Below are 219639 nucleotides of genomic sequence, written 5' to 3'. Positions count from 1 at the left end.
GCCCAGCACCCATTCGAGATCCTTGTTCAGGTCGACCTTGCGGGTGTCGACCGTGATCGCCTTGCCGTCCTTGGCGAGCACGAGTTCCTCACCCTGCTCGCGCGCCTCGTCGGCCCAGTCGGTGAGGCGCTCGCGGGCGAAGGCGAGAAGCGCGGGGTCGTGGTCGACGAGCGTCCAGTGCTGGCGATCGGGCAGGGCGGCATAGGTCGCGCGCAGGTTCGAGCCGGCGCCGCAGCCGAGATCGAGCACCGAGAGCGAGGCCTTCTCAGCGAAATAGCCACCGACCGCGGCGAGAACCTGCGGATTGCGCGCCGCATGATCGACAGGCTCGCGCAATGCGAGCCATTCAGGAGAGAAACCAGCCATTACCCCACCTTTCGGCCGCCCTCGCGCAGGCAGACCTGCGCGACGATGCGCGCGGTCTCGCTCCAGCGCGGCAGATCGCCGGCTGCGGCCCACGCGGCATCGGCACGCTGCCGACGCTCTGCCGGCGCATCAATCAGCCTTGCGAGCGCCTTGGCAAGTGCCACAGCGTCACCGGGCGGCACCTTGAGGGCGGCGGCATCGGGCAGGGCTTCGGCGCCGGCCCCGCTCAGCGTGGTGATGATCGGCAGGCCGCGGGCGAGTGCCTCGGTCAGCACCATGCCGTAGCCTTCGTAGAGCGATGGCATCACGAAAAGATCGGCTTCGTCATAGAGTTGGGCGAGCCTTTCGGCTCCGACGCTACCGGTCAGCAGGATGCGTTCCGTCAATCCGGCGCGGGCGACATCGTCGCGCAGTGCCGTTGCGGTTGCGGGGGCATGATCGGGCGAGCCGGCGATGGTCAGGGTCCAGGGCCGATCCGCGATCGCTGCCAGCGCATCGACGAGGATGCCGTAGCCCTTTCGCGGAATGAGCGAGCCGACGGCGAGCATGTGGAGCGCTTCGCCGCGTTCGGAGCCCTTGGCTCGTGGTGCCGGATCGGCGCCGGGGATCGCGACCGCGATGGTATCGGCGGGGACGCCGAATTCCGCCGTCAGAGTAAGTTTCGTCGCTGGGCCGGTGACCACGACGGCGCGTGCATGGCGCAGGGCCAGCATTTCGCTTCGCCGCAGCCTCTCCGCCGTCTCCGGGCTGTGTCCGGCTTCCAGCGCCAGCGGGTGGTGCAGCAGTGCGACAAGCCGATCCGCGAAGCGGGCTGCGAGTGCTTCGGGGAACGCACCGAAGGCGAGGCCGTCGATCAGCAGGATGTCGCCAGGGGCGACAGCGGCGAGGAGTTGTTCTGTCGCTCCAAGGTCTTCGGCCGTCGGGAAGGGAAAGGAACCGGGCAGGGCGAGATGGCGGGACTCGACGCCGACTTCGCGCCATTCGCTCAGCAAGCGCCGATCATAGCCGTAACCGCCTGTCGGTGCATCGATATCGCCGGGGATGGCGAAGACGATGGCGCTCACGCGAGCGCGCCCTCGTAGCTGGCGCGGGCGAGATCGGTCTCGTGCAGGGTCACGCGAATCTTGCTCAGCCCTGCGCCATCCGCGCCGAGCGCGCCAGCCTTCGCCGCCGCGGCCATGGCGTCGAAGATGTGCTTGCATAGGAATTCGGTGGTGGTCAGCACGCCCGCGAATTGCGGGAGCGCGTCGAGGTTCTGATACTTCAGTGGCTTCAGCGTCTCGGCGAGGGTGTCGAGCGCCGCGCCAATATCGACGACGACGTTCTGCCTGTTAAGAGATTCCCTGAAGAAGGCGACATCGACCACGAAGGTGGCGCCGTGCATGTTCTGCGCCGGACCGAAGAAGGGATCGGGCAGGGAATGGCCGATCATGATGCGGTCGCGGACTTCGACGGAAAACATGCGATCTCCCGGGGATTGCGTTTCAGGCGGCGCGGTCAGGCGCGCGTTTCATAGCAAATCGCGGCTGTCAGGCCAGCGGCGCCGGGCGCGAGCAGGCCGGGCAGGCGCTCGGCCAGGTCGCGAAAGGCGATTTCGTCGGTGATCAGCGCATCGAGCCTGTCGTCGGCGAGCAATGCCATCGCGGCCTGTGACCGGCGTGTATAATCCCAACGTGCGCGCCGCGAGGCCGAGACCAGGCCGACCTGCGAGGAGACGAGCTGGAGCCGGCGTGCATGGAAGGCTCCGCCGAGCGCGGCGGGGACTGCGCCTTCGCCATACCAGCTCAGTTCGACGACCCGTGCCTCTGTGCCGGCGGACGCGATGGCGGTCGCGAGCCCTGCCGCCGTGGCGCTGGCATGGAAGACGATATCGGCGTCGCGTGGCGCTGCGTCCGGCAGGGCGAAGCGCAAGCCCAGCTCGGCGGCGAGCGCGGCGCGGCGCGGTTCGACATCGACGAGCGTGACCTCGGCTCCCGGCAGCCGGGCGGCCAGCCAGGCGACGAGCAGGCCCAGCACGCCGCCACCGACGATCACGATCCTGTCAGCGGGGCCGGAGGCGGCATCCCAATGGGCGTTCAGTGCCGTTTCCATGTTGGCGGCGAGGATGGCGCGCCGGGCCGGAACCGTGTCCGGCACCGGGACCAGGCTGTCGCGCGGGGCGACGAAGCGGTCCTGATGGGGATGAAGGCAGAAGACGATGCGGCCCAGCATGTCGGGCGGGCCGGCATCGACGCGGCCGACGGCGCAATAGCCGTATTTGACGGGAAACGGGAAGTCGCCCTGCTGGAACGGGGCCCGCATGCGTTCATGCTCGGAGCGGGGCACGCGGCCTTCGCAAACCAGCCGCTCGGTGCCGCGGCTGACGCCGCTCCACAGCGTCGTGACGCGGCAGTCCTCCGGCCCGGGCGCGGGCAAGGCGATCTCATTCAGGTTGCATTCACGGGGTGCCGTATACCAAAGCGCAAGAGCCTTTGCCCTTGCGTCAATCGAGGTTGCAGGCTTTAGCTCCCGCGCCATTCGCGTCCGATCCCGTCCGTCCGAGCCTGTCTGCCTACCATGACAGAGACCGCCATGAACCAGCGTCCCGCTCCGACCACGTTCCGGCGGGCGATGCAAGAGGCCGGGCCGAGCGGCCTGACCCCGGCCGGGCTGCAGGCGGAAACCGCGCTGCGCCGCCGGCGGTTCCTCGTCCTCGCCTTGAATCTCGTGACGCTCGCCCTGCTGGCCGCCGGGCTTGCGCGGGTGCTCGGGGCCGGAGGCTGGACCGCTGCGGACGTGGCGATCTTCGTCGCCTTCCTGTTCGGCGCGCCCTGGACCGTGCTCGGTTTCTGGAATGCCGCGATCGGGCTGTGGCTCCTGCACCGCAAGGCGGATGGGCTTGCCGACGTCGCGCCCTTTTTCGCAGCCGGACAGCAGGCGACGCCGCTGACCTTGCGCACCGCCGTGCTGATGACGTTGCGCAATGAGGACCCGGCGCGCGCATTCCGTCGGCTCAAGGCCGTCAAGGACAGCCTGGATGCGACAGGCGAGGGCGTCTGGTTCGACTATTTCGTGCTGTCGGATACCAACGACCCGGCTGTCGCCGCGGCCGAGGAAAGGCTGGCCGAAGCCTGGGCGCGCGAGATCGGCGAGCCGGCGCGCCTGACCTATCGCCGCCGCAGCGACAATGCCGGATTCAAGGCCGGCAACCTCCGCGATTTCTGCGAGCGCTGGGGCGAGCGCTACGAATTGATGCTGCCGCTCGACGCTGACAGCGTGATGGCGGGCGAGGCGATCCTGCGCATGGCCCGGATGATGCAAGCGCATCCGAAGCTCGGAATCCTGCAAAGCCTCGTGGTCGGCATGCCCAGTCGCTCCGCCTTCGCCCGCATCTTCCAGTTCGGCATGCGCCACGGCATGCGGCCCTATACGATGGGCTCGGCCTGGTGGGCCGGCGATTGCGGGCCGTTCTGGGGGCACAATGCCCTGGTGCGGATCGCGCCGTTCCGCCATCACTGTCATCTCCCGGTGCTGCCGGGCGGGCCGCCGCTGGGCGGGGCGGTGATGAGCCATGACCAGGTCGAGGCGGTGCTGATGCGCAGGGCCGGTTACGAGGTGCGCGTGCTCCCGGTCGAAGGCGGAAGCTGGGAGGAGAACCCGCCGACCATGCTCGACTTCGCCAAGCGCGACCTGCGCTGGTGCCTCGGCAACCTGCAATATCTCAAGTTGCTCGACCTGACCGGCCTCAAGCCGATGAGCCGGTTCCAGCTGATCTGGGCGATCCTGATGTTCCTCGGCCTGCCGGCCTGGACGCTGATGATCGCGCTCCTGCCGCTGAAGGTTCTCGAGGACCGGGCGATCGCCGATTATCCGGCCGTGCTTGCCGGCGGGCTCTATCTCCTGTTCCTGGCGATGTACCTCTCGCCGAAGCTGGCGGGCTTCGCCGACATCCTGCTCACGCCGGGCGGCGCCGCGCGTTACGGCGGCCGGGCGCGCTTCCTGGCCTCGGCTGCGATCGAACTCGTCTTCGCCTTCCTGCAGGGCGCGGTGTCGAGCTTCCGGACGACGCTGTTCATGGCCGGGCTTGCCTTCGGTCGGGCGAGGATCGGCTGGAACGGGCAGGCCCGCGACGTCCATGCCCTTTCCTTCGCGACGGCCTTCGCCGGCCTGTGGCCGCATCTGCTGTTCGGGGCCTATCTGTTCGCCACGCTCGGCGTGATGGCGCCGGCGGTTCTGGTCTGGTCGCTGCCGCTGACGGCTGGCTACGTGCTGGCGATTCCCTTCGCCATGCTGACCGCGTCGCCCGGTTGCGGCGCCTGGCTGACGCGACGCGGGCTGTGCGGCATCCCGGAGGATTTCGACCTGCCGCCGGTTCTGGCCGCGATCCGCGACGGGGAGGCGGCATGAACGCCGTCACCTATCCGAAGGGGACGGTGAAGGCGCTCTCGCGCTCCTTGCGCATCTATCACGGCGACAAGCAACGCCATGCGGCGATGGACCGGCTCTACGGGGCATTCCTGGGGCCCGGCGATCTCGCCTTCGACGTCGGCGCTCATGTCGGCGACCGGGTCTCGTCCTTCCGTCGTCTGGGCGCGCGCGTCGTCGCACTCGAGCCGCAACCGGGCGCGGCCCGCGTCATCCGCCTGATCCATCGGCGCGATCCGCTGGTGACGCTGGTCGAGGCGGCCTGCGGCGATCACGAGGGCTCGATCGTGCTCCGGATCAACAGCCGGAACCCGGCTGTCTCGACGGCCTCGGCCGCCTTCATCGGCGCGCCTGCCAGCGTGCGCGGCCCGGAAGAGCAGGCGCCTTCGGAAGAGCAGGCCTGGGATCACGAGATCGCGGTGCCCTGCACCACGCTCGACCGATTGATCCTGCGCTACGGCCTGCCGAAGCTGCTCAAGATCGATGTCGAGGGCTTCGAGGCGCATGTGCTGGCGGGGCTGACCAAGGCGGTGCCGGTGATCTCCTTCGAATTCACGACGATGCGGCGCGAGGTTGCAGAGGCCTGCCTCGTCCTGCTGGAAACACTCGGCCCCTATCGCTTCAATGTCGCGATCGGCGATAGCCAGGTCCTCGAACTCGGCGAGCCCGCGAGCGCCGAGGCGATGGGCGATTTCCTGCGCGGCCTGCCGGGCGCGGCCAGTTCGGGCGATGTCTACGCCATCCTGACCGGCTGAAGGCGCTTCAAAGGGCATCCGGACGGGCGTTCGAGCCGCCATCGCTCGCTGCCGTCGAGCGGAACGATGCTGCTTCCCGGCAGTTGCCGGAGAACCCGAAGCCCGCCGAGTCGCAGCCAACCATGGCCCGGTTCCTGTCCAGCTCGGTCAGCCCAGGTTCATCCGGCCGCGATCAGGCTGTTTCGGAAACCGTCACCAGGGATTGCCATGACTCGTTTTCTTCGCCCGCTCGCCGTTTCGGTCGCTCTTCTCGCCTCGCTGACGGTTGCGCGGGCAGCGGGCGATATCGCCGTCGAGGTGAAGAACGAATCCGAGCCGGTGCTCTGCGCCGAGAAGGACAACGTCACGATCAAGGCGATCTCACCCGAGGTCCGGCGCTTCCAGATCGTGGCGGCGCATCCGGCCTATGTCGCCGGGCTGGTGCGCGACAACTGGGATGCCGACTGGACGAATTGCGACATGAAGGGCGATCCGTCTTTCGCGTCGCCGACGCCGCCACGCCGCGTCACGTTCTGGGAATCGATCGATTACTGGCTGGTCGGCTACACTTTCCCGAGCTTCTGGCGCCCGGCGGAGACGACCTTCCGCGTCGGCGACCGCGTCGAGAAGGGCCTGCATCTCGTCCAGCTCTGGAAGCTCGGCAAGGACAAGTCCCACGAGGTGCTCGTCGTCTATCCGCAGGACGGCAACTGGCGGGCCAGGCCGCTGCCGCCGGAGCATCTCGGCTTCTCCTCCTACGGCTCTTCCTTCCTGTTCGGGCCGATCGAGCAGGACGGGCGCCCGGTGGTGAACATCAAGGAGATCGCGTTCGATCCGAAGACGCTGACCTTCAAGCTGAATTTCAAGGACGGCTCGTCCGGCAGCCTCAAGCTCGACAGCGTCGACGAGAACCGGATGGTGCTCGATGCCGTGCTCGACCAGCCGGTGACCGGCGGCAAGGGCTTCGTCGCGCTGCGCTCGATGTATGTCACCGAGTTCAACAACGACGTCGCCCGCATCGCGTTGCGCGAGCCTGGCGCCAAGGGCTGGCGCGAGGAGGCGCTGATGTCCTATCCCGGCGGCAAGGCGACCGATATCTGGATGGGGCGCACGACGCATTCGCGCCACAACACCTCTTCGCCCGACATGGTGTTCCGGCGTTTTTCCAGCGATCCGAACCCGCCGCCGAAGCCTTAAGCGCTGTCACTCTCGGGCTTGCTCCGAGAATCTCATGATCAGTGAGGACTGGTTTTCGAGATGCTCGGGTCAAGCCCGAGCATGACGCGAAATGCGGCCGCAGCGGAACGCATTCCCTCCCTGCCGCGTTTGGCCATGACGCGGCTGGCGCATCGGTCTAACCTGCGCCGACCGATCCGTGCCCAGCCTGCAGAGAGCCTCATGCCGCGTTTTGCCGCCAACCTGTCGATGATGTTCACCGAATGGGAGTTCCTCGATCGCTTCAAGGCGGCTGCCGAGGCAGGGTTTGAGGCGGTGGAATTCCTGTTCCCCTATGAGCATACGCCCGAGCAGGTCGGACTGGCATTGGCCGGCGGGGAGCTGACGCAGGCGCTCTACAACCTGCCGCCCGGCGACTTTGCCAAAGGCGAGCGTGGCATCGCGGCGCTGGCCGGGCGCGAGGACGAGTTCCGGGCTTCCGTCGATACGGCGCTGTCCTATGTCCACGAGACCGGGGTCAAGCGCCTGCACATGATGGCGGGGCTCGCCGATCCCAACGATCCCGTCGCGCAGAAGACCTATCGGGCCTCGCTCGCCTATGCCGCCGACAAGCTCGGCGAGCAGGGCATCGATCTCCTGCTGGAGCCGATCAACGGCAAGGACATGCCGGGTTATTTCCTCAACGATTTCGACCAGGCGGCGGCTTATGTCCGCGAATCCGGCCGTCCGAATGTCCGTTTGCAATTCGACATGTATCATTGCGAACTGATCCACGGCGACGTCTCGGCGAAGCTGAAGGCGCTCTATCCGCTCGTCAGCCATGTCCAGATCGCCCGCGCCAATGGCCGCCACGAGCCAGATGCCTCGGGGCCGGATTACCCGACGCTCTTCAATGAACTCGACGGCCTCGGCTATGACGGCTTCGTCGGCTGCGAGTACCGGCCGGAGGCCGGCACGCTCGAAGGGCTCGGCTGGTTCGCGCCCTGGCGGAAGCCGCTCTGATGCGCCCGCCGTCGATCTCCTATCCGGTGCTGGTCGCCGATATCGGCGGCACGAACTGCCGGCTGTCGCTGGTGACCGATGCGGACTGCGCGCACCGGCCGCTGGCGCGGATCGGCACGGGCAGCTATCCGACGGCGGAAGCGGCCTTCGCCGCCGTGCTCGCCGACGTGCCGGAGAAGCCGCGTTCGGCGGTGATCGCCGTCGCCGGCCCGCTCGATGGCCGGCAGGCGCAATTGACCAATGCCGTCTGGCATCTCGATGGGCCGCGGATCGCGGGCGCTCTTGGCCTGAGCCAGGGCCTGATGGTCAATGATTTCGAGGCGCTCTCGGCCTCGCTCGCGGTGCTGCGGCCCAGTGATCTCACCACTCTGGTCGAGGGCGATCCCGAGCCTGAAGGCGTGAAACTGGTGCTCGGGCCGGGCACCGGTTTCGGCGCGGCGGCGCTTCTGATGCGGGGCGAGCGCGGCGTGCTGATCCCGACTGAATCCGGCCATATCGGTATCGGCCCGGAGGATCAGACGGAGCAGCGGATCTGGCCGGCGCTGAGCGAAGGCATCCCGCGCCTGACGGTCGAGCATCTCCTCAGCGGCGACGGGTTGGTACGCCTTCACAAGGCGGTGGCCCGGACCTCCGGCATGTTGGAGGCCGAGGTCAGTGCGGCCGATGTTTCCCGGCTCGCGCATGACGGCGATCCGGCGGCGCTGATGGCCGTCGTCTGCTTCTGGCGCCTGCTGGGGCGCGTCGCCGGCGATCTCGCTCTGGTCTTCAAGGCGACGGGCGGCGTCTTCATCGCCGGCGGCATCGCGCCGCATCTCTTGCCGCTCGCGGACAAGACGGCGATTCGCGCAGCCTTCGCCGGCAAGCCGCCGATGGAGGATCTGGCGGAACGTTTTGCCCTGCATGTCATCACCGCGACCGATGCGGCCGAGCAGGGACTGGCGGCGATTGCCGCGAATCTCCATCGCTTCGGGCTCGACGATCCCAAGCGGCTGTGGTTTGGCTGAGCGGCCTTCTCACCACGTCGCATAGGTCCGCGTGCAGCCCATCCATTCGATCCAGGTCCTGCGCGCGCTCGCGGCCTTCATGGTCGCGATCCACCATGTCCAGCCGGATGCCGCCGTGGTGGCCGCGCGCGCGGGCCTGAGCTTCACGCGCAGCGATCTCCTGCCCTGGATGGCGGGCGTCGACATCTTCTTCGTCGTCTCCGGCTTCATCATGGTCCATGCCTCGCAGGACCTGTTCGGCCGGGACGGCGCCTCGCGCCTGTTCCTGAAGCGCCGGCTGGCGCGCATCGTGCCGCTCTACTGGGCGGTGACGACGCTGTTCCTGCTGGTCGGGCTCGCGGTTCCCGCTGTGCTCAATTCCGGCGTGCCGAGCCTTGGGCAGGTTCTCGGCTCCTACCTGTTCTGGCCGGTGGTCTCGACCCAAGGCTTCGTCCAGCCGGTCTATTCGCTGGGCTGGACGCTGAACTACGAGATGCTGTTCTACGCCCTGTTCGCCACCGGCCTGATGCTGCCGCGGCGCTGGACCTTGCCCGCCATCACGCTCGTTCTGGCGCTTCTGGTCGCAGCCGAGAGCTTGAAGGGGCCGCTCTCGTTGCCCTTCGGTTTCTGGGGCCAGCCGATCGTGCTGGAATTCGCCGCCGGCATGGGCATCGCGGTGCTCCGGCAGAAGGGCCTGCGATTGCACGGGGCATTGCGGATCGCCGTCGCGATGGCCGGTGCCGCATTATTGGTCGCGGCTGCCCATGTTCCGGGCGCGGACGGTCCCTGGAGCAGCGTCTTGTGGCGGGGCGGGGCGGCTGTCCTGCTGATGCTCGCCGCCGGCTGCGGCCGCGAGGGCATCGTGCGGCTGCGGCCGGTGAAGGCCTTGGCCGCGGTGGGTGACGCCTCTTACGCGCTGTATCTCGTCCATCCCTTCGTGATCCGGGGGATGCGCGAGGTTGTGCTGCGGCTCGGTTTGCATTCACCGACGCTCTATATCGCGCTGGCGCTCGCCGGTTCGGTGATTGCAGCGCTCCTGCTCTACCGTTTCTTCGAGAAGCCGGCGACGCGGCTGGCCCGGCGCTGGCTCGGAAGTTGAGGCGGCTGAGCCTCAGCTCAGCTTCATGCCCTTCAAGGACTGGCCGACCACGCCGCCATCCTTGCGGCGCTGGGCTCGCTTCGACTTGATCGTCGCGACATGCTCGGGCTGCGGGAAATAGCCGCGCTCCATGACCTCCAGCGAATATTCCTCATAGGTAAGGCCCAACGCCGAGGCCTTCTCCTCGCGCCTGAGCGCGATCTCGCGCGGCTTCTTCCAGGCCTTGCGATGGGCGAAGCGCCAGTCGAAATAGCGGCCGATAGTGCCGGAGCCGGCGGCAGCGCGGCGCTTGCGCTCCTTCAGCGGCGGGCCGCCATTATGGCCGATCCCGATCGGGCGTTCGCTGGGCATCGCTCTTGGACTCATCAGGCCTCAATCCCGATCACGATAAGGGGCGGAACAGGGCTGGCAAGGGCCGTGCCAGACTTGCGGGCGTGACAGGGCGGCGGTGGCGGTCTATCCCGCAGGCCGAACACAGGACGGATCATGGCCCCCTTGCTGCATCTGCGCGACGTCGCGCTCACCTTCGGCGGACAGCCGCTGCTCGAAGCCGCCGAGATCGCGGTTTCGGCGGGCGAACGCGTCTGCCTGGTCGGCCGCAACGGCTCGGGCAAGTCGACGCTGCTGAAGATCGCGGCGGGGCTCGTCGACCCCGATCATGCCGAGCGCTTCGTCCAGCCGGGCTCGACCATCCGCTATCTGCCGCAGGAGCCGGATTTCACCGGCTACAGGACCTCGCTCGCCTATGTCGAGGCGGGGCTCGGGCCGGGCGATGACGCCTATCGCGCGCAATATCTCATCACGGAACTCGGCCTGACCGGCGAGGAGGACCCCGCCACCATGTCCGGCGGCGAATCGCGCCGGACGGCGCTGGCACGGGTGCTGGCGCCGGAGCCCGATATCCTGCTGCTGGACGAGCCGACCAACCATCTCGACCTGCCGGTCATCGAATGGCTGGAGCAGGAGCTGAAATCGCTGCGCTCGGCCATGGTGCTGATCAGCCATGACCGACGCTTCCTGACCTCGCTCTCGCGCGCGACGATCTGGCTCGACCGCGGCGTGACGCGGCGGATGGATAAGGGTTTTGGGGATTTCGAGGCCTGGCGCGACGAGGTGCTGGCGCAGGAGGAACTCGACCGCCACAAGCTCGACCGCAAGATCGCCCGAGAGGAGGACTGGCTGCGTTACGGCGTCAGTGCCCGGCGCACGCGCAACCAGCGCCGTCTCGGCGAGCTCCATTCGCTGCGCGACCAGCGCCGCACGGCGCGGGCCGCGCAGGGCAATGTCCGGCTGGAGGCGAGCGAGGCGCAGACCTCCGGCAAGCTCGTCATCGAGGCGATCGACGTCGCCAAGGCCTATGGCGACAATGTCGTGATCAAGAACCTGTCCCTGCGCGTCGCGCGCGGTGACCGGATCGGCATCGTCGGGCCGAACGGCGCCGGCAAGACTACATTGATCAACCTGCTGACCGGGGCGCTGGCGCCCGATAGCGGCACGGTGAAGCTGGGCACGGCGCTGGAGATGGTCACGCTGGACCAGCGCCGCGAAAGCCTCGACCCGGCGACGCCGCTCGGCGATGCGCTGACCGGGGGCGGCTCCGATCAGGTCATGGTCGGCGGCCAGCCGCGCCACGTTATCGCCTATATGAAGGACTTCCTGTTCCAGCCGATCCAGCGCGGCACGCCGGTCGGCGCGCTCTCGGGCGGCGAGCGCGGGCGCCTGATGCTGGCGCGGGCGCTGGCCAAGCCCTCGAACCTGCTGGTGCTCGACGAGCCAACCAACGATCTCGACCTCGAGACGCTCGATCTGCTGCAGGAGTTGCTGGCCGATTACCAGGGCACGGTTCTCCTGGTCAGCCATGACCGCGACTTCATCGACCGCGTCGTCTCGTCGGTGCTGATCTCGGATGGCGACGGGGTCTGGACCGAATTCGCCGGCGGCTATTCCGACATGCTGGCGCAGCGCGGGCGCGGTGTCGGGGCCAAGGCGCGGCCGGTCGAGAAGGCGGCGCCTGCCGCTGCCAAGGCGGCGTCATCACCGGCCACGTCCTCCTCCAAGCGCAAGCTCTCCTTCAACGAGAAGCATGCGCTGGAGACGCTGCCGAAGAAGGTCGAGGCGCTGCAGGCGGAGGCCGCGAAGCTCAATGCCGCCGTGGCTGGCGACCTCTACACGCGCGACCCGAAGCTCTTCGCCAAGGCGACGGCGCGGCTCGAAGAGGTCGCGCGCGAGATCGGCGACGCCGAGGAGCGCTGGCTGGAGCTGGAGATGCTGCGCGAGGAGATCGGGGCGTAAGGCCCCGTCATCCGATTTCCGCACCCGCCCGCGCACAAAAAGCGCATTTACGGCCGCTCTCAATCGTTTCAAACATCGTGGCATCAAGACCACAGGGAATGACCATGAGACTCAAGGGCAAGACGGCGCTGGTGACCGGCGCGGCGCAGGGGTTCGGCTTCGGCATCGCCGAGACCTTCGTGCGCGAGGGCGCGCGCGTTGCGGTGCTGGACATCAACGGCGACAAGGCCAAGGAGGCCGCCAGGGCGATCGGCCGCAAGGCTTTCGCCGTGACCTGCGATGTCGGCAAGGCCAAGAGCGTCGACAAGGCGGTCGAGAAGATTCTCGCCAAGGTCGGGCGGCTCGATATCGTCGTGAACAATGCCGGCACCACCCATCGCAACAAGCCGATGACCGAGGTGACCGAGGAGGAGTTCGACCGGATCTTCGCGGTCAACGTGAAGTCGATCTATCTGATGGCGCGTGCGACCGTGCCGCATTTCCGGCAGCATGGCGGTGGCGTGATCCTGAATATCGGCTCGACGGCCGGCGTGCGTCCGCGCCCGGGCCTGACCTGGTACAACGGCTCGAAGGGCGCCGCGAACCTGATCTCGCAGTCGATGGCGGTCGAGCTCGCGCCGGACAAGATTCGCGTCAACGCGATCGCGCCCGTCGCCGGCGAGACGCCGCTTCTCGCCACCTTCATGGGCGAGGATACGCCGGAGCGACGTGCGCAGTTCACCGCCTCGATCCCGTGGGGCCGGTTCTCGACGCCGCAGGACATCGCCAACGCGGCGCTGTTCCTGTGCTCGGACGAGGCCGACATGGTGACGGGCTCGGTGCTGGCGGTCGACGGCGGCCGCTGCGTCTGAGAGCCCTGTCTTCCCGTGCGCGCTGCGGCGCGCAGTGCCGCTGCGCAGACACGGGACCGTTCTCAGAAATGGGGACCCTGTCGAGCGCGCGACGATGGGAGTTTTCATCGTCGCGCGGTCCCGTGTCTGCGCCGCAGCGTTGCACGCTGCAGCGCGCACGGGATGACACCCTTCAGGCGCCCTTCGTCAGAGCGATTTCCTGGCGAAGGATGACGGTGCCGTCCGGTTCGAAGCCGCGCTGTTCCAGCGTGATCCGCGGCTCCCTGGCGTCGCCCTCGATGCGGAAGAGATGCCAGGTGCCGAGTTCGCCATGACCGCGCGGGCCGATCGAGGCCGAGGGCACGCCGACGATCGGCACGTCGCGATCGCCGCCCGGCCGCCAGGCCAGCGAGAAGCTGTGATTATGGCCGTGCAGGACGAGGTCGGCGCCCTTGCGCTTCAGCATCGCCTCGAAGGCGGCGGCATCGACCAGTTCGCGGCCACGCTTGGCGCCGCCGACATAGGGCGGGTGATGGATCAGCACGACGCGGATGAGGCCTTCGTCGCGGGCGCGGTCCAGAAGCGCCGCGGTGCGCGCGATCTGCTCGCTGCCGACGCGGCCGGTCGCCATCAGCGGCAGGGTCGGAACGCCGCTGTTGACGCCGATCAGGGCGATCGGTCCGCGGCGGCGATACCAGGGATAGCCGGCCTTGCCCTCGTCATCGGCGATCCAGGGCGCGAGCAGGCCGGCCAAGGGCTTCAGCGATGAGCGGGCATAGGCGTCGTGATTACCGGGCACGAAGCTGACGGTCTGGCGCGGGCCGAGCGTATCGAGGAAGGCGATCGCGGTCTTGAACTCGTCGGGCAGGCCGATATGGGCGACGTCGCCGGTGCAGGCGATGTGATCGGGCGCCTGCGCGTGGATATCGGCGACGATCCGCGCCAGGATATCCATGTCATGGGCGTGCCGGCGCTTGCGACGCCAGTTGACGTAACCGGTCGCGCGCTTGCCGAAGAGCTGATGCAGCGAAAACCCGGCGAGCGGGCCGAGATGCGGGTCGGACAGATGCGCGAGCTTGAACACGCTCAAGCGCTTGCCCCCGCAGGAGGCCATCAGTCAAGCGCGCCGACGGCGCGCCTGGACTGCGGAAGGGCCCGAAAGCCTCAGTTGGCGGCGCCGGTCAGTTCCGACACGATGCGGGAATCGGTCAGCGTGACGGCGGGCTTCCAGACATAGGCCGGCTTGGCCTTGAGGCGGGCGATGATGAAAGAGAGAAGCATGATTTCGGTGTCCTGATGTTGCAGTGCGATATCTGCCTCATTTGGGGCGCGTTTATGGCGGAACAACTGAGCTGGTTGACGGTCCGTCATGCAGTTTTTGCATAGACAATTAACCCAGCCTTGAGAATCGATCGGATGCAATCAGAGACGCCCGAGCTCACCGCCGATCCGGACAGGCCGCGAACACTCGCGCAGCGCCTGCTGACCCGCCTGCTGCATGTCTATTTCCGCTTCGCGCGCGGCGTGACCTTCGGCGTGCGCGGCGTCGTGCTGAACGATCGTGGCGAGGTCTTCCTGATCCGCCACACCTATGTGCCCGGCTGGCATTTCCCGGGCGGCGGGGTCGAGGTCGGCGAGACGGCGGAATTGTCGCTGGAACGCGAATTGTCGGAGGAGGCAGGCATCGCCTCGACCGAGCGGCCGGTCCTGCACGGGTTGTTCTTCAACCGCAGGATCTCGCGGCGCGACCATGTTGCCGTCTATGTGCTCCGCCGGTTCCGGGTCGAGCGCGTCAAGCAGCCAGATCGCGAGATCGCGGAAGCCGGCTTCTTCCCGCTGGACCGGCTGCCGAACGGTACGACGCCGGCAACGCGGCGGCGGCTGGCGGAGATCATCTCCGGGCAGCCGCCTGCGATCGAATGGTGAGCCTGGCTGCCCGGCCGTTCAGTTCGCGCTTTTCGCCAGCGCGCCGAAATCGGCGTCGAGCTTCGCCAGGCCCGCTACGATCTTCGCGCGCCGATCCTTGATCCAGGTATCCTGCCTGTCGATGCGTTGCTTCGCCTCGGCGAGCATCCGGTCCATCTCGGCCGGCTGCGGGCCGCCGGATGTGGCGCGGTTCTTGATGATCGCGACGGGGTCGAGCGTCGCGCGGAACTCGGCCTCGCTCATCGGCAATTCGGCTGCGGCGAGCCCCATCTCGGTCGCCGCCTTGCGGTAGATCGCCTGCGCCTGCGCATAGGGAAACTCGGTCGGTTTGATGTTGTTGAGCTTGGCGTAGTCTACGACCTCCGATGCGAAATGATGTCCGGCGCGGAAGGGCAGCTTGTATTTCCGCATCAGCACATCGGCGAGTTCCTGGGAGGCGGTCCAGTCGCTGTTGAGCTCTTCGAGCGCGCGTTCCGGGTCGATCGCGAGCGCCTTTAGGATGCGGTCGAGCCCCTGCAGGGCCTTGGTCGCGCTGTCGATCATGGCGCTGTTGACCTTGGCACCCTTTGCGTCAGGCATGCCGGGCGGGATGTTATGTGCCCTGAAAACCGGCCCCATCGCCAATGACAGAGCGGTCGAAGCGTCCTCGCGTGTCCCGTTCAGCAGGCCCGGGTTGCGCTTCTGCGGCATGGCACTGGAGACATAGGTGTTGCCGCTGCCGGTCGTGCCGCCGCCCTCGCGCAGCAGGATCCAGGGCCGTGCCTGGGCATATTGCGTCATTACGTCCTCGATGAAGCCGCCGACATGCAGCGCAATGCCGGTGACGATGCCGCCGACCTCCACGGGCAGGTCGGCAGCTGCGATCTGCGAGGCGTCATAGGCGTTCTCGACGAGGCCGGCGAAGCCGAGATAGTCAGCCATGCGCTGGCGATCGAGCGGCCAGCTCGTGCCGTTGAGCACGGTCGTACCCATCGGCGAAAGGTCGACGCGGGCATAGGTTTCGCGGATGCGCTGTGCGTCGCGGTCGAGGCCGGCGGCGAGGCCCAGAAGATAATGGCCATAGCTGTTGGGCTGGGCGGCGACGCCGTTGGTGTAGTTGGGCACGACGGTGTCGCGATGCGTCACTGCGAGATCGACCATGGTCCGTGTCGCCCGGTTGAGCTGGTCGGCCAGCGTCAAGAGCCGGTCGCGCATGATCGCGGCGCGGTAGGTCGCATGCATGTCCTGACTGGAACGCCCGGCATGGATCAGCGTGACCTCGACCCCGGCTTCCTTGATCATCAGGGGCTCGAAGGTGATGACGGTCGAGGGGCGCTTGGCGCCGGGCTGGCCGCCGGCTTCGATCACTTTGGCGATGCCTTTCGCCAGCTTCGGTGCCAGCGACCGATCGAGCAGGCCCTGCTCCGAATTGATGACCGTGCTCGCCTTGTTGATCTCGCCGAGCCAGAAGAATTCGTCGCGGACGGGTTCTTTCGGTGGTGCCGTCTGCTGGGCGTGAGCGGGCAGGGAGATCGCCGTCAGAAGGAGGGCGGCGGCGAGCGGTTTCAATCCGGACATCGATTCCTCCGTTCCGAAAGGCGATAGCGCTCTCGGTTTCCGTGGCTTGGTCCCCCACCTGAAACTGGAGTTGAGACCAAAGCGGCGGGGCCGGCAAGTCATCGCAGGACAGGCGGAACGCGGGGGCCGTCTGGCCGCCCAGCAGATTCTTTCGAAAAGTGGATTCCCCTTTTCGGCCCGATGCTGTAGAGGCGCTTTCCATGATGATCCAGCTGAGCCTGCGAGACCTGCGACGACCGGCGCGCTGAATGCGCCCTCCCGGTCATGCGCCCGCACGCGCCTGCCCTTAGCTCAGCCGATCCGCCTCCCGCGCTACACGTCGATCATCATGACATCCCTGCCTCTGACCATCCGCCACGAACTCCCCGTGGACGCCGCCGCGATCGAGCGCCTGCATGAGCGCGCCTTCGGCCCCGGCCGCTTCGCCCGCACCGCCTTCCGCCTGCGCGAGGGCGTGCCGCCCGAGCCGGCCCTGTCCTTCGCCAGCCATGTCGGCACCTTCCTCGTCGGTTCGGTGAAGGTGACGGCGGTCCTCGCCGGCGGCCACAAGGCGCTGATGCTCGGGCCGCTGACCGTCGATCCGGCCTTCGAGGGTCGGGGGATCGGCGCAGCCTTGATGAACCGCTCGATCGAGGCCGCGCGCGAGGCCGGTCACGACCTGATCCTGCTGATCGGTGACGCGCCCTATTACGCCCGCTTCGGCTTCAAGGTCCTGCCGCCTGGCCAGTTCGTACTGCCGGGGCCGGCCGATCCGGCGCGCTTCCTGGCCCTGGAGCTGGTCGAGGGTGTGCTGAAGCAGCGCAGCGGAGCGGTGACCTCGATCCGCTTCAGCCCTGACGCCTGAGGCGCCTGCCGCTCTCGCCAAGCCAGCCGGCGACGAGGGCGCCGAACAGCACGGCAAGGCCGAGCAGGCCGATGAAGAGCGGCGAGATGCGCACGCCGCGCACGATGCCGGAATCGCTGATCCTCAGGCCGATCCAGTCATTGCCGGCGAACTGGCTGCCGGAGCGCACCGGCACGATGCGCGGCAGGTTCACGGCCGCGCCGCTCTCGCGGCCGATGCGGCGCGAGGAGCCGCCGGTTGCCTGCGCCAATTGCTGGAGCGCGGTGGGGTCGCTGACCACTTCCATCAATTCGCGCGGGTTCTCCGGGCCGACGCTGGCGAAAGCGGTGAGGTTGTCTGCCGTCAATCTGTAGAGCCCGAGATCGCTGGTCGGGATGCGGGCGGTGAACAGGCCGGGGCGGCCGGGCTCCAGCGTCACCGTGCGGGACTGGCCGTCGGGGCCGGTGATGGTGACGGGCGAGGGGTTGTCGCGCAGCGTCTGGCGCTCGACCTCGACGGTGGCGCCGCGCACCGTGGCGCGCAAGGCCTCCTCCTCCAGCTCCGGCTCCTTCATCAGCCAGTGGCTGAGGCGGCGCAGCAGGTCGAGATAGGGGCCGCCATCGCGGAAGCCCCGCGCCCAGAGCCAGGCATGGTCGGACAGGAAAAGCGCGACGCGGCCCTTCTGCTCGCGTGCGAGCATCAGGAGCGGCCGCTCGCCCGGGCCGGTCATGACGGGGGCGGTGCCGGCTCGCGCCTGGGCGCCGACCATGCGCAGCCATTCGCCCCAGCGCGGCGGCGAGACTTCCGAGCCCGGCAGGTCGCGCGTGACAGGGTGGCGCTTGCCGGGTTCGCTGACCTCTGCACGATAGGCCTCGTCGATGACGCTGCCATCGGGCAGGGCCGGCAGGATCTGGCCGAGCGGGGTGCGTGCCAGCGTCTGCGAGCCCGCATATTCCGGACCTGCCGCGACGAGCAGCGCGCCGCCGTCTCGGACATAGCGGACGATGTTCTCGAAATAGAGCAGCGGCAGGATCGACTGGTTGGCGTAGCGGTCAAAGATGATCAGGTCGAATTCCTTGATCTTGACCTGGAACAGCTCGCGCGTCGGGAAGGCGATCAGCGAGAGCTCGTTGATCGGCGTGCCGTCCTGCTTCTCCGGCGGGCGCAGGATGGTGAAATGCACGAGGTCGACATTGGCGTCGGCCTTGAGGAGGTTGCGCCAGGTGCGCTCGCCCGGATGCGGCTCGCCCGAGACCAGGAGCACGCGCAGCTTGTCGCGGACACCTTCGATGGTGATGACCGCGCGATTGTTCGCCAGCGTCAGTTCGTTCTCGATCGGCTGCGCCTCGATCTCGACGACGTTCGGCCCGCCGCGGTCGATGCGGACGGGGACCTGCACGGTCTGGCCGGTCGCGACCTCGCGGCGGGCGATGATCTCGCCGTCGCGGCGGATGGTGAGGCCGGCGCGGCCGGGGCCACCCTTGTCGACGACGCGCAGCCGGATGATCTGGTCCTTGCCGACGATGCCGAAGCGCGGCGAATCGACCAGCACGATGCGTCGGTCGATCTCGGCATTGCGGCCAGTGGTCAGGACATGCAGCGGCGCGCGCAAGCCGAGCACCTCGGCATTGGGCGGGGCATCGTGGGCGAGGCCGTCGGTGATCGCGATCGCGCCCGCGACGCGCTCCGAGGGCACATCGGCGAGGCTCGACGACAGCGCCTCGAACAGGCGGGTGCCGTCATTCGTGCCTTGCGCGTCGCGCAGCTCGACGATCCGCGGCTCGACATTGGGAACGCCGCGCAATTGCCGCTCGATCTCGGCGACGGCGGCATCGGTTTGGGCCGCGCGGTCGGCAAGACGGTTGGAGGCGGAACGGTCGACCACGACGGCGACGACGTCCTTGACCGGCTCGCGATCCTCGAAGACCAGCGAGGGGTCGGCCAGCGCCGCTGTCAGCACGACAAGGGCGAGCGCGCGCAGGATGGCGCTGCGACCGGCGAGGACGATGGCTGCGCCGGCGGCCAAAGCCGCAAGCACGGCCAGCCCGATCAAGAGCGGCAGGGGCACCATCGGGGCGAGGGAGACGCTCCACATGGCTATTGCCCCAGCCTTTCCAGCAGGGCCGGGACATGGACCTGATCGGCCTTGTAGTTGCCGGTGAGCGCGTACATGACGAGGTTGATGCCGCCGCGCAGTGCCATCTCGCGCTGGCGCGGATCACCGCCGGAGAGCGGCACCAGCCCTTCACCGCGCCGGTCGATCGCCCAGGCGGCGGCGAGGTCGTTGGCGGTGATGACGATCGGCGAGACGTTGTCGCCGGCCCGCGCCGGACGGCGCCCGTCGCTATCGGCGGGCGGCAGGGTCTCGACCCAGGTCGTGCCGGTGTCGTAGCGGCCGACGAGCTCGTCGAGGATGTAGAAGGTCTTGGTCAGGACGTGGTCGCGCGGCAGCGGCTCCAGCTCGGGGATGTCGAGCGTCTGCAGCATGCGCTTGAGCTGGTCGCCCTCGGGCGTGGTGCCGCCGCCGGGGCGGGCGCTCATGGCATCGCGGGTGTCGAAGATCACGAGGCCGCCGCCTTTCATATAGGCTTCGAGCTTGCGCAAGGTCTCGGCCGTTGGGAGCGGGCGGCCGGCAACGATCGGCCAGTAGAGCACCGGGAAGAAGGCGAGTTCGTCGCGCTCGACGCTGACGCCGACGGGATCGCCCGGCTCCAGCGCCGTACGGGCGCCGAGCACGGTGTTGAGACCGGTCAGTCCGGCTTTCGACATGTCGTCGACGGCCTGGTCGCCGGTCACGACATAGGCGAGCCGCGTCTGTGCGCCATTGGCAAGCAGGGCACGCGGGATCGGCGGGCGGGAATCGGCCTGCGCATTCGGTGCGGGTTGCTGGGCTCGTGCGGAATCGGGCGCAAGCGCGAAGGAGGCCGCGAGCGCGATCAGGATCGCGGCGGGCGCGGCGGCCCTGCGCAGGCGCGCGACGTTGAGACGGCCGCCGAGCCAGAGCGTCGCCAGGGTGTCGATGACGAGCAGCAGCAGCGCGAGAACCAGCATCGGCGGGCGGATGTCGCGCGCGACCGGCTCGTCGATCGGCAGCACGGCGACGCCGAGGCTGGCGAGGTCCAGCGCCGCGAGCGTGTCGGTCGGCGTCAGCGCATTGACCGCGAGCGAGCCGTCGGTCGGGCCGTAGAGGCCGGGCGGATGCGCGAGCGTGGCGCGGCCGGCATAGTTGCGCGCCACCGGCTGGGCGGTCGCCGGCGCCGCGCGGAACTGGCCGATGCCGTCGAGCACGCGGGTCGGGGACAGGGTCTCGACCTTGGTCTCGTCGCCTTGCGTTTCGACGGTGGGGCCGTTGCCGGCGAGGTTGACGATCTTGCGGAGCATGTCGACGAACAGCCCCGAGAGCGGCAGGTTCGACCAGGTGGTATCGGCGGTGACATGGACCATGGCGATGAGACCGTCGCCGCGCCGCTCGGCGGTGACGACCGGCGTGCCGTCCTCGAGCGCGGCCCAGGTCTTGCGCGACAGGTTCGGTTCCGGCTCGGCCAGGATCTGGCGGTTGACGCGGATGTCGTCATTGATCGTCAGGCCGAAGAAGGGGCTTTCGCGGGTGAAGGGCGCGAGCTTGCGTGGGCTTTCCCAGGACAGGCCGCCGCCGAGCGTGCGTCCGCCGCGGCGCAGCCGCACCGGCGTCAGCTCGTCGGAGGCGGCGGCGAGGCGGGCACCGGCGAAGCGCAGCAGCACACCGCCGCGCTCGACGAAGCTCGTCACCTTCTCCGCCGTTTCGCGATCGAGCGCGCCGATATCGGCGAGGACCAGCACTGAGAGATTCTGCGCCAGCATTTCGCCGATCGGATCGGTCGAGCCCTGCCGCGGCTCGCGGATCTCGGCGAAGGGCTGGAGCGCGCGGGAGAGATAATAGGTCGGCGACAGCAGCGGCTGGGCGGTGTCGGCGGTGGCGCCGGAGACGAGGCCGATGCGGCGGCGCTTGGCCCGGTCGTCGAGCAGCGCCACGGCGCCGGCGCTGCGCTCGCCGATGATCTCCAGCCGGGAGACGGCGTTGCGCACCTCGATCGGCAGGGTGAGCCGGGCGGTCGTCTCCAGATTGCTGCCCTCGAAGATGAAGGGGGCGTTGCCGAGCGGCAGGCCCTTGAGATCGAGCGCGCGGACCTGACCGGTCGCGGGAGCACTGGCGACGGGGCGCAGCACCTTGACGGTCAGGGCACCCGCGAGATTTTCGGGGGCGGCGAGGGCAAGCTGCGCGGGCGGAGCGGCGTGAATCGCGAGGCGGCGCGCTTCGGCATCCTGCTTCAGCCGCGCGAGGAAGCTGCCGTTGTCGGAGACGCCAAGTCCATCCGCGACCCAGACGATCTCGGCGGTGGGTGAGCTCTGCAGGAACGCCTCGATGCGCGGGAGATATGCGGCGCGGTCCGGGGCATGCGGCTGAAGCGGGAGCGCACGCAGGCGATCGAGCGCGATACGCGGCTCGGCCAATGCGATGGCGGCAGGCGCTTCGGCGAGGCCGACGACGGCGACCGGGCGGCCTTCGCGGGTCGCGGCGGCGATACGCGATTCGGCGACCGCGACGCGCTCCGGCCAGTCGGTGGCGGCGCCGAAGCCGTTGTCGATCAGGAGCAGGACGGGGCCGCGCGAGGGCGCGGCATCGCGCACGGGATTCCAGACCGGGCCGGCCACGGCGAGGATGGCCAGCGCGGCCACCGCCATGCGCAAGGCCAGCAGCCACCAGGGCGTATGGGCCGGCGTCTCGCGCTTGGCGATCAGGTCGGCCATGATCTTCAGCGGTGGGAAATCGATGCGGCGCGGGCGCGGCGGCGTCACGCGCAGGATCAGCCAGAGCGCCGGCAGCAAGGCGAGCGCCGCGAGAGCGAGCGGGGCGGAGAAGCTGAAGGGCAGGGCGCTGAGCATCGGCGTTCCCCTCAGAAGCCCGAAGCGCTGCGCGAGGCGGCAATGAGGCTCGCGATGCGCAGCACGGCTTCGCTGGCCGGACGGTCGGTGCGATGCAGCGTCAGGGTCCAGCCGGCCTTGCGGCAGGCCTCGGTGATGGCCTCGCGATGGGCGGCGAGGCGCTGGCGGTACTCGTCGCCCCAGGCCCCGGCGTCGCCGACGCGCAAGGTCAGCCCGTCCTCCAGATCGAAGAGTTCGGCCTGGCCGCTGAAGGGGAAGGTCTCCTCGATCGGATCGGCGATCAGCAGGACATGGCCGCGCGCGCCCGACGAAGCCAGCGTGGCGATGCGCTGGGCCAGCGCCGAGGCTGGCGAGAGCCCGTCGGTGATGATGATCGCGTCGGCCAATCGCGGCAGCGGCGCCTCAGGCGGCAGGTCCGAGGGGGCGTTGCGCTCGTCCGCAATGACGGCCTGGGCCAGCAGCTCGACGATGCGGCGGGAGGCCAGCGCCCTGGTCAATCCGAGATGGCCGACGCGCTCGCCGCCTTCGACCATGGTTTCGGCCAGCGCGAAGCCGGCGACCAGCGCGCGGTCGAGCTTCGAGGCCATGGCGAGCGAGGAGGCGAAGCCCATCGAGGGCGAGCGGTCGATCCAGAGCCAGATCGAGTGCGAGGCTTCCCATTCGCGCTCGCGGACGAAGAGATGGCCGTCACGGGCGGAGCGGCGCCAGTCGATGCGAGAGGCCGATTCGCCAGCGACCAGCGGGCGGTACTGCCAGAAGGTCTCGCCCGGACCGGCGCGGCGCCGGCCATGGATGCCGTGGATGCTGGCCGAGACGCGGCGCGCCTCCAGGATCAGGCGCGGCAGGCGCGCGGCGAGGTCGAGCGCATCCGTGAGGACCGGCCGCGACGGCCGCCTTTCGCTCGGACCCAGGACGCGCGTGCGCAGCATCGGCCTATCCCAGCCGTTCCACGAGCTTGCCGATCAGGCCCTCGACGGTCTCGCCATCGGCGCGGGCGGCGAAGGTGAGCGCGACGCGGTGCTTCAGCACGGGAATGGCGAGCGCCGCGACATCGTCGACCGAAGGCGCGAGCCGGCCCTCGACGAGGGCGCGGGCACGCACCGCCAGCGTCAGCGACTGGCTGGCGCGGGGGCCGGGGCCCCATGAGAGCTTGTCGGTGACCGAGGCCTCGCCCTCGCCGGGGCGGGCGGAGCGGACGAGGTCGAGGATGGCATCGACGACCGCATCGCCGACCGGCAGGCGGCGGACGAGGCGCTGGATCGACATCAGCGTCTCCGAGGTCATCGCCGCGGAGGGCTTGTATTCGGCGGCGCCGGTGGTCTCCAGCAGGATGCGCCGTTCGGCCTCGCGATCGGGGTAGCCGACATCGATCTCGAGCAGGAAGCGGTCGAGCTGGGCCTCGGGCAGGGGGTAGGTGCCTTCCTGCTCGATCGGGTTCTGCGTCGCCAGCACATGGAAGGGCGCCGGCAGGTCGTAGCGCTCGCCCGCGACCGTGACGTGATGCTCCTGCATCGCCTGGAGCAGGGCCGACTGGGTGCGCGGCGAGGCACGGTTGATCTCATCCGCCATCAGCAACTGGGCGAAGACCGGACCCTTGATGAAGCGGAAATGGCGCTTGCCGTCGCTCGATTCGTCGAGAACCTCGGAGCCGAGGATGTCCGACGGCATCAGGTCCGGCGTGAACTGGACGCGGCGGGCGGCGAGGCCGAGCACGGTGCCCATCGCCTCGACGAGCTTGGTCTTGGCGAGGCCGGGAACGCCGACGAGCAGGCCGTGGCCGCCGGACAACAGCGTCACCAGCGAGAGATCGACGACCTTCTGCTGGCCGAAGATGACCTGGCCGATCTCCTTGCGCGCCGCGCCGATGGCGCCGAGTGCCGCTTCCGCCGCCTCGACGATGCCTGTGTCGAGGTCGATCGGCGAGGTGCTCTCGTTTGCCCGGGCTTGCGCCGCCATGTCGGTCTCCTTCACCTTCGTCGCCAGGGCGCAGGCGCCCGGCGTCATCATCCAGGGAGTGTGGACGGGCCATCCTGCCGGCTCAAGCGCCGAATGGAACGGTACACATCATCCGGCTTCACGATTATGTGGAGTTCAAGGCGGAAACGCGATGCAGCCACGATGCCGCAGCCGGGGAGCAGAGAGATCGAGATGACGGAACCGGGCCAGGCGATGGAGCGGTTGATGGCTTCGCTCGGTGGTGGCAAGGCGCGCGGCCTGCCGCCGGTGGAGCGCTGGGACCCGCCTTTCTGCGGCGATCTCGACATGCGCATCGCAGCCGACGGCACCTGGTTCTACATGGGCACGCCGATCGGCCGGCCGGCGCTGGTGAAGCTGTTCTCCTCGGTGTTGAAGCGCGAGGGCGACGATTACTTTCTCGTGACCCCGGTCGAGAAGGTTGGGATCACCGTCGATGACGCGCCGTTCCAGGCTGTCGAGATGCAGGTCGATGGCGCGGGCGATGGCCGGACGATCGCGTTCCGCACGCAGGTCGACGATCTCGTCGGCGTCGGGCCGGACCACGCCTTGCGTTTCGCGCGGGCTGCGCAGGACGGGTTGACGCCCTATCTCCATATCCGACGCGGCCTCTGGGCCCGGCTGACGCGGGCGCTGACCTATGACCTGCTGGCGCTCGGCGAGATCAGGGAGGCGGAGGGCACGGCGATGTTCGGGGTTGCGGCCGCAGGACAGTTCTATCCGGCTGTGCCGGCGAGCGAGATCGAGGGCATCTAGTGCTGAAGACAATCGAGTCTGCCCTCAACCTCAGCGCCGAGGGCTTCGCGGCCCTGGCGCGTGAACGGCTGCGGGCCGAGCCGCCGGCGCTGGGCGACGTGATCAGCCGCCCGCGCGGCGACCATGAGAATCAATCTTCGCCGGTGCCGGTCCCCGACGAGAAGCGGGCCGTGCCGGCAGCCGTGCTGATCGGCATCGTGCCGCGCCCCGGGGGGCCGACCGTGCTGCTGACGCAGCGCGCCGCGAGCTTGCGCAACCATTCGGCGCAGGTCGCCTTTCCCGGCGGGCGGGTCGATGCCGTCGATGGCTCGCCGGTCGTCACGGCCTTGCGCGAGACCGAGGAGGAGATCGGCCTGCCGCGCTCGCATATCCGCACGCTCGGCTTCCTCGATGCCTATCTGACCGGCACCGGTTACCGGATCGTGCCGGTGGTCGCGCTGGTCGAGCCGCCCTTCGCGCTGACGATCAACCATAACGAGGTCGACGAGGCCTTCGAGACGCCACTCTCCTTCCTGCTCGACCCTGCCAATCACAAGCGCGAAGGCCGGGAGTGGAAGGGGCATTTCCGCACCTACTATGCGATGCCGTTCGAGGGTCGCTATATCTGGGGGGCGACCGCCGGCATGATCCGCAACCTCTACGAGCGGCTGGCCGGATAAGACTGTACTGCGCGGACAACGCGCCGAGGAAACGACGAAGCCGATGCTGCGCGCGATCATCGAAGAGGTTCTGCTCTTCGTCCTGCCCTTCTGCATCTTCGCAGGCTATCTCGTCATCAACAGGCGCAATCCCTTCGATGTCGAGCACTGGAGCCCGCATGTCTTTCGCCTGGCGGTCGTGGGCTTCCTGCTGGCGATCGCCGTGCTGATCTATGGCGGTTTCATCGCACCGCGCAGCGAGGGCGCCTACGAGCCGCCGCATATGGAGAACGGGGTCCTGGTGCCCGGCCGCTTCAAATGATCGGGGACCGCGCCGGCGAGATCGCGCGCTTCCTGACGCAGCCGGCGCTGGCGCGGTTGCTGCTGGCGCTCGACGGAGACGGCGAGGAGACGCGCGTCGTCGGCGGCGCGGTGCGCAACCTCCTGATCGGCGAACCGGCAAGCGATATCGACCTTGCGACGACCGCCTTGCCGGAAGAGACGACACGGCGTGGACGAGCGGCCGGCTTCAAGGCGGTGCCGACCGGCATCGAGCACGGCACGGTGACGCTCGTCGGGGATGGCGCGAGCTTCGAGGTCACGACGCTCAGGCGCGACGTCGAGACGGATGGGCGCCGCGCCAAGGTTTTGTTCGGCCGCGATTTCGCAGCCGATGCCTTGCGGCGCGATTTCACCATCAACGCGCTCGGGCTTGGCCGGGACGGCCGGTTGCATGATTATTGCGGCGGGCTCGACGATCTCGCCGGGCGTCGCGTGCGCTTCATCGGAGAGGCGGATGCCCGCATCCGCGAGGATTACCTGCGCATCCTGCGCTTCTTCCGCTTCCATGCCCGCTATGGAGCGGGAGAGCCCGATGCGGAGGGACTGCGTGCCTGCATCGCTGGCCGCGAGGGGCTTGCCGGATTGTCGCGCGAGCGGGTTCGGGCGGAGCTGCTGAAGCTCCTCGTTGCGCCTGGCGTCGTCGCGACCATCCGGGCGATGGCCGGCGCCGGGCTGCTGATGCCGGTGATCGGTGGCGTGCCACATCTCTCGCGCTTCGCCGCAGTCGCGGAGGATGACGGCGCCGACGTCTATCCGGCGTTTCGGCTGGCGGCACTGTCGGTTGCAGTGGGCGAGGATGCGTTGCGCCTGCGCGACTGGTTGCGGCTTTCGAACGAGGAGTTCGACCGGATCGAGCGCCTTGCGCGAGCGCTGGAAGGCCTGGGTGGACGGGCAAATCTTCCCAGCATTGCCAAGTTGCGCCACATCGCGCATGGCGCGGGGGACGCCGCCGCGGCTGCCGCGCTCGTTCTGTTGAATGTTTCCGCGGGGAGCGAAGACCGGAACGGCGTGCAGTGCCTCATCGGCGAACTCGGCCGGACGCCGCGCTTCGAGCCGACGGGCAAGGATGTCATCGGGCTCGGCATCTCGCCCGGGCCGCGCGTCGGAGAGGCGCTTGCGACGGCCCGGCAGAGCTGGATCGAGGCCGGCTGCCCGACCGGGGCGGACAAGCAGATGGAGTTCGTCAAGACGGCCCTGGCCGCTGCCCGCTAGCGCGGGCTGCACCGGGAAGCTCTGCCCTCAGGGCCAGCGCACCGTCGGCGGCATGGAGGACAGGATCGACGCGACGTTGCCGCCGGTCTTCAGCCCGAAGATCGTGCCGCGGTCATAGAGCAGGTTGAATTCGACATAGCGTCCGCGCCGCACCTGCTGCTCGTGCCGCTCGGCCTCGCTCCAGGACTTCCCGATATTGCGGAGCAGGATGTTCGGGTAGCTGTCGAGGAAAGCCTCGCCGACGGCCCGTGTGAAAGCGAAATCGGCTTCGACGTCGCCTGACCAGATGTAGTCGTAGAAGATGCCGCCGATGCCGCGCGGCTCGTTGCGGTGCTTCAGGAAGAAATACTCGTCGCACCAGCTCTTGAAGCGCGGATAGTCCGCCACGGCCGGAAACTCCTCGCAGGGTGCACGCATCGCGGCGTGGAAGGCCTGCGTATCCGGATCGCTCTGGTTGCGCCGCGCATCCAGCACCGGCGTCAGGTCGGCGCCGCCGCCGAACCAGGGTTTCGTGGTGACGACGAGCCGCGTGTTCATGTGCACGGTCGGCGCATGCGGGTTCCAGGGATGGGCGATCAGCGAAATCCCCGTGGCATGGAAGCGCGGGTCCTCCGAAGCGCCGGGGATCTGACCGGCAAAATCCGGGTGGAAGGTGCCGTGGACCGTCGAGACGTGGACGCCGACCTTCTCGAAGACGCGGCCCTTCATGATCGACATGACGCCGCCGCCTCCGGGCGCGCCGTCATGGTTGGTGCGCTGCCACGGCGTGCGGACGAAGCGCCCGGGCGCATCCGCCTCGGGCGGGAAGGGGCCGGCGGCTTCGTCCTCGACCGCCTCGAAGGCGGCGCAGATGCGATCGCGCAGGGTCTCGAACCAGGCTGCGGCGCGCGGCTTGAGCGCTTCGACCACGGCGGGATCGACGGGGAGGGATTCAGCGGGCTTCGGGGTGGTCATCATCTGTTCCATCGCGGCCCGGGAAGCCGCCAGTCTGTCGCAAGGCCTCGCCCATTACCATTGCTGCTGCCAGTGCGACATTGAGCGAGCGCAATCCCGACCGCATCGGAATGTGCAGGCTGGCCTCGGCGGCGGCATGCACTTCGGCCGTCACGCCGGCCGATTCGCGCCCGACCAGGACGATGTCACCGAGGCGGAAGGCGAAATCGGGCAGGGCGGTCTCGCCGTCGGTCTCGGCCAGGACGAGGCGATGGCCTTGCGCCCGGCGCCAGTTCTCGAAGGCAGAGAAGGAATCATGGCGCCGGACGGCGGCGCGCTCGAGATAATCCATGCCGGAGCGGCGGAAATGTCGATCCGAGACATCGAAGGCTGTCGGCTCGACGATGTCGACGGCGATGCCGAGGCAGGCGGCCATGCGGATCATCGTGCCGGCGTTCTGCGGGATGTCCGGCTGGAAAAGGGCGAGGCGAAGCATGCGCCGGTGATGACGCGCGATGTCGTAAAGCGTCAAGCCTGGTCGGCGAAAGCGCCCCGCCGTGCATGCCCGGCCGGGCTGAACCGGGAGAGGCTTTCGGCTTGAAGCCGACGGGCCTTCCCGGTTCTCGCGGCGCTGCAGGCTCAGTTGATGCCGACACCAACGCCGACGCCACCCGAGCCGCTGCCAACGCCGGCACCCACGCCGACGCCATCGCTGCCGATGCCGACGCCGGCTGCTGCGCCGAGTCCGCCGGCAGCATTGCCAAGTCCGGCGCCCAGGCCGGCACCCAGACCGTCGTTTCCGATGCCGGCTCCAGCTGCCGCGCCGACTCCGCCGGAGGAACTGCCGATTCCGGCGCCCAATCCGGCTCCGATGCCGCCATTGCCGGCGCCGACGCCTGCGGCAGCCCCCAGGCCGCTATTGCCCGAGCCGGCATTCGCCGCTGCACCGATGCCCAAGCCGCCATTGCCCACCGCCGCGCCTGCTCCGACATTGGCGCCGAGGCTGCCGGCATTGGCGCCGACGCCAACTCCGAGCCCTCCGCCGGCCCCCGTTCCGGGCGAGCCCGGGCTGCCTGGATTGTTCGGATTGCCCGGCGTTCCGGGGTTACCCGGAGTGCCGGGGTTGCCTGGGTTGCCGGGGTTTCCTGGATTGTTTCCGACGACGCCCGGCCGGGAACCCATCGAAGATCCGCGTGAGCTTACGACAGGGCTTTGGAGCGCAGCCAGCCTGATGCATTTGCTTTTTGCGGCACCGCGGAGGCCGTCGCATCCATCGAATGAGGTATATTCGGCAGTGCTGTTGCAAGCAGCGAGGAGTGTGCAAGCGCTGATGGCGCTGAGTATTCGCAATCGCATAGCTCTCTCCTTGGTGAGTTAATCTATGCGGTCGAGAACATATCTCATTGATTATAGGTTCCTTCGTCGTGATCTGAAGGGTATTGAAATATATACGTTTAAGTCGCCGATTTTATGTTTATTAGAGATTTATTTTCTGCTTTTCCTGCCAAGGCAGCGCGGTCGTCCTGCCCTAATGCCGCCACCCGCTGGGTCTAGCGGGGTTCCGGCGTCGCCTCTCCGCACCGCTCCTGACAAGGGGTGGCGCAGGAAGAACCGGTATCCCGAATTGTCGTTTGTTCCACCCCCTCATTCCCGGTAGCGAAGCAGACATGTTCGCTCCGCTCTTCCGCTGGCTCGAAAGCCGAATCGACGTCTTTGCCCGCTTCGACGAGCAGGAGACGCCGCCGCGCGGCGTCTGGCCCTTCATGTGGCACCATATCAAGGGCGTGAAGGGCTGGATGGCTCTGATCATGCTGACGGGCCTGGGCTTCAGCGGCATCGAGGCGGCGATGTATCTGATGGTCGGCTGGTTCGTCGACCTGCTCTCGACGCAATCGCCGGAGACGATCTTCCGAGACCATGGCTGGCTCCTGGCCGGCGCGGCCTTCCTGCTCGTCGTCGTCAGGCCGCTGATCTATTTCGCCAACCACGCCATCGTCGACCAGGTCGTGGTGCCGCAGATCACCAACCAGATCCGCTGGCGCAACCATGTCTACACGCTCGGCCACGCGCTGGGCTACTTCCAGAACGATTTCGCCGGGCGCCTCTCCGCGCGTGTCATCCAGGCCGGGCAGGCGATCCGGGGTGCGACAATCGAGGTCATCGACGATCTCTGGTACGCGCTGGTCTTCGCCACGGTCGCGATCGGCTTCTTCGGCAAGACCAGCCCGTGGCTGGCGCTGCCGGTGATCCTGTGGCTTGCGGCCTATGTCGTGCTGCTGATCTATTTCGTGCCGCGGGCCAAGCGGCGCTCGGAGGCGAACTCGCTGGGGCGCTCGACCACGACGGGGCGCATCGTCGATTCCTATACGAACATCCTGACGGTGAAGCTGTTCGCCCGGGCCGATGCCGAGCGCTCGGCGGTGCGCGACTCGTTGTCGCGCTGGAACGCTTCCTTCCTCAATCTGTCGCGCCTGATCACCGGCGTCAGCGTCATCCTGCAGACGATGAACAGCCTGCTCGTGGTGGCCACGGCCTGGCTTGCGCTGCTGCTCTGGAGCCAGGGCGAGATGACGCCGGGCGCGGTCGCGGCCGCCATCGGGCTTGTGCTCCGGCTGGTGCAGATGTCGGGCTGGCTGATCCATCTGGTGCGCGGCATCTTCGAGAATATCGGCTCGGTGCAGGAGAGCATGGAGACGATCGCCAAGCCGCACGACCTGCCGGATGCGCCGGGCGCGGTGCCGCTGGTCGTCGACAAGGGCGCGATCAGCTTCGAGAAGATCCGCTTCAACTACGGCCGGGGGCAGGGGCTGTTCGACGGGCTCGATCTCCAGATCAAGCCGGGCGAGCGGATCGGGCTGGTCGGCCCGTCGGGTGCCGGCAAGTCCACCTTGGTGAACCTGCTGCTCCGGCTCTACCCGCTCGAAGGCGGTCGCATCCTGATCGACGGGCAGGACATCGCCCATGTCACGCAGGATAGCCTGCGAGCCCAGATCGGCATGGTGACGCAGGATAATTCGCTGCTGCACCGCTCGATCGGCGACAATATCGCCTATGGCCGCATCGGTGCGAGCGAGGCCGAAATCGCGCTCGCGGCGCAGCAGGCAGAGGCGCATGGCTTCATCCTGGGCCTCGGCGACCAAGACGGGCGCCAGGGCTTCGATTCGCGCGTCGGCGAGCGCGGCGTGAAGCTTTCGGGCGGACAGCGCCAGCGCATCGCGATCGCCCGCGTGCTGCTCAAGGATGCGCCGATCCTGATTCTCGACGAGGCGACCTCGGCGCTCGATTCCGAGGTCGAGGCGGCGATCCAGCAGCAGCTCGCTGCCCTAATGCAGGGCAAGACCGTGATCGCGATCGCGCACCGGCTATCGACCATCGCCGCGCTCGACCGGCTGATCGTGCTCGATGGCGGGCGGATCGCCGATATCGGCAGCCATAACGAGTTGATCGCGCGCGGCGGGCTCTATGCCCGGCTCTGGGCACGCCAATCAGGCGGCTTCCTGGCCGCGGCCGATCCGGAAAAGCTCGCCGTCTGAACGCCTTCGCCGGCGGACTGTGCGCCATGCATGGCCGAGGCGTTCGCGACAGTAGACTTCGTCCAATCTGCATGTCAAAGAGCCGAAGGTGACGCACCGCCGCATTGCGGCGGCAGCGACGCGCCCCTATGAGGGCGAGAGACGACAATTTCGAGCTGTTACAGCTCGCAAGACGTGTAAGAGGTTTGGATCGTGGCGCACGCGACCGATACATCGACCGGAACAACCCGCCGCGATTTCCTGATGCTTGCCACCGGCGCCGCCGGCGCGGTCGGCATCGGGGCGCTCGTCGTCCCCCTGGTCAGCCAGATGGCGCCCGATGCGCAGACCGTGGCTGCCGGCGCGCCGGTCGATGTCGACCTGGCCCCCATCGCCGAAGGCCAGGCGATCAAGCTGTTCTGGCGCGGCAAGCCGATCTTCGTGCGCCATCGCACCAAGAAGGAAATCGACGAGGCGCTGGCCGTCGACATCGCGACCCTGCGCGATCCGCAGACCGACCAGCAGCGCACCAAGGCCGGCCACGAGCAGTATCTGATCGTCTTCGGCAACTGCACCCATCTCGGCTGCATTCCGCTGGGCACCGCGCCCGGCGAATCGAAGGGCGATTTCGACGGCTGGTTCTGCCCCTGCCACGGTTCGCACTACGATTCCTCCGGCCGCATCCGCAAGGGGCCGGCGCCGCTCAACCTGCCGGTGCCGCCTTACGCTTTCACGGCGGACACCAAGATCAAGATCGGCTGAGCGATGCGCTCGACGCTTTCCTGCCAAGATGAGACAGCCTTGAGGCATTCTTCATGAGTGGTCACAGTTCCTACGTCCCGAAGACCGGCATCGAACGCTGGCTCGATGTGCGCCTGCCGATCATCCGGCTCGCCCATGATTCGGCGGTTTCCTATCCGGTGCCGCGCAACCTGAACTATCTGTGGACCTTCGGCGGCATCCTCGCATTCATGCTGGTGGCGCAGATCGTCACCGGCATCGTCCTGGCGATGCACTACACGGCCAATTCGATGCTCGCCTTCAATTCGGTCGAGCACATCATGCGCGACGTGAATTACGGCTGGCTCCTGCGCTACCTGCACTCCAACGGCGCCTCGATGTTCTTCATCGCCGTCTATGTGCACATCTTCCGCGGGCTTTATTATGGCTCGTACAAGGCGCCGCGCGAGCTGCTCTGGATTCTCGGCGTGGTCATCTTCCTGCTGATGATGGCGACGGCGTTCATGGGCTACGTGCTGCCCTGGGGCCAGATGTCCTTCTGGGGCGCGACCGTCATCACCAACCTGTTCTCGGCCCTGCCGGTGGTCGGCGAGACGATCGTCACCTTCCTGTGGGGCGGTTACTCGGTCGACAACCCGACGCTGAACCGCTTCTTCTCGCTGCACTACCTGCTGCCGTTCATGATCTTCGGCGTCGTCGGGCTGCATATCTGGGCGCTGCACGTGGTCGGCCAGAACAACCCGACCGGCGTCGAGGTGAAGAACGTCCAGAAGGATACCGTGCCGTTCACGCCCTACGCGACCGTCAAGGACATCTTCGGCATGGTCGTGTTCATGATCCTGTTCGCCTGGTTCGTGTTCTACCAGCCGAACTTCATGGGCCATGCCGACAACTACATCCCGGCGAACCCGGCCTCGACCCCGGCGCATATCGTCCCGGAATGGTACTTCCTGCCGTTCTACGCGATCCTGCGCGCCATTCCCGACAAGCTCGGCGGCGTCATGGCGATGGGCGGAGCCATCGTGGTGCTCGCCTTCCTGCCCTGGATCGACACCTCCAAGGTCAAGTCGATGAGCTATCGGCCGATCGGGCGCCAGCTGTTCTGGGCCTTCGTCGTGGTCTGCATCGGCCTCGGCTATCTCGGCGCGATGCCGGCTGAAGGTGGCTACGTCATCGCCTCGCAGATCTTCACCGTGCTGTATTTCGGCTTCTTCGTCGCGCTCTTCGTCGTCGGCCTGTTCGAGCGGCCGAAGGCGCTGCCGACCTCGATCGCCGACTCGGTGCTCGCTTCCAAGGGTGGATCGGCGGCGCGCGTCGCGACCGCCACCGCTGCCGAACCGAACGTCAAGGGCTGACGGAACCATGAGCAGAACATCGTTTCGTCTCGCCCTGACCGGGCTCACTGCTGCCCTCTCGCTGGCGCTGTTCCAGCCGGCCGCGCAGGCGGCCGAGGCCGGCCCGAAGCCGCCGGCGCTGAGCTGGTCGTTCTCGGGACCGTTCGGCAAGTTCGACCGGGCCCAGCTCCAGCGCGGCTTCAAGGTCTTCAAGGAAGTCTGCGCGAGCTGCCATGGCGCGAGCCTCGTCGCCTTCCGCAACCTGTCGCAGCCCGGTGGCCCGGAATTCACGCCCGGGCAGGTCGCAGCGCTCGCCGCGACCTATCAGGTCAAGGACGGCCCGAACGACCAGGGCGAGATGTTTGATCGCCCCGGCCGTGCGGCCGACCGCTTCCCGTCGCCGTTCCCCAACGAGCAGGCGGCCCGCGCGGCCCAGGGCGGCGCCTATCCGCCGGACTTCTCGGTGCTCGCCAAGGCGCGCACCTATACCCGCGGCTTCCCGACCTTCATCTTCGATATGTTCACGCAGTATCAGGAGCAGGGGCCGGACTACATCCATGCCCTGATGGTGGGCTACAAGGAGCCGCCGGCCGGCTTCCCCGCGCTGCTGCCCGGGCAGAACTATAACGAGTACATGCCCGGCCATCTGATCGCGATGCCGAAGCCGCTGAGCGATGGGCAGGTCGAGTATCCGAAGGGCGCGGACGGCAAGTCGCCGGTGCCGGAGACGGTCGATCAGTATGCCCGCGACGTCGCCGCCTTCATGGTCTGGATGGCTGAGCCGCATCTGGAGGCGCGCAAGCGCCTGGGCATGCAGGTGATGGCGTTCCTGACCATCTTCGCCTTCCTGCTCTACTACACCAAGAAGAAGGTGTGGTCGCGCATGCCGGACGGCTCGCCGGCTCACTGAGGCAGCTGATATCGTTTCAGAAAAGGCCCCGGCGACGGGGCCTTTTTTGTTTTGCAGCCGTCATTCTCGGACGAAGCGAAGTGTAGATCCGGGAATCTCGGGCAGGGGAGGATTCCAGAACCTTCTTCGGGGAGAGATGCTCGGGTCAGGCCCGAGCATGACGGCGTCCGGTCCGGCCGTATTGCGACCGTCATCGAAAGGTGGTCCTTTCCGCGCCCGTATTTGTTGTCGCATCGAATCCTTCCGAAAAGTGGCTTCCGCTTTTCGGGTCGATGCTCGAGGAAATCGACCATGAGCGAAGCCGTTCTCGGAATCATCGGCGGATCGGGCATCTACGATCTGCCGGGCCTGACCGACCTGCGCGAGGAGCGCATCGAAAGCCCGTGGGGCGAACCTTCGGATGTCTTGCGGATCGGCCGGATCGGCCAGACGAAGATCGTCTTCCTCCCGCGTCACGGGCGCGGTCACGCGATCCCGCCCTCCGAGATCAACTACCGGGCCAATATCGACGTGTTGAAGCGGGCGGGGGTGACCGATCTCGTCTCGCTCTCCGCCTGCGGCTCCTACAAGGCCGAGCTCTATCCCGGCCTGTTCGTTCTGGTCGACCAGTTCGTCGACCGGACGAGCCGGCGCGAGAACTCCTTCTTCGGCCGCGGCTGCGTTGCCCATGTCTCGGTCGCCCATCCGGTCGGGCCCGCCCTGCAGGCGCGGATCGCGGCGGCGGCGCAGGCCGAGGCGCTGCCCTTCGTCCGCGGCGGGACGCTGGTCACGATGGAAGGCCCGCAATTCTCGACCTATGCGGAATCGATGACCTATCGTGGGCTCGGCTATGACCTGATCGGCATGACGGCGATGCCCGAGGCCAAGCTCGCCCGCGAAGCCGAGATCACCTATGCCACGGTCGCGATGGTGACCGACTACGACTGCTGGCACGAGTTGCACGGCGCCGTCGATGTCGCCTCGGTCATCGCCGTGCTGCACGACAATGCCGACAAGGCGCGGCGCCTCGTGGCGCGGCTCGCCGCCGATTTCCCGGCGCAGCGCGAGCCGTGCCCGGCCGGCTCCCATAACGCGCTCGACAACGCCATCGTGACGGCGCCGGCCTTCCGGGATCCGGCGCTGCTGGCGAAGCTCGACGCCGTCGCCGGGCGTGTGCTCGAGGCGGCGTGATGGCGGCGCCCTTGACGAAGCCGGCCCGGCGTCGGACCAAGGCCTCCGTCAGTTCTTCCGAGACGGTGTCCATGAACCTTGCCGACAGCATCCGCGCGATCCCCGATTATCCTCGGCCCGGCATCGTCTTTCGCGATATCACCACGCTGCTCGGTGACGCGCGGGCCTTCCGCCGGGCGGTCGACGAACTGGTGCAGCCCTTCGCGGGCCTGAAGATCGCCAAGATCGCCGGGATCGAGGCGCGCGGCTTCATCCTGGGCGGGGCCGTGGCGCATCAGCTCTCGGCCGGCTTCGTGCCCGTTCGCAAGAAGGGCAAGCTGCCGCTGGAGACGCTGCGCGCGACCTATGCGCTCGAATACGGCACGGACGAGATCGAGATCCATCGCGATGCGGTGCAGCCGGGCGAGCGCGTCCTGCTGGTCGACGACCTGATCGCCACGGGCGGCACGGCGGAGGCGGCGGTCAACCTGCTCGCGGGCTTAGGCGCGGAGGTCGTTGCGGCCTGCTTCATCGTCGACCTGCCGGAACTCGGCGGCGCCGACAAAATCCGGCGGCTCGGCGTGCCCGTGCGCACGCTGGTCTCGTTCGGCGGGCATTGAGCGGGGATGAAGATCAACGGCCAGCATTACCGGACGATCTGGCTCGCGCAGGATGGCTGGCGCGTCGTCGTGATCGACCAGACGCGCTTGCCCTTCCGCTTCGAGACCGTGGCGCTCGGCTCGGCCGAGCAGGCGGCCGATGCGATCCGCAGCATGGTGGTGCGCGGGGCGCCGTTGATCGGTGCGACCGCGGCGTATGGTGTGGCGCTGGCGATGCGGACGGACGCCTCGGATGCGGCTCTCGATGCGGCACTCGCCCTGCTTGGCGCGACGCGCCCGACCGCCGTCAATCTGCGCTGGGCGCTGGCGCGGATGCGTGGCGCCCTCGCAGGCCTGCCCGCGACGGCGCGTGCCGAGGCGGCCTATGCGGAAGCCGCGGCGATCTGCGACGAGGACGTCGCCTTGTGCCGCGCGATCGGCGAGCACGGCCTGGAGCGGATCACCGAGATCGCGGCGCGAAAGCCCGTCGGCGAGCCGGTCAATATCCTCACCCATTGCAATGCCGGCTGGCTTGCCACGGTGGACTGGGGCACGGCGCTGGCGCCGATCTATCTCGCCCATGATGCCGGCATTCCCATCCATGTCTGGGTCGACGAGACCCGGCCCCGCAACCAGGGCGCGGCGCTGACGGCCTACGAGCTCGGCTCCCATGGCGTGCCGCATACGGTGATCGTGGACAATGCCGGCGGCCATCTGATGCAGCACGGGCAGGTCGATCTGGTGATCGTCGGCACCGACCGCACCACGGCGGCGGGCGATGTCGCCAACAAGATCGGGACCTATCTCAAGGCACTCGCGGCGCATGACAACGGCGTGCCCTTCTATGTCGCGCTGCCCTCGCCGACGATCGACTGGAGCATCAGCGACGGCCTCGCCGATATCCCGATCGAGGAGCGCGCGGCCCGCGAGGTCACCCATCTCTCCGGGCTCGCCGATGACGGTGAGGTCAGGTCCGTCCGCGTCGTCGCGCCGGGCAGTGGTGCGGCCAACCCGGCCTTCGACGTGACGCCGGCGCGGCTCGTCACCAAGCTTATCACCGAGCGCGGCGTCTGCGCGGCCAGCGTTGAGGGCCTCGCACAACTCTTTCCCGACCTGGCGAGCAGGGGCACGGCATGACCGAAACGGAATTGCGGCAGGAGATCGTCTCGGTCGCGCAGGCGATCGACCGGGCCGGATTCTGCCCGTCGAAATCGGGCAATGTCTCGGCTCGTTTTGGCGATGGCCTGCTGATCACGCCGTCGGGCCTGCCCTATGCCCGGACGCGCCCTGAGGACCTGATCCATCTCAGCCTCGATGGCACCATCCTGAATGGTAGCCGCAAGCCGTCCTCCGAATGGCCTTTCCATGTCGCGATCTACCGGGCGCGATCCGATGCGCAGGCGATCGTGCACACCCATTCGCCGCGCGCCACGGCCTTGTCTTCCACGCGCCGCGGCATTCCGGCCTTCCACTACATGATCGCGCTTTGCGGCGGTGCCGATGTGCGCTGTGCCGAGTACGCGACCTTCGGCACGCCCGAGCTTGCCGAGAATGCCGTGAAGGCGCTGGAGGGCCGCAAGGCCGTGCTGCTCGCCAATCACGGTGTGATCGCGCTCGGGCAGACCCTGGCCGGCGCGCATACCATCGTCGCCGAAGTCGAGAACCTCGCCGGGCAGTATCTCGATATCCTCGCGGCGGGGATCGAGCCGGTCATCCTCGATGCCGCCGAAATGGAGCGCGTCGGCGCCAAATTCGCGGGCTACGGCAAGGTCGGCTGAGCCGCGTCAGAGCGCCCGATCGGGCAGGCAGGCCGCCGGCCGGGCAAATGCGGCCGACCGGTTTAAGTTTTCGGCAATGGCAACACCGGCATAACGGTTGCCGCCTTCCTCGCCTGGCAAGAGACCTTCGTGTCGCTCGACTATCAGTCCCTCCTGACGGCTTTCACCCTTTCGGGATGCGGATTAGCCGCAGCCTTCCTTGTGAGCTGGCTCGTTTCCAGGAAGGAAGGCTTCCTGATGGCCTGGACAATCGGCGTCGCGCTGATGGCCGCCGGCGTGCTGATCTATGGCGGCTATGTCAGGACGATGTCGCCGATCGTGGGGGCAGCCGGCTACACGGTTCTTCTGACGGGCCTCGCCTTCGTCTTCGGTGCGGGCCGCGAATTTCGCACGCGGGTTCTGCCCTGGCGCAGCATGGCCATCATGGCAATCGGGTCGTCGGCAGCCATGGCTGTGCCCATGCTGGCCGGCTATAACGGCATCGCGATCATCGGGCTCAATGTCGCGGCCGCGGCCATTCTGTTCGCAACAGCCTGGGACTATTGGCTCGGCCGGGCCGAAGCCAGGCTGGCGATCATGCTGTTGACCGGCCTGTATGTCCTGACCGGGCTATCCTTCGTTCCTTGCGCCGTTCTGCTGCTGCTGGATGGCCGCTGGGCTCTGCCGGGCATCCCGTCGAACTGGGCGGAAGACCTCAATATCGTCGTCTGCCTGACCACGCTCGCCGGCATTGGCGCGCTGTCCCTGGCCTTGAACCACGCGCGGCTGGCGCGCGGCCACAAGCGCGACGCGGAAACCGATCCGCTGACCGGCCTGCTCAACCGACGCGCGCTACTCGACCGCATCGCGACCGAGATCGAAGGGCCCGCCGCCCTAGTCATCTTCGACATCGATCACTTCAAGCGGATCAACGACATCCACGGCCACCTGGCGGGAGACGAGGTGTTGCGGGCGTTCGGGGAGATTCTGCTGTCATGCCGGTCGCAAGGACTGGCCGCACGGCTCGGTGGAGAGGAATTCGCACTGCTGCTGCCGGGCGATTCTCTGGTCGCGGCGGCCATCGCGGCCGAAAACGTGCGGGGGCGCCTCGTCAAACGTCGTTTCGCAGCGGGCGGTGCGGCGTTCGGGTGCACGCTCAGCGCAGGCGTCGCCCATGGGAAGGACAGCGTCATCGATTTCGATGCCTTGCTTCACGAGGCGGACAAGGGGCTCTACGCAGCCAAGCGGAGCGGGCGCGACCGGGTCGTGGTCGCATCGGACGATGAAGCGTTCCTCGCCCAGATGCGGTCTTCCTCCGACATGCCGCGCGGGCCCGTCGATCTCGTCAGGCTCAAGACCGGCTGAGGTCCGTCTTCGCGGTCAATCCGGCTTGCGCTCGACGAAGACGCAACCGTCGAAGCTGAAGACCTCTTCGCCGTGCTGGTTGATGCCGGTGTTGCGGTGGAAGAACAGTCCCCATTGCGGGCGCGAGGCGCTCTCGCGCTTGTCGATCACCTGCGAGTGGTAGGTGATCCGGTCCCCGGCAAAGACGGGTTTCGTCCAGCGCAGGTTCCTGAAGCCTGGAGAGGAGCCGAGGCGCGCGGGGCGATCCGACGCCACCGCGAGCTGGCGCTTGCGATGCAGGACCATGCAGGCCATCCAGACCGCGGCCGTGTGCCAGCCGGATGCGGCGAGCCTGCCGAAGGAGCTCCGGCGCGCCGCCGCCTCGTCCATGTGGAAGGGCTGGGGGTCGAAACTGCGGGCGAAGGCGACGATCTCCTCGGGCGTGAAGAGGAAGCTGCCGAGTTCGCTGCTCTCGCCGACCGAAAGCTCCTCGAAGAAGCGCGGCGGCTCCGGCGGCTCGGAGGAGGCTTCCAGCGGGCTCTCGATGGCGGGGCGCTCGTAGACCGGCGCATGATCCAGCCAGGGGCCGGCCGGATGCCGGCCGATGGCGGAGCCTTGGCGGCCGAACATGATCCAGTTGGTCTGCTCCAGCACCGGCTCGTCGCGCTGGTTCAGCAGTTCGAGCCGGAAGCGCACGAGGCCCATCTCGGGGCGCGAGCGCGAGGCCTTGCTTTCCAGCACGGTGCGCCGGGCGCTGACGCTGTCGCCGGGGAGGAGGGGACGCAGCCACTTCACCTCGTCGATGCCCGGCGCGCCCATGCTGGCGGCGTCGAGCAGGAAATCCTCCGCCGTCAGCCGCATCAGCAGCGCGCAGCTATGCCAGCCGGAGCCGATCAGGCGGCCGACGAAGCTCGCCTTGGCGGCCTCGGGATCGACATGGAAATCCTGCGCGTCGTAGCGCGAGGCGAAGGCGATGATGTCGTCCTGCGAGACGTCGAGGCTGCGCGAGCGTGCGCTCTGACCCGGGACGAAATCCTCGAAATACGACATCGCCGGCTAGCTCTTCAGTTCGCGAAGCGGAAATGCAGCACGTCGCCATCGGCGACGATGTATTCCTTGCCTTCGAGGCGGAACTTGCCGGCCTCGCGCGCTCCCGACTCGCCCTTGTGGGTGACGTAGTCGTCGAAGGCGATGGTCTCGGCGCGGATATAGCCCTTCTCGAAATCGGTATGGATCACGCCTGCGGCCTGCGGCCCCTTGGTGCCCTTCTCGATCGTCCAGGCGCGCGCTTCCTTCGGGCCGACGGTGAAATAGGTGACGAGATGGAGCAGGCTGTAGCCGGCGCGGATCACGCGGTTCAGGCCGGGTTCGTCGAGGCCAACGGCCTCCAGGTAGTCCTTCTGGTCCGCGACCGGGAGCACGGCGATCTCGCTCTCGATCTTGGCGGAGACGACGACGGCGACTGCGTTCTCCTCGGCGGCGCGAGCCTTCACCTGTTCGGAGAAGGCGTTGCCCTTGTCGGCGCTGGCTTCCTCGACATTGCAGACATAGAGCACGGGCTTGGACGAGAGCAGGCCGAGCGTCTCGAAGGTGCGGCGCTCGTCGGCCGCGACCTGGACGAGGCGGGCCGGCTTGCCGTCGCGCAGCAGCACGAGGCAGCGGTTCATCAAATCGGCCAGCTCCTTGGCCTCCTTGTCGCCGGTCTTGGCCTTCTTCTCCAGCGGCAGGACGCGCTTCTCAAGGCTTTCGAGATCGGCCAGCATCAATTCGGTCTCGATGATCTCGATGTCGTTGATCGGAGCGACCTTGCCCTCGACATGGGTGATGTCGCCGTCCTCGAAGCAGCGCACGACATGGGCGATGGCGTCGCATTCGCGGATATTGGCGAGGAACTGGTTGCCGAGCCCTTCGCCGCGCGAGGCGCCGCGCACGAGGCCGGCGATGTCGACGAAGGTCAGCCGCGTCGGGATGATCTCCTTGGAGCCGGCGATGGCGGCGAGCTTCTCCAGCCGCTCGTCGGGCACGGCGACGTCACCGACATTCGGCTCGATCGTGCAGAACGGATAGTTCGCGGCCTGGGCCGCGGCCGTCTGCGTCAGCGCGTTGAAGAGGGTCGACTTGCCGACATTCGGCAGGCCGACGATGCCACATTTGAAACCCATGATCGCCTGTTCCGTTGCCCGTGGCGGATCGCCTACGCCGGGCGTGAAGCTTTGAAAGTTGCGGTCTTATTGGGGGGCTTGCGCGATAAAGACAAGTGCCGCGCGCCTGATGGCCGCTGCGTTCCTCACGCGAACGTGCATGGCAGGCGGGCTGATGCGGGTGCTGGATCGGGCGAGCCGCTTGTCGCGGCGTTCGGAGCCTCGTCATGAAGCGTTTTCGTCTTGCGTTCGCCCTGTCGATCTTCGCCCTTGCCGGCGGCACGGCCGTTGCCCAGGCGCCAGGAACGCGGTTGCGCGGCACGGTCGAGCGTGTGGCAGGGGTGACGCTGGAACTCAAGGCTGCGGACGGGCGCGAGCTCAAGGTCGCGCTTGCGCCGGGCTACTCGGTCGGCGGCATGGTGGCGGCGAAGGCAAGCGATATCGCCAAAGGCAGCTTCATCGGCGTCGGCGCCAAGCCGCAGGCTGACGGCACCTTGCTCGCGGTACAGGTCGTGATCTTCCCGGAGGCGATGCGCGGCACGGGCGAGGGGCATCGGCCCTGGGGCGTGCTGCCGGATGCGACCATGACCAATGCGACGGTGGCCGAGACGGTCTCGCGGGTCGACGGCGCCAATCTGGTGCTGAGCTATCCGGGTGGCGAGCAGAAGGTCGCGATCACGCCGGAGGCGACGATCCTGATGGCAGCGCCTGCCGAGGCGAGCGAGCTCAAGCCCGGCGCGCAGGTTGCGATGACGGCGAGCCGGCAGGCGGATGGCAGCTACAGCACGAGCCGCGTCACCGTGGCGAAGGCGGGTGCCAAGCTTCCGCTCTGAAGATCAGCCGTCGCTCTTTTCACCGAGCCGCTTCACGGCGCCGTGGCCACGCGCATCCATGAAGAGATGGACCTTGTTCTGGAAGCCGGCGTCGTCATGGGCGGCGAGGAGGGCCGCATGGTCGGCACAGGCCGTGCAGAGATCCTCGACCCAGGGCTGCTCGGCCTTGCCGAAATCGTTCAGCACGTAGCTGTGCACCAGTTCCTTCAGGCCGGGATGGCCGATGCCCATGCGCACGCGGCGATAGTCGTTGCCGATCGCAGCCGTCGTCGAGCGCAGGCCGTTATGTCCGGCATTGCCGCCGCCGAGCTTGACGCGCAGCTTGGCGGGGGCGAGATCGAGCTCGTCATGGAAGACGACGACATCGGCCGGAGCGACCTTGAAGAAGCGCGCGGCCTCGCCGATCGCGCGGCCCGACTCGTTCATGTAGGTCTGCGGCTTGAGCAGGATGACCTTTTCGGTGCCGATCGTGGCCTCGCAGGCCTCCGCCTGGAAGCGGGCGCGCCAGGGCGAGGCGCGGTGCAGGCGCGCGATCTCGCCAAGGGCCATGAAGCCGATATTGTGGCGGTTGCGGGCATAGCGCGCGCCGGGATTGCCGAGGCCGGCGAAAATCAGCATGGCGGGGCTCCGCAGACTTGTTCGTTCAGCATCGGGTCCGCCCGAAGGCCGGACACCGTTTTCCGGTTCGATGCCATAGCAAAACGGCCGGGAAACCCGGCCGTCTCGTGAGCGTTCGAGGTGAAAGCGGCGCCGGCTGGCGCCGTTTCATCAGGCCTTGGCTTCAGCCGCGGCTTCCTCAGTCTCGGCGGCCTCAGGCTCGGCCTCGACGGTCGGCGCGGAGATCGTGACGATCGTGGCGTCAGCGCCGACAGAGAGCTTGGCGCCGGCCGGGAGCTTGATCGCGTCGGCATGGACGGAGTCGCCGACGTTCAGGCCGGCAACCGAAATGTCGATGGAATCCGGGATGCTGTCCGGCTCGACGGTGACTTCGAGGGCGTGCTCGATGATCTGGACTAGGCCGCCGCTCTTGACGCCGGGGCTGGCTTCCTGACCGGTGACGTGAACCGGAACCTGGACCGTGACGGTCTGGCCCTTGGCGACGCGCAGGAAGTCGACATGGATCGGGAAATCCTTGACCGGGTCGAGCTGGTAGTCGCGCGGAATGACGCGCTGCTTCTTACCGGCGACGGCGATCTCGAAGATCGTGGTCAGGAAGTGGCCGCCGAAAATCAGCTGGCGGGTCTTGTTGGCGTCGAGCGCGATGGCTTCGGGAGCAGCGCCCCCACCATAGATCACGGCAGGCGTCTGGCCCTGGCGGCGAACAGCACGGGCGGCCCCCTTGCCGACCTGTGCGCGCGCCGAAGCCTCGATTTGCTTCACGGCGGTCATGTTGGATGTCCTTGACTTGTAAATGACAAGGCCGCCTCGTGGCGGCCATCGGATTGATGCGTTCAGAGCCTCCAAGGGTGTCAGCCGAACGCTGGGGTGCTCATAGGCGAAAACCGCCGCGATCTCAAGCCCGGCTCAGGCGGCGTTGGCGACGAGGCCGCGCGTGGGGACGGGCGCCTGGATCGGCTGGGCGAAGCGCTGCAGCCATTCGCGGATGATCGAGGCCGGAACCGGCGGCGAATAGAGGTAGCCCTGGCCGAGGCCGCAGCCCATTTCGCTGAGGCGCTCGGCCTGCGCCTGCTTCTCGATGCCCTCCGCGACGATCTTCATGCCGAGGCGGCGGGTCATCGTCAGCAGAGCCTCGATGATGATCTCGCTGCGGGCGCCGCTGTCGATCGAGCCGACGAAGGAACGGTCGATCTTGATGATGTCGATCGGGAAATCGAGCAGGTGGGTCAGGGAGGCGAAGCCGGTGCCGAAATCGTCGAGCGCGACCGGTGAACCATTGGCGCGCAGCGCTTCCATGGTACGCGCGACGCCGTCCTTGCGCCCGCCCATGAAGACCTGCTCGGTGACCTCGATCACGAGTTGCTGCAGCGGTACGCCGGCCTTCTCCAGCGTGCGGGTGGCGCGCTGGACGAGGTCGCCCTTCTGGAAGTCGGCCGAGGTGACGTTGACCGCGACATGCTGGAAATTCAGGCCGCTCGCGCGCCACTCAGCCATGTCGGCGGCCACCGCCGTCAGCATCTGGGTCGTGGTGCGATGGGCGATCTTCGGATCGCGCAGGGCGTCCTGGAATTCGCCGGCCGCGATGATGCGGCCGTCGTCCAGGCGCATCCGGGCCAGGGCCTCGAGGCCGACGACCTCGTTGGTGTCGAGGCGGATGACCGGCTGGTAATAGGGGATGATCCGGTCGTCGCCGAGGGCGCCCGCGACATCCCGGCGGGTGCGGATGCGATGCATCATCGCGCTGCGCAATTGCCTGCGAAAGCGGACATAGCGGCCGCGCCGGGTTTCCTTGGCGTGGTAGAGCGCGAGGTCGGCGTTCTGCCGCAGCGTAACGGTGTCCTGGCCGTCCTCGCCGGCGATGACCCCGCCGATGGTAATGCCCGGCACGAGGCTGTGGCCGTCATGGTCGAACGGAACCGCGACCGCCGCCATCGCGGCCGAGGCGAAGGCACGCATACGCGCCGGCTCCCTGCAATCGGGGACGAGAACGGCGAACTCGTCGCCGCCGATCCGGCAGGTGAGGCAGCCGGCCAGCGCGACGTCGAGCCGCCGGCCGACCACGGCGATCAGGGCATCCCCGGCGGCGTGGCCGAGCGTGTCGTTGACCGTCTTGAGATGATCAATGTCGATCAGCATCAACCCGTAGCGGCGGCCGGCCGCGCTCATCTCCGCGATGGCGCTGTTGAACTGGCTGCGGTTGGGCAGTCCGGTCAGCGTATCGAAATAGGCGAGGCGGTGATTGCGGGTGCGGACTTCGTCATGCTCGATGGCGATGGCGCAGAGATGGACGCAGGTCGCGACGATCCGGCGTTCGAGCGTGCGCGGACGGCGAGCCGCCCTGAAATAGAAGGCGAAGGCGCCGACCACCCGCCCGTCGCGCGCCTTGATCGGCGTCGACCAGCAGGCGCGCAGGCCGAGCGGCAGGGCGAGATCGGTATAGGCCCGCCAGAGTGGATCGGTGGCGATGTCGGTGACTTCGACGGGCTCGCCGCGGAAGATCGCGGTTCCGCAGGAGCCGACCTCCGGGCCTGCCGGCACGCCCTTGATGGCGCCGACATAGTGCGGGGGCAGGCTGGGCGAGGCGAGAGGCTGGAGGCAGCACTGGTTGTCGATGGCGACGACCGAGCAGATGACGCCGGGCGAGATCGCCTCGGCACGATGACACAGGCGCTCCATGCATGCGATCAGAGGCTCGCCGCGCGCGATATCTTCAAGAATATCGTTCTGCAGAGCCTGCAGGCGGCCCGAAGGTCTGGTCACGGAGTTCCCGACAGAGTGCTCGTCGAAGAACCCCGATCCTGGCGCAAATGCCTTAAAGTCAGATTGAGGCGACGCCTCAAACTTTACGCGGCGGCGCGATGCCTGGAATCAGGCGGCGACCAGGCCCAGCCGCTCGTCGCGGCGGCGCAGGAGGTGCATCAGCGGCAAGGCGAGCAGCACCATCCAGGCCTTGCCGATGATCTGGCCGGCGAGAAAGTCGAGGCTGCCGAAGGCGAGATGCAGGAAGACGAGGCTGTCGACGACGAGGCCGATCACGCTGGAGGCGAAGACGGCCGTGACGAAGCGCCGGCGCTGCAGCGGGGTATAGACCGCGAAATCGGCGAGCTCCGAGAGCAGGAAGGCCGCGACCGAGGCCAGTACGATGGCGGGCGGGGCGAGCATCGCGGAGATCAGGGTGCCGACCGCGATGGCGCCGAGACCGGCGAGGGGGCCAAGGCGGCGCTGGACGATGTCGCGCAATACCAGGGCAAGGCCGACCATCAAAACACCGCTCGGCGCCATCACGCCCGGCCAGACCGGGACGAGGCAGGGGCCGTTCGGCACGCAGACCGCGCCGGCATTGCCTATCATCCAGTTGGCGGCGGGAATGGTCAGGCCGAACAGGACGAGGGCGATAACGCCTTCCGTCAGGCGCTGGCGGTCACGGGTCATAGGTCAAGTCCGCTGTCGTCGGGGGCTGTGAGGTAAGCCGCGAAGCCTTTTGATCGCAAATCGCAGGCCGGGCAATGGCCGCAGCCATAACCCCAGCCATGCCGGGTCGTCCTGTCGCCGAGATAGCAGCTATGGCTGTCCTCGATCACGAGATCGAGCAGGGCCTGGCCGCCGATTTCGCGGGCGAGCGCGAAGGTCTGCGCCTTGTCGCGCCACATCAGCGGCGTGTGCAGCACGAGCCGGCGGTCGAGCCCGAGATTGAGCGCGACCTGCATCGCCTTGATCGTGTCGTCGCGGCAATCGGGATAGCCGGAATAATCGGTCTCGCAGACACCGAGCACGATGTGCTTGAGGTCGCGGCGATAGGCGAGCGCCGCAGCGAAGGTCAGGAAGATCAGGTTGCGGCCGGGCACGAAGGTCGAGGGCAGGCCGGCATCCGTGAAAGCGATCTCGGTCTCGCGGGTCAGGGCCGTCTCGGAGATCGCGCCGAGTGCCTTGAGATCGACGACATGATCGGGGCCGAGCCGCTCGGCATAGCGGGCCGAGAGCGTGGGAAGCTTGGCGCGGATCGTCTCGCGGCATTCCATCTCGATGCGATGGCGCTGGCCATAGTCGAAGCCGATCGTCTCGACCGCGTCGAAGCGGTCGAGCGCCCAAGCCAGGGTCGTGGTGGAATCCTGGCCGCCGGAAAACAGGACGAGGGCGCGGGAGTTACCCAAGCCTAACCTCTCAGTCGAACAGGCTCGACACGCTGGTCTCGCTCGCGGTGCGCTCGATGGCTTCGCCCATCAGGCCGGCAATCGAGATGACGCGGATGTTGCGGGCGACCTTCACGGCCTCGGTCGGCATGATCGAGTCGGTGATGACCAGCTCCTTGAGCTTGGACGAGGCGATGCGGGCGACCGCGCCGCCGGAGAGCACGCCATGGGTGATGTAGGCGAAAACCTCCTTGGCGCCCTGCTCGAGCAGGGCGTCGGCCGCGTTCACCAGCGTGCCGCCGGAATCGACGATGTCGTCGATCAGGATGCAGGAGCGGCCCTCGACCGAGCCGATGATGTTCATGACCTCGGATTCGCCCGGCCGGTCACGACGCTTGTCGACAATGGCGAGCGGGGCGTCGATGCGCTTGGCGAGCGCGCGCGCCCGGACCACGCCGCCGACATCCGGCGAGACGACCATGGCGTTCTTCCATTCCAGCCGGTCCTTGATGTCGCGCGCCATCAGCGGGGCGCCGAACAGGTTGTCGGTCGGGATGTCGAAGAAGCCCTGGATCTGGCCGGCATGGAGGTCGAGCGTCAGCACGCGGTCGACGCCGGCATGGGTGATCAGGTTGGAGACGAGCTTGGCCGAGATCGGCGTACGGCCGGAGGCGCGCCGGTCCTGGCGGGCATAGCCGAAATAGGGGATCACCGCCGTGATGCGGCGCGCCGAGGAGCGGCGCAGCGCATCGGTGATGATCAGCAATTCCATCAGGTGGTCGTTGGTCGGGAACGAGGTCGACTGGATGATGAAGACATCCTGTCCGCGCACGTTCTCCTGGATCTCGACGAAGACCTCCATATCGGCGAAGCGCCGGACGGAGGCCTTGGCGAGAGGGATGCTGAGATGGTTGCAGATCGCCTCGGCCAGCGGACGATTGGAGTTGCCGGCGACGACTTTGAAGTGAGAGGCCATGCCGTAGCGCACCGTTGCATCAAGGCTGAGCAGGGAGGGCCGGCATTGCCGGCTCAATTCGAACGGCTCTTAACAGCGCGGTTGGATGGAGTCGACCGCTGCAGTGCAATATCGATGGCCAAAAAGCGCAGGGCGCTGCGCCGTGACCCGGAAACCACTGCCGCAGCGTCGCTGCACAGCGGGTCCTGACGTGGCCTCAGCTCTTCTTCGGGTCCGTCGCAGCAACGCGGGTGCCCGGCTTCGCGGGTTTGCCGGTCTTGGTCTCGGTCTTGAGCGTCTCGACGGCGGGCGTGGTCACGAGAAAGCCTGCGATCGCATCCATCGAGTCGGAAGCGGCCTTGGCGACGACCGTCTGATCGATGCCGGCCCAGGGATCGGAACCGCCACTGCGCTTGCCGATGCTCTCGCCCTGTACACGCTGGGCGCGCTGCTTGGTCGAATCATAGACATCCCAGACGAAGGCGAGCGAGGTCTGGCCGTCCTCGGTCGGCTGTGCCGTGAGGTAGCCCTTGACGCGGAAGCGCGCCGGCTTGTTGCCGGGGACGATCTCCATCTTGCGCTCGGCGGCGGCTTCGCCGAGCAGGCCCGCGAAGCTGGTGGTGACGTTTTCGGGCGCTCCGGAGATGCTCTGGACCGAGACCGGAACGCCCGGCGCATCGACGCGCGGACGGGCCGCGGTCTGGGTGGTTTCCTGGCAGCCGGCGACAGCCAGCGCAAAAACCGGCCCCAGAACGAGGCCGCTAAAACGGTTGATCATGACGCCTCCCGCCCTTTGGGCTGTGGACCGCTTCGAGATTCCCTGTGCCGCTGTTCTAGGCTCAACGGATGGCGAGGTCCAGATCGGGCAGGTCGAGCGCCTCGGCGGCAGCTTTGCCGGCGAGATGAAGTCCGGCCCATCGGGGCAGCGGGCAAGCCCGACATCCGGTCGCAATTGCGGCTCCCGCCTGTGCTGCCTATAGGCTGTCGGCAGAGAGTTTCGCGCCTTTAAGGGAGAGAGCCATGGTGAACCCCGGCAACCGTATCCTCGACGATATCGCCCGTCTCGCCACCGATGCCGCCGGCGCGGCACAGGGCGTGCGGCGCGAGGTCGAGACGGTGGTGAAGACGCAGATCGAGCGCCTGCTGCGCGATCTCGACGTCGTCACCCGCGAGGAATTCGAGGCGGTGCGCGAGATGGCGCTGATCGCCCGCGAGGAGAACGACAAGCTCGCCGCGCGGCTGAAGGCGCTGGAGGAGAAGCTCGGCAAGGCCTGAGAACGGGCCGGGGTTGCTTCAAGAGCGGCCCCCGGTTGCCCTCAGGTTATGTCCACAGCCATGTGCTGTGGACAGCCCTTCGGGGGGATTGAGCCCGCCGGCCGAATCCGCGGAGCTTGGCGCCGTGTTGGGAGCGTCACAGCGCCTGCGCTATCGTCGGTGGAAAGAATTGATTCGTCGGGCGGATTCGTCCTGCCGCGCCGAATGGGAGCGCCTCTTTCAGAGGGGTTCCGGAGGTGTGTTGCGTTCCTTCGGCTTTCCAGTCGCCGTGTTCCTGTTCTCGAACGCGCCGGAGCCTTTCGCTCCGGAAGGTGGACCCTAGGGCATGATGGACCTCGATATGGATGCCGAGCTGGATCGGCCTTCCAACCCGCTTGACCTGTTTGAACGCCTCGCCGCCCTCAACGACTGGTCATTCGATCGCGACAGCGAGGATGAGCTCTCGGTCTCCGTGACCGGCGGCTGGTCGGAATACCATGTCGCGATCACCTGGCTCGCCGAGGTGGAAGCGCTGCATATCGCCTGCGCCTTCGACCTCAAGGTGCCGGAGCGGCGGCGTGGCGAGGTGCTGCAGCTCGTCAGCCTCGTCAACGAGCAGCTCTGGCTCGGCCATTTCGACCTCTGGAGCAGCGAAAGCGTGGTGATGTACCGCCACGCCCTGCTGCTTTCCGGCGGGGCCGAACCGACCGAAGAGCAGGCGATCGCGCTGGTCAAGGCTGCGGTCGAGGCCTGCGAGCGCTACTATCAGGCCTTCCAGTTCGTCGTCTGGGCCGGCAAGACCGCGAAGGAAGGCATGGAGGGCGCGATCCTGGAGACGGTCGGCGAGGCCTGAGGTCGCGCCGACGTCATGGCCGGGCTTGACCGGGCCACCTCTTGCAGGCTCTGGTTCCGACATGCTCAGGCGCCAGCCCGGCATGACGCCCTGTTCCCAAGCGACGAGCACCGCCATGACCGCTTCCCTGCCGCAATCGCTCGTCCTCATCGGCGCCGGCAAGATGGGCGGCGCGATGCTGGAGGGCTGGCTGCGCATCGGCATCGATCCGAAGGGAATCAGCCTGATCGATCCCAAGCCGTCGGATGAAATGGTCGCGCTCGCCAACGACAAGGGCATGCGACTCAATCCGTCCGCCAAGGATATTCCCGCCGCCGATGTCGTCGTGCTGGCGACCAAGCCGCAGATGCTCGATACGGCCGCGCCTGCGGTGCAGGCCTTCATCCATCCGAGGACGCTGCTGATCTCGATCCTCGCCGGCAAGACGCTGGGCGATCTTTCGGCGCGCCTGCCCAATGCCGGCGCGATCATCCGGGCCATGCCGAACCTGCCGGCCGCGGTGCAGCGCGGCGCTACCGCTGCGGCTCCCGGCAAGGGCGTGAGCGTGGCGCAGCGCGCCACCGCCGACGCGCTGCTCGGCAGCATTGGCAAGGTCGAATGGCTCGACGACGAGGGGCTGATCGATGCGGTGACGGCGGTGTCGGGCTCAGGCCCGGCCTATGTCTTCCATCTCGTCGAGTGCCTCGCCGCTGCTGGCAAGGATGCCGGCCTGCCCGCCGATGTCGCGGAGCGTCTGGCGCGGGCAACGGTCGAAGGTGCCGGTGAGTTGCTGTTCCAGTCGCCGCTTCCGCCGGGTACGCTGCGCCAGAACGTGACCTCGCCCGGTGGCACGACGGCAGCGGCACTCGAGGTGCTGATGGCCGAAGACGGCATGAAGCCGCTGATGCGCAAGGCGGTGGCTGCTGCGAAACGTCGCGCTGGCGAGCTTTCCGGCTGAACCGCCTTCCACCTGCCACGATAGCGGCCTAACCTCTTCTCATTGCGAAGCGAGAGGAGCTGCCCCATGGCCCGCAAACCCGTTTCCACCCCGCCCCAGGCGGCGGCGCCTGCGGCCGATCCGCGCCGTCGCGCCGTCGATGCGCTGATGAAGCTCGCCGTCGAGCGACGCTGGGACGAGATCGAACTACCGGATATCGCGACCGAGGCCGGACTGACGCTGGCGCAACTGCGCGGGCTGTTCCCCTCCAAGCTCGCCATGCTGGGCGGCGTGACCCGCATCGTCGACGATGCCGTCCTGGCGAGCTCCTCGGACGATCTCGCCGGCGAGCCGGTCAAGGAGCGCTTGTTCGACCTCGTGATGCGCCGGCTCGATGCGATGGCGCCTTACAAGGCGGGTCTGCGCAAGATTGCGCCGGTCATCCGGCGCGATCCGCTGGCGCTGGCGGCGCTCAATCGCGGCGCCGTCAATTCCTGGCGCTACATGCTGGCTTCGGCCGGCATCCCGACCGAGGACGCATTGGGTCATCTGCGGGTGCAGGGCGCGGTTTTGCTGATGGCGCGCGTCTCCGAGGCCTGGCTCGACGACGACGAGCCGGAGCTGTCGAAGACGATGGCGCGGCTCGACCGCGAACTGAAGACGGCAGGGCGGATCATGGCGCGCGTCGAGGATGTCCATCGGCTGACGGCGCCGTTCCGCGGGCTGGCGCGGGCGATCTGCTCCGGGCGGCCTCTGAAGGCGCGCCGGCGCGAACGAGCCTCCGAGCGCGGCGAGGACAACGAGGACTACGCACCGGCGATCTGAGCGCCGCGCAGCTTCCGCGCTCGGCCTGCGACAAAATGTGGCGAAACTGCGCCAATGTTAAGCGTGCCTTAGCCAATCCTGCGCGAATGAGGGGAATTCCCCCATCGCGCAGGATACGCGAATGTCGTTCACCAGGAAGCTTGCGACCCTTTCGATCAGCCGTTCCTTCGGCCTGATCGCGGCCTTGGCCGTGCTGATCGCCGTCGGCGCCGTCGGCTATACGCTGAATGCCGCCCGCAACGAGATGATCACGCTCAAGCGGGCCGAGATGAAGAATGCGGTCGAAGCCGCCGCGACGACGGTCAAGGGCTACCTGGCGCGCGTCCAGGCCGGCGAGCTGAAGGACGAGGATGCCAAGAAGCTGGCGATGGATGCGCTCGGCAGCGCGCGCTTCGACAGCGGGAACTATTACTTCCTCATCGATTACGACGGCATCAGCGTCCTGCACGCCAACAAGAAGATCCAGTCGACGGACATGAAGCCGCTCAAGGACGCGGACGGCAAGTTCTTCGTCCAGGAGATGGTCGCGCTGGCGAAGGCGAAGACCGAGGGCTTCGTCGATTATGGCTGGCTCAAGGCCGGCGACAAGGACCCTTCGCTCAAGATTTCCTACATCATCGGCATCCCGCAATGGCAGTGGGTGGTCGGCTCCGGCCTGCATGTTCAGGATGTCGATGCGGCCTTCATGAGCATGGTCGGCGGCGTTGCCAAGGTCCTGGTGCCGCTCGGCCTCGTCATGCTTGGCCTCGTCATCATTCTCAGCCGCCGCGCCTCCGGCATGCTGCATTCGCTGCGCGGTTCGATGGAGGGTCTGGCCGCGGGCCAGCTCGACACCACGATCGCGCATCAGGAGCGGCCTGACGAGATCGGCGCCATGGCGCGCACGCTGGTCGTCTTCCGCGATGCGGCCCTCGCCAAGGAGGCGATGGAGACCGACAAGCTCAGGATGGAAGAGGAGGCTGCCGGCCATCGCAGCGCCGCCGATGGCGAGCGCCGGCGCAACGAGGCCGACCGCGCCGAGCATGCCCGCGTGCAGGCCGACGTGGTGCTGGCTCTTGGCCAGGGGCTGGAGCATCTCTCGGATGGCGACCTGACCTACCGGATCGAGGCCGCCTTCTCGGCCGAATACGTCAAGCTCAAGGACGATTTCAACGGCGCCATCGCCAAGCTGCAGGATGCGATGCGCCAGATCGCGACCAACACTGACAGCATGAAGGCGGGCTCGACCGAGATCAGCCAGGCGGCGGACGACCTCGCCAGCCGGACCGAGCAACAGGCCTCCTCGGTCGAGGAGACCGCGACGGCACTCGACGAGCTCACCGCGACGGTGCGCCAGACGGCGGAAAGCGCGCGCCTTGCCAACCAGGCGACGGAGCAGGTCAAGACCGAGGCCGAGCAGTCGACCAGCATCGTCCGCGATGCAGTGACGGCGATGGGCGGCATCGAGAAATCGGCTCAGGAAATCTCGCAGATCGTCGGGGTGATCGACGAGATCGCCTTCCAGACCAATCTGCTCGCGCTCAATGCCTCGGTCGAGGCGGCCCGCGCCGGCGATGCCGGCAAGGGCTTCGCGGTCGTGGCCTCCGAGGTGCGGGCGCTGGCGCAACGCTCGGCTTCCGCGGCGAAGGAGATCAAGACGCTGATCGACGCCTCGACCATCGAGGTCGAGAAGGGGGTCACGCTCGTCGGCCAGACCGGCGGCGCGCTGCAGCGCATGGCTTCCGAGATCACACGCGTCACCTCGCTGGTCGCCGAGATCGCCGGTGCGGCGCAGGAGCAGGCCTCGGGCCTCCAGGAGGTCAATTCCGCCGTCGGCGAGATGGACCAGGCGACCCAGCAGAACGCCGCGATGGCCGAGCAGTCGACCGCCGCTGCGCATTCGCTCTCGCAGGAGGCCGACCGGCTCTCCTCGCTGGTCGCGCGCTTCCAGCTCGGCGGCGACGTCGCAAAGCTCAAGGCGATCTCCCAGACCATGCGGGCGGCCGTCGCTGCGGCGCCGCGCCCGGCGGCTCCGCGGGCCAAGGCCTCCAGCGGCAGTGTCGCTACGGCGCCCAAGACCGATGCACGCGACGACGGGTGGGCGGAGTTTTGAGCACGCCTTCCGAGCCTGCCGCCCAGATCGGCTTCGATGATTTCCTGAAGGTCGACATCCGTGTCGGCACCATCGTCGAGGCCGAGCCCTATCCCGAGGCGCGCAAGCCCTCGATCAAGCTCGTCATCGATTTCGGCGGCACGATCGGCCGGAAGAAATCCTCGGCGCAGATCACGAAGCACTATCGGCCGGAAGATCTTCCCGGCCGGCAGGTCCTCGCGGTGGTGAATTTCCCGCCGCGCCAGATCGGCAGGTTCATGTCGGAAGTGCTGACGCTCGGCATTCCCGATGCCGAGGGCGAGGTCGTCCTGATCGGGCCGGGGCAGGCGGTGCCGGTCGGTGGAAGGCTCTTCTAGCTAGGCAGCTGCGGCCCACAGGCCGGTCTGCAAGGTGGTCGGCGCGAATTCGGGTGCCGACCAGCGCAGCGGCAGCGCATGGGCCCGGCGCCAGCCGCGCCGGACATGGAAGCGCCACAGGCGCTCGGCGCCATCGAGCCGCGCCAGCTCCGGTCCCTGCCAGAGGATCTCCGCCTCGCCCTGCAATTGCAGCAGCGTGCCCGTCTGGAAATCGACGAAGAGCAGCGCGGCACGCGGCTCCTGCAACAGGTTCCCGAAGGTGTTGAAGTAGTTGTTGCCGGCGAAATCCGGGATGGTGAGGGTGTCGCCATCGATCCGTACGAAGCCGGGGCGGCCGCCGCGATGCGAGATGTCGACGCCACCGGGTTCGCTCCCAAGAGCAGCGGCGCTGGCGATGAAGAGCGTATCGGCCCCGGCGATCAGTGAGTGCGTCTGCGCATCGAGGCCGGACAGCTCCGTTGCCGACGCGGCGAGCTCATTGCCATCCTGAACCCGGTTGCGGACCTGGATGTATTTCGCGCAATTGCCGAAGCTCTGCGCCACCGCAACCGTGAGGCCATCCGTGCCGACGGTCTCGATTCGTCCATTGGCGCGGTTGCGGCGGCGGCTCTCGAATTCGAGCCCGAGCAGGCCGATGGGGCTGCCCGGCCGGAGCGCTTCGAAGGCAGGATCATCCCTGGCGGGCAGGGCTGCGATCGACAGCGTGGTTGGGGTTGGGCTTTCCACGAAGCCGGGCTTGGCGGCCAGCACGGTCGCCAAGGGCCAACCGCCCGAGTCGGGCACGCCGGCAAAGACCCAGGGCAACTGGCCAAAGAAGATGCGGTGCTGATCCGGCATGAACTGGCGAATGCCGGCACCGCGAGCGGCGACGCCGGCCTGCGCCTGCGCCGCCAGCTCACCGGCATGGAAGGGGCCGTCAGGCAGCATCGTCGTCGAGCTCTGCGGGAAGGGGCGAAGGCGGGATCGGCTTGAAGAAGGGCAGGGCCTCGATGCGCGCGAGCCAGTTCCGTACGGCCGGATAGGGCTTCAGCGAGATGCCGCCTTCGGGCGCGTGCGCGACGTAGGAATAGCAGGCGAGATCGGCGATCGTCGGGTGAACGGTGGCGAGATAGTCGCGCGTCGCCAGATGCTCTTCCATGAAGGTGAGCAGCTTGGCCGCGATCCGCTGGGCGCGGGCCTTGTCGTCCTTCAGGCCGAACTGCGTGATCAGGCGCGCGATCGAGGGGCCGTGCATGACCTCGCCAGCGGCGATCGAGAGCCAGCGCTGGACATTGGCTGCGCCGATGGGATCGAGCGGCAGCCAGGTGCTGTCCGGGGCATAGCGCCGGACCAGATAGACCATGATCGCATTGCTGTCGGCGAAGGTGAGGTCGCCGTCCTGCAGCACGGGAATCTGACCGAGCGGGTTGAGCTTGCGGAAGGCATCGCTCCGCCGGACATCGGTCGGGGCCTCCTCGTTGCGATAGGGCAGGCCAAGCGCGAGCAGCAGCAACTCGACGCGGTGAGCATGACCCGAAAGGGGCGTTCCGTGGAGGATGATCTCTGGCGACGGCATGGCGGTTCTCCTGCTTCTGCCGGGCATCATGATCGTTTCGCCGAACTGCCGTAATCTGCTATCGGTTAAACTCAGAATTTCGGTTTGCGGAACGATGAGATGGACCGGATCGAGGAGCTGGCGATCTTCGTCGCGATCGTCGATGCCGGCAGCCTTGCCGGCGCGGCGCGGCGCCTGCGCAAGTCGCGCCCGGCCGTAACGCGGGCGCTCGCCGGGCTGGAAGAGCGGGTCGGGAAGCAATTGATCGCGCGCACGACGCGGCGCCTGACCCCGAACGATGCCGGGCGCGAGCTTGCCGCCACGGCCCGGCGGCTGCTCGCCGACTATGAGGCGGCGCTCGGCGTCGCGGCGGCCGAACCGGTCAGCGGCCTGTTGCGCATCACGGCGCCGCTCTCGTTTGGCCGACGACATGTCACGCCGCTGGTGAGCGAGTTCCTCGACCGGTACCCGCAGGTGCAGGTCGAGCTCGTGCTGGCGGATCGCAATCTCGACCTGATCGAGGAGGACCTGCAACTGGCCGTCCGGATCGGGCCGCTGCCGAATTCCGGCCTGCTGATACGCAAGGTCGGCGAGGTCCGGCGCATCCTCGTCGCCGCGCCGTCCTATCTCGCGAGCTGCCCGCCGCTGCGTCGACCGGCAGACATCGCGGCGCATGAGACCATCGCGAGCGTCGCGGCCAACCAGACGCTGACCTGGCGCTTCGGCGGGCCGCGCTCAGGCAGCGCCGTCGTGCTGACGCCGCGGCTGATCGTCAACGAGGTGGAATCGGTGCTGATCGCGGCGCGGGCCGGGCGGGGGCTGGCGCGGGTGCTGTCCTATCAGGCGGCCGAGGATCTCGCTTCAGGAGCGCTGGTCCGTCTGCTCGCGGAGTTCGAGCCGCCGCCGCTGCCGGTGCAGCTCGTGGTGCCGGGCGGACGGGCGCCGGCGCCGCGCGTGCGCGCCTTCATCGACCATGCGGTGGTGCGATTGCCCGCGCTTGCGCCGATCGGGGCCGGCTGAGGCCGATTCTAGACCGGCAGCCGGACGGTCGCCCGCAAACCGCCGAGCGGGGAGTCGCCGAGCATGATGTCGCCGCCATGGGCGCGGGCGATATCGCGCGCGATGGCAAGGCCGAGCCCTGTGCCGCCGCCATCGACATTGCGGGCCTCGTCGAGGCGGAAGAAGGGGCGGAAGACTTCCTCGCGCTGGTCCGGCGGGATGCCGGGGCCGTCATCGTCGACCATCACGATCAGGTAGCGCGCATCATGGGTCGCCCGGATCGCGATGCGGTCGCCGTAGCGCGCCGCGTTGGAGACGAGGTTGGTCAGCAGCCGGCGGAAGGCGTCCTGGCGGATCACGACGAGCGGATCGCCGACCACCGTCAATTCGGTCTGGTGGCCCTGACGCTCGGCATCGGACTTCAATTCCTCGAGCAGGGAGCGGATGTCGGCCTCGACCGCGGTCTCGCCGGCGTCGCCGCGGGCGAAGGCGAGATAGTCCTCGAGCATGCGGCTCATCTCGTCGACGTCCTTCTCCAGCGCCTCGATTTCCGAGGAGCGCTCCATCAGGGCGAGCGAGAGCTTGAAACGGGTGAGGATGGTGCGCAGGTCGTGGCTGACGCCGTTCAGCATCGTCGTACGCTCGCCGATCGAGCGCTCGACACGCCGCTTCATCTCGATGAAGGCATTGCCGGCGCGGCGGACCTCGCGGGCGCCCCGCGGCCGGAAATCGGCGTCGCGGCCCTTGCCGAAGGCTTCGGCCGCATCGGCGAGCTTCAGGATCGGGCGGATCTGGTTGCGCAGGAACAGCACCGCGATCGTCAAGAGGATCAGCGATGTCCCGATCATCCAGAGCAGGAAGATATGGCTGTTCGAGGCATAGGCCGAATTGCGCCTTGTCAGGATGCGCATCACGTCCTTGCCGAGCTTGACGCGGATCTCGATCAGGCTGGAGCGGCCGACCGTGTCGAGCCAGAACGGGCGGGCGACCTGCTGCGACAGCTCGGTCGAGAGCGCGTTGTCGAGTAGCGAGAAGAAGGGGCGCGGGCCCGGTGCCGGCAGGTCGGAATCGGGGATGATGTCGAGGTCCATGCCGAGCCGCTCGGCCGCGATGCGCGACAGCGTCGTGGTGTCGGCATCCTGCGGATAGCTTTCATAGACATCGATCAGCATGGCGATGTCGGCCGAGACGGCCGAGGACAGGCGCTGCGTCACGGTCTGCCAGTGCCGCTCCATGAAGACATAGGCGATGACCGATTGCAGCAGCACGACCGGCGCGATGACGATGACCAGCGCGCGCGGATAGAGCCCCTTGGGCATGTAGCGCGCGATGACCTGCAAGGGCCGGCCGATGCGCTTGATCGTCGGTCGTACGGCCTTGCCGAGATGTTCCAGTGCCTTTTCCAGCCCGGCAAAGGCGCGCGCAAACCCACGCGCGACGGAGCGCAGCGCGGATGGGCCTTTCCTGCCAGGTTGCAGCGGCGTCACGAGCGGTCCGTCACCAGCCTGTAGCCGACACCGCGCACGGTCTGGAGATAAAGCGGGTCGGTCTGGTCACGCTCGATCTTGCGGCGCAGACGGTTCATCTGGACATCGACGGTGCGGTCATTGGCGGCCGAGCCCTGCGCCGCCAGCTCCTCGCGCGGCACGACCTCGCCGGCGCGTTCGGCCAGCGCCGTCAGAATCTCGCGCTCGCGCTCGGTCAGGCGGATGGTCTCCTCGCCCTTGCGCAATTCGCCGCGCGCCAGCCCATAGATGAAGGGGCCGAAGCGGACGAAATCCGGCCGCGTGCCGGATTGCGCGGCTTCGACGACGAGCGTGCGCTTCAGGATATTGCCGAGCCGCAGCAGCAATTCGCGCGGCTCGAACGGCTTGGAGAGATAATCGTCGACGCCGATCTCGAGGCCGTTGATGCGGTCCTTGCCGTCGGCGCGGGCGGTCAGCATCAGGATCGGTACGGCGGAGCCACCGCGGAAGCGGCGCGCGAAATCGAAACCGTTCTCGCCGGGCATCATCACGTCGAGCACGATCGCGTCGAAGACGAGGTTGCCCAGCCGCGTGTCGGCCTCGGCCGCATTGGCCGCCGTCGTCACCCGGAAGCCGTTATCGCCGAGGAAGCGCCCCAGCAATTCGCGCAGGCGCCGGTCGTCGTCGACGACGAGGATATGCGGGGCCTCGTCGGGCAGCGGCTTGCGGGCCGGCTTCGCCAGGGTCTCGGTTGCGATCATTCTCGCGCCTTCTCTCCTGCGCCGACCGGATCGGCTGCTCACGGTGCAGGGCTGCCATAGCATAACGCAGCGAGCGGGTCGCCGCTAAGGCTTGTCGAGAAGTCGTTCCACCTTCGGCCGCTCGGCCGCGTCGATCAGGGCGGCGAGATAGCGCGCGGCGATGGCCGCCGTCTCGGGCGCCGCGCCTTCGAGCGCGCGGTTGATGCGCTTCGCCTGGAGGCGGACGAGGCGCAGCGCCAGGTCCTGGCCCGAGGGCGTGGTGTGGAGATGGCGCTGGCGCTTGTCCTGCCGGCCGGTGCGCTGCTCGATATAGCCCTTCTCGACCAGCTCCTTGAGGACGCGGTTCAGGCTCTGCTTGGTGATCTGGAGGATGTCGAGCAGTTCGGCGATGGTCAGGCCCGGCCGGCGCTGGACGAAGTGCAGGACGCGGTGATGGGCGCGGCCGAAACCGTAATCGGCGAGGATGCGGTCGGGGTCGCCGACGAAGTCGCGATAGGCGAAGAACAAGAGCTCGATCAGGTCATGCGGCACCGCCTCGGAGGAGGGCCTGAGCGGCAGGTCTTCTGCGTCGGACGAAGGTGAGGCCAAAACGCGCCTTCCAAAAATTTGGGTCAGCCTTATTGACATATCTCAGACGCAAGATTACCGGTCAAGGGCGCTGAGCGAACGATTATTTCAAAGCGTCTCGCTGCAACGCAGCTTTAGACCCGCGCTTGCGTTCCGAAAACGGCTGTGCCGGAGTTCCGGAAACGAGCACCCAGGAGAAGGTCCATGTCAGTCATTCCTTTCGACCAGCGCGATGGCGTCATCTGGTTCGACGGCAAGCTCGTGCCGTGGAAGGACGCCCGAATTCACGTACTGACCCATGGACTGCATTACGGCTCCTGCATCTTCGAGGGCGAGCGCTCCTACGACGGCGTGATCTACAAGTGCACCGAGCACTCGCAGCGCTTCCACAAGTCAGCCGAGATCATGGATTTCACGATCCCCTATTCGGTCGCCGAGCTCGACGCGGCCAAATATCTCTGCCTGAAGGAGAACGGCCTGAAGGACGCCTATATCCGTCCGGTCGCCTGGCGCGGCTCGGAGATGATGGCGGTGTCCGGCATGAACAATTCGATCCACACCGCGATCGCCGTGTGGGAATGGCCGAGCATGTTCGACATGGCGGCGAAGCTGAAGGGCATTCGGCTCGACGTCGCCGATTACCGCCGGCCGGACCCGGCCTGTGCGCCGGTTCATGCCAAGGCTGCGGGCCTCTACATGATCTGCTCGCTCTCCAAGCACAAGGCGGAGCGCGGCGGCTATGCCGATGCGATGATGCTCGACTGGGAAGGCAATGTCGCCGAATGCACCGGCGCCAACATCTTCTTCATCAAGGACGGTGTGATCCACACCCCGCTGGCCGACCGCTTCCTGAACGGCATCACCCGCCAATCGGTGATCGACCTCTGCCGCCAGCGCGGCTTCGAGGTGGTCGAGCGCCGCATCCGGCCGGAGGAGCTGGAGAGCTTCAACGAGTGCTTCATCACCGGCTCGGCCGCCGAGGTGACGCTGGTCTCCGAGATCGGCCCGTACAACTTCATCACCGGCAACATGGGCAAGGTGATCATGGAAGATTATTCGGCTGCGGTGCGCCCGCAGACGAAGGCGGCGTGACGCCGCTCCGTCATGCCCGGGCTTGATCCGGGCATCTCGGAAACCAGTGATCTTTCGTCATGAGATTCTCGGGTCGGAGCTTTGCTCCGCCCGAGAATGACGCTGTGGCTTATTCCCACCGCCGGGCGGCGGCGTCATCCTCGCCCTTGGCTTCGACCCAGCCGCCGAGCGTGCCGTCGGCATGGTGTTCGCGCTTCCAGAACGGGGCGCGGGTCTTGAGGTAGTCCATCATGAAATCGGCGGCCTCGAAGGCGGCGCGGCGGTGGGCCGAAGCCGCCAGCACCAGCACGATCTGCTCGCCCGGCCGGACCAGCCCGTAACGATGGATCGCGACGAGGCCGAGCAGCGGCCAGCGGCTGGCAGCTTCGTTAGCGACACGGGTGATCTCGGCCTCGGCCATGCCCGGATAATGCTCGAGTTCGAGCGCGGCGAGCGTGCCGGCCTCGTCGCGGCAGAGCCCGGTGAAGGAGACGACGGCGCCGATATCGGCGCGACCGGCCGACAGGGCGTCGATCTCGTCCTGAAGCGAGAAGTCCTCCCGCTGGATGCGGACGAGGGGCGAGATCACGGCCTAGCCGCCCGTCATTGGCGGGAAGAACGCGATCTCGCGGGCAGCGCCGAGCCGGGCCTGCGGCTTGGCATGGACATGGTCGAGCGCGGCCCGCACGACCGTCTCGTCGGCGAAGGCCGTCTCATAACCTTCGCCGCGCGCCTTCAGCCAGCGCACGAGATCGGCGATGGTGGTGAGATCGGTGGGGATGTCGAGCGTCTCCTCGGGAAGGCCGACGCGCTCGCGCACCCAGGCGAAATAGACGATGCGGACGGGCCGTGTGCCCGCCGCCGCGGTCGCTGTCACAGTATTCATGGCGTGCGCTCGTCTTCTGCGACGAGATGGCGGATGCCGGCGTTGAAATAATCCCAGCCGGTATAGATCGTCAGGCCGGCAGCAGCCCAGAGCAGGACGATGCCGATCGTGGTGTTGCCGGGCAGGACCTTGTCGCCGGCCGGGCCGACGACGAGGAAGCCGAGCGCGAAGAGTTGCGCCGTCGTCTTCCACTTGGCGACCTTGCTGACGGGAACGCTGACCTTGAGATCGGCCAGGAATTCGCGAAGCCCGGAGACCAGGATCTCACGGCAGAGGATGACGATCGCGGCCCAGAGCGTCCAGCCTTCGATCTGACCGGTATAGACCAGCATCAGCAGCAGGGCGGCGACGAGCAGCTTGTCGGCGATCGGGTCGAGCATGCGGCCGATCGCCGATTGCTGGCTCCAGGCCCGCGCGATGTAGCCGTCGAGATAGTCGGTAATGGCGGCGAGCGTGTAGATTCCCAGCGCGAGCCAGCGCATCCAGTCGTCGCGCGGCCAGAACAGGATCGCCACCAGGGCCGGGATCGCCAGGATCCGCCCGTAGGTGAGGAGGTTGGGCAGCGACCAGGGGCCGCGCCGCCTGATGGCGTCTGGAAGAATCGTCACGGGATGCACCAAAGCAAGGCGGCGGCAGCAGCGTCAACACGCAACAGCGTGAATGTGGCAGAACTATCAGGCATCATGAAAGAAATCATGCACCGCCTTGGCCGTCGCGGCATTGACGCCGGGCGTGCGCATGAGATCGTCGAGCTTGGCGCGCTGGATCGCCTTCACCGTGCCGAAATGCAGCAGCAGCGCCCGCTTGCGTGACGGGCCGATGCCGGGGATCTCGTCGAGCGGGTTCTTCATCGTCTCGCGCTTGCGCTTGGCGCGGTGCGTGCCGATGGCGAAGCGGTGGGCTTCGTCGCGCAGGCGCTGGATGAAATAGAGCGCGGGGTCGCGCGGCTGCATCTTGAAAGGCTCTCGGCCCTCCATGTGGAAGGTTTCGCGCATGGCGTTGCGATCCTCCCCCTTGGCGATGGCGACGAGCGGGATGTCGGAGGCACCTAGCTCCTTCATGATCTTGAGCGCGGCGGTGAACTGGCCCTTGCCGCCGTCGACGATGACGAGATCGGGGCGGGAGGGGAAACCGTCCTCATCCTTGCGGGGCTTCGGCGCCTTGCGCGCCTTCTTTGGCGGGGTCTCACCCTGGGAAGCGTCGTCAGGCGTCTCCCCGAGGGCGATCGTCACGGCTTCGTCGCCCCCTGGAGCATCCTTCGAGACGGCCGCGCCAGCGCCCCCCTCAGGATGAGGGCTCAGGGCAATGCCTTCTTCCCTTGCCAGCTTCGCGAAGCGGCGCGTCAGCACCTCGCGCATCATGCCGAAATCGTCGCCAGCGATGGTGTCGGTCGAGATGTTGAAGGTGCGGTACTGGTTCTTCACGAAGCCGTCCGGCCCGGCGACGATCATGCCGCCGACGGCGTTGGTGCCCATGATGTGCGAGTTGTCGTAGACCTCGACCCGGCGCGGCGGCGTCTCCATGCCGAAGGCGGCGCCGAGCGTGGCGAGCAGGGCGGTCTGGCCGGCATTGTCGGCGAGCTTGCGCGCGAGCGCCTCGCGGGCGTTCTTGACGGCATGGGCCATCAGGTCGGCGCGTTCGCCGCGCTTGGGATGTGCGACCTCGACCTTGCGGCCGGCGCGTGCCGTGAGCGCCTGGCCGATCAACTCGATTTCCTCGACCGGATGCGAGAGCAGCACGAGGCGCGGCGGCGGCTTGTCGTCGTAGAACTGCGCGACGACGGAGGCGAGCACCTCGGCCGGGGTCAGCGAGCGGTCGGCGCGCGGGAAGAGGGCGCGGTTGCCCCAGTTCTGGTGGTTGCGGAAGAAGAAGATCTCGACGCAGAACTGCCCGGCCTGCTCGTCGATGGCGAAGACGTCAGCCTCCTCGACCCCTTGCGTATTGATGTCCTGCCCGGCCTGAACGGCCGATAGCGCGGCGAGGCGGTCGCGATAGCGCGCCGCCTTCTCGAATTCGAGCTCTTCCGCGGCGACCTGCATCCGGGCGGAGAGGAGCTGTTTTACCGCGGAGGAGCGGCCGGAGAGGAAGTCGCGGGCCTGGCCGGCGAGCGCCTGATAGTCGGGAATCGAGATCTCGCCGGTGCAGGGGCCGGCGCAGCGCTTGATCTGGAAGAGCAGGCAGGGGCGCGTGCGGTTCTCGTAGAAGGAATCCGAGCAGGTGCGGATCAGGAAGGCCTTCTGCAGCGCGTCGATGGTGCGCGTCACCGCCCAGACCGAGGCGAAGGGGCCGAAATAGTCGCCCTTGCGATGGCGCGAGCCGCGATGCTTCAGGATCGCGGGAGCGTCGTGCTCGCCGCCGGTCAGGAGGATATAGGGGAACGACTTATCGTCGCGCAGCAGCACGTTGTAGCGCGGCCGAAGCTGCTTGATCAGGTTCGACTCGAGCAGCAGGGCCTCGGTCTCGGTGCCGGTGGTGACGAACTCCATATTCGCCGTCTCGGCGATCATCCGGGCGACGGCATTGGTATGCGCCATGCCGCGGGCATAGGAGGTCACGCGGTTCTTCAGGCTCTTGGCCTTGCCGACATAGAGCACCTCGCCGGCGCGATCGAACATCCGGTAGACGCCGGGCCTGTTCGGCAGGTGCTTCGCGAATTGCTGGATGACCTCGATGCCGGCCTTGAGTGCGCCGGGAGCGGCTTCCGCGAGGGCGAGCGCGGCTTCGGGCGCGGGGAGGGTGTCCTCCTCGTCCTCGAACTCGTCCTGAGGCAGATCGTCCTGGCGTTCGCGACTCATGCGCTTCTGTACTCTTGATCTCTGTATTTTCGGCCTCCATGTAGGATGCCGCAGCGGCTTCGTCATGTCAGGAGAGCGGATGCGGCGGCGCCGCCGAGGCACATCCTCGATGAAACCGGCAGCGTTTCACGATCGGCGATGGTTTCTCATCGTTGTTCGGGACTCTTCATGTTGCGCCTTTTTCGTTTCCCGGAGCAGCCATCCTGCCGCTGATTGACATCAGGACGGCCATGGCCTAATTGTTAATTTCGATTTAGGCCCGATGACTTGGCCATTCGCTGCTTTCGAGCGCGACATGCTGATGATTTTCTTCCTTTTATCGAACTCACTGCCGCATGTTTTCCATGGGGCTTGGATAAACATGTTTGCGGGAGGCTCATATGGCTTCTGGTTCGGTTAAGTGGTTCAACGCCACCAAGGGTTTCGGTTTCATTCAGCCTGACGATGGCGGCCAGGATGTGTTCGTTCACATCAGCGCTGTCGAGCGTGCCGGCATGCGCGATCTGCGCGAAGGCCAGAAGATCTCGTACGAGATCGTCCAGGACAAGCGTTCGGGCAAGAGCTCGGCCGACAACCTGCGGGCCGAGTAACCGCCTGGGAGGCGGAACGACGACGCTTTGAGGCGACCACGGATGTACCGGCGCCGCGACACGAAGTTTCGCACCAGCGGTTAAGTCGAAGGGTCGGGACCAACAAGCCCGGCCCTTTTGTGTTTTTGGAAAGGACAACCATGCAAGTTCTCGTTCGGGACAATAATGTCGAGCAGGCGCTCCGCGTTCTGAAGAAGAAGCTGCAGCGCGAAGGCGTGTTTCGCGAGATGAAGCAGCGCCGCGCCTATGAGAAGCCGTCCGAACGACGCGTGCGTGAGCAGGGCGAGGCGGTTCGCCGCGCCAAGAAGGCTGCCCGCAAGCAGGCGCAGCGCGAAGGCCTGCTGCCGGCGCCGAAGCGCAAGCTTCCCCTCGGCAAGGGCCGTCCCGGAGCTGGCCCCGCAGCCGGAGCACCGCGTCCTCCCTCCATCTGATCGGCGGAGACCAATTGGGGCCTGTTGAGTAAGGAGTTTCGAATGTCGAGCCGCAACATGAAGCTGGACGAGATCAAGGCTCGGGCGCAGGCGGCTTTCGAGACCACCGAGCAGCGCAAGAAGGATGCCCTTGTTGCGTGGCAGGCGCTTGAGGATCAGGCCAGCCAGACCCGCCTGAAGACCGAAAAGTTGCGGGCCTTGCGCCTTGCCCGGGATGCCGAGGAGGCTGCGGCCAAGGCGGCTGCCTCACGCAGCGAGGCGGCGACAAAGCGGCCGCGCAAGGCCGCTGCGAAATCTCTCTGAAGCTTCGCTGACGATGACCAAGGGCAGGCGCCACGATGCGCCGCCCTTGCATTTCGTCCGCCACCGCGATCGCGTATTGCGCCCTTAGGGCGGCGCGGCGTCGTCAAGGCCGGCGCAATTCGTTTCGCGCACAACGGCAGTTCTGGGCGCGCTCAGGCGGCAGCTCCTTCCCCGACCCAATCCTGAACGATAGCGTCGTTGGCGTGGATGCAGATGAGCTCCAGCCTCCCCGAGCCGATATTGACGAATTTGTGAGGGATTCCGGCCGGGCCGACCACGATTGCCCCCGCGCCGGCCCGCAGCTTTTCCCGGCCGACCGTGAATTCCGCCTCGCCGGACCGGATCACCCAGGTTTCCGAATACGGATGGACATGCAGGCCCGGTCCCTGGCCCGGCTCGTTGTCGACCAGGAAGAACGAGACCTGCGAGCCATAGCCGCCGCCCTCGAATTTCGCCGTCCGGCTCGTGCCGCTGCGCAGGATGTCGCTGTCGATCGCCGTCGTCATCACCATCTCCTCCAAATTATCTTTGTGCTAAGATAATTACCTGAAACTATCTCCATGTCGAGATATCTCTTGGCGCGAAGCCGGCTGTGAGGCAGAGGAGGGATGGGAAAGGGCAGGCGATGACGAAGATGGATCATGTTGAGCGGGTCAGGGCGCAATGGGCCCGCGAATTGCCGGACCTCGATACGACGCCCACCGCGATCCTGGGGCGGGCTTATCGGCTGTCCAATCTCGTGCGGCCGAGCATCGAGGAGACCTTCGCCGGGTTCGGCCTCGATCGTGGCGAATTCGACGTCATCAGCACCTTGCGCCGCAGCGGGCCGCCTTATCGACTGACGCCGACAGCGCTCTATCGTTTCCTGATGATCACCTCCGGCGGGCTGACGCACCGGCTGGGGCGGCTGGAGAAAGCCGGGCTGATCCGCCGCGAGAAATCGGCGGAGGACGGGCGCAGCCTGCTCGTCGTCCTGACCGAGCTGGGCTTCCGGCGGGCCGAGGAAGCGCTGCGCGCCGACATGGCGAGCGAGGCGCAGTTCCTCGCAAGCCTCGAGCCGGCCAAGCGAGCGGCCTTGGCGGAACTTCTGAAAGAGCTTCTGGCGACGCTCGAAACCGAAGCACCGCCGGAGCGGGAAGAATGATTCCGACCACGCCCGGCCGCATCATCCTGCTCAACGGCGCGTCGAGCAGCGGCAAGTCCTCGCTGGCGCGGGCCATCCAGGCGCGGATCGACCTGCCGTTCTGGCATATCTCGATCGACCATCTCCGCGATTCCGGCGTGCTGCCGAGCGCCCGGATCAAGAGCGGGGAATTCGACTGGCGGATGATGCGGGAAGCCTTCTTCCTCGGCTTCGAACGCTCGCTCGCCGCCTATGTCGAGGCCGGCAACGACCTCATCGTCGAATACATCATGGAGAGCGAGGCTTGGCTGCTGCGGCTCGTCGACACGCTCGCCGGGCATGACGTCTTCTTCGTCGGTGTGCATTGCCCGCTCGACGAGCTTGAACGGCGCGAGCGGGAACGGGGCGACAGGCCGCTCGGCGATGCCCGGCGCGACTTCCACCGCATCCATTCCTACTGCCTCTACGATGCCGAGGTGGATGCGATGCAGGACAAGGAGGCCAATGCCGACGCGGTCATCGCCGCATGGCAGGCGCGGATGCGGCCCTCTGCCTTCGACCGGTTGCGCGAGCGCCACAGCCGCGGTTGAGCGAAGCCCGGCTCACCGATTGCCATGTCATCGACGCGCCCGCGCCGGCTGCGAATGCAGGGCGAGGGGACTGCCCTCCGTCTCAGGCTGCGCCAATATGATTGAGACAGGCTCGCGCCGATATCACCGAGGATCGAAACTCATGTCCCAGTCCGACAACGCTCGAATCGTTCTCGCTTCCCGGCCGGAAGGCCGTCCCGCCCCGCAGAACTTCCGGCTTGAGCACGTCGCCATCCCGGCGATCGGCGACGGGCAGGTGCTGCTCAAAATCCTCTATCTCTCGCTCGACCCCTATATGCGCGGACGGATGAGCGCGGCGAAATCCTATGCTGCCGCCACCGAGATCGGGCAGCCGATGGAGGGCGGGACCGTCGGCGAGGTGATCGAGAGCCGCGATCCCGCCTTCAAGCCCGGCGATATCGTTCTCTCCCATTCCGGCTGGCAGTCGCATGCGGTCGCGAACGCCGCGCAACTGCGCAAGCTCGACCCGAAAGCTGCGCCGCTGACGACGGCGCTCGGCGTGCTCGGCATGCCAGGCTTCACCGCCTATGCCGGCCTGCTCACCATCGGCCAGCCCAAGCCGGGCGAGACGGTCGTCGTCGCGGCGGCGAGCGGGCCGGTCGGCTCGGCGGTCGGGCAGATCGCGCGGATCAAGGGCGCGCGGGCGGTGGGCATTGCCGGCGGCCCCGAGAAATGCGCCTTCGTGCGCGACACCTTCGGTTTCGACTCCGTGATCGACCATCGCGATCCCGATATGGCGGCCAAGCTCGCGGCGGCCTGCCCCGATGGCATCGACGTCTATTTCGAGAATGTCGGCGGCCATGTCTGGGATGCGGTCTTCCCGCTGCTCAATACGTTCGCACGCATCCCGGTCTGCGGCCTCGTCGCGCAATACAATGCCAGCGGCGCGTTTCCCGGGCCGGACCGGCTGCCCGGAATGATGCGCGACGTTCTCTCGAAGAGCCTGACGATCCGCGGCTTCATCCAGCGCGAATTCGCCGCCGCGCAGGCGCCGACCTTCCGGGAGGAGATGGCGCGCTGGATCGCGGAGGGCGCGGTCAAGTACAAGGAAGACATCGTTGCGGGCCTGGAGAACGCGCCCGAGGCCTTCATCGGCCTGCTGGAGGGCCGGAATTTCGGCAAGCTGATCGTCAAGCTCTGAGCGAGGGCGCCACGCGCCAGCCTTTTTCCTTGACCATTGAGCGGGCGCGCGGCCATCTCGCCGCGCCCGCCACCGGACCTCGCCATGCCCGTCTTTGCCATTCCCTTCCCGATGATCGACCCCGTCGCGGTGCAGCTCGGGCCGCTGGCGATCAAATGGTACGGGCTTGCCTATGTCGTCGGCCTGCTCGGCGGCTGGTGGTATGCGCGCAAGCTCGTGGCCTCGGACTGGCTCTGGGCCGGGCGGGCTCGGCCTCAAGCTGTCGAACTCGACGACATGCTGCTCTTCGTCGCCTTCGGCGTGGTGCTCGGCGGACGCACCGGATTCGTGCTGTTCTACGATCTGCCACGCTATCTCGAGCGGCCGCAGGACATCCTGGCGATCTGGCAGGGCGGCATGTCCTTCCATGGCGGCCTGATCGGCGCGACGCTGGGCTTGTGGCTCTTCGCGAAACGGCGCGGCTATCCGGCCCTCTCGGTCTTTGACCTCGCTGCCGCGGTGGTGCCGATCGGGCTCCTGCTCGGGCGCATCGCCAATTTCATCAATGGCGAGCTCTGGGGCCGTCCGGCGCCGGATTTCCCCTATGCCATGGTCTTCCCGAATGGCGGGCCGCTGCCGCGCCATCCGAGCCAGCTCTACGAAGCTTTCGCCGAGGGGCTCCTGCTCTTCGTGCTGGTCAACCTGCTGGTCCGCTTCGGCGGCTTCAGGCGGCCGGGCCTGGTCGCCGGCGTCTTCGGCATGGGCTATGCGGTCGCCCGGATCGTCTGCGAGTTCTTCCGCGAGCCCGATCCGCAGCTCGGCTTCCTGTTCGGCACGTCGGTCGATGCGCTCTCGGGCGGCATCACCATGGGCATGCTGCTGTCGCTGCCGGTGTTCTTCGCCGGCCTGTGGCTGGTGCTGCGCAGCCGGCGCGAGACGCCCGGCGAGGCGCGGGCGTGACCACGCTCAAGGCCGAGATCATCGACCTGATCCGGCAGGAGGGGCCGATCGGCATCGGCCGTTACATGGCGCTGGCGCTCGGCCATCCTCGCCACGGCTACTACATGACGCGCGACCCTCTGGGGACTGAGGGCGATTTCACCACGGCGCCCGAGATCAGCCAGATGTTCGGCGAGCTGGTCGGGCTATGGGCTGCCCATGCCTGGCAGGCGATGGGCGCGCCGGCGCGGTTCCGGCTCGTCGAGCTCGGGCCGGGACGCGGGACGCTGATGGCCGACATGCTCCGGGCGACACGGATCGTGCCTGGGTTCCATGCAGCGCTCTCGGTGCATCTCGTCGAGACCAGCCCGGTGCTGCGCGCGCGGCAGGCGGAGGCGCTCAAGGGGTTCGAGACGGTCTGGCACGATGCGATTGCCGGCGCCCTCGAAGGCCCGGTGGCCGTGATCGCCAACGAGTTCCTCGACGCCTTGCCGCTCGACCAGTTCGTGATGACCCCGGAGGGGTGGCGCGAGCGGCTGGTCGGGCTTGGTGATGACGGCGAACTCACCTTCGGCCTGTCTGCTGTCGGCGAAGGCACTCTGAAGGTTGCTGCAGCTGCCGGCTCCGTATTCGAGCAGCCTGCCATTGCGCTCGACATCGTCACGCAGCTTGCCGGTCATCTGGCATCGCAAGGCGGGGTGGCTCTGTTCATCGACTACGGTTCGGCGCGCTCGGGGTTCGGCGATACGCTGCAGGCCATGAAGCGGCATGAATTCGTCGATCCGCTCGCAGAGCCCGGCGAGGCGGACCTGACAGTCCATGTCGATTTCGAGCGCATGGGGCAGGCGGCGTTCAAGGCCGGTACCGCCTTGCACGGGCCGGCGACGCAGCGCGATTTCCTGCTGGCGCTGGGGCTGCCGCAGCGGGCGCAGGCGCTGTCGCTCAAGGCGGACGCCGAGCAGCGGGTGGCCATTTCCGCCGCCTTCGACCGCCTGATCGCTCCGGGCGAGACCGGCATGGGCGATTTGTTCAAGGTTCTCGCGCTATCGCAGCGGAACCTGCCGCCCCTGCCCGGATTTGACCTTCATCGGCTGCCAGACCAGGGCTGACCTCAGCGGAGCCTCGCGGCCTCGCACCAACCGGACGAGATCATGTTCATCACCGCCCGCGAACTCGCCGGAGAAGCCGGTATCCGACACGCCTTCTTCACCCGCGAAGGCGGCGCCTCGACCGGCATCTATGCCTCGCTCAATGGCGGGCTCGGCTCTGCCGACGACCCGGCGGCGATTGTCGAGAATCGGGCGCGGATGGCGCGTCATCTCGAAGTCGCGCCGGAGAACCTGATCAGCCTCTATCAGGTCCATTCCGCCGATGTGGAGGTCGTGACCGGTCCCTGGCCGGGCGAGCGCCCCAAGGCCGACGCGATGGTGACCACGGCCTCCCATGTCGCGCTCGGTATCTCTACCGCCGATTGCGGACCGATTCTCTTCGCCGACGGCGAGGCGCGGGTGATCGGCGCGGCTCATTCCGGCTGGAAGGGCGCCTTCACCGGCATCGTCGGCGCGACCGTGACGGCGATGGAAAAGCTCGGCGCAAGGCGCGAGCGCATCACCGCCGTGCTCGGTCCGACGATCAGCGCCAAGGCTTATGAAGTCGGGCCGGAATTCATCGAACGCTTCAAGGCCGAGAACCGGACCTATTCCCGCTTTTTCAGCCCGTCCGAGCGCGCTGCGCATGCGATGTTCGACCTGCCGGCCTTCATCGGGCTCAAGGCGCAGGAAGCGGGGATCGGCCGATTCGTCGATATGGGCCTGTGCACCTATGGCGACGAGCGTCGATTCTTCAGCTACCGGCGCACGACCCATCGCGGCGAGCCCGATTACGGGCGCCTGATCGCGGCCATCACCCTCGACTGAGCAGATTGCGGTTGATGGCGTGGCGCGACGGCTTGTCGCACCGCGCCGGCCGGGGCATCGTTCCCACGGGCCGTGGGGAACGCATCGCTTCCTCCTGCGGCATATGTCGTTCGGGCGGTGCATTGAGATGCGGGGCCGACATGGAACAAATCCTGATGAACCTGATCGCTGGTGCGATCGGCGGTAATGCGGCCGGCAAGGCCAGCCCGAGCTTCGATCTCGGGACGATCGGCAACACGATTTCCGGCATCGTCGGCGGCGGCGTGCTCGGACAACTGATCCCGATCGTGCTGCCGGCGATCAGCGCTGCGGCGCAAGGCGGCAATTTCAGCATTGGCGGCATCCTGACCAACCTGATCGCGGGCGGCGCCGGCGGGGCGGTCCTGACCGCGATCATCGGCGCGCTGAAGAACAAGGCCGCCTGACCAGCTTCTGCATAAAGGCCCGGCTCCTTGCGGAGCCGGGCTGCGCATGACGCGCGGCCGGGACCTTGCGCGATGGCTCGGATGGCGGCGATGCTTGCGCCTCCAGCAGCAGCCTGCGAGGCAGTCTTGTCCCGGTCCATCACCTATTACTTCTCGCTGCATTCGCCGTGGACCTATCTCGGCAACGCGACCTTTCATGAGATCGCCCGCCGGCATGGCTGCGCGATCGACTACCGCCCGATGCCGTTGCGCTCGGTGTTCGACGAGACGGGTGGGTTGCCCTTGCCGAAGCGGCACCCCGTGCGGCAGCGCTACCGGCTGCTCGATCTCCAGCGCTGGCGCGAGGCGCGGGGTTTGCCGCTCGTGCTGCAACCGAAGCATTTTCCCTTCGACCCGTCGCAGGCCGACCGCATGGCGATCGCGATCGTCGCGTCCGGTGGCGACCCACTGGCCTTCATCGGCGACGTGATGGCCGGCCTCTGGGCGCGCGACGAGGATATGAGCCAGCCCGAAGCGCTGCTCGCCTGTGCGTCGCGCGCCGGTCTCGATGGGCCGGCGTTGCTCGCGGCTGCGGATTCTCCAGCGATCAGGCAACGCTATGAGGAGGCGCTGGGCCAGGCTGTCGAAGCCGGCGTATTCGGCGCGCCGAGCTATGTGCTCGATGGCGAGGTGTTCTGGGGACAGGACCGGCTCGAGTTGCTCGATTCGGCGCTCGCGAGCGGCCGGACACCCTATCGCTCGGATGGCGCCGTCTGAGAATCAGCCGACGATGTCGGGCGTGCGCCAGCCGAGGTGCTGGCCGGCATCGACGGCGATCATCTGGCCGGTCACGGAATCGGCGCGGGCGAGGTAGAGCACGGCTTCGGCAATCTCGTCGGGCATGACGCGATGCCCGAGCAGGGTTCCTGCGGCTTCCTGATCGAGCAGGTCCGCACCGTCATAATGATTGGGGAAGGTCGGGCCGGGGCCGACGGCGTTGACCCGAATGCGCGGGGCCAGCGCCTGCGCCAGTGTCCGGGTCGCGGTGAGCAGGGCGGCCTTGGACAAGGTGTAGGAGTAATATTGCGGCGTCAGTTTCCAGACGCGCTGGTCGACGATATTGACGACCGCGCCCTTCAGATCGGCGGGCAGACGCTCCGCCATGATGCCGACCAATTGAGAGGGCGCGCGCAGGTTGATGGAGAACTGACGGTTCCACGTCGCGATATCGAGCGAACGGACATCGTCGGCAACGAAGCTCGCGGCGTTGTTGACCAGGAGCGTGACCGGGCCGAGCGCCTTTTCCGCCGCGGGAATCAGGGTCGCGACGGCGGTGGGATCGACGAGATCGGCCGTCAGAAGGCAGGCCCTGGCGCCGCCGGCCTCGAGCTTTCCCAGCAAGGCTTCGGCGTCCTGCTGGCTGTCGCCGTGATGGATCGCGACCGCATAGCCGGCTTCGGCCAGCTTCTCGACAATGGCGCGGCCGATTCGCCGGGCGCCGCCGGTGACCAGTGCGACCTCAACCATCGCGGCCGTCACGATTCGCGGGAGGCGGAGCCGCCTGGGCAGAGGCACGTCGTTGCAGGCGGCGTTCCCAATGCTTGGCGACGCGCAGATAGCGATAGAAGGCGTAGTTCATCGCCGTCATGAAACCGTAGATGCCGCGCAATGCATGACGGCGCCCAATATAGGCCTTGAGGAAATTGGCGGGGAATTCGGCGACCAGCCGGAAGACGGACAGGGTACCGCCGCGAGCGTCGAGATCGTCGGCCTGCGCATCGCTATAGGCATTGAGCTTGTCCATCTGCTCGCCCAGCGAGCGAACGGAGAAATGATGCACGGTTCCGCGCAGGCGCCCGACCTGGGCATCCGGCGCAAGATCGACCCGATCATGCACGGGCGAGGCCGAATAGCGGCCCTTGCTCCTGCGGTAGAGACGCACGGGCGCAAGCGCATAGGCGAATCGGTGCGGCGCGCCTTCTCCCGGAAAGATCTCGGCGATTCTCAGCTTATAGGCGTCCTTCGGCGGCGATCCGTTCGCGAAGAGCGCGGCGATCTCGGCTGCCAGATCGGGTGGCACGACCTCGTCGGCATCGAGGTTGAGCAACCAGTCATGACGGCATTGCTCTTCAGCGAAACGCTTTTGCTGGCCGTAGCCCGGCCACGCATTGAAGATGACGCGGGCTCCGCGCGCTTCAGCGAGCGCTTGCGTGCCGTCGGTCGAGCCGGAATCGACGACCACGATGTCGTCGCTCAACGTCTGCGCCGCTTCGATCGTCCGGCCGATCCGGTCCGCTTCGTTCTGGGCGATGATGAAAATCGAGAGAGGCGGCACGGTCTTCTTCGGTTCCTGTCGTCTCAAGGCTTAAGCATGCGCGGGCCTGAGCGGCAAGACAGGCTGAAAAATGCGCAATAGGCAGTGGAACCTTGGGAAAGCCACGGCGTTTGTAGGCCGGGCCATGTGCCTGAGCCAGCGAGTGACCGGGTTGTTATTAGTATTCGATTTACCATAATGGCTAGTCACTGGCTGGTTAACTCGGATTTACCTATTTGCGTTCAGTTATCGTATTCGTGCCGCATTTCTGCCGCGGTCTGCAAGGCAGATGTGCTTCCGATGCAACAGACAAAGCGCGCTCCCGGTCTTATAACGGGTTCATCGAAATCAACCGCCGGGTTTTCCGGCGTCAGCGACGACTAAGGAGTTTGTCATGAAGAAGTATCTGCTTGCGAGCGTTGCCGCGCTCGGCCTCGTCGCCGCTGGCGCCGCTTCGGCCGCCGACCTGCCGTCCCGCAAGGGCCCGATCGCCGCTCCGGTCTACATGCCGCCGGCTTTCACCTGGACCGGTTTCTACGTCGGTGCCAACGCCGGCTACGGCTGGGGTAACGTGAACGCTGGCGGCTTCGCCAACGTTGGCGATCTCGACGGCTTCGTCGGCGGTGGCCAGATCGGCTACAACTACCAGATGGGCCAGTTCGTCGTCGGTCTCGAAGCCGACCTGCAGGCTGCTGACCTCAGCAGCGGCAACAACCTCGGCCTCGTCGGCGTCAAGACCGATTACTTCGGCACCGTCCGTGCTCGCGTCGGCGTCGCCTTCGACCGGTTCATGCCCTACATCACCGGTGGTTGGGCCTACGGCAACGTGAAGACCTCGATCCCGGCGATCGGCTTCTCGACGGATCGCAGCCACACCGGCGGCTTCGCCGTCGGCGGCGGTCTCGAGTATGCCGTCACCAACAACATCATCGCCGGCGTCGAGTACCTCTACGTCGACCTGGGCGAGAAGAACCTCCTCGGTGGCGGCACCAAGGTCGGCACCGACTTCTCGGTCGTCCGCGCCCGCCTCAGCTACAAGTTCTGATCCTCTCCTTCCGGAGACAGAACGGACCCGGTGGCCTCGGCCACCGGGTTTTTTGTTGCCTGAATGCCAGCGCCTCCAGGTGGCAGGACATAAAAAAGCCGGCGACCAGAGTCGCCGGCTTTACAGTTTGGGGGCTGACGCTGCGCGCCGCCGTTTCGATCAGCCCTTGAAGCGGGTCGTCTCGAAAGCGGGGACGCGGGCGGCGAAATCGTCGAGCCAGGCGACGAGCTTCGGATGATCGGCCCGCCATTTGCCCTCGAAGCGCAGGTCGAGATAGCCCAGCGCGCAGGCGAGCGCGATCTCGCCGATGCGGGGGCGATCGGCGAAGACGGGCGGCGCGGCTTCGAGCGCTTCCAGCCCGCGCGCGACCTTGCCGTCCTGATGCGCGACCCAGTTGGCGTTGCGGCCTTCCTCCGGCCGGAAGCGCCCTTCATAGACCTTGAGTAGCGCGGCGTCGCAGATGCCGTCGGCCAGAGCCTGCAGCCGCAACTGGGCGAAGCGCGCCTCGCCGCCCGGGATGAGCCTGCCGCCACTGAGATGGTCGAGATAATCGACGATGACGCGGGAATCGAACAGCGTCGTGCCATCCTCCAGCACCAGCGTCGGGATCTTGCCGAGAGGGTTCTGCCGGCGCAGCGCCTCGGCCGGGTCGGTGGTGTCGGCCGGGACGATCTCGATGCGGTCCATCAGCCCGAGTTCGAGAGCCGCCATCTTGACCTTGCGGCCGAACGGGGAGGCGGGGGAGGAGCGCAGGACGAGCATCGGCGAAATCCTTGATGCGGAGCGGGGAGAGCGATCAGCCGTCGGGGCGGATCGTCTCGCAGTGATAGCGCGGCCGCGCGCCCTGGGCGAGCCGTTCGGTCAGTGCCGGCAGCAGCGTTTCCGCCTCCTCGGCCAGCCGCCAGGGCGGGTTGACGACCAGCAGGCCGGTGGCACTGAGGCCGCCTGCCGCTTCCGGGCGGTCGACATCGATCTCCAGGCGCAGGAGCCGGCCGATGCCGGCATCATCGATGGCATCCATGAGGGATTCGACGCCGTTGCCGCCCTTGATCGGATACCAGAGCGCATAGATCCCGGTCGGCCATTTGCGGTGCGCCGCGATGAATTGTGCGGCGAGCGTGGCGAATTCGTCCTTCTCCTCGAAAGGCGGATCGATCAGGACGAGGCCGCGGCGTTCCTTCGGCGGAATATTGGCTCGCAGTGCCGTCCAGCCGTCGATGGCGAGCGGCTTGCAGCGCTGGTCGTACCCGATGGCTTCGGTCAGCTTGCGAAAGGTCGAGGGATGAAGCTCGGCCGCGACCAGCCGGTCATCCGGCCGCATCGCATGGCGGCAGAGCCAGGGCGAGCCGGGATAGGCGCCGGAGCCATAGAGGGCGCGGGCGCCTTCCAGCGCGGCGCGATAGGGGACGAGCAGGGCTTCGACCGCGGGAGACAGGGGCGAGCGATCGATCCGCGCGACGCCGTCCTTCCATTCATGCGTCCTGAGCGCCTCTTCCGAATCGAGATCGTAGCGGCCGCTCCCGGCATGGGTGTCGATGATGCGGTAGGGCGTCGGCTTGGCGTTGAGATGCAGCAGGATGCGGGTCAGCACGACATGCTTCAGCACATCGGCGAAGTTTCCAGCGTGGAAGCCATGGCGATAGTTCATGCCGCCGTTGGTAGAGGAAGCCGCGCTGGACCGAAAGCGGCAAAGTCTTGCCGTATCCCGCTTTCAGCGCGGGCCGACGACCGTGAATTCCCGGGCGCGGCAGCCGGAGCGGTCAACCTGCTGGCAGGTGCGGAAGTCGCGGAGATCCCGGGTGAAGCAGATCTTGACCTCCTGGAGAACGCCGCGCTTGCAGGCCACCGACATCATATCCGGGCGGAGACCCGGATTGGCGGCGGCGAAGGCGCGTTCGAGATCGATTGCGGTCCAGCTCTGGTCGCGGTCCGCCTTGGCCAGGGCCGGCGGGATCACGACCTTCTCGCGGGCGCGGCGGACATCGCGAAAATAGTCGCTCGGGCTCGAGCCCGTGCAGGTGCCGTGCTTGCGCCACTGGTAGCGGGCGAGCCCCTCGGTCGGGAACAGGCCTTCCGCCTGTTCCATCGCGATCCGGGAAGGCGATCGTCCGGCCGGGCCGCAATCGCTGGGATAGCCGCGCTCGTTCTGTGGCCAGAGGCCATGCACGACGAAGCGTAGGCCGGAGCCCTCGCCGCATTGCTCGCGATTGCGCGTGCGGTCGCCGTCGAGTTCGCAAAAGCCCGGCGACCAGGACAGCGCCAGGACGTAGAAATCGAAATCGCCGGGCGCGGCGCTGCGTTGGCCGAAGCCTTGCGCATGGCCCGCGGCGATGAAGCCGAACAGTGCCAAGCCCGCCGCGACCAACAGCCGCTTCATCATCGGACCGCCTGGGTTACGGGCGCGCCATCTTGCAATTGGGTGCATAGGAACGCTGCCGGTCGAGGCCGTTGACGCACCAGTTGACGTTCCAGGTCATGCCGAAGAGGCCGAGAGACTCGCGTACGGAATAATCGACGCGGCGGAACTTGCCGTCGTTCAACAGGACGCGGCCACTGCAGAAGCGCCGCGGGATGAAGTCGGCGCCCCAGCTGCGATAGCCGATCTGCGAAACGCGATCGTAGGACAGCGCCTGGAGCGGGCCCCAATAGGTGTCCTCGCGGGAATTGAAGCGGCTGGTGACTTCACCGAGCACGGCGGGGTCGTCACAGCCGGGGAGGTTGCCGTACATCGCGAAGGTGCGGTTCTCCGCGCGGTCCGCAGGATGGACGAAGCGGCCGTTCGCTGCGCTGGCCGCGAAGCCCGCGATGCAGGCGATGGAAACAAGGGCGGTTCGCAGCAGGGCGCGGCGCATCGAATCAGGCCTCGTATGGGAGGGCGAAGTTGGCATGCACGATGGCGGTGCACCGGGCGCCGGTCAAGGCGGCAGAGAGCGCCATGCGGAGAAGTCGGGCCGGTACGAATCCCCCGCGCTGGCGCGATCCGCGGCAATCGGACAGATTGATCGGATAAACACGGGGAAATGACATGACGGACTGCTTCGACGATCCGGCGGCGCGCATCGAGGACGCGGATGCCTTGCGCGGCCATATCGGCCCGGTCTCGCCGTTGGCGACCGGCAAGGTGCTGCGCCGGCTCGACCAGTTCTGCCGGGATTTCATCGCGCTCTCGCCCTTCCTGGTTCTTGCGAGCTGCGATGCCGAGGGTAATGCCGATGCAAGTCCGCGCGGCGACGGGCCGGGCTTCGTGCGCGTGCTCGACGACAATACCCTGCTCATCCCCGACCGGCGCGGCAACAACCGGGTCGATTCCTTCGGCAACATCCTCTCCGCCCCGGGTGTCGGGCTCGTCTTCATGGTACCAGGGATTCCGGAGACCCTGCGCGTCAACGGCAAGGCGCACGCGACGCGCGATCCCGCTCTGCTGGCGCCTTCCGTCATGCAGGAACGCGTGCCGGTGACCGGGCTCGTTGTCACGGTCGAGGAAGCCTATTTCCATTGCGGCAAGGCGCTGATCCGCTCGAAGCTGTGGGACCCGGCCTCGCAGGTGCCGCGCAACTCCTTTCCGACGCTCGGCCGCATCATTGCCGACCAGACCAAGGCGGTCGATGGCGACGAGGCCGATCGCAATCTCGAGGAAGCCTACCGCCTACGCCTGTATTGAGGGTGCCTGCTCAGCGCTCGGACATGCCGCTGGCTGAGCGATCCTGCCGGCGGCGGTACAGGAGCGTGCCGAGTTGCCAGGCGGCGAAAGCAAGGAAGCCAAGGCCGATCAGGCTGCGGTTGCGCGCCGATTCCGAGAGATTTGCGAAGCTCCTGTCGTAGGAGAGCAGGGTTTTTCCTGCGCTCGTCGCCTCGTAGACAAGCCCAGCATCGGGGTCGACGAGGAAGCGCAGCGGCTGGCCCCAGCGAATATCCTCGAGGCCGTCGACCCAGAGATTGCGCGGCGGCGCGTAGGTCCGGAGCATCCGGCCGGATGCGACGAGGGGAAGGAGCTGGGTGCGATAGCCGCCGCGATTGCGGCCGATCCCGCCGCTGACGATGGGCGTCTCGATCGAGATCGGGCCGACATGCTCGGCAACCGTCAATCTGTCTCGGGGCAGGGGCCAGGCAAACCAGCCGGCAAGCGCCATGAAGAGGCCGAAGCCGGCCGCACCGAGGCCGACGGTGACGATCCAGGCGTCTGATGGCTTCCGATCCGTCGGCGTGCTCTTTCGCGTCTCAGCCTTGCTGGCGGATTGTAGCTGCTTTGACGACGGGTTTGTAGGTCGCAACGGTGGCGCGCCGTTCCAGGATGAGCAGGACGAGGCCGGCAGCCACGATCAGGGCCGCTCCGCAAAGCATGGCCGGCGTCGGCCAGTCGCCGAAGATGAACCAGCCGAAGACCAGCGCCCAGACGATCAGCGTGTACTGATAGGGCACGACGACCGAGGCCTCGGCCAGCTTGAGCGAGCGGGTGACGCAGATATGCGCACCCATCGCGACGATGCCGAGCAAGGCGAGGAGGGCGGCGTCCTTCAGGGTGGGTGTCACCCAGCCGAAGGGCAGGAGCGCGAGCCCCATCAGGAGGGCTCCGAGCGTCTGCCAGGCGACCAGCGTGACATCCGGGGTGCCGCGCAATTGACGCCCGGCGATCATCATCGCGGCGAAGAAGAAGCTGCCGAGCACGGCGATCAGGGCTGGCATGGACAGGCTGGCGCCGCTCGGATTGAGCGAGACCGCGACGCCGGTAAAGCCGAGCGCGATAGCGAGCCACCGCCAGCCGTCGATGCGCTCGCCGAGCAGCAATGCCGCGAGGATCACTACCCAGACCGGCGCCGCGAGCCAGATCGTCATCGCGTCCGCGAGCGGCAGATAGCTCACGGCAAGATAGAACAGTGCAACCTCGCCCGAGCTGAACAGCACGCGCAGGGCCTGCAGGCCGGGACGCTCCGGCCGCAATGTTCGCTGCACGCCCTGCTTGAACACGAAGGGCAGGATGACGACGAGCGCCGCCAGGCTGCGCACCACCAGGAGCTGCCCGACCGTGTAGGTCGCGACCAGCCATTTGCCCATGACGTCGTTCAGCGAAAACAGCAGGATGCCGATGAGCATCATGGCGATGCCGGCGAGCGAGGCGTTGCGGGCGGTCATGTCAGGCGAGGGTTTCCAAGGGCGAGCCACCACTGGCCGAGTTGGGAGCGCGTGGCAATCCGCGTCGCCGCATGCCTGCATGAGTTCTTGATATTAAGTATTGACTTAATTAAGTGGATGTAAAATTATTAGGCCATGGATCGCTTTGCCGCCCTTGCCGACCCGACGCGCCGCAGCATCATCGAGATGCTGGGCGAGCGGGCGCTTTCGGCGGGAGAGATCGGCGCAGGCTTCAGCGCCAGCGCACCGGCGATCTCGCAGCATCTCAAGGTGCTGCGCGAGGCCGGGCTGGTGAGCGTCGAGGTCCGTGGACAGCAGCGGATCTACAGGCTCGACCCGGCGGGGCTCGCGGCGTTCGATGCCTGGCTCGGCAAGGTCCGGCGCTTCTGGGGGCGCCATCTCGATATCCTGGAACAGGAACTCGCAAAGCCCGAGCAGGGCGAGGGAGAAAACCCATGAACGAATACGGTGTTGTGCAGGAAAGCGGCGCGGTGCGGTTCGAGCGCCTGCTGCCGGGGCCGGTCGAACGGGTCTGGTCCTATCTCACCCAGTCGGAGAAACGCGGGCAATGGCTGGCCTCCGGCGCCTTCGACTTGCGGGTCGGCGGCCAGGCGGAGATGCTGTTCAAGCATTCTGAGATCACCGACGAGACGCCGCCGGACGCCTATCGCGAGGTGCATGAGAACGGCGTGCGCTCGACCGGGACGGTCACGCGCTGCGAGCCGCCGCGGGTGATCGCCTTCACCTGGGGTGGTGGCGGGGAGCCGGAATCCGAGGTCGAGTTCGAGCTCGTGCCGAAGGGCGAGAAGGTTCTGCTGGTGCTGACGCATCGCAAGCTTGCGAACAAGGCCGAGATGACCAGCGTCTCCGGCGGCTGGCACCTCCATCTGGGCTTGCTGGAGGACCTGCTCACCGGCAGTCCGCGGCGCGGGTTCTGGTCGCGCCTCAAGGTGCTCGATGCAGAATATGCTGCGCGCTATGCCGACCTGAGCGAACCCGGCAAGGGCTGATCAGAGGCTGGCCGCCGCCCGCGCCGCCTGATCGTACTGGCCGGAAAGCGAGCGCATCGCGGCGGCGATCTCGGACAGGCGGGCCGGGTCGGCACTGGTGGCGCGGATCGACTTGACCAGGAGCTGCTCGCGGATCTGGGCATAGCGCCGGCAGGCCTCCTCGCCGGCCGGCGTGACCTCGACGGTCTTCTCCTTGCCCTTGCGGCCGCCCTTCAGCAGCTTCAGGCGCTCGAGCTTCTTCAGCGAGTAGTTCACCAGATGCGTGTCCTCGATATTGAGGACGAGGCAGATATCGGCAAGCCGCTTGGCCTTGCCGCGGTGATTGACGTTGTGCAGCACGAGCACGTCGAGCGGCGAGAGATCGGCGATACCGGCTGCCGCCATGCAGCGGATCATCCAGCGCTGGAAGGCGTGCACGCTCATGCTCAGCGCGAATTCGAACTCCGACAGAGCCGGCAGCGCTCCCGAGGCGAGATGCCCGGAAGAGACGATCGGGCCGAGGTCGTCGGGGGCCGGGGAGGTCATCGCGCTCGATCATCCTGAAGAAAAGAGCTTCGTCATCCCGGACACGCCGCGCGAGCGGCGCCGATCCGGGATCCATGCCTGAACCGTTCCGGCATGGGTCCCGGGTCTCCCTCCGGTCGCCCGGGATGACTGCTGTCGTGTTTCGATATGCGGCGAGGTTGCCCGCCTCACATCTTCTTGTAGGCGTCGACGATGGCCTGGCCCTCGGCGCCGGCCTTCTTCAGCCAGTCGGCGGTGAGCTGCTCACCGGCCTTCTTGAAGCCGGCGGCGAGCGCCGGCGAAGGCGCCTGCACCTTCATGCCCTTGGCCTTGAGCTGCTCGATGTACCAGCCGGCCTTGTCCTGCCACATCTTCCAGCCGCGCTCCTCGGCCGTTGCGGAGGCCTTGAGGATTGCGTCCTGCGTCGCCTTGTCGAGGGCGTTGAAGGCCGCCTTGTTGACGAAGGTGGCATCCTTCGGAATCCAGGCCTGCGTGTCGTAGAAATGGGTCAGCGATTCCCAGACCTTGGAATCGTAGCCGGTGCCGCCCGACGACATGAAGGAATTGACCACGCCGGTCGCCAGCGCCTGCGGCAGCTCCGCAGCCTGGATCGTGACCGCCTGCATGCCCAACAACTCGCCGAGGCGGGCAGTGCCGACATTATAGGCGCGCCATTTCAGCCCCTTCATGTCCTCGATCGTATTGATGTCCTTCTTGGTGTAGACGCCCTGCGGCGCCCAGGGGACCATGAAGAGGAGCTTGATGCCCTGCGCGTCGAGCTTCTTCTCGATCGCGGCCTTGGACGCCTTGTAGAGCTTCATCGAGTCCGCGAAGGAGGTCGCCAGGAAGGGCACGACGTCGATGCCGAAGATCGGATCCTCGTTCTCGTGGTTCGAGATCAGGACCTCGCCCATCTGGGCCTGGCCGGTCTGGACCGCGCGCTTGATCTCGGGCGCCTTGAACAGCGAGGCGTTGCCGTGGATCGTGATCGAGAGCTTGCCGCCGGTGGCCGCCTCGACGTCCTTGGCGAAGAGGACGAGATTCTCCGTATGAGGATTGTCGTTGGGATAGGCGGCGGGCAGGTTCCACTTGGTCTGGGCCGAGGCAGATGCGGCGCCAAGCGTCAGGGCAGTAGCGGCGACGCCGGCGACGAGGAGGCCCTTGATGAAGTCCTTGCGATACATGGTGTTGGCTCCGTTCCCTTGGTTTTGATGCGTTATCATTGAGGCGGAAAGGCCATCTGAGGCAAGACCATCACGATCCACGGGAAGATCGTGATGATCGCGACAGCGGCGACCAGCAGGAAGAAGAACGGCAGCGCCGCCAGCGCGACCGTGTTCGAATCCTTGCCGGACATCGTCTGCAGCACGAAGAGGTTGAAGCCGACCGGCGGCGAGACTTCCGCCATCTCGACGATCAGCACGAGGAAGATGCCGAACCAGACGAGATCGAACCCCGCCGTCTTGATCATCGGGATGACAATGGCGGTGGTCAGCACGATCATCGAGATGCCGTCGAGCGCGGTGCCGAGGATGATGTACATCACGGTGAGCGCGGCGATCAGCGCGTAGGGCGAGAGGTGCAGCGAGTCGACCCACTCGGCCAGTGCCGCCGGGATGCCGGTATAGGCCATCGAGGTCGACATGAAGGAGGCGCCGGCCAGGATCAGCATGATCATGCAGGTGATCCGGGTGGTGCCCATCACGCTCTGCCAGAACGCTTCCTTCGTGAGGGAGCCCGACCACCAGGCGATGCCGAAGGAGCCGAGCACGCCCCAGGCGGCGCATTCGGTCGCCGTCGCCCAGCCCAGCAGCAGCGACAGGAAGACCAGCGCGATCAGCAGCATGCAGGGGATGAGCTGAGCCGATTCCCTGAGCTTCTCCCGCAGCGGCATCTTCGGCTCGCGCGGCGGCGACTGGTCGGGATGCAGCAGGTGCCAGACGGCGATGTAGCCGGAATAGAGCGCCATCACGAGCAGGCCGGGCAGGAAGCCGGCGAGGAAGATCTGGATGATCGAGACATTCGCCGCGACCGCATAGACCACCATGGTGATCGAGGGCGGGATCAGGATACCGAGCGTGCCGGCGCCGGCCAATGAGCCGAGCGCGAGCTTCTCGTTGTAGCCGCGCTTCTTCAGCTCGGGCAGGGCGATCTTGGCGACGGTGGCGCAGGTCGCGGCGGAGGAGCCGGAGACCGAGCCGAAGATGCCGCAGGCGAGCACGTTGACGTGCATCAATCGGCCGGGCAGCCAGTTGAGCCAGGGGGCGAGGCCACGGAACATCTCTTCGGAGAGCTTCGTTCGGTAGAGAATCTCGCCCATCCAGATGAAGAGCGGCAGCGCGGCCAGCGTCCAGGAGGCGCTGTTGCCCCAGATGGTGGTCGCCAGCACGGAGCCGGCGGGAATGCCGCCGCCGACGAATTGCATCGCCACCCAGCCGCAAGCCATCAGCGAGATGGCGATCCAGACGCCGCCGGCGAGGAAGACGGCCAGCAGCAGCAGGAGCAGCCCGGAGATTTCGATCATCGACATGGCGTCAGACTCCGCTCGCCATGGCGCGCTCGACGATCTCTTCGTCCGACTGCGCAGGGGGCTTCTCGTAGCGCGGCTCGCGACCGCGGATGACGACATGGACGAACTCGTCCAGCATCGCGATGAACAGGATGATCAGACCGCCGGAATAGCCGAGCTGCGGTATCCAGAGCGGCATCGGCACGACGCCGCCGGCGACGTCGTTGAAGGCATAGGACTGCCAGGTCATGATCGCGGCGTGCCAGGCGAAGAAGCCGGAGAAACCGAGGCCGAGGACCAGCGAGAACACCTCGAAGACCCAGCGCTTGCGGCCCTGGAAATGGTCGATCAGCAGGCCGACGCGGATCATGTCACCCGACTTGAAGGTGTGGGCGAGGCCGAGGAAGGCCATCGCCGCCATGCACCATGAGGCGAAATCATCGCCGGCGGGGATGTTGAGGCCGATCTCGCGGCCGATCGACATGCCCATCATCAGCAGGAAGATCAGGATCAGGAAGATGCCGGCCGCGTAGCCGGCCCAGAGATAAAGCGTATCGAGCGTGCGACGGATCATGGCGCGCGCCGCTCCCGCCGGACAGGAGCGCATCCGCGCCCGGTTGCCAGGGTTGCTCGCATCGTCGCATCCTCCGCTTTCGCGCCGGCCTGGCCCCTCAGCCATGTTCCAGCCACAATCGGGATCGTAGCCGGCAGAATCGCCTTGTCAATAACTCATCGACGATTTATCGATAAAACGTCAGCGTAAATCACGGCTGGCTTGGCGGAGGGGAGAACGTCTTATGTCGGCGGCGCATTGGGATTTCTGGATCGATCGCGGCGGCACCTTCACCGACGTGATCGGACGCGATCCGGCTGGCAATCTCCATGCCAGGAAGCTGCTCTCCGAAAATCCCGGCGCCTATCGCGACGCCGCCGTGCAGGGCATCCGTGATCTTCTCGGGCTGAAAACGGGCGAACCGATCCCGGAGGGTGCCATCGGCGAGGTGCGCATGGGCACGACCGTCGCCACCAATGCGCTGCTGGAACGCAAGGGCGACCGGACGCTGCTCGTCACCACCAAGGGCTTCCGCGACGCGCTGCGCATCGGCTACCAGGCCCGGCCCGACATCTTCGCCAAGGAGATCGTCAAGCCCGAGCAGCTCTACGAGGATGTCGTCGAGGTCGAGGAGCGGGTGCTGGCCGACGGTACGGTCGAGCGCGCGCCCGACGAAGCAGCAATCCGCAACGCCCTGCAGGCGCAGTACGACGCCGGTTTCCGTGCCGTCGCGATCGTCTTCATGCACGGCTATCGCTACACGGCGCATGAGCAGGTCGCGGCCCGGATCGCCCGTGCCATCGGCTTCCCGCAGGTCTCCGTCAGCCATGAAGTCTCGCCGCTGGTGAAGCTGGTCGGGCGCGGCGACACCGCCGTGGTCGATGCCTATCTGTCGCCCATTCTCGGCCGTTATGTTCAGCAGGTCTCGGAGGAGCTCGACGTCGCCCGCACCGGCGCGCGGCTGATGTTCATGATGTCCTCGGGCGGGCTCACCGCGGCCGAGCTGTTCCAGGGCAAGGACGCGATCCTGTCCGGTCCTGCCGGTGGCGTGGTCGGCTTGGCCGAGACCGGTCGCTCGGCCGGCTTCGACAAGGTGATCGGCTTCGATATGGGCGGCACCTCGACCGACGTCGCGCATTTCGACGGCGAGTATGAGCGCGCTTTCGAGACCGAGGTCGCCGGGGTGCGTATGCGCGCGCCGATGATGCTGATCCATACGGTCGCGGCAGGTGGAGGGTCCATTCTGCATTATGACGGCGCGCGTTTTCGCGTCGGGCCGGATTCGGCCGGCGCCAATCCCGGCCCGGCTGCCTATCGTCGCGGCGGGCCGCTCGCGGTGACCGACGCGAATGTCATGGTCGGCAAGCTGATCCCGTCCTATTTCCCGACGATCTTCGGGCCGAAGCAGGACGAGCCGCTCGATGTTGCGATCGTCCGCAACAAGTTCGCGGTGCTGGCCGCCGAGGTCGGCGACGGGCGCAGCCCTGAGGAGGTCGCGGATGGGTTCATCCAGATCGCCGTCGCCAACATGGCCGAGGCGATCAAGAAGATCTCGGTGCAGCGCGGCTATGACATCACCCGCTACGCGCTGAACTCCTTCGGTGGCGCCGGCGGGCAGCATGCCTGCCTCGTGGCGGATGCGCTCGGCATCAAGACGGTGCTGCTGCACCCGTTCTCCGGCCTGCTCTCGGCCTATGGCATGGGCCTTGCCGAAATCCGCTCGACGCGGACGGCCGCGCTTGACGTTGCGCTGGACGGCGAGGCCAAGGCTGCGATCGAGACGGTCGCCGCGAAGCTTGCCGCCGATACCAGGGCGGAGGTTGCGGGCCAGGGCGTGACCGAGGGCGATATCGCGATCCATATCCGCGCCCACATCCGCTATTCCGGCACCGATACCGCGATCGCGGTTCCGGCCGGCACACGCGCCGCGATGCAGGAGGCTTTCCAGACCGCACACAAGGCGCGCTTCGGCTTCATGGACGAGACCAAGGCGCTGGTCGTCGAGGCGGTCGAGGTCGAGGCTGTTGGCGGCGGCGCGAAATTCGAGGAGGCGGCCGCTTCCGAGCAGGCAGGCGAGCCGGTTGCCGCCGAGCGCACGCGCTTCTTCGCCAAGGGACAATGGCACGATGCGGCGATCGTCCGGCGCGAGGCGATGAAGCCCGGCCAGAGCGTCGCCGGCCCCGCCATCATCATCGAGCCGAATCAGACCGTCGTCGTCGAGGAGGGCTGGAGCGCCAAGCTCACCGCCCGCGACCATCTCGTCCTCGTCCGCGTCAAGGCGCTGGTGCAGCAGGCCGCGATCGGCACCAAGGCGGATCCGGTCATGCTCGAGATCTTCAACAACCTGTTCATGTCGATCGCCGAGCAGATGGGCGTGACGCTGCAGAACACCGCCTATTCCGTGAACATCAAGGAACGGCTCGACTTCTCCTGCGCGGTCTTCGACCAGACCGGCGCCCTCGTCGCCAACGCCCCGCATATGCCGGTGCATCTGGGCTCGATGGACCGTTCGGTCGAGACCGTGATCGCCAATAACCCGGTGATCAAGCCGGGCGACGTCTACTGCCTGAACGCGCCCTATAATGGCGGCACGCATCTGCCCGATATCACGGTCTGTACCCCGGTCTTCGATGCCGAGGAGAAGGAGATCCTGTTCTGGGCGGCGAGCCGCGGCCACCACGCGGATGTCGGCGGCACGGCGCCGGGCTCGATGTCGCCCTTGGCGACCAATATCGAGGAAGAGGGCGTCTATATCGACAATTTCAAGATCGTCGATCAGGGCCGCTTCTGCGAGGAGGAGTTGGTCAAGCTCCTGACCGGCGCGCGCTATCCCGTCCGCAACGTCGTGCAGAACGTCAACGACCTCAAGGCGCAAATCGCCGCCAACGAGAAGGGCGTGGCGGAGCTGCGCAAGATGATCGGTTCCTTCGGGCTCGACGTGGTGCAGGCCTATATGGGCCATGTCCAGGACAATGCGGCCGAGAGCGTGGCGCGGCTTCTGACCAAGCTGCACGATTCCGAATTCACCTATCCGATGGACCAGGGCTGCGCGATCAAGGTGAAGATCACCATCGACCGCGAGAAGCGCGAGGCGACGGTCGACTTCACCGGCACCTCGGAGCAGCGCCCGGATAATTTCAACGCCCCGGCGCCGGTGACGCGGGCCGCCGTGCTCTATGTCTTCCGCGTCATGGTCGACGACGCGATCCCGATGAATGCCGGCTGCCTGCGCCCGATCCGGATCATCGTGCCAGAAGGTTCGATGCTGGCGCCGCGCTATCCTGCGGCCGTGGTCGCGGGCAATGTCGAGGTCAGCCAAGCGGTGACGAACACGCTGTTCGGCGCGCTCAAGGCGATGTCCTGCTCGCAGGGCACGATGAACAACCTGACCTTCGGCAACGATCAGTATCAGTATTACGAGACGATCTGCTCGGGCTCGCCGGCTGGTCCGGGCTTCAACGGTACCTCGGGCGTGCATGTCCACATGACCAATTCGCGCCTGACCGACCCGGAAATCCTGGAGACGCGCTTCCCGGTCGTGCTGGAGGATTTCCACATCCGCAAGGGCTCGGGCGGCAAGGGCGAATGGTCGGCCGGCGACGGCACCTCGCGCACCATCCGCTTCCTCAAGACGATGGATTGCGCGATCCTGGCGTCGCATCGCCGGGTGCGGCCCTTCGGTGTCGATGGTGGCGAGCCGGGCGAGCTCGGCCGGACGCTGGTGCGGAGGCTCTCCGGTGCGGTCGAGGAATTGAAGCCCTCCGACCAGACGCTGCTTCAGGCCGGCGAGGCGGTGACGGTGATCACGCCGACAGCCGGCGGATACGGCAAGGCGAAGGGCTGAGGCGCGTTCGTCGTCATGGTCGGGCTTGTCCCGACCATCCACGTCTCGGCCGCCATCGTGTGCAAGACGTGGATACTCGCCACGGGGGCGAGCATGACGAAACTGCGCTCGTTGCTCTGGCAAGCCCTCGGGAAGAGGCCTAGCTGATAGTCTCCTGCAAGGAGACGGACATGCCCCAGACCTGGATGATCACCGGCGCCAATCGCGGCATCGGACTTGCCATCACCATCGAGTTGCTGCGCCGGGGCGATCGCGTGATCGCGGCGGCGCGCAATCCCTGGGGCGGGGCGCTGGCCGAGCTCGCGGCCGAGCATCCGGCGGCGCTGATTCCGGTCGAGCTCGACGTGACCTCCGACGCCAGCATCGCCGCGGCTAAGGAAGCCCTGGCAGGGCAGGCGATCGACGTGCTCCTGAACAATGCCGGGCTTTATGGTCCGCGCGACCGGCAGAGCGGGCTCGACGTCGATTTCGACGCCTGGCGCGAGGTCTTCGAGGTCAATGTCTATGCGCCGATCCGGGTGGCGCAGGCCTTCCTGCCGAATGTCGAGGCGGGGCAGGGCCGCAAGATCGCGACGATCTCCAGCCGGATGGGCTCGCTCGCGGCCAATCCCGGTAATGCGCTGATCTATCGCTCGTCGAAATCGGCGGTGAACATGGCGATGGTCGTGTTCGGCAACAGCGTGCGGGCGCGCGATGTCAGCGTGATGCTGTTCCATCCCGGCTGGGTCCAGACCGATATGGGCGGCAGCGGTGCCGACATCACGCCGGCCGAGAGTGCCAATGGGCTGATCCGTACCATCGACGCCTCGGGCATGGCTGAGACCAATAGCTTCCGCGACTATACCGGTGAGGCCATCACCTGGTGAGGGCAGAGGGTCTCAGTTCGCTCGCGTCGAGGCGAGCCAGAGTCCGCCGCCGACCAGGAAGCCGCCGCTGAGCTTCGACAGCAGCCGCACGCGGCTGCGCGACAGCAGATGGCCCGCCTTGCCCGAGAGCAGGGCATAAGCGCCATCGCTGAGAGCGGCGAAGGCGAGCGCCGTCGCACCCATGATTGCGATCTGGGTGGCGTGGTCGCGGGCAGGGTCGAGGAACTGCGGGAAGAAGGCGCCGAAGAACAGCAGCGTCTTCGGATTGCTGAGGGCGACCAAGGCACCTTGCAGGAAGAAGCCGCCGCGCGGAGGCTTCGCCGGCGCTGAGCCGTCGAGATCGGCGCCGGCCGAGCGGAACATCTTCCAGCCCAGCCAGATCAGGTAGGCGGCGCCAGCCAGCCTTACCCATTCGAACCAGTGGCCGAGCGCGGCGATGACCGAGCTCAATCCGATGCCGGCGACGAGGACCATGATACCGAGCCCGGCCTGTGTTCCTGCCACGTTGAGGAGGCCGGCGCGGGTACCGTGCTTCAGGCTGTTGGCGACGATCAGCGTGACCGTCGGCCCGGGAACGATGATGATGACGATGCAGGCGATGAGATAGGCGGCATAGACTTCAAGCGACATGGCGCTGGCCTCCGGCAATGCCGCACAGTGATCTGCCGAACTTGGCCGCCTGTCCAGATGCTTCGCCTTGCTGCAGGTGAGAGGTCGCGATGGTGCTGACGGGTTTTGACGTGAAGCCGCTGACGCCCGAACGCTGGAGCGATCTGGAGGATCTCTTCGGCCCGCAGGGGCCCTGCTATGGCTGCTGGTGCAACCATTTCCGCATGCCGCAGCGCTTGCGCAAACCCTTGCTCGGCGAGGGCGCGCGGCAATTGTTCGAGGATCGGGTCAAGAACGGGCCGCCGCCCGGCGTGCTGGCTTATGCCGAGGATAAGCCAGTCGGCTGGCTGCAGGTCGGCCCGCGCGCCGACATCCCCGAATGGAACAATCCGCGCCGCGCCTCGACGCCGCTGCCAGATGCGCCGGCCGAGGATATCGGCAACTGGGCGGCTTCCTGTTTCTTCGTGCGCAGGGGCTTTCGCGGCAAGGGCGTCACCGGCGCGCTGCTCGATGGGGCCGTCGTCTTCGCGCGGGAGAGCGGGGCGCGATTGATCGAGGCAGCGGCCATGGACAATCGGGACAAGCGCAGCGCGGAGGGGCTCTATGTCGGGCCGGAAAGCGTGTTCCTGCGCGCCGGTTTCATCGAGGTTGCCCGGCAGAAGCCGGGGCGGCCGTTGCTCAGGCTGGTACTGTAGGCGCCACGCGCTCCGGTCAGCGCGAAAGCTCGTTCAGGAAGGCCGTCAGCCGGTCGAGTGCCTGCTTCCCTTCCGGGCGGTCGAGATCGAACTGGTATTCATGCGGCAGCTTCGGCTCGGTTTCGGGCGGGAAGAACAGGGTGTCGACCCTGACGCCGCGGTCGCGCAGGGCCTGCGCCATCGCCGCCGATTGCGGCGCCAGCGGATCGCCGTTTCCAACCGAGATGAAGCTCGGCGGGAAGGCTTCCGTGACATAGCGCGGGACGGAGGCCTGGGTCAGGCGCTCGCTGTCCAGCGGGTTGGCCACGCCGAAATAGGCGGAGAGGACCGTGCGGACGAAGCTGCCGAACGGCCCGGTCAGGTCGATGGCGGTGAGGTCGAAGGCGCCGCAGAACAGCACCGTGCCCCGCAGGCTCGTGGGCGCGATGGCCGGCTTCAACCCGAGCAGTTCGCCATAGTCCTTGCCGGTCAGGCCGGCAGCGAGCTGGGAGGCGATATGAGCGCCGGCCGAATCGCCTGCGAGAACGATGCGCGTCGGGTCGAGGCCGAGGCGCTGCCCTTCGCGCTGCAGGAAGCCGAGCGCGGCGTTCGCCTGCAGGACCGGCGTGGGGTAGCGGCCGGTCGGCGCGCGGGTATAGCCGACCGCGACGACCGCGAAGCCGCGCCCGGCGAGGATCTTGAGATAGGGCGCGACATCTCCGCGATCCCCCGCGACGAAGGCGCCGCCATGAATCCAGACGACGGTCGGGCGCCCCGGTTCGATCCGCCCGCCGGACGGGAGATAGACGTCCAGCCGTTCGTCTTCCGCGCTGCCATAGCGGATGTCACGCTGCTCGCGGATGCCGAAGGGGACGTGGCCAGCGAGCGCGGCCGTGGTCTTCGAGGCGCCATAGCCGAAGGCGAGGCGCGTCAGCAGCGTCGTGGGCCAGGGCGACAGAGCGAAAGCGGCATAGCCGATGAAGGCAAGGCCGAGGCAGAGCAGCAGAATCCGTTTGGCACGTCGTCTCATGGTGCGAAGCTAGGCCGGCCCGCGATCCCGGGCAATCGGGTCGAATTCCGATCGGCGGGGCAACGGGGCTGATTATTGTATAACCGGCTAAACTATTGATATTATTGCGTCATCACGCTTCGCGTTAACCTCGTGTTCGTTTGCCTCTGCCAGATGGACGGCAGCTACGAGACTGAGGCGGCGATGCGGCGACTGGGACTGACGGCGAAGATCATGATTTTCTTCGCCCTGTTGGCTCTCGCCGGGGCGCTGGGCCTCGCCAGCGCCTTGCGTGGTTTCGATGAGGCAAGGCGCATCGATGCCGCCGCCTTCTCGGATATCCGCCTCGCCGGCAGCGCCTCGCTGTTGTCGAGCAGGATCGCCGCCGCCGCGCTGCTCAGCCGGGTCGACACGGATAGCTCCCCGCAGGAGATCGAGGCGATGATCGGCAAGCTGGATGCCGCCATCGAACTGGTCGACGCGGCACGCGCGCATCTGATCTCGGCCCTGCCGGCAAGCCTGCGCGAGGCCAATCCAACGCTCGATGCGCGGATCAAGACCTTCATCGCCTTCCAGCACGGCATCGTCGATATCGGCCAGCGGATCTCGGCCAAGGCCGCCTTGCTGGAGGCGGGCGCGGCCGAGGCCCGCATCAATGTCGACGAGATCGTCGCGACGACCGCCGCCTTGCGCGATGAGCTCGCCAAGCGGGCAGGCGAGACCTCCATCCGCGCCAGCGCGCGAGCAGAGGCCGTTCGTCTGCGGACGATCCTTTTGGCGGTCCTCCTGCCGCTGGGTGGCGGGCTTCTGGCCCTGCTGATGCTGCGCAGCCAGTTGACGCGGCCTCTGCGCAACCTGATGGAGGCGATCCAGCAGGCGGTGGCGTCCGATCGGATCATCGACGTTCCGCATCGCGACCGGGCCGACGAGATCGGCCAGCTCGCCCGCGTCGTGCGCCAGCTCAGCGAGATCCGGGCGACCTTGGTGACCCGTGAAAGCGAGGCCGACGATGCGCGGCGCCTCGAACTGCTCCGCAATGCGGAGCTTGCCGGGATCGCCGACGAGTTCGAGGCACGGCTCGGCGTCCTGCTCGGCGAGATCGGCAGGGCGAGCGAGACGCTCCGCATGGCGCTTCAGGACGCCGCTGTCCGCGTCCACCAGATATCGCGGAGCACCGAGACGGCGGCCGCGTCCGTCGATGGCGCGGGGATCGATGCGCGACGCTCCAGCGAGGCGGCGCTGCGGCTGGATTTCGTTGTCGGCCAGATCAATCGCGAGGTGAGACGGGTTTCGGAAATGGCGACCGAGGCGACCCGCGAGGCGGCCGGGACCCATGCGCTCGTGACGCGCCTGAGCGAAAACGCCGCCCAGATCCGCGATGTCGTGGGCATCATCGACGCGGTGGCGCGCCAGACCAATCTGCTGGCCCTCAACGCGACGATCGAGGCTGCGCGGGCCGGAGCTCATGGCCGTGGCTTCGCGGTTGTCGCCGCCGAGGTGAAGACGCTCGCCAACCAGGCGTCGGACGCGGCCGGGCGGATCGTCCGCCGAATTGCGCAAGCCGACGAGGCCCTGTCCCACGCGGCCGAAGCGGTTTCCGCGATCGGAGCCAGCGTCGCGGCGGTCGAGCAGACCGGGACGGAGATCGCTGCGATGGTCGGGTCTCATGTCGAATTGCTGGGCTCGCTCGGCGAGACCGTGGCGCGGATCTCGGACGTGACGGGCACGGCCGCGCTGGCGATGGGCGAAATCGCCGCCGCCAATCTCCAGACCGTCGGTCAGGCGGATACCGGGGCTGCGAGCGCGCAAGAGCTCGACGGGCGGATCAATGCCCTGCAGGCGGAGGCCGAGGCCTTCGTCAGGCGCCTGCGCGCGGCCTGAGCAGTTTCGACAGCGCCGGGCTTGCCTCGCGGGCCGACTCGGCCCCATCTGCGCCATGCCTTTTTCGACGATGGTCCCGCGATGAGCTGGTCGCCCCAGCAGGATATGGCTTTGACGGCTGTGGCGCGCTGGCTGCAATCCGGCGAGCCGCAGCTCTTCCGCATGTTCGGCTATGCCGGCACCGGCAAGACGACGCTCGCGCGCCATATCGCCGAGGCCGTCGACGGCGACGTCGTCTTCGCGGCCTATACCGGCAAGGCCGCGCTCGTGCTGCGCAACAAGGGCTGCGAGGGCGCGCAGACCATCCATTCGTTGATCTACCGCTCGCGCGGCGTCGACGAGGAGAGCCCGATCTTCGCGCTCAACCGCGACAGCGCGGCGGCGAAAGCTAAGCTCATCATCATCGACGAATGCTCGATGGTGGATGAAGAACTCGGCCGGGACCTGCTCTCCTTCGGCACGCCGGTGCTGGTGCTGGGCGATCCGGCGCAGCTGCCACCGGTCAAGGGCGGCGGTTTCTTCACCGAGCAGGAGCCGGACGTCATGCTGACCGAGGTCCACCGGCAAGCGGCGGACAACCCGATCGTGCGGATGTCGATGATCGTGCGTGAGGGCGGCCAGCTCGAGCTCGGCGAATACGGCCCGAGTCGGGTGATCCGGCGGGGCGAGATCAATCCTGAGATCGTCATGGGAGCCGATCAGGTGCTCGTCGGCATGAACAAGACGCGGCGCAATTACAATGCCCGCATCCGCCAGCTCATGGGCCGCACCGATAACATTCCCGTCGCCGGCGAGAAGCTGGTCTGCCTGCGCAACGACAAGAGCAAGGGTCTGCTCAATGGCGGCGCCTGGATCGTGCAGGAGATCAAGACCTCGAAGAAGGGGCTGATCACCATGCGCGTCACGCCGGAGGACGATGCCGGCGGCAAGGCGGTCAAGGTCTCGGTGCTGCCGAATTTCTTCGACGGCACCGAGGAGGAGGTGCCGTGGGAGCTGCGCAAGCACACCGACGAGTTCACCTTCGGCTATGCGCTGACCGTGCATAAGTCGCAGGGCTCGCAATGGGACGATGTCGTGCTCTTCGACGAGAGCTTCGCCTTCCGCGAGCACCGGGCACGCTGGCTCTATACCGGCCTAACGCGCGCGGCCGAGGCGATCACGGTCGTCGTCTAGACGCTGGAGTGAGAGAACGGCCATGGCGAAGGACGAGGTTCAGGACCCGGAGGCTTCCCGGCTGATCGACGCGAAGATCGAGTCGCTTGCCGACTGGCGTGGCGCGATGCTCTCGCGGATGCGGGGGCTGATCCGCGAGGCCGATCCCGACGTGGTCGAGGAGGTGAAGTGGCGCGGCGTACCCGTCTGGTCCCACGGCGGGATCATCTGCACCGGCGAGACCTACAAGAGCGTGGTCAAGCTGACGTTCCTGAAGGGGGCTTCGCTGGTCGATCCCACCGGCCTGTTCAATTCCAGCCTGGATGGCAATGCCCGCCGCGCTATCGACATCCGTGAGGGCGAGATAGTCGATGAAGATGCCTTCAAGGCGCTCATTCGCGAGGCCGCCGCGCTCAACATGTCAGGCAAGAAAGCCCGCTGAGCCGGACCGGATTGGCTAGAATTCGAGCAAAATGCTTTGAATTCGTCCCGGACTCGACCTGAAATCCGGCGAACATTGCCGAATTGTCATGAAAGCCGCCGGCTTTTCGCCATAGTCGATATCGATCCTCTTCCTCACGACCAGCGGAGGCCGTGCAGATGGCGGAAACCGGTGAGCTGAAGGCAGGGGCGATTGCGCTGCAGCGGTTCGGCCTGGGGGCGAAGCCTGGGCAAGGCGAGGCAGCGCGAGCGCAGATTCGCGACATGCTTCTGGCCGAGATCGCGGCCGGCAGCGTCGCGCAGCCCGAGGGCGTGACCTTTTCCGGCGCGGCCGAGATCGGCAAGGCGCTCTATGATTTCGAGGATCAGGAGAAGCGCGAGCGCGAGGCGCGCCGCGTCGCCCTTGCGCCACCGGCATCAGGCGCGCAGCAGGGCATGGAGGTCGCGGGCGCCGCGCCGCAAGGCCCGCCCGCTGGATCGCAGAACCAGATGGCTCCCGCGCCGAAACCTGCGAACGAGCCGGCTTTGCCCTACCGGACCTATCGCGACGAGGTGAAGGCGCGCGTCGACCTCGCGCTTGCAGCCGAGACCGGGTTCGGTGAGCGACTGGTGATGTTCTGGTCGAACCATTTCTGCGTCGGTGCGACGAAGAGCAACATGTGCCGGATCATGGCCGGCGCCTATGAGCGCGAGGCGATCCGCCCGCATGTCTTCGGCCGTTTCGAGGACATGCTGATCGCGGCGGAAAGCCACCCGGCGATGCTCGACTTCCTCGACAACCGCCAGTCGGTCGGCCCGAACTCGCCGGCGGGGCGGCGGCGCGGGCGCGGCCTCAACGAGAATCTCGCCCGCGAGATCATGGAGCTGCATACGCTCGGCGTCTCCGGCGGCTATGCCCAGGCCGACGTGACCAATCTCGCCCGGATCATCACGGGCTGGACGGTGGTCGGGCGCGAGGGCGTGCTCGGCTTTCCCGGTTCCTTCGCCTTCAATGCCGGCTTGCACGAGCCCGGCGTGACGCCCTTGCTCGGGCGCCGCTACGACCAGCCGGGCAAGGCGCAAGGCATCGCCGCTTTGACCGATCTGGCGCATCACCCGGCGACGGCCAGGTTCATCGCGACGAAGCTTGCCCGCCATTTCGTCGCCGATACGCCGCCGCGCGCTCTGGTCGAGAAGTTGGCGCTGGCGTTCCGGCAGGGCGGCGGTGATCTGTCGAGCGTCTATCGCGCCCTGGTCGAGGATGACGCTGCCTGGCGGGCGCCGGCCAGCAAGATCAGGTCGCCGCAGGAATTTCTGGTGGCCTCCTATCGTGCGCTCAATCGCAAGCCGGATTTCGGCCAGATCATCGGGCCGGTCGGCGTCATGGGCCAGCCCTTCTGGCAACCGTCCGGCCCCAATGGCTACGCCGACGACAATGCGGCCTGGGCCTCGGCCGAGGGCCTGAAGACGCGCGTCGATGTCGCCGCGGGCTGGGGGCGGCAGGCCGCCGGCTCCGTCGCCGACCCGCGCGTGCTCACCGAGGACGTGCTGGGGCCGCTGCTCTCGCCCGAAACGAAGCAGGCGGTGGCGCGGGCCGAGAGCAAGCCGCAGGCGATTGCGCTCCTGCTGATGTCGCCCGAATTCCAGCGGAGGTGACGCCGATGGTCGATCACGACGACGATGATTGCGAACGGATGACACCATCGCGACGTGCCGTGCTAGGCGCGGCCGGCGCGCTCTTCGCCTGGTCCTTCGTGCCGAAATTCGCCCATGCGGCCGCAGGAGCTCGCGATCCACGCTTCCTGTTGGTGATCCTGCGCGGTGCGCTCGACGGACTCTCGGCCGTGCCGCCGATCGGAGATCCCGATTATGCCGGACTGCGGGAGGGCATCGCGCTCGCCAAGGACGGGTCGGAGGCGGCGCTGCCGCTCGACGGCTTCTTCTACCTGCATCCGGCGATGCCGAATCTGGCGCGGCTCTACAAGCAGGGCCAGGCGACGATCGTCCACGCGGCCGCCACAGGTTATCGCGAGCGCTCGCATTTCGACGGGCAGGACGTTCTGGAGAGCGGCCAGCCGGGGGCCGGGCACACCGATAGCGGCTGGCTCAACCGCCTGATCGCGAACCTGCCGGCCGGCGAGGGCATTTCGCGCAAGGGCGTGCTCGGCGTCGGCGTCGTGCCGCCGCTGGTGGTGCGTGGCGATGCGCCGGTGCTGGGCTGGGCACCGCCACGGATGGCGCGCGCCGGCGGCGACCTGACGATGCGGCTCGCCGATCTCTACGGCCAGCGCGACCCAGGGCTGGCGCGCGCGCTGGCGCAGGCGATCGAGACCGAAGGATTGGCGCAGCGGCGCGGCATGGCCGGCGAGCAGAAGGGCGGCGGCGGGCCGGACACGGCCGAGGGCATGCGGCGCATCGCGGAGGGCGCGGCCGCGCTGGTCGGCGCCGATGACGGGCCGCGCATTGCGGCGCTCGCTTTCGAGGGCTGGGACACCCATGCGAACGAGGGCGGAGCCAAGGGACGTCTCGCCAATCTGCTCGGCGGGCTCGACGGTGCCTTCGCCGCCTTCGAGCAAGGGCTCGGTCCGGTCTGGAAGGACACGGTGGTGATGGTCGCGACCGAGTTCGGGCGGACCGCGGCTGTCAACGGCACGACGGGGACCGACCATGGCACCGGCACCGTCGCCTTCCTCGTCGGAGGCGGGGTCAAGGGCGGCCAGATCGTCGCGGACTGGCCGGGCCTGAAGCCCGAGCAGCTCTACCAGAACCGCGATCTCAAGCCGACGACGGATATCCGCGCCGTGGCCAAGGGCGTGGTCTATGAGCTCTTCGGCGTGTCCGGCCCGGTGCTGGCAGAGACCGTGTTCCCGGAGACTGGCGATCTCAGGCCGGTGCAGGGGCTAGTGGTCTAAAGAGCGCTGTCATTCTCGGGCAACGTCAGGCGCGGCCCGAGAATGACGTTTGAGCTCAAGCCCAGGCGCGCTGCTTCAGCTTTTCCTCATAAGCGTCGATCTTCGTGCCCTTCTCCATGGTCAGGCCGATGTCGTCGAGGCCGTTGAGCAGGCAGTGCTTGCGGAAGGGGTCGATGTCGAACTTGATCTCGCCGCCGTCCGGGCCCTTGATCGTCTGGTTCGCCAGATCGATCGTCAGCGTCGCGTTGGAGCCACGCTCGGCATCGTCGAACAGCATGTCGAGCTGCTCGGGCGTGACCTTGATCGGCAGGATGCCGTTCTTGAAGCAGTTATTGTAGAAGATGTCGGCGAAGCTGGTGGAGATCACGCAGCGGATGCCGAAATCGAGCAGGGCCCAGGGGGCGTGCTCGCGCGAGGAGCCGCAGCCGAAATTGTCGCCGGCGACGAGAATCTCCGCCTTGCGGTAGGCCGGCTGATTCAGCACGAAATCGGGGTTCTCCGAGCCGTCCTCCTTGTAGCGCATCTCCGAGAACAGCGCGGTGCCGAGACCCGTGCGCTTGATCGTCTTCAGGTACTGCTTGGGGATGATCATGTCGGTGTCGACATTGACCACCTTCATGGGCGCGGGGGTCGAGGTCAGGGTGGTGAAGGGCTGCATGGCGGAGACTCCGATGGGCCTTTTTGGCGATGTTCTTGCGGTGACGGAAATCAGAGCTGCGAGGTCAGCAGCTTGAAGCTGGCGAAGGTGAAGAAGGCGGCGAGGCAGGCCTCGGCCCGGCGGCGGATGCGGCGGTAGCCCGCGATCATCGATGCCGTGGAGAACAGCACGGCATAGAACTGGTTGATCGCGAGGGAGATCAGCATGCAGCCGCCGATGATGGCGTAGAGCACGACCGGCGGCGTATCCGGCCGCAGGGCGAGCGCGATGATCGCCGTCCAACTCAGGATCGCCTTCGGGTTGGTGATGTGCATGAGATAGCCGCGCAGGAAGGTGCGGCGACCTGAAGCGGCAACCTTCACCGGGGGCATCTCGGCGCGCATCGCCGAGCGGGCCGAGCGCCAGGCGAGGAAGAGCAGGTAGAGCCCGCCGACGATCTTGATGGCATAGAGCGCGCCGGGATGGGCCACGACGATGCCGGTGACGCCGACGGCGGCGAGGATGCCCCACGTCAGGGAGCCTGCGGTGACGCCGAGCGCCAGGGTGGAGCCGGCGGCGCGGCCGCGCTCCATCGAGGTCGCCATAACCTGGAGATTGCTCGGGCCGGGGCTCGCGACCGCGAGGATGAAGGCCGAGTAGACCAGCATCAGGCCGGGCAGGTTGCGGATCAGTTCGTCGAGCATCGCCTAGCGCTCCGCCGCGGCTTCGATGGCTTCCATGTCCTCGTCGGAGAAGCCGAAATGGTGGCCGATCTCGTGGATCATGACATGGCTGACGATGGCCCCCAGGCTCTCGTCATGCTCGGCCCAGTAGTCGAGGATCGGCCGGCGATAGAGATGGATGGTGTTGGGCATCTGGCCGGTCTGGGGGGAATAGCCCTGCTGCGGCAGGCCGACGCCGCTGAACAGGCCGAGCAGGTCGAACGGGCTCTCCGCCTCCAGCTCCTTCAGCACGTCGTCCTCGGGAAATTCGGTGACGTTGAAGATGACGTCCGAGCAAAGCGCGCGGAATTCCTCCGGCAGGCGGTCGAAGGCGGCCTGGGCCAAAACCTCGAACGCCTCCTGCGACGGCGCCTTGGCCCCGTCCCAGTCGATCTCCGCGGTTTTTACGACCCTGGCGTCCACGGCCCTGCCCATCACCAGATCTTCAATTGGTAGCCGAGCCACCAGGCCAGCACGATGACGCCGACGAGCGAGAGGGCGCGGCCGATGCGCCGGCCCCAGAGCTCGACCTTGTCGCCCTCGGGCGCATCGGCGCCCGAGAAATGATCGGCCGCCCGGCCCATCGAGGAGCCGAGCAGGCTTTCGCTGTCGCGCTTGACCCGGTCCAGCGCCGCCTTGGATTCGGCGGCGCGGCCGGTTTCGCGGGGATCGTTCGGCATGATGAGCTCCCCGCCTGTCCGCGTCAGCCCAGCGTGCGGACGTCGACGAAGCGGCCGGTGAGGGCCGCCGCCGCCGCCATCGCCGGCGAGACGAGATGCGTCCGGCCGCGATAGCCCTGACGGCCCTCGAAATTGCGGTTCGAGGTCGAGGCGGCGCGCTGGCCGGGCTTGAGCTGGTCGGGGTTCATGCCGAGGCACATCGAGCAGCCGGGCTCGCGCCATTCGAAGCCGGCGGCGATGAAGATCTTGTCGAGCCCCTCGGCCTCGGCCTGCTCCTTCACCAGGCCGGAGCCGGGAACGATCATGCCGTAGTCGAGGCTCTCATGGAGCTTCTTGCCCTCGACGATCTTCGCGACGGTGCGCAGGTCCTCGATGCGGCCATTGGTGCAGGAGCCGATCCAGATCACATCGAGCGGGATGTCGGTGATCTTGGTGCCGGCGGTCAGGCCCATATATTCGAGCGCACGCTTCTTCGAGGCGCGCTTGACCTCGTCCGCGATCAGCTCGGGATCGGGCACCGCGCCGGTGACCGAGATCACGTCCTCGGGGCTCGTACCCCAGGAGACGATTGGCGGCAGGTTGGCGGCGTCGAGGCGGATGACGCGGTCGAAATGCGCGCCCTCGTCGGTGCGCAGCGTTTCCCAGTAGCGGACGGCGGCCTCCCAGGCAGCGCCCTGCGGCGCCTTGGGGCGGCCCTTCAGATAGGCGAAGGACTTCTCGTCCGGCGCGACCATGCCGGCGCGGGCGCCGCCCTCGATCGACATGTTGCAGAGCGTCATGCGGCCTTCCATGGTCAGGCCGCGGATCGCCTCGCCGGCATATTCGATCACCGAGCCGGTGCCGCCGGCGGTGCCGGTCTCGCCGATGATGGCGAGCGTGATGTCCTTGGCGCCGACGCCGGGAGCAGGCGTGCCGTCCACCTGGACGAGCATGTTCATCGCCTTCTTCTGGATCAGCGTCTGGGTGGCGAGCACGTGCTCGACCTCCGAGGTGCCGATGCCGTGGGCGAGGGCACCGAAGGCGCCGTGGGTCGAGGTGTGGCTGTCACCGCAGACGATCGTCGTGCCGGGCAGGGTGAAGCCCTGCTCGGGGCCGACGATGTGGACGATGCCCTGGCGCTTGTCGAGCTCGTTGAAATACTCGACACCGAAGTCCTTGGCGTTCCTGGCGAGCGCCTCGACCTGGATGCGGCTTTCCTCTTCCGCGATGCCCTTGCTGCGGTCGGTCGTCGGGATGTTGTGGTCGACGACGGCGAGCGTCTTCTCAGGCGCGCGGACCTTGCGGCCGGTCATGCGCAGGCCCTCGAAGGCCTGCGGGCTCGTCACCTCATGGACGAGGTGACGGTCGATATAGAGCAGGCAGGTGCCATCTTCCTGCCGATCGACGACGTGGTCGTCGAAAATCTTGTCGTAGAGGGTGCGGGGTCCGGTGGTCGCAGTCATGGCTTGAGGCCTCGGTCTTCGGAAATCTGCGTGAAGATTGATGCGCCGGCTCGCTTTGGCCGGCACGCAAAAACGGTTCGCCTGTCGCCGGCCGCGCGGAAGCGGCCGGTCTCAGGCGCCGGTAAGGCCTGCGGCAATCGAGGCGGTAAAGCGGCCGAAAAAGCGCCATGGCAGCCGGGCATGGTCGTGCAGCGCGGCAAAATCCTGCGTCGTCGGCAGGGGCGGCAGATGGCCCTCTCCCTGCACGACGCTGAAGCGCTGCAAATGATGCTCACACGGCGACATGGCTACTGTTTAGCAGTTCCAATCAAGCCGGACAATCGGCGCCGTTGCAGCCGCGCCATCAGCGTGACGCAGAGGTGTCGACGCTGACCACCACGGACATGCCGGGCGCCAGCCGCTCCGCCAGAGGCTGGTCGGGGTCGACGGCGATGCGCACCGGCACGCGCTGCGCGATCTTGATGAAGTTGCCGGTGGCGTTGTCGGGGCGGATGACGCTGAACTCGGAGCCGGCGGCCGGCGAGAAACGCTCGATCTTGCCGGTCAGGCGGGCGTGACGCAGGGCATCGACGGTGAAGCTCACCGGCTGGCCGGCGCGCATGCCGGCGAGCTGCGTCTCCTTGAAGTTGGCGACGACCCAGACCTGGTTCGGCACCAGCGCCATCAACTGCGTGCCGGCCGAGACATATTGCCCGAGCCGGGCCGAGACTTCGCCGAGCCGCCCGTCCTGCGGGGCGATGATGCGGGTATTGCCGAGGTCGATTTCGGCGAGATGGACGGCAGCCTCGGCGCCCTCGACCGCTGCGACCAGCGACTGGCGGTTGACGATCGCGGTCTGGATGTCCTGCCGGGCGACGTCGACGGCGGCATTGGTCGCGGTGATCGCGGCGCGGGCCTGGTCGAGCGCCTGCTGGCTCTGGTCGGTCGAGGTCTGGCTGACGACGCCGCGCTCGCGCAGCGGCTCGATGCGGCCCCAGTTCGCCTCCGCGGTGCGCAAGGCCGCCTCGGCGCTGGCGACATTGGCGACGGCGGCACGCAGGCGGGCTTCGGCGGCGGCGCGCGACTGGTCGGAATTGGCGAGCCCGGCGCGCTGGGCGGCGAGGCCGGCGCGGGCCTGCTCCAGCTTCTGGGCGTAGATGCGATCGTCGATGCGCAGCAGCAGGTCGCCCCGCTTCACCGCGGCGAAATCCTGCACGGGCACTTCGGCGACATAGCCGGCGAGCTGCGGCGCGATGACGGTGACCTGGCCGCGGACATAGGCGTTCTCGGTGGTTTCCATCGCGCTGGAAAAGGGCGGCAGCCGCCAAGCGTAGAGGATCACGGCGAGGCCGGCGAGGCCGATGGCGAGCGCGATATAGGTCGAGACGGAGCGGAGGGTGCGGGACATGACGGGCTGGACGGTCAGGAGACGGGTTGAGGAGCGGGCGCGGCGGCGCGCTTGCGCAATTGCAGATAGGCGAGGTGAGAGAGGAGGCCGAGAAGGGCGAGGCTGGCAATGGCAGAGATCAGCATGAAGGCGTCGTTATAGGCGAGCACGATCGCCTCTTGCGTCGCCCGCTGGGCGAGCAGGGTCACGCCTTCCGCCCGCATCAGCGTCGCGTCGCTCAGGACATGGCTATAGGCGGCGCCGAGTTGATTGAGGCGTTGGGTCAGGAGCGGGTCGGACAGGACAAAATGCTCCGCCAGCATGTTGAAATGGAAACTGGTGCGCAGCGTGATGAAGGATCCGAAGAGGGCCGAGCCGAGAAGCCCGCCGATGCTCTGCGTGAACAGGAAGACGGTGATGAAGCTCAGGATGTAGATCGGGCCGCGCGCGATCGCGCCGCCCATGCCCTGCGCCATCGCCGCGGGCAGGAATAGGCCGGAGCCATAGGCGACCAGCGCCTGGCTCAGCCGGATATCGTGCGGCCTCGTCTGGCTGGTGGCGCCGCTGTCGAGCCAGGCGCCGAGAGCGACGCAGGCAAGCGCGGTGGCGTAGAACCAGTTCTCGCGACCGGGCCGCAGCAGGAGTGCGCAGGTGACGCCGCCGGCCAGGATCGCACAGAGGATGATCGTGTAGAGCGGCATGGTCTGTTCGTTCTGGATGCCGAGCGCCTGAAAGAAATTCGAGGCGCCGACCGTCTGTTCGGCCAGCACGATGCGCATCAGGAGGATGGCACCGGCGAAATGCAGCGTCGCCGGACTGGTCAGCCAGCGGATATCGATGAGCGGGCTGTCGCGATGCAGCTCGACGATCACCGCCAGCGTGAGGCAGATCACGGCGCAGGCGAAGAGCCAGCCGAGCCACGGGGCCTCGAACCACCAGTAGATCCGGCCGAGGCTCAGCGCGACCGCGATCGCGCCGAAGCCGATCGCGATCAGCAGGTAGCTGACGATATCGAGCGGGCCGATCCATTTGACGCGCGGCGGCGTGGTCAGCGGCAACGCGTAGACGAAGCCGAAGGCGACCATGGCGAGGCCCATCTCGAAAAGCGTCAACCCGTGGAAGCCGCCGAGCTCCAGCAGCCAGGGCGAGATCAGGCGCGTCACCGGGATGCCGAGCGTGGTGTTGGTCAGCGCCAGCGACAGGCCGACGGTGAGCTTCTTCTGCGGCGGCAGCGGTTCGATCATGTAGAAGAAGGCGAGCGAGGACATCGGCGCCGCCGCCATGCCGCTCATGAACCGCACGACCACGGCCGATGGCAGGTCATGGACGAAGACGAGGTTCAGGAAGGCGGCGAGGACGAAGCCGGCGAGGCTGATCTCGGCAAAGTTGCGCAGGCCGTACTGCATCCGGATCTTGATCAGCGCGATCGAGAGCGAGACGTTCGGAGCCATATAGGCGGCGATCAGCCAGTTGGTCTCGGCGAGGGTGGCGCCGAGCTCGCCCTGGATCTGGTAGACATTGGTGTTGACCAGGTTCGCGCCGATCTGCTGGGTCATGGCCAGTGTCACCGAAGCCAGCATATAGGCGAGCGCGCGGGCCGGCGGCATGGTGAGCCCCGCCGGTGGGGGCGCGGCAGCAGGCGCAGCGGTGGTTTCGGGCGTGCTCATGGGGCGGCGCTCCGCCCGGCGGCGATGTTGCGCGAGGTGCGGCGCAGGACGTCGAGCGCGGCTTCCAGCTCTTCCGGCGCGATGCCCTGCAGGATGCCGGCGCGCAGTTCGGTGAGGAAATTCAGGATGTCCTGTGCCTGTGCCCGGGCGCTTTCGGTCAGGAAGACGCGGCGTGCGCGCCTGTCGCCCTCGACGGCGCGGCGCTCGATCATGCCGTTGCGTTCCAGCCCGTCGAGGAGCCGGACCAGCGTCGGCTGCTCGATGTCGAGCAGGCCGGCGAGGTCGGACTGGATCGGGCCGTCTTCCCGCGCGAGCTCCATCAGCAGGCGTGCCCGCGACAGGGTCAGGCCCATGCCGCGGGCACGCTCGTCGACAAGCGCTCTCAGCTTGCGGTTGACGGCGGCAAGCTCGCCGGTGAACGCGGCCTGAAGCTGGATGAGGTCCATAGGGGCAACATAAATAGCATGCTAATGATTGTCATACTTATATGCGCGCATAGCGCATATCAAGTGACAATAAAGCCATTTGATATGCGATTTAAGAATGACTGTTTCGATCCACGGCAAAAAAAAACGCGGCCCCGAAGGACCGCGTTCCAATCTTTTTGCGCTGAGGCTTCGGCTTACTTGCCGGCGGCCTTCTGGCCCTTGGCGGGCTTGGCATCGACGCGCTCGGCGATGCGGGCCGATTTGCCGCGACGATCGCGCAGGTAATACAGCTTGGCGCGGCGCACCTTGCCCCTGCGGATGACCTTGATCGAATCGAGGTTCGGCGAGAACAGCGGGAAGACGCGCTCGACGCCCTCGCCATAGGAAATCTTGCGAACGGTGAAGCTCTGGTTGAGGCCGCCACCGTTGCGGGCGATCACGACGCCTTCATAGGCCTGGACGCGGCTGCGCTCGCCTTCCTTGACCTTGACGTTGACCTGCACGGTGTCGCCGGGCTGGAAGGCGGGAATGGCCTTGCCTTCGCTCAGCTTGGCAATCTGCTCGGCATCGAGCTGTTCGATGATGTTCATGGGTCTCTCCATGGCCGTTGTCGCGTGTGTTCACGCGGGCGTTACGGCGCGCTGTTTTCAGTTGAGTGCGGGGCCTTACAGGAGCTGGTGGCGTTTGTCGAGCGGCAATGCCGGCTTGTTGGCGGCGCTGCCGGCGTGCATAGCCTTTGCGGACCCGACACGCCACCGGACGACACGCCATGACCGATGCCACCCCGAAGACCGCGCTCGTGACCGGCGCCGCGCGCGGCATCGGCCTCGCCACGGCCAAGCGCTTCCTCTCCGAAGGCTGGCAGGTCGGCCTGCTCGACATCGATGGCGCCGGGCTTGAACGGGCTGCGGCCGAGATCGCCACGCCGGAGCGGACGCTGGTGCTGACCTGCGACGTGGCCATGCCCGCCCAGCTCGAATCGGCCTTCGCCGGCATGGCCAAGCGCTTCGGACGGCTCGATGCCCTCGTCAACAATGCCGGCACGGCGGTGTTCAAGCCGATGCTCGAAACCAGCCATGACGAATGGCAGCGGGTGCTGGCGGTCAATCTCACCGGTCCGTTCCTGGCGACGCAGCTCGCGGCGCGGACGATGGCGGACAATGGCGGCGGTGCCGTCGTCAATATCACCTCGATTTCGGGCCTGCGCGCCTCGACCCTGCGCGTTGCCTATGGCACCTCGAAGGCGGCGCTGGCCCATCTCACCAAGCAGCAGGCGGTCGAACTCGCGGGCCTGGGCATCCGCGTCAACGCAGTCGCGCCGGGGCCGGTCGAGACGGCGATGGCCAAGGCGGTGCACAGCCCCGAGATCAGGGCGGATTATCGCGATGCCGTCCCGCTCGGCCGCTACGGGCTGGAGGAGGAATTGGCCGAGGCGATCTTCTTCCTCTGCTCCGAGCGGTCGACCTATATCACCGGGCAGGTCCTGGCCGTCGATGGCGGCTTCGACGCTGCCGGCATCGGCCTCGCGACGCTTCGCGGCGAGCGGCGGAATCTCTGACGGCGGGTGCCTCGACGCCTTTACCCCATCGCCTCACGCTTCTTCAGCAGCTCGTTGAGCATGTCCTGCTGCTCGCCGAGCCGGTTGGCGAGCGCCTCCTCCACGGCGGCGCCGGAGGCTCCCGTCGCTTGTTCCATCAGCTCGGAGATATTGCGCCGGAGGAGGGCGATGCGCTCGTCCAGGTCCATTTGCGAAGCATTCTCGGGCATCGGCTGTCTCCATGCATCCCTACGGCCGCTGCGGCGGTCCGCCCATAGAATGTCCGGCGATCCTTCAGGTTCCCCGCTTCGGAGACGCAGGGAGCGTGCAGGTGCCGGCTCGCTTCTCGTGCGTGCAACCCGGCGGATCTCCCGATGAAATCATGGGTCTCGGCGGAGCGATAGTCGTTCCGATATCGATGACGGTCCGGGCCTCGCCCGTTCGCCGCGACCGCGCCGACAAAGCGCTTGCGTCCGCTCCCGATCGGCGCGAACCTCTCGTCAACTGCCTCTCCGACGGCCGCCCGACCCTGTCGGGCCCGAGCGACCGCCGCCCATCCGGCGTGAGCGCATTCGCGGTTCCCGCCGGCTTCCACCGCGCCGGAGCCGGGGCCGCTCGAACCTCTCCTCCATCGCGGCCAGCCCCGAAGGAGGAAGTCATGCCTGCATCGGCTCAGAATGGCGGTTCCGCAGACGGCACCCGACGCGCGGGGCCGCGGTGCATCGCGATCGTCGGCCCCTTCCAGAGCGGCAAGACCACGCTGCTCGAAAGCATCCTGATGCGATGCGGCGCGCTGACCCGCGCCGGCACGGTCAAGGGCGGCAACACGGTCGGCGATGCGGCGCCGGAGGCCCGCGCGCACCAGATGAGCACGGAGCCCACGGTCGCGGCCGTCGATTTCCTCGGCGATACCTTCCATTTCATCGACTGCCCCGGCTCGGTCGAATTCCTGCACGAGATGCGCCATGTGCTGCCGGCGGTGGATGCGGCCGTCGTCGTCTGCGAGGCGGATGACAGGAAGGCGCCGGCGCTCGAGCTCGTGCTGCGCGAACTGGAGGAGGCCGACATCCCGCGCTTCCTGTTCCTGAACAAGATCGACACGGCTTCGCGCCGGGTGCGCGAGACGCTCGGCATCCTGCAACGGGCCTCGCGGACGCCGCTGCTGCTGCGCCAGATCCCGATCTGGCAGAAGGGCATCGCGGTCGGCTTCATCGACCTCGCCCTGGAGCGGGCCTTCATTTACCGCGAGCATGCGCCGAGCGAGATCGTGCCGCTGGCCGTCGACGAGGCCGGCCGCGAGAAGGAAGCGCGGTTCTCGATGCTGGAGCGGCTTGCCGATTACGACGACGACCTGATGGAGGAGCTGCTGGGGGACATGGAGCCGCCGCGCGACCGCGTCTTCGACGATCTCGCCCGCGAGTTGCAGCATCGCCATGTCGTGCCGGTGCTGATCGGCGCGGCCGAGCGCGGCAATGGCGTGACGCGGCTGCTCAAGGCGCTCAGGCACGAGGCGCCCGGTCTCGCCGAGACACGCGGGCGCGCCGGCATCCTCGCCGAGGGGCCGCCGCTCGCCCAGGTGATGAAGACCTGGCATTCGAGCCAGGGCGGCAAGGTCTCGCTGGCGCGGGTGATGCGGGGACGGCTGGCGGAGGGCGATGTCGTGACCTCGTCCGGCGGGGCGGAAGCCCGCATCGCCGGTGTCCTCGCCCTGAAGGGAGCGGAGCAGAGCCGCAAGCCGGCGGCGATGGAGGGCGAGGTCGCCGGCTTCGCCAAGCTCGACGGCATCGCGACGGGCGAGGCCTTCATGCTCGGCAAGACGCGGGCGAGCGTGGTCAGCGCGGTCCCGCCGCCCGAGGCCGTCCACGCCTTCGCCATCGCCGTGAAGGACCGCAAGGACGATGTCAGGCTGGCGGCGGCGCTTCAGCGCCTGACCGAGGAGGACACGGCGCTCGCGGTGACGCAGGTGCCGGAACTCGGCGAAACCCGTTTGTCGGGCCAGGGCGAGATGCATCTGCGCGTGGCGCTCGAAAAGCTCGCCGGCCGCTATGGCGTGACGGTGACGAGCAAGACGCCGCAGGTCGGCTATCGCGAGACGATCCGCGGCCAGGCCGGGGCGCGGGGCCGGCATCGCAAGCAGAGCGGCGGCCATGGCCAGTATGGCGACGTGGTGATCGAGGTGGCGCCGCTGCCGCGCGGGGAGGGCATCCAGTTCGTCGACAAGATCACCGGCGGTGTCGTGCCGCGCCAGTATATCGGCTCGGTCGAGGCCGGCATGCGCGATTTCTGCGAGAAGGGGCCGCTGGGCTTCCCGATCGTTGATGTCGCGGTCGCCCTGACGGATGGCTCGTATCACACTGTCGATTCCTCGGACATGGCGTTCCGGCAGGCGGCGCGGCTGGCGATGAGCGAGGCGATGCCGCAAGCCAAGCCGGTGCTGCTCGAGCCGATCCTGTCGGTCGATGTGGTCATCCCTTCCGAGGCGATGTCGCGGGCTTCGGCCCTGATCTCGGGCCGACGCGGGCAGATCCTCGGCTACGACACGCGCGCCGGCTGGCGTGGCTGGGACCAGATCAAGGCGCTGGTGCCGGAAGCCGAAATGACCGGCCTGATCGTCGAGCTGCGCTCGGCCACCTCGGGCGTCGGCTCGTTCAGCGCGCGCTTCGATCACCTGGCGGAGCTCGCCGGCAAGCCGGCCGAGGCCGTGGTTTCCGCGCAGGCGCTGACCCTCGCGCAAGCGCGCTGATCCTGCCTCAGGCCCATCCTGCCCTCCGGGAGCCGTCATTCGGCTCCCGGTTTGGGCTTGATTTCGTGCGGTGCGAACTGTTTAGATGTAAACATTCGACGGTCGATGACGGTCGGCGCTTGCGCTGTCGGCTGCTGTTCCGCACTGTACGATCATGAAAATGCACCGGAACCCGCCCCGAGGCGGTCAACCGGGCAACTGGAGGGAACGATGACTGCGACTGGCGCCACGCAGGCCAGGAATGCCTCGCGCCCGTGGCTTGCGCATTATCCGCCGGCCGTGCCGCCGGAGCTCGACGATGCCAGGATCGGGACGCTGGCTGACCTGATCGGCTCCGCTTGTTCGACCCATGCCGATCGGCCGGCGTTCGAGAGCTTCGGCAAGACGATCACCTTCGCCGAGACGCGTCGCGCCGCTGAGTCCTTCGCCGGCTGGCTGCAGGCGCAGGGCCTGAAGAAAGGCGATCGCGTCGCCCTGATGATGCCGAACATCCTGGCCTATCCGGCGGCGATCTTCGGCGTGCTGCTCGGCGGCTTTACCGTAGTCAACGTCAATCCGCTCTACACGGCGCGCGAGCTGACGCATCAGATCAACGATGCCGGGGCGCGGGTGCTCGTGGTGATCGAGAACTTCGCCCATGTCGTCGAGGAGGCGAAGCCGAACCTGAAGCTCGACGCCATCGTCATCGCCACGGCCGGCGACCTGATGGGCTTCAAAGGCAAGATCGTCAATTTCGTCGCGCGCCGGGTCAAGAAGGTGGTGAAGCCTTACGGTCTTCCCGGCTCCATCGGTTTCCAGCAGATCCTGCACGGCGGTGCCCGGATGACGCCGGTGACGGTCGTGCCTGAGGATGTCGCCTTCCTGCAATATACCGGCGGCACGACCGGCGTCGCCAAGGGCGCGACGCTGACGCATCGCAACGTCGCCGCCAACGTCCAGCAGGCCGGCCTCTGGCTCGAATGGATGCTGGAGCCGCCTCTCGGCCGCAGCGACTACCAGCACGTCATGGTGACGGCGCTGCCGCTCTACCACATCTTCGCGCTGACCTGCTGCTGCATGTTCCTGCTGCGCATCGGCGCCAAGAGCCTGCTGATCGCCAATCCGCGCGACATACCCGGCTTCATCAAGACGCTGAAGGCGAGCCGTTTCACGCTCTTCTCGGGGGTCAACACGCTCTACAACGCGCTCGCCAACCATCCCGAGATCAAGGAGGTCGACTTCTCCGAGATGCGCTTCGCGGTCGCCGGCGGCATGGCGACGCAGGCCGCGGTCGCCAAGCAGTGGAAGGCGGTGACCGGGCGCCCGATCATCGAGGGCTACGGCCTGTCGGAGACCTCGCCGGTCGCCACCATCAACCGGCCGGATATCACCGAGTTCAGCGGTACGATCGGCTTTCCGATTCCCTCGACCGAGATCGCGATCCGCGACGCCGAGGGCAACGACATGCCGCTTGGCGAGGCCGGCGAGATCTGCATCCGCGGGCCGCAGGTGATGGCGGGCTACTGGAACCGCCCGGACGAGACCGCCAAGGCGATGACCGCCGACGGCTATTTCCGCAGCGGCGACGTCGGCATCATGCTGCCGGACGGACAGACCAAGGTGGTCGACCGGATGAAGGACATGGTCCTGGTCTCCGGCTTCAACGTCTATCCGAACGAGGTCGAGGACGTGCTGGCCTCGCATCCCGGCGTGCTGGAATCGGCTGTCATCGGCCTGCCCGACGAGCATTCGGGCGAGGCGGTGACCGCCTTCGTCGTACGCAAGGACCCGACCCTGACGACGGATGCGCTGCGGGCCTACTGCAAGGAGAACCTCACCGGCTACAAGGTGCCCAGGCAGATCTTCTTCCGCGAGAGCCTGCCCAAGACCAATGTCGGCAAGGTTCTGCGCCGGGCGCTGCGCGAGGAGGTCGTCGCCAGGCGCTGACGCTGGGCGACGGTCGACAGCCGGTCGGGCAACGTGCCATCTCTTGTCGGCTTTCGCCGGGACGGGTGACCGTCTCGCGCCCCCGGAGATCCTCGCCGCTTGCCCCACCGCCTTACCGAATTGCCGCTGCTGCGCCGTCTGAAGCCCGGCCTCCATGTCTATGAGGAAGAGGCGTTGAACGCCGAGCCGGCGCTCGCCCTGCTCGGCGAGCCGATCACGCCGGTCGATGCCTTCTTCATCCGCAACAACGGCCATCTGCCGGAGATCGACGAGAGCGGCTGGACGCTGACCGTCGATGGCGAGGTCGAGCGCCCGGCCGTGTGGACCGTTGAAGGCCTGCGCCAGCGTTTCGAAACTGTGACGCTCACCGCTGTCCTGGAATGCGCCGGCAATGGTCGCTCTCGCTTTTCGCCGGCGACGGACGGGCTGCAATGGCGGCTCGGCGCCGTCGGCTGCGCGCGTTGGACCGGGGTCAGGCTGGCGGACGTTCTGGAACATGCCGGCCCCAGGCCGGGCGCGGTCTATACCGCCCATCACGCACCGGACCGCCAGATCGGCAAGCCGGAGAAAGCTGCGCTCTCGCGCGGCCTGCCGATGGCCAAGGCGGTGGCTCCGGAAACCCTGATCGCCTTCGCCATGAATGGCGAGCCCTTGCCGCGCCTGCATGGCGGGCCTTTGCGCATCGTCGCGCCGGGCTATCCCGGCTCGGCCTGGCAGAAATGGCTCGACCGGATCAGCCTTCGCGCCGTCGAGCATGACGGCGAGAAGATGCGCGGCACCGATTATCGCCTGCCGATCCAGCCGGTTCGCCCGGGCGAACCGCTCGATCCGGCGAATTTCGCTGTCATCACCGACATGCCAGTCAAATCGCTGCTTACGGCGCCGCTAGACGGCTTCGTGACGAAGCAAGGCGAGCGATTGAAGGTCGCGGGCTTCGCCTGGAGCGGGGCTGTTCCGCTGGAATCAGTCGCAGTTTCCAGCGATGGTGGCGAAAGCTGGCAGGATGTCACATTGCAGGCCGGTGAGGGACGCTTCGCCTGGCGGCGCTTCGAGGCGGAGATCGTGGCTGAACAGCCGGGCCCCTTCGTCGTCATGGCGCGGGCGCGCGATGCCGAGGGCGGCGTCCAGCCGCTGGAACCGGTCTGGAATCCGCGGGGATACTGCAACAATCAGGTCCAGCGGGTGCGTGGCTCCGTGGTCGCGTGAGGCTTTGAACCTTTTGGCGGGTTGCCGCGTCTAAGAAATGGGTCTGCCATTCCGGGCATGGCTCTGCCGCCTCGGTCACTCCTCCTCCCATCGGCGACCGAGGCGGCTATTCTCCCGCAAATGTGTTCAGGCCGCGAGAAGGGCCTTGTTGTCGGCGGCATGGCCGATCACCGGCAGGATTTCGCCCGGCGCGACGTCACGGGCGAAACGCACCAGCGTGAAATCCTCGGCGCGGCCGGTATTGCCGCGTTCGGTGAGGACGCTGAGCGGACGGCCGATGCGCTCGGCGAGATGGCGTGCCTGTGCCGTCCCAGCCGCAGCACGCAGCCTTGCGGCGCGCTCCGAGACGACCTCTCCCAAGAGCTGCGGCATCCGCGCGGCCGGCGTGTTGGGGCGGGCCGAATAGGGGAAGACATGGACGAAGCTCAGGCCGCATTCCGCCACGAGGTCGAGTGAGCGGGCGAACATCGCTTCGTCCTCGGTCGGGAAGCCGGCGATGAGATCGGCGCCGAAGACGATGTCGGGACGCAAGGAGCGGATCTCGGTGCAGAAGCGGATAGCGTCGTCGCGGCCGTGGCGGCGCTTCATGCGCTTCAGGATGAGGTCGTCGCCAGCCTGAAGCGAAAGATGCAGATGCGGCATCAGGCGTGACTCGGTCGCGAGCATGTCGCGCAGGGCATCGTCGACCTCGACCGCGTCGATCGAGGAGAGGCGCAGGCGCGGCAGGTCGGGCAGGGCGCGCAGGATCGCTCCCGCCAGCGCGCCGAGTGTCGGCTGGTCCGGCAGGTCGCGGCCGTAGCTGGTGAGGTCGACGCCGGTCAGCACGATCTCACGGGCGCCGGCCTCCAGCAGGGTGCGGCATTGCGCGACGACATCGGTGATGGCGAGTGAGCGCGAATTGCCGCGGCCGAAGGGAATGACGCAGAAGGTGCAACGATGGTCGCAGCCGTTCTGGACCTGGACGAAGCCGCGCGTATGGCTGGCGAAACGGCCGGTGACCGGAGCGCGCAAGGCCGTGCGGGTCATGATGTCGCCGACGTCGAGCTTGTCGGCGACAGTGGTGTCAGGATGTCCGAGGCTGTTGGAACGGGCGAGGGCAGACCAGCTCTCGGGCCGCAGTTTCTCGTCGTTGCCGAGGACGCGATCGACCTCCGGCATATCCGCGAAGCGGGCCGGTTCGATCTGCGCGGCACAGCCGGTGACGATGACGGGCCTGTCCGGCTGCTCGCGCTTGAGGCGGCGTACGGCCTGCCGCGCCTGCCGGGTCGCCTCGGCGGTGACGGCGCAGGAATTGACGATCGCGGCATCCTTCAGCCCGGCGGCTTCCGCCTGGAGCCTGAGCGCCTCGCTCTCGACGATGTTGAGGCGGCAGCCGAAGGTGACGACTTCCAGAATCATAAGTCTGGCCCTCAGGCCGCGCTCGAAAACAACGCCGCGTCGAGCGTGCCTTCCCATTCGAATTCGACCGGGCCGGTCATCAGGACATGGCCGTCGCGCTCGCGCCATTCGATGGCGAGATCGCCGCCGGGCAGGCTGACGGTGGCCTTGCGGGCGGTCAGCTCGCGGCGGACGCCCGCGACCAGTGCCGCACAGGCGCCCGAACCGCAGGCCTGCGTGATGCCGGCGCCGCGCTCCCAGACGCGCAGCACGATGTGATCCGGCGCCTTCACAGCGGCGAGCTCGATATTAGCGCGATCGGGGAAGATCGGGTGGTTCTCGAGCAGCGGCCCGATCCGTTCGAGATTGTAGGCATAGGGGTCCTCGACGAAGAAGACCGCGTGCGGATTGCCCATGTTGACGGCGCAGGGCGTGTGCAGGATCGGATCGTCGATCGGGCCGATCTGCAATTCGAAGCGCGCGGTATCCTCGAAAGGCTCGGCCAGCGGAATCTGCTCCCAGTCAAGGCGCGGCGCGCCCATGTCGACGGTGAAAAGAGCTTCGCCCTCGCGGATCGCCGGCAGCAGCCCGGCCTTGGTCTGGAGGGTGAGCCGGGCCTTGTCGGCATCGCCCATCTGCGGGTCGGCGATCATCGCCCAGGCGACGCAGCGCGTGCCGTTGCCGCAGGCGCCGGCCTCCGAGCCGTCGGTGTTATAGATGCGCACGAAAGCGTCGGTGCCGGGCGTCGCGGCATCGTGAAGGACCATGAGCTGGTCGAAGCGGGCGCGCGGCTCGGAGGCGATGGCGCGGGCTTCCGCTTCGCTGACGACATGCTTGGTGCCGCGCAGGTCCAGCACCGTGATCTGGTTGCCGAGCCCGTTCATCTTCAGGAACCGGCGATTGGCCAGAGCGTTCATTTGGTCACACGTCCCGTGAATAGTGGGTCTATGGCGGAGACGACGTGAAAAAGCCACCCTCGTCCCCGTTCCCTAGGAGAAGGTGGACATTCTATGTTGCGCCGCAAGGGCGCGAATCGCGTGAAACTCAGGGCCGTCATGATGCGGTATTCCCGGATTTGTGTTCTGACGCTTGCCGGCCTGGCGAGTTTGTCGAGCGGAATGGTCTTTGCCCAGGCGCGCGTGGCGCCACCGACCGCCGTCGAAACCGCGCCTCTGGCACCACCGCCCGGCGCCAGCCCCGCCCAGATGCCGTCAGCTCCGGCGCAGACGCCGCCTTCTCCCGTGCCTGAGGCCCAGCCGGGGCCGCAGCCGGTCCAGCCGGCCCCGCCGCCGCCGAATCCGGTAACGCCGCAGCCGGTGCAGCCCGCGCCGACGCTACCGGGGCCGGCCGAACCGCAGCCGGTGCAGCCGCCGCCGACCTTGCCGCCTCCGGGCCAGTCTCTGCCGGCGCCGCCCGTGCAGCAGCAGACGGGCGTGCCTGATCCCAACGCGACGCTTGCCGGCAAACGCGGCGATGCCAGCGATATCGACGAGATCACGCTCGCTGCGAAGCCCGTCCTGCTCCTTTCGGGTCAGGCAAGCTGGGACCAGGGATTCCAGAAACTGTCGGAGAGCTTCAACGCCTTGCGCGCCGAAGCGCAGAAGGCGGGCCTGCCCGTCGCAGGCCGTCCGCTGGCGCTGTTCGTCGAGACGACGGATGACGGCTTTCGCTTCGATGCGATGCTGCCGGTTGCCGCGCCCGCCGGAGGGCAGGCTCCCGCATTCGGCGGCGGCGTGAAATTGAGCGCCTCACCGATGGGCAAGGCCCTGCGCTTCCTCCATGTCGCGCCTTATGACGACATCGATTCCACCTACGAGACGATCACGGCCTATCTCGAAGCCAAGAGCATCACGGTGAAGGATGCTTTCCTCGAGGAATATGTCAGCGACCTCAAGGACCCTGGCGATCCGAACCTCGAGATCAACGTCTACGTCCAGCCCAAGTGATCAGCGTCATGCTCGGGCTTGACCCGGGCATCTCGGAAACCAGCGGCCTCCCGTCCTGAGATTCTCGGGTCGAAGCTGTGCTTCGTCCGAGAATGACGCGGAGGTCCAGCCGGTCACACGTTCCAGCTCAAACCCGGCCGCATCGGTCTGAAGCGCTCTTCCGGCAGGCCGGCTTCGGCGAGCGCGGCCTTCAGCGCCTCGGGCGGGCGCTCGACGCCCTCGTCGGTGAGCTGGAAGGTGCCCCAGTGATGGCCGATCGCCTGCTGCGCCCGCAGCGCCAGCATGACCTTCACCGCCTCGTCCGGGTTCATGTGGTTGTCGGACATGAACCAGCGCGGCTCGTAGGCGCCGATCGGCAGCACGGCGAGATCGAACGGCCCGTGCCTGCTGCCGAGGTCCTCGTAGAGCGAGCCGTCGTGGTAGCCGGTATCGCCGATATGGAAGACCTTCGCGGCCGGCGTTTCGAGGATATAGGAGCACCACAGCGCCATGCGCCGGTCGAAGGCGCCGCGCGCCGACCAGTGATAGCTCGGCACCAGCGTGACCGCGACGGCGTCCGAGAGGGTGAGCCGGTCATTCCAGTCATGCGCCTCGGCGCGGGCGTCGGGGATGCGGGCGCGGACGATCGAGTCATTGCCGAGCGGCATGATCATCCGCGGCCGGTCGCGGGCATGCAGCAGGGCCAGCGTCTCGATGTCGAGATGATCGTAATGGTTATGCGTGATCAGCACGGCGTCGATCTTCGGCAGATCGGCGAAGGCGACTCCCGGTGCGTTCACGCGCCTGGGGCCGATGAAGGAGAAGGGGCTGGCGCGCAGCGAATAGACCGGGTCGATCAGCAGGTTGAGGCCGGCTGCCTGGTACAGGAAGGAGGCGTGGCCGAGATGGACGATCCTGACGCCCTCGACGCGGGCCGGAGGCTTGTCCTGAGGCGGCGCCTGATAGGCGAGGGGGAAGGCCTCGCGCTCGCGCTTGCCGGTCTGCCAGCGCAGCACGTCGGCGAGGCCCTTGCTCACGGTGCGGCCGTCGCTGAAGACGAGCCCGTTGAAATGGTCGCTGACGGGGCCCTGGTAATAGGGATTGCGCGAGCGGGAGATCGCGGCCCAGGCAGCGCCGGTCGAAGCCAGCAATGCACCGAGGCCAACGAAGGAGAGAAGCTTGCGGCGGGTCATGGTGTAGAACAGGTAGGCGGCCGCGACGCAGCGTCAAGGCCGCCCTCCCGATTGGCCGATCAGTTGCTGCCAGAGCGGATGGCGACGGTTGCGACGCCCGCGCCGATCAGGAGCGTGCCGCCGGCCTTGTTGAAGAGGCCGATCGCGCGGGGATTGCTGACCACGGCCCGCGCCCGCGAGGCGATCAGCGCGTAGCCCATGGCATTGGCGAAGGCGAGCGTGATGAAGGTCGCCTCGAAAATCAGCATCTGCGTCCAGAAATCGCCCCTGGTGTCCAGGAACTGGGGCAGGAAGGCGACGAAGAAGGTGATGCTCTTCGGGTTCAGCGCCGTCACCAGCCAGGCATGGCCGAGCATCTTCCAGCCGGGAGCGGCATCCTCGCGCGGCTTGGCGTCGAGCGTGCCGCCGGCACGGAAGAGCTTGACGCCGAGCCAGACCAGATAGGCCGCACCGATCCATTTCAGCGTTGTGAAGACGAGCGCGGAGGTGGCGAGCAAGGCGCCGACCCCGAGCATGGAGAGCGTCATCGCGGTGAAATCGCCGAGCGCGACGCCGACCGCAATGGGAAACGCGGTGCGCCAGCCCTGGCCGAGCGCATAGGAGATGACGAGCAGGATCGTCGGTCCGGGGATGACGAGGAGAACGGCGGTGGCGGCGGTGAACGCGATCCAGGCTTCGAAGGTCATGGTGATGGCTCCGCTAAAGACCAGAGCCATCACCAGATGCGGGTGTTTGTAAAGAGCTGAATCGAGCGGCTTGAGACCGCTTCAGAGCGCGCTGCGGAGGAAGTCGCAGAGCGCCGTGCGAACGGCCGCTTCGGGAGCCATCTGGCCAGGCTGCACAGTGAAGGCGATGTCGATGCGCGTGCCCGTGGGCTGCTTGCGGGTAGTCACCTTCAGGAGCTGCGGACGCCCCGAGCCGGTGACTTCCTGCACGGCGGAGATCGTGCCGCGCGCCTTGTCGGTTCGGATATCCATGAAGTCGCGGTCGGCCTGGATCGCCCGGGTGATGATAGGCAGCACGGCGGCTTGGGATTTCTTGGTCAGCTCCCAGGTCTTGTAGGTAATCTGCGAGACCATCGGCACGCCGGCGGAGCTGAAATTGGTCATGCAAGGTTGAGCCTGCCCCTGCGTCACGCCCGCGATCAGCAACGGCGCAGCGAGAGCGAATGCTATTCCTGAAAATTTGGCCATCGTAGTCTGTATCCTCAATGAAAGGACACGATTGCTAGCTGCAACGACCAGTTCCTGTCATCTCGGAATTTCCGCTCGTCAACGTCTTTGGGTGGAACTGAGCGGGCCGGCGTCGAGCGTCACGCGCGGCTCCGGGTCGGCTGCGACGACCAGCGCCCACCAGACGCGATAGCTGGTGCGGGGGTCCTTCGAAAGCGCGATGCCGTAGCGGGTCGCTTCCTTCATCCGCAGATTGGTGTCGTGGCCGGGCGACTTGCGCCAGCCGTCGAAGGCTTCCTCGACCGAGAAATAGCCGCCGCCGAGATTCTCCGCAGCCCGGGCGCTGTCGACGCCGGCCGCTTGGATGCGGGCGGTGAAGTTGCCGCCGGCATCATGCGAGAGGGCGTTGGCCTTGACCATGGCATCGGCCTGGCGCTGCGCCATCGCCATCAGGCGCGGGTCCGGCCGGACGGGGCCGAGGCCATTGCTCGCGCGGTAGGCGTTCAGGATTCGCCCGGCCTGGGCCGGATCGAGCGAGACGGCGGCGACCTTCTCGACCATGCGCGGATCGAGCGGGCCTTCGCGACGCGGATCGCCGGCGCAGGCGGCGAGCAGAAGAGCGAGGGCCAGCAAGGTCGAGGCGGGTTTCAGTTTCATGGGCCGGCATGTTTTGCGAATCGGGCGCGCAGCGATGCTGTCAGATCAGGGCCATTCTGCGGCCAAGCCTCACAATTCCGTGTAGAAGTTGAAGCGCGTGTGAGGGAAGGGGGCCGCTCCGTAACGAGACAGAGCGTCATTCTAGGACTTGACCCGAGAATCTCTGGAGAGTGAGGCGCAGGAGCCCGCTTCGGCGGGAGATGCTCGGGCCAAGCCCGAGCATGACGGCCATGAGAAGGCTCCGTTCGCAAGGGAAACCATCGCGAAACTTGACTTTCGCCACAGTCTTCCGCTTTAAGGCCCCATCCGTTTCGCCGACATCGCCGAAACCACATCCGCCGACCGGGCCGCGCAAGCCGCTTTCATGAGCCCGGAGGTCAACGCCCGACAGCGCGATTGCGCCCTCGGGCGCGAAACCGTTTGGCGATGAGGCTCTGGCGCTGAAGGCTTTCTGAGGCAAGCAGGCAGGTCCGCATGTTCGGCACGCTGAGCGACAGGCTCTCCGGCATCCTCTCGGGGCTGACCCGCAGGGGTTCGCTGACCGAGGAGGACGTCAACGCGGCTCTCCGCGAGGTTCGCCGCGCGCTGCTCGAGGCGGATGTCGCGCTCGAGGTCGTCCGCAGCTTTACCGACAAGGTCAGAGAGCGCGCCGTCGGCGCCGAGGTGCTGAAGTCGATCACGCCCGGCCAGCAGGTCATCAAGATCGTCAACGACGTCCTGATCGAGACGCTGGGCGGCGAGGGCGAGAGCATCAATTTCGATGCCGTGCCGCCGGTCCCGGTGCTGATGGTGGGTCTGCAGGGCTCCGGCAAGACGACGTCGACCGCGAAGATCGCCAAGCGTCTGACCGAGCGCCACAAGAAGAAGGTGCTGATGGCGTCGCTCGATACGCGACGCCCGGCCGCCATGGAACAGCTCGCCATTCTCGGCCAGCAGGTCGGCGTGCAGACGCTGCCGATCGTCGCCGGCCAGTCGGCGGTGCAGATCGCCAGGCGCGCGGTCGAGGCCGCTCGTCTCGGCGGCTACGACGTCGTGATGCTCGACACAGCCGGCCGCGTGACGCTCGACGACACGCTGATGGCCGAGGTCGCCGAGGTGAAGGCCGCGACCAACCCGCATGAGGTGCTGCTCGTCGCCGACGCGCTGACCGGCCAGGACGCGGTCAACACGGCCCGCGCCTTCGATGCCCGCGTCGGCCTGACCGGCATCGTGCTGACCCGCATGGACGGCGATTCGCGCGGTGGTGCGGCGCTCTCGATGCGCGCCGTCACCGGCAAGCCGATCAAGCTGGTCGGTATCGGCGAGAAGGTCGACGAGCTCGACGAATTCCATCCCTCGCGCGTCGCAAACCGCATCCTCGGCATGGGCGACATCGTCTCGCTCGTCGAGAAGGCGGCGCAGACCATCGATGCGACGCAAGCGCAGGCGACCGCGCAGCGCATGGCCAAGGGCCAGTTCGACCTCTCCGACATGCGCGCGCAGCTCCAGCAGATGGAGAAGATGGGCGGCATCGGCGGCGTGATGGGCATGCTGCCGGGCATGAAGCAGGCCCAGTCCCAGCTCGCCAATGCGGGTGTCGGCGACACGATGTTCAAGCGCATGATCGCCGCGATCGACTCGATGACGCCGGCCGAGCGCAAGAATCCCGATTTGCTCAAGAACAGCCGCAAGAAGCGCATCGCGGCCGGCTCCGGCACCTCTGCCGAGCAGATCAACAAGCTGCTCAAGATGCATCGCGGCATGGCCGACGCCATGAAGATGATGAGCAAGCAGAAGGGCGGCATGCTCGGCAAGCTCGGCTCGATGTTCGGGCTCGGCGGCGGCCTGCCTGCCGGCATGCCGGACCCCTCGAAGATGGATCCGGCGCAGCTTGCGGAACTGCAGAAGCAGCTCGGCGCGGGCGGCGGTCTGCCCTCGATGCCGCCGGGCGGCTTCCCCGGCCTGCCCAAGGGTGTCACCCCGCCGGCGGGGATGATGCCGAAGCTGCCGGGCCTCGGCGGCAATGGCCTGCCCGGCCTGGGCAGCAACCCGTTCGGCAAGAAGAAATAACCTTCACCATTCAACCCGACTTCAGACGTCAAACCAAAAGGAAGAAGACCCATGTCCCTCAAGATCCGCCTGACCCGCGGCGGCGCCAAGAAGCGCCCCTACTACCGCATCGTCGTCGCCGACGCCCGCTCGCCGCGCGATGGCCGCTTCATCGAGAAGATCGGCTCCTATGATCCGATGAAGCCGAAGGATTCGGCCGAGCGCGTCGTGCTCGACACCGAGAAGGTCCAGGCTTGGCTCGCCAAGGGCGCCCAGCCGACCGACCGCGTGCTGCGCTTCCTCGATGCCGCCGGCCTCGCCAAGCGCCCGGCCCGCAACAACCCGAACAAGGCCGTTCCCGGCGAGAAGGCCAAGGAGCGCGCCGAGAAGAAGGCCGAGAAGGCCGCTGCTCCGGCTGCCGAAGAAGCCGCCGAGGCGTGAGCTTGACTGTCCGCACGTCTTTCTCGGGCGAAGCGCAGCTTCGACCCGGGAACCTTCTTTGGGAGATGCCCGGCTCAAGGCCGGGCATGGCGTGCTGACATGAGCGACCTCATCCTGCTCGGGATCGTCGGCGCGCCGCATGGCGTGCGCGGCGAGGTCAGGATCAAGACCTTTACCGGCGACCCGTTGGGTATCGCCGGTTACGGCCCGTTGTCGGACGGCAAGGGCCGCAGCTTCGAGATCACCGATATCCGCCCTGCCAAGGAGGTGGTCGTCGCCCGGCTCAAGGGCGTGACCACGCGCGAGGCAGCCGAGGCGCTGAACGGCACCGAATTGTTCGTTGCCCGCGACAAGCTCTCGGCCGGTGAGGACGAGGACGAATTCCTGCATGCCGATCTGATCGGTTGCAGCGTGGTCGGGCCGGACGGCACTGTGCTCGGCAGCGTCACCGTGGTCGAGAACTACGGGGCAGGCGACCTGCTCGACATCGAGACACCGGACGGACGCTCCGTCCTGATGCCCTTCACCAAGGCCTTTGCGCCGCGCATCGACATCGCCGCGCGCCGGATCGAGGCCGAGCCGCCGCTTGGACTGTTCGAGCCCGACGATGACAAATGATAGGCCGGCCCGCGCCCTGATCTTCGACATGGACGGCACCATCGTCGACAATATGCGCTTCCATGACGATGCCTGGGAGAGCTGGCACGTCAGCAACAAGTTGCCCTTCGACCGCAAAACCTTCGCGGCGCGCACCGCCGGAATGGCCGGCAACGAGATCATCTCCTCCTATTTCCCGCAGGCGGTCGTGGCCGAGCTCGATGCGATGAGCGACGCCAAGGAGGCGCTCTATCGGGAGGCCTATCTGCCGCATGTGACGCCAACTGCCGGCTTCCTCGAACTGATCGCGCGGGCCGAGGCGGCAGGCGTGCCGATGGCCGTCGGGACGGCGGCACCTCCGGCCAATATCGAGGTCGTGCTGGATACGCTCGGCCTGCGCCAGCGCTTCGCGACGATCGTCTCGCCGAGCCAGGGCTTCCGTGGCAAGCCGCATCCCGACATGTTCCTGGCCGCGGCGGAGCGGATGAAGGTCGACCCCGCCGACTGCATCGTCTTCGAGGATGCGCCGCTCGGCGTCGAGGCGGCGCGCCGTGCCGGCATGCGGGCCGTGGCGCTGCTGACCATGCTCGGTCCCGAGGGCTTTGCGGGTTATGACAACCTGATCGCCTCGGCTGGCGATTTCACCGCGCTGGACGGGTTTCCTGCGCTGCGCTTTGCTTGAAGGCATGTCCTTCCGCGCCTCGATCCTGACGCTCTATCCGGAGATGTTTCCCGGGCCGCTCGGCATCTCGCTGGCGGGCGAGGGGCTACGCAAGGAATTGTGGTCGCTCGATACCCATCAGATCCGCGAGCACGGCATCGGCCGCCATCGCAATGTCGACGACAACCCGGCCGGCGGCGGCGCCGGCATGGTGCTGCGCTGCGACGTGCTGGCGGCGGCGATCGACGCGGCCGTGCCGGCGGATGATGCGCGCCCGCGCCTGCTGATGTCGCCGCGCGGACGCCCGCTTCAGCAACGACAGGTCCGTGATTGGGCTGAAGGTCCTGGCCTCGTCATCGTCTGCGGGCGGTTCGAGGGCGTCGACGAGCGCGTGATCGAGGGGCGCAACCTGATCGAGGTTTCGATCGGCGACTACATCCTCTCCGGCGGCGAGATGGCGGCGCTGACATTGCTCGATGCCTGCGTGCGATTGATCCCCGGCGTGATGGGTAAGGTCGCTTCCGGCGAGGACGAGAGCTTCGAGAACGGTCTGCTGGAATACCCGCATTACACCCGCCCGCGCGAATGGGAGGGCCGGGGCCTGCCCGAGGCGCTGCTCTCCGGCGATCATGCCCGCATCGCGAAATGGCGGCGCGAGCAGGCTGAGACGATCACGCGCGAACGGCGGCCGGACCTGCTCGCCAAGCAGGATCAGGGATAGGCTGTCACCGGCAGTTTCTCGGCCAGCCAACCGCCCGGCCCGAGCATGCCGCCCCGCACGCCTGCGAGATCGCGCCAGCCTCGTCCGGCGAGCTTCTGCGCCACGGCAACCGCCTGCGCGCCCGTGCGGTCGATTAGGACGATGCGCTTGCTGGGGTTGTCGAGGCGAAGCCCGGCGATCCTGACCTCGAAGGCCGGAGCGTCGACATCCAGTGCAAGAGCGCCCTGCGGCAGGCCGGTATCGGCCCATTCCTGCGCATTGCGGATATCGATCAGGAGGATGCGCTTCGCCTGTGCCGCGTCATGAGCCTCGCGGGGCGAGAGCGTTGCGACCGACTGCCCGAAAACGAAAGAGGCCGGGAGCATGAAGCCCCCGGCCAGAATGGTCCGGCGCGTTGCGGCGCCCTTGCGCATGGTGCTCAGCGCAGCTCGGCGCAGAAGCGTTGGATGCGGCGGCAGGCCTCTTCCAGCTTCTCGTCCGAAGTGGCGTAGGAGATGCGGAAGTTCGGGCCGAGGCCGAAGGACGAGCCGTGCACGGCCGCGACCGCTTCCGTCTCGAGCAGGCCCATCACCAGATCCTCGTCCGTCTCGATCTTCTTGCCGTTCGGCAGGGCCTTGCCGATCAGGGCCGAGCAGTCGGGATAGACGTAGAAGGCGCCTTCCGGCACCGGGCACTTCAGGCCGCGGGTCTGGTTCAGCATGGAGACGACGAGGTCGCGGCGGCGCTCGAAGGCCTTCCTGAAGACCGGGATATGATCCTGCGTGCCGTCGAGCGCCTCGACCGCGGCCCATTGCGAGATCGCCGAGGTGCCGGAGGTCTGCTGACCCTGGACCAGGTCCATGGCGTTGATGAGCGTTTGAGGGCCGGCAGCGTAGCCGATGCGCCAGCCGGTCATGGCGTAGGACTTCGAGACGCCGTTCATGGTCAGCGTGCGCTCGTAGAGGGCGGGCTCGACCTGGGCCGGGGTGACGAAGGTGAAATCGCCATAGACGAGGTGCTCGTACATGTCGTCGGTGAGGATCCAGACATGGGGATGGCGCATCAGCACATCCGTGAGCTTCTTCATCTCGGCATGGCTGTAGGCCGCGCCCGAGGGGTTCGAGGGCGAGTTCAGGATCACCCATTTGGTCTTCGGGGTGATGGCCTTCTCGAGGTCCTCGGGCTGCAGCTTGAAGTCGTTCTTGAGATAGGTCTCGGCATAGGTCGCCGTCCCCCCGCAGAGCGCCACCATCTCGGGGTAAGAAACCCAGTAGGGCGAGACGCAGATGACTTCGTCGCCGGGGTTCAGCGTGGCCAGCAGCGCGTTGTAGATGACGTGCTTGCCGCCGGTCGAGACGATGGTCTGGCTCGCCTTGTAGTCGAGGCCGTTCTCGCGCTTGAACTTGCGGGCGACGGCCTCGCGCAGCTGCGGGATGCCGGAGACCGGGGTGTACTTGGTCTCGCCGCGCTTGATCGCGGAGATCGCGGCTTCCTTGATATTGTCGGGCGTGTCGAAATCGGGCTCGCCGACGGAGAGCGAGATCACGTCCTTGCCCTGGGCTTTCAGGTCGCGGGCCTTCTGCGTGATCGTGATGGTCGCGGACGGCTTCACGCGCTTCAGGGCATCGGCAAGAAAGGCCATGGGACTGATCTCCGGGGAGGCGGACGGGTGAGCGCGGAAAAGGCGCGCGCGTGGTTTATGACTCAGCGGAGATGATCGCAAGCGCAACTGCTTGATGTTTTGCAGAAGCGTCATGAATTTGGAACGGTTTGCTCTTGCGCCGCGAGCATGCGAAGGCCCGTCCATGACGAGCTCTGCCGGACCCATTGCCGTTTATGTCGATGCCGACGCCTGCCCGGTGAAGGACGAGGTCTATCGCGTCGCTGGCCGCCACCGCCTGCATGTCTTCGTCGTTGCCAACAGCTTCCTCAACGTGCCGCGCGAGCCCTGGATCGAGCGCGTCACGGTGCCCGGCAATTTCGATGCGGCCGACGACTGGATCGCGGAGCGGGTCGCACGCGGCGCGATCGTGATCACCGCCGACATCCCGTTGGCCGATCGCTGCATCAAGGCCGGTGCCGACGTGATCGGGCCGACCGGCAAGCCCTTCAGCGAGGCCTCGATCGGCATGGCGCTGGCGACCCGCGACATGATGGAAGACCTGCGCGCGATGGGCGCGGCCAGCGGTGGCCCGAAGCCGTTCTCGCCAAAGGACCGCTCGGCTTTCCTGCAGGCGCTCGACCTCGCGATCCAGCGGCTGAAGCGGGCCGGCTTCGGCGCCTGACCCTCATATCTCCGAGAAGTCGCCGCCGCGCCCCTTGCCGGCAGCGAAGCGGCCCGCGCCTGCGGCGCCTTCCGTCGCGATGGTGTGGACGCCACGCTGCCACTCCCGCCGTAATGCTTCCTGTACGCTCAGGCCATGGCCGGCTATGGCACTGGCACGGTCGGCACGGACCGCGCCCTGCGGGAAGCGCGCGATCTCCCGGGCCATCGCCTCGGCCGCCGCGCGGGCCTGGCCTTTCGGGGCGACCGTCTCGCACAGGCCGATGCGGAGCGCTTCGTCCGCCGCGACCTTGCGGCCGGTCATGATGATTTCCAGCGCGCGGCCCTGGCCGACGAGGCGCGGCAGGCGCACCGTGCCGCCGTCGATCAGCGGGATGCCCCAGCGCCGGCAATAGACGCCGAAATAGGCATCCTCCGCCATCACGCGGATGTCGCACCAGAGCGCGAGTTCCATGCCGCCCGCGACGGCCGGGCCCTCGATCGCCGCGATCAGCGGCTTGCTCATCTCCAGCCGCGAGGGGCCCATCGGCCCGCGGGGCGTCGTGCCGTCGGCGGCGGGAAAGGCAAGCCTCTCGACGATCTCGCTTTCGAAGCGCCCGGCATCGGTGAAGGCCTGGGCATATTTCAGGTCCCAGCCGGCGCAGAAGGCGCCGCCTTCACCCCAGAAGACGATCGCCGCCGTGTCCTCGTCGCTGTCGAGTTCGAGGAAGGCGCGAGTCAGCGCATCGGCGCTGTCGGGGTCCATCGCATTGCGCGCTTCCGGCCTGCTGTGGACGACCGTCGCGACCTTGCCCTGCCTCTCGATCCGTACCGCCATTCTCCGCCCCTCTCCCTGTTTCCCATGCAGATTAAGCTGTGTTTTCGAGCCCATATCTGGCGCTGGACGCATGGCGCCTTTGCCCGTAAATCTCGCCGGAAAGCAGCCCCGCCATCCAGGTGGGTGTCCGGGAGGAAGTCCATGTCGTTGACCCGCCGTTCCACGCTCGGCCTGATGGCCGGCGCCGTATTCGCTCCGTCGATCGTCCGGGCCGAGAGCTTTCCCAGCAAGGTCATCACCCTGGTCGTGCCCTATCCGGCGGGTGGGCCGACCGATGCCATCGCACGCTTCGTGGCGCAGGATCTGACGATCGCTTTCGGACACAACGTCGTGGTCGACAACCGCGCCGGCGCCTCGGGCGCCGTCGGCACGCGCGCCGTCGCCCATGGCCCGGCGGATGGCTACACCATCGTCTTCGGCAACAACCAGACGCATGGCAACAACATGTTCCTGCTGAAGGAGCCGGGCTACGACGCGGTGAAGGATTTCGCGCCGCTTGCCGGCGTCGGCGCCTTCGAGCATGCCTTCGTCGTGCGCAACGGCCTGCCGGCCAAGAACATCCAGGAGCTGATCGCGCTCGCCAAGGCCGATCCGGGCAAGCTCAACTATGGCTCGACCGGCGTCGGCTCCGGCTCGCATCTGGCGATGGAGCTGTTCATGCAGCGCACCGGCATCAAGATGACGCATGTGCCGTTCCGCGGCGCCGCGCCGCTGGTGCAGGAAATCATCGCCGACCGCATCGACGTCGCCAACTCCACCTTGCCGAGCGTGCTGGAGCAGATCAACGGCGGCGCGCTCAGGGCGCTGGCCCTGGCGAGCCCGGAGCGCAATCCGCGCGCCAAGGACATTCCCACGCTGCGCGAGCAGGGCGTGAGCAATGCCGATGCCGATTCCTGGGCGGCCTTCTTTGCCCCGGCGAAGACGCCGGACGCCGTACTCGACACGCTGTCCAAGGCGGTTCTCGCCTCGCTGAACAAGCCCCAGACGCGGGAAGCGATCCTGAAGCTCGGCTTCACGCTCAAGGTGCGCGATCCCGCAGCGTTCAAGCCCTACCACGTCCAGGAAATCGCGACCTGGAAGCAGATCATCGCGGATGCCGGCGTGAAGCCCGAGTAAGCGGGCACCGTCTCGAACATCCCGGCTGGCGCATCGCTCCGCCGGGATGGCCGCGCCGATCGCCTCACTTCGTCGTGAGTTGGCTGCAACGGCTTGGCGATCGGCAGCGTTCCCCTCTATCTCCGATCTGTCGATCGGATGAAGCGAGGAGCGGACCATGCGGCGGTTGCGACTGGTTGGGGTGCTTGGGACGGCCCTGTTGGTCGCGGGCCTGACGCTGCCTGCGGCTGCCCAGAAGCGCTACCCCTCGAGTGCCGGGGAACTTTCGGTCGAGACCGTCGCAAGCGGGCTCGAAAACCCCTGGGGCCTCGCCTTCCTGCCGGATGGGCGCATGCTGGTCACCGAGCGGCCGGGCCGGCTTCGGCTCGTCGAGACCGATGGCAAGCTCTCACGGCCGATCACCGGCCTGCCAAGCGTGATGGCGCGCGGGCAGGGCGGTCTGCTCGGTATCGCGCTCGATCCCGCCTTCACCCAGAACCGCCTCGTCTATCTCTCCTTTTCCGAGCCGCGCTCGGGCGGCAACGGCACCAGCGTCGCGCGGGGCCGGCTGAACGAGCAGGGCACGGGGTTGACGGCGGTTGAAGTGATCTTCCGGCAGATGCCGACGATCAGCTCCAACATGCATTTCGGCTCGCGCCTCGTCTTCGACCGCACGGGCGCGCTCTTCGTCACGGTGGGCGATCGCTACAGCCAGCGCGACCAGGCACAGAACCCGGCCAATCATATCGGCAAGATCATCCGCATCCGGCCGGAGGGCGGGGCACCGGCCGACAATCCGAAGAAGGAGGGGTGGGCGCTGGAGAACTGGTCGATCGGCCATCGCAACGTCCAGGGCGCTGCGCTGCATCCCGAGACCGGGCAGCTCTGGACCGCGGAGCATGCGGCGCGCGGCGGCGACGAGGTCAACACGCCCAAGGCCGGGCTGAACTATGGCTGGCCGGTCATCACCTATGGCGTCGACTATTCCGGCGCGAAGATCGGCGAGGGCACGTCGAAGCCCGGCATGGAGCAGCCGCTGTTCTACTGGGATCCGTCGATCGCTCCGTCCGGCGCCGCCTTCTATACCGGGCCGGTCTGGCCGGCCTGGAGGAACTCGCTCTTCGTCGGAGCACTCGCCGGGCAGATGCTGGTCAGGCTCTCGACCGAGGGCGAGAAGGTGACGGGCGAGGAGCGCCTGCTCACCGATATCGGCACGCGCATCCGCGACGTCGTCCAGGGACCGGACGGCTTTATCTACCTGCTCAGCGACGATGCCGACGGGAAGGTGCTGCGGGTGCGGCCGGTCAAGTGAGCCGAGCTCGTCATGCTCGGGCTTGACCCGAGAATGACGCCTTACGAGGGCCTTACGGCCCGCAATCCCATTCGCGCTCGATGACGAAGACCTTGCGGGTCGCGAGGCTGCCGTTCGGATCGTAGAGATCGCCGACATAGTATTCGGTGCCGGCGGCGTCATGCGCGCTGCGCTCGACCTGGAGCGACCAGCCGTAGCCGACCTGCTTGCCGCCCTGCCAGTTGCGATGGACGGCGCTCGGCGAAGCCGCGGAGAGGATGCGGGCGTTCTCGTCGCTCGGGCTGCAGGTCGGGCCGGCGAGGGCCGCAGCGGGGGCGAGCACGAGGCCGCAGAAAATCAGTGCCGTCTTTTGCAAGGCAGTCGGTCCTATCGAAGAGAAGTGAGGCGTGGCGCTCAGGCCTTGGCGTGGAAGATGAAGAAGGCGCCGGCGGCGATCAGGGCAAAGCCGACCGCATGGCTCCAGGTCAGCGATTCCTTCAGCCAGAACACCGAGAAGCCGGCGAAGACGGTCAGCGTGATGACCTCCTGCATGGTCTTGAGCTCGGCCGCGGAGTAGACGGCGGAACCGATGCGGTTTGCCGGCACGGCCAGCATGTATTCCGGCAGGGCGATCATCCAGCTCGCCAGGATGGCGAGCCAGATCGCCGTGCTCTTGTAGCTGAGATGCCCGTACCAGGCGAAGGTCATGAAGATGTTCGAGCCGAACAGCATGGCGATCGGCAGGAGATGGGCCATTGAGAGCGAGGGCATGCCGGAGGCCTTCTGCGCGGCGGAGGGAACAGGTTGGATGCGTTCCGGCGTTCAGCCGAAGCGCAGCTTCATGGTGATGATGGCGAGGACGAGCAGCAGGGTCAGCGCATTGGCCGCGATGACCGGCCAGGACAGGATCTGGATGCCATAGCTCAGCCAAAGCGCGGTGCCGGTGGCGAAGAGCCCTTGCGTCCACAGCGAGATCGCGCGGGTGTCGCGGGTGCGGATGGTCCGCCAGGCCTGCGGCAGCCAGCACAGGCTGGTCAGCGTGGCGGCGGCGAAGCCGAGGAGTTCGACAGCGGCTGGCGACATGGCGGGCGAATCGCGGAAGGGATGCTGGCTCCCCCATAGCCGGATTCGCTTCTTCGTGCCGCCATTCTCGATGGTTAACCTCCCTTAACCACAGCGGCCTAGTTTCGCGTCTTTCAAGCGATTCGGTGGAGACCCATGCGCGCAATCACATTGGCCTTGCCCCTCATCCTCCTTGCCTCCGCCGCCTCGGCGCAGAGCGGCTTCCAGTCCTGCCTCAATGGCTTGCGGTCGGCCGCCGCCGCCAAGGGCGTCTCGGGCGCGACCTTCGACCGGGCCATGGCCGGCGTCGAGCCGGACATGAAGATCATCGAAGCCATGAACAACCAGCCGGAGTTCAAGACGCCGATCTGGGATTATCTCGGCACGCTGGTCGATGAGGAGAAGGTCGCGGAGGGCCGCTCGATGCTGCGCCAATACGCCTCCGTCTTTGCCGCCGCCGAGCGGCGCTTCGGCGTCGACCGCCACACCATCGCCGCCGTCTGGGGCGTCGAGAGCGATTTCGGCAAGGCGCGTGGCAAATGGCCGCTGGTGCAGTCGCTCGCGACGGGCGCCTGCCTGGCGCCGCGCCGCAACGCCTTCTTCAAGGGCGAGCTGATCGCGACGCTGCAGATCATCCAGCGTGGCGACGTCAGGCCCGAACGGCTGTTCGGCTCCTGGGCCGGCGCCTTCGGGCATACCCAGTTCATCCCCTCGACCTATCTCAGGCTCGGTGTCGACGGCGATGGCGACGGCCGGCGCGACCTCGTCGATTCGATTCCCGACGCGCTGCATTCGACCGCGAATTTCATGGACAAGGCCGGCTGGGTCACCGGCGCGGCCTGGGGCTACGAGGTGCGCGTGCCGGACGGCTATCGCGGCGCGGCCGGCCGCAATCCGAAGCGTCCGCTGTCGCATTGGGCGGCGCAGGGCATCGTGAAATACGACGGCTCGCGGCTCGACGGCCATGGCAATGCCGGGCTCCTGATGCCGGCGGGGCGCAACGGGCCGGCCTTCCTCGTCTTCAAGAACTATGACGCCGCCTACAGCTATAACGGCGCGGATTCCTACGCGCTCGCCATCTCGCTCCTGTCCGACCGCCTGCGCGGCCGGCCGGGCGTGCAGGGCAACTGGCCGACCGACGACCTGCCGCTGTCGCGCGAGCAGCGCCGCGAGCTCCAGCGCCTGCTGATCGCGCGCGGCTACAATGTCGGTGAGCCGGATGGCGCGGTCGGTTCGCTGACGCGCGCTGCGATCAAGGAGATCGAGGCGAAGATCGGCATGCCCCAGACCGGACGGCCGGGCGAGAAGGTGCTGCGCGCGCTCAAGGGCGGGCGGGTCTGACCTTGCAGAAAACGGGTGGCGTCGCGGGAGGGCTTGAGAAAAGCCTTCCCGCCGCATCTGAAGCCTCCGGAGACGCCATGACCCGCCGCCTGATTTCCACCGGCTCGCCCTTCGAGCGCAGTTTCGGCTATTCGCGTGCCGTGATCGACGGCGATCTCGTCTTCGTCTCCGGTACGACGGGCTATGACTATGCCACGATGACCCTGCCGGAAGATGCGGCAGAGCAGGCGCGCAACATCTTCCGCACGATCGGAGCCGTGCTGGAGGAGGCGGGTTCCTCGCTCGCCCATGCCGTCAGGGCGCAGTATTTCGTCACCGATCGCAGCTATTGCGAGCCGGTGCTCGCCGTCTGCGGCGAATTCTTCCGCGAGATCAGGCCCGCTGCCGGCATCTACGTCGTGGCCGGGCTGCTCAAGCCGGAAATGAAAATCGAGATCGAGGTCACGGCGCGCCTGCCGAAGGCCTGAGGGCGCCACGCTCCGAACAGGGCAGGGCTGCATCGCGGCGCTTGCGCGCGCGCTGCAGCCCCCGTAATCACCCGCCAACGCAAACACGCGACGAGGCGAGGCGATCCATGGCGACCCACAAGCTCCTGCTGCTCCCCGGCGACGGCATCGGCCCCGAGGTGATGGGCCAGGTCGAGCAGATCGTCTCCTGGTTCGGGAAGCAGGGCCTCGGCTCCTTCGAAATCGAGAAGGGCCTTGTCGGCGGCGCGGCCTATGACGCGCACAAGCAGGCGATCTCCGAAGGCGACATGAAGCTCGCGCAGGACGCCGACGCCGTGTTGTTCGGCGCGGTCGGCGGACCGAAATGGGCCGACGTCCCCTATCAGCACCGTCCGGAAGCCGGCCTTTTGCGCCTGCGCAAGGATCTCGGCCTGTTCGCGAACCTCAGGCCTGCGATCTGCTATCCGGCGCTGGCCTCGGCCTCCTCGCTCAAGCCCGAGGTCGTCGAAGGCCTCGACATCCTGATCGTGCGCGAGCTCACCGGCGGCGTCTATTTCGGCGAGCCCAAGGAGATCGTCACGCTGGAGGACGGCTCGAAGCGCGGCATCGACACTCAGGTTTACACCACGCCCGAGATCGACCGGATCTGCCGCGTCGCCTTCGAGCTCGCCCGCACCCGCCGCAACAAGGTCTCCTCGGCCGAGAAGCATAACGTCATGAAGACCGGCGTGCTCTGGAAGCAGACGGTCACCGCGCTGCATGCGGCCGAATACAAGGATGTCGAGCTCGAGCATGTGCTGGCCGACAACTGCGCCATGCAGCTCGTGCGCTGGCCGAAGCAGTACGACGTCATCGTCTGCGACAACCTGTTCGGCGACATCCTGTCGGACGTGGCGGCGATGCTGACCGGCTCGCTCGGCATGCTGCCCTCCGCCTCGCTCGGCGCCGAGGACCCGGCTACGGGCAAGCGCAAGGCGCTCTACGAGCCCGTCCATGGCTCGGCGCCGGATATCGCGGGCAAGGGCCTCGCCAACCCGATCGCGATGATCGGTTCGTTCGCCATGGCGCTGCGCTACTCGTTCGGTGCGGGCGAGGCGGCCGATCGTCTCGAAGGTGCGATCGCTGACGTGCTGGGCTCCGGCACCCGCACCAAGGACATCGCGGCGCCGGGCGCCAACGCCGTCTCGACCAGCGAGATGGGCCAGGCGATCATCAAGGCGCTGGAAGCGCGCGGCTGATCTACCGGACGTGACGAGGGAGAGAAATTCTCTCTCCCTCGTGAATTGCCGTTACCCCGCTTTCGTGGCCTAACAACCGCCAACGAAAACGGAGTATGTCCGTCATGCTGATCAAACGCCGTGCCGGCTGGGACATGCCGGAAAACCAGGCCACGCCCGAGAGCGTGTTCCTCAATCGCCGCCAGCTGATGGCCGCAGGCGCTGGATTGATTGCAGGAGCGGCATTGCCGGGTGCCGCCGTGGCGCAGTCAGCCGATCCGACTGTTGATCTCTACCCGGCCAAGCGCAACGCTGCCTATGTGCTCGGCGTGCCGCAGACGGCGGAAGAGGACGCGGCGAACTACAACAATTTCTACGAATTCGGCATGTCGAAGGACATCGTCGATGCTTCGAGGCGCCTCGCCACACGTCCCTGGAATATTCAGGTCGACGGCCTCGTCGAGAAGCCTTTCGAGATCGGTTTCGACGATCTCATCCGCAAGCTGCCGATCGAGGAGCGGCTCTATCGCTTCCGCTGCGTCGAAGCCTGGGCGATGGCAGTGCCGTGGACCGGTATCCCTCTCAAGTCCTTCGTCGCGCTGGCGAAGCCTCTCTCGGGCGCGAAATATATCCGCTTCGAGACCTTCATGAACCCGCGCGTCGCGCCGGGGCAGAACCAGCGCTGGTATCCCTGGCCTTATACGGAGGGGCTGACGATCGCGGAGGCGACGAACGAATTGCCGCTGCTGGTCACCGGCATCTACGGCAAGCCGCTGCCGACGCAGCACGGTGCGCCGATCCGCCTGATCACCCCGTGGAAATACGGCTTCAAATCGGTGAAATCGATCCGCAAGATCAGCTTCGTCGCGGAACGCCCGAAGACCTTCTGGGAGGGCTTGCAGGCCTCGGAATACGGCTTCTGGGCTAATGTGAACCCGGCCGTGCCGCATCCGCGCTGGAGCCAGGCGAGCGAGCAGATCCTGGGCTCGCGCGAGCGGCGCCCGACGCAAATCTATAACGGCTATGGCGAGCAGGTCGCCGGGCTCTACAAGGGGCTGGAGGGCGAGAAGCTCTTCATGTGACGGCAGGGCATTCGGCAGGTTTCGGGTGCCGTCTCCTGCCGCTGCCGTGCTAGACCTCATGCCATTCCAAGCCGGAACGACACGAGTCGAGCATGGCCAACCAGCATTTCCATCTGTTCGAGACCACGATCGGCCCCTGCGCCGTTGTCTGGGAGGGAGAGCGCTTCATCGGCGCGCAACTGCCCGAGCGCGACGAGGCGGCCGCCCGCAAGCGCCTGGAGCGGCGCTTCCCTGAGGCTGACGAGACGGAGGCTGAAGGCTTCGTCGCGGAAGCCGTGACCGGGATTCGCGCGCTGTTCGACGGCGAGAAGCGCGACCTCTCCCATCTGCCGGTGGCGCTGGAGAACGTCTCCGAGTTCAATCGCAAGGTCTACGAGGTCGCGCTCGCCATCCCGCATGGCGAGACGTTGACCTATGGCGAGGTGGCACAGCGTATCGGCGACCCCGGCGCGGCGCGGGCCGTCGGCGTCGCACTCGGCCAGAATCCCTGGCCGATCATCGTGCCCTGCCATCGCATTCTGGCGGCAGGGGGCAAGACCGGTGGCTTTTCGGCCGAGGGCGGCGTCGAGATCAAGCTCAGGATCCTGACCATCGAGAAGGCGCGCACCAGCGCCGAGCCCAGCCTGTTCGATGCCCTGCCGCTGGCGGCCCGGCCCGGGCGACACTGATGAGTGGGAGGCCTCCGGCCTCGCAGCTTGAAATCGCGCAATGTCCTCCTTGCAGCCCCGCTGCTTGCGCGCTCGGGCGCGCGGCCTCTACTGTTCCGGCCTTTCCACCCTCCACTGGGGACTATCATGGCCAAACTGAAGCTCGCCGTCATCGTGGGCAGCAACCGCCGCGAATCGATCAACCGCAAGCTGGCCGAGGCGCTGGTGAAGCTGAGCGCCGGCGCCTTCGACGCGACCATCATCCAGATCGACGACCTGCCGATGTTCAACCAGGACCTGGAGCCGAACCGGCCGGAATCGACCCTGCGCCTGAAGCGCGAGATCGAGGCCGCCGACGCGATCCTGATCGTCACGCCCGAGCATAACCGCTCGATTCCCGCGGTGCTCAAGAACGCCATCGACTGGGCTTCGCGCCCCTATGGCAAGAATTCCTGGGCGGGCAAGACCGTCGCGGTCACCGGCACCAGCGGGGGCGCCGTCGGCACGGCCGTCTCCCAGAACGAATTGCGGATGATCCTGACCAACCTCGCCGGAGTCGTCGTGGGTGGCCAGGTCTTCGTCACCTTCAAGGACGATCTGGTCGACGCTCAGCACAACGTCACCAACGAGGCCACGCGCGGCTTCCTGCAGGGCTTCATCGACAATTTCGCCCAGATCGCCGGCAAGCTCGCCGCCTGATCGACGCCAACGTCGCGCTGCCGCCAAGGCGTCGCCCTTCTGGGCGGCGCCTTTCTCATTTCCGGGGATGTGGGGAGGCAGGCAGGCTGACGGAGATCCCAGCCTTCACGCAAAAAAAGAGCCGGCGTCCCCGAGGGGAGCCGGCTTTAAAAGTTTGAAACATCTGGCGAAACCGCCAAACATCTCAGAGGGGAACGGCTGAAACGAACTCAACGCCGGGAGGAGATTGCGGAGCCCGTTTCGAACAACCGTGAGTTCAATATCGGGCATGACCTGCCGTTTTGCAATGCAACATATCTTGGGTCCGCCATGCAGTGACTGCATGAACCAAGGGCAGATGGCGTGAATTTGAGCCTAAATGATTGAGAAATATGCGTTCATTGCAGGATGAGGCCTGCGCGGGAAAGTTGCAGGTCCCGCGAAAACCGGCATTTCGTCCGCTCCTGAACAGTTTTCAGGCGAACTGTCCGAATATGGCGCATGCGAAACGTGGAAATGGTCACAAAACCGCCAGAATCAAATCGGGCGCCTTGCGGCGCCCGATTCTTCGCGGAGACAGGCGAAATCAGTAGGTCCAGCGCTGGGCCTTCTGGATGAGGAAGTCGCGGAAGACCTGGACGCGGGCGACAGACTTCATCTCCTCGGGATAGACCAGATAGCTTTCGAGCTGCGGCATCTCGGTCTCGCGCATCAACTGCACGAGGGGCGAGCCGGTCTCGATCAGGTAATCCGGCAGCACGGCGATGCCAGCGCCCGAATCCACCGCGCGCTTCATCGCGGTGATATTGTTGACCGTCAGATGGATCGGCCGCGGATTGCGCTGGTCGCGCCCCATGGTGCCGAGCCAGTGCACCGCCGTCAGATAGGACGGCGAGGTGCCGCCGAAGGAGAGGATGCGGTGGTTGTCGAGATCGTCGTAGCTCTTGGGCTCGCCGAAGCGCTTCACATAGGCCGGCGAGGCGTAGACGTGGAAATGCACCGTGAAGAGCTTGCGCTGGATCAGGTCCGGCTGCTGCGGCTGGCGCAGACGGATGGCGATATCGGCCTCGCGCATCGACAGGTCGAGTTCCTCGTCGGTGAGGATGAGCTCGACCCTGATGTCGGGATAGAGATCCAGGAACTCGGCAAGGCGAGGCGTCAGCCAATGGCCGCCAAGGCCGCGCGTCGCCGTGACCTTGAGCTCGCCCGAAGGATGCTCGCGCGTCTCGGAGAGCTGCGAGCGTGTCCGCTCCAGCCGCTGCGTCATCTCGCGCGCCGCTCGCCAGAGCAACTCGCCCTGCTCGGTCAGGATCAGGCCGCGCGTATGCCGGTGGAACAAGGGCGCGCGCAGCTCTCGCTCGAGCGCCCCGATCTGCCGGCTGACGGCCGATTGACTCAAGCCGAGAACATCGCCAGCTTTTGTGAAGCTGCCTGACTCCGCGACCGTATAAAAGATTCTAATGCGGTCCCAATCCACCGCGCTTCCCCCGCTATGCGTTTTTTGCATGATGGGGGATAAAGGCGTGGTGCGTCAATGTCTGTGTGGCAGAAGTCTGCGTTATTCGCCGTGAATCTGGTGACGCAACCCATCAGAGTCAGTGATGGGTTGCGCCAAAGGCTTCATTCCGCTGCTTCGCGGCGATCCAGCGCGTTGGCGGCGATCCAGCGTTCGGCATCGAGCGCGGCCATGCAGCCCAGGCCGGCTGCCGTCACCGCCTGGCGATAATGCTCGTCGGTGACGTCGCCGGCGGCGAAGACGCCCTCGACATTGGTCCGGGTCGTGCCGGCCTCGACATCGAGATAGCCGGATTCGTTCATGGCGAGCTGGCCGACGAAGAGCTCCGTCGCCGGCTTGTGGCCGATGGCGATGAAGACGCCGTCGGTCTTAAGCTCGCTCTCGGAGCCGGTCTTGAGGTTCTTCAGGCGCAGATGCGTGACGTTGGGCGGGGTGGTGCCGCCGCAGATCTCGGCGATCTCGCTGTCCCAGACCACCTCGATCTTCGGGTGCTTGAACAGGCGCTCCTGCATCACGCGCTCGGCCCGGAGGCTGTCGCGGCGGTGAATGAGCGTCACCTTGCTGGCGAGATTGGCGAGGTAGAGCGCCTCTTCCACGGCGGTGTTGCCGCCGCCGACGACCGCGACCTCCTTGTTGCGGAAGAAGAAGCCGTCGCAGGTGGCGCAGGCCGAGACGCCGAAACCCTGGAAGGCCTGTTCGGAGGGCAAGCCCAGCCACTTGGCCTGAGCGCCGGTCGCGATGATCAGCGCGTCACAGGAATAGGTTTCGCCGCCGTCGCCCCAGAGCCGGAACGGGCGCTGCGAGAGGTCGACGCGGGCGATATGGTCGGAGACCATGCGGGTGCCCATGTGCTCGGCCTGCGCGCGCATCTGTTCCATCAGCCATGGGCCCTGGATGACGTCGGCGAAGCCCGGATAGTTCTCGACATCGGTGGTGATCATCAACTGGCCGCCAGCCTGCAGGCCGGAGATCAGCACCGGTTCCATCATGGCGCGGGCAGCGTAGATCGCGGCGGTGTAGCCGGCCGGGCCGGAGCCGACGATCATGACGCGGGCGTGGGTATGGGCCATCGTCTCAGTTCCTCTCCTGCGGGCTTGGAGCCGCAGTCTCGATCCGTCAGATACGCAGGCGTAGCACCGAAACAAGAGCGGCCCGGTTCAGGAGCCCGTGAACCCCAATGCCGCCCGGTGGCGCAGCCAGCCTTGCCGTATCGCATCGGCTATGATCGGCGTTGAGTCTATCGGTTCGTAAGCCTCGCCTTCAAGGCGTCCACAGAAGCGATGCACAACGCCCTCGCGTTCCAGCGCCGAGACCAGCGCCGCGATCTTGGGATGGCCGCCTGTGGGCTCGAAGACCAGCACGGGCACGCCCGCTGCCGCCGCCTCGCCGATCATGTTGGTGGAGTCAGCCGTCACGACCACGGCATCGGCATTGGCGAGCAGCGCGAGATAGGGATTCTCGCCCGTGCCGTCCCACCACCACCCGCTATGGCGGGTGAAGACGGCAGCGACGGCTGCTGCCAGTGCGGGCGAGGTGCGTCGCGAGGGCGAGCCCATCAGGCTCACGCCCGTTCGGGCGAGCGCGTCGAGCTGCTCTGCCAGGCGCTCGCTATCGGCCGGGGTGAAGCGGTGATGCCGGCTGTCGCCGCCGACGAGCACCGCGACACGCGGCTTGCGCAAGCTCGCGATGGCCGCAGGCGGCGCGGCGCGGGCGGCGGCGAGCCTCTCGGGCGTCAGGCGATGCGGCGAGGTCGTAGTAACCAGGACGTTGTCGCCGCGCAGCCGGTCATGGCCGGAGACCCAGATCAGATCGGCCGTGCCGGGGCCGGTGCGCGGATCCTTGAGGAAGACGGTGTAGGTCGCGCCGTTCGAGGCCTGCTTCAGGGCGCGCAGATAGGCGACGGCACGCCTGCCCGACGCGATGGCGATGTCGGGGAAGGGGGGCTTGAGCGGGCTTGCCGGGCGGTCCGGCGCCTCGCGCGGGTCGATCGGCCCGCGCGGCATCAGCCAGGCCCAGGGCCGGCGGGGTTTCACCCGGCGGATTTCGGGTACGACGCCCAATCGTTCGGCGACGCCCAGGCACTGGAGTTCGTCGCCGGCCTTGCCGTCGGTGAGGACCCAGACGGTCGGCTCCGGATTGTCGTGCATGGCGGTCTGGGCTCGTGGCATGCGCCTTGTATCGCTTGGCCGCGCCGTCTACACCAGCGCGACCTTCACGCGGGAATGTTCGTTGCGCCCCAAACTCGACGATATCGACCTGCGCATCCTGCGCGAACTCCAGGCCGATGGGCGCATGACCAATGTCGAGCTGGCAAGCCGCGTTGGCATCTCGCCGCCGCCCTGTCTCAGGCGCGTGCGCGCGCTGGAAGAGGCCGGGCTGATCCGCGGCTACCATGCCGATCTCGACGAGCGGAAACTCGGCTTCGAGGTGGTCTGCTTCGCGTTCGTGCATCTGGCGAGCCAGGCCGAGGCGGACCTCATCGCCTTCCAGGATCGGATTCGGAATTGGCCGACGGTGCGAGAGTGCTGGACGCTCTCGGGCGATATCGACTTCGCCCTGAAATGCGTCGCGGCGGACCTGAAGGCTTTCCAGGATTTCGTCGCCGAACTCACGGCGATGCCGAATGTCCGCAATGTCCGCACCGCGCTCGCCCTCGACCGGGTCAAGGACGAACCGATCGTTCCCTTCGGCTGACAGCCGCGTCCTCAGCCCGCGAGATAGTGCCTGATCCACCAGGCATTGTTGCGGGCGAGCGCCCTGAGGCGAAGCGGGTCGACATCCGCCACTTGCGGATTGCCGGCGCCGCTCGATGATTCGGTGGAGCGGATCGGGTAGCTGGCGAGCGGCCGGCCGCTGCGGTCGTAGAGCGTGGCCGTGCTTTCGAGATAATCGTCGCTGGCGCCTGAGAAGCGACCGCCCCGGATATCGCTGGCGAGCCAGAGGCGGCCGATGGTGACGACGAGCCGGGTGCCGGCGCCGCGCTGCAGCGTCGACCCGAGAATCTCGGTCAGGGTTTTCGCCAGTTCGGCCTTCACCATCGGCAGGTTCGGCCCCCACGCCTCGACGACCGAGGGCAGGGCCTCGACCCGGATGGTGCCGACCGCAGCCCCCTGAGCCGCAGCGGGTGAAATGGCCGGCGCCAGGGCCAGCGCGGTGGCGCCGAGCGCGGACGCCAGAACATGTCGACGCGTCATCATGGTCGGATCTCCGAAAAAGCCTGTCGCTTCAATGTAGGTGCGGCGCGGCGATAGTCCATGGCCGCGGTCTTCGCGCCGATCATGCCCGGGGGTGGTTGCCAAGTCGTGTCGAAATGCGGCCTATCGAGGCGGGGGAGACGCGCGGTCCGTCGCGCGCGGCAGACAAGGGGGCGCTATCGTGGATCGCTGGTTGACGGAGTTCGTGAAGCTCTGGGTCGTGATCGACCCGATCGGGACCTTGCCGGTTTTCCTGGCCGTCACGGCGGGCTTGAGCGCCTCTGCTGCGCGGCGCATCGCACTGCACGGCTCACTCGTCGCCTTCCTCGTGCTGCTGTTCTTCATCCTGCTCGGCCAGGTGCTGCTGTCGGCGATGGATATCGAATTGAGCTCCTTCCAGATCGCCGGGAACATCGTGCTGTTCCTGTTCGCGCTGACGATGATCTTCGGCGAATCGAAGCTGGAGGAGGACCAGAAGCTGCTGCGTTCTTCGGATCTCGAAAAGGCGGTCTACCCGCTGGCCATCCCCAGCATCGCCAGTCCGGGCGCGATGCTGACCGTCATGACCGTGACCGACAATTCGAAGTTCAGCCTCGCCGAGCAGGCCGAGACCATCGGCCAGATCGCGATCATCTTCGCACTCATGCTCGTGCTGCTGTTTTGCGCCTCGCGGATCATCGCGGTGATCGGCAATGCCGGCGCCAGCGTCATCAGCCGCGTGATGGGGCTGATCCTGGCGAGCGTCGCCGTGGACGGCATCATCAAGGCGATGCGGGTCGTGCTGGCGGGGTAGAAGCGCCGTCATGCTCGGGCGAAGACCCGAGCATCTCTGGCCGGAGGAGGCTCCTATGCCTCCCTTTCATGAGATTCTCGGGTCTGCGCTGCGCTTCGCCCGAGAATGAGGTTCATTTCAGCGGAAGACGACGCTGACGACTTCGTAGGACTTGCCGCCGCCGGGCGTGTTGACCTGGACGGAATCGCCGACCTTCTTGCCGATCAGCGCGCGCGCGATCGGCGAGCCGATCGAGACCTTGCCGGACTTCACGTCCGATTCCGGTTCGCCGACGATCTGGTAGCTCTTCTCTTCCTCGGTATCGTCATCGATCAGCTTGACCGTGGCGCCGAACTTGATGGTCTCGCCGCCGAGCTTGGAGACGTCGATGATGTCGGCGCGGCCGATCAGCGATTCGAGTTCCATGATCCGGCCCTCGTTGAGCGACTGGGCTTCCTTGGCCGCGTGATATTCCGCGTTCTCGGAGAGATCGCCCAGCGCGCGCGCTTCGGCAATCGCGGTGATGATGCGCTGGCGCTGGACCTGCTGACGGTCTTTCAGCTCGGCCTCCAGGGCAGCGAAGCCGCCCGCGGTCATCGGAACCTTTTCCATTCTTTCCGTCCCATAAGCTCCGAAAGCGCGGCCCACCGGCGGCATATCGACCGCCGGTTCCCGCGCTTCCGCTCAATATCCGAATTCGCGACGAACGGCCTGTCAGGCCGCGCGTTCGAAATACGACTGCAAGGATCGTACTTCGAGATCGCCGCTGCAATAGGCCTTGATGCCCTCCGCCGCCGCGATCGCGCCTGCCAAGGTGGTATAATAGGGCACCTTGTGCAAGAGGGCGGTGCGCCTCAGCGGACGCGAGTCCGCAAGAGCCTGTGGCCCCTCGGTGGTGTTGAAGACGAGCTGGATCTCGCCGTTCTTGAGCGCGTCGACGACGTGCGGGCGCCCCTCCAGGACCTTGTTGATCTTGGAGGCCGCGATGCCCTGCTCCTGCAGGTGGCGCAGCGTCCCGCCGGTGGCGAGGATGCGGAAGCCGAGATCGGCGAGGATGCGGACCGCCGGCAGGATGCGCGGCTTGTCCTCGTCGCGCACGGAGACGAAGACCGTGCCCTTGACCGGCACCTTCGAACCGGCGCCGAGCTGGCTCTTGGCGAAGGCCGTGTCGAAGGAGCGGTCGAGGCCGATGACCTCGCCCGTCGAGCGCATCTCCGGCCCGAGCAGGACGTCGACGCCGGGGAAGCGCGCGAAGGGGAAGACAGCCTCCTTGACGCCGACATGGGCAAGCTTCGGCGGCTTCAGGCTGAAGCTCGCGAGGCTTTCGCCGGCCATGACGCGCGCCGCGATCTTGGCCACGGGCACGCCGATCACCTTGGCGACGAAGGGCACCGTGCGCGAGGCGCGCGGGTTCACTTCGAGCACGTAGATATCGCCGTCCTTGATGGCGTACTGGACGTTCATCAGGCCGCCGACGTCGAGCGCGAGAGCCATCGCCTTGGTCTGGCGCTCCAGCTCGGCGATCGTCTCGGCCGAGAGCGAGCGCGGCGGCAGCGAGCAGGCCGAATCGCCGGAATGGATGCCGGCTTCCTCGATATGCTCCATGATGCCGGCGACGAAGACGTCCTTGCCGTCGCAGAGGCAGTCGACATCGACCTCGATCGCGTCCGACAGGTAGCGGTCGAACAGCAGCGGGTTCTTGCCGAGCACCGTGTTGATCTGGCCGGTCTTGTCGTTCGGGTACTTGGCCTTGACCTCGGAAGGGATCAGCGAGGGCAGGGTGCCGAGCAGGTAGTCCTCGAACTGGATCTCGTCGCGGATGATCGCCATGGCGCGGCCGCCGAGCACATAGGACGGACGCACGACGAAGGGCAGGCCGAGTTCGGAAGCGATGATGCGGGACTGCTCGACCGAATAGGCGATGCCGTTCTTCGGCTGCTTCAGGTGCAACTTGTCGAGCAGGCGCTTGAAGCGGTCGCGGTCCTCGGCGAGGTCGATCATGTCCGGCGAGGTGCCAAGGATCGGGATGCCTGCTTCCTCCAGCGCATTCGCCAGCTTCAGCGGGGTCTGGCCACCGAACTGAACGATGACGCCCATCAGCGTGCCGTTCTGCTTCTCGGTCTCGAGGATCTCAAGCACGTCCTCGGCCGTCAGCGGCTCGAAATAGAGCCGGTCCGAGGTGTCGTAATCGGTCGAGACCGTCTCCGGGTTGCAGTTGACCATGATGGTCTCGTAGCCGGCGTCGCGCAGCGCGTAGCAGGCATGGCAGCAGCAATAGTCGAACTCGATGCCCTGGCCGATGCGGTTCGGCCCGCCGCCGAGGATGACCACCTTCTTGCGATCCGAGGGGTTGGCTTCGTCCGCAGCCTTGCCGGCGAAGGGCATGGCGTAGCTCGAATACATATAGGCCGTCGGCGAGGCGAACTCCGCCGCGCAGGTGTCGATGCGCTTGTAGACCGGGCGAACCTCCAGCGCGCGGCGCGCCTTCCGGACCTCGGCCTCGGTTTGGCCGGAGACGGCGGCGAGGCGCTTGTCGGAGAAGCCCATCGCCTTGATCTGGCGGAAGGCGCCGGGTGTTGTCGGCAGGCCGATCTTGCGGATCTTCTCCTCGGTCTCGACGATCTCGCGCATCTGGGCGAGGAACCACGGGTCGATCTTGCAGCTCTCGTGAATCTCTTCGTCGCTGAAGCCGGCGCGCATGGCCTGGGCGACCTGGAGGATGCGGTCCGGCGTCGGCGTCGAGATCGCCGCCTTGATGGCGTTGCGGTCGTCGCCCTTGCCGTAGCCCTCGATCTCGATCTCGTCGAGGCCGTCGAGCCCGGTCTCCAGCGAGCGCAGCGCCTTCTGCAGCGATTCCTGGAAGGTACGGCCGATCGCCATGGCCTCGCCGACCGACTTCATCGCGGTGGTCAGCGTCGGCTCGGAGCCCGGGAATTTCTCGAAGGCGAAGCGCGGGATCTTGGTGACGACATAGTCGATCGTCGGCTCGAAGGAGGCCGGGGTCGCGCCGCCGGTGATGTCGTTCTCGATCTCGTCGAGCGTGTAGCCGACGGCAAGGCGCGCCGCGACCTTGGCGATCGGGAACCCCGTGGCCTTGGAAGCCAGCGCCGAGGAGCGCGAGACGCGCGGGTTCATCTCGATGACGATCATGCGCCCCGTGGCGGGATCGATCGCGAACTGGACATTGCTGCCGCCGGTCTCGACGCCGATCTCGCGCAGGACCGCTAGCGAGGCGTCGCGCATGATCTGGTATTCCTTGTCGGTCAGCGTCAGCGCCGGAGCGACGGTGATCGAATCGCCGGTATGGACGCCCATCGGATCGAAATTCTCGATCGAGCAGACGATGATGCAGTTGTCCTTCTTATCGCGGACAACCTCCATCTCGTATTCCTTCCAGCCGAGCACGCTCTCCTCGATGAGGACCTCGCTGGTGGGGGAGGCGTCGATGCCGCGCTCGACGATGTCGATGAACTCGCCCTTGTTGTAGGCGATGCCGCCGCCGGTGCCGCCCATGGTGAAGGAGGGGCGGATGATCGCGGGCAGGCCGATATCCTCCAGCGCATCGAGCGCCTGGCCGAGCGTCTTGATGTGGTGTGAGCGCGGCGTGTCGAGGCCGATCTTGGTCATCGCCTCGCGGAAGAGCTCGCGGTCCTCGGCCTTGTCGATCGCCTCGGCGGTGGCGCCGATCATCTCGACGTTGAACTTCTCGAGCACGCCCATCTTCTTGAGCGAGAGCGCGCAGTTCAGCGCGGTCTGGCCGCCCATGGTCGGCAGCAGCGCGTCGGGGCGCTCCTTCTCGATGATCTTGGCGACGATCTCGGGCGTGATCGGCTCGACATAGGTCGCGTCGGCCAGGTCCGGATCGGTCATGATCGTCGCCGGGTTCGAGTTGACCAGGATGATCCGGTAGCCCTCGGCCTTCAGCGTCTTGCAGGCCTGGGTGCCGGAATAGTCGAACTCGCAGGCCTGTCCGATGATGATGGGGCCGGCGCCGATGATCAGGATGGACTTGATGTCTGTGCGCTTGGGCATGATCTCGACCGGTCTTGGGCAGGCGCGCGCAAGGCCGCTCCGGTCGGGCGAGCGGAGCCGTGCGAGCGTCTGAATGAATGCTAGGCGCTCGCTATAGACGGCGAAGGCGGAAGGGGAAAGCTAAAAGCGCTTCCCCCCTTGCTCAACGCACAGGCCTTGGTGCGGGGATGACCAGATCGATCTCCAGCGGAGGGGGCTGCCGGCGCTTGCGCCGCATCGCGATGAAGAGCACGGCGAGCGCTGCGACCTCGCAGGCGGCGCCGACGAAACCGAGCGGCCAGGTGCCGGCATGGCGCATCACCTGCTGGCCGAGCGCCGCGCCGGCCGCGATGCCGAAATAGAGCGCGGAGGCGTTGAGCGAGAGCGCGACCACGGCGGCGTCCGGTGCCATCGCGGCCAGCCGCGACATCTGCGAGGGGTGGCCGGCCCAGCCCGCCGCGCTCCAGACCAGCAGCACGAGGGGAATCGGCCAGATCGCCAGCGCCGGCGGCAGCCCGACCGCGATGATGGAGGCGGTGGCGAGCGCTGCGGCCAGAATCGTCAGCACGACAGTGAGCGTGCGCTCGGGGCCGAAGCGGTCGCTGGCGATGCCGCCGAGCTGGTTGCCGATGGCCGAGCCGATGCCGGAGACGACGAGCGTCGCTGCGAGCCAGGGCCCGGCGATGCCGGCATGGTTGGTCAGGAAGGGCGCGATATAGGTGTAGAGAACGAAGGCGCCGGTGGTCCACAGCATGGTCGTGGCGAGCGCCAGCAGCACGTCGCCGCGGCCCGCGACCTGAAGCCGCTCGCGCAAGGTATTGGTGCCGCGCGGCAGGCCTCGCGGGAGCTTGACGATAAGGCCTGCCAGCGAGAGCACGCTGAACAGCGTCACGATCAGGAAGGCGAGGTGCCAGCCGCCGAAGCCGACGACGGCCGTGCCGATGGGTATGCCGAGAATCAGCGATACCGTCATGCCGCCGGTGACGAGCGCGATGGCGCGTCCGCGCCGCTCGGGGGCGGAGACCGCGACGGCGACCGCATTGGCGGCGGGCATGAAGACGCCGGCGGCGAGTGCCATCACGATCCGGGCGGCCATCACCACCCAGAAGTCCCCGGCGAAGGCGGCGCCGAGATTGGCGAGGCCGAAGACGGTCATCGCGCCGCCCAGCACCGTCTTGCGGTCGGTATCGCCGAGGACGGTGGAGAGGATCGGCGAGCCGATGGCGTAGGCCAGCGCGAAGATCGAGATGAGCAGGCCGGCTGTGTCGACGGAGACGGAGAGGCCGGAGGCGAGATGGGGCAGGATGCCGGTGACGATCAGGCTGCCCGTGCCGATGGCGAAGGCGCCGCCGGCGAGCGAGAGAAGGCGCGTATCCATGGGAATGATCCTTGCGGATGATCGCTGTTTCGAAAGCACGGTTCGAAATTCAATGATCGTTGAAATAAACCTGCCTCGCAATTACCACAAGGGTAATTTCAATGAATGTTGAATATTGTCAGGAGCGGTCGCATCGCCTATCTCGGAGGCCATGAAGCCGGTTTTCCACCCCGATATCGAGGATGTCGCGCCCGCCGACGTGTTCGCGGCGCTGGCCGACCCGATCCGGCTCGGCATCCTCGTCGCGCTGGCCGAGGTCAGCGAGGTCGACAAGGCGCGCTGTAGCCATTTCACTGCGCTCGCCTCGCCCTCGCTGCTCTCGTACCATTTCGCCAAGCTGCGCGAGGCCGGGATCACCCGCATGCGGGTGGAGGGGACCTCGCGCTATCTCAGCATCCGGCGCGACGAGTTGAACCAGCGCTTCCCGGGGCTCATCGCCAGCGTGATCGAGACTGCCCGGAGGGACCCGAATCTGCCGCGTCTCGGGCCGGAATGGCTTTCCGGCAGCGACGAGGCGTAGGGGCAGACGTCGCCTCGTTGACAGGTATCCGGACAGGTTTAACGTCATCGTTTCCGCGATGGCGTCGAGCCGGTTCGCGATACGGCACCGGCCACGCTCGAACCCGAGGAGGATGGCCATGCGTGCTGCCGACCCTCAGAAACTCGATACTTTGGTGGAGCGTCTCGTTGGTGATGTCGGAGCTTCCGTCACCGGCGCCCTGATCGTGCTGGGCGACCAGCTCGGCCTCTACAAGGCCATGGGCGATGGCGAGCCCGTCACCTCCCAACAACTGGCGCAGAAGACGGGCCTCAAGGAGCGCTATCTGCGCGAATGGCTCGCCGGTCAGGCCTCGGCCGGCTATGTCGATTATGACGAAGGCAGCGACAGCTTCAGTCTGTCGCCGGAGCAAGCCATGGCCTTCGCGGAGGAGGACAGCCCGGCCTTCTTCGCCGGGGCCTTCGAAATCATCCAGTCGATGTGGCTCGACGAGCCGAAGGTCGAGGAGGCCTTCCGCAACGGCTCGGGGCTTGGCTGGCACGAACACAGCAAGTGCCTGTTCCGCGGAACCGAGCGCTTCTTCCGTCCGGGCTACAATGCGCATCTGACGGCGGAGTGGATTCCGGCGCTGGATGGCGTCAAGGCCAAGCTCGAACGCGGGGCGACCGTCGCCGATGTCGGCTGCGGGCACGGCTCCTCTACCATCCTGATGGCACAGGCTTATCCGCAATCGCGCTTCCACGGCTTCGACTATCACGGGCCGTCGATCGAGCGGGCGCGCGAGGCGGCGGAAAAGGCCGGCGTCGGCGACCGCATCACTTTCGAGCGCGCCTCAGCCAAGGACTTTCCGGAGCGGAAATACGACCTCGTGACGATGTTCGACTGCCTGCACGACATGGGCGACCCGGTCGGGGCAGGAAAGCATGTGCGGGAGTCGCTGGCCAAGGACGGGAGCTGGATGATCGTCGAGCCCTTCGCGCATGATCATCTCAAGGACAACCTCAACCCGGTCGGGCGGATCTTCTACGGGGCATCGACGATGATCTGCACGCCGGCCTCGCTCTCGCAGGAGGTCGGGCTAGGGCTAGGCGCGCAAGCCGGCGAGATGCGGCTGCGCAAGGTCGCGATGGATGCGGGCTTCCAGCATTTCCGCCGCGCAACCGAGACGCCGTTCAACATGGTGTTCGAGGTCAGGGCCTGAGGCTGCCTGATTGACAGCGGGGCGCCGGCGCCGGAGCGCGCCGGCGATATCGGCATTGTCCACTGCGGGAGCGCGGCAGTGGGTTGAGTTCTTGAGGTAGTAATGCAATGTTATATCATTGCATAATTGCCTTGGAGCTTCCCGTGCCTTCCTTCCGTTTCGCTGCCGCTGGCCTCGCCGGCTGCCTGCTCGCCTCCGCGGCTTTCGCCCATGACCATGCGCCGCTGCGCCGGCGGTTGATCTTCGCCGATCACGAGAAGCCGGTGGTCCGCATCCTCGATCTCGACAGCGGCGAGGTCACGCACAGCTTCGACGTGCCGAAGGCCAATCCCGGTTTCGCCGGCGTCTCCGGCGGGCGCTATGTCGTGGTGAAGACCGGGGACGAGGCCGGCACGCTTGGTATCCTCGACAGCGGGCTGATCGCGGAATCGCATGGCGACCATGTCGATCTCGACAAGGCGCCGCCGAAGCTGCTCGATTTCGCCGTGAAGGGCGACCGGCCGGCGCATGTGCTCTCCGGCCATGGTCAGCTCGCGCTGTTCTTCGACGGGCTGCGGCCCTGGGAGGGCAAGAGCGAGCCGAAGGCGGTGCTGGTCGCGATCGACAGCCTCGCCAAGGACAAGCCTGCCGTCACGGTCTGGCCGAGCCCGGCGCCGCAGCACGGCATCGCCGTGCCGCTGGGCAACCGGCAATGGCTGATGTCGATCCCCAACCCCGCCTATGCCAGGGGTGACGACCGCAGCGCCTCCTCGCGACCCAACGGCTTCGAGATTCTCGAGCAGGGCAAGGACTGGAAGCGGATCGCGCTGTTCGACGATGCCGGAAAGCCCGATGCCTCCTGCAAGCTCTTCCACGGCTCGGCCGAAGCGCGGGGGCGCCATGTTTTCGGCTGCGCCGAGGGCGAGGGCGGTGGCCTGCTCGTGCTGGCAAAGGCCGGGCAGGGAACCGCCGCGGCATGGAGCGGGCGCAAGCTCGGCTATCCCGACGAGCGCCGTGTCAGCGCCCTGAAGTCGCGGGCGGGCGGGCGCTATCTTGTCGGCAATTACGGGCTGAAGGCGCCGTATGACGCGCTGCTGCGGATCGATCCGGATACAAAGGCGCTCAAGGCGGACGATGTGCTGGCGGTGCCGGGCGGGCAGGCTGCCTGCCAGTTCGAGCTCAGCGGCGATGGCGGCCGCCTCGCCAACCTGACGCCGGACGGCAAGCTCCGGATCTACGAGATCGCGCCGGCCTGGAAGGAGCTTGCGGCCTTCGATGCCGTTGCCGCCTTCGATTGCGCCTATGGTGCGAAGACGCCGGTGCCGAGCCTCGCCGTGATCGGCGGCAACGCCTTCGTCAGCGATCCCGCCAATGGGCGCATTCGCGAATTCCATCTGGATACGCTGAAGCAGGGGCTCGACATGCCCGTCGGTGGCATGCCGGCCAATCTGGCTGGCAGCGACGCCGGCTGACGGGCTTCCGCGAACCCACGGCATCCTCTAGGAAGCGCGGATGCCGCTTCGCCATTATCCGCGCCAGTTTCGCCAGCTCGCCGCCTATGTCCTGGCCGGCGGGCTGACCGCGGTCGCGCATTACGGCGTGCTGATCGGGCTGGTCGAGCTCGGCCGCATCGATCCCGTGCCGGCGACGCTCGCCGGCTTCATCGTCGGCGCGCTGGTGTCCTACGCGCTCAATCGCTGGATGACCTTCGATGCGACCCGCAGCCATGCCCAGGCCGGCTGGCGCTTCGCCCTGATCGCCGCTGGCGGCTTCGTGCTCACCGGCATCCTGATGCATCTGTTCGTGGCGCGGGCAGGGTTGCCCTATCTGCCGATGCAACTGGTCACCACGGGCGTGGTGATGGTGTTTTCCTTCCTCGGCCACAAATTCTTCAGCTTCGCGGACAGGGCGGCGTGAGGCGACAGGCTCGCACCGCCCTGTCCGGCTGTTACTGCGTCGGGGCGACGGTCAGCGTGAGCTGCCTGCGGCCCACGCGGCCTTCCTTGTCGGTGGCCTCGATCTCGATGACATGGCTGCCGCTCGGGACGACGACCGAAGGTGCGTCGATCCCGGCGGGTGTGATGAACGGCTTGATCCGCTGGGTGATGTCGATCGGCGGCTGGCGCCGGTAGAAGACGCGCACGGTCGCGGGGTCGATCGGAACGCCGTTGCTCGGCATGAAGCGCACGGCGAGGCGGAAGGGCTTGCCGTCGACGCCCTTGTCCGGGGTCGGCAGGGTGTCGATGCCGGGGCCGCGCGTCAGGTTGCGCGTGCTGGCCGGGGTCTTGGCCGCGGCCGGCAGCCCGGCTTCCTCGCGGGTGATGAGGTGGACCGGGTCGGCGGCTTGTACCGCCGTCAGCATGGCGGCGGTGGCGAGAACGGCAGGCAGCATGTGCCGAGCGAGCACAGACTTCATCATCGTCCTATTTCACTCCCAGGATTGCGGCAATGAGACCGGCGATTGCCGAAATGGCGGTGCCGGCCATCAGGATGGTGGTTTCGATCGTCTTCAGCGTTTCCATCGGCACCTTGCCGTGGACGGCCTGCAGCCCCTTTCGCAGTTCCGGCAGCGAGACGAGGCCACGCGCGGTCAGCGCAGCCTGCGTCACGCGCAGCAACATCCCCGAGAACATGGAAGCGCCGATGCTCAGCGCGTAGAACGAAGTCTCGCGCCAGGCTGCCGGCCCTTGCGGAAGGAGCGGTATGTTGTCGTGCCAACTCAGCAACGCGTTCATGGTCCCGACAGAAAAAATCGCGAAAGCGATGGCAACGCCGATATCGAAGGCGATCAGGCGCGGGCGGAGGCCGAAATAGATCAGGCCCGTCAGGAAGGGGATCGCGATCGAGGACAGGCGCAGGGTCCAGAGCGGCAGGTCGAGCCAGAGGATCACCGCGCAATAGGCGAGCAGCAGCAAGACCAGGCCGAAAGGCAGCACCCAGAAGCGCCGGCGCGCGACCGGCAGGACGCGCGGCTCGGCTTCCCGCCAAGGCCCGGCAGGCTCGACGGCGGCAGCTCTTTGAGGTTCGGCCACCCAAGTGCGGGCCATTGCAGCGCGATCGTCCTCGGCGCTTTTCTCGAAGGCAGCGAGGCGCTGTTCCAGCGCGTCGAGACGATGCAGCAGCGGCAGCACGGGGGTGAGGTCCCGGCCGCAGCAGCGGCACGACAGCACGCCCCGATTGAGCGCGGCATCGCAGTAAGGGCAGACGAACTGGTCCTGCACGGAAATCTCGCGCCTGAAGGGGCAAGCCGCGCTCAAAGCCATATCTGATCCGCCAGATCAAGGTGTTTGGCGAAATTCCGTAAGGTAATATCGATGCAGGCCGCCGAATTTCCGGCTCGAATTCTACTTTCGTCTATATCTTGGCCTTGGTTGCCTTGAACGTCATCCGGTGCGGATTGTGTCCGAAGTTCTTCGGTTGCTGCACATCGGCGAAGCCCGCTTCACGGATCAGGGCCGTGATCGCGTCCGCGGTATAGGTCGAAAGGCCGTATTGCGCCCTGAGCTTGCGATAGTCCGAGAAGACGGTCCGGACGAGGCCGCCGAGGGCCGCCAGCAGGAAGCCGCCGCGCCAGGCGAAGGCGAGCAATTGCGAGGCGTCGGTCAGGGGGCTGACATCGGGCGGGATGATGTCGGCGACGACCAGTGCGCCACCCGGCTTCAGCCGGTCCCGCCAGATTTCGAGCAGCGCCTTCAGTTCGTCGCGCGAGAGATACTGGAGCAAGGAGTTGGCGACCACGAGGTCGAGCGAGGCCGGGGGCAGGGCCTCGACCTCTTCCGGTGAGACCACGACGATAGTGTCCTTGCGGCCGAACTGCGCGCGCAGCTTGTCGCGAACGGTCGGCGCCGCCTCGCAGAGATAGAGCCGCCCACAGGATGCGGCGACGCGGCCGGCATCCAGCGCCTCGCCGCAGCCATGGTCGAGGACGACGGCGTCGCCGGCCGGGATATGGGCGATGAGATCGGTCGCGATGGCGCGGTAATGCAGGGCCTTGTGGCGCGGCGAGACGTAGATCGAATGCTCGCCATTCCAGAAATCGCGCCAGGACATGTGTTCGGTCGAGCCTCGGGTTGCAGCGATGTTCGCGATGACTACGCATAAGCCGGGTGGCTCTGCAACAGCCGGGCTTTCGAGGCCGCGGCGTTTCGGCTTTAGTTGTCGCTTCGTCCGGATGTCGAATCGAGACGAGGAGCGCCCATGCTGCTGCTGCCGCGATTGCTCAAGCGGTTCGTCCGCCACGGTCGCCTGACGGTCATCACGCCCGACGGCAAGAAGCATGTCTTCGGCTCGGGGCCGGCGGAACTGCTCTTCGCGGGCGTCACGAAGATCGCGCCGGCCGTCACCGTGCGTTTCCACGACAACCGCGTCGAGCGCGAGCTCTTCCTCAATCCCGAGCTCGCCCTGGCCGAAGGCTATATGGATGGGCGGATCGATTTCGAGGAAGGCACGATCCACGACCTGCTGACGCTGTTCTGGCTGCAGCGCCGCGAGATGCGCAAGGACCCGTTGCAGCAGGCGATCCGCAAGGTGCGCTTCAAGATCCGGCGCTGGCGGATGCATAACCCGCTCGGCGTCGCCGGCAAAAAGGTCAAGCATCACTACGACATCCCGACCGATTTCTATCGGCTCTGGCTCGACGAGACGATGACCTATTCCTGCGCCTATTGGCACAGCCCCGATGTTGGGCTGGAGAACGCGCAGAAGGCGAAGCTCCGCCATCTCGCCGCCAAGCTCAGGATCGAGCCCGGCATGAGCGTGCTCGATATCGGCTCGGGCTGGGGCGAGCTTGCGATCTACCTCGCCAAGGCCTGCGGGGCGAAGGTGACCGGGCTCAATGTCTCGCCCGACCAGATGGCGGCGGCCTCGAGGCGGGCCGAGGCGGCCGGCGTTGGCGATGCCGTGACCTTCATCAACAAGGACTACCGCGAGCTGGGTGGTAAATTCGATCGCATCGTCTCGGTCGGCATGATGGAGCATGTCGGCGTCGCGCATTACGGCGAGTACTTCGGCGGGATTCGCGATCTGCTGACGCCGGACGGGATCGCGCTGGTCCACTGCATCGGCCGCGTCGGGCCGCCCGGCTTCACCGGGCCGTTCTTCGATAAATACATCTTCCCGGGCGGCTATGCGCCGGCACTCTCCGAGGTGTTTGCGGCGCAGGAGCAGACCGGCTTGTGGGCCTCCGACTGTGAGTTCTGGCGCCGCCACTATCATTGGACGCTGGAAGCCTGGCGCGAGCGCTTCATGGCCAAGCGCGACGAGGTCGTCGCGATGATGGGCGAGCGCTTCGCCCGGATGTGGGAATTCTACCTCTGCGCCTGCTCGATTTCCTTCGATATCGGCGGCGACATGGTGTTCCAGCTCCTGCTAGGCCAGCACAAGAGCGCCGTCCCGATCATCCGCGACTATATCGCGGATGACGAGAAGGCGCTGGAGGCGAGAGGGTTCTGATCAGCGCTTGAGGTTGACGACGACGACCCCGGCGAGCGCCATGGCGCCGCCGATCAGCCCGAAGATCGTGGGGATTTCCCCGAGCCAGAGGAAGCCGATCAGCATCGCCATCGGCGGCACGGCATACTGGAAATTCGAGGCGCGGGCGGCCGGCAGGCGCGAGAGGGTGATCGCCCAGGTGCCGTAGGCGATCAGGCTTGGCACCACCGCGAGATAGACCACCGACCAGAACGAAATCGCGGGGGCGACCTGTGCCTGCTCGATCGCCGAGGGCAGGAAGGGCAGCAGCACGAAGCCGCCGATCGCCATGTTCCACGCGGCGACATGGAGCGGCTTGTAGCGGGCGAAGAGCGGCTTCTGCACGACCGTGGTGATGGCGTTGCAGAAAGCGGCGCCGAGGATCAGCAGCACGCTGACGCCGATCTCGACATCGAGCCCCTTGCCGAGCGCGATCACGCCGATGCCCGCGAAGGAGATGGCCGTGCCGAGCCAGGCGGTGAGGCTGAAACGCTCGCCGAGGATCATCATGGCGAGCACGGCCGTCATGATCGGGTTGGTGTTGATGATGAAGGCGGCGGGACCGGCTGGCACGACGCGCTGGCCAAAATTCAGCAGCAGGGCGTAACCAGCGATGAAGATCACGCCGCCGACGAGGAAGCGCCAGATGTCGCCAAGCTCGGGCAGCTTCGCCCGCGTCGCGATGAGAAAGAGCGCGGCCGGACCACCGGCGAGCGCGAAGCGCAGCGCCGCCATTTCGGCCGGGCCGAAGCCGGCGAGGCCGGCGCGGATCGCCGGGAAGGAGGAGGCCCAGGCCATGACCGTGAAGGTCACGGTGAAGACCAGCGTCGGGTCGAGGCGCTGGCTGCCGGAGGCGGTCAGCGCGGGGGAGGCGCAGCTGGAGGAGGACATGGCGTCGATCCATCGATGACGAGAAGTTGCCCCCGATAAGCGCCTCGGCGAGCTGATTGACAAACGAACAATTCGCGCATGAGCTGTGATGATGGATCACAGCTCAAACCTGCCTCCGCTTGATACCCTGCGTGCCTTCGAGGCGGCTGCCCGCACCGGCAGCTTCTCGGCCGCCGCCGAGGCGCTGAACCTGACCCATGGCGCGGTGAGCCGGCAGATTGCCAAGCTCGAGCATTGGCTCGGCCTGCGCGTCTTCCTGCGGCAGGCGCGCGGCGTCTCGCTGACGCCGGAGGGGCAGCGCCTGCTCCAGCGCACGCAGGAGGCCTTCGCGCTGATCGCCGACAATTCCGAGCGCTGGCGCGAGGCGCGGGGTGCCTCGGTCGTGCGGGTCAGCGCGCCGCCTTCGGTCTGCGCGCTCTGGCTGATGCCGCGATTGGCCGTGCTGGAGGAGGGCACGCCCTCCCTGCGGATAGTGCTGCAGGTCGAGCATCGCAAGGTGGATTTCGAGGAGGAAGGTGTGGATCTCGGGATACGTTGCGGGCGCGGCGGTGCGCCGGATCGGCTCTCGCTCAAGCTGTTCGAGGAGTGGTGCTTTCCGATCGCCTCGCCGCAGCTTGCCGAAGTGATCGGGGAGGGCGCGCCGGAGCGCCTGCTGGCTCAGCCGTTGATCCACGACTCGGATGCTGCCGGCTGGAAAGCGTGGTTCGCGGCGCAGGGGCTGGACTATCGCCCGCGCCCGCAGGACCGGCGCTTCGAGGACTACAATCTCGTGCTGGATGCCGCCGCGCATGGGCTCGGCATCGCCTTGGCGCGTCCGCCGCTGGCACGCGAGCAACTGGCGGCAGGTCGGGTCGTTCGTGTGGATGAGCGCGAGGCGCTGAACCCGGTCTCCTACTGGCTCGACCGGCCGCTGGGCGCTCTTAGGCCGTCGGTGGCGGCTTTGGCTGAGCGGATCGCGCTGGAAGCGGGCGCCGATCGCGGAGAGATCGCGACGTTTGTCAGCCGGGAAGCCAGAGCGGCCTGACGTCTAGGTTCCGCGCAAGCTGTGCCTTGGCGCGGCGAACTCGCCGCGCTGGCTAGCGCGGGCCATCTCGAAACTGTCGGCGATGCGGCGCGCCCGGACGATGAAGGCCTGCGCGATATCGGGCGGGCAAACCTCGTGCGCGGTGATCTCGAACAGGTCGAGCCAGCGGTCGAAATGCTTGCCCTCGAGCGGCAGGATCAGATGCGGGCGCATCGGGCGGCCATCGTAGCGGCCGGTGCGCAGCATCACGCCGCTCCAGAAATCGGTGATCTTGCCGATATGGTGGTCCCAGTCCTCGACCGCCGCCTCGAAGACCGGGCCGATCAGCTTGTCCTCCCTCGCCCGCGCATAGAAGGTGCGGACGAGCTCCGCGATCATCGGCTCGCGCAGGTCGGGATGGGCGGCGCCCGGGTAGAGCAGGGGATTGTCGGTCATCGCAGGAGCATTCGTGTTTCCGGTATTCTCGTCGGTCAGGATCGCGAAGGCTAGGCCTGCGCGACCTCTGCGACCTTGTGAGGCAGGGAGGCGGACTGTGCGGTTTCGGCATGGCCATGTTCCAGGAACAGCCGCATCTCCTCCGCCAGCGCGAAGAAGCGGTCGCGCACTGCCTTGGCATGCGGATTGGCGCGCTCGATCGCCATGAAAACGTTCGGTGCGTCGTAGCGCACCATCTCGGTCGCCTGCATCAGGAGGTCGAAGCTCGCCGTGGTCATCGTCCGGGGCAGGGGTTCCATCCGGACCAGGATCTTGGCGATGAGATGGGTCAGGCCCTGCACCATCGCAACCTCGCGGTCATGTGCGTCCGCCGTGGTGACGATGACCTTCAGCTTGAGAACATGGCGCAGGAAGGCGGCGATCCGCGGCGTGCTTTTCCCTCTGATGGGGCACAGCGCGATCTTTAGGCCGGCGAGCCCGTCGCGGGCGCTCTGCGGGCCGAAGAGCGGGTGCGTGCCGATGATCTCGATATCGTCTGGCAGCGCTGCCTGCATGGCGCGGGCCGGGCCGATCTTGACCGAGCCGACATCGAGCACGATCGCGCCCGCCTTCAGATGCGGGCGCAAGGTCGTGATCGCCTCGGGGATGGCCGGGACGGGCACGGCGAGGATGACGAGATCGCAGGCGGCGACTTCAGCAGCGGTGGCAGGCTGCAAGCCTTTGCCGCTCGTATTGGCTGCGGGCGTGTTTACGGGATCACAGACGCGTAGCGCGAAATGCGGCTGGAGATGGCGGGCCATCAGGCGTCCGAAGGCGCCGAAACCCATGATGCCGATGGTGGAGATGGTTCTGATCTTGGAGGACATCGTTTTCGCTCGGTGGTGAGCCGCGATGCCGGGTGATCTGCCTGAATTCAACCGCCAGCGCGGCGGTTGAACATGGGAATGCCACCGCCTCTATGAGGACGGGGCGTAATAGCCGTGAAGGAAGGCGAGCAGGCTGATCATGGTTCGCTTAAAGCGCGCGAGGCCGGCGCTTGTCAATCGAGCGGGGGCGAATAGGCGGTCAGCGTCATCAGGCGATCCTCGATCGCGCCGACCATGTCGCCCTGCTCGATCTTGGTCACGCGCTTGATCTCGATCCATTCGGGATCGGCCATGAAGCTCGCCCAGGCCGCTGCCTTCGTCTCGGCATCGGGCCAGGCGAGGATATAGGCGAACTCGGTGCGGGCGGCGCTGGCCGTCTCCCACATCGCCATGATCCTGAAGCCGTGGCGCGCCATGATGCGGGCGGCATGGTCGCGGAAACGGGCATGGAAGGCCGCCTTGTTGCGCTCGAAGATCTCGTAGATGCGCAACTGGTGGATCATGCCCGTCTCCTTCGGCATAAGGACGGCCCTCAGGCCGCCTTCTTCGCCTTCTCGGCCGCCATCAGCTCGGTGAAGCGGATGAAAAGGTAGTGGCTGTCCTGCGGGCCGGGCGAGGCTTCCGGATGGTGCTGGACGCTGAAGGCCGGGCGGTCGGTGAGCGCGATGCCGCTGTTCGAGCCGTCGAAGAGAGAGACATGGGTCTCGACCGCATGCGCGGGCAGGCTCGCCGGATCGACCGCGAAGCCGTGGTTCATCGAGACGATCTCGACCTTGCCGGTGGTCTTGTCCTGAACCGGATGGTTGGCGCCGTGATGGCCCTGCTTCATCTTCATGGTCTGGCCGCCGATGGCGAGCGCCATCATCTGGTGCCCCAGGCAGATGCCGAAGGTCGGGACCTTCTTCTCGAGCAGTTCCTTGATCACCGGCACGGCATATTCGCCGGTCGCGGCGGGGTCGCCGGGGCCGTTGGAGAGGAAGATGCCGTCCGGATTGAGCGACAGGATATCGGCGGCGGTCGCGGTCGAGGGCACGACGGTGACGTCGCAGCCGGCTTTGGCGAGCAGGCGCAGGATATTGCGCTTCACGCCGTAGTCGATGGCGACGACCTTGAACTGGCTGCTGTCGCGCTTGCCGTAGCCGGCCGGCCAGATCCAGGGCGTCTCGTCCCAGTCATAGCGCTGCGCGGCGGTGACCAGCGGAACGAGGTCGAGGCCTGCCATCGAGGGCAGCGCGGCCGCCTGCTTCTTGAGGCGCTCGATGTCGAAGACGCCGTCCGGGCTATGGGCGAGGATGGCATTCGGCATGCCGTTGTCGCGGATCAGTGCGGTCAGCGCACGGGTGTCGACGCCGCATATGCCGACGATGTTGCGCGCCTTGAGCCAGGCGTCGAAATGCCGGTTGGCGCGCCAGCTTGAGGGCTCTGTGATGGCGGCATGGAGCACGCAGCCGCGCACGCCGGAGGAGGCGGCGGCGTTCACCGTCTCGGTATCCTCCTCGTTCACGCCGACATTGCCGACATGCGGGAAGGTGAAGGTGATGATCTGCCCGGCATAGGACGGGTCGGTCAGGATTTCCTGATAGCCGGTCATCGCCGTGTTGAAGCAGACCTCGCCCGGCGCCTCGCCGATGGCGCCGAGGCCGAAGCCTTCCAGCACCGTGCCGTCGGCCAGCACGAGGAGTGCGGTCGCGTGCGGTTCTGTCCAGCCGCCTGCGGCGGGGTTTCCTTCGGTGGCGGTCATGTCTATGTCTCGATCCAGGCCGCTCCAGCGGCAAAATGCGGGGGCGGGGCTGCAGCAATCCACTCCGCCGGTCTGGAACGCGAGCCTTAAAGAGCCGGGCCCGGCCCGTCAATCAAAGCCGGCGCAGGCCGCACAAAAGAAAAAGGAACAACGAGATGACGAGCCTGCGCGAGCGCTTCACGGCCGACATGAAGGAAGCGATGAAGGCCGGCGAAAAAGCCAAGGTCGCGGCGATCCGCCTGATCAGCGCCGCGCTGAAGGAAAAGGATATCGAGGCGCGCGGCGCCGGCAAGGGCGAGGCGACCGCCGACGAGATCCTCGGCGTGCTCCAGAAGATGATCAAGCAGCGCCAGGAATCGATCGCGATCTACGACGCCAATAACCGCCCGGAGCTGGCCGAGGGCGAGCGCGTCGAGGTCGCGGTGATCTCGGCCTATCTGCCGAAGCAAATGTCGGATGACGAGGTGAAGGCCGCGATCGATAAGGCTGTGACTGATACCGGCGCGACCGCCGTCAAGGACATGGGCAAGGTCATCGGCGTCCTGCGCGCGGCCTATGCCGGCCAGATGGATTTCGGCAAGGTCAGCCCGATGGTGAAGGCCGCGCTCGGCGGCTGAGCGTCTCGCGGCGACCGCCTTTCGAGGTCACCCGCCATCACTGTGAATCACGGTTGAAAGCCAGCTGCCGGCGCGATCGGCGGTTGGCTTTCGGCTTCTGCAGGTCCACATAAGGTCGATGAAATTCCCGCCCTCCGTCCTTGATGAGATCAAGGCGCGGCTGCCTGTCTCGGCGGTCGTGGGCAAGCGCGTGCGCCTGCAGAAGGCCGGTCGCGAATGGAAGGGGCTCTCGCCTTTCAACGCCGAGAAGACGGCCTCCTTCTTCGTCAACGACCAGAAAGCCTCGTTCTTCGATTTCTCATCCGGCAAGAACGGCGACATCTTCAAGTTCGTGATGGAGACCGAAGGGCTCTCCTTCCCGGAGGCCGTCGAGAAGCTCGCGGCCGAGGCCGGCGTCATCCTGCCGAAGATCACGGCGGAGGCGCAGGTCCAGGAGGAGAAACGCAAGGGGCTGCACGAGGTCGTGGAGCTCGCGGCGCAGTTCTTCGAGGCTGAACTGATGGGCGATCGCGGCGGCGGCGCCCGGCGTTATCTCGCGACGCGCGGCCTCGACGGCGAGGCGCGCACGCGCTTCCGCCTCGGCTACGGTCCGGTCGATCGGTTCGCGTTGCGCGACCATCTGGCGGGGAAGGGCGTTCCGGCCGAACTGATGATGGAGGCGGGGTTGCTCGTGCATGGCGAGGAGATCGCCGTGCCCTATGACCGTTTCCGCGACAGGGTGATGTTTCCGATCCATGATTCCCGCGGGCGGGTCATCGCCTTCGGCGGGCGGGCCATGAGCTCGGAGGTCGCGGCGAAATACCTGAACTCGCCGGAGACGCCGCTCTTCCACAAGGGCTCGCTGCTGTTCAACCATCATAACGCCCGCAAGGCGTCGCACGACACCGGGCAGGTCGTCGTGGTCGAGGGCTATGTCGACGTCATCGCGATGTCCCTGTCGGGCTTCCCGCAGACGGTGGCGCCGCTCGGCACGGCGCTCACCGAGGACCAGCTCGGCCTGCTCTGGCGCATGGCCGACGAGCCGGTGATCTGCCTCGACGGTGACAAGGCCGGCCGCAAGGCGGCGAGCCGGGCGATCGACCTGGCCTTGCCGATGCTGGAGCCGGGCAAGTCGCTTTCCTTCGCCCTGCTGCCAGACGGGCAGGACCCGGACGACCTCGCTCGCTCGGGCGGGCGGCAGGCGATCGCGGAGGTGGTCACGGCAGCGCGCCCGCTGGTCGACATGCTCTGGCAGCGCGAGGTCGAGGCCGGTCCGCTCGACACGCCGGAGCGCCGCGCCGCCTTCGAGCGGCGGCTGAAGGAACCGCTCGGGCAGATCCGCGACGAGACCACGCGCAAGCATTATCGTCGCGAGATGGACGAGCGGCTGGGGCAGCTCTTCGCCAGCACCGCGCCGGCGCGACAGGAGCGTGGCGGCGGAGGTGGAAATTTTCAGCGCAACCGGGGCGGATCGCCTCAGCGCGGCGGGTTCGGTCGGCAGGTGCCCCCCTGGCTTGCCGGTCCGCTGAAGGCTTCGAGCGCGGTGACACAGTCACGCATGCTGGCGAAGCTGCGCGGCGAGGACCAGCGCGAGGCCTTCATCCTGCTGGCGCTGGCGAGCCATCCCGATCTCATCCTGCGCTGCGCCGACGAGATCGCAGAGCTTTCGCTGGACGGGACCGCGGCCGAGCGTTTCCGGCAGGCGCTGCTCGATTCCGTCGAGGGCACGCTCGATCGCGAGGTGCTGGCGAATCGCCTGGCGCAGCCGCGGGTTCGGGAAGCGCAGGGCCACCTGATGGCGGTCACAGGGCCGGCCGAGCGATTAAAACTCGCGCAAGACGCTGATCCTGAATCGGTTTTCGACTCGATTCATCAGGCTCTCGTCTTGCATCATCGCGCGCGAACGCTAAATAGCGAGTTGAGAGCAGCCGAGCGCGCCTTGGCTGACGACGCGACCGAAGCCAATTTCGCCTGGATCAAGGACGTCAAGGCCCGCCTCGAGACGATCGAGGGTACCGAGGCCATGTCCGAGGATTGATCACCCAGCGATTGGTGGACGCGGGTCCATGCGCGCAAGCTGTCGGGTGGTTCACGATTCGTCAACGACGTCTGGTGCCATCTGCGAGCAATGATTTGGGTGGGTGAGCGCGCCGGACCTGCGGTCGCGCCGCCCTTTTATGCGTCGGTATATGGCTTTCTCGGTCATGGCCGGCGCGAGTGCGGAGCGCTGATTGATGGCGACTAAAGCGAGCGAACGGGAAAAGACCGATCAGGTCGTGCCGGATGCCCCCCCGACGACCGATGGCCCGTTGCTCGACCTGACTGATCAGGCCGTAAGGCGGATGATCAAGCTCGCCAAGAAGCGCGGCTATGTCACTTATGACGAACTGAACGAGGTGCTGCCTTCGGAGGAATTCTCCTCCGAGCAGATCGAGGACGTGCTCGGCCAGCTCAGCGAGCAGGGCATCAACGTCGTCGACAACGAGGACCCGGAAGCCGCCGGCGAGGAGCGCGCTGCCCGCAAGGATGGCGGCGCCGACGAGGAAGAGCCTGAGGGCGGCGACATGGTCGACGCCTCGCGCCAGACCCTGCCGGTCGAGACCAAGCGCAATCTCGAGCCGACCGAGCGCACCGACGATCCCGTCCGCATGTATCTGCGCGAGATGGGCTCGGTCGAATTGCTCTCGCGCGAGGGCGAGATCGCGATCGCCAAGCGCATCGAGGCCGGCCGCGAGGCGATGATCGCGGGCCTCTGCGAGAGCCCGCTGACGTTCCAGGCCATCATCATCTGGCGTGACGAACTCGTCGACGGCAAGGTGCTGCTGCGCGACATCATCGATCTCGAAGCCACCTATGCCGGCCCCGACGGCAAGAACCCCGCCGTCGCCGGCGAGGAAGAGGCCGAGGAAAGCGAGCAGGCCGAGACTCCGGAGGGCGAGACCCCGCCGGACATGGACGACGACGACATGGAGAACAACGTGTCGCTCTCGGCCATGGAGGCCGAGCTCAAGCCGCGCGTGCTCGAAACCTTCAACGCCATCGCCGACGACTACAAGAAGCTGCGCCGCCTGCAGGACCAGGACATCGCGAACCGGCTGGAGAACACCAAGCTCTCGCCGTCGCAGGACCGCAAGTACAAGAAGCTCAAGGACGACATCATCACCGCGGTGAAGTCGCTCTCGCTCAACAACAACCGCATCGAGGCGCTGGTCGAGCAGCTCTACGACATCAACAAGCGCCTGATCGGCCATGAGACGCGCCTGCTGCGCCTCGCCGAGAGCTATGGCGTCGGCCGTGAGGACTTCCTGAAGCAGCATGTCGGCGGCGAGCTCGACCCGAAATGGGTCCTGCGCGTCTCCAAGCTCGGCTCGCGCGGCTGGAAGGAATTCGTCGCGGCGGAGCTGGAGCGCATCAAGCAGTTGCGCGAGGAGGTGCACACGCTCGCCTCCGAGACCGGCCTGGAGATCCAGGAATTCCGCAAGATCGTGCTGATGGTCCAGAAGGGCGAGCGCGAGGCCCGTCAGGCGAAGAAGGAGATGATCGAGGCGAACCTGCGTCTCGTGATCTCGATCGCCAAGAAGTACACGAACCGCGGCCTGCAGTTCCTCGACCTGATCCAGGAAGGCAACATCGGCCTGATGAAGGCGGTCGACAAGTTCGAGTACCGTCGGGGCTACAAGTTCTCGACCTACGCGACCTGGTGGATCCGGCAAGCGATCACCCGTTCGATCGCCGACCAGGCCCGCACGATCCGCATCCCCGTCCACATGATCGAGACGATCAACAAGATCGTGCGGACCTCGCGCCAGATGCTGCACGAGATCGGCCGCGAGCCGACCCCGGAGGAGCTGGCCGAGAAGCTGGCCATGCCGCTGGAGAAGGTGCGCAAGGTCCTGAAGATCGCCAAGGAGCCGATCTCGCTCGAGACGCCGATCGGCGACGAGGAAGACAGCCATCTCGGCGACTTCATCGAGGACAAGAACGCGATCCTGCCGATCGACGCCGCGATTCAGTCGAACCTGCGGGAGACGACGACCCGCGTGCTGGCCTCGCTGACGCCGCGCGAGGAGCGCGTGCTGCGCATGCGCTTCGGCATCGGCATGAACACCGACCACACGCTCGAAGAGGTCGGCCAGCAGTTCAGCGTCACCCGCGAGCGCATCCGCCAGATCGAGGCCAAGGCGCTGCGCAAGCTGAAGCATCCGAGCCGCTCCCGGAAGCTGCGAAGCTTCCTCGACAACTGAGATAAAAAGAAGGGCGCCATCGGCGCCCTTCTTCGTTTCCCGCTCGACTTTGGTCAGCTCAGAGCGTTCGCGCCAGCGTGACCAGTTGCTCCCAGGCCGCGCCCCAGCCGTCGTGGAAGCCCATCTCCTCATGCTGCTGCTTGCCGGCGGCGTCCTTGTGATAGGCGCGGGCGATGTAGAGCGTGCCGGTCGCCGTCGGCTCGATCGTGACCGAGGCGGTCATGAAGCCGCCCTCGATCGGGCGGAAGCCCGGGCCGAGCGCGTCGGTGAAGAGCAGGAAAGTTTCCGGCACAACCGCCAGAACGCAGCCGTTATTGTCGTGCTTCTCGCCGTTCGGCCCTTCCATCACCGTGTGGAACTTGCCGCCGGGACGCAGGTCGAGCTCGCAGGCGGTCGTCTTCCAGGGCGCCGGGGTGAACCACTGCATCAGCAGCTTCGGCTCGGTCCAGGCACGCCAGACCAGGCGGGGCGGCACATCCGTCTCGCGCCGCAATTCGAGGTCGAGCGCCGGGTCGAAGGCGGTCGCATGCGTATCGGTCATCCGTTGTCCTCCTGATTTTTCAGTTGCAGCACCAGCCGGTCGAGCTGGTCGAGACGCCTGGTCCAGAGCGTGCGTTGCGCCTCCAGCCAATGCTCGGCCGCGGCGAGCGGTTCCGCCCGCAGGGTGCAGGTGCGCACCCGGCCGGCCTTGCGGGTGGCGACGAGGCCGCAATCCTCGAGCACCTTGAGATGCTGCAGGAAGCTCGGCAGCGCCATCTCGAAGGGCTTCGCCAGTTCGCTGACGGAGGCCGGCCCACGGCCGAGCGCCTGGACGACCGCCCGGCGCGTCGGATCGGACAGCGCGCGGAAGGTGTCGTCGAGGGCAGGCTGGGTTGCGACCATGCTCCTCGATAGCGTGCCGATAATACTTAGGTCAATACCTAAGTTTTGAGGGCTGCTGACACGGCCTTGATCTTCGCTGCGGGAGAGGGCTTCCTGCGCATCACGTTTTTGGAGGCACCATGTCCCCTGAATTCCTGCTGACCTCGCTCATCATCGTCGCTTCGCCTGGAACGGGCGCGATCTACACGATCGCCGCCGGGCTGACGCGCGGTTCGCGGGCGAGCGTGCTCGCGGCCTTCGCCTGCACGCTCGGGATCGTGCCGCATCTGATCGCGGCGATGATGGGGATCGCGGCACTGCTGCATGCCAGCGCGCTCGCCTTCGCCATCGTGAAATATGCCGGCGTCGCCTATCTGCTCTACATGGCCTGGCAGACGCTCCGGGAGCATGGCGCGCTCAAGGTCGAAACCACCGCGGATGCGCGCTCGGCCTGGCTGGTGCTGCGCGACGGGCTGGCGCTCAACCTGCTCAACCCCAAGCTCTCGATCTTCTTCGTCGCCTTCCTGCCGCAGTTCATCGCGGCGAACGAGGCAAGCCCGATGGCGCGCATGCTGGAGCTTTCCGGCGTGTTCATGGCGATGACCTTCATCGTCTTCGCGCTCTACGGGCTGTTTGCCGCGGCGATGCGCGACAAGGTCATCGGCCGCCCAGTGGTGATGGCCTGGCTCAGGCGCAGCTTCGCCGCAGCCTTCGTCGCGCTCGGCGCCAAGCTCGCGCTGACCGAGCGCTGATGGCGCGGCAGACGATCCTGAGCGTCGAGACGCGCGGGCCGGGGCTCTACGAGTTCACCGACCGGGCGGTTGCCTTCGTGAAGGCGAGTGGCGAGGCGAGCGGATTGCTGACGCTGTTCGTGCGCCATACCTCCTGCTCGCTGCTGATCCAGGAGAATGCCGATCCGGATGTACGCCGCGATCTCGATGCGTTTTTCCGCAGGCTGGTGCCACCGGCGGACGATCTGGCGATGGCCTATCTCGTCCATCGCGATGAGGGGCCGGACGACATGCCGGCCCATATCAAGGCGGCGCTGACGCCGGTTTCGCTCTCGATTCCCGTGATGGGCGGGCGCCTCGCGCTCGGCACCTGGCAGGGCATCTATCTGTTCGAGCATCGCCAGCGGCCGCATCGGCGCGAGGTCGCCCTCCATCTCTCCGTGTGAGATCAGGCCGGCGGCGCGACCACGAGGGCGACGAGGCGCCGGACGACCGGCAGGACCAGGAGCAGCGTGGGGAAGGCCACGACCCAGGACAAGGCCCAGGAGGCTGGCCAGGTCTGGAGGAACGCGGTGGTCGGGCCGAGGGCCTTCAGTGTCGAGATGCCGGAGACGACGAAGGTCATCAGCACGGACAGGAAGAACGGCATCACCACGCCGGCGTAGCGGGCGGGGAGGCGAGGGTAGGCAGAGCTGGACATAGATAAATCAGGCTTTCGCAAGGGGCAGGCTGGTCGGACGCATCCGAGACGGCCTATGCCGAATGGATGCGTTGCCTGACGTGAGACGCTTACGAACGGGACCAGAGCCCGATGGGGGCTTCCATACCGAACGACCTCGCTGCTGCCAAGGGCTTCTATTGCGCCGCGAAGTGTTCTGGAGTCGGCAGGGGCTCCCAGGCCTCGCCGGAGCCGATCAGGCAACTCCTCCGGGTGGGGACGGTGGCGAGCAGGGTCCAACTGCCATTGGCCCCGACATAGAGCTCAAAGAGGACGCCGCTCTCGGCCAACCCGCTGCCGATCATGCGTTCGCCGAAGGTGTCGCGCAGCTGGCCGACGACATGGTTGCGATCGGCGCAGGGCGGGCCGCGCGGCGAGGGGGACTGGGCGAGTACGGACGTCGCCAGCGTCGCGCCGGCCACGCCCGCGATCATCAGGAATTTGCCGAGTGTCATGACCACCTCCCTGTCCGGAGGCAGCCGCTGGAGCGGCAGGATATCGGGAAGCCTTGCGGCTGCCCTGAACATTATCAATGTGGGAAGCGGCGAAACGCCGTTCAAGCGGTAGACCGACGATGGGGTTTGCTCGATCAGGCGAAACAGCGCTCCCCTTGGCGCGGTTCCTGCCCTATACCGGGCCGCAAGCAATGCGGAGGCACCATGTCTTTCTTCAAGTCGCTGTTCGGGGGGCGCAAGCCGGCCGAGGACAAGCCTGCTGGCCCGGTCAAGACGATCGAGCACAATGGTTTCACGATCCATGCCACGCCCTACCAAGAGGCGGGCCAGTACCAGCTTTGCGGCGTCATCGAGAAGGTCGTCGATGGCGAGACGAAGAGCCATCGTTTCATCCGGGCCGACCGCTTTCCCGGACAGGCCGAGGCCGCCGACTTCACCCTGGTAAAGGGCCAGCAGATCGTCGACATGGAAGGCGACCGCATCTTCCGCTGAGCGGCTTATGCCGGGTGCCTGCCGCTGGCGCGCGGCAGGGCTGCCCCGCAGGCGCTTGCCCGGCGGATTCCAGTCGCTAAAGCTGCCCGGAGAAGAGCCATCTCCCAAGATATGGCCGCCGAGGAAGCATGTCCCAGGACGCCGACCGCTACCAACCCGATTCTTCCTATGCCTGGCTGAGGCTTGCCGTCGCATTGCTGGTCGGCACGATCGCCTGCGTCGGTTCCTGGTCGGTGGTCGTCGTGCTGCCGGCGATGCAGGGCGAGTTCGATACGCTGCGGGCCGGGGCCTCGCTGCCCTATACCTTCGCCATGCTCGGCTTCGGCGCCGGCAACATCATCATGGGCCGGGTCGCGGACCGCTACGGCATCATGGTGCCGATCGTGATGGGCGCCTTCCTGCTGGCGGCGGGCTATGCCGCAGCGGCGATGTCGCATTCGCTCTGGCAGTTCGCACTCGCGCATGGGTTGCTGATCGGCATGGGCAGCGCCGCCGGCTTCTCGCCGCTGATCTCGGATCTGTCGCACTGGTTCCGCAAGCATCGCGGCCTTGCCGTGGTCTGCGGTGCCTCCGGCAGCTATCTCGCCGGCGTGTTCTGGCCGCAGATCATCACCTGGGGTGTCGCCAACCATGGCTGGCGCGCGACCCATTTCGGCATCGCCGTCGTCACGCTGGTGGTGCTGCTGCCGCTCGCGCCGTTCTTCCGACGCCAGCCGACCGCCGCGACCATGGCCGCGGCGGAGGCCAGCAGCGCCGGGGCGCGCGGCGATCTCGGCCTCAGCGCCGGCCAGCTCCAGCTCCTGCTCTGCGTCGCGGGCTTTGCCTGTTGCGTCGCCATGGCGATGCCGCAGGTTCATATCGTCGCCTATTGCGGGGATCTCGGTTACGGCGTGGCGCGCGGCGCCGAGATGCTGTCGCTGATGATGCTGCTCGGCATCGTCAGCCGCATCGGCTCCGGCTTCGTCGCGGACCGGATCGGCGGCGCGGCGACGCTGGCGCTGGGCTCGCTGATGCAGGGCGTGGCGCTGTTCCTCTATCTCTGGTTCGACGGCCTGCAGTCGCTCTATGTCGTCAGCGGCATCTTCGGCCTGTTCCAGGGCGGCATCGTGCCGATGTATGCCGTCGTCATCCGCGAGTATCTGCCGGCCAAGCAGGCCGGCATCCGGATCGGGCTGGTGATGTCTGTGACCGTGCTCGGCATGGCCTTCGGCGGCTATCTCTCAGGCGTGATCTTCGACTATTTCAGCTCGTACCGGATGGCCTTCCTCAACGGGCTCGCCTGGAACCTCGTCAATCTCAGCATCGTCTGCTGGCTGATGCTGCGGGCCCGGCGGTCGATGCCGCCACTTCAGGTCGCGGGCTAGATCGTCGCGCGCCCGGCCGGACGCGATCGTGGCGATCTAGCTTTTTGTGGTCGCATCGGATTCTTCCGAAAAGTGCATTCCACTTTTCGGTCCGATGCGTCAGGCAGGCCGATAGGTGCCGAAGCACCAGACGTGGCCTTCGGGGTCCTTGCAGATGAAGTCGCGGCTGCCATAGGGCTGGTCGGTCGGCTCCATGCAGATCTGGGCGCCGGCTTTGCGAGCGCGTTCACAGCGGGCGTCGATATCGTCGGTGGCGATATAGGGTGAGGCGGTGGTGCCGCCGAGCTCGGCCGGGCGCGAGACCAGCTTGCCGAATTCGTTGCCCTCGGACGAACCGAGCATGACGAAGCTCGCACCCATCCTGAGTTCGCCATGGAGGAGCGTCCTGCCGTCCTCCGAATAATAGGCAGCGTGCTTCTCGAAACCGAAGGCCTCGATCAGCCAGTCATACATCCGCGGCGCATCGGCATAGCGCAGCGAGATGATGATCACGGGCTCGGGTTTGGACGCATTGGCGCTGGGCATGGCATGAATCCCTGTTCGCGAGGCTTGCCGCGATTGTCGGCGAGATGGCCGGGCAGTGCAAAGCGCCCGCTTGCGTGTCCACCAAGGCGCCAGCATCATCGGCTGAGCGGATTCCCCGCCTGCCTGAAGGACGCCCATGAGCCCTGCCACTGACGGACCCGAGGAAGCGCCGCGCGGGACGCTGACCGTGCGCACCATCGCCATGCCGGGCGATACCAACGCCAATGGCGACATCTTCGGCGGCTGGGTGATGTCGCGGATGGACCAGGCGGGCGGCATCGCAGGCGTCGACCAGGCGCAGGGGCGCGTCGTCACCATCGCGGTCGAGGCGATGACCTTCATCCGGCCGGTCAAGGTCGGCGACGTGCTGAGCGTCTATACCGAGATCGAATCCATCGGGCGGACCTCGATGAAGATCCATGTCGAGGCCTGGGCCAAGCGCTTCCGCACGACGCTGCACGAGAAGGTCACCGACGCCACCTTCACCTTCGTGGCGATCGACGAGGAGGGTCGACCCCGGCCGGTGCCGAGAGGATCGGCCTGAATATTCGGTCCGATCCTCTCGGCTGTTTGATTGTGTATCGGCTTTTCGAAAAAACCGCGCTCCACTTTTCGGGCCGATGCTCCCCCAGAAGGTTGACGGGATTTAACCTCCCCTAACGTCAGATGAATCCCGCGACTGCCGGAGTGATTCAAAAGAATCCACTTTTAAGCGTTCTTTAAGCGCAATTGGACGATGCTGCGCTCCAGACCGGGGGTACGCCTCGGCCGGGGGACTTCCATGGCCTTTCGACGCTGCATGCGGACCCAACCGCCTGGCTCATATGCCGGGGGAGGGAGGGGATTCGCGCATCAGTCTGATGATCGAGGCCGGTTCAGGGTGAACCTGAGCGGGGAATTCTTCCCGTTTTCCGAGCTCCTCTCCAGCGTTGCGTGAATTCCGGAGTACGACTTCATGACGAAAGCCAAGCCCGCGCGTGAGGGCAAGCCGCTGCGGATCGGTATCGCGCCACGCATCTACGCCGCTCTTGGTGTGATGACGGCCTTGACCATCGTCTCATCCTCGGTCGCCTGGTTCTCCTATAACAGCGTCGACCATACGGTCGACGACCTGGTCGGTCAGAAGATGCCCGTCGTGGAACTCGCGCTCGAGCTCTCGCAGGCGGCGACGCAGTCGACTGCACTGGCGGCGCGCTTCAGCGAAGTATCGACCCTCCAGCAGCGCGCGGCCCTGACCGGCGAGCTCGACAGCGTCGAGGCGCGCCAGCTGGAGCTGCTGCGGCGCATCGCCGAGCAGGGCAAGGTCGACAAGTCCAAGCCGCAATCGGCGATCGACGACCTGGCGCGGCAGATCAACGACATCAACGACCTGACGGGAGAGCGGCTGCGCAACGCCGCCGACACCGCCACTGCGCTGGCCGCTCTGTCCAAGGCCCGCGAAGGTTTCAGCGCCATGGCCGATTTCGAGACGGCCGACGCCCAGTTCAACGTCAAGATGAACATCACCAGCGCGGCGCAGCTCAGCGGCGCCGAATTCGATGCCGCCCTGTCCAAGGTGCTGGACAAGGATCTGTCCTCGCTCCAGACCGCCCAGGCGCTCCAGCTCCAGATCAGCGAGACCGTCGGCCTGCTGCGCGAGATCTCCCAGGTCGACAGCACCGAGAAGCTCGAGTTCGCCAAGTCGCGCCTGAAGGCCCAGCTCGGCCAGGTTCGCGGCCTCCTCACGGCGGCGGACATGCTGCAGGCCAACCCGGCGCGCGGGCAGGCGGTCAGCGCCGTGACCGATCTCGGCGAGGGCGCCAGCGGCCTGGTTGCCATCCGCGAGCGCGATCTTGCGACGCAAGCCGCCATCGTTGCCGGGCTGAAGAATCTCGACCAGGCGGCGCAGAAGGTCCGCCGCGAAGTCGGCGAGCTGGTGACGGCTGCCCGTGGTGGCGCCATCGCCGGGCGCGACTCGACCAAGGCCCTGATCGAGCGGAGTGAGCTCACGCTCGCCGCCATCGGCATCGGCGCGCTGCTGATCGCGCTCGCACTGTCCTTCTTCTTCGTCCGCCCGATGATCATCGGGCGCCTCAACCGGCTCTGGGCTGCCACCCGTGCGATCGCCGATGGCGCGCTGGAGACGGTGGTCGACACCAAGGGCAATGACGAGATCTCCGACATCTCGAAGAGCGTGCTGCTGTTCCGCGACAATGCGGTGGCGCTGCGCGTCGCGGAGCTCGCCAAGGTCGAGGACGAGGCGCGGGCGCAGGAGCAGCGCCGCGAGATGATGCGCGAGCTGGGCGAGGCCTTCGGCGTCGTCGTCGCGGCCGCCGCGGCCGGCGACTTCACTCAGCGCGTCGCCGCGCAGTTCGCCGACCCCGAGCTCAATGCGCTCGCCGGTTCGGTCAACACGCTGCTGGAGACGGTCCAGACCGGCCTGCTGGAGACCTGCGACGTGCTCGCCGAGCTCTCGGCCGGCCATCTCTCGACCCGGATCGAGGGGATGTATCAGGGTGCCTTCGCCGAACTCAAGGACGGCACCAATGCGCTGGCCGAAGAGTTCGAGAGCACGCTCGCCCGCCTGGCCGAGACCGTTACCGCCGTCCGCAGCGCAACCAGCGAGATCCTCGACGGCGTGACCGATCTCGCCGAGCGCACCAGCGAGGAGAGCAATGCCGTCTCGATGGCGACCAACCAGCTCGGCGCCTTCGCCGGCACCGTGAAGAAGACCGCGAGCGAGGCCGCCCAGGCGACCGGCATGGCGCAGGGCGCGGAAGAGCGCGCGCAGCAGGGCGAGAAGGTCGTGGCCTCGGCGCTGGAAGCGATGCAGCGCATCCGTCAGTCCTCGAGCAAGATTTCCGAGGTCATCGCGATGATCGACGAGATCGCCTTCCAGACCAACCTGCTGGCGCTCAATGCAGCGGTCGAGGCGGCGCGTGCCGGCGATGCCGGCAAAGGCTTCGCGGTGGTCGCGACCGAGGTGCGCAGCCTCGCCAAGCGCTCGGCCGATGCCTCGAACGACGTCAAGAAGCTGGTCGAGGCGGCGCATGGCGACGTCAAGGTCGGCGTCGGCCTGGTCGAGGAAACCTCCGCGATGTTCGGCGCGATCGTCTCCTCGGTGAACGAGCTGACCGGGCTGATGAACGGCATCTCGCAGACCGCCCGCAACCAGGCGAGCGACGTCTCGGCGATCAACACCGAGATCGACGGCATCGGCACGATGGCGCACCAGAACGCCGCGCTGGTCGAGGAGACCAACGCTGCGCTCGCCCTGACGGACGAGCAGACGCGGGCGCTGACTGAGCATATCGGCCGCTTCACCTTCCGGCAGAGCCAAGCGGCCGAGCATGACGAACGCGAGGTCCCCGCCGCGGCATGACGCGCGCGATTGGAGCGATCCCGTTCCCATGAACCCAACAGGGCCTCCCGGTCGACCGGGAGGCCCTTTCGATTCCGGCCGCATGTGCCTTGCTTGCCGGGCGGCGGCGATGCTAGGCGAAGAGCGGGCCGGTAGCTCAATGGTTAGAGCTCGCTGCTCATAACAGCGCCGGTGCCGGTTCGAGTCCGGCCCGGCCCACCATCTTTTTCCCAACCATTTGATTTCGCTTCCTTGCCAGTCGGTGCCGTCAGCGATTGGCGTCGAGCCGCGGTGCCGCTCTCCAGAGCACGGCCGCTCCCAGCAGGGCGGCGCCGATCGAGGCGGCGAAGACCGCGATCTTGGCGGCGGCGAAATCGCCGGGATCGGCGAAGGCTTGGCCGGCGATGAACAGCGACATGGTGAAGCCGATGCCGGCAAGTGCGCTCGCGCCGGCAAGCTGCAGCCAGGAATACTCCGCCGGCTTCACCGCGACGCCGAGGCGGACGGCCAGTGCGGTGGCGCCGAGCATGCCGAGCGGCTTGCCGAGCACGAGCCCTGCCACGATCGCGAGCAGCAGCATCCCGCGGCCTTCGAGGACATCGGGCGCGATGACGACGCCGGCATTGGCGAGAGCGAAGAGCGGCAGCACCAGATAGCTCGAGCGGGCGCCGGCATGGCGGAGCAGGCGGTCGGCCGGCGATTCCAGGCGATCGTGGATCGCGTCGAGCGCGCGCAGGGCCGGGGTCGAGGGGCCGTGCCGCAGGACCTCGGCACCATGGGCCGCTTCCGCCAGCATGATCGAATTGGCCTGGGCGGTGAGCGCGGTGAGATCGGCTGGCGGGCGCGTCGGAATGAACAGCGCCAGCACGACGCCGGCCAGCGTCGCATGCAAGCCCCCGGCATAGACGCAGAGCCAGAGCGCGATGCCGATCAGCGCATAGGGCGCGACGCGATAGATATGCGAGCGGTTGAGCGCTGCAAGCCCGCCCGTCAGGATCAGCGCGGCCAGCAGGTAACCGAGCTGGAGCTTGCCCGAATAGAACAGCGCCACCACGATGATCGCGCCGATATCGTCGACGATGGCGGCGGCGGTGAGGAAGATGCGCAGCTCGATCGGCACCCGCGAGCCCATCATGACGATGATCGCGATCGCGAAGGCCGTGTCGGTCGCCATCGGCACGCCCCAGCCATGCGACCAGGGCCCGCCGGGCAGGACGAGCATATAGAGCGCCGCCGGCACCACCATGCCGCCGACCGCGCCGGCGATCGGCAGCGCGGCGGAGCGCCGCCCGGCGAGATGCCCGACGGTGAACTCGCGCTTGATCTCCAGTCCGACGACCAGGAAGAAGATCGTCAGCAGGCCGTCATTGACCCAGTGCTGGAGCGACATCCCGAAGCGGGCATCGCCGAAGGACAGCGCCAGCTCGCGATGCCAGAACGCCTCGAAGCCCGGCCCCAGCGGCGAATTGGTCAGTGCGATCGCGAGGATCGTCGCGAGCAGGAGCAGGATGCCGGCCGAGGGCCCCCAGCTGGCGAAATCGAGTGCTGCGGCCCGGAAACGGTGGCCGAGCGTCCCCAGCATCGCATCGAGGAAGGAGCTTTCATCCCAGGGGCCATCATAACGCCGCTCGTTGATGAAGAAGCTCGGAGTGAAGCGCACGCCGCTGGCATGGGAGCTGGCGATGTCGGCTTCGACGCGTGCCGCGGCCCGCTGCGCGTCGGTGGCGTCGTGCTCGGGGTCGATATCCGCAAGGCCGAGATCGCGCGCGACCGCCTCAAGATCCTCTTCGGTCAGCACCTGGGAGCGGGTCATCAGCTTGACATGCGCGTCCCAGAACTGCTCGGCGGTCGCTGCGCGTTCGACGAGGGCGGCGGCGCGCAGCGCGATGTCGCTGCCGGTCAGGGGCCGATGGCGGAAGACGTAGCGCAGGCGCTCGCCAAGCTGGTCGCGGACCTCGGCAATGCGCTCATTGGCGGCGCGGCAATAGGGGCAGGCATAGCTGCCATATTCAACGAGCGTGATCTGGGCGAGGCCGGGGCCGAGGATGTGATCGATCCTATCATCGACCGAGCGGTCGAGGCGGTTGGCAATCGCGGCCTCGGACATCCCCGTGGTCCCCTTCCTTCGACGAAAGCCGCCCGCCGCCTGGGTGCGGCCTTCCGGGCAAACCGATCCTGCCCATGGTAGCCACAATCGGGAAGATGCGTCAGCATCGGGTTTGGCCGCGCCGGCCGTCGGTCGGGCCGTCGGGCGCGAGGGAGCAACGATGACACGCCTTCTGGGAATTTCCGGCAGCCTGAGACAGGCGTCTTTCAATACCGGCCTGCTGCGGGCCGCAACGGAGCTCACGCTGGACGGCGCGACCCTGCTGGCCGGCAGCATCGAGGGCATTCCGCTCTATAACGGCGACGACGAGCGGGAGCAGGGGATCCCGCCCGCGGTGCAGGCGCTGAAGCAGCAACTGGCGGCGGCCGATGGCCTCCTGCTGTTCACGCCGGAATACAACAACTCATTGCCGGGCGTGTTCAAGAACGCGATCGACTGGCTGACGCGGCCGGCCTCCGATATCGGACCGCTGTTCGGCGGCAAGCCGGTCGCCGTGCTCGGCGCCTCTCCGGGTGGCTTCGGGACGATCCTGGCACAGGATGCCTGGCTGCCGGTGCTGCGCACCCTCGGGACCCGGCCCTGGTTCGAGGGCCGGCTGATGGTGTCGCGGGCGCAGAGCGTCTTCGATGCCGAGGGCAACCTGACCGACGAGACCACGCGCCAGCGTCTCGCGCAGTTCATCGCGGGTTTCGCCGCCTTCGCTGCCGGGCGCTGAGCCGCTGTCAGGAAGCGCGGCGCGAAAGCCAGTTCGCGGCCAGGTCGATCGACGGCATCAGGGCTGGACGGCTGATCGAGGTGCTGCCGGATTGGGCACCGCGATGAACGATCGAGACCCAGGAGCGTGATGGCTTGAGGGCTCATACGCTCCTGGGCCGGGTGTGGCGCGCGTCCGCTCGGGACGCGCGGGATCAGGCGAGCGGCTTGAGGTTGGCCTCGATCCGCGCCCGCTGCGCCTCGAGGAAGGGCGGCAGCGCCAGTCGCTCGCCGAGCGTTTCCAGCGGCTCATCGACCGCGAAGCCCGGTCCATCGGTGGCGATCTCGAACAGGTTGCCACCCGGCTCGCGGAAATAGAGCGAACGGAAATAGTAGCGCTCGACTTCGCCGCTGGAGGGAACCCGGTTTTCAGCCAGGCGACGGGACCACGCGTTCATGCCTTCGAGATCCGGAGTCCGGAAGGCGACGTGATGGACGCCACCCGCACCCTGTCGAGCGATGGGCAGGCCAGGCTGGACCGCAACGTGCAACTCCGCGGCCGGGCCACCTTCGCCCATCGTGAAGACATGCACCTCGCCTGCGCCGTCGGGCGAGGCGTAGCTGCGTTCGCGGCGCATGTTCATGACCTGCGTCAGCACGGCTTCGGTCGGACCGAGGTCGGGCACGCTGATCGTGATCGGACCGAGCCCCCGGATCTGGTGTTCTGCCGGGACGGGGCTGCCCGACCAGGCATGAGCTTCGCCGGCGCCACCGTCGTCGATGAAGCGCAGACGCTGCCCTTCCGGGTCTTCGGCGTCGAAGGACGCCCTGCCGTCCAGCAGCGCCACGTCGGTTTTGGCGTAGCCGCCGGCCGAAAGGCGCTCGTGCCAGAAATTCAGCGCGGTCTCGCCGGCGACGCGCAATCCTGTGCGCGAGATCGCATGCGTGCCGCGCCGTTCGGGCGCTGCCGGCCAGTCGAAGAAGGTGATGTCGGTGCCCGGGCTCGCCTGCCCGTCGGCGTAGAACAGGTGATAGGCCGAGGTATCGTCCTGGTTCACCGTCTTCTTGACGAGGCGCAGGCCGAGTGTGTCGGTGTAGAAGCGCTTGTTGCCGGGTGCGTCGGCGGTGATCGCCGTCAGATGATGGATACCGCTGAGTTGAAGAGCCATGATCGTCCCTTTCTGGTTTCTCCTGCCTGATATCGAGGCGCCGGCTTGGCTCGGTAGGGGATGATTCAAGAACGGGTTGTTCGAGAAACGCGAACAGCTGGTCCCCGCGGCCTGGCCAGCTCTGATTGACGTGCAAATCCGACGCGGTCCGGGTCTTGGCCATAACATCGCCCAGAAATGACCAAACCGGCTTCAGTCTGTGAACGCATTTGCACGGCCTGATACGGCCTCCATCGGCAAAACACAGGAGGATACTCCATGCGAACCGCCATGATTGCCATCGGCACTGCTTTGATCGTCTCGGGCAGCGCGATGGCGCAAGCTCCGGCGTCGCCGACAGCACCGGCACAATCGGCTCCCTCCACTCAAAAGGAAACGACGATCAAGTCGATCAGCGTCGTCGACATGGACGCATTGCCGGCTGCCGCCCAGGAGCAGGTCAAGCAGCAATCGGCGGCGCAGCCGGCCGGACAGCTTCAGCAGATCCAGGCCACGATCGAAAACGAGCCGAAACTGAAATCGGCCCTTGCCGTGAAGGGCTTCACGTCCCGGGACGTGGTGATGGCCGCGCTCGACAGCGAGGGCGAGCTGACCATCGTCGCGAAACGGGCGGCGTAAGCGGGATCGATCACCCCTCCCGGAGGATGCGGACGAGTTCCGCCTCGACCTCCGGGGGATGGCCGAGGGCTTCGAGCTTCGCGACCGTCGATTCGATGGGATAGTCGAAGCTGCGGAGTTCGAAGGCGCCATCCTGCCAGACCGCATAGCTCGGCCGGGGCTTGCCGCCGCGCGGCTGGCCGATGCTGCCGGGATTGACGACGATCTTGTTCCCGATCCTCCGGATGAAGGGCATATGCGTGTGCCCGACCAGCAGCACGTCGGCATCGACGCTTTCCAGTTCGGCTGCCCAGCCATCCGCATCCTCCAGCAGGTAGCCGTAATGCGGGTCCGACGGCGTGGCGTGGACGAGCTGGAACCGGGTGCCCTCGCGCACGGCCTGGACGGCGAGCGGCAGCTCGCGCAGATAAAGCTTCTGCTCTTCGCTCAGCTTTGCTGAAGTATGGCGGCGCGTCGCCTCGGCGATGGCGCGGAATTTCGGCGTCCAGCGGCTGTCGTCGTCGAAGCCGACGGCGTGGTCATGGTTGCCCTGGATCGCGATATCGGCCCGGTCGCGGATGATCTCGATGACTTCGCGCGGCTGCGGGCCGAAATTGACCTGATCGCCCAGTACCCAGAGCTCGTCATAGGTCTCGGAGAACGCCCGGAGCGCATCGAGATTGCCGTGGATGTCGGAGATGATCGCGATCTTCATGGGGCGGCTCGTCGAGGCTGTCGTCGATGGCCTATGCGGGCATGAACCACCGTCATCTCTGCTTAGGCCGGGCGCTTCGCGAAGGCGAGCCCGATCCCGAGGGCGACCATCGCGGCGCCCGAGCCTTCGCGCAGCCGGCGGACGAGGTTCGGCCGCGCCGCAGCACCTTGCCGGATGCGGCTGGATGCGAACGCCACGCCGATATCGGCCAACGTGTTGAGGATGACAGAAACGAAGCCGAGCAACAGGAATTGCAGCGCGACATTTCCGGCGGACGAGTCCACGAATTGCGGGATGAAGGCGAGGAAGAACGCTGCCGTTTTCGGGTTGAGTGCTTCGACGATAGCGCCTTCCCGGAAAGCGCGCCGCGACCCGACCGGTGCGATGTCCTCACTCTGGATCAGGGCAGCGGCCGCATCGCGACGGGCGATCTGGATGGTGCGGATGCCCAGCCAGACCAGATAGACGGCACCGATGAGCTTCAGCGCGGTGAAGAGCTCGGCGCTGGCCAGCACGATCGCGGAGACGCCGAGCGCTCCGGCGAAGACATGAACCATGCCGCCGAGCCCGGTGCCGAAGCTCGACGCCATGCCCTCCGTGCGTCCGCCGGCCAGCGTGCGGGCGGCGACGTAGAATATGCCGGGGCCGGGTGTGATCGCGAGCAGAAGCGCTGCGACGAAGAAGAGGGCGAACTGGGTGGGATCAGGCATAGGCGCGTTTCCGGATTGAAGGTTGGGGCTCAGACCGGGATCAGCGTCGCGACATGGCGATCCATCGGGCGATCGCTTTCGGCAAGGCCTGCGGTCACGCCCGCGCGGTCGGCCGGGCTGCGGTTCTGGCTGAGCTTGCGTTTGCCTTCGAGCGTCGCGATCGGCATGCGCAGGCCGACGATGCCGCGCAACTGGGCCTGGACGAATTCCGCCGGCGCATCGGAGACGGCCCAGGGCGCAGCGCGTTCGCCCTCGTGCAGATTGGTGAGGCGCGTCACGACATCGAGCAACCGGGCCGCATCGTCGAAGAACTCGACCGGGCCGGAGGCGTGGACCGTGACGTAATTCCAGGTCGGCACGACCTTGCCGGTCTCCTGCTTCAGCGCATACCAGCTCGGCGTGACATAGGCGTCGGGGCCGGGGAAGATGGCGAGGCCGTTGCCGACCACGGGCGTGCGCCATTGCGGGTTCGCCCTGGCGAGATGTCCGTAGAGCACGCCATACTCGCCCTCGCTCTCATCGATGAAGAGCGGCAGTGGCGTCGCCAGCGGGCCCTCCGTCGTAGCGGTGATGAAGGTGGCGAGCCGGGCAGCCCGGATCGTGGCCAGAAGGCTGCCCCTGTCCTCGTCGCGAAAGGCCGGTGGGGTGTACATGCGGGAACTCCTTGTGTCGGCGCTGTCATGCCTGCAATCTGGACCGATCGGAATATCCAGTTCTGAGGATTTCGTGTGGTCCAGTTTGAAGAGCAGGGCGTCGCCCGCCGGATCATCGCCGCGATCAAGCAGCGGATTCATGGCGGAGAGTACCGCCCCGGCGATCGCCTGCCGTCGAGCCGGGCGCTGGCCCTCGAATGGGGGGTGTCGCGCACCACGGTGACGGCCGCTTATGCGCAGTTGATCGCGGAAGGCTATCTGCTCAATCGCCCCGGCGCGCGTGCCGTCGTGGCGCGCGGGCTTGCCGCGGCGCCGATACCCAAGGTTGCTGCGCCTGCAAGCGAGCGGACTTTGTCCGACTTCGCCGAACGCCTGCTGGCCTTGCCCGCGCCGGCCCGGTTCCAGACCTATCGCGTCGCCGATCTCCGCTATGGCGACCTGAACGGGGCGGATTTTCCGATGCTGGCCTGGCGCCGCGCACTGAACCGCGCGAGTCTGCGCCGCACTGAGCGTCTGCGTTACAGCGACCCGCAGGGCTCGGCTCCGCTCAGGGCCGCTTTGCAGAGCTATCTGTGGCGCGCTCGCGGGATCAGCTGCGCGCCGGAACAGATCGTCGTCGTCAACGGCTCGCAGCAAGGCCTCGATCTCTGTGCCCGGCTGCTGCTCAATCCCGGCGATCGGTTCGTCATGGAGGACCCAGGCTACGTGCTGGCGCGGCATGCGTTCGCTGCCGCGGGCGGCGTGGCGGTCCCTGTCGCCGTCGATCGCGAAGGCATCCGGACGGATGGGCTGCCGGCAGCGCGATTAGCCTATGTCACGCCGTCCCATCAGTATCCGCTGGGCAGCGTGCTTTCGGCAGCACGGCGCCGAGCCTTGCTGGACTGGGCCGTCGAAGACGGGGCCGTGATCGTCGAGGACGATTATGACGGCGAATACCGGCACGGCGTCGCGCCGATCCCACCTCTCCAGACGTCGGCGCCCGATACTGTCATCTATCTCGGCACGGTCTCGAAGACGCTCTCGCCGACGCTGCGGCTCGGCTATCTCGTCGTCCCGCCCGATCTCTGCGGCGTCTTCGCGGAGGCCAAGCGCCTCACCGATCGGCACACGCCGCTGCTGGAGCAGGAGGCGCTGGCGGAGTTTCTCACCAGCGGTGGCTATGAGCGCCATATCCGCAGCATCCGCCGGCGCAATGCGGAGCGCCGGGCCACGCTGTTGCAGGCTCTGGCGACGGAGTGTGGTTCGTGCCTGACGGTGACCGGTGCGGATACCGGCCTGCATGTCGTCGCCTGGCTGAACGGTGTCCCGGCGGAGCGGGAGGCGAGCATCGTCGAAGCCGCACGCGCGGCCGGGATCGGCCTCTATCCGATCGGGCCGCTCTACGCCTCTCCCTTGGAGCGCCCGGCCGAGGCCGGGTTCGTCATCGGCTATGCGGCGCATGATGTCGACGTCATCCGCCGCGGTATCGCCGGGCTGGCCGAGGTTTTCGCGGCGGTCGGCTGACCTCAGCCCCGCAGGCCGCCGAGCATCAGGTCGCAGTAATCCTGGGCGAAGGCCGCGGCGCGGCGGCCCTTGCCTGGCTTGAACCAGCGCACCATCCAGTTGAGCATCGAGAGGATGGCGCGGCTGGTGGTGTCGATACCGACCGGGCGGAAGGCGCCCTGGGCGACGCCGTCGGCGATGATCTGCCGCAGGGCCTGCTCGTGATCGTCGCGCAGCTTCTGCGCCTCCGCGATCATCACCACGTTCTCCATGCCGCCATAGCCGACGAGCATGGCGAGGAAGCCATCGTAATGCTCCTCGAAGAAATCCGCATGGGCGATCATGAAGCGTACGAGCGTCTCTTCCGGGCCGGAGGCCTGCGCGGTGACCTGCGAGACGTGACGGCGCAGCCCTTCCAGCGTGCGTACGATGATCGCCTCGTAGATCTCCTTCTTGTTCGGGAAATAGTGATAGATCGCGGCTTTGGTGACCCCGACTGAGGCTGCGAGTTCTCCCAGCGACGTCCCGTCATAGCCGTCCTGGGCGAAGAGCCGGGCGGCATCGTCGAGGATGCGGTTGCGCGCATCCGGAATGATCGGCGGGCGTCCCTGGCGCTTCGATTTGATTTCGGTGTTGCCGGGCACCGACATGGTCTGCGTCAGCCGATCGCGCCGGAGGACCGCAGCCGTTCGATCTGCTCAGGTCCAAGGCCGAGATGCTCGGCCAGAACCGCGTCGGTATGCTGCCCGATCGCGGGCGGCGGCGTCGGCTCCCGGCTGGGGCTTGCGGACATGCGCAGCGGACTGCGGACCGAGCGGAAGCTGCCGATGGTCGGAGCGGGCACGGAGACGACGCTCTGGCGCAGCGCCGCGATGTCGCTGGTCAGGGCCTGGCCGACGCTGCGGACTTCGCCGGCCGGCACGCTGGCGGCACGCAGCTCGGCGAGCAGCGCGGGCAGACTCAGGCTTGCGAAATGCTGTTCGAGCAGGGGGAGCAGCGTGTCCCGATGCTCGGTGCGCTTGCGATTGGTCGCGTAGCGCGGGTCGTCGGAAAGATGTGCCAGGCCGATGACCCGGCAGAAGCGGCGGAACTGCTCCTCAGTCCCGACGGCGATGGCGATGCGCCCATCGCTGCAGGCGAAGATCTGGTAGGGCGCGATGCTGGGATGGGCATTGCCGTAGCGGCCATGCTCCTTGCCGGTGTTGAGGTAACCCGAGGCGACATTCGCGAGGAGGAACAAGGCGCTGTCGTTGAGGCCGATATCGAGCCATTGCCCCTCGCCGGTGCGCTCGCGCATGTAGAGCGCCGCGAGCACCGCCTGGACCGCGTTCATGCCGGTGACGAGATCGATGAAGGCGACGCCGAGCCGCATCGGTTCGCCGTCACGCTCGCCGGTGATCGCCATGAAGCCGGATTCGGCCTGGATGATGAAATCGTAGCCGGGGCGCTCTTCAAGTTCGTGCCCGCGCCCGTAACCGGAGATCGAGCAGACGATCAGGCGCGGATTGATCGCCTTCAGGTCCTCATAAGTCAGCTTGAACTTGCGCAGCGAGGCCGGCCGGAAGTTCTCGACGAGGATGTCGGCCTTGCGGGCGAGCGCGACGATGATCTCGCGGCCCTCGTCTGTGCCGATATCGATGGTCAGGCTCTTCTTGTTGCGGTTGGCACCGAGGTAATAGGTCGAGATGCCCTCGACCGAGGGCGGCATCCAGCCGCGGGTGTCGTCGCCGGCGCCGGGCTGCTCGATCTTCCAGATCTCGGCGCCGAGATCACCCAGCGTCATGGTCGCCCAGGGGCCGGCGAGGACGCGGGAGAGATCGAGGACCTTGATGCCGTCCAGTGCCGCGCCCATCGCCTGCCGCCTCGCGCTCTCGATATTTACTTACCGGCTGGAAGGTATTTAGCTGTCCTGCCTTGTCAAGGAAGCCGGAGGTGCCGGGCAAGGGCAAGCGAGGGAGACGATGATGGCCTTGGACAGCGAGACGATGCGGGGTCTGCTGGAGAGCGTCGCGCGCTTCGTGCGCGAGCGCCTGCGGCCGCTGGAGCATCAGGTCGCGCAGGAGGATCGCATTCCGCCTGAGATCCGCCGGGAGATCGCGGCGATGGGCCTGTTCGGGCTGTCGATCCCGGAAGAGTACGGCGGTCTCGGCCTGACGATGGAGGAGGAGGTCCGGGTTGCCTTCGAGCTCGGCAGGACCTCGCCGGCTTTCCGCTCGCTGATCGGGACCAATAACGGCATCGGCTCGCAAGGGCTGATCATGGACGGCACCGCGGAGCAGAAGCGTCGCTACCTGCCGCGGCTGGCCTCGGGCGAATTGATCAGCTCGTTTGCGCTGACCGAGCCGGAGGCGGGTTCGGATGCGGCCTCGCTGAAGACCTCGGCGCGAAAGGTCGAGGGCGGCTATGTCCTCAACGGCACCAAGCGCTTCATTACCAATGCCCCGCATGCCGGGCTGTTCACGGTGTTCGCGCGCACCGATCCGTCGCAGCCCGGGGCCAAGGGCGTCTCGGCCTTCCTCGTCGAGGCTGGTACTCCGGGGCTCTCGCTTGGGCCGGTCGACAAGAAAATGGGCCAAAGCGGCTCTCACACGTCGGACGTGATCTTCGAGGATTGCCGCGTGCCTGCCGATGCGCTGCTCGGTGGGCGCGAGGGGCAGGGTTTTCGCACGGCGATGAAGGTGCTCGATCGTGGGCGCCTCCACATCTCGGCGGTCTGCGTCGCGATGGCCGAGCGCGTGATCGATGACAGCCTGCGCTACGCCGTCGAGCGCAAGCAGTTCGGCCAGCCGATCGCCGAGTTCCAGCTGGTGCAGGCGATGCTCGCCGACAGCCGGACCGAGGCCTATGCGGCGCGCTGCATGGTGCTGGAGACGGCGCGGGCCAAGGATCGGGCTGAGGATGTCGCGACGGACGCCGCCTGCTGCAAACTCTTCGCCAGCGAGATGGTCGGCCGCGTCGTCGACCGCGCGGTGCAGATCCATGGCGGGGCCGGCTATATCGCCGACCACGGCATCGAGCGCTTTTACCGGGACGCGCGCCTGTTCCGGATCTACGAGGGCACCTCGCAGATCCAGCAGATCGTCATCGCCCGGAATATGGTCAAGGCGCTGGGCTAAAGCCGCTCAGCGCTTTTCGTCGAGCGCGTCGCGGACACCGTCACCGAGCAGGTTCACCGCCAGGATCAGCAGGCAGAGCCCGGCGCCCGGCAAGGCGATCAGCCAGGGGTCGAACAGGATGTGCTCGCGTCCTTCCGCGATCATCAGGCCCCAGGACGGGGTCGGCGGCTGGGCGCCGAGACCGAGGAAGGACAGCGCGGCTTCGAGCAGGATGACGTTGGCGATCTCCAGCGTCGCGACCACGATCAGCGTGTTGCGCAGGTTCGGCAGGATGCCGTGCAGCATGATGTAGAGATGCGAGGCGCCGAAGGACTGCGTCGCCTGCACGAATTCGCGGCTGCGCAGGCTTTGGGCCGCGGCGCGCACGACCACGGCGAAACGGTCCCAGAGCAGCAGGCTCAGCACGATCGCGAGCGTCTTCAGGGAGGCGCCGCCGAGCGCCACCGCCGCGAGCGCGACCAGCACGATCGGGAGCGAGAGCCGCGTCGTCACGATGAAGCTGATCGCCATATCGACACGGCCGCCGAAATAGCCGGCGGCGAGGCCGAGCATCGTGCCGATGAACCCGGCGCAGAGCGTGACGCCGAGCCCGATCAGCAGCGAGACGCGCGCGCCATAGAGCAGGCGGGCGAGATAGTCGCGGCCAAGATGGTCGGTGCCGAGCCAGTGTGCCGGGTCCGAGCCCGGATACCAGAAGGGCGGGATCATGCGCTTGCCGAGATCCTGCGCGATCGGATCATGGCTCGAGAGCCAGGGCGCGAAGATCGCGACGAAGACGATGACCGCGAGCAGACCACCGCCGATGCGGATGGCGGTGCTGGCGCTCAGGCCCTTGAAGAGCTTGCGCCGGCGGATGGCAGGGCTGTCGGCGATCGACATCAGGCGCTCCTCAAGCGGGGATCGAGCCAGGCATTGATCAGGTCCGCCACCGTGGTCAGCGTGACGTAGATCAGCGAGAGGATCAGGATGATCGCCTGCACCACCGGCAGGTCGCTGCGCAGCAGCGATTCCCAGGCGAGGCGCCCGAGCCCGTTGATGGCGAAGACGCTCTCGATGACGATCGAGCCCGAGAGCATCAGGCCGAACTGCACGGCCGCCAGCGAGACCAGCGGCAGCACCGCGTTGCGCAAAGCATGGACCAGCAGGACGCGCGGCTGCGAGGCGCCCTTGGCGCGGGCGGTGCGGATATAATCGGCGGTGAGCACGTCGATCATGCCGGCTCGCGTCAGGCGCATCAGGGCGGGCATGGCGTAGTAGCTGAGCACCACGACGGGTAGGATATAGCCCTGCCAGTTCTCGGTGCCGGAGATCGGCACGAGCCCATACCAGACGCCGAAGACGACGATCAGGATCAGGCCGAGCCAGAAGCTCGGGATCGCCTGGCCGAGCACGGCGAGCATCAGGGCGATGCGGTCGATCGTGCCGCCGGGCTTGAGCGAGGCGAGGATGCCGAGCGGGACGGCGACCACGAGTGCGAGCAGGAAGGCGGCCGAGCCCAGCACTAGCGTGACCGAAAGCCGCTCGGCGATGATCGGCGCCACCGGCAGGTTGAAATAGAGGCTCGTGCCGAAATTGCCCGCGAAGGCGTTGCCGATCCAGCTCAGGAACTGAAGCGGGATCGGCCGGTCGAGGCCATAGGCTTGCCGGATCAGCTCGACATCCTGCGCCCGGCCGGCCTGGCCGGCGAGGACGACGGCGGGATCGCCGGAGACGAACATCAATCCGAAGGCGACGGCCGAGACGGCGAGCGCCACGAGGGCGGCGACGATCAGGCGGCGCGCGAGAAAGGGCAGCATGACGGCTCCGGGAATAGCGGGTCGGCCTGCCTGGCAGGAGAGGCGCCGCTACCAGCCGGGGACTGGAAGCGGCGCGGCGATAGGAGCGAAGCCGTTACTTCCAACTCGACAGCCACCAGCGGGCGAACTCGTCCGGATGGGGCTTGAAGGTCAGGTCCTTCGACAGGCCGTAATTGATGTTGAAGTCGTACATCGGCAGCCAATAGGCCTGATCGGCGATCTTCTTCAGCGCCTTGGCATAGTTCGCCTCGCGCAGCGCGCGGTCCTGCGAAGTGTCGGCCGCGTTGACCAGCTCCATGACGTCCTTGTCCTGGACAAGGTCGTCGGCGCCGCCGCCGAAGAAGTTGGAGATGATGAAGGCGACGTCGCCGGTGCCGTAGCTGCCCCAGTTGGTGAAGAAGGCCGGCAGTTCGCCCGCACGCCATTTCTGCACGCCGGCAGCATATTGCTGCTCGTTCAGCGTGGTGCGGATGCCGACCTTGCCGAGATCGCTGGCGATCGCCTCGGCGACCGGGCGCGGCATGGCGGCGAAGACCATCTCGATATCGACCCCGTTGGCGAAGCCGGCTTCCGCCAGCAGCGCCTTGGCCTTGGCCGGATCGTAGGCATATTTCGTCACGTCCTGGGCGCAGCCGAACTGCTTGGGGTTGCAGGCGGCGTTGAGGACCTGCGAGGCGCCCCCGGCGAAGGCCTTGACGATGGCCTCGCGGTTGACGGCGTGGTTGATCGCCTGCCGGACCTTCAGGTTCTTGGTCGGGTAGTCCTTGCCCTTGCCGGTCACGGTCATGCCGACATAGGAAATGCGCATGATCGGGCCGTTGACGATCTGCACGCGGCTGGCGAGGCGCGCGGCCTGGTCCGGCGGGATGCGCCAGGTCCAGTCGAGCTTGCCAGCCATCAGTTCGGCGAACTGCGTGTTCAGCTCGGGGATGGTGCGCACCACGATCTTGCCGATTGCGGGCTTGCCCTTCGGGCTGCCGGCATAATGGCCGTCGAACCGCTCGAAGGCGTAGCGGATGCCGGGCGTCATCTCGGTGAGCTTGTAGGGGCCGGTGCCGACGGGCTTGGCCGCCATGCCGGCCGAGCCGACCTCCTTGAAATAGGCGGCCGGATAGATCGGCAGCGCATCGGCCAGCATCTCGACGGCGCCGGCGAAGGGCTTGGCCATCTTGATGCGGACCTGGAAGTCCGAGACCTTCTCGACCTTGTCGATCCAGTCCACGGCGATGCGGAAGCGCGTGCCGTAGGCGGGGTCGAGCACGGTGGTCAGGGTGTAGACCACGTCGTCGGCGGTGAACTTGGCGCCGTTATGGAAGGTCACGCCCTCGCGCAGGTCGAATTCCATCGTCGTCGGATCGACGAAGCGCCAGGCCTTGGCCAGCGCCGGCTTGATCTCGCCGGTGTCGAGATCCTTGTAGAGCAGGCCGTCATAGATGTGCCGGGCCAGGATCAGGCCCTCGCGGCCGGCGATCTTGTAGGTGTCGAGCGCCTCCGGCTCCAGCGCGAAGGCGGCGTTGAGCGTATCGTCGGCCTTGCCGGCCATGGCCGGAGCCGGTGCCAGCGCAAAGGACGCAGCCAGCAGCGCGCCGGCCAGCGCGGTCGTTCCCAAAATCTTCATCGGTCTGTTCCCCTGTGTCTTCTGGATGATCCGTCCGGCCGAAGCGCGCCTCTATGGGCGATTCTGCGGCCGGGGCCTACGAGGCTCGCGATGTTTCGAAGAGTTTCCGCGCGCCGTTGATCTCGTCGATGCGTTCGCCCTTGCTGACCCGCTCGATGACGCCGGGCTCGGCCGCCTGCATGGCGGCGCAGGTCCGGGCGAGCGTCTCCGCCTCGGCGGGATCGATGACGCAGACGCCATTCTCATCGGCGAGGACGAGGTCGCCGGGGCGCACCGTCGCGCCGCCGCAGTTCACGGTCTCGCCGATGGAGCCGCCCTTGCCGAGGAGCTTGGTCGTCAGCGGCGAGCGGCCGCGGCACCAGACCGGCAGGCCCGAGGCCCTGATCGCCGCGACATCGGTGACGAAGCCGTCGATGACGATGCCGACGATGCCGGCGGCCTGGGCGGCGGCGGTCATCACCGCGCCCCAGCAGGCATGGCGATCGTCGCCCTGGCGATCGATGACGAGGATGTCGCCGGGCTTGGCCTGCGTCAGGGCGCAGGAGAGAACCGCGCCGTCATCGGCGGGGACGCTGACTGTGAGGGCCGGTCCGCAGACGCGCGGGCCCTCGATGACGCACTGGATCGCCGGGACCATGAAACCCTCGGTCAGGATATGGCCGAGCGTTGCGGTCTCGATCTCGCGGAAGAGCGCGGCGCGCTGTGCGATCGAGGCTTCGGCCGATGATCCGGTCGCTGTCATGGTCGCCCTTGCGCTGGAGGATGTCGCGTTCTGCCGAACCTACGGAAGCACCGAAACCGGGTCCAATAGACAGTTCCTATGCTAAGCATAGGCTTGCCACGGCAGCGGGTTTGCATAAGGGGCAGGGGCCACCAAGGGAAGAGAGATACGCGCTTGAACGGAACGAAGCCGAAGCTGCACCATCTCAACTGGAACCTGCTGCATACCTTCCTCGTCATCGTCGAGGAACGCAGCATCACGCGGGCGGCCGACCGTCTGCTCGTGCGCCAGCCCACGGTCAGCGCGGCGCTGCAAAGGCTCGAGGAGACGCTGGGCGGCCAGCTCATCCAGCGCGACAGCCGGCGCTTCGTCCTGACCAAGCGCGGCGAGCTGCTCTACAAGGAATGCGTCGACATCTACCGCAGCGTGGCGCGCATCGGCGACCGTCTGTCGGAGGATCATGACGATCTGACCGGGCTCGTGCGGCTGCTCGTCGTGACCCATGTCGTGCTGCCGCCGCTCGACCGGACGCTGACGCTGCTCAACCGCAAGCATCCCGGCGTCAGCGTGCGCATCGACGTCGCCAACAGCCAGGACATCGTCCGCGCCATCTCGCAGAAGCTCAGCCCCTTCGGTTTTTGCCTGCTCGCCAAGCCTTTGGCCGGGCTCGATTGCCGACCACTGCTGCGCGAGGAATTCGGTATCCTGTGCGGGCGCGGGCATCCGCTCTTCGGGCTCTCGGACGTGCCGTTGGCCGAGTTGCGCGACGAGCCCTTCGTGGCGCTCGCCTGCGGGCAGGACGGGGCGCTGGAGCCAATGGTCTCGGTCAGGGAAGGAGCGGGGCTCGGCAGCCGGGTCGTTGGCTCCAGCCCGAATCTCGAAGAGGTCACGCGGATGATCGCGGCCGGGCTCGGCATCGGCATCCTGCCGTTGGCCTCGGTGGCCGAGGCGCTGGAGAGCCGCTCCTTGTGGAACCTGGCGCGGCCCGAGGATCTGCTCGGCGCCGATCTCTATTTCATCTCCAATCCGGCGATGCAGCTCAATGCCGCGGAAGAGGCCTTCCTGCGGCTGTTCGAGCAGCAGCGCGTCGCGACCGAGGAGGAGCCGGCGACTGAGCCCGCCGCGGTTCTGCTCAGCGATCCGCCCGTTTCATGACGGTGTGAAGCAGCACGTTGAGGCCGGGTTCTAGGTCCTCCCTCGTGCAGAGCTCGGCATTGTTATGGGTGATGCCACCCTTGCAGGGGGCGAAGATCATCGTCGTCGGCGCATGGCGCGCGACGAAATAGGCGTCGTGCCCGGCCTGGCTGAGGATGTCCTGCGTGCGGTAGCCCAATGCCAGCGAGGTTTGGCGGACGCTGTCGATCAGCTCCTGCGCGAAGATTTTTCCGCCCCATTTCCAGACGTCGAGGATCTCGGCGGTGCAGCCGGCGCGGGCGGCGGATTCGCCGACGGCGCGGCGCACGCGCTCGGCCATGACCTCAGAGGTTTCCGGATCGGGATGGCGGACGTCGCAGACGGCCTGCGCCCAGTCGGAGAGGATGCCCGGCTTGTTCGGCCAGGCGGCGAGGCGCGCGGCCGTCGCCTTGCCGCCGCCGGCGGCATAAGCCCAGCCAATCTCGTCAGTCTCGACCAGCAGGCGGGCGCCGGCCAGAAGAGCGTTGCGGCGGCGCTCCATCGGCCAGGGGCCGGTATGGGCGGTCTCGCCCTTGAACTCGACGAGCATGCCGGTGCTCGGGAAACCGCCGGTGACGACGCCGACCTGCATGCCGTCGCGGTCGAGATAATAGCCCTGCTCGATATGGAACTCGATATAGGCGTCGAAGGCGTGCGGGGCGGCTTCCATCTCGCCGCGATAGCCGATCCGCTCCAGCTCCTGGCCGATCGAGCGGCCGTCCTCGTCGGTGCGTCCCTGCGCGAAGTCGAGCGTATAGGCGCCGACGAAGCAGCCGGAGCCGACCATCGGCGGCGAGAAGCGTGCGCCTTCCTCGTTGGTCCAGTTGACGATCTCGATCGGCCGGCGCGTGCGATGGCCGAGCGCGTCGAGCGTGCGGCAGACTTCGAGACCGCCGAGCACGCCGGCGATGCCGTCGAAGCGGCCGCCATTGATCTGGGTATCGAGATGGCTGCCCATCACCACCGGTGGCAGGCTGTCATCGGTGCCGGCGCGGCGGGCGAAGATGTTGCCGATGCCGTCGACGCGCACGGTGAGCCCGGCCTCGCGGCACCAGCCGACGAAGGTGTCGCGGATGTCCTTGTCGGCATCGGAGAGGGCGAGGCGCGAGAGGCCGCCCGGCCGGCCCGGGCCGATTTCCGCCGAGCGCTCGATCGTGGTCCAGAACCGCTCGATGTCGATACGGGCCGTGTCGAGGCTGGGCATGACGTTCTCCTCTCCGCCGGATTGGGCGGGAGCTGCTGCGGGGCGAACAGGTCCGCTCTGCCAGAGCGAGCGAACCATCCGCCGCAGGATTTCAGGCCGGGGGCGGCGCAGGCAAATAGATATTGCCTATGCTAGCCATCGGCGCGTCCGCGTCAGCGCAATTGGCCAGCCGCTTCGGCCGCTCGTTGCCGGGGTCGGACGATCGCCCAGGAGCCGACGAGCACGATGATCTCGGAGAGCGCGCCGCCGAGCAGCGCCCAGGACGGGGAGACCGTCAGCAGCAGGACGAAGACGAGCAGCAATCCGGCGGCGGCAGCGATCGCCGAGAGAATGGCGATGGAGCGATAATCCTGCACGATCTCCAGCCAGATGCGCGGCATGACATAGAGCATCGGCAGGCTGCTCATCACCCAGGCGAGCACGGATATCTCGAAGAACCGCGCGCCTTCGAGGCTGCCGGGCTCGATGAAGGGCAGGGCGATCAGGATGGCGACGCCGTAGAGGAAGCCCAGCCCTGCCAGCACCGGCGGCCAACGGCGCAGCCTCTGCCCGACCTTGGCGAAGTCGCGATGCGCCATGAGCGTCGAGAGCTCGGGATGCAGCATATTGGCGAAGCCGGCGGAGACGATGCGCAGCGGCACGAAATTGACCAATGCCGCCGCGATCGGGGCGTAAGCCGCCGGGCCGGCCATCGCCGCGACCATCAGTGCCATGCTCTGGCCCTGCAGATTGGTGATCGTCACGCTCAGCACCGACCATTTCAGGTCGCGCCAGAGCCGACGATAGCGCCGCCAGACATGCCGGCCGAAGCTGAGCCGAAGCTTGCGCCGTCCCAGGACCAGCAGCACCGCGATGCCGAGTGCATTGGCGCCGGCCATCACCATGAAGGTGTGCAGGAGGATGTGGGTATTGTCCCAGATCACCCAGGCCGTCCCCGCCGTCCCGCTCAATGTGAAGGCGAGGTCGCTGATGCTGACCAGCATCTGGCGGCCGCGAGCGAAGAAGACCATGCGGACATGCGCCCGCATCGCCCACAGGCCGACGAAGGCGCCGCCGAACAGGGCCCCCTCGTCGAGCCAGACGTTGAGCACGCCGGTGACGACGAGGCCGAGCAGCAGCGACAGCAGCATCGCGGCCGAACCGAAGCTGACCTCATAGGCGCCGGCCGCACCGGAGCGGCGGCTCTGGGCGATCGCGATGCTGGCGGGCAGGGCCGTGAGCGCGCGGATATAGGTCAGGCCGAGGCCGCCGACGACCATCACCAGCGCGAAGATGCCGTAATCGCGGGCGGATACCGCATGCAGCAGCGCGATGTTGAGGCCGAGATGGAAGGCACTCTGCATCGCCTCGCCGCCGACCATGACGACGAGCCGCAGGACGATGCGGCGGATGGCCTGGAGGTTCATCGTAAGCGGGCCGTGTTCCGACGTAGCATGTCGTCGGCGACGGCGGCGATGGCTTGTGCCACCGCCTGCTCGCTGAACAGGGCAGTGAAGCGCTCGCGCCCGGCCCGCGCCATCGGCGCGAGGATGTCCGGCTTGTCGACGATCTCTGCGAGAGCCTGCGCGAGTGCGTCCGCGTCGCCCGGCGGCAGCAGGCGGCCGGTGATGCCGTCTTCCACCACCTCGCGCAGGCCGCCGATGGCGGAGGCGAGCGGCGGACGACCGAAGGCCATCGCCTCGATCGCGACGCGGCCAAGCGATTCGGGCCGGCGCGACGGCACGGCGACGACATCCGCCCAGCGATAGAGCGGCGTCGGATCGTCGAGGAAGGGCTCGACGCTGACATGGGAATCGAGGCCGGCGCTCGCCACGGCTTCACGCAGGGCGATTTCGAGGCCGGGATCCTCGAAGGCGCTGCCGACGATGCGGGTCTCGATGCGGCCGCGGACCTCCGCGGGAAGGGCGGCGAGCGCTGCGAGCAGGATTTCCTGTCCCTTGATGCGATTGATCCGGCCGAGCATCAGCACGCGCAGACGGCGCTTGCCGTCATAGTCTGTCGGCGCCCAGTCGGCGGAGCCGGCGACGCCGTTATAGATCACGTCCGAGGGAAGGCCGGGCGGGGGCTCGAAGGCCTCGCGCGTCGCCCGCGAGTTGAAGATCAATCGGGCGCGACCCCAGAGGACGAGCCGGCGCAGCAGCGTGCGGGTCGCGCCTTCGGGAATCTCGTGGATGTGCTGGAGCGCCTTGCCCGGGAAGAACCGGGCGGCGAGGACGTGATCGACGATGACCGAGGTGTTGATGTAGACGAGATCGCACCGCCTGAAGCGTCGTGCGGCCCGGAGAACGGCGCGGGAGAGGACGATCGGCGCGGTTGCGATCAGCCGGGGCAGGTCCTTGCGCCTGAGCACCCAGAGCGGCTCGAGCACGATCCGGCTGGCGCTGCCTTCGAGCAGCCCCCGGATCGGCCCCTCGCGTGGCAGGACGACCTCGATCTCGGCGGAAGGATAGGCTTGGCGCAGGGCCGCGACGCTTTCGGCGAAGCTGCGATCCGAGCCATAGAGCTCGTAACCCTGGTGAATGCAGGCAATGCGGAGGGTCACGATCCATTTCCGTTCGAGGCCGCGGCGGCCCGTTCCGGCCACGTCCGGAATTCGGGAAAGCAGACCCTAACCATTCCAAATGAAAGGAGGATAAATCACGGTTCTTCAAGGCATAATGCGAGATGCGACGTTTGCTCGCGATTCTTCGCGAGCCGGTTTGGACAGTTTTAAAATGGCTACCCCTCCCACCCTGCTGATCCTTGGAACACGCGGGATTCCGGCAGCGCATGGCGGTTTCGAGACCTTTGCGGAGAAACTGGCGCTCTTTCTCGTCGAGCGTGGCTGGCGCGTCGGCGTCTACTGCCAGGATGAGGTGACCACCGTCACGCAGCGCTTTCGCAGCGAGATGTGGCGGGGCATCGAGCTGATCCGCACGCAGGTTGCGTCGGAAGGGCCGCGGGCGACGCTCGAATTCGACTGGCACTGCGTACGCGATGCGGCGCGGCGCGAGGCGGTGAGCCTCGTGCTCGGCTATAACGGGGCCGTCTTCCTGCCCTGGCTGCGCCTGTCCGGCCGGAAGATCCTGACCAATATGGACGGCATCGAATGGCGCCGGCCGAAATGGCCCTTTCCGGTCCGTGCCTGGTTCTGGGTCAATGAATGGATCGCGGCCTGGACGTCGAACCGGCTCGTGGCCGACCACCCGATCATCGCCGATCATCTGGCGACCCGCCGACCGCGCGCGGCGACGGCGATGATTCCCTATGGCGGCGTGCCGATCTCCTCAGCACCGACAGCCCCGCTTGCCAAGCTCGGCCTTGAAAGTGGCCGCTACCTCGTCTCGATCGCCCGGATCGAGCCGGACAATTCGATCCTCACGCTGGTCGAGGCGTTCTCGCGCAAGCCGCGCGGCATGAAGCTCGTGGTCCTCGGGACGCTTTCCGACGAGATCGACTACCATCGCCGGATCATGGCCGCGGCCGGGCCGGAGGTGCTGACGCCGGGTGCGATCTACGATGCGAATATCGTCCAGGCCCTGCGCTTCCATGCCCGCGCCTATATGCACGGCCATACCGTCGGCGGCACCAATCCGTCGCTGGTCGAGGCGCTCTGGGCGGGCAATCCGGTCATCGCGCACGACAATCCCTATAACCGCTGGACGGCTGGCGATGCCGGCTTGTTCTTCTCCGACGAGGCAAGCTGCTCCGAGGCGATCGACAGGCTGATCGCCGATGACGACCTCGCCGGGCGCCTGAAGGCGGCGGCGCTGGCGCGGGCGCGGGAGAGTTTCGAGTGGGATGCCGTGCTCGAACATTACGAGCGGGAGGCGCTGGCTCTGATGAACCGGGGCGCCGAGCCGGAACTGACCGCCGTCAAACTGGCGGACAAGGGCTGCGGATGAGCTTCAGCCGCCGGGCCGTTCTGGCGGGCGCTGCAGGAGCGGCTCTCCTCGGCCGGGATCGGGCGCGGGCGGCAGGACCGATCGTCCTTCGGCGCGGGATCAACCTCTGGCCCTGGTTCTCGCTGACGCGGGAATTTCCGGCGCCGCGCACCGACTATGACTGGCCGCCTTTCCAGCTCGACCGACCGGTTCCGACCGCGCGCGATCTCGGGCAGTTGCGGCGGGCGGGCTTCGATTTCGTGCGCATCCCCGTCGACCCCGGCCCGATCGTCGCAGCGGCGCCGCACGAGCGCGCGATTCTGCTGGATCAAGTCATGGCTGCGGTCGCGCTGGCGCTCGGCCAGGATTTCACGGTCGTGCTCAATCTCCACGCGAATGCCGCGACACATCACTGGACGCCGGCGCATTTCTTCGGCAGCGAGACCGCTCCCGGCTTTCCCGCCTATCTCGCGTTGATCGCCGAACTGGCGCGGCGACTCGCCCTGCTGGGTCCGGACCGCGTCGCGCTCGAACCGGTCAACGAGCCGTTCCAGGCCTGCGGCGCGGCCGAATGGGAGCGGCTCCAGAAGCGAATGCTCGGCGCCGCCCGCAGCGCCGCGCCCGGCCTGACCCTGGTCGCGACCGGGGCTTGCGGCAGCATGATCGCCGGGCTGGAGCCGCTGCAGGCGAGGGCACTGGCGGCTTTCGAACCGCTGCTCTTCACCTTCCATTTCTACGAGCCATATCTGTTCTCGCATCAGGGCGCGAAATGGATGAGCGAGCCGTTCTATCCCGCGCTCAACGCGGTGCCCTGGCCGGCCTCGCGCGGAACGCTGGAGGCGACGCTCGCCGCCGTCCGCGTTCGCATGGCGGAGCTCGGCCAGCCGGCAACGGGACGCGGTGCGGCCACCTACCGGGAGACCGAGCGGGTGCTGAAGGAGTATTTCGACGCCCGGCCGGACCGCCCCTTCATCGAGGGCTATCTGCGGAACGTTCGAGCCTGGTCGGAGCGCGAGGGCGTCGCGCCCGGCCGCATCCTGATGGGCGAATTCGGTGCCGTCCGCACAGGGGCCGGCATCGCCGCCTCCGCGCCCGCCGACCGGGCGCGCTATGTCCGCGACGTCCGGATGAGCGCCGAGGCGCTCGGCTTTCCCTGGGCCTTCTGGAACCTGTTCGACAGCCTCGGTCTGCTGGTCGACGATGTCAGCCGGCGGCCCGACCCGGCCATGATCGAGGCGCTCGGGCTGACGATGCCGGGCTGAGTGTGTTCGTCCGGCCTTGACGCTCCGGCCGGTAGAGGCAGAGCACGACGATCGCGAACTTGGCAGGCAGCGTGGTCTTGGTCGCGATGCTCTCCGAGCCGTTCAGAAGGATGATCCAGACCACCATCGGCAGCCAGACGCCGCCGGCCCGCCCCAGCCGCGCGAGCTCGTACATGAACAGGCCGAAGGCCACGGTGACCAGCGCGGTGACGATCGCGCCTTGGTAGAGGATCATGCGGATGAAGGGGTTCTCGATGCCCCATTCCAGGCCGTTGACGCGCCGGAGCGTGTCGACGAGTTCGTTGTCCGGGCCGAAGACGAGGTCGCCCAGCGAGAACATGCCGAGCAGGTCGAGCATTTCCTTGCGAGCATTGGCGCTGCCGCCGTCGGAAATGAAGCGCGCGGCCAGATCGTCGAAGAAGCCGAGGGCCGCCAGTCCGCCGATCGCGACCGGCAGCAGCGCCGCCAGCAGGCAGCCGATCGCGGCGCCGACCAGCGAGACCCGGCCGCGGCGCAGCGAGGCGAACAGCACGACGATGCCGTAGCAGAGGCCCAGTGCCAGCGAGGCCAGAAGCGCGGTGCGCCCGCCGAAGACGACGAGGGCGGCGCTCTGCAAGGCGATCAGCGTGCCGCGCACGGACGGCGAGAGGGGGCGGGCGCCGCTGATCAGCGCCATCAGGTAGCAGGCCGTGATCATCGCATTGGCGAGGGGATGGCCATGCAGCGCCGCCGATCGCGTATCGGTCTCGAAGGCGATGCCGTCGAAGCGGTAGGGGAACAGCCTGATCTGGGTGACGAATTCGGCGAGCGCGAGCAGGGCGTTCAGCGTCATCACGACGTGCAGCAGCGTGGTCAGCGTCGCCATGGTCTCGTCATCGGCATCGGCAAGCAGGAAGACGAGAAGGCAGGCGGCGACATAGGTGTCGACCAGACCGCCGATGCCGGCGCCGCCGCGCAGGAGGGTCACCACGATGACGGCGATGGTGACGACCAGCATCAGCAACGTCGCCGGCCGGGCGCTGGCGAGATGGATGCCGCGGCTGACCGGGTCGCCGCTGGCGATCAGGCTCCAGCAGAAAACCAGCACGATCATGTAGGTCGAGGGGTGGATCTTGGTGGCGGCGGAGCCGGCGAGGCCGTCGTAATTATAGCCGACAAGCCAGAGCATGCCGCCGGAGACGCAGAACAGCACCAGCACCGCAGCGAGCGTGCCGATGCGGCTCAGGCCGCCGAGGCGCGCCCAGACCGGTGCTGCCCGAAGCCCTGCGGCGGCGCCGGGGCCGGCGGTGCGCATCAGCCGCTTCCGCCGTTGTCGACGAGGATCGTCGCCGTGATCGAGCGACCCATGATGCGCGCCGCCTCCATGGCCTGCACGATATCCTGCTGACGGGTGCCATAGAGCCGGGCGACCAGCACGATCTCTTCGGCCATGCCGACGAGCGGGGCAATCCTGACATTGCGACCGAGTGCGCCGCCATCCATCACGACGAGATCGAAATGGCGGCTCGCATCGGCCAGCATCCGCGTCGCGAAGGTGCGGCCGACGCCCTTCTGCGGCGGGGCCTTGCGGCGCCCGCCCGACATCATCGCGACATCCTTGCTGGCGCCGAAATGGATCGCCGCCTCCAGGCTGCTTTCGCCACGGAGCAGGTCCATCAGGCCGGGGCCGGTTTCCTCCGGCGCCTTTTCGAGATCGGCATCGACCAGCAGCACGCGCTCGCCCTGTTGCACGGCTGCTTCCGCAAGGAGATCCGTCACGCGCTCGCGATCGGCCGCGTCGGCCTCGACCGAGGTCAGGAGGAGGCTGCGGGCCGCCGTCGCCCCCGTTTCCGGCGCGTTGAACAGGCGCAGCAGCGCGAGCCCGGCCTCGCCATCGGCTTCCGCTGGCGCGGGCGACGCCTTCCACAGGCGCCAGCGTCGTTTCGTGGCCGGCTTGCGCGGACGCATGATGGCGATGACCGGCGCGCCCACCAGCGCCTCCGTCTGGGAACGGGACATGAGATGAGGCGCGGCGTATTCCCCGATCAGCGCGAGGCCCGCGCCAAGGCCGAGGCCCAGCATTCCGGCAGCCGCGATGAGCGGGAGGGTCGGCGGCCAGCTTTTCTGTTGCGGCGGCTGCGCCCGGCTGATGATGCGGGCATTGGTGGTGTCGAGACTGGCCTGCTCGCGGGTTTCCTGGGCGCGCAGCAGGAAATTGGCATAGACGGTGCGGGCAGCCTCGAGATCGCGCTGGAGATCGCGCAGCCGGACCGAGGCCTGGTCGGCTCCCTGCGTCTGCCGGGTCAGGGCTTCCAGCTTGCCGGACAAGAGCTTCTCGTTGCCGAGCGCGCGCTCGTAATCGGTGCGCACGGATTGCTCGACGCGGGCGATTTCGGTCGCGATCATCTGGCGGATATGGACGAGCTGGCTCTGGGCCGCGCCGATCGAGGGATGGCGCGGGCCGAGCTGGCTCTGCAGATCGGCCGCGCGCTGGACCAGCGTCGCCTCCTGCTCGCGCAGCTTGGCGACGACCGGCGACTGGATCGCCTCGGTCGAGCTGCCGGCGAGGCTGCCGCCGCTGCGGCGCTGCTGGGCGATCTGCTCGACCTGGGATTTGAGCGCGGCCGTCCGTGCCTGGGCTGCGGAGAGCTGGTTGCTGATCTCGCCGAGCTGCTGGTCGCTGATCAGCCGACCGGAGGAGGCGACGAGATTGTTCTCCTGGCGGTAGCGCTCGACGGCATTCTCGGCCTTCTCGACACGTTTGCGCTGTTCGTCGAGCCGGGCGGTCAGGGAATCGGCAGCCTCGGTCGCTGCCTTGCTGCGGGCATCGGCCTGGTCTGCGAGATAGGCTTCGGCGATGGCGTTGGCGAGTTTCGCGGATTTCTCCGCGTCCTTCGTCGTCACGACGACGTCGACGACGAAGACCTTGTCGGCGCGGCGCACAGAGAACAGGCGGCGCAGATTGGTCAGCGTGCGCGTTTCCGCCGGCGTCAGGCTGCCATCGGCATTCGGCGGATCGGCGGCGCCCCGGCCGAAAAGGCGCGAGAGCAGGCCTCGACCATTGAACTCGCTATCCTCCGCGAGATGCGTGGCGCGGATGGCGCGCATCAGCACGCTGGTGGACTGGATGACGCTGGTCTGGCTCTCGACCTGCGCCAGGCCGCCATCCGGAGAGACGGTGCTGGGGTTGACGTCGTTGCTGACGACGTTGCGATCGCGCGGGTCGATCAGGAGCTGGGCCGAGGCGGTATAGAGCGGCGAACTCACGACGCCATAGGCCAGCGCCAGGCCCGCCAGCAGGCCGGCGATGCCCAGGATCATGAAACGGCGATGCCAGAGGATGCGCCAGAGCTCGGAAATCTCGACAGCGCCATCCGGGCGCCGGCGATAGCCTTCCCGAGGAGCCGGCTGCACCGCTTCCTCCTGCCGATGATCGCTCGCAGCCAGGCTGGCCATTCCTCTACTCTACTCAACGCAACAATGCCGGCACAGCGGCCTTTCCAGGCCGCGGCACCTCCGGGACCATGCCATCGACTCCTTAACAAGCCCCGTTCGGCCGTGGCTCCGCTGCGGCGTCAGGGCTAACGAAATCGAAATCCCGGCATGGCAGGTTGCCTGCTGCTGGCGAGCCGCTCGGCGCGCGCCGCCGCGTGGGATGGGGCATGCGACTGACGTTGACGATCGGTGCTTCGCCGTTGCGGCGATGGCATCTCCTGCTGATCGCTCGCCTGAGCGGCATTCAGGGCCTCGATCTATCGATTTCGCTGCCGGAGGCCGATCCGGCCGACCAGAGCGGGCTCGGCCTTCTGTTTCGCGTCGAAGGCCTCCTCCACGGCCTGCGGCCCGATAGCCTGTTCGCCACGGCGCCCCGCAGCGCTGTGACGGTTCCGATCGGCCGGTCGGCGGGAGCTGCCGATCTGGTTCTGGATCTCGGCAAGGGAGCGACAGTCGTGCCGGGCCGTCGCTGGACCCTGCATGCCGACGGAGAGGCGGGAGAGGGCGCTCTCGTTGCTGCCTTGCTCGCCGGGCGGATGCCGCTGGTCGAACTGAAGGAAGGCGGCGAACTGATCGCCGCCGGCCGCCCGGGAACCGAGTATGGCCGCGTCCTTCTGGCGACGCTGGACGACGTCCTCAGCCGGCTGGTGACGCTGATCGTTGCCGCCGTGTCCGGCGGGCGACTGCGTGTTCCGGCCCTGCCGGTGATGGAGGCCGAGCAGCCGGCGACGTCCGCGCCGCAAGCCGGCATCGCGAAGACCATCGTCAAGGCGGGGGTCTCGAAAGCGCTCGCACTGGTCTACCGGGCCTGTTTCCATGCGCCGCATTGGCGGGTCGGCTGGCGCAGGTTCGACGGCCCCGACCTGTTCGCGTTGAAACGGCATCCCGACAGCGGCTGGACCGATCTGCCGGATGACGGCACCCGCTTCTATGCCGATCCGTTTCCGATCCTGCACGAAGGCCGGCTCACGCTCTTCGTCGAGGATTTCGTCCATGCGACCGGCAAGGGCATCATCTCGGCGGTCGAGTTCGGATCGGACGGTCCGTTGGGCAGGCCCGAGCCCGTCTTCGAGCAGCCGGGGCACCTGTCCTATCCCTTCGTCTTCGCGCGGGACGGGGAGATCTGGATGATTCCGGAGAGCTGCAGCGCGGGGCGGGTCGACCTGTTCCGCGCCACCGCCTTCCCGGGCGGCTGGGTGAAGGAGGCGACCCTGATCGAGGGCGTCACCGCGAGCGACGCCACAATCATCGAGCGGGACGGGCTATGGTGGCTGTTCGCGACGGTGCGCGATGGCGGCGGGTCGTTCTCCGACGCGCTGCATCTGTGGTCGGCGCCGGATTTCCGAGGGCCCTGGACCCCGCATCGGCGCAATCCCGTGCTGATCGACATCGCCTCGGCGCGCCCCGCCGGCCGTATGGTCCTGCGTGACGGCCAATTGCTGCGCCCTGTGCAGGATTGCCGCCAGGGCTACGGCAAGGCGCTCGGCATCGCCCGCGTCACCCAACTCGACGATGCCGGTTTCGCGCAGGACATCGAGACCATCCTGGAGGCCGGTCCGCTCTGGCCCGGCCGTCGCCTGCACAGCCTGAACAGCGCCGGCGGCTTCGAATTCATCGATGGCTCGGCGATGGTTCGGCGGAATCCGCTGGCTCGGCGGAAGCCGGCGGACGCGAGCGCCAGTTCCTGAGGGCATGGCCGGCGCCGTCGGCCATCATGGCGAGCCGTCCGACCAGCGTGCGCGCGCCGGTCACCGAATCCAGCGTCTCGGATTGCGTGGCGAAGCGCCGCTTGAAATCCTCGCCGCCGCACATGAAGTCGACCATCTCCAAACCCTGGTCGATCGACCACTGGATATAATCCATCATCAGGACCATGCCGGGCGAGGCGCGCTCGAATTCCGGGTCGTAGGTGGTGATGAAGGCCATCATCCGCCGGCGCTGAACGACGTTGATCGAGACCGCGACGACGCTGCCGGCCAGTTCCAGCACGAAGACATGCAGGATGCCGAGCCGGGCCATCACGCCGACCAGCGCGGCAAGCGCGGGCGCGCCCTCATCGAACAGGTAGGAAGCGCGGCCATGCCGCTCCAGCCATTTGCGCTTGAGCGCGGCGACGCGCGCGAGCACCGGCTCCAGCGGCTCGTCCGGCGCCATCAGGCGGAAGCGGAGCTCGCCGCCTTCCTCCATGAATTTCCGGCCGCGCCGGTAGTTCTGCCGCGTCTTCTTCGACTGCGCCTCGAACCAGTCCGTGCCGCGCTGCCAGGGGCCGGCGACGCGATAGCTGATCTCGCTGCGATGGTTCGGGCGCAAGGTGCCCGCCGTGATGTCCGAGGCGATGATGCTCCGCATTGCGGCATCCGGCAGCAGCCGGTTGAGATAGAGCATGTCGAAGCGGCCGGTCGCGGCGATCTCCCACCACAGCGCGGCGACGGCATCGCGATTACGGTCCGGCGCCAGGAGGGCATCGCCGTAGTCGCTATGCTCCTTGGCCGCCCATTCCAGGACGGTGACGCCGCGGCGCCGGATCGTGGCGAAGGGCAGCACGGCTTCGAGTTCGGCGCCGTTCCACACCAGACCGATCACGAGGTCGCGGTCGTCGCGGCGTGTCGCGGTGCGCCACCAGGCATCGATCCAGGCATGGCTCTGGAAGACGAGGCCGTCGGCACGCTGCCACAGGGCGTCCCAGGCTGGCGCGAGCGCGGCGAACTCCTGATAGGAGGTGATCGTCTCGATGTGCCGGCCGCCTGCCGCGGCGAGCCGCTTCTGCCCGCTCACGACCGGGTTTCCTCGATATCCGGCGTGGCCTGCTGCTCGCTGGCGCGGGGGCGCAGGCGCAACCTGATCTGCCGCCACATCCGCTTCAGTGGCATCAGATAGAGACCGGAGAGGGACTGGTAGTCGCGGACATTGCGCTCCATCAGCCCGAACTTGAAGTCCTCGTCGGGCTTCGGCACGCAGAGCGTCCCGAAGAAGCGGTCCCAGAACGAGAAGAGCAGGCCGAAATTCTTATCGTAATGGCGCGGGTCGACGCTGTGATGCAACTGGTGCCAATGCGGGCACAGGACGACGTTGTTGAGCGATCCGAACGAGATCTTGAAATGGGTGTGCCTGACGAAGTCCATCATCAGGATGTTGCGCATCACATAGACATTGATGCCGAAGACGGTGAGTTCGACCAGATTGAGCGAGACCAGCGACCAGATGCCGAAGCAGATGCCGGGGATGACGCCGTCCCAGGCGCGGTTCATCAGTTCGTCCAGCGGGTGGACGCGGTCCTTGGTGATGCCGACCATCACCTCGGCGGAGTGATGGACCTTGTGCAGCTCCCACAGGATCGGGAAGCGGTGCTGCGCGACATGGTAGAAATAATAGGAGATGTCGTAGGCCAGCAGCATCGTCACGGTGAAGATCACCGTGGTGACCGGTCCGGCCGGGCCGGGGATCAGGGGTGCGTCGATCTGGAAGAGCGCCGCCAGCAGCCGGTTGGTCGCATAGCCGACCGCGACGACGAAGGTGATGCCCGCCGGCAGCATCAGGAAGGGCATGAGCGCCTTGCGCGTGACCCAGAACAGCAGGTCGGCCTTCGCCGAGGGGTGCGTGATGATCTCGTGGGGAAACACGAAATCGAAGAACTCGCGGAAGCTGCGCTCCTTCGTCGTCCTGAGATAGGCGACGAGCGCGCTCACCAGCGCCGTCAGCAGGAGCATCCCGGTTGCCACCAGGCTCGTCGCCGAGATCTTGTCGAGGATCTTGCCGATAAAATCGGCCATTTGCGCAAACATCGGCATCTCAATCATCGATGCGGGGGCCACATCATTGGCACGCTGGTGATTAAGGCTTCGGCCGACGGGATGAAAGGCCGATGCCCGGGGTTAAGCCATTTCTGGTTAAGCCCGGGCGACCGCATTCGCAGAATCCGGGGCTGCGCCATTCAGCGATCGGGCGACAGCTCCGCATGGACCAGGCGGTTGCGGCCCTCGTTCTTGGCGCGGAAGAGAGCAAGGTCGGCGGCATTGACCAGCCGGGCAGGATCGCCCTCGGCATCCGGCCAGGCGGTCGCGACGCCGACGCTGATCGTCACCCGGTCAGTGCCATGGGCTATATTCAGGTCGCGCACGCCCTGCACCAGCCGTTCGGCGACATGGCTCGCGCCTTCCTGCGGCACGCCGGTCAGGATCACCACGAATTCCTCGCCGCCGAAGCGCGCGGCGAGGTCGGTCGAGCGGGTCGAGCCGTCCTGGATCACATGCGCGACCTGCTTCAGCACGTCGTCGCCGGCGAGATGACCATAGGCGTCGTTGTAGCGCTTGAAATGGTCGACATCGATCATCAGCACCGAGAGCGGGCTTTCGGTGCGCTGGCAGCGCTTCCATTCGGCGGCGAGATATTCGTCGAAATAGCGGCGGTTGCCGAGGCCTGTGAGGCCGTCGATCCGGGTCAGGCGTTCCAGTTCGAGATTGGCGCGCATCAACTCGCGCTGGCTTTCGCGCAGCGCGCGATAGGCCTCGTCGCGCTGGAGATGATCGAGATAGGCGCGGGTGTGGTAGCGCACCCGGGCGATCAGTTCGAGCTTGTCGGGCAGCTTGACGAGATAATCGTTGGCGCCGGCCTGGAACGCCTCGCTCTTCGTCGACGGGTCCTCCTTGGTGGAGAGCACGATGACGGGCACGGCATGCAGGGCCGGATGCTTGCGATATTGCCGGACGAGGTCGAGCCCGTCGACGCCGGGCATGACGAGGTCCTGCAGGATGACCGTCGGCTTGACGCGCTGGGCGACCGCGATCGCCTCCAGCGGGTCGGTGCAATAGTGGAAGTCGAGATCACCATGATGGGCCAGCGCGCGACGGACGGCTTCGCAGACCATGACCTGGTCGTCGACCAGCAGGACCATGGACAGGTAGCTGTCGGCCGGAAGCGGGACGTCGGGCAGGGAGGATTTCGTTTCGCCTGTCATGGGAAAACCTTCATCAGGGCGACGGAGCGTACACCTCGGTCAGGCGAGGGGCGATCGCGCCCAGTGGTAGAATTTCGACGGCCGCGCCGATGGCGGCTGCAGCCTTGGGCATCCCGTAGACCGCGCTTGTGGCTTTGTCCTGCGCGATCGTCAAACACTGCCTGTCGCGCAACAGTTTCAGGCCACGGGCGCCGTCGCGGCCCATGCCCGTCAGCAGGACGCCGATCGGGTCTCCCTGCCAACTTTCCGCGACGCTCTCGAAGAACACGTCGACCGACGGACGATAGGGATAGTCGCGCGGCTCGGCCCGATAGCCGAGCTCGCCGCCCGGCTTGAAAACGAGATGATCGGGGCTTGCCGCGATCAGCACGGTGCCGCGCTCCGGCCTGTCGCCTTCGCGGGCCGGCCGGACGGGCAGGCGGCAATGCTCGCCGAGCCAGCTTGCGAAGCCCGGTACGAACTGCTCGTCGAGGTGCTGGACCAGGATGATCGCAGCCGGGAATTCGGGCGCGAGCCCACCGAGCAGGGTCGCCACGGCGGCTGGACCGCCGGCGGAGGCGCCGATGGCGACGAGACGCTGGGAGGGAGAGGCCGCGGCCGGCGGCCGGCGGGGGGGCGGGTTCACCGGTGGCAGGTTGCGCGACAGGCGACCGATCGTCGCGATGCGCGTCAGCAGGGCGGCCGTCTGCGCCGAGGTATGGCCGCCGAGACCGACGCTGGGAATGTCGACCGCATCAAGCGCGCCATGGCCCATCGCGTCGTAGACGCCGGAGACATTGGCATCGACGCTGGCGGTGACCAGCAGGATCGGGCAGGGCGTCTCGGCCATGATCCGGCGCGTGGCTTCGATGCCGTCCATCTCCGGCATGTTCAAGTCCATGAGGATGAGCTCGGGCCGGTCGCGTCGGCAGGCCTCGACCGCCTCGCGGCCGTTCATGGCGATCCAGGCGACCTCGTGCTCTGCCGTGGAAGCGATGACGCGTCGCAACAGCTCGACCGCCATCGGCAGGTCGTTGACCAGACCGATTCTCATGAAACGCCCCCACAGCGGATGCCCGGATTCATGGCTCGCCGATCAGGTCGACGACCGCATGGATCAAAGTTTCGTCGTGGAAGCTCCCCTTGGTCAAATAGTAATCCGCGCCGGCATCGAGGCCGCGGCGGCGATCCTCCTCGCGGTCCTTGTAGGAGACGATCATCACCGGCAGGTTGCGCAGGTTGGGGTCGCGCTTGATCAGGGTGACGAGCTCGATGCCGTCCATGCGGGGCATGTCGACATCGGTCACGACGAGGTCGAACGGATCGGAGCGCACCGCGTTCCAGCCATCCATGCCGTCTACGGCGACCTCGACCTCGAAACCGTGATGGTCGAGCAGCTTGCGCTCCAGTTCGCGCACCGTCAGCGAATCGTCGACGACGAGGACGCGCTTGCGCCGCTTCTGGCCGGTGCGCGCCACACTACGCTCCAGCGTCCTGAGGCGCCCGCCCGAGACCAGCTTGTCCATCGAGCGGATCAGGTCCTCGACATCGAGGATCAGGACCGGCGAGCCATCGTCCATCAGGGCGGCGGCGCTGACATCCTTGACCTTGGCGAGGCGCGGGTCGAGCGGCCTGACCACGAGCTCGCGCTCGCCGAGAAAGCGGTCGACCACCAGCGCATAGAGATTGTCGCCCTCGCCGACGACTACCGTCGGCAACTCCGCTTCGCCGATCGCGGCTTCGCCCCGGCCGAGGACCTCATGGGCAGTGACGAGCCCGACCTGCTGCTCGCCATGGCGGAAATGCGGACGGCCTTCGAGCAGCTCGATCTTGTCGCGCGGCAGCCGCAGGGCGCGGGCGATCGCGGCGAGCGGCAGGGCATAGGGCTCGCCGTCGATCTCGACGAGGAGGGCACGGATCACCGAGAGCGTCAGCGGGAGCTGGAGCTGAAAGCGGGTGCCGATGCCAGGCTCCGAGGCAACGGTGACCTGGCCGCGGACCTGCCGGACCATCGCCTGCACGGCATCGAGGCCGACACCGCGGCCGGAAATGTCGCTGACCGTCGCCTTCATCGAGAAGCCGGGCAGAAAGAGGAATTCGAGCAGCTCCTCCTCGCTGAGGTCCCAGACGGTTTCGGCCATGGTCAAACCGCGGGCGAGCGTCGCCTGGCGGAGCGCCTCGATATCGATGCCGCCGCCATCGTCCGAGACGATGATCTGGAGCAGGCCGGCATTATGCCGGGCTTCGAGCCGGACCAGGCCCTCCGCCGACTTGCCGGCGGTGCGGCGCTGCTCGGGCGCCTCGATGCCGTGATCGACCGCGTTACGAAGGAGATGGCCGAGGGGCGCGTCGAGCTGGTCGAGGATATCCCGGTCGATGCTGGTGGCGCCACCGACGATGTCGAGGCGCACCGTCTTGCCCAGTGCGCGACCGATATCGCGGACATTGCGCTCGAAATGCCGGACTCCATCCTCGAAGGGGCGCATCCGGCTTGCCAGCGTCTCGTCGTAGAGCCGGTTGGCGAGATCGGTCGCGCGCCGGTCGACCGTGTCCATCTCGTCGAGACGCTGGGCGAGGAGCGCCTGGCCCTCAGCCAGCTTGAGCTGTGCGGTCGCCAGTGCCTGTGCCGCCCTGCCGACGCCATCGGCGGGCATTGCGGCCTGCAGGTCCTCGAAGCTCTTGGCGAGCTCGGCCTGGACGCGCCGCAGCCGCAACAAACCGTCATTGAACGGGCGCAGCCGGCGCGCCGACATCAGCGATTCACCGGCAAGGCCGAGCAGGCGGTTCAGGCTGTCGGCGGTGACCCTGACCATGCGCTCGCCGGTCGCGGAATCTCCGATAGGCGCAGGCGTTTCGGGGAGGGCAGCAGGCGGGGGAAGCGGCTCTGCGCCGGGTGCCATGCCGGCCGGGTTAGCGTCTGGACCGGATGCGCCCGGCGAGGGTGCGTCGCTCGTCTGGGAAGCGCTGCGCAAGGTCTGTGCGAAGGCCTCGATCCGTCCTCCGGTCTGAGTGTCCGGCTCTCCTGATCCGGAAGCGATTTCGCCGAGCAGGTCGATGCCAGCGAGCAGCGCGTCGATATGCCTGCGGTTCAGCCGGATCTTGCCGTGCTGGGCGGCGACGAGGCATTCCTCCATCTCGTGCGCGACCTGCACGGCCGGCGCGAGATCGATGATGCGGGCGGCGCCCTTCAGCGAATGGGCGGCGCGCATGCAGGCTTCGAGATGGACGGCGGCGGTCGGATCACGTTCCAAAGCAAGCAGGCCGGTCGTGAAGGCCTGCGACTGCGCCGCAAGCTCCGCCCGGAACAGTTCGAGCATCGAGAGGTCGCTGAGATCCTCGCCGCTCATGCGATGCTCCGGTCGATCAGGTCGAGCAGGCGCTTGGCATCGAGGCAGCCGACCGCGCGTCCGTTCCACGGGATCATCGTCTCGACGACGCTGGCCGCCGCGCGGCCGACCGTCGCCGGCACCGCGCCGCGCTCATGGGCGCGATGGCCGTGCAGGCCATGGACTTCGTCGACCTCGAAGGCGACGTGCCTGGTCTCCTCGCCGGTGACGACGAGGCGCGGGAAAATCGCGATCCGCTCGGCGCCGCGCGTTGCGGCCGCGGCTCCGATGCCGAGCAGAGCGGGCAACGAGACGCAGATGAGGAGTTCACCCCGGACATTCACGATGCCGCGGACAGCCTCGCTGCGGCGATGCGGCAGGGAGTGAACCGCGCGCGGCTCCGCGATCTCGCGGCAGATCCCCGCCGGCAGGCCGAGCCATTCCTCGCCGATGCGGAAGATCAGAACGCTGTCGACCTCTTCGCCTTCGGGCGTCTTCTCGTCGGGCCTGGCGAAATGTCGTGTCCATTCGTCGCGGTAGCCCGGCGGCAAGGGACGATCGAGCAGCTTGCGGGCGATCTGCGCATGGGTCGGGCAGTTGCGGCAATGGAGATGCTCGTCCAGCTCCGGGCAGGAGCGGTCGCCGCTGACGCCGATCTCGCGCCAGCATTCGGCGATGTCGTCGGTCGTCATCGGATCGGTATCGGCGGGCATCAGGTGCCGCTCCGCTTCGTCAGCCGGTCGAGCCGGTCGGCCAGGGCCTTGGCGCCGCTATGATCGCCTCGTCGCTGCTGGAGCAGCCTGAGCTGGGCCAGTGCCCGCTGGTGGTCCGGGGCGAGATAGAGCGCCTTGCGGTAGTTCCGCATGGCGTCCTCCATCGCATCGGCCGCGTCATGGGCGAGCCCCAGCCAGTAGAACGCATCCGGCGAGGGGCCGAATTCGGCGATATGGCGCTCTGCGGCTGCGCTCACCTCGGCGAGCCGCCCGGCATCGGCGGCGCGCTCGATCCCGGCCAGGCTGGCTGCTGCCCGATCCGGCACGGGCGCGGACGGCGCGGCGAGCGGCGCCTTCTGGGTGAAGGGACGTGGCGTCGAGAGCGGTGCGGCCGGTTTGGCCTGGAGCGAGGGGGCAGCCTTCGCCGGAGTCGGCGGTGGCTTTCGCGCAGCCGGCGGCTCGGCGGGTTTCCCACGGGCGGCCTGTGCCTTCATGAACGCGAATGCTCGCGGAAAGCGTACCGATGCGAAGCCGAGCAGGGGCGGCAGGCCGGATTCGGCCGGGCCGACCAGCAGCAGGCCGTCATCGGCCAGCATCTGCCGGAGCCGGATCAGCGCCGCGCCTTGTGTCTCGCGGTCGAAATAGATCAGCAGGTTTCGGCAGAAGGCGACGTCATAGGCCTCCTGGCCGGCATTCGTTGCCGTGGCCAGCACATTGCCGAGGCGGAAGCGGACGTGCCGGCGGACGATGTCATGTGGTCTGAAACCACCGTCACAGGCCTCGAAATAGCGATCGCGAAAGGCGATATCGGTGCCGCGGAAGGAATTCTTGCCGTAGATGGCGCGCTCGGCATGGACGAGGTTGCGGGTGCTGATGTCGATCGCGTCGATCTGGAAGCTACCATCCGGAAAGCCGGCATCGAGAAGGGCCATCGCGATGGAATAGGGCTCCTCGCCGGTCGAGCAGGGCAGGCTGAGCAGCCTCAGCGGGCGATTGCCGGTCCGGTGCTCGCGCAGATGCCTGACCATCGCACCGAAGGCCTCACGATCGCGAAAGAACCAGGTCTCGGGGACGATGACCGCGTCGACCAGCTCCTGTCGCTCGGCCGGGCTCTCGGTCACGAAGGCCCAATAGGCGTGAAGGTCGGGGATGGCGCAGGCCGTCATCCGCCGCTTGAGGGCATGGCGGATCACGGAGGCGCCGACCGTCTCCATGCTCAGGCCGATGGTTTCCCTGAGCAGCTTCTCGAAATCCCGGATCGGAGCGGTCTCGTCCATCACGGCTTTGTCGCTTGCTGACGGAACAGGATGTCGCGGATTTCGGGCGTGAGCAAAGCCTCGCCCCGGACCCATTGGATCAGGCCGCGCTCATCGCTGGCGACCGGGCCGAGATAGGGCGGCATGCCGGCCTCGACGCCGGAGGTGGTGAAATCCGCCGCATCGCGCGCGATGGTCTCGACCGCCTGCTCGACCAGCAAGCCGAGAAGGTCGTCGCGGCCGGGACCGGAGGGGTAGCGCAGGAGGATGATGCGGGTGCTCAGGCGCGGCTCGGCCGGGCGCCCGAGCGCCAGCACTGCGAGATCGATGACCGGCACCGGCCGGCCGCGATAGCTGATCGCGCCGGCCACGCCTGCGGGCGCGCCGGGCAATTGCTTGGTCGCGAGCAGCGGCAGCACGGCCTCGACCTGCCCGGTCTCGAGCACGTAGCGATCCCGCCCCAGCTGGAACATCAGAAACAGCATCGTGCGGTTCCGTTCCGCCCTTCCTGTCAGGCGCGCAGCTTGAAGCGCGAGATCGAGCTGCGCAGCCCGTTCGAGACCTGGTTGAGCTCGTCGATGGCGAGCGTCGACTGCTGCAGGGATTCGACCGTCTGCTGCGCGGCCTCGCTGAGCTGGGAGAGCGCCTCGCTGATCTGGCCGGCCCCGGTCGCCTGCGCCTGCATGCCTTCATTGGCCCCCTCGAAGCGCGGTACCAGCCCCTGGACCTGCTCGATGATCTCCGAGAGCTGGCCGCCGACCTGCTGGACCTCCTGCATGCCGCGCCGCACCTCCTCGGAAAACTTGTCCATGCCCATCACGCCGGCGGCGACGGCCGACTGGATGTCCTTGACCATCTGCTCGATGTCGTAGGTCGAGACGGCGGTCTGATCGGCGAGGCGGCGGATCTCTGTCGCGACCACCGCGAAGCCGCGACCATATTGCCCCGCCTTCTCGGCCTCGATCGCGGCATTGAGCGAGAGCAGGTTGGTCTGGTCGGCGACCTTGGTGATGGTGGTGACGACCTGGTTGATGTTGCCGGCCTTCTCGCTGAGGATCGCGAGCTTGGCGTTGATCGCGCCTGCGGCTTCCATCACCTGCCGCATCGTGCTTTCCATGCGCGCGAGCCCGGCCTGCCCGCCATTGGCGAGGGTGGCGGTCTGCTCGGCGACGGCCGAGACCTCGTCCATCGTGTGGGCGAGTTCGTTGGAGGTGGCGGAGATCTCCTTGGCAGTGGCGCCGATCTCGGTCGTGGTGGCGGCGATCTCGTTGGCGGTCGCCTGCTGTTCCTTCGAGGTCGCGGCAACCTCGGTGATCGAGGTGTTGACCTGGATGCTCGACTTCTGGATCTGGCCGATCAACCCGGCGAGATCGTCGGCCATGGCGTTGACGCCGTCGGCGACCGTGCTGAATTCGTCGCGCCGGGCGAGCGTCAGGCGCTCGCTGAAATCGCCGCGCCGCATCGTGTCGACGATGCCGAGCAGCTTGCCGAGCGGCACCGTGACGGCCCGAAACAGCAGATAGCCGCAGAGAATCGCGAGGATGAATGCGATCACGAAACAGACGATCAATCCGAGCTCGGCCGCCTCGACGATGGCGACGATCTTGCGGGTCGAAGCATCGGCTTCGGCCTTGTTGAACGCGATCATGGCCTTGGCCACGGACTGAATCCGGGCTGCGATCGGGTCCAGGTCTCGCTTCGCTGTTGCGCTCTGGTTGAGTGCCGGTTCATTGGCGCCTGAGAGCCTGCCCGCTGCGATGATCGGGTCCGCGGCTGCGATGAACTGGTCGAAGAGGTCTTTGAAAAGTGTGTGATTCTTCCGGTCTTCAGCGGTGGTGACGGCTGCGTCGTAGCTTCTGAGAAGCCCGCGCATGGCTTCGCGATTGGCGGCGACGGCTTCCGCGACCTGTCGCTTCTCCTCCGGGGTGTCGGCCAGCACGAACTCGCGGATCAATCCGCGCGTCTCCGTCCAGCTCGCCAAGAGCTGCGCGCTGATATCGAGGCCGGGAATGGTCTTGGCCTCGACCTCGATGGCCTGCCGCTGGGCCTGGAGGAACCAGAGATAGCTGGCGCCGGCCATGGCGGTCATCACTGCGAGGATCGCGGCGAAGCTGATCAGGATGCGGCGGCGTATCGTCAGGCTCTTCATCGCTCAATCCATCGTTGCGGCGCGCCGGTCGCTTCGGGCTGCTGCATGAGCCAAATCGTTCGCAGATCATTGTTAGCGAGGAGTTATTGCGTCTCCGTTGCGGAAACGCTTCGCAATGATAGCTGTGCAGTGTCGCGGCTGTGCCGTCAGGCCCTGCGGGCCTGCGGCAGGAAACGTTCGGCCGCGAAGGGCGCAGGGTCACACAGGGTCGGCGCGCCGGTCATCATTTCCGCGAGCAGGCGGCCGGTCGCGGGTCCTAAAGTGAAGCCGTGATGGGCGTGGCCGAAGGCGAACCAGAGGCCGCGATGGCGTGGCGCGGCTCCGATGATCGGCAGCATGTCGGGCAGGCAGGGACGGGCGCCGCGCCAGGGCTCGGCATCGAGGCGGCGGCCCAGAGGCACGATCTGCCGCGCGATGCGCTCGGCCCGGTCGAGCTGCCAGGAATCCGAGGGCTCGTCGCGGCCGGCGAGTTCTATCCCCGTGGTCAGGCGAATGCCACGCTGCATCGACGTCAGCACGAAGCCGGCCTGGGCATCGCAGAGCGGATGCCGCGGCGCGGCTTCGTGGGCGCTGTCGTAATGCATGTGGTAGCCGCGCTTGAAGCCGATCGGGAAGCGATAGCCGAAGCGCTCGATGAGGTCGCTGGACCATGGTCCCAGCGCGACGACGGTCTCCGGCGCGCGCCATTCCGCTCCGTCGACTGACAGGCGCCACTGCCCGTCCTCCTGATGCAGGCCGGTCGCGTCGGCCGGTTTCAGCAGGCCGCCGCGCGCGACGAAGAGTGCTGCATAGGCGCGCGTCACCGCGCCGGGGTCGCTGACCGTGACCGGGTCGCGCCAATGCACCGCGCCGGCGACGCTGCCGGTGAGCAGGCCGGGCTCCAGGCGGCGCAGCGCGGCGTCATCGAGCAGATCATAGCTGAGGCCGTAGGCAGCCAGTTCGGCCGCCCCGCGGGTCGCCAGATCGAGGCCTTTCTGCGTGCGATAGAGCTCGATCCAGCCTTCGCCGCGCATCAGGGCCTCGGTGCCGGCCGCTTGCGTCCAGCGCCGGTGCTCATCGATGCAGCGCTCGATCAAGGGCAGGATGGCGCGGCCGAGCCTGTCGAGCCGGTCAGGGGCCGAGTTCCACCAGTAGCGCGCGAGCCAGGGCGCCATCCGCAGCAAGGCCGCCGGGCGGTAGCGCACGGCGATGGAGCGGTTCGAGGCGAGGCTCGCCAATGTCGCGAGATCGCGCGGGAAAGCATAGGGCACGACGGAGGAGCGCTCGATCAGCCCGGCATTGCCATGGCTGGTCTCGGCACCCGGTTCGCCGCGATCGACGAGCAGCACGCGCCGGCCACGCTCCTGCAGATGCAGCGCCACGCTGACGCCGACGATGCCAGCGCCGAGCACGATCACATCGGCCTGTCCTGTCGCGGTCGCCATCGTCGTCGGAATCCGTTCCATCTGCCCCAAGCCGGGCATAGCGGAAGCGAGCCCCACTTGAACAGGTTTTGCAAGAAAATAAAAACTGTTTGACAGTTTGAAAGAAAAATTTCTTGATCTCCCGGAACGCGGGAGTGCCGATGTCGCAGACGCTTCGCCAGAGATTGCAGGCCTGCCTCGCCAGCGGCTCCAAGGCCGACAAGGCGCTGGCGAGCTATATGCTGGCGCAGATGCCGAGCCTGCCCTTCGAGACGGCGGGGAGCCTGGCCGAGAAGGTCTCGCTCAGCGAGCCGACCGTCGGGCGCTTCTGCCGGACGCTCGGCTATAAGAGCCTGAAGGATTTGAAGGCCAGCCTCGCCGAGGAGATCGGCGACAGGCCCTGGCTGATCAGCGACCGCCTGCGCGATTTCCAGCAGCGCAGCCTTGCCGGCGACGATCAACTGGCGCGCAGCCTCCAGCTCGAGATCGCCGGTCTCGTGCGCATCTACGAGCTCGCCCAAAGCGAGGAGTGGAAGCGAGTGGCCCGCCGCCTGGCGACGGCGCCTTCCGTCCATGTCACGGGATTCCAGACCGAGCGGGGCCTCGCGCAATACCTTGCCAACCAGCTCCAGTATCTGCGCGACGGCGTGCATCTGGCCGATCTCGCGGCAGGCAATTTCTCGGAGCTGCTGCTGTCCGGGGAGGAGGGGCGCTGCCTCGTGATCTTCGAGGCGCGGCGCTATTCGCGCATGGCCAAGGTGCTGGCCGAGCAGGCGAAGGCGGCGGGCATCAGGACCACGCTGATCACCGATTCCTTCTGCGACTGGGGGCAGGGGCTCGTCGACGAGATGCTGGTCGTCTCGACCGAGTTCAACCTGTTCTGGGACTCGACCGCGCAGATGGCGAGCCTCAGCAACCTGCTGATCAACGCGGTCTTCGTCGAGCTCGGCCCGCAGGTCGAGACGCGCCTGAACCGGATGGCCGCGCTCTACGGCCATTTCACCGGCCATGCCGGGGACAGTTCCGGCCCGCTCGACTGACGGTCGGGACCTAAGCCGTTCGCAACATCTCGAAAACAAAGGGGAAGCGGGATGAAGACGATGATCAAGGGGAGCCTGCTGGCGCTGGGCCTGTCGGCGCTCGCCGCCTCCACGGCGCTGGCGCAGGAAGCCACGTTCGTGATGACCGCGCGCCTTGTCGGCGCGCCGACCTACAACCCGATCAAGGCGACGAAGCTCAACACGGCGACGACGCTGATCTTCGACCGGCTGGTGGTGCAGGATGCCGACCAGAGCTTCCACGGCCAGCTCGCGACGTCCTGGGAAACGAGCCCGGACGGCATGCTCTGGACCTTCAAGCTGAAGCCCGGCGTCAAGTTCCACAATGGCGAGCCGTTCAACGCCAAGACGATCGAATGGTGGGTGCCGCAGTTCAAGGGCACCGAGAACGCCTTCACCGTCGAGGCTGTCGACAAGGTCGAGGTGGTCGACGACCTGACCGTGCGCTTCCACATGAAGCACCCCGACCCGAACCTGCTGTTCAACCTCGCCAGCTCCTTCATGTGCGTGCCGGAGCCGAAATCCTACGAGGCGCTGGGCGACAAGTTCGGCGTGACCGAGGCGATCGGCACCGGCCCCTACAAGATGCAGCAGTTCACGGTCGGCCAACAGACCGTGCTCGTCCGCAATGACGACTACAAATGGGCCTCCGACCTCTCGAAGAACCAGGGGCCGGCCAAGTTCAAGAAGCTGACCTTCCGCGAGATCGGCGAGGAATCGACCGCCTATCTCGAACTCAAGACCGGCGGCGCTGACCTGCTCGTCAATGTCCCCACCGACTTCCTGCCGCGCATCCAGGCCGACAAGGCGGTGAAGCTCGTGACCATTCCCGGCAACGAGCTGGTCTATATGCCGATCAACACCAGCGTCGAGCCGTTCACCGACATCAAGGTGCGCGAGGCGACGGCCTTCGCCGTGAACCAGAAGGAAATCCTGACCAGCCTCTATGGCGGCAATGGCGCCGTCGCCGACACCTTTCTGATCTCCTCGCTGAAGGAGGCGCAGGTCGATCCGAGGTACAAGATCTCCTACGATCCGGAGCGCTCGAAGAAGGTGTTCGAAGCAGCCGGCTGGAAGCCGGGACCCGACGGCATCCGCATCAAGGACGGCAAGCGCCTCGAGGTGAAGCTCTGGGCCCAGAACGGCACCGAGTTCAAGCGCCTCGCCGAGATCGTCCAGGCGCAGCTCAAGGCCGTCGGCATGCAGGCCGAGATCAGCATCATCGATGCCGGCTCGATCAATGCGCAGTACCGCAAGAAGACCGAGCACCAGCTCGCGGTGCGTGCCTATCAGTGGACCAATGCCGATATCGTCGACTGGTTCTTCGCCGCCAAGCGCGCGGGCTACCCCAATGTCTCGATGTTCAACGATCCCGAGGCGGAGAAGCTCAACGACATCGCCATGAACAAGTCCAAGACCTGGGACGAGCGCGTCGCGAACTTCACGAAATACCACGAGTACGTGCTGTCGCAGTACCCGTTCGCGCCGATCTACCAGCCGGTGCAGAGCGTGGCCTATGGCAAGCGCATCACCGTGCCCGAGACGATCCGCGGCACCGGCTTCTACGGGCCGACCATGCTCGACATCGCGCCGGCGAACTGAGCCGGGACGACGTATCACGCGGGAGATCGATCCTTGCTGCGCTTCGCGATCCGGCGCCTCGCCATGCTGGTGCCGGTCTTCCTCGCCGTCTCGCTGGTGATCTTCATGATCATCCATCTCGTGCCGGGCGATCCGCTGGAGCATCTGATCCAGGTCGGCTCGTCGCCCGAGCAGCGGGCGCAGATGATCGCGCGCTACGGGCTGGACCAGCCGCTGCTGGTCCAGTACGGGCGCTGGCTCGCCAAGGTCGTCACCGGCGATTTCGGCGACGCCATCGTGATGCGCCAGCCGGTTTCGCAGCTCATCGCCGAGAACATGCCCCATAGCCTCGCGCTCGGCGGCACGGCGCTGCTCTTCTCGACGGTGGTCGGGATCGTCACCGGCGTGCTCGCGGCTTCCTTCCGCGACAGCCTGTTCGACCGGGCGGTGATGGGGTTCATCCTGCTGGGGTCGACGCTGCCGAGCTTCTGGCTGGCGCTCCTGATGATCCTGATGTTCGCCGTGCAGTTCGAATGGTTCCCGGTCTCGGGCGCACGCACTTGGGACGCGCTGGTGCTGCCGGCGCTGACCATCGGCATCGGCGGCACGGCGCTGATCGCCCGCGTCACCCGTGCCGCCATGGTCGAGATCTCGCAGCGGGATTTCGTGCGGGTGCTGCAGGCCAAGGGCGTGCCGTTCTGGCGCATCCAGCTCCGACACGTGCTGCAGCAGGCGATGCTGCCGGTGATGACCATTCTCGGCCTGCGCATCGGCTGGATTTTGGGTGGCGCGGTCACGGTTGAATATGTCTTCGCCCGGCCGGGGCTCGGTTCGCTGCTGATCACGGGCTTGGGCCAGCGCGACTATCCGCTGGTGCAGGGCTGCCTCTTGATGCTCGCGATCGCGGTGATGCTCGGCACGCTGATCGGCGATCTCGCCCAGGCTGCGCTCGATCCGCGTTTGCGTGAAGCGATGGGTGCACGATGAGCCGCAAATCCCTTGCTGGCCGCATCCTCCGCTCGCCACGCGGCGCCATCTGCGCGCTGTTCCTGCTCGCGCTCGTGCTCTGCGCGATCTTCGCGCCCTGGATCGCGCCTTACGATTACGCCGCGCAGAAGCTCTCCATGGCCAACACGCCGCCGTCAGTCGCGCATTGGCTCGGCACCGACGAATTCGGGCGCGACCTGCTCTCGCGCATCATCCAGGGCGCGCGCACCTCGCTCAGCGTCAGCGTGCTCTCGATCGCCTTGTCGGTGCTGATGGGCGCGACGCTGGGCGCCGCCGCAGGCTATTTCGGCGGCATCTTCGACAGGATCGTCACCGTCTTCGTCGACCTGACCTGGTCCTTTCCGGACATCCTGCTGGCGCTGATCCTGATCGCGATCCTGGGGCCCGGACTGCATTCCACCGCGATCGCCATCGCGATCGCCTATCTCGCCCAGTTCACCCGGCTGACGCGGGCGCAGGTGATGGCGCTGAAGGGCGAGCTCTTCGTCGATGCCGCGGTGACGGCGGGCGCCCGGCCGGGGCGCGTGCTCTTCCTGCATCTCCTGCCCAATGCGATGACGCCGGTCATCGTCGCCGGCATGCTGGCGACGGGCGATGCGATCGTGCTCGAAGCGACGCTCGGCTTCTTCGGGCTGGGCGCCCAGCCGCCCGTCCCGAGCTGGGGGGCGATGATGAGCTCCGGCACCGCGCAGATCTTCATCGCGCCCTGGATCATCATCTTCCCCGGCCTCGTCATCGCCACCACCGTCATCGCCATCAACCTGTTCGGCGATGCGCTGATCGAGGCGCTCGATATTCGCCGCCCGCTGCGGGACGGCTGACGACCACCATCGGACACAGAGAGAAAACCGCGAGGAACGCCATGAGCTTCACCGTCCTGACCGCCGAGTTCTCGCATGAGAGCAACACCTTCAGCCGCTGCCCGGCCGATTACGCCGCCTTCACCGATCGCGGCATCCAGCTCGGCGATGACGCCATCGCCGCGCGGGCCGAGGCCAACACGCCGATCGCCGGCTTTCTCGATATCGGCCGCCCGGCAGGGTGGAAGGTCATCCACGCGATCAGCGCCGCCGCCCAGCCTTCCGGGCCGGTGACGCGCGATGCCTTCGACCGCATCGCCGGCGTGATCGTCGAGGCCGCGAAGGCGCATGCCGGCAAGATCGACGGCGTGCTGCTCGGCCTCCACGGCGCCATGGTGACGGAGTTCTGCGAGGACGGCGAGGGCGAGTTGCTGGAGCGGGTCCGCGCCGTGCTCGGGCCTGACGTGCCGATCGGCATCACGCTTGATCCCCATGCCAATGTCACCCGCAAGATGACCGATCTCGCCAATATCGTCGTCTCCTACAAGACCTATCCGCATGTCGATGTGCGCGAGACCGGCAAGCTTGCGGCCGGCATCATGCAACGGACCATGAAGGGCGAGATCAGGCCGGTGACGCTGCGGGCCGAGCGGCCGATGCTGGAGGAGGTCAATGGCGGGCGTACCGATATCGGCCCGATGGTCGAGCGCATCGCCAAGGCCAGGGCCTATGAGAAGGAGGCGGGCGTCTTTGCCGTCAGCGTCAATGGCGGCTTCGGCAATGCCGATATCCACGAGGTCGGCCCGACCGTGCTCGTCACCTGCGACGGCGAGCGCGAGAAACACCAGGCCTTCGCCGAGGCGATGGTCGAGGACATGTGGCAGCGCCGCTTCGAGAAGGTCACGGAATTCCTCTCGGTCGAGGACGCGGTGGCTGAAGCCAGGTCCTATGTCGCGGCGAAGGGGCCGCTGATCATCGCCGACTACGCCGACAATCCCGGCGGTGGCGGCTATGGCGATGCGACGGGCCTGCTCAAGGGCATGATCGCAGCCGATCTCAAGGACGCCTGTTTCGGCCCGATGGTCGATCCGGAGGTCGCCGCTGAACTGCGCAAGGGCAAGCCGGGCTCGACGGTCTCGGTCAAGCTCGGCGGCAAGGTCGATCCCGAGATCGGCGGCGGGCCGCTTGAGCTGACCGGCATGCTCGTCAGCGTCAGCGACGGCGATTGGGTCGGCGACGGCCCGATGATGGGCGGGTTGCAGGCGAGCTGGGGGCCCTGTGCCGTGCTGCGCGTCGGCGATGTCGAGATCCTCGTCACCACCATCCGCGCCCAGATGAACGACCTGCAGCAGTTCCGCGCCTTCGGCATCGACCCGGCCGCGAAGCGTGTCGTCGGGCTGAAGTCGATGCAGCATTTCCGCGCCGCCTTCGAGCCTATCGCTGGCAAGGTCATCGTCTGCGACAGCGGGGCGCTCTGCACGCCCGATCTCAGCAAGCTGCCCTATCGCCGGGTGCGCCGGCCGCTCTACCCGCTCGACAAGGTGGCGTGAGGCCGCGAGCAGTCTTGAAATCGACGGGGCCGGCGCGGCGACGCATCGGCCCTGTTCGCATTGGCGCGGGAGTGCGGTACCCTATCTAAATTTTGAGATTCGATTGCCCTGCGAGAGGCCCGATGTCCATCCGCTTCGATGAGATTGGCAAGCGCCTCAAGGCCTATCGGCTGGGGCGTGGGCTTCCGGCCGAGGATGTCGCGGAAAGCCTGGGAATTTCGCGGGCGGCCGTCTACCGGATCGAGAGCGGCGGCGTCGTCAAGATCGAGACGCTGGAGCGGCTGGCTGCCGTGCTGGAGACGACGGTCGCGTCGCTGCTCGGGGCCGGCGTCGAGTATTATTCGAGCCCGGTCAGCTATTTCGAGCGCATGCGGCAGATCGAGGAGCAGTCCGATCAGGTCGTGGCGCATTTCCCGCCGCTCTCCTACCTGCTGACCTCGGCGGCCTATTCGGACTTCCTCCGGGCGACCCTGATCGAGGCCCTGCCGGCCCATCTCGCCGACCGCGACGGGGCTGTGGCCGAGATCGATGCGATCATCGCAATCCTCGACGAGCGCAAGGCGACCCGGAAGCGCCGGCGGCTCAGCGTCGTCAACTTCGTCAATGTGCTGGAGATCGAGCGCTGGCTGAAGCTCGGCATCGTCGGCCGTTTCAGCCTGCCGCCGGAGGAGCAGGCGCGCCGGCGCCGTGCCGCTCGCCACGAGGTCGAGCACCTGATCGCGCTGATCGAGGCCGAGCCGATGGGTGTGCAGATCGGCCTGATCGAGGAAACGCTGCCCAATATCACCTTCCAGCTCTTCCGCAGCGAGGAACGGACGCTGCTCGGCCTGAGCCCGTATCGGCTGGGCGGGGAACTGCCGAATGTCCGCTCCGGCATCGCCATGCTGACCGCCGACGAGCAGCCGGTGCGCCTCTACGAGCAGTTGAGCGAGGACCTCTGGAGCCGCGCCCGCAAGGGCGGCGAGGCCGGCGCCGCGCTGCGGGCGGTGGTCGAGCGGTCGGGTATCGCGCTGGGCTGATTTTCCGATTTGCACCGAAACACGCGGGTCATCCTGGGCTCGACCCGGGATCCATTCCTGAACGTTGGCGATTGAGGTTCAGGCATGGATCCCGGATCTTCGCTTCGCTGCCTCCGGGATGACCAGCGTGGAAGAGAACCGGAGGTTTCCGGTAGACGCCGCATATTCTCTCTGTCGCAAAATTGAGATTTGATCTTGTAATTGAGATTTAGCTGTGCGACGGATTCGCATGGCGCCGGGCGCGGCTATGGTCCGGCGGCTTTCAGAATTCTCGTGGCGGGGCCGGAGCCCAGGACCACCAAGCGGCGCGCAAAGCGCCCCGAGAATGAGGGCCCGAGGCCCGAACTCATTGAGCATGATCTGCGCAGGGGCGGACGCGCGCGCGTCCGCCGGCTCACTGTTTTCCGGTGCCCGGCGACGGTTCGAGACAACAAAAAGGGGACGTCATCATGAGCGATATCCAGGCATCGAGCGCGGGCTCGATCGAGGGCTCCGGCCCGACCGAGGTCGACGGCAAGGCGCGCAAGGCCTTGTGGGGCGCGGCGATCGGCTATGCGATGGACGGGTTCGACCTCCTGATCCTCGGCTTCATGCTGCGGGCGATCTCGGCCGACCTGCAGCTCAGCCAGGCCCAGGCCGCCTCGCTGGTCACCGCGACGCTGGTCGGCGCCGTGCTCGGCGGCATCGGCTTCGGCATGCTGTCGGACCGTATCGGCCGCGTCCGCGTGCTGACCTGGACGATCGTCCTCTTCGCCGTCTTCACCGGCATGTGCGCGCTCGCCCAGGGTTACTGGGACCTGCTGATCTACCGCACCATCGCCGGCCTCGGGCTCGGCGGCGAGTTCGGCATCGGCATGGCGCTGGTCGCCGAGGCCTGGCCGGCCTC

General features: G+C 67.1%; 222 protein-coding genes and 1 tRNA gene (1 of these 223 only partly in view). 107 read left to right on the top strand and 116 right to left on the bottom strand.

Translation table 11 applies throughout. The features are described from left to right. The 4 genes in view from ASE61_RS18935 to ASE61_RS18920 are tightly spaced (at most 35 nt apart) and all read right to left on the bottom strand, a layout consistent with a single transcriptional unit that may run on beyond the window. Positions 1-366, bottom strand: partial view of a class I SAM-dependent methyltransferase gene (locus ASE61_RS18935; protein WP_061969558.1) — the beginning only. Its footprint begins 474 nt before the window's first position; the window shows 366 of its 840 coding nt (coding positions 1-366); its start codon is at positions 364-366; its stop codon lies beyond the left edge, outside the window. Beyond that, entirely contained in the window at positions 366-1430 is a 1065-nt protein-coding gene (locus ASE61_RS18930) for a glycosyltransferase family 4 protein (RefSeq protein ID WP_061969556.1), read from the bottom strand. Before ASE61_RS18930 ends, ASE61_RS18935 begins: the two co-directional genes overlap by 1 nt. Next, positions 1427-1828 carry a 6-pyruvoyl trahydropterin synthase family protein gene (locus tag ASE61_RS18925; protein ID WP_061969554.1) on the bottom strand — a complete coding sequence of 134 codons (402 nt, stop codon included), beginning with the start codon at positions 1826-1828 and terminating at the stop codon, positions 1427-1429. The genes ASE61_RS18930 and ASE61_RS18925 overlap by 4 nt, the downstream gene beginning before the upstream one ends. 35 nt (positions 1829-1863) lie before the next feature. Next, positions 1864-2883 carry a zinc-dependent alcohol dehydrogenase gene (locus ASE61_RS18920; protein ID WP_082617554.1) on the bottom strand — a complete coding sequence of 340 codons (1020 nt, stop codon included), beginning with the start codon at positions 2881-2883 and terminating at the stop codon, positions 1864-1866. A gap of 54 nt (positions 2884-2937) precedes the next feature. Here ASE61_RS18920 and mdoH point away from each other — a divergent pair, with 54 nt between their 5' ends. The 6 genes from mdoH (at position 2938) to ASE61_RS18890 (ending at position 9764) form a co-directional block, all read left to right on the top strand. Beyond that, complete coding sequence (gene mdoH / locus ASE61_RS18915) at positions 2938-4752, top strand: glucans biosynthesis glucosyltransferase MdoH (protein ID WP_244492911.1); 1815 nt, start codon at positions 2938-2940, stop codon at positions 4750-4752. Further along, complete coding sequence (locus ASE61_RS18910) at positions 4749-5525, top strand: FkbM family methyltransferase (RefSeq protein ID WP_061969551.1); 777 nt, start codon at positions 4749-4751, stop codon at positions 5523-5525. Before mdoH ends, ASE61_RS18910 begins: the two co-directional genes overlap by 4 nt. A gap of 207 nt (positions 5526-5732) precedes the next feature. Further along, on the top strand, positions 5733-6701 hold the full coding sequence (locus ASE61_RS18905) for a hypothetical protein (protein ID WP_061969550.1): 969 nt from the start codon (positions 5733-5735) through the stop codon (positions 6699-6701). 201 nt (positions 6702-6902) lie between these two features. Next, positions 6903-7682, top strand: a complete 780-nt coding sequence (gene otnI / locus ASE61_RS18900) for a 2-oxo-tetronate isomerase (protein WP_061969548.1) — start codon at positions 6903-6905, stop codon at positions 7680-7682. Then, positions 7682-8686 carry a glucokinase gene (locus ASE61_RS18895; protein WP_061969546.1) on the top strand — a complete coding sequence of 335 codons (1005 nt, stop codon included), beginning with the start codon at positions 7682-7684 and terminating at the stop codon, positions 8684-8686. Before otnI ends, ASE61_RS18895 begins: the two co-directional genes overlap by 1 nt. Before the next feature lie 31 nt (positions 8687-8717). Further along, entirely contained in the window at positions 8718-9764 is a 1047-nt protein-coding gene (locus ASE61_RS18890; RefSeq protein WP_061969545.1) for an acyltransferase family protein, read from the top strand. Positions 9765-9776: 12 nt separating this feature from the next. Here ASE61_RS18890 and ASE61_RS18885 read toward each other — a convergent pair whose 3' ends face one another. Then, positions 9777-10115: a hypothetical protein gene (locus tag ASE61_RS18885; RefSeq protein WP_061969543.1), complete on the bottom strand. Its 339-nt coding sequence runs from the start codon at positions 10113-10115 to the stop codon at positions 9777-9779. A gap of 132 nt (positions 10116-10247) precedes the next feature. On the opposite strand from ASE61_RS18885, the gene ASE61_RS18880 reads away from it, so the two are divergent. Both ASE61_RS18880 and ASE61_RS18875 read left to right on the top strand, forming a co-directional pair. After that, positions 10248-12056 (top strand): ABC-F family ATP-binding cassette domain-containing protein, encoded by a 1809-nt coding sequence (locus tag ASE61_RS18880; RefSeq protein WP_156407155.1) that lies wholly within the window; start codon positions 10248-10250, stop codon positions 12054-12056. Between the two features lie 104 nt (positions 12057-12160). Continuing rightward, positions 12161-12907, top strand: coding sequence for an SDR family oxidoreductase (locus tag ASE61_RS18875; protein ID WP_061970261.1), 747 nt, complete (start codon positions 12161-12163; stop codon positions 12905-12907). A 172-nt stretch (positions 12908-13079) separates the two neighbouring features. Here the strand turns inward: ASE61_RS18875 and ASE61_RS18870 are convergent, their stop codons facing one another. Continuing rightward, on the bottom strand, positions 13080-13970 hold the full coding sequence (locus ASE61_RS18870) for a metallophosphoesterase family protein (RefSeq protein ID WP_244492947.1): 891 nt from the start codon (positions 13968-13970) through the stop codon (positions 13080-13082). A 332-nt stretch (positions 13971-14302) separates the two neighbouring features. Between ASE61_RS18870 and ASE61_RS18865 the strand changes: the two genes are divergently transcribed. Beyond that, positions 14303-14812, top strand: a complete 510-nt coding sequence (locus tag ASE61_RS18865; RefSeq protein ID WP_061969538.1) for an NUDIX domain-containing protein — start codon at positions 14303-14305, stop codon at positions 14810-14812. An 18-nt stretch (positions 14813-14830) separates the two neighbouring features. On the opposite strand, the gene ASE61_RS18860 is transcribed toward ASE61_RS18865, so the two are convergent. After that, positions 14831-16369 carry an argininosuccinate lyase gene (locus tag ASE61_RS18860; RefSeq protein ID WP_061969537.1) on the bottom strand — a complete coding sequence of 513 codons (1539 nt, stop codon included), beginning with the start codon at positions 16367-16369 and terminating at the stop codon, positions 14831-14833. A gap of 328 nt (positions 16370-16697) precedes the next feature. On the opposite strand from ASE61_RS18860, the gene ASE61_RS18855 reads away from it, so the two are divergent. Then, a complete protein-coding gene (locus ASE61_RS18855) occupies positions 16698-17213 on the top strand; it encodes a GNAT family N-acetyltransferase (RefSeq protein WP_061969535.1) in 516 nt (171 codons plus the stop codon). Here the strand turns inward: ASE61_RS18855 and ASE61_RS18850 are convergent. Genes ASE61_RS18850 through ASE61_RS18835 form a run of 4 tightly spaced genes read right to left on the bottom strand, consistent with a single transcriptional unit; the run spans position 17197 to position 24071 of the window. Further along, positions 17197-19287, bottom strand: a complete 2091-nt coding sequence (locus ASE61_RS18850; RefSeq protein WP_061969534.1) for a hypothetical protein — start codon at positions 19285-19287, stop codon at positions 17197-17199. The genes ASE61_RS18855 and ASE61_RS18850 overlap by 17 nt on opposite strands. Before the next feature lie 2 nt (positions 19288-19289). Further along, on the bottom strand, positions 19290-22115 hold the full coding sequence (locus ASE61_RS18845; protein ID WP_061969532.1) for a DUF4159 domain-containing protein: 2826 nt from the start codon (positions 22113-22115) through the stop codon (positions 19290-19292). Between the two features lie 11 nt (positions 22116-22126). Continuing rightward, positions 22127-23044: a DUF58 domain-containing protein gene (locus ASE61_RS18840; RefSeq protein WP_061969530.1), complete on the bottom strand. Its 918-nt coding sequence runs from the start codon at positions 23042-23044 to the stop codon at positions 22127-22129. A 4-nt stretch (positions 23045-23048) separates the two neighbouring features. After that, positions 23049-24071 (bottom strand): AAA family ATPase, encoded by a 1023-nt coding sequence (locus ASE61_RS18835; protein ID WP_061970259.1) that lies wholly within the window; start codon positions 24069-24071, stop codon positions 23049-23051. Positions 24072-24263: 192 nt separating this feature from the next. Between ASE61_RS18835 and ASE61_RS18830 the strand changes: the two genes are divergently transcribed. From ASE61_RS18830 to ASE61_RS18815, 4 genes are read left to right on the top strand one after another with little or no spacing between them, the layout of a single operon-like run. Next, positions 24264-24845 carry a DUF1285 domain-containing protein gene (locus ASE61_RS18830; protein WP_082617601.1) on the top strand — a complete coding sequence of 194 codons (582 nt, stop codon included), beginning with the start codon at positions 24264-24266 and terminating at the stop codon, positions 24843-24845. After that, positions 24845-25504 carry a CoA pyrophosphatase gene (locus ASE61_RS18825; protein WP_082617553.1) on the top strand — a complete coding sequence of 220 codons (660 nt, stop codon included), beginning with the start codon at positions 24845-24847 and terminating at the stop codon, positions 25502-25504. The genes ASE61_RS18830 and ASE61_RS18825 overlap by 1 nt, the downstream gene beginning before the upstream one ends. A gap of 43 nt (positions 25505-25547) precedes the next feature. Continuing rightward, positions 25548-25805 (top strand): DUF6111 family protein, encoded by a 258-nt coding sequence (locus ASE61_RS18820; RefSeq protein ID WP_061969527.1) that lies wholly within the window; start codon positions 25548-25550, stop codon positions 25803-25805. After that, positions 25802-27037, top strand: a complete 1236-nt coding sequence (locus tag ASE61_RS18815; RefSeq protein WP_061969526.1) for a CCA tRNA nucleotidyltransferase — start codon at positions 25802-25804, stop codon at positions 27035-27037. The genes ASE61_RS18820 and ASE61_RS18815 overlap by 4 nt, the downstream gene beginning before the upstream one ends. 27 nt (positions 27038-27064) lie before the next feature. Here ASE61_RS18815 and hemF read toward each other — a convergent pair whose 3' ends face one another. The 3 genes from hemF to ASE61_RS27430 all read right to left on the bottom strand — a co-directional run bounded on the left by hemF (position 27065) and on the right by ASE61_RS27430 (position 29152). Continuing rightward, the gene (gene hemF / locus ASE61_RS18810) at positions 27065-27991 is read right to left on the bottom strand and encodes an oxygen-dependent coproporphyrinogen oxidase (protein ID WP_061969524.1); all 927 of its coding nucleotides are present in this window, start codon (positions 27989-27991) and stop codon (positions 27065-27067) included. Beyond that, entirely contained in the window at positions 27969-28466 is a 498-nt protein-coding gene (locus tag ASE61_RS18805; protein ID WP_061969522.1) for a tRNA (cytidine(34)-2'-O)-methyltransferase, read from the bottom strand. The genes hemF and ASE61_RS18805 overlap by 23 nt, the downstream gene beginning before the upstream one ends. 143 nt (positions 28467-28609) lie before the next feature. Beyond that, positions 28610-29152, bottom strand: coding sequence for a hypothetical protein (locus ASE61_RS27430; protein ID WP_156407154.1), 543 nt, complete (start codon positions 29150-29152; stop codon positions 28610-28612). Between the two features lie 485 nt (positions 29153-29637). On the opposite strand from ASE61_RS27430, the gene ASE61_RS18795 reads away from it, so the two are divergent. The 9 genes from ASE61_RS18795 (at position 29638) to ASE61_RS18755 (ending at position 39337) form a co-directional block, all read left to right on the top strand. Beyond that, entirely contained in the window at positions 29638-31503 is a 1866-nt protein-coding gene (locus ASE61_RS18795) for an ABC transporter ATP-binding protein (protein ID WP_061969519.1), read from the top strand. A gap of 192 nt (positions 31504-31695) precedes the next feature. Beyond that, on the top strand, positions 31696-32244 hold the full coding sequence (gene petA / locus ASE61_RS18790) for a ubiquinol-cytochrome c reductase iron-sulfur subunit (RefSeq protein ID WP_274532883.1): 549 nt from the start codon (positions 31696-31698) through the stop codon (positions 32242-32244). A gap of 53 nt (positions 32245-32297) precedes the next feature. Further along, entirely contained in the window at positions 32298-33578 is a 1281-nt protein-coding gene (locus ASE61_RS18785) for a cytochrome b (protein WP_061969516.1), read from the top strand. 7 nt (positions 33579-33585) lie between these two features. Next, the gene (locus tag ASE61_RS18780) at positions 33586-34467 is read left to right on the top strand and encodes a cytochrome c1 (RefSeq protein ID WP_061969514.1); all 882 of its coding nucleotides are present in this window, start codon (positions 33586-33588) and stop codon (positions 34465-34467) included. A 291-nt stretch (positions 34468-34758) separates the two neighbouring features. Next, positions 34759-35637: an S-methyl-5'-thioadenosine phosphorylase gene (locus ASE61_RS18775; protein ID WP_061969512.1), complete on the top strand. Its 879-nt coding sequence runs from the start codon at positions 34759-34761 to the stop codon at positions 35635-35637. A 71-nt stretch (positions 35638-35708) separates the two neighbouring features. Beyond that, the gene (locus ASE61_RS18770) at positions 35709-36236 is read left to right on the top strand and encodes an adenine phosphoribosyltransferase (RefSeq protein WP_061970256.1); all 528 of its coding nucleotides are present in this window, start codon (positions 35709-35711) and stop codon (positions 36234-36236) included. Positions 36237-36242: 6 nt separating this feature from the next. Then, on the top strand, positions 36243-37352 hold the full coding sequence (gene mtnA, locus ASE61_RS18765) for an S-methyl-5-thioribose-1-phosphate isomerase (protein WP_061969511.1): 1110 nt from the start codon (positions 36243-36245) through the stop codon (positions 37350-37352). Further along, complete coding sequence (locus tag ASE61_RS18760; RefSeq protein WP_061969509.1) at positions 37349-37993, top strand: class II aldolase/adducin family protein; 645 nt, start codon at positions 37349-37351, stop codon at positions 37991-37993. Before mtnA ends, ASE61_RS18760 begins: the two co-directional genes overlap by 4 nt. A 264-nt stretch (positions 37994-38257) precedes the next feature. Beyond that, positions 38258-39337 (top strand): GGDEF domain-containing protein, encoded by a 1080-nt coding sequence (locus tag ASE61_RS18755; RefSeq protein WP_162260125.1) that lies wholly within the window; start codon positions 38258-38260, stop codon positions 39335-39337. 15 nt (positions 39338-39352) lie between these two features. On the opposite strand, the gene ASE61_RS18750 is transcribed toward ASE61_RS18755, so the two are convergent. Then, the gene (locus tag ASE61_RS18750; RefSeq protein ID WP_061969506.1) at positions 39353-40366 is read right to left on the bottom strand and encodes a MaoC family dehydratase; all 1014 of its coding nucleotides are present in this window, start codon (positions 40364-40366) and stop codon (positions 39353-39355) included. 14 nt (positions 40367-40380) lie between these two features. Then, on the bottom strand, positions 40381-41478 hold the full coding sequence (ychF, locus tag ASE61_RS18745) for a redox-regulated ATPase YchF (RefSeq protein ID WP_061969505.1): 1098 nt from the start codon (positions 41476-41478) through the stop codon (positions 40381-40383). 206 nt (positions 41479-41684) lie between these two features. Between ychF and ASE61_RS18740 the strand changes: the two genes are divergently transcribed. Beyond that, on the top strand, positions 41685-42290 hold the full coding sequence (locus ASE61_RS18740) for a DUF5666 domain-containing protein (RefSeq protein WP_061969503.1): 606 nt from the start codon (positions 41685-41687) through the stop codon (positions 42288-42290). 3 nt (positions 42291-42293) lie between these two features. Here ASE61_RS18740 and pth read toward each other — a convergent pair whose 3' ends face one another. The 7 genes from pth to ASE61_RS18705 all read right to left on the bottom strand — a co-directional run bounded on the left by pth (position 42294) and on the right by ASE61_RS18705 (position 48771). Beyond that, positions 42294-42908 (bottom strand): aminoacyl-tRNA hydrolase, encoded by a 615-nt coding sequence (pth, locus tag ASE61_RS18735; RefSeq protein ID WP_061969501.1) that lies wholly within the window; start codon positions 42906-42908, stop codon positions 42294-42296. A 150-nt stretch (positions 42909-43058) separates the two neighbouring features. Next, on the bottom strand, positions 43059-43679 hold the full coding sequence (locus ASE61_RS18730) for a 50S ribosomal protein L25/general stress protein Ctc (RefSeq protein ID WP_061969500.1): 621 nt from the start codon (positions 43677-43679) through the stop codon (positions 43059-43061). 135 nt (positions 43680-43814) lie between these two features. Next, positions 43815-45668 carry a putative bifunctional diguanylate cyclase/phosphodiesterase gene (locus tag ASE61_RS18725; protein WP_156407153.1) on the bottom strand — a complete coding sequence of 618 codons (1854 nt, stop codon included), beginning with the start codon at positions 45666-45668 and terminating at the stop codon, positions 43815-43817. A 108-nt stretch (positions 45669-45776) separates the two neighbouring features. Next, positions 45777-46340, bottom strand: a complete 564-nt coding sequence (locus ASE61_RS18720; RefSeq protein ID WP_061969498.1) for a VUT family protein — start codon at positions 46338-46340, stop codon at positions 45777-45779. Then, positions 46337-47059, bottom strand: coding sequence for a 7-cyano-7-deazaguanine synthase QueC (gene queC / locus ASE61_RS18715; protein ID WP_061969497.1), 723 nt, complete (start codon positions 47057-47059; stop codon positions 46337-46339). Before queC ends, ASE61_RS18720 begins: the two co-directional genes overlap by 4 nt. Before the next feature lie 10 nt (positions 47060-47069). After that, a complete protein-coding gene (locus ASE61_RS18710; RefSeq protein ID WP_061969495.1) occupies positions 47070-48014 on the bottom strand; it encodes a ribose-phosphate pyrophosphokinase in 945 nt (314 codons plus the stop codon). 196 nt (positions 48015-48210) lie between these two features. Beyond that, positions 48211-48771 carry a hypothetical protein gene (locus ASE61_RS18705; protein WP_061969493.1) on the bottom strand — a complete coding sequence of 187 codons (561 nt, stop codon included), beginning with the start codon at positions 48769-48771 and terminating at the stop codon, positions 48211-48213. 242 nt (positions 48772-49013) lie between these two features. Here ASE61_RS18705 and ASE61_RS18700 point away from each other — a divergent pair, with 242 nt between their 5' ends. The 6 genes from ASE61_RS18700 (at position 49014) to ASE61_RS18675 (ending at position 54289) form a co-directional block, all read left to right on the top strand. Next, positions 49014-49268: an accessory factor UbiK family protein gene (locus ASE61_RS18700; RefSeq protein ID WP_047577935.1), complete on the top strand. Its 255-nt coding sequence runs from the start codon at positions 49014-49016 to the stop codon at positions 49266-49268. 325 nt (positions 49269-49593) lie between these two features. Further along, positions 49594-50100 (top strand): YbjN domain-containing protein, encoded by a 507-nt coding sequence (locus ASE61_RS18695; protein ID WP_061969490.1) that lies wholly within the window; start codon positions 49594-49596, stop codon positions 50098-50100. 115 nt (positions 50101-50215) lie between these two features. After that, positions 50216-51037, top strand: coding sequence for a pyrroline-5-carboxylate reductase (gene proC, locus ASE61_RS18690; RefSeq protein WP_061969489.1), 822 nt, complete (start codon positions 50216-50218; stop codon positions 51035-51037). Between the two features lie 66 nt (positions 51038-51103). Beyond that, positions 51104-51841, top strand: a complete 738-nt coding sequence (locus ASE61_RS18685) for a hypothetical protein (protein ID WP_061969487.1) — start codon at positions 51104-51106, stop codon at positions 51839-51841. Between the two features lie 121 nt (positions 51842-51962). Next, positions 51963-53933 (top strand): methyl-accepting chemotaxis protein, encoded by a 1971-nt coding sequence (locus tag ASE61_RS18680; RefSeq protein ID WP_061969485.1) that lies wholly within the window; start codon positions 51963-51965, stop codon positions 53931-53933. Beyond that, entirely contained in the window at positions 53930-54289 is a 360-nt protein-coding gene (locus ASE61_RS18675; protein WP_061969484.1) for a tRNA-binding protein, read from the top strand. Before ASE61_RS18680 ends, ASE61_RS18675 begins: the two co-directional genes overlap by 4 nt. On the opposite strand, the gene ASE61_RS18670 is transcribed toward ASE61_RS18675, so the two are convergent. Together ASE61_RS18670 and ASE61_RS18665 are read right to left on the bottom strand one after the other, a co-directional pair. Continuing rightward, positions 54290-55216 carry a pyridoxamine 5'-phosphate oxidase family protein gene (locus ASE61_RS18670; RefSeq protein ID WP_061969482.1) on the bottom strand — a complete coding sequence of 309 codons (927 nt, stop codon included), beginning with the start codon at positions 55214-55216 and terminating at the stop codon, positions 54290-54292. Then, positions 55206-55844 (bottom strand): glutathione S-transferase, encoded by a 639-nt coding sequence (locus tag ASE61_RS18665; protein WP_061969480.1) that lies wholly within the window; start codon positions 55842-55844, stop codon positions 55206-55208. Before ASE61_RS18665 ends, ASE61_RS18670 begins: the two co-directional genes overlap by 11 nt. Before the next feature lie 99 nt (positions 55845-55943). On the opposite strand from ASE61_RS18665, the gene ASE61_RS18660 reads away from it, so the two are divergent. Further along, positions 55944-56843, top strand: coding sequence for a LysR family transcriptional regulator (locus ASE61_RS18660; RefSeq protein ID WP_061969478.1), 900 nt, complete (start codon positions 55944-55946; stop codon positions 56841-56843). An 8-nt stretch (positions 56844-56851) separates the two neighbouring features. Here ASE61_RS18660 and ASE61_RS18655 read toward each other — a convergent pair whose 3' ends face one another. The 3 genes from ASE61_RS18655 to ASE61_RS18645 form a co-directional block, all read right to left on the bottom strand. Continuing rightward, a complete protein-coding gene (locus ASE61_RS18655; RefSeq protein ID WP_082617599.1) occupies positions 56852-58141 on the bottom strand; it encodes an ATP-binding protein in 1290 nt (429 codons plus the stop codon). Between the two features lie 164 nt (positions 58142-58305). Then, positions 58306-59049 carry a response regulator gene (locus tag ASE61_RS18650; RefSeq protein WP_061969476.1) on the bottom strand — a complete coding sequence of 248 codons (744 nt, stop codon included), beginning with the start codon at positions 59047-59049 and terminating at the stop codon, positions 58306-58308. 84 nt (positions 59050-59133) lie between these two features. Then, entirely contained in the window at positions 59134-59637 is a 504-nt protein-coding gene (locus ASE61_RS18645) for a MarR family winged helix-turn-helix transcriptional regulator (protein WP_413813546.1), read from the bottom strand. Between the two features lie 183 nt (positions 59638-59820). Here ASE61_RS18645 and ASE61_RS18640 point away from each other — a divergent pair, with 183 nt between their 5' ends. Further along, the gene (locus ASE61_RS18640) at positions 59821-60708 is read left to right on the top strand and encodes a branched-chain amino acid aminotransferase (RefSeq protein ID WP_061969474.1); all 888 of its coding nucleotides are present in this window, start codon (positions 59821-59823) and stop codon (positions 60706-60708) included. 109 nt (positions 60709-60817) lie between these two features. On the opposite strand, the gene ASE61_RS18635 is transcribed toward ASE61_RS18640, so the two are convergent. The 4 genes from ASE61_RS18635 to uvrC form a co-directional block, all read right to left on the bottom strand. After that, positions 60818-61276, bottom strand: coding sequence for a molybdenum cofactor biosynthesis protein MoaE (locus tag ASE61_RS18635; RefSeq protein WP_061969472.1), 459 nt, complete (start codon positions 61274-61276; stop codon positions 60818-60820). 3 nt (positions 61277-61279) lie between these two features. Next, entirely contained in the window at positions 61280-61573 is a 294-nt protein-coding gene (gene moaD, locus ASE61_RS18630; protein WP_061969470.1) for a molybdopterin converting factor subunit 1, read from the bottom strand. Further along, on the bottom strand, positions 61570-62181 hold the full coding sequence (gene pgsA, locus ASE61_RS18625; protein ID WP_061970249.1) for a CDP-diacylglycerol--glycerol-3-phosphate 3-phosphatidyltransferase: 612 nt from the start codon (positions 62179-62181) through the stop codon (positions 61570-61572). The genes moaD and pgsA overlap by 4 nt, the downstream gene beginning before the upstream one ends. Positions 62182-62247: 66 nt before the next feature. Then, positions 62248-64368 carry an excinuclease ABC subunit UvrC gene (gene uvrC / locus ASE61_RS18620; protein ID WP_061969468.1) on the bottom strand — a complete coding sequence of 707 codons (2121 nt, stop codon included), beginning with the start codon at positions 64366-64368 and terminating at the stop codon, positions 62248-62250. 380 nt (positions 64369-64748) lie between these two features. Between uvrC and ASE61_RS18615 the strand changes: the two genes are divergently transcribed. The 3 genes from ASE61_RS18615 to ASE61_RS18605 all read left to right on the top strand — a co-directional run bounded on the left by ASE61_RS18615 (position 64749) and on the right by ASE61_RS18605 (position 65692). Continuing rightward, complete coding sequence (locus tag ASE61_RS18615; protein ID WP_061969466.1) at positions 64749-64958, top strand: cold-shock protein; 210 nt, start codon at positions 64749-64751, stop codon at positions 64956-64958. A gap of 140 nt (positions 64959-65098) precedes the next feature. Next, positions 65099-65389: a 30S ribosomal protein S21 gene (gene rpsU / locus ASE61_RS18610; RefSeq protein WP_061969464.1), complete on the top strand. Its 291-nt coding sequence runs from the start codon at positions 65099-65101 to the stop codon at positions 65387-65389. A 42-nt stretch (positions 65390-65431) separates the two neighbouring features. Continuing rightward, positions 65432-65692: a hypothetical protein gene (locus tag ASE61_RS18605; RefSeq protein WP_061969462.1), complete on the top strand. Its 261-nt coding sequence runs from the start codon at positions 65432-65434 to the stop codon at positions 65690-65692. 152 nt (positions 65693-65844) lie between these two features. Here the strand turns inward: ASE61_RS18605 and ASE61_RS18600 are convergent, their stop codons facing one another. After that, positions 65845-66198: a cupin domain-containing protein gene (locus ASE61_RS18600; protein ID WP_061969460.1), complete on the bottom strand. Its 354-nt coding sequence runs from the start codon at positions 66196-66198 to the stop codon at positions 65845-65847. 119 nt (positions 66199-66317) lie between these two features. Between ASE61_RS18600 and ASE61_RS18595 the strand changes: the two genes are divergently transcribed. The 8 genes from ASE61_RS18595 to ASE61_RS18560 all read left to right on the top strand — a co-directional run bounded on the left by ASE61_RS18595 (position 66318) and on the right by ASE61_RS18560 (position 72582). Continuing rightward, complete coding sequence (locus ASE61_RS18595; protein WP_061969458.1) at positions 66318-66836, top strand: MarR family winged helix-turn-helix transcriptional regulator; 519 nt, start codon at positions 66318-66320, stop codon at positions 66834-66836. Further along, positions 66833-67405, top strand: a complete 573-nt coding sequence (locus ASE61_RS18590; protein WP_061969456.1) for a chloramphenicol phosphotransferase CPT family protein — start codon at positions 66833-66835, stop codon at positions 67403-67405. Before ASE61_RS18595 ends, ASE61_RS18590 begins: the two co-directional genes overlap by 4 nt. Positions 67406-67547: 142 nt before the next feature. Beyond that, positions 67548-68567 (top strand): NADP-dependent oxidoreductase, encoded by a 1020-nt coding sequence (locus ASE61_RS18585; protein WP_061969453.1) that lies wholly within the window; start codon positions 67548-67550, stop codon positions 68565-68567. Positions 68568-68651: 84 nt separating this feature from the next. After that, positions 68652-69506 (top strand): prolipoprotein diacylglyceryl transferase, encoded by an 855-nt coding sequence (gene lgt, locus ASE61_RS18580; RefSeq protein WP_061970247.1) that lies wholly within the window; start codon positions 68652-68654, stop codon positions 69504-69506. Then, positions 69503-70594, top strand: a complete 1092-nt coding sequence (locus ASE61_RS18575; RefSeq protein ID WP_061969451.1) for a class I SAM-dependent methyltransferase — start codon at positions 69503-69505, stop codon at positions 70592-70594. The genes lgt and ASE61_RS18575 overlap by 4 nt, the downstream gene beginning before the upstream one ends. Positions 70595-70636: 42 nt before the next feature. Further along, complete coding sequence (gene pgeF, locus ASE61_RS18570) at positions 70637-71401, top strand: peptidoglycan editing factor PgeF (RefSeq protein ID WP_061969448.1); 765 nt, start codon at positions 70637-70639, stop codon at positions 71399-71401. Between the two features lie 155 nt (positions 71402-71556). After that, positions 71557-71826, top strand: a complete 270-nt coding sequence (locus tag ASE61_RS18565; RefSeq protein WP_320409880.1) for a hypothetical protein — start codon at positions 71557-71559, stop codon at positions 71824-71826. Positions 71827-71952: 126 nt separating this feature from the next. Further along, positions 71953-72582: a 2-hydroxychromene-2-carboxylate isomerase gene (locus ASE61_RS18560; RefSeq protein ID WP_061970246.1), complete on the top strand. Its 630-nt coding sequence runs from the start codon at positions 71953-71955 to the stop codon at positions 72580-72582. Positions 72583-72585: 3 nt separating this feature from the next. On the opposite strand, the gene ASE61_RS18555 is transcribed toward ASE61_RS18560, so the two are convergent. Together ASE61_RS18555 and ASE61_RS18550 are read right to left on the bottom strand one after the other, a co-directional pair. Continuing rightward, positions 72586-73332: an SDR family oxidoreductase gene (locus tag ASE61_RS18555; RefSeq protein ID WP_061970244.1), complete on the bottom strand. Its 747-nt coding sequence runs from the start codon at positions 73330-73332 to the stop codon at positions 72586-72588. After that, positions 73325-74140: a glycosyltransferase family 2 protein gene (locus ASE61_RS18550; RefSeq protein ID WP_061969445.1), complete on the bottom strand. Its 816-nt coding sequence runs from the start codon at positions 74138-74140 to the stop codon at positions 73325-73327. Before ASE61_RS18550 ends, ASE61_RS18555 begins: the two co-directional genes overlap by 8 nt. 373 nt (positions 74141-74513) lie before the next feature. Here ASE61_RS18550 and ASE61_RS18545 point away from each other — a divergent pair, with 373 nt between their 5' ends. Continuing rightward, positions 74514-75164: an outer membrane protein gene (locus ASE61_RS18545; RefSeq protein WP_061969443.1), complete on the top strand. Its 651-nt coding sequence runs from the start codon at positions 74514-74516 to the stop codon at positions 75162-75164. A gap of 159 nt (positions 75165-75323) precedes the next feature. Here the strand turns inward: ASE61_RS18545 and ASE61_RS18540 are convergent, their stop codons facing one another. The 4 genes from ASE61_RS18540 to ASE61_RS18525 form a co-directional block, all read right to left on the bottom strand. Then, on the bottom strand, positions 75324-75926 hold the full coding sequence (locus ASE61_RS18540) for a glutathione S-transferase (RefSeq protein WP_061969441.1): 603 nt from the start codon (positions 75924-75926) through the stop codon (positions 75324-75326). Between the two features lie 34 nt (positions 75927-75960). After that, the gene (locus tag ASE61_RS18535) at positions 75961-76812 is read right to left on the bottom strand and encodes a 23S rRNA (adenine(2030)-N(6))-methyltransferase RlmJ (protein ID WP_061969438.1); all 852 of its coding nucleotides are present in this window, start codon (positions 76810-76812) and stop codon (positions 75961-75963) included. Between the two features lie 63 nt (positions 76813-76875). Further along, positions 76876-77541, bottom strand: coding sequence for a ribonuclease T2 family protein (locus ASE61_RS18530; RefSeq protein ID WP_061970242.1), 666 nt, complete (start codon positions 77539-77541; stop codon positions 76876-76878). Positions 77542-77557: 16 nt separating this feature from the next. Next, positions 77558-78016: a hypothetical protein gene (locus tag ASE61_RS18525; RefSeq protein ID WP_061969436.1), complete on the bottom strand. Its 459-nt coding sequence runs from the start codon at positions 78014-78016 to the stop codon at positions 77558-77560. A gap of 173 nt (positions 78017-78189) precedes the next feature. On the opposite strand from ASE61_RS18525, the gene ASE61_RS18520 reads away from it, so the two are divergent. Then, positions 78190-78825, top strand: a complete 636-nt coding sequence (locus ASE61_RS18520; protein ID WP_061969434.1) for a pyridoxamine 5'-phosphate oxidase family protein — start codon at positions 78190-78192, stop codon at positions 78823-78825. A gap of 10 nt (positions 78826-78835) precedes the next feature. On the opposite strand, the gene ASE61_RS18515 is transcribed toward ASE61_RS18520, so the two are convergent. Together ASE61_RS18515 and ASE61_RS18510 are read right to left on the bottom strand one after the other, a co-directional pair. Further along, the gene (locus ASE61_RS18515; protein ID WP_061969432.1) at positions 78836-79249 is read right to left on the bottom strand and encodes a hypothetical protein; all 414 of its coding nucleotides are present in this window, start codon (positions 79247-79249) and stop codon (positions 78836-78838) included. Positions 79250-79382: 133 nt separating this feature from the next. After that, on the bottom strand, positions 79383-80294 hold the full coding sequence (locus ASE61_RS18510; protein ID WP_061969430.1) for a DMT family transporter: 912 nt from the start codon (positions 80292-80294) through the stop codon (positions 79383-79385). 135 nt (positions 80295-80429) lie between these two features. On the opposite strand from ASE61_RS18510, the gene ASE61_RS18505 reads away from it, so the two are divergent. Both ASE61_RS18505 and ASE61_RS18500 read left to right on the top strand, forming a co-directional pair. Beyond that, positions 80430-80753, top strand: coding sequence for an ArsR/SmtB family transcription factor (locus tag ASE61_RS18505; RefSeq protein WP_061969428.1), 324 nt, complete (start codon positions 80430-80432; stop codon positions 80751-80753). Beyond that, positions 80750-81304: an SRPBCC family protein gene (locus ASE61_RS18500; RefSeq protein ID WP_061969426.1), complete on the top strand. Its 555-nt coding sequence runs from the start codon at positions 80750-80752 to the stop codon at positions 81302-81304. Before ASE61_RS18505 ends, ASE61_RS18500 begins: the two co-directional genes overlap by 4 nt. Here ASE61_RS18500 and ASE61_RS18495 read toward each other — a convergent pair whose 3' ends face one another. The 4 genes from ASE61_RS18495 to ASE61_RS18480 all read right to left on the bottom strand — a co-directional run bounded on the left by ASE61_RS18495 (position 81305) and on the right by ASE61_RS18480 (position 84891). Next, on the bottom strand, positions 81305-81829 hold the full coding sequence (locus tag ASE61_RS18495; protein WP_061969424.1) for a winged helix DNA-binding protein: 525 nt from the start codon (positions 81827-81829) through the stop codon (positions 81305-81307). A gap of 167 nt (positions 81830-81996) precedes the next feature. Then, entirely contained in the window at positions 81997-82992 is a 996-nt protein-coding gene (locus ASE61_RS18490; protein WP_061969422.1) for a TRAP transporter substrate-binding protein, read from the bottom strand. Positions 82993-83027: 35 nt separating this feature from the next. Continuing rightward, positions 83028-84338: a TRAP transporter large permease gene (locus tag ASE61_RS18485; RefSeq protein WP_061969420.1), complete on the bottom strand. Its 1311-nt coding sequence runs from the start codon at positions 84336-84338 to the stop codon at positions 83028-83030. Positions 84339-84342: 4 nt separating this feature from the next. Further along, the gene (locus tag ASE61_RS18480) at positions 84343-84891 is read right to left on the bottom strand and encodes a TRAP transporter small permease (RefSeq protein WP_091856304.1); all 549 of its coding nucleotides are present in this window, start codon (positions 84889-84891) and stop codon (positions 84343-84345) included. Between the two features lie 223 nt (positions 84892-85114). Here ASE61_RS18480 and ASE61_RS18475 point away from each other — a divergent pair, with 223 nt between their 5' ends. Together ASE61_RS18475 and ASE61_RS18470 are read left to right on the top strand one after the other, a co-directional pair. After that, a complete protein-coding gene (locus ASE61_RS18475; protein WP_061969416.1) occupies positions 85115-88714 on the top strand; it encodes a hydantoinase B/oxoprolinase family protein in 3600 nt (1199 codons plus the stop codon). A 170-nt stretch (positions 88715-88884) separates the two neighbouring features. After that, on the top strand, positions 88885-89580 hold the full coding sequence (locus tag ASE61_RS18470) for an SDR family oxidoreductase (RefSeq protein WP_061969413.1): 696 nt from the start codon (positions 88885-88887) through the stop codon (positions 89578-89580). Positions 89581-89592: 12 nt separating this feature from the next. Here the strand turns inward: ASE61_RS18470 and ASE61_RS18465 are convergent, their stop codons facing one another. Then, a complete protein-coding gene (locus ASE61_RS18465; RefSeq protein WP_061969411.1) occupies positions 89593-90210 on the bottom strand; it encodes a LysE family translocator in 618 nt (205 codons plus the stop codon). Between the two features lie 89 nt (positions 90211-90299). On the opposite strand from ASE61_RS18465, the gene ASE61_RS18460 reads away from it, so the two are divergent. Continuing rightward, positions 90300-90884, top strand: coding sequence for a GNAT family N-acetyltransferase (locus ASE61_RS18460; protein ID WP_061969409.1), 585 nt, complete (start codon positions 90300-90302; stop codon positions 90882-90884). Positions 90885-90900: 16 nt separating this feature from the next. Here the strand turns inward: ASE61_RS18460 and ASE61_RS18455 are convergent, their stop codons facing one another. Then, positions 90901-91893: an alpha/beta hydrolase gene (locus ASE61_RS18455; protein ID WP_061969407.1), complete on the bottom strand. Its 993-nt coding sequence runs from the start codon at positions 91891-91893 to the stop codon at positions 90901-90903. 213 nt (positions 91894-92106) lie between these two features. On the opposite strand from ASE61_RS18455, the gene ASE61_RS18450 reads away from it, so the two are divergent. The 5 genes from ASE61_RS18450 (at position 92107) to ASE61_RS18430 (ending at position 98237) form a co-directional block, all read left to right on the top strand. Further along, positions 92107-93753 (top strand): methyl-accepting chemotaxis protein, encoded by a 1647-nt coding sequence (locus tag ASE61_RS18450; protein ID WP_162260124.1) that lies wholly within the window; start codon positions 92107-92109, stop codon positions 93751-93753. Between the two features lie 81 nt (positions 93754-93834). Next, entirely contained in the window at positions 93835-94926 is a 1092-nt protein-coding gene (locus ASE61_RS18445; RefSeq protein ID WP_061969403.1) for an ATP-dependent DNA helicase, read from the top strand. A 22-nt stretch (positions 94927-94948) separates the two neighbouring features. Continuing rightward, complete coding sequence (locus ASE61_RS18440) at positions 94949-95347, top strand: DUF1801 domain-containing protein (RefSeq protein WP_061969401.1); 399 nt, start codon at positions 94949-94951, stop codon at positions 95345-95347. Between the two features lie 158 nt (positions 95348-95505). Next, positions 95506-96981 carry a DUF1800 domain-containing protein gene (locus tag ASE61_RS18435; protein ID WP_061969399.1) on the top strand — a complete coding sequence of 492 codons (1476 nt, stop codon included), beginning with the start codon at positions 95506-95508 and terminating at the stop codon, positions 96979-96981. A 5-nt stretch (positions 96982-96986) separates the two neighbouring features. After that, complete coding sequence (locus ASE61_RS18430; RefSeq protein ID WP_061969397.1) at positions 96987-98237, top strand: DUF1501 domain-containing protein; 1251 nt, start codon at positions 96987-96989, stop codon at positions 98235-98237. Positions 98238-98292: 55 nt separating this feature from the next. Here the strand turns inward: ASE61_RS18430 and leuD are convergent, their stop codons facing one another. The 10 genes from leuD to rplS all read right to left on the bottom strand — a co-directional run bounded on the left by leuD (position 98293) and on the right by rplS (position 105769). After that, positions 98293-98895, bottom strand: coding sequence for a 3-isopropylmalate dehydratase small subunit (leuD, locus tag ASE61_RS18425; RefSeq protein WP_061969395.1), 603 nt, complete (start codon positions 98893-98895; stop codon positions 98293-98295). 50 nt (positions 98896-98945) lie between these two features. Then, the gene (locus ASE61_RS18420) at positions 98946-99578 is read right to left on the bottom strand and encodes a LysE family translocator (protein WP_061969394.1); all 633 of its coding nucleotides are present in this window, start codon (positions 99576-99578) and stop codon (positions 98946-98948) included. 3 nt (positions 99579-99581) lie between these two features. Then, positions 99582-100031: a metallopeptidase family protein gene (locus ASE61_RS18415; protein WP_082617550.1), complete on the bottom strand. Its 450-nt coding sequence runs from the start codon at positions 100029-100031 to the stop codon at positions 99582-99584. Continuing rightward, on the bottom strand, positions 100031-100276 hold the full coding sequence (locus tag ASE61_RS18410; protein WP_061969392.1) for a hypothetical protein: 246 nt from the start codon (positions 100274-100276) through the stop codon (positions 100031-100033). Before ASE61_RS18410 ends, ASE61_RS18415 begins: the two co-directional genes overlap by 1 nt. A gap of 23 nt (positions 100277-100299) precedes the next feature. Next, entirely contained in the window at positions 100300-101718 is a 1419-nt protein-coding gene (leuC, locus tag ASE61_RS18405) for a 3-isopropylmalate dehydratase large subunit (RefSeq protein ID WP_061969390.1), read from the bottom strand. Positions 101719-101829: 111 nt separating this feature from the next. Continuing rightward, on the bottom strand, positions 101830-101982 hold the full coding sequence (locus ASE61_RS26600) for a hypothetical protein (RefSeq protein WP_156407152.1): 153 nt from the start codon (positions 101980-101982) through the stop codon (positions 101830-101832). Between the two features lie 79 nt (positions 101983-102061). After that, positions 102062-103105 carry an HlyD family secretion protein gene (locus ASE61_RS18400; RefSeq protein WP_061969388.1) on the bottom strand — a complete coding sequence of 348 codons (1044 nt, stop codon included), beginning with the start codon at positions 103103-103105 and terminating at the stop codon, positions 102062-102064. Positions 103106-103119: 14 nt separating this feature from the next. Next, on the bottom strand, positions 103120-104751 hold the full coding sequence (locus ASE61_RS18395; protein WP_061969386.1) for an MFS transporter: 1632 nt from the start codon (positions 104749-104751) through the stop codon (positions 103120-103122). Continuing rightward, entirely contained in the window at positions 104748-105197 is a 450-nt protein-coding gene (locus ASE61_RS18390; RefSeq protein ID WP_061969384.1) for a MarR family winged helix-turn-helix transcriptional regulator, read from the bottom strand. The genes ASE61_RS18395 and ASE61_RS18390 overlap by 4 nt, the downstream gene beginning before the upstream one ends. Positions 105198-105373: 176 nt before the next feature. Further along, positions 105374-105769 (bottom strand): 50S ribosomal protein L19, encoded by a 396-nt coding sequence (gene rplS, locus ASE61_RS18385; RefSeq protein WP_061969382.1) that lies wholly within the window; start codon positions 105767-105769, stop codon positions 105374-105376. A 179-nt stretch (positions 105770-105948) separates the two neighbouring features. On the opposite strand from rplS, the gene ASE61_RS18380 reads away from it, so the two are divergent. Beyond that, the gene (locus ASE61_RS18380; protein ID WP_061969380.1) at positions 105949-106737 is read left to right on the top strand and encodes an SDR family NAD(P)-dependent oxidoreductase; all 789 of its coding nucleotides are present in this window, start codon (positions 105949-105951) and stop codon (positions 106735-106737) included. Between the two features lie 20 nt (positions 106738-106757). Here ASE61_RS18380 and ASE61_RS18375 read toward each other — a convergent pair whose 3' ends face one another. Next, positions 106758-106946: a hypothetical protein gene (locus ASE61_RS18375; RefSeq protein WP_061969378.1), complete on the bottom strand. Its 189-nt coding sequence runs from the start codon at positions 106944-106946 to the stop codon at positions 106758-106760. 428 nt (positions 106947-107374) lie between these two features. On the opposite strand from ASE61_RS18375, the gene ASE61_RS18370 reads away from it, so the two are divergent. From ASE61_RS18370 to ASE61_RS18360, 3 genes are all read left to right on the top strand, one after another. Continuing rightward, positions 107375-109459, top strand: a complete 2085-nt coding sequence (locus ASE61_RS18370; protein ID WP_061969376.1) for an elongation factor G — start codon at positions 107375-107377, stop codon at positions 109457-109459. Between the two features lie 210 nt (positions 109460-109669). Further along, a complete protein-coding gene (locus ASE61_RS18365; protein ID WP_061969374.1) occupies positions 109670-111385 on the top strand; it encodes an AMP-binding protein in 1716 nt (571 codons plus the stop codon). Between the two features lie 99 nt (positions 111386-111484). Beyond that, a complete protein-coding gene (locus ASE61_RS18360; protein WP_082617549.1) occupies positions 111485-112591 on the top strand; it encodes a sulfite oxidase in 1107 nt (368 codons plus the stop codon). A 126-nt stretch (positions 112592-112717) separates the two neighbouring features. On the opposite strand, the gene mtaB is transcribed toward ASE61_RS18360, so the two are convergent. Beyond that, positions 112718-113989 (bottom strand): tRNA (N(6)-L-threonylcarbamoyladenosine(37)-C(2))-methylthiotransferase MtaB, encoded by a 1272-nt coding sequence (gene mtaB / locus ASE61_RS18355; RefSeq protein WP_061969370.1) that lies wholly within the window; start codon positions 113987-113989, stop codon positions 112718-112720. Between the two features lie 11 nt (positions 113990-114000). Beyond that, positions 114001-114885, bottom strand: coding sequence for a diaminopimelate epimerase (gene dapF / locus ASE61_RS18350; protein WP_061969368.1), 885 nt, complete (start codon positions 114883-114885; stop codon positions 114001-114003). A gap of 201 nt (positions 114886-115086) precedes the next feature. Here dapF and ASE61_RS18345 point away from each other — a divergent pair, with 201 nt between their 5' ends. After that, positions 115087-115914: a GyrI-like domain-containing protein gene (locus ASE61_RS18345; protein WP_139163496.1), complete on the top strand. Its 828-nt coding sequence runs from the start codon at positions 115087-115089 to the stop codon at positions 115912-115914. A gap of 113 nt (positions 115915-116027) precedes the next feature. On the opposite strand, the gene ASE61_RS18340 is transcribed toward ASE61_RS18345, so the two are convergent. From ASE61_RS18340 to ASE61_RS18325, 4 genes are all read right to left on the bottom strand, one after another. Next, positions 116028-117086: an MBL fold metallo-hydrolase gene (locus ASE61_RS18340; protein ID WP_061969364.1), complete on the bottom strand. Its 1059-nt coding sequence runs from the start codon at positions 117084-117086 to the stop codon at positions 116028-116030. A 59-nt stretch (positions 117087-117145) separates the two neighbouring features. Beyond that, positions 117146-117772 (bottom strand): LysE family translocator, encoded by a 627-nt coding sequence (locus tag ASE61_RS18335; RefSeq protein WP_061969362.1) that lies wholly within the window; start codon positions 117770-117772, stop codon positions 117146-117148. Between the two features lie 81 nt (positions 117773-117853). Further along, positions 117854-118195: a hypothetical protein gene (locus ASE61_RS18330; protein WP_061969360.1), complete on the bottom strand. Its 342-nt coding sequence runs from the start codon at positions 118193-118195 to the stop codon at positions 117854-117856. A 162-nt stretch (positions 118196-118357) separates the two neighbouring features. Continuing rightward, complete coding sequence (locus tag ASE61_RS18325; RefSeq protein ID WP_061969358.1) at positions 118358-118915, bottom strand: CAP domain-containing protein; 558 nt, start codon at positions 118913-118915, stop codon at positions 118358-118360. 474 nt (positions 118916-119389) lie between these two features. Here ASE61_RS18325 and ffh point away from each other — a divergent pair, with 474 nt between their 5' ends. The 5 genes from ffh to trmD all read left to right on the top strand — a co-directional run bounded on the left by ffh (position 119390) and on the right by trmD (position 123363). Beyond that, positions 119390-120964, top strand: coding sequence for a signal recognition particle protein (gene ffh, locus ASE61_RS18315; protein ID WP_061969355.1), 1575 nt, complete (start codon positions 119390-119392; stop codon positions 120962-120964). Between the two features lie 51 nt (positions 120965-121015). Further along, the gene (gene rpsP / locus ASE61_RS18310; RefSeq protein WP_061969352.1) at positions 121016-121384 is read left to right on the top strand and encodes a 30S ribosomal protein S16; all 369 of its coding nucleotides are present in this window, start codon (positions 121016-121018) and stop codon (positions 121382-121384) included. Between the two features lie 99 nt (positions 121385-121483). After that, entirely contained in the window at positions 121484-122002 is a 519-nt protein-coding gene (gene rimM, locus ASE61_RS18305; RefSeq protein ID WP_061969350.1) for a ribosome maturation factor RimM, read from the top strand. Further along, positions 121992-122663 (top strand): HAD family hydrolase, encoded by a 672-nt coding sequence (locus ASE61_RS18300; protein WP_061969348.1) that lies wholly within the window; start codon positions 121992-121994, stop codon positions 122661-122663. The genes rimM and ASE61_RS18300 overlap by 11 nt, the downstream gene beginning before the upstream one ends. 4 nt (positions 122664-122667) lie before the next feature. Continuing rightward, the gene (gene trmD / locus ASE61_RS18295) at positions 122668-123363 is read left to right on the top strand and encodes a tRNA (guanosine(37)-N1)-methyltransferase TrmD (protein WP_061969347.1); all 696 of its coding nucleotides are present in this window, start codon (positions 122668-122670) and stop codon (positions 123361-123363) included. Here the strand turns inward: trmD and ASE61_RS18290 are convergent. After that, complete coding sequence (locus tag ASE61_RS18290; protein ID WP_156407150.1) at positions 123354-123728, bottom strand: rhodanese-like domain-containing protein; 375 nt, start codon at positions 123726-123728, stop codon at positions 123354-123356. The genes trmD and ASE61_RS18290 overlap by 10 nt on opposite strands. A gap of 53 nt (positions 123729-123781) precedes the next feature. After that, positions 123782-124984 (bottom strand): pyridoxal phosphate-dependent aminotransferase, encoded by a 1203-nt coding sequence (locus tag ASE61_RS18285; protein ID WP_061969343.1) that lies wholly within the window; start codon positions 124982-124984, stop codon positions 123782-123784. 163 nt (positions 124985-125147) lie between these two features. Between ASE61_RS18285 and ASE61_RS18280 the strand changes: the two genes are divergently transcribed. Further along, complete coding sequence (locus ASE61_RS18280; RefSeq protein ID WP_061969341.1) at positions 125148-125627, top strand: YaiI/YqxD family protein; 480 nt, start codon at positions 125148-125150, stop codon at positions 125625-125627. A gap of 3 nt (positions 125628-125630) precedes the next feature. Here ASE61_RS18280 and ASE61_RS18275 read toward each other — a convergent pair whose 3' ends face one another. After that, positions 125631-126443, bottom strand: a complete 813-nt coding sequence (locus ASE61_RS18275) for a crotonase/enoyl-CoA hydratase family protein (RefSeq protein WP_061969339.1) — start codon at positions 126441-126443, stop codon at positions 125631-125633. A gap of 141 nt (positions 126444-126584) precedes the next feature. On the opposite strand from ASE61_RS18275, the gene ASE61_RS18270 reads away from it, so the two are divergent. After that, positions 126585-127559, top strand: a complete 975-nt coding sequence (locus tag ASE61_RS18270; protein WP_061969337.1) for a Bug family tripartite tricarboxylate transporter substrate binding protein — start codon at positions 126585-126587, stop codon at positions 127557-127559. Positions 127560-127716: 157 nt separating this feature from the next. Beyond that, positions 127717-128850, top strand: a complete 1134-nt coding sequence (locus ASE61_RS18265) for a PQQ-dependent sugar dehydrogenase (RefSeq protein WP_061969335.1) — start codon at positions 127717-127719, stop codon at positions 128848-128850. Positions 128851-128902: 52 nt separating this feature from the next. On the opposite strand, the gene ASE61_RS18260 is transcribed toward ASE61_RS18265, so the two are convergent. From ASE61_RS18260 to ASE61_RS18250, 3 genes are read right to left on the bottom strand one after another with little or no spacing between them, the layout of a single operon-like run. After that, a complete protein-coding gene (locus ASE61_RS18260; RefSeq protein WP_061969333.1) occupies positions 128903-129205 on the bottom strand; it encodes a hypothetical protein in 303 nt (100 codons plus the stop codon). A 38-nt stretch (positions 129206-129243) separates the two neighbouring features. Beyond that, on the bottom strand, positions 129244-129600 hold the full coding sequence (locus tag ASE61_RS18255; RefSeq protein ID WP_061969331.1) for a DMT family protein: 357 nt from the start codon (positions 129598-129600) through the stop codon (positions 129244-129246). Between the two features lie 51 nt (positions 129601-129651). After that, positions 129652-129912 carry a SemiSWEET family sugar transporter gene (locus ASE61_RS18250; RefSeq protein ID WP_061969329.1) on the bottom strand — a complete coding sequence of 87 codons (261 nt, stop codon included), beginning with the start codon at positions 129910-129912 and terminating at the stop codon, positions 129652-129654. A 135-nt stretch (positions 129913-130047) separates the two neighbouring features. On the opposite strand from ASE61_RS18250, the gene ASE61_RS18245 reads away from it, so the two are divergent. The 6 genes from ASE61_RS18245 to ASE61_RS18220 all read left to right on the top strand — a co-directional run bounded on the left by ASE61_RS18245 (position 130048) and on the right by ASE61_RS18220 (position 135323). After that, on the top strand, positions 130048-131232 hold the full coding sequence (locus ASE61_RS18245) for a lytic murein transglycosylase (RefSeq protein WP_061969327.1): 1185 nt from the start codon (positions 130048-130050) through the stop codon (positions 131230-131232). A gap of 77 nt (positions 131233-131309) precedes the next feature. After that, positions 131310-131699 (top strand): RidA family protein, encoded by a 390-nt coding sequence (locus tag ASE61_RS18240; protein WP_061969325.1) that lies wholly within the window; start codon positions 131310-131312, stop codon positions 131697-131699. A 107-nt stretch (positions 131700-131806) separates the two neighbouring features. Further along, positions 131807-132916 carry a 3-isopropylmalate dehydrogenase gene (gene leuB, locus ASE61_RS18235; RefSeq protein WP_061969323.1) on the top strand — a complete coding sequence of 370 codons (1110 nt, stop codon included), beginning with the start codon at positions 131807-131809 and terminating at the stop codon, positions 132914-132916. 104 nt (positions 132917-133020) lie between these two features. Continuing rightward, positions 133021-133977: a protein-methionine-sulfoxide reductase catalytic subunit MsrP gene (msrP, locus tag ASE61_RS18230; protein ID WP_061970239.1), complete on the top strand. Its 957-nt coding sequence runs from the start codon at positions 133021-133023 to the stop codon at positions 133975-133977. Positions 133978-134069: 92 nt separating this feature from the next. Further along, positions 134070-134645, top strand: coding sequence for a methylated-DNA--[protein]-cysteine S-methyltransferase (locus ASE61_RS18225; protein WP_061969321.1), 576 nt, complete (start codon positions 134070-134072; stop codon positions 134643-134645). Positions 134646-134771: 126 nt separating this feature from the next. Then, positions 134772-135323, top strand: coding sequence for an NADPH-dependent FMN reductase (locus tag ASE61_RS18220; protein WP_061969319.1), 552 nt, complete (start codon positions 134772-134774; stop codon positions 135321-135323). Positions 135324-135888: 565 nt separating this feature from the next. Here ASE61_RS18220 and ASE61_RS18215 read toward each other — a convergent pair. The 3 genes from ASE61_RS18215 to ASE61_RS18205 all read right to left on the bottom strand — a co-directional run bounded on the left by ASE61_RS18215 (position 135889) and on the right by ASE61_RS18205 (position 138986). Continuing rightward, complete coding sequence (locus ASE61_RS18215; protein WP_061969317.1) at positions 135889-136779, bottom strand: LysR family transcriptional regulator; 891 nt, start codon at positions 136777-136779, stop codon at positions 135889-135891. Positions 136780-136922: 143 nt separating this feature from the next. Further along, entirely contained in the window at positions 136923-137888 is a 966-nt protein-coding gene (trxB, locus tag ASE61_RS18210; RefSeq protein WP_061969315.1) for a thioredoxin-disulfide reductase, read from the bottom strand. 87 nt (positions 137889-137975) lie between these two features. Continuing rightward, entirely contained in the window at positions 137976-138986 is a 1011-nt protein-coding gene (locus ASE61_RS18205; RefSeq protein ID WP_082617547.1) for a mitochondrial fission ELM1 family protein, read from the bottom strand. 61 nt (positions 138987-139047) lie between these two features. Here ASE61_RS18205 and ASE61_RS18200 point away from each other — a divergent pair, with 61 nt between their 5' ends. Continuing rightward, on the top strand, positions 139048-139512 hold the full coding sequence (locus ASE61_RS18200) for an Lrp/AsnC family transcriptional regulator (RefSeq protein WP_061970237.1): 465 nt from the start codon (positions 139048-139050) through the stop codon (positions 139510-139512). A gap of 11 nt (positions 139513-139523) precedes the next feature. Here the strand turns inward: ASE61_RS18200 and ASE61_RS18195 are convergent, their stop codons facing one another. Then, positions 139524-140015, bottom strand: coding sequence for a hypothetical protein (locus tag ASE61_RS18195; RefSeq protein ID WP_061969311.1), 492 nt, complete (start codon positions 140013-140015; stop codon positions 139524-139526). Between the two features lie 178 nt (positions 140016-140193). Here ASE61_RS18195 and ASE61_RS18190 point away from each other — a divergent pair, with 178 nt between their 5' ends. After that, a complete protein-coding gene (locus ASE61_RS18190) occupies positions 140194-140805 on the top strand; it encodes a MarC family protein (RefSeq protein WP_200959664.1) in 612 nt (203 codons plus the stop codon). Positions 140806-140922: 117 nt separating this feature from the next. Here ASE61_RS18190 and greA read toward each other — a convergent pair whose 3' ends face one another. The 3 genes from greA to ASE61_RS18175 all read right to left on the bottom strand — a co-directional run bounded on the left by greA (position 140923) and on the right by ASE61_RS18175 (position 146173). Continuing rightward, complete coding sequence (greA, locus tag ASE61_RS18185; protein WP_061969309.1) at positions 140923-141396, bottom strand: transcription elongation factor GreA; 474 nt, start codon at positions 141394-141396, stop codon at positions 140923-140925. 102 nt (positions 141397-141498) lie between these two features. Then, entirely contained in the window at positions 141499-144816 is a 3318-nt protein-coding gene (carB, locus tag ASE61_RS18180) for a carbamoyl-phosphate synthase large subunit (RefSeq protein ID WP_061969307.1), read from the bottom strand. Between the two features lie 142 nt (positions 144817-144958). Then, entirely contained in the window at positions 144959-146173 is a 1215-nt protein-coding gene (locus ASE61_RS18175; RefSeq protein WP_061969305.1) for an MFS transporter, read from the bottom strand. Positions 146174-146324: 151 nt separating this feature from the next. Here ASE61_RS18175 and ASE61_RS18170 point away from each other — a divergent pair, with 151 nt between their 5' ends. The 4 genes from ASE61_RS18170 (at position 146325) to ASE61_RS18155 (ending at position 149769) form a co-directional block, all read left to right on the top strand. Further along, the gene (locus tag ASE61_RS18170; protein WP_082617545.1) at positions 146325-146693 is read left to right on the top strand and encodes an ArsR/SmtB family transcription factor; all 369 of its coding nucleotides are present in this window, start codon (positions 146325-146327) and stop codon (positions 146691-146693) included. A 118-nt stretch (positions 146694-146811) separates the two neighbouring features. Then, positions 146812-147873: a class I SAM-dependent methyltransferase gene (locus ASE61_RS18165; protein ID WP_061970234.1), complete on the top strand. Its 1062-nt coding sequence runs from the start codon at positions 146812-146814 to the stop codon at positions 147871-147873. A gap of 143 nt (positions 147874-148016) precedes the next feature. Then, a complete protein-coding gene (locus tag ASE61_RS18160; RefSeq protein ID WP_156407149.1) occupies positions 148017-149324 on the top strand; it encodes a hypothetical protein in 1308 nt (435 codons plus the stop codon). A 40-nt stretch (positions 149325-149364) separates the two neighbouring features. Then, positions 149365-149769 (top strand): GtrA family protein, encoded by a 405-nt coding sequence (locus ASE61_RS18155; RefSeq protein ID WP_061969301.1) that lies wholly within the window; start codon positions 149365-149367, stop codon positions 149767-149769. A 31-nt stretch (positions 149770-149800) separates the two neighbouring features. Here the strand turns inward: ASE61_RS18155 and ASE61_RS18150 are convergent, their stop codons facing one another. The 3 genes from ASE61_RS18150 to ASE61_RS18140 form a co-directional block, all read right to left on the bottom strand. Then, complete coding sequence (locus tag ASE61_RS18150; RefSeq protein ID WP_061969300.1) at positions 149801-150244, bottom strand: hypothetical protein; 444 nt, start codon at positions 150242-150244, stop codon at positions 149801-149803. Positions 150245-150275: 31 nt separating this feature from the next. Further along, positions 150276-151115 (bottom strand): hypothetical protein, encoded by an 840-nt coding sequence (locus tag ASE61_RS18145; protein WP_061969298.1) that lies wholly within the window; start codon positions 151113-151115, stop codon positions 150276-150278. A 91-nt stretch (positions 151116-151206) separates the two neighbouring features. Then, the gene (locus tag ASE61_RS18140; protein WP_061969296.1) at positions 151207-151902 is read right to left on the bottom strand and encodes a class I SAM-dependent methyltransferase; all 696 of its coding nucleotides are present in this window, start codon (positions 151900-151902) and stop codon (positions 151207-151209) included. 147 nt (positions 151903-152049) lie between these two features. Between ASE61_RS18140 and ASE61_RS18135 the strand changes: the two genes are divergently transcribed. Beyond that, positions 152050-153303 carry an SAM-dependent methyltransferase gene (locus ASE61_RS18135; RefSeq protein ID WP_061969294.1) on the top strand — a complete coding sequence of 418 codons (1254 nt, stop codon included), beginning with the start codon at positions 152050-152052 and terminating at the stop codon, positions 153301-153303. On the opposite strand, the gene ASE61_RS18130 is transcribed toward ASE61_RS18135, so the two are convergent. Next, positions 153304-154212, bottom strand: a complete 909-nt coding sequence (locus tag ASE61_RS18130; RefSeq protein ID WP_061969292.1) for a DMT family transporter — start codon at positions 154210-154212, stop codon at positions 153304-153306. A gap of 91 nt (positions 154213-154303) precedes the next feature. On the opposite strand from ASE61_RS18130, the gene ASE61_RS18125 reads away from it, so the two are divergent. Further along, positions 154304-155236, top strand: coding sequence for a LysR substrate-binding domain-containing protein (locus tag ASE61_RS18125; RefSeq protein WP_061970233.1), 933 nt, complete (start codon positions 154304-154306; stop codon positions 155234-155236). A gap of 3 nt (positions 155237-155239) precedes the next feature. Here the strand turns inward: ASE61_RS18125 and ASE61_RS18120 are convergent, their stop codons facing one another. The 4 genes from ASE61_RS18120 to carA all read right to left on the bottom strand — a co-directional run bounded on the left by ASE61_RS18120 (position 155240) and on the right by carA (position 158278). Beyond that, positions 155240-155671, bottom strand: coding sequence for a group III truncated hemoglobin (locus ASE61_RS18120; RefSeq protein ID WP_061969290.1), 432 nt, complete (start codon positions 155669-155671; stop codon positions 155240-155242). 50 nt (positions 155672-155721) lie between these two features. Beyond that, positions 155722-156537, bottom strand: coding sequence for a prephenate dehydrogenase (locus tag ASE61_RS18115; protein WP_061969287.1), 816 nt, complete (start codon positions 156535-156537; stop codon positions 155722-155724). Positions 156538-156710: 173 nt separating this feature from the next. Beyond that, positions 156711-157040: an NIPSNAP family protein gene (locus tag ASE61_RS18110; RefSeq protein WP_061970231.1), complete on the bottom strand. Its 330-nt coding sequence runs from the start codon at positions 157038-157040 to the stop codon at positions 156711-156713. A 29-nt stretch (positions 157041-157069) separates the two neighbouring features. Next, a complete protein-coding gene (gene carA / locus ASE61_RS18105; RefSeq protein WP_061969285.1) occupies positions 157070-158278 on the bottom strand; it encodes a glutamine-hydrolyzing carbamoyl-phosphate synthase small subunit in 1209 nt (402 codons plus the stop codon). A 155-nt stretch (positions 158279-158433) separates the two neighbouring features. Between carA and ASE61_RS18100 the strand changes: the two genes are divergently transcribed. The 3 genes from ASE61_RS18100 to rpoD all read left to right on the top strand — a co-directional run bounded on the left by ASE61_RS18100 (position 158434) and on the right by rpoD (position 163118). Then, positions 158434-158895 carry a GatB/YqeY domain-containing protein gene (locus ASE61_RS18100; RefSeq protein ID WP_061969282.1) on the top strand — a complete coding sequence of 154 codons (462 nt, stop codon included), beginning with the start codon at positions 158434-158436 and terminating at the stop codon, positions 158893-158895. 118 nt (positions 158896-159013) lie between these two features. Next, positions 159014-160912, top strand: coding sequence for a DNA primase (gene dnaG / locus ASE61_RS18095; protein WP_061969280.1), 1899 nt, complete (start codon positions 159014-159016; stop codon positions 160910-160912). Positions 160913-161108: 196 nt separating this feature from the next. Continuing rightward, complete coding sequence (gene rpoD / locus ASE61_RS18090; RefSeq protein WP_061969278.1) at positions 161109-163118, top strand: RNA polymerase sigma factor RpoD; 2010 nt, start codon at positions 161109-161111, stop codon at positions 163116-163118. 58 nt (positions 163119-163176) lie between these two features. On the opposite strand, the gene ASE61_RS18085 is transcribed toward rpoD, so the two are convergent. Continuing rightward, positions 163177-163659: an SRPBCC family protein gene (locus tag ASE61_RS18085; protein WP_061969276.1), complete on the bottom strand. Its 483-nt coding sequence runs from the start codon at positions 163657-163659 to the stop codon at positions 163177-163179. Then, the gene (locus ASE61_RS18080) at positions 163656-164000 is read right to left on the bottom strand and encodes an ArsR/SmtB family transcription factor (protein WP_061969274.1); all 345 of its coding nucleotides are present in this window, start codon (positions 163998-164000) and stop codon (positions 163656-163658) included. Before ASE61_RS18080 ends, ASE61_RS18085 begins: the two co-directional genes overlap by 4 nt. Positions 164001-164119: 119 nt before the next feature. On the opposite strand from ASE61_RS18080, the gene ASE61_RS18075 reads away from it, so the two are divergent. Both ASE61_RS18075 and ASE61_RS18070 read left to right on the top strand, forming a co-directional pair. Next, a complete protein-coding gene (locus ASE61_RS18075; protein ID WP_061969272.1) occupies positions 164120-164731 on the top strand; it encodes a LysE family translocator in 612 nt (203 codons plus the stop codon). Further along, entirely contained in the window at positions 164731-165156 is a 426-nt protein-coding gene (locus ASE61_RS18070) for a secondary thiamine-phosphate synthase enzyme YjbQ (RefSeq protein WP_061969270.1), read from the top strand. Before ASE61_RS18075 ends, ASE61_RS18070 begins: the two co-directional genes overlap by 1 nt. Positions 165157-165158: 2 nt before the next feature. Here ASE61_RS18070 and ASE61_RS18065 read toward each other — a convergent pair whose 3' ends face one another. Together ASE61_RS18065 and ASE61_RS18060 are read right to left on the bottom strand one after the other, a co-directional pair. Then, positions 165159-165410 carry a DUF2798 domain-containing protein gene (locus ASE61_RS18065; RefSeq protein ID WP_061969267.1) on the bottom strand — a complete coding sequence of 84 codons (252 nt, stop codon included), beginning with the start codon at positions 165408-165410 and terminating at the stop codon, positions 165159-165161. 155 nt (positions 165411-165565) lie between these two features. Further along, entirely contained in the window at positions 165566-165883 is a 318-nt protein-coding gene (locus ASE61_RS18060) for a hypothetical protein (protein WP_156407148.1), read from the bottom strand. A gap of 204 nt (positions 165884-166087) precedes the next feature. Between ASE61_RS18060 and ASE61_RS18055 the strand changes: the two genes are divergently transcribed. Together ASE61_RS18055 and ASE61_RS18050 are read left to right on the top strand one after the other, a co-directional pair. Beyond that, positions 166088-166375 (top strand): HlyU family transcriptional regulator, encoded by a 288-nt coding sequence (locus ASE61_RS18055; RefSeq protein WP_061969263.1) that lies wholly within the window; start codon positions 166088-166090, stop codon positions 166373-166375. Between the two features lie 128 nt (positions 166376-166503). Then, positions 166504-167739 (top strand): MFS transporter, encoded by a 1236-nt coding sequence (locus ASE61_RS18050; RefSeq protein ID WP_061969261.1) that lies wholly within the window; start codon positions 166504-166506, stop codon positions 167737-167739. Between the two features lie 99 nt (positions 167740-167838). On the opposite strand, the gene ASE61_RS18045 is transcribed toward ASE61_RS18050, so the two are convergent. Next, positions 167839-168264: a VOC family protein gene (locus tag ASE61_RS18045; protein WP_061969259.1), complete on the bottom strand. Its 426-nt coding sequence runs from the start codon at positions 168262-168264 to the stop codon at positions 167839-167841. A 136-nt stretch (positions 168265-168400) separates the two neighbouring features. Between ASE61_RS18045 and ASE61_RS18040 the strand changes: the two genes are divergently transcribed. From ASE61_RS18040 to ASE61_RS18030, 3 genes are all read left to right on the top strand, one after another. Continuing rightward, on the top strand, positions 168401-168808 hold the full coding sequence (locus ASE61_RS18040; protein WP_061969257.1) for an acyl-CoA thioesterase: 408 nt from the start codon (positions 168401-168403) through the stop codon (positions 168806-168808). A gap of 411 nt (positions 168809-169219) precedes the next feature. Beyond that, complete coding sequence (locus tag ASE61_RS18035; RefSeq protein WP_061969255.1) at positions 169220-171625, top strand: methyl-accepting chemotaxis protein; 2406 nt, start codon at positions 169220-169222, stop codon at positions 171623-171625. A 125-nt stretch (positions 171626-171750) separates the two neighbouring features. Continuing rightward, positions 171751-171826 (top strand) — tRNA-Ile (locus tag ASE61_RS18030). Between the two features lie 46 nt (positions 171827-171872). Here ASE61_RS18030 and nhaA read toward each other — a convergent pair. After that, a complete protein-coding gene (gene nhaA, locus ASE61_RS18025) occupies positions 171873-173711 on the bottom strand; it encodes a Na+/H+ antiporter NhaA (protein ID WP_061969252.1) in 1839 nt (612 codons plus the stop codon). Between the two features lie 160 nt (positions 173712-173871). On the opposite strand from nhaA, the gene ASE61_RS18020 reads away from it, so the two are divergent. Continuing rightward, entirely contained in the window at positions 173872-174426 is a 555-nt protein-coding gene (locus ASE61_RS18020) for an NADPH-dependent FMN reductase (protein ID WP_061970229.1), read from the top strand. A 193-nt stretch (positions 174427-174619) separates the two neighbouring features. On the opposite strand, the gene ASE61_RS18015 is transcribed toward ASE61_RS18020, so the two are convergent. Next, positions 174620-175573, bottom strand: coding sequence for a ring-cleaving dioxygenase (locus tag ASE61_RS18015; protein WP_061969250.1), 954 nt, complete (start codon positions 175571-175573; stop codon positions 174620-174622). Between the two features lie 258 nt (positions 175574-175831). Between ASE61_RS18015 and ASE61_RS18010 the strand changes: the two genes are divergently transcribed. After that, positions 175832-176191 (top strand): hypothetical protein, encoded by a 360-nt coding sequence (locus ASE61_RS18010; protein WP_061969248.1) that lies wholly within the window; start codon positions 175832-175834, stop codon positions 176189-176191. A gap of 10 nt (positions 176192-176201) precedes the next feature. Here ASE61_RS18010 and ASE61_RS18005 read toward each other — a convergent pair whose 3' ends face one another. The 3 genes from ASE61_RS18005 to ASE61_RS17995 form a co-directional block, all read right to left on the bottom strand. Next, positions 176202-176885, bottom strand: a complete 684-nt coding sequence (locus ASE61_RS18005; RefSeq protein ID WP_061969246.1) for a metallophosphoesterase family protein — start codon at positions 176883-176885, stop codon at positions 176202-176204. A gap of 62 nt (positions 176886-176947) precedes the next feature. Then, positions 176948-177595: a LysE family translocator gene (locus ASE61_RS18000; protein ID WP_061969244.1), complete on the bottom strand. Its 648-nt coding sequence runs from the start codon at positions 177593-177595 to the stop codon at positions 176948-176950. 29 nt (positions 177596-177624) lie between these two features. Further along, positions 177625-178248, bottom strand: a complete 624-nt coding sequence (locus ASE61_RS17995; protein ID WP_061969242.1) for an FMN-binding negative transcriptional regulator — start codon at positions 178246-178248, stop codon at positions 177625-177627. 75 nt (positions 178249-178323) lie between these two features. Here ASE61_RS17995 and ASE61_RS17990 point away from each other — a divergent pair, with 75 nt between their 5' ends. Beyond that, complete coding sequence (locus ASE61_RS17990) at positions 178324-179751, top strand: PLP-dependent aminotransferase family protein (RefSeq protein WP_061969240.1); 1428 nt, start codon at positions 178324-178326, stop codon at positions 179749-179751. Positions 179752-179753: 2 nt separating this feature from the next. Here ASE61_RS17990 and ASE61_RS17985 read toward each other — a convergent pair whose 3' ends face one another. Both ASE61_RS17985 and ASE61_RS17980 read right to left on the bottom strand, forming a co-directional pair. After that, the gene (locus tag ASE61_RS17985; protein WP_061969238.1) at positions 179754-180380 is read right to left on the bottom strand and encodes a TetR/AcrR family transcriptional regulator; all 627 of its coding nucleotides are present in this window, start codon (positions 180378-180380) and stop codon (positions 179754-179756) included. 8 nt (positions 180381-180388) lie between these two features. Then, positions 180389-181582 carry a CaiB/BaiF CoA transferase family protein gene (locus tag ASE61_RS17980; protein WP_061969236.1) on the bottom strand — a complete coding sequence of 398 codons (1194 nt, stop codon included), beginning with the start codon at positions 181580-181582 and terminating at the stop codon, positions 180389-180391. A gap of 112 nt (positions 181583-181694) precedes the next feature. Between ASE61_RS17980 and ASE61_RS17975 the strand changes: the two genes are divergently transcribed. Beyond that, on the top strand, positions 181695-182846 hold the full coding sequence (locus ASE61_RS17975; RefSeq protein WP_061969235.1) for an acyl-CoA dehydrogenase family protein: 1152 nt from the start codon (positions 181695-181697) through the stop codon (positions 182844-182846). Positions 182847-182852: 6 nt separating this feature from the next. On the opposite strand, the gene ASE61_RS17970 is transcribed toward ASE61_RS17975, so the two are convergent. The 4 genes from ASE61_RS17970 to ASE61_RS17955 all read right to left on the bottom strand — a co-directional run bounded on the left by ASE61_RS17970 (position 182853) and on the right by ASE61_RS17955 (position 187002). Beyond that, positions 182853-183725, bottom strand: coding sequence for an ABC transporter permease (locus ASE61_RS17970; protein ID WP_156407147.1), 873 nt, complete (start codon positions 183723-183725; stop codon positions 182853-182855). Next, positions 183725-184642, bottom strand: a complete 918-nt coding sequence (locus ASE61_RS17965) for an ABC transporter permease (RefSeq protein ID WP_061969233.1) — start codon at positions 184640-184642, stop codon at positions 183725-183727. The genes ASE61_RS17970 and ASE61_RS17965 overlap by 1 nt, the downstream gene beginning before the upstream one ends. A 94-nt stretch (positions 184643-184736) precedes the next feature. Next, positions 184737-186260, bottom strand: a complete 1524-nt coding sequence (locus ASE61_RS17960) for an ABC transporter substrate-binding protein (protein ID WP_061969231.1) — start codon at positions 186258-186260, stop codon at positions 184737-184739. A 76-nt stretch (positions 186261-186336) separates the two neighbouring features. Continuing rightward, positions 186337-187002, bottom strand: a complete 666-nt coding sequence (locus tag ASE61_RS17955; RefSeq protein WP_061969228.1) for an RraA family protein — start codon at positions 187000-187002, stop codon at positions 186337-186339. A 153-nt stretch (positions 187003-187155) separates the two neighbouring features. Between ASE61_RS17955 and ASE61_RS17950 the strand changes: the two genes are divergently transcribed. Continuing rightward, on the top strand, positions 187156-188136 hold the full coding sequence (locus ASE61_RS17950; protein ID WP_061969226.1) for a LysR family transcriptional regulator: 981 nt from the start codon (positions 187156-187158) through the stop codon (positions 188134-188136). On the opposite strand, the gene ASE61_RS17945 is transcribed toward ASE61_RS17950, so the two are convergent. From ASE61_RS17945 to ASE61_RS17935, 3 genes are all read right to left on the bottom strand, one after another. Then, positions 188114-189358: a Zn-dependent hydrolase gene (locus ASE61_RS17945; protein WP_061969224.1), complete on the bottom strand. Its 1245-nt coding sequence runs from the start codon at positions 189356-189358 to the stop codon at positions 188114-188116. The two genes, ASE61_RS17950 and ASE61_RS17945, sit on opposite strands and share 23 nt — an antisense overlap. A gap of 152 nt (positions 189359-189510) precedes the next feature. Continuing rightward, entirely contained in the window at positions 189511-190764 is a 1254-nt protein-coding gene (locus ASE61_RS17940) for a hypothetical protein (protein WP_061969222.1), read from the bottom strand. Next, positions 190761-191900, bottom strand: coding sequence for a glycosyltransferase family 4 protein (locus ASE61_RS17935; protein WP_061970225.1), 1140 nt, complete (start codon positions 191898-191900; stop codon positions 190761-190763). Before ASE61_RS17935 ends, ASE61_RS17940 begins: the two co-directional genes overlap by 4 nt. 172 nt (positions 191901-192072) lie before the next feature. Between ASE61_RS17935 and ASE61_RS17930 the strand changes: the two genes are divergently transcribed. Both ASE61_RS17930 and ASE61_RS17925 read left to right on the top strand, forming a co-directional pair. Further along, positions 192073-193242, top strand: a complete 1170-nt coding sequence (locus ASE61_RS17930) for a DUF1972 domain-containing protein (protein ID WP_061969219.1) — start codon at positions 192073-192075, stop codon at positions 193240-193242. Then, entirely contained in the window at positions 193239-194483 is a 1245-nt protein-coding gene (locus ASE61_RS17925; RefSeq protein WP_061969217.1) for a glycoside hydrolase family 5 protein, read from the top strand. Before ASE61_RS17930 ends, ASE61_RS17925 begins: the two co-directional genes overlap by 4 nt. On the opposite strand, the gene ASE61_RS17920 is transcribed toward ASE61_RS17925, so the two are convergent. Together ASE61_RS17920 and ASE61_RS17915 are read right to left on the bottom strand one after the other, a co-directional pair. Further along, a complete protein-coding gene (locus ASE61_RS17920; protein WP_200959663.1) occupies positions 194425-195777 on the bottom strand; it encodes a VpsF family polysaccharide biosynthesis protein in 1353 nt (450 codons plus the stop codon). The genes ASE61_RS17925 and ASE61_RS17920 overlap by 59 nt on opposite strands. Then, the gene (locus ASE61_RS17915; protein WP_082617542.1) at positions 195777-197918 is read right to left on the bottom strand and encodes a GumC family protein; all 2142 of its coding nucleotides are present in this window, start codon (positions 197916-197918) and stop codon (positions 195777-195779) included. Before ASE61_RS17915 ends, ASE61_RS17920 begins: the two co-directional genes overlap by 1 nt. A gap of 206 nt (positions 197919-198124) precedes the next feature. On the opposite strand from ASE61_RS17915, the gene ASE61_RS17910 reads away from it, so the two are divergent. After that, positions 198125-199645 (top strand): hypothetical protein, encoded by a 1521-nt coding sequence (locus ASE61_RS17910; protein ID WP_061969215.1) that lies wholly within the window; start codon positions 198125-198127, stop codon positions 199643-199645. Here the strand turns inward: ASE61_RS17910 and ASE61_RS17905 are convergent. From ASE61_RS17905 to ASE61_RS17860, 10 genes are all read right to left on the bottom strand, one after another. Beyond that, positions 199569-200732, bottom strand: a complete 1164-nt coding sequence (locus ASE61_RS17905) for a GNAT family N-acetyltransferase (RefSeq protein WP_061969213.1) — start codon at positions 200730-200732, stop codon at positions 199569-199571. The two genes, ASE61_RS17910 and ASE61_RS17905, sit on opposite strands and share 77 nt — an antisense overlap. Further along, positions 200729-201727 carry a sterol desaturase family protein gene (locus ASE61_RS17900; protein WP_061970221.1) on the bottom strand — a complete coding sequence of 333 codons (999 nt, stop codon included), beginning with the start codon at positions 201725-201727 and terminating at the stop codon, positions 200729-200731. The genes ASE61_RS17905 and ASE61_RS17900 overlap by 4 nt, the downstream gene beginning before the upstream one ends. 161 nt (positions 201728-201888) lie before the next feature. Further along, positions 201889-202911, bottom strand: a complete 1023-nt coding sequence (locus ASE61_RS17895; protein WP_061969211.1) for a response regulator — start codon at positions 202909-202911, stop codon at positions 201889-201891. Between the two features lie 13 nt (positions 202912-202924). Continuing rightward, positions 202925-203944, bottom strand: coding sequence for a chemotaxis response regulator protein-glutamate methylesterase (locus ASE61_RS17890; protein ID WP_061969209.1), 1020 nt, complete (start codon positions 203942-203944; stop codon positions 202925-202927). A gap of 28 nt (positions 203945-203972) precedes the next feature. Next, a complete protein-coding gene (locus ASE61_RS17885) occupies positions 203973-206237 on the bottom strand; it encodes a hybrid sensor histidine kinase/response regulator (protein ID WP_061969207.1) in 2265 nt (754 codons plus the stop codon). Next, positions 206234-206929, bottom strand: coding sequence for a chemotaxis protein CheW (locus tag ASE61_RS17880; RefSeq protein ID WP_061969205.1), 696 nt, complete (start codon positions 206927-206929; stop codon positions 206234-206236). Before ASE61_RS17880 ends, ASE61_RS17885 begins: the two co-directional genes overlap by 4 nt. Continuing rightward, complete coding sequence (locus ASE61_RS17875; protein WP_061969203.1) at positions 206929-208206, bottom strand: CheR family methyltransferase; 1278 nt, start codon at positions 208204-208206, stop codon at positions 206929-206931. The genes ASE61_RS17880 and ASE61_RS17875 overlap by 1 nt, the downstream gene beginning before the upstream one ends. Then, complete coding sequence (locus tag ASE61_RS17870; RefSeq protein ID WP_061969201.1) at positions 208206-208670, bottom strand: chemotaxis protein CheW; 465 nt, start codon at positions 208668-208670, stop codon at positions 208206-208208. Before ASE61_RS17870 ends, ASE61_RS17875 begins: the two co-directional genes overlap by 1 nt. Before the next feature lie 26 nt (positions 208671-208696). Next, entirely contained in the window at positions 208697-210334 is a 1638-nt protein-coding gene (locus ASE61_RS17865) for a methyl-accepting chemotaxis protein (RefSeq protein WP_061969199.1), read from the bottom strand. A 146-nt stretch (positions 210335-210480) separates the two neighbouring features. Continuing rightward, a complete protein-coding gene (locus tag ASE61_RS17860) occupies positions 210481-211758 on the bottom strand; it encodes an NAD(P)/FAD-dependent oxidoreductase (protein WP_061970219.1) in 1278 nt (425 codons plus the stop codon). 140 nt (positions 211759-211898) lie between these two features. On the opposite strand from ASE61_RS17860, the gene ASE61_RS17855 reads away from it, so the two are divergent. The 7 genes from ASE61_RS17855 to ASE61_RS17825 form a co-directional block, all read left to right on the top strand. Further along, positions 211899-212777 carry a MurR/RpiR family transcriptional regulator gene (locus tag ASE61_RS17855; protein ID WP_061969197.1) on the top strand — a complete coding sequence of 293 codons (879 nt, stop codon included), beginning with the start codon at positions 211899-211901 and terminating at the stop codon, positions 212775-212777. 51 nt (positions 212778-212828) lie between these two features. Continuing rightward, on the top strand, positions 212829-214397 hold the full coding sequence (locus tag ASE61_RS17850; protein WP_061969195.1) for an ABC transporter substrate-binding protein: 1569 nt from the start codon (positions 212829-212831) through the stop codon (positions 214395-214397). A 33-nt stretch (positions 214398-214430) separates the two neighbouring features. After that, on the top strand, positions 214431-215363 hold the full coding sequence (locus tag ASE61_RS17845; protein ID WP_061969193.1) for an ABC transporter permease: 933 nt from the start codon (positions 214431-214433) through the stop codon (positions 215361-215363). Then, positions 215360-216205, top strand: coding sequence for an ABC transporter permease (locus ASE61_RS17840; RefSeq protein WP_061969191.1), 846 nt, complete (start codon positions 215360-215362; stop codon positions 216203-216205). Before ASE61_RS17845 ends, ASE61_RS17840 begins: the two co-directional genes overlap by 4 nt. A gap of 41 nt (positions 216206-216246) precedes the next feature. After that, the gene (locus ASE61_RS17835) at positions 216247-217734 is read left to right on the top strand and encodes a M81 family metallopeptidase (protein WP_061969189.1); all 1488 of its coding nucleotides are present in this window, start codon (positions 216247-216249) and stop codon (positions 217732-217734) included. A gap of 122 nt (positions 217735-217856) precedes the next feature. Continuing rightward, positions 217857-218753 (top strand): helix-turn-helix domain-containing protein, encoded by an 897-nt coding sequence (locus ASE61_RS17830; RefSeq protein ID WP_061969187.1) that lies wholly within the window; start codon positions 217857-217859, stop codon positions 218751-218753. A gap of 449 nt (positions 218754-219202) precedes the next feature. After that, on the top strand, positions 219203-219639 hold a 437-nt coding region (locus ASE61_RS17825; protein ID WP_156407146.1), incomplete at its 3' end, for an MFS transporter.

The organism is Allobosea sp. Root670, assembly GCF_001429415.1.
In the GTDB taxonomy this organism is placed as follows: Bacteria; Pseudomonadota; Alphaproteobacteria; order Rhizobiales; family Beijerinckiaceae; genus Allobosea; species Allobosea robiniae.
Note: the sequence above shows the minus strand (reverse complement) of the source record. Positions and strands in the feature narration are given on the sequence as shown.

Excerpts from the sequence above, each read along its gene's own strand:
- ASE61_RS18605 (WP_061969462.1), top strand. The coding sequence starts at position 65,432 with ATGTCGAGCCGCAACATGAAGCTGGACGAGATCAAGGCTCGGGCGCAG.
- leuD (WP_061969395.1), bottom strand. The coding sequence starts at position 98,895 with ATGCAGCCCTTCACCACCCTGACCTCGACCCCCGCGCCCATGAAGGTG.
- ASE61_RS18615 (WP_061969466.1), top strand. The coding sequence starts at position 64,749 with ATGGCTTCTGGTTCGGTTAAGTGGTTCAACGCCACCAAGGGTTTCGGT.
- ASE61_RS18415 (WP_082617550.1), bottom strand. The coding sequence starts at position 100,031 with ATGGGCAGGGCCGTGGACGCCAGGGTCGTAAAAACCGCGGAGATCGAC.
- ASE61_RS18815 (WP_061969526.1), top strand. The coding sequence starts at position 25,802 with ATGATCGGGGACCGCGCCGGCGAGATCGCGCGCTTCCTGACGCAGCCG.
- ASE61_RS18015 (WP_061969250.1), bottom strand. The coding sequence starts at position 175,573 with ATGGCTCTTCAACTCAGCGGTATCCATCATCTGACGGCGATCACCGCC.
- hemF (WP_061969524.1), bottom strand. The coding sequence starts at position 27,991 with ATGACCACCCCGAAGCCCGCTGAATCCCTCCCCGTCGATCCCGCCGTG.
- ASE61_RS18340 (WP_061969364.1), bottom strand. The coding sequence starts at position 117,086 with ATGACCCGCCGCAAGCTTCTCTCCTTCGTTGGCCTCGGTGCATTGCTG.
- ASE61_RS18035 (WP_061969255.1), top strand. The coding sequence starts at position 169,220 with ATGACGAAAGCCAAGCCCGCGCGTGAGGGCAAGCCGCTGCGGATCGGT.
- otnI (WP_061969548.1), top strand. The coding sequence starts at position 6,903 with ATGCCGCGTTTTGCCGCCAACCTGTCGATGATGTTCACCGAATGGGAG.
- ASE61_RS18325 (WP_061969358.1), bottom strand. The coding sequence starts at position 118,915 with ATGAAACTGAAACCCGCCTCGACCTTGCTGGCCCTCGCTCTTCTGCTC.
- ASE61_RS17835 (WP_061969189.1), top strand. The coding sequence starts at position 216,247 with ATGAGCTTCACCGTCCTGACCGCCGAGTTCTCGCATGAGAGCAACACC.
- carB (WP_061969307.1), bottom strand. The coding sequence starts at position 144,816 with ATGCCCAAGCGCACAGACATCAAGTCCATCCTGATCATCGGCGCCGGC.
- ASE61_RS18710 (WP_061969495.1), bottom strand. The coding sequence starts at position 48,014 with ATGGCCTCTCACTTCAAAGTCGTCGCCGGCAACTCCAATCGTCCGCTG.
- ASE61_RS18125 (WP_061970233.1), top strand. The coding sequence starts at position 154,304 with ATGGATCACAGCTCAAACCTGCCTCCGCTTGATACCCTGCGTGCCTTC.
- ASE61_RS18705 (WP_061969493.1), bottom strand. The coding sequence starts at position 48,771 with ATGATCAACCGTTTTAGCGGCCTCGTTCTGGGGCCGGTTTTTGCGCTG.
- ASE61_RS17945 (WP_061969224.1), bottom strand. The coding sequence starts at position 189,358 with ATGCCCAGCCTCGACACGGCCCGTATCGACATCGAGCGGTTCTGGACC.
- ASE61_RS18640 (WP_061969474.1), top strand. The coding sequence starts at position 59,821 with ATGTCAGTCATTCCTTTCGACCAGCGCGATGGCGTCATCTGGTTCGAC.
- ASE61_RS18875 (WP_061970261.1), top strand. The coding sequence starts at position 12,161 with ATGAGACTCAAGGGCAAGACGGCGCTGGTGACCGGCGCGGCGCAGGGG.
- ASE61_RS18500 (WP_061969426.1), top strand. The coding sequence starts at position 80,750 with ATGAACGAATACGGTGTTGTGCAGGAAAGCGGCGCGGTGCGGTTCGAG.
- ASE61_RS18450 (WP_162260124.1), top strand. The coding sequence starts at position 92,107 with ATGATTTTCTTCGCCCTGTTGGCTCTCGCCGGGGCGCTGGGCCTCGCC.
- ASE61_RS18265 (WP_061969335.1), top strand. The coding sequence starts at position 127,717 with ATGCGGCGGTTGCGACTGGTTGGGGTGCTTGGGACGGCCCTGTTGGTC.
- ASE61_RS18275 (WP_061969339.1), bottom strand. The coding sequence starts at position 126,443 with ATGGCGGTACGGATCGAGAGGCAGGGCAAGGTCGCGACGGTCGTCCAC.
- ASE61_RS17970 (WP_156407147.1), bottom strand. The coding sequence starts at position 183,725 with ATGTCGATCGCCGACAGCCCTGCCATCCGCCGGCGCAAGCTCTTCAAG.
- ASE61_RS18665 (WP_061969480.1), bottom strand. The coding sequence starts at position 55,844 with ATGCCGTCGCCAGAGATCATCCTCCACGGAACGCCCCTTTCGGGTCAT.
- ASE61_RS18240 (WP_061969325.1), top strand. The coding sequence starts at position 131,310 with ATGACCCGCCGCCTGATTTCCACCGGCTCGCCCTTCGAGCGCAGTTTC.
- ASE61_RS18245 (WP_061969327.1), top strand. The coding sequence starts at position 130,048 with ATGCGCGCAATCACATTGGCCTTGCCCCTCATCCTCCTTGCCTCCGCC.
- ASE61_RS18680 (WP_061969485.1), top strand. The coding sequence starts at position 51,963 with ATGTCGTTCACCAGGAAGCTTGCGACCCTTTCGATCAGCCGTTCCTTC.
- ASE61_RS18460 (WP_061969409.1), top strand. The coding sequence starts at position 90,300 with ATGGTGCTGACGGGTTTTGACGTGAAGCCGCTGACGCCCGAACGCTGG.
- ASE61_RS18430 (WP_061969397.1), top strand. The coding sequence starts at position 96,987 with ATGGTCGATCACGACGACGATGATTGCGAACGGATGACACCATCGCGA.
- rimM (WP_061969350.1), top strand. The coding sequence starts at position 121,484 with ATGAGCGACCTCATCCTGCTCGGGATCGTCGGCGCGCCGCATGGCGTG.
- ASE61_RS18005 (WP_061969246.1), bottom strand. The coding sequence starts at position 176,885 with ATGAAGATCGCGATCATCTCCGACATCCACGGCAATCTCGATGCGCTC.
- ASE61_RS18520 (WP_061969434.1), top strand. The coding sequence starts at position 78,190 with ATGACGGACTGCTTCGACGATCCGGCGGCGCGCATCGAGGACGCGGAT.
- ASE61_RS17985 (WP_061969238.1), bottom strand. The coding sequence starts at position 180,380 with ATGTCGGTGCCCGGCAACACCGAAATCAAATCGAAGCGCCAGGGACGC.
- ASE61_RS17940 (WP_061969222.1), bottom strand. The coding sequence starts at position 190,764 with ATGAACCTCCAGGCCATCCGCCGCATCGTCCTGCGGCTCGTCGTCATG.
- ASE61_RS18455 (WP_061969407.1), bottom strand. The coding sequence starts at position 91,893 with ATGAGACGACGTGCCAAACGGATTCTGCTGCTCTGCCTCGGCCTTGCC.
- greA (WP_061969309.1), bottom strand. The coding sequence starts at position 141,396 with ATGGAAAAGGTTCCGATGACCGCGGGCGGCTTCGCTGCCCTGGAGGCC.
- ASE61_RS18300 (WP_061969348.1), top strand. The coding sequence starts at position 121,992 with ATGACAAATGATAGGCCGGCCCGCGCCCTGATCTTCGACATGGACGGC.
- ASE61_RS17880 (WP_061969205.1), bottom strand. The coding sequence starts at position 206,929 with ATGCCCGCCGATACCGATCCGATGACGACCGACGACATCGCCGAATGC.
- trmD (WP_061969347.1), top strand. The coding sequence starts at position 122,668 with ATGTCCTTCCGCGCCTCGATCCTGACGCTCTATCCGGAGATGTTTCCC.
- ASE61_RS18135 (WP_061969294.1), top strand. The coding sequence starts at position 152,050 with ATGCTGCTGCTGCCGCGATTGCTCAAGCGGTTCGTCCGCCACGGTCGC.
- ASE61_RS18195 (WP_061969311.1), bottom strand. The coding sequence starts at position 140,015 with ATGATGACGCGTCGACATGTTCTGGCGTCCGCGCTCGGCGCCACCGCG.
- ASE61_RS17910 (WP_061969215.1), top strand. The coding sequence starts at position 198,125 with ATGCGACTGACGTTGACGATCGGTGCTTCGCCGTTGCGGCGATGGCAT.
- ASE61_RS18760 (WP_061969509.1), top strand. The coding sequence starts at position 37,349 with ATGACCGAAACGGAATTGCGGCAGGAGATCGTCTCGGTCGCGCAGGCG.
- ASE61_RS18505 (WP_061969428.1), top strand. The coding sequence starts at position 80,430 with ATGGATCGCTTTGCCGCCCTTGCCGACCCGACGCGCCGCAGCATCATC.
- ASE61_RS18720 (WP_061969498.1), bottom strand. The coding sequence starts at position 46,340 with ATGACCCGTGACCGCCAGCGCCTGACGGAAGGCGTTATCGCCCTCGTC.
- ASE61_RS18920 (WP_082617554.1), bottom strand. The coding sequence starts at position 2,883 with ATGGCGCGGGAGCTAAAGCCTGCAACCTCGATTGACGCAAGGGCAAAG.
- ASE61_RS18770 (WP_061970256.1), top strand. The coding sequence starts at position 35,709 with ATGAACCTTGCCGACAGCATCCGCGCGATCCCCGATTATCCTCGGCCC.
- ychF (WP_061969505.1), bottom strand. The coding sequence starts at position 41,478 with ATGGGTTTCAAATGTGGCATCGTCGGCCTGCCGAATGTCGGCAAGTCG.
- ASE61_RS18540 (WP_061969441.1), bottom strand. The coding sequence starts at position 75,926 with ATGCTCGTCCTGCGCTCCTCCCCCGCCTCCCCGTTCGGCCGCAAGGTC.
- rplS (WP_061969382.1), bottom strand. The coding sequence starts at position 105,769 with ATGAACATCATCGAACAGCTCGATGCCGAGCAGATTGCCAAGCTGAGC.
- ASE61_RS18370 (WP_061969376.1), top strand. The coding sequence starts at position 107,375 with ATGCCTGCATCGGCTCAGAATGGCGGTTCCGCAGACGGCACCCGACGC.
- ASE61_RS18130 (WP_061969292.1), bottom strand. The coding sequence starts at position 154,212 with ATGTCCTCCTCCAGCTGCGCCTCCCCCGCGCTGACCGCCTCCGGCAGC.
- ASE61_RS18850 (WP_061969534.1), bottom strand. The coding sequence starts at position 19,287 with ATGTGGAGCGTCTCCCTCGCCCCGATGGTGCCCCTGCCGCTCTTGATC.
- ASE61_RS17900 (WP_061970221.1), bottom strand. The coding sequence starts at position 201,727 with ATGGCCGATTTTATCGGCAAGATCCTCGACAAGATCTCGGCGACGAGC.
- ASE61_RS18170 (WP_082617545.1), top strand. The coding sequence starts at position 146,325 with ATGAAGCCGGTTTTCCACCCCGATATCGAGGATGTCGCGCCCGCCGAC.
- ASE61_RS18490 (WP_061969422.1), bottom strand. The coding sequence starts at position 82,992 with ATGTATCGCAAGGACTTCATCAAGGGCCTCCTCGTCGCCGGCGTCGCC.
- ASE61_RS17955 (WP_061969228.1), bottom strand. The coding sequence starts at position 187,002 with ATGACAGCGACCGGATCATCGGCCGAAGCCTCGATCGCACAGCGCGCC.
- ASE61_RS18085 (WP_061969276.1), bottom strand. The coding sequence starts at position 163,659 with ATGACCGATACGCATGCGACCGCCTTCGACCCGGCGCTCGACCTCGAA.
- ASE61_RS18145 (WP_061969298.1), bottom strand. The coding sequence starts at position 151,115 with ATGGCTTTGAGCGCGGCTTGCCCCTTCAGGCGCGAGATTTCCGTGCAG.
- ASE61_RS17885 (WP_061969207.1), bottom strand. The coding sequence starts at position 206,237 with ATGAGCGGCGAGGATCTCAGCGACCTCTCGATGCTCGAACTGTTCCGG.
- ASE61_RS18375 (WP_061969378.1), bottom strand. The coding sequence starts at position 106,946 with ATGCCCGAGAATGCTTCGCAAATGGACCTGGACGAGCGCATCGCCCTC.
- trxB (WP_061969315.1), bottom strand. The coding sequence starts at position 137,888 with ATGGCCCATACCCACGCCCGCGTCATGATCGTCGGCTCCGGCCCGGCC.
- pgeF (WP_061969448.1), top strand. The coding sequence starts at position 70,637 with ATGTTCATCACCGCCCGCGAACTCGCCGGAGAAGCCGGTATCCGACAC.
- ASE61_RS18070 (WP_061969270.1), top strand. The coding sequence starts at position 164,731 with ATGGCGCGGCAGACGATCCTGAGCGTCGAGACGCGCGGGCCGGGGCTC.
- ASE61_RS17855 (WP_061969197.1), top strand. The coding sequence starts at position 211,899 with ATGTCGCAGACGCTTCGCCAGAGATTGCAGGCCTGCCTCGCCAGCGGC.
- ASE61_RS18590 (WP_061969456.1), top strand. The coding sequence starts at position 66,833 with ATGATTCCGACCACGCCCGGCCGCATCATCCTGCTCAACGGCGCGTCG.
- ASE61_RS18380 (WP_061969380.1), top strand. The coding sequence starts at position 105,949 with ATGACCGATGCCACCCCGAAGACCGCGCTCGTGACCGGCGCCGCGCGC.
- ASE61_RS18595 (WP_061969458.1), top strand. The coding sequence starts at position 66,318 with ATGACGAAGATGGATCATGTTGAGCGGGTCAGGGCGCAATGGGCCCGC.
- ASE61_RS18695 (WP_061969490.1), top strand. The coding sequence starts at position 49,594 with ATGATGGACCTCGATATGGATGCCGAGCTGGATCGGCCTTCCAACCCG.
- ASE61_RS18805 (WP_061969522.1), bottom strand. The coding sequence starts at position 28,466 with ATGCTTCGCCTCGCCCTTTTCCAGCCGGACATCCCGCAGAACGCCGGC.
- ASE61_RS18525 (WP_061969436.1), bottom strand. The coding sequence starts at position 78,016 with ATGCGCCGCGCCCTGCTGCGAACCGCCCTTGTTTCCATCGCCTGCATC.
- ASE61_RS17925 (WP_061969217.1), top strand. The coding sequence starts at position 193,239 with ATGAGCTTCAGCCGCCGGGCCGTTCTGGCGGGCGCTGCAGGAGCGGCT.
- ASE61_RS18400 (WP_061969388.1), bottom strand. The coding sequence starts at position 103,105 with ATGTCCCGCACCCTCCGCTCCGTCTCGACCTATATCGCGCTCGCCATC.
- uvrC (WP_061969468.1), bottom strand. The coding sequence starts at position 64,368 with ATGAGTCGCGAACGCCAGGACGATCTGCCTCAGGACGAGTTCGAGGAC.
- ASE61_RS17960 (WP_061969231.1), bottom strand. The coding sequence starts at position 186,260 with ATGAAGATTTTGGGAACGACCGCGCTGGCCGGCGCGCTGCTGGCTGCG.
- ASE61_RS18065 (WP_061969267.1), bottom strand. The coding sequence starts at position 165,410 with ATGTCCAGCTCTGCCTACCCTCGCCTCCCCGCCCGCTACGCCGGCGTG.
- ASE61_RS18110 (WP_061970231.1), bottom strand. The coding sequence starts at position 157,040 with ATGATCCACCAGTTGCGCATCTACGAGATCTTCGAGCGCAACAAGGCG.
- ASE61_RS18545 (WP_061969443.1), top strand. The coding sequence starts at position 74,514 with ATGAAGAAGTATCTGCTTGCGAGCGTTGCCGCGCTCGGCCTCGTCGCC.
- ASE61_RS17870 (WP_061969201.1), bottom strand. The coding sequence starts at position 208,670 with ATGCTGTTTCTGATGTTCCAGCTGGGGCGGGATCGCTACGTGCTCGAG.
- ASE61_RS18040 (WP_061969257.1), top strand. The coding sequence starts at position 168,401 with ATGAGCCCTGCCACTGACGGACCCGAGGAAGCGCCGCGCGGGACGCTG.
- mdoH (WP_244492911.1), top strand. The coding sequence starts at position 2,938 with ATGAACCAGCGTCCCGCTCCGACCACGTTCCGGCGGGCGATGCAAGAG.
- ASE61_RS18365 (WP_061969374.1), top strand. The coding sequence starts at position 109,670 with ATGACTGCGACTGGCGCCACGCAGGCCAGGAATGCCTCGCGCCCGTGG.
- ASE61_RS18395 (WP_061969386.1), bottom strand. The coding sequence starts at position 104,751 with ATGAGCACGCCCGAAACCACCGCTGCGCCTGCTGCCGCGCCCCCACCG.
- ASE61_RS18345 (WP_139163496.1), top strand. The coding sequence starts at position 115,087 with ATGGTCTTTGCCCAGGCGCGCGTGGCGCCACCGACCGCCGTCGAAACC.
- rpsU (WP_061969464.1), top strand. The coding sequence starts at position 65,099 with ATGCAAGTTCTCGTTCGGGACAATAATGTCGAGCAGGCGCTCCGCGTT.
- ASE61_RS18480 (WP_091856304.1), bottom strand. The coding sequence starts at position 84,891 with ATGATCCGTCGCACGCTCGATACGCTTTATCTCTGGGCCGGCTACGCG.
- ASE61_RS18150 (WP_061969300.1), bottom strand. The coding sequence starts at position 150,244 with ATGCTGCCTGCCGTTCTCGCCACCGCCGCCATGCTGACGGCGGTACAA.
- ASE61_RS17915 (WP_082617542.1), bottom strand. The coding sequence starts at position 197,918 with ATGGCCAGCCTGGCTGCGAGCGATCATCGGCAGGAGGAAGCGGTGCAG.
- ASE61_RS18660 (WP_061969478.1), top strand. The coding sequence starts at position 55,944 with ATGGACCGGATCGAGGAGCTGGCGATCTTCGTCGCGATCGTCGATGCC.
- ASE61_RS17995 (WP_061969242.1), bottom strand. The coding sequence starts at position 178,248 with ATGTACACCCCACCGGCCTTTCGCGACGAGGACAGGGGCAGCCTTCTG.
- ASE61_RS18060 (WP_156407148.1), bottom strand. The coding sequence starts at position 165,883 with ATGACACTCGGCAAATTCCTGATGATCGCGGGCGTGGCCGGCGCGACG.
- ASE61_RS18755 (WP_162260125.1), top strand. The coding sequence starts at position 38,258 with ATGGCCGCCGGCGTGCTGATCTATGGCGGCTATGTCAGGACGATGTCG.
- ASE61_RS18685 (WP_061969487.1), top strand. The coding sequence starts at position 51,104 with ATGGCCCGCAAACCCGTTTCCACCCCGCCCCAGGCGGCGGCGCCTGCG.
- ASE61_RS18860 (WP_061969537.1), bottom strand. The coding sequence starts at position 16,369 with ATGTCCGGATTGAAACCGCTCGCCGCCGCCCTCCTTCTGACGGCGATC.
- ASE61_RS18250 (WP_061969329.1), bottom strand. The coding sequence starts at position 129,912 with ATGTCGCCAGCCGCTGTCGAACTCCTCGGCTTCGCCGCCGCCACGCTG.
- ASE61_RS18045 (WP_061969259.1), bottom strand. The coding sequence starts at position 168,264 with ATGCCCAGCGCCAATGCGTCCAAACCCGAGCCCGTGATCATCATCTCG.
- ASE61_RS18055 (WP_061969263.1), top strand. The coding sequence starts at position 166,088 with ATGTCTTTCTTCAAGTCGCTGTTCGGGGGGCGCAAGCCGGCCGAGGAC.
- mtnA (WP_061969511.1), top strand. The coding sequence starts at position 36,243 with ATGAAGATCAACGGCCAGCATTACCGGACGATCTGGCTCGCGCAGGAT.
- ASE61_RS17930 (WP_061969219.1), top strand. The coding sequence starts at position 192,073 with ATGGCTACCCCTCCCACCCTGCTGATCCTTGGAACACGCGGGATTCCG.
- carA (WP_061969285.1), bottom strand. The coding sequence starts at position 158,278 with ATGACCGCCACCGAAGGAAACCCCGCCGCAGGCGGCTGGACAGAACCG.
- ASE61_RS18165 (WP_061970234.1), top strand. The coding sequence starts at position 146,812 with ATGCGTGCTGCCGACCCTCAGAAACTCGATACTTTGGTGGAGCGTCTC.
- lgt (WP_061970247.1), top strand. The coding sequence starts at position 68,652 with ATGCCCGTCTTTGCCATTCCCTTCCCGATGATCGACCCCGTCGCGGTG.
- ASE61_RS18220 (WP_061969319.1), top strand. The coding sequence starts at position 134,772 with ATGGCCAAACTGAAGCTCGCCGTCATCGTGGGCAGCAACCGCCGCGAA.
- ASE61_RS18445 (WP_061969403.1), top strand. The coding sequence starts at position 93,835 with ATGAGCTGGTCGCCCCAGCAGGATATGGCTTTGACGGCTGTGGCGCGC.
- dapF (WP_061969368.1), bottom strand. The coding sequence starts at position 114,885 with ATGAACGCTCTGGCCAATCGCCGGTTCCTGAAGATGAACGGGCTCGGC.
- ASE61_RS18100 (WP_061969282.1), top strand. The coding sequence starts at position 158,434 with ATGACGAGCCTGCGCGAGCGCTTCACGGCCGACATGAAGGAAGCGATG.
- rpoD (WP_061969278.1), top strand. The coding sequence starts at position 161,109 with ATGGCGACTAAAGCGAGCGAACGGGAAAAGACCGATCAGGTCGTGCCG.
- ASE61_RS18495 (WP_061969424.1), bottom strand. The coding sequence starts at position 81,829 with ATGACCTCCCCGGCCCCCGACGACCTCGGCCCGATCGTCTCTTCCGGG.
- ASE61_RS18205 (WP_082617547.1), bottom strand. The coding sequence starts at position 138,986 with ATGCCACGAGCCCAGACCGCCATGCACGACAATCCGGAGCCGACCGTC.
- ASE61_RS18650 (WP_061969476.1), bottom strand. The coding sequence starts at position 59,049 with ATGATCGCAACCGAGACCCTGGCGAAGCCGGCCCGCAAGCCGCTGCCC.
- dnaG (WP_061969280.1), top strand. The coding sequence starts at position 159,014 with ATGAAATTCCCGCCCTCCGTCCTTGATGAGATCAAGGCGCGGCTGCCT.
- ASE61_RS18390 (WP_061969384.1), bottom strand. The coding sequence starts at position 105,197 with ATGGACCTCATCCAGCTTCAGGCCGCGTTCACCGGCGAGCTTGCCGCC.
- ASE61_RS18435 (WP_061969399.1), top strand. The coding sequence starts at position 95,506 with ATGGCGGAAACCGGTGAGCTGAAGGCAGGGGCGATTGCGCTGCAGCGG.
- ASE61_RS18530 (WP_061970242.1), bottom strand. The coding sequence starts at position 77,541 with ATGAAGCGGCTGTTGGTCGCGGCGGGCTTGGCACTGTTCGGCTTCATC.
- proC (WP_061969489.1), top strand. The coding sequence starts at position 50,216 with ATGACCGCTTCCCTGCCGCAATCGCTCGTCCTCATCGGCGCCGGCAAG.
- ASE61_RS18050 (WP_061969261.1), top strand. The coding sequence starts at position 166,504 with ATGTCCCAGGACGCCGACCGCTACCAACCCGATTCTTCCTATGCCTGG.
- ASE61_RS17860 (WP_061970219.1), bottom strand. The coding sequence starts at position 211,758 with ATGGCGACCGCGACAGGACAGGCCGATGTGATCGTGCTCGGCGCTGGC.
- ASE61_RS18510 (WP_061969430.1), bottom strand. The coding sequence starts at position 80,294 with ATGACCGCCCGCAACGCCTCGCTCGCCGGCATCGCCATGATGCTCATC.
- ASE61_RS18740 (WP_061969503.1), top strand. The coding sequence starts at position 41,685 with ATGAAGCGTTTTCGTCTTGCGTTCGCCCTGTCGATCTTCGCCCTTGCC.
- ASE61_RS27430 (WP_156407154.1), bottom strand. The coding sequence starts at position 29,152 with ATGGGTTCCCGGCCGGGCGTCGTCGGAAACAATCCAGGAAACCCCGGC.
- ASE61_RS18670 (WP_061969482.1), bottom strand. The coding sequence starts at position 55,216 with ATGCTGCCTGACGGCCCCTTCCATGCCGGTGAGCTGGCGGCGCAGGCG.
- ASE61_RS18470 (WP_061969413.1), top strand. The coding sequence starts at position 88,885 with ATGCCCCAGACCTGGATGATCACCGGCGCCAATCGCGGCATCGGACTT.
- ASE61_RS18895 (WP_061969546.1), top strand. The coding sequence starts at position 7,682 with ATGCGCCCGCCGTCGATCTCCTATCCGGTGCTGGTCGCCGATATCGGC.
- ASE61_RS17975 (WP_061969235.1), top strand. The coding sequence starts at position 181,695 with ATGGCCTTGGACAGCGAGACGATGCGGGGTCTGCTGGAGAGCGTCGCG.
- moaD (WP_061969470.1), bottom strand. The coding sequence starts at position 61,573 with ATGAATACTGTGACAGCGACCGCGGCGGCGGGCACACGGCCCGTCCGC.
- ASE61_RS18075 (WP_061969272.1), top strand. The coding sequence starts at position 164,120 with ATGTCCCCTGAATTCCTGCTGACCTCGCTCATCATCGTCGCTTCGCCT.
- msrP (WP_061970239.1), top strand. The coding sequence starts at position 133,021 with ATGCTGATCAAACGCCGTGCCGGCTGGGACATGCCGGAAAACCAGGCC.
- ASE61_RS18785 (WP_061969516.1), top strand. The coding sequence starts at position 32,298 with ATGAGTGGTCACAGTTCCTACGTCCCGAAGACCGGCATCGAACGCTGG.
- ASE61_RS18535 (WP_061969438.1), bottom strand. The coding sequence starts at position 76,812 with ATGAACTATCGCCATGGCTTCCACGCTGGAAACTTCGCCGATGTGCTG.
- ASE61_RS18115 (WP_061969287.1), bottom strand. The coding sequence starts at position 156,537 with ATGTCCTCCAAGATCAGAACCATCTCCACCATCGGCATCATGGGTTTC.
- ASE61_RS18555 (WP_061970244.1), bottom strand. The coding sequence starts at position 73,332 with ATGGTTGAGGTCGCACTGGTCACCGGCGGCGCCCGGCGAATCGGCCGC.
- ASE61_RS18420 (WP_061969394.1), bottom strand. The coding sequence starts at position 99,578 with ATGCTCGACGAACTGATCCGCAACCTGCCCGGCCTGATGCTGGTCTAC.
- ASE61_RS18000 (WP_061969244.1), bottom strand. The coding sequence starts at position 177,595 with ATGCCTGATCCCACCCAGTTCGCCCTCTTCTTCGTCGCAGCGCTTCTG.
- ASE61_RS18795 (WP_061969519.1), top strand. The coding sequence starts at position 29,638 with ATGTTCGCTCCGCTCTTCCGCTGGCTCGAAAGCCGAATCGACGTCTTT.
- ASE61_RS18175 (WP_061969305.1), bottom strand. The coding sequence starts at position 146,173 with ATGGATACGCGCCTTCTCTCGCTCGCCGGCGGCGCCTTCGCCATCGGC.
- mtaB (WP_061969370.1), bottom strand. The coding sequence starts at position 113,989 with ATGATTCTGGAAGTCGTCACCTTCGGCTGCCGCCTCAACATCGTCGAG.
- ffh (WP_061969355.1), top strand. The coding sequence starts at position 119,390 with ATGTTCGGCACGCTGAGCGACAGGCTCTCCGGCATCCTCTCGGGGCTG.
- ASE61_RS18775 (WP_061969512.1), top strand. The coding sequence starts at position 34,759 with ATGAGCGAAGCCGTTCTCGGAATCATCGGCGGATCGGGCATCTACGAT.
- ASE61_RS18475 (WP_061969416.1), top strand. The coding sequence starts at position 85,115 with ATGTCGGCGGCGCATTGGGATTTCTGGATCGATCGCGGCGGCACCTTC.
- ASE61_RS18565 (WP_320409880.1), top strand. The coding sequence starts at position 71,557 with ATGAACCTGATCGCTGGTGCGATCGGCGGTAATGCGGCCGGCAAGGCC.
- ASE61_RS18855 (WP_061969535.1), top strand. The coding sequence starts at position 16,698 with ATGACATCCCTGCCTCTGACCATCCGCCACGAACTCCCCGTGGACGCC.
- ASE61_RS17850 (WP_061969195.1), top strand. The coding sequence starts at position 212,829 with ATGAAGACGATGATCAAGGGGAGCCTGCTGGCGCTGGGCCTGTCGGCG.
- ASE61_RS17840 (WP_061969191.1), top strand. The coding sequence starts at position 215,360 with ATGAGCCGCAAATCCCTTGCTGGCCGCATCCTCCGCTCGCCACGCGGC.
- ASE61_RS18905 (WP_061969550.1), top strand. The coding sequence starts at position 5,733 with ATGACTCGTTTTCTTCGCCCGCTCGCCGTTTCGGTCGCTCTTCTCGCC.
- ASE61_RS17875 (WP_061969203.1), bottom strand. The coding sequence starts at position 208,206 with ATGGACGAGACCGCTCCGATCCGGGATTTCGAGAAGCTGCTCAGGGAA.
- ASE61_RS17980 (WP_061969236.1), bottom strand. The coding sequence starts at position 181,582 with ATGGGCGCGGCACTGGACGGCATCAAGGTCCTCGATCTCTCCCGCGTC.
- ASE61_RS18835 (WP_061970259.1), bottom strand. The coding sequence starts at position 24,071 with ATGGCGGCGCAAGCCCGGGCAAACGAGAGCACCTCGCCGATCGACCTC.
- ASE61_RS18750 (WP_061969506.1), bottom strand. The coding sequence starts at position 40,366 with ATGTCGTATTTCGAGGATTTCGTCCCGGGTCAGAGCGCACGCTCGCGC.
- pth (WP_061969501.1), bottom strand. The coding sequence starts at position 42,908 with ATGCTGATTTTCGCCGGCCTCGGCAATCCCGGCGCGCGCTATGCCCGC.
- ASE61_RS18820 (WP_061969527.1), top strand. The coding sequence starts at position 25,548 with ATGCTGCGCGCGATCATCGAAGAGGTTCTGCTCTTCGTCCTGCCCTTC.
- ASE61_RS18010 (WP_061969248.1), top strand. The coding sequence starts at position 175,832 with ATGCGAACCGCCATGATTGCCATCGGCACTGCTTTGATCGTCTCGGGC.
- ASE61_RS18285 (WP_061969343.1), bottom strand. The coding sequence starts at position 124,984 with ATGGCCTTTCTTGCCGATGCCCTGAAGCGCGTGAAGCCGTCCGCGACC.
- leuC (WP_061969390.1), bottom strand. The coding sequence starts at position 101,718 with ATGACTGCGACCACCGGACCCCGCACCCTCTACGACAAGATTTTCGAC.
- ASE61_RS18885 (WP_061969543.1), bottom strand. The coding sequence starts at position 10,115 with ATGCCCAGCGAACGCCCGATCGGGATCGGCCATAATGGCGGCCCGCCG.
- ASE61_RS18780 (WP_061969514.1), top strand. The coding sequence starts at position 33,586 with ATGAGCAGAACATCGTTTCGTCTCGCCCTGACCGGGCTCACTGCTGCC.
- ASE61_RS17920 (WP_200959663.1), bottom strand. The coding sequence starts at position 195,777 with ATGCGCACCGCCGGCCCCGGCGCCGCCGCAGGGCTTCGGGCAGCACCG.
- ASE61_RS18080 (WP_061969274.1), bottom strand. The coding sequence starts at position 164,000 with ATGGTCGCAACCCAGCCTGCCCTCGACGACACCTTCCGCGCGCTGTCC.
- ASE61_RS18225 (WP_061969321.1), top strand. The coding sequence starts at position 134,070 with ATGGCCAACCAGCATTTCCATCTGTTCGAGACCACGATCGGCCCCTGC.
- ASE61_RS18655 (WP_082617599.1), bottom strand. The coding sequence starts at position 58,141 with ATGCCCAAGGGGCTCTATCCGCGCGCGCTGGTCATCGTCATCGCGCCG.
- ASE61_RS18840 (WP_061969530.1), bottom strand. The coding sequence starts at position 23,044 with ATGCTGCGCACGCGCGTCCTGGGTCCGAGCGAAAGGCGGCCGTCGCGG.
- ASE61_RS18020 (WP_061970229.1), top strand. The coding sequence starts at position 173,872 with ATGACACGCCTTCTGGGAATTTCCGGCAGCCTGAGACAGGCGTCTTTC.
- ASE61_RS18155 (WP_061969301.1), top strand. The coding sequence starts at position 149,365 with ATGCCGCTTCGCCATTATCCGCGCCAGTTTCGCCAGCTCGCCGCCTAT.
- ASE61_RS18585 (WP_061969453.1), top strand. The coding sequence starts at position 67,548 with ATGTCCCAGTCCGACAACGCTCGAATCGTTCTCGCTTCCCGGCCGGAA.
- ASE61_RS18140 (WP_061969296.1), bottom strand. The coding sequence starts at position 151,902 with ATGTCCTGGCGCGATTTCTGGAATGGCGAGCATTCGATCTACGTCTCG.
- ASE61_RS18865 (WP_061969538.1), top strand. The coding sequence starts at position 14,303 with ATGCAATCAGAGACGCCCGAGCTCACCGCCGATCCGGACAGGCCGCGA.
- ASE61_RS18730 (WP_061969500.1), bottom strand. The coding sequence starts at position 43,679 with ATGACCGCCGTGAAGCAAATCGAGGCTTCGGCGCGCGCACAGGTCGGC.
- ASE61_RS18465 (WP_061969411.1), bottom strand. The coding sequence starts at position 90,210 with ATGTCGCTTGAAGTCTATGCCGCCTATCTCATCGCCTGCATCGTCATC.
- ASE61_RS18925 (WP_061969554.1), bottom strand. The coding sequence starts at position 1,828 with ATGTTTTCCGTCGAAGTCCGCGACCGCATCATGATCGGCCATTCCCTG.
- ASE61_RS18830 (WP_082617601.1), top strand. The coding sequence starts at position 24,264 with ATGACGGAACCGGGCCAGGCGATGGAGCGGTTGATGGCTTCGCTCGGT.
- ASE61_RS18270 (WP_061969337.1), top strand. The coding sequence starts at position 126,585 with ATGTCGTTGACCCGCCGTTCCACGCTCGGCCTGATGGCCGGCGCCGTA.
- ASE61_RS18290 (WP_156407150.1), bottom strand. The coding sequence starts at position 123,728 with ATGCTCCCGGCCTCTTTCGTTTTCGGGCAGTCGGTCGCAACGCTCTCG.
- ASE61_RS18255 (WP_061969331.1), bottom strand. The coding sequence starts at position 129,600 with ATGCCCTCGCTCTCAATGGCCCATCTCCTGCCGATCGCCATGCTGTTC.
- ASE61_RS18700 (WP_047577935.1), top strand. The coding sequence starts at position 49,014 with ATGGTGAACCCCGGCAACCGTATCCTCGACGATATCGCCCGTCTCGCC.
- ASE61_RS17890 (WP_061969209.1), bottom strand. The coding sequence starts at position 203,944 with ATGAGAATCGGTCTGGTCAACGACCTGCCGATGGCGGTCGAGCTGTTG.
- ASE61_RS18335 (WP_061969362.1), bottom strand. The coding sequence starts at position 117,772 with ATGACCTTCGAAGCCTGGATCGCGTTCACCGCCGCCACCGCCGTTCTC.
- ASE61_RS17965 (WP_061969233.1), bottom strand. The coding sequence starts at position 184,642 with ATGCTGCCCTTTCTCGCGCGCCGCCTGATCGTCGCCGCCCTCGTGGCG.
- ASE61_RS18845 (WP_061969532.1), bottom strand. The coding sequence starts at position 22,115 with ATGCTCAGCGCCCTGCCCTTCAGCTTCTCCGCCCCGCTCGCTCTCGCG.
- rpsP (WP_061969352.1), top strand. The coding sequence starts at position 121,016 with ATGTCCCTCAAGATCCGCCTGACCCGCGGCGGCGCCAAGAAGCGCCCC.
- ASE61_RS18485 (WP_061969420.1), bottom strand. The coding sequence starts at position 84,338 with ATGTCGATGATCGAAATCTCCGGGCTGCTCCTGCTGCTGCTGGCCGTC.
- ASE61_RS17865 (WP_061969199.1), bottom strand. The coding sequence starts at position 210,334 with ATGAAGAGCCTGACGATACGCCGCCGCATCCTGATCAGCTTCGCCGCG.
- ASE61_RS18120 (WP_061969290.1), bottom strand. The coding sequence starts at position 155,671 with ATGACCGACAATCCCCTGCTCTACCCGGGCGCCGCCCATCCCGACCTG.
- ASE61_RS18600 (WP_061969460.1), bottom strand. The coding sequence starts at position 66,198 with ATGACGACGGCGATCGACAGCGACATCCTGCGCAGCGGCACGAGCCGG.
- ASE61_RS17895 (WP_061969211.1), bottom strand. The coding sequence starts at position 202,911 with ATGACAGGCGAAACGAAATCCTCCCTGCCCGACGTCCCGCTTCCGGCC.
- ASE61_RS17830 (WP_061969187.1), top strand. The coding sequence starts at position 217,857 with ATGTCCATCCGCTTCGATGAGATTGGCAAGCGCCTCAAGGCCTATCGG.
- nhaA (WP_061969252.1), bottom strand. The coding sequence starts at position 173,711 with ATGTCCGAGGCCGCGATTGCCAACCGCCTCGACCGCTCGGTCGATGAT.
- ASE61_RS18440 (WP_061969401.1), top strand. The coding sequence starts at position 94,949 with ATGGCGAAGGACGAGGTTCAGGACCCGGAGGCTTCCCGGCTGATCGAC.
- ASE61_RS18410 (WP_061969392.1), bottom strand. The coding sequence starts at position 100,276 with ATGCCGAACGATCCCCGCGAAACCGGCCGCGCCGCCGAATCCAAGGCG.
- ASE61_RS18330 (WP_061969360.1), bottom strand. The coding sequence starts at position 118,195 with ATGACCAATTTCAGCTCCGCCGGCGTGCCGATGGTCTCGCAGATTACC.
- ASE61_RS18910 (WP_061969551.1), top strand. The coding sequence starts at position 4,749 with ATGAACGCCGTCACCTATCCGAAGGGGACGGTGAAGGCGCTCTCGCGC.
- leuB (WP_061969323.1), top strand. The coding sequence starts at position 131,807 with ATGGCGACCCACAAGCTCCTGCTGCTCCCCGGCGACGGCATCGGCCCC.
- ASE61_RS18280 (WP_061969341.1), top strand. The coding sequence starts at position 125,148 with ATGACGAGCTCTGCCGGACCCATTGCCGTTTATGTCGATGCCGACGCC.